Genomic DNA, 230686 nt, shown 5'->3' with positions numbered 1-230686 from the left:
CTGGAGGCCTGGGACAGCTCACCGGAGATGGTGGCGGCCGCCCGGGCCCGCGGGCTCGAAGCACATGCCGGTGCGATCGAGGATTGGAAACCGCAACCCGACACCGACGTGGTGGTCTCCAACGCGGCATTGCAGTGGGTGCCCTCGCATCGAGAACTCGTGGTGCGCTGGGCCGGACAGCTGCCGGCCGGGGCCTGGATCGCCTTCCAGGTGCCGGGCAACTTCGATGCGCCCTCACACCACGCGGTGCGTGCGCTGGCCCGGCGCGAGCCGTTCATCGAGCCGCTGCGTGACATGCCCTGGCGTGACGTGGGGCAGGTGGACACGCCCGCTGAATACGCCGGGCTGCTGACCGATGCGGGCTGCGTGGTGGATGCGTGGGAGACCACCTATGTGCACCAATTGACGGGTGATACACCGGTTCTGGACTGGATCACCGGAACGGCCCTGACTCAGGTGAAAGGCCGGCTGAGCGCAGAGCTGTGGGAGCAATATCGCCAGGCGATCATCCCGATGCTGGCGGAGGCCTACCCGAAGAGGGCTGACGGCATCACGTTCTTCCCGTTCCGTCGCGTGTTCGTGGTCGCCCAAGTCGCGCGATAGTCATTACCTAGGACGTAATCGATATTCGGACCGCGCTCGGCCAGCATTGGCGTATGCCGACATTCAAGACCGCGGATCGCACCGACATCCACTACACCGACGCCGGCTCCGGGCCGGTCCTGGTCTTCACCCACTCGTGGGGGCTCAATTCGGGCCAGTGGGACCAGGTCGTCGAACAACTGGTGCGCAACGGTTTTCGCTGCGTCAGCTACGACCGGCGCGGCCACGGAAGCTCCAGCGTCTACGACGGCGAGTGGACGGTGGATCTACTGGCCGACGACCTGGCCGCACTGATCGATCACCTGGAGCTCGACGACGTCACGTTGGTGGGGCACTCCCTGGGATGCGGTGAGATCGTGCGCTATCTCAGCCGACACGGGGTGAGCCGGCGAATCACGCGGTGCTCGTGGCGCCCCAGCTCCCGATGGTGATCAAAACCGACGACAACCCGGACGGCGTCGACGAGGCCATCCTCGAAGGGATGACCGCCGAGCTGGAACGCGATGTGCGGCAATGGTGTGTCGACAACGCCGCGCCCTTCTTCGGGGATCACGCGGTGCCGCCCGAAGTGGTCGAGTGGACCGTGGACCAGGTCGCCGATCTGCCCGTCGCGACCGTGGTCGCCACCCAGCGGATGGGCGCCCACACCGACTACCGCGCCGAGCTTGCCGGCCTCGACCTGCCTGTTCTGGTCATCCAGGGCGATGCCGACGCGTCGACGCCCATCGAGCTCACCGGGCGCCGCACGGTCGCGCTGCTGCCCGATGCCGAGCTCGTCGAGATCCCCGGTGCAGCCCACGGGCTGTACGTCACCCACGCCGACCGCGTCATCGACGCGATTTGTGGAGTTTCAACCGTGCTCGGTGCGGCCGAGACTCCACAAGTCGCGGGTTAGCGGCGGGTGTTGAGCAAGTCGATGACCTGCTGGACCAGGTCGTCGATCACGGCGCCGGCGGTGTCGAGCACCAGATCGGGATTCTCGGGCGCTTCATAGGGGGCATCGACGCCGGTGAGTCCCTTGAGCTCACCGGATCGGGCCCGTGCGTAGAGCCCCTTGGGATCCCGGCGTTCGCACTCGGCCAGTGACGTGGCGACGTGCACCTCGATGAACGGCAGCTTGGCGGCGTCGTTGAGGGCCCGCGCGGTCTCGCGGTCGGACTTCAGCGGCGATACCAGCGAGGCCAACGCCACCACCCCCGCATCGGCAAGCAGCCGGGTCAAATGCCCGACGCGGCGGATGTTCTCGGTGCGGTCGCCGGCCGAGAAGCCGAGATCATCGGACAGGCCGTGCCGCAGGTTGTCCCCGTCGAGCAGGTAGGCCACCTGGCCCGATTCGACCAGGGCCCGCTCGACGGCCACCGCCAGGGTGGACTTCCCCGAGGCGGGCAGGCCGGTGAACCAGATGGTGGCGCCGCGCTGTCCGGTGCTGTTCCAGCGGTAGTCGCGGTCCAGTGACGACGGATGCCATTTGATGTCGGACCGGTTGTGCCCGCTGGGCTTGAGCTCTCGTGCCTGCAGGATGATCCCGGCGCCGACGGTGTCGTTGGACACCTCGTCGATGAGGATGAACGCACCGTTGTCGCGGTTGTCGGCATAGTTGTCGGCCACCAGCACCGAGCTGGTGCGCAACGTGACCGAGCCGATGTCGTTGAGCGCCAGCTCAACCGGGGACTCAACCTCGTCGAGGGTCTCGGGGTCGAGCTTGGTGTGCAACTCCTGGACCGTGGCCCGCACCGTGCGGGTGCCCTGCTTGAGGGCCAGCCGGTCGCCCGCACGCAGCGGGTTGTCGAAGAACCAGCACACCGTCGCGTCGATCTCGCGGGCGAGTACCGGTGGTACCGCGCCTCCGTCTTCCAAGGCGCCGCTGACCAGGACATCGCCACGACCGACATCGATGTCGTCGGCCAATTCGATCGAAACCGACAGCGGTGCAACGCCAACCGTCCGGTCGTCGTCCAGGGTGTCCACGGCCGTCACGACCGAGCGGGTGCCGGCCGGCAGGCTCACGACGGGGTCACCGACCTGAAGTGTGCCCGCGGACAGCCGGCCGGTGTAGCGGCGGCGCTGTTCCGCCGTCGGCCGGGAAACCCACTGCACGGCCAGCCTCAGGTTCGCCGGATCGGCATGCGGCGCCGACAGTTCGATTGCTTCGAGGTACTCGAGCAGGGTGGGCCCGTCGTACCAGGGGGTGTTCTGCGAGTGGTGGACCACGTTGTCACCGAGCTTGGCGGCGATCGGGATGACGGTCAGATCGAGCCCGCCGAGCCGGTCGGCGACCTGTTGCAGCTCACGCTCGACCTCGGAGAATCGGTCCTTGTCGAAGTCGACCAGATCGATCTTGTTGACCGTGGCGACGAAGTGCTTGATGCCCAACAGCTTTGCGATGCGGGCGTGCCGCCGGGTCTGGCGCAGCACCCCTGCTCGGGCATCCACCAGCAGGATGGCCACGTGCGCGTTGGAGGCGCCGGTGAACATGTTGCGGGTGTAGCGCTCGTGCCCTGGGGTGTCGGCCAGGATGTAGCTGCGGGTTGCAGTGGAGAAGAACCGGTAGGCCACATCGATGGTGATGCCCTGCTCCCGCTCGGCGCGCAAGCCGTCGGACAGCGCCGCCAGGTCGGCCACCCCGTCCGTATCGGTCACCGCCTCAAGATGATCCAGCGGAAGGCTGTCGGTGTCGTGCAGCAGGCGGCCGATCAGGGTGCTCTTGCCGTCGTCGACCGAACCGGCGGTGGTGATGCGAAGCAGCTGCCGAGGCCGTGCCTGATTCCCCGTCGCTCCGCTGCGCTCCGCTCGCCTCGTCATCAGAAATACCCCTCTCGCTTGCGGTCTTCCATCGCGGCGACGGACGTGCGGTCATCGGCGCGGGTCTCGCCGCGCTCGGAGACGGTGGCCGCCGAGATCTCGGTGATCACCCGGTCGATGGTGGTGGCCTCCGACCGGACGGCTCCGGTGATGGTGAGATCGCCGACCGTGCGGTAGCGCACCCACTCGACGGCGGCCCGTTCGGAACCGGCAGGCTGGGCGTACTCCGAGACCGCGAGCAGGATGCCGTCACGTTCGAAGACCTCGCGTCGGTGAGCGAAGTAGATCGACGGCAGCTCAAGGCTTTCCAGCTCGATGTAGCGCCAGATGTCCAGCTCGGTCCAGTTCGACAGCGGGAACACCCGCACCTGCTCGCCCTTGCGGATCCGGCCGTTGTAGAGCGACCACGGTTCCGGGCGCTGGGCCCGCGGATCCCACTGCCCGAACTCGTCACGGAAGCTCAGGATGCGTTCCTTGGCGCGTGCCCGCTCCTCGTCGCGGCGGGCGCCGCCGAACGCCGCGTCGAATCCGCCGGCCTCCAGCGCGTCGAGCAACGTTCGGGTCTGCTGCCGGTTCCGGGAGGCTCCCGGGCCCGGATCGGCGACCCGTCCACTGTCGATGGTCTCCTGCACCGACCCGATGAGCAGCTTGTGCCCGACACCGGTGGTGCGGCGGTCCCGGAACTCGATGACTTCCGGGAAGTTGTGTCCGGTGTCCACGTGCAGGACCGGGAACGGCAACGGTGAAGGGCGGAAGGCCTTCTCGGCCAGGCGCAGTAGGACGATGGAGTCCTTGCCCGCGGAGAACAGCAGCACCGGGCGCTGCAGTTCGGCGACCACCTCGCGGATGATGTGCACCGCCTCGGCTTCCAGCAGGCGCAGTTCGTCGACATGCAAGAGATCAGTCATACCGGCAATCCCTCCTTCTCGGCGTCATTGCGGTAGCGGTCCACCCATTCGTCGGACCGCTGGTCTGCCTGGCGTTCCAGTACCGGCTGCGGTGCCAGTCGCGGGTCCAGGCCGAGCGACTCGAGCACCGTGGCCACCACGGTCGTGAGGTTGCGCCACAAATACGGATACGACACGTCGATGGGGGTGATGTTCTCCTCGGCGAACCAGGAGCGCCAGCCCTCCTCCTGGGCCTGCAGCAGCCTGACCACATGGGCGATGGCGCCGGCGTGGTACTCGGCGCGGGCATCGCGTACCGGGTCCGCCCGGCCGCGCCAGACCCTGGTCTGTACCGCCCGCCAGAACGAAACCGCCTGTGACACAACATCGGGACGGTAGACGTGGATCAGCACTGGGTCGCTGCCGATGACATCGCGGATCGCGGCGAGCAGACCGGGCCCGGAACGCTCGGGTAGGCCCTCGGCGCGTTCCAGCAGCAACGGGGTCTGGTTCCACATCAGCTTGCCGCCCCACACCCCGTTGGGGGTTCGGCCGACGGTGCGAATGTAGTCGCGCCAGATCTCCGACGGGGCCAGGTCCGGCTTGCCCTCGACCAGCGGATCGAGCAGGCGCAGGATCGACTCGTCCTCGACACCGGCGAACCATTCCCGGGGCTGCGGCGACATGCTGGTGGTCGGCAGGTACTGAAAGAACTCCTGGGGCTCGCCGGCCATGCCGGTGGAGCGCAGGGATTCCACCAGCAAGGTGCTGCCGCTGCGCTGGGAAGCGAGCACCAGGTAGGCAGTCGGATGATCTGGCATGGGCGAGACTCTAACCATCATTGATTTGCGGCGCCTATTCAAAGAAGCGTCAAGAGTTTTAATTCACCGAGATGAAAACTATTGGTGCGTATCGGTGATGCCGCGGTCGGCGGCGATGGCGGATCGGCTGGTGGCGGGACGGCCGTGGATGCTCAGATACGTCTGGGTGTAACGCTCCGAAATGCGGGTGCCCGCGAATTCTGAGGGTATTACGTCGAGGGTCTTCTGGCGCCAGTCGTTCAGCAATAGTGCGAGGTTCTCCGCGATTGCCTCGTCCTTGTCGGTGGCATCGGGTCCGAGCAGGTTGTTGCGTTCGGTCGGGTCCGCGACGAGGTCGTACAGCTCGCGGTCGGGCCGAGGCGCGAGGACCCGGTCGCCGAGCACCCTTGCGGGTGGGCTGTCGGCGATATCCCACGGCAGGTCCAACAATGGCCGTGTCGCGTAATTCTCGATGTAGCTGTATTCCTTTGTGCGGATGGCTCGAATGGGATCGAAAGAATCGTGGTAGGTCTTTGTGGTGTACACCTCGGAACGGACTTCATCCGTTTCTTCCGCGGTTGCCGTGAGGTTGCTGGCGTGTGACAGCCCCTCGATCTCGCCGGGGATCTCGACGCCGATCAACTCGAGCAGGGTGGGCACCAGATCGACTCCGCTGAACAGCTCGTCGTAGCGGCGCGGTGCCACGGCAGAACCCCGTGGAGGCCGAACAATCAGTGCGATGCCGGTGCCCGCGTCATACAGCGTCGACTTGGCCCGGGGCAGTGCGGGCCCGTGGTCGGTCATGAAGACGACCCACGTGCTCTCGTCCAGGCCGGCGGTGGCCAGGGCGTCGAGCAGTTCGCCGACCTTCGCGTCGGCTACCGCGATCGACCCGTAGAACTCGGCGAGATCGTCGCGCACGTCGCCGGTGTCGGGCAGGTAGTCGGGAACCTCGACGGACACCGAATCGGCTGGTTCGTACCGGTCACGGGGATACGGTCGGTGCGTCTCGAAGAATCCGGCGGTCAGCAGGAACGGTTGTTGCGGAGCATCGGCCAGCCACGCGGTGGCCTGCTCGACGACGTACTCGCAGAACGAATTCGACACGTCGAACTCGTCATAGCCAAGATTCGCCGGGTAGGATGTCTCGTGCTGCATCCCGAATAATGCTGTGTGCCAACCTGATTCGGCGAGAAGGTGGGGGAGGGTGCGCACACCGGCGCGATACTCCCAGCCGTGGTGGGCCAGGCCCACCAGACCATTGCTCTGCGGGTACCGGCCGGTGAACAGCGAACCCCGGGACGGTGAGCACAGCGGCGCGGTGGCGTGGGCGCGGGTGAACAGGATCCCCTCGGTGGCGAGCCGATCGAGATGTGGGCTTGAGACATCCGGGTGGCCGTACACGCCGAGATAGCGGCCGAGGTCATGCCAGTGCACGACCAGCAGGTTCTGCCGTTGCGGCTCGGTCACGTCACATCCTTTCCATCCACTCTACGACCGAACAGCCTGAACCTTCCTTCCGCAACCGTTTGGATCATCGAGAGCTACTTATTCGTCGTGGTGTCGTCGGTAGGGTGGTGGCCATGCCGACCGCCACCGAACCTGCTGCGGTCAGCGGCTATGAGGCCCGCTGGGAGCAGCACAACACCGAGCGGCGTGCCCAGATCCTGCAGGCAGCGGTCGCCTTGATCGAGGAGAACCCACCGGGCGCCGAGATCTCCATGGTGCGTATCGCCGACCGTGCCGGGGTGGCGAAGTCGGTGGTGTACCGCCAGTTCGCCGGCAAAGAAGAGCTCGAACGACGCGTCCGGTCGTATGTGTTCGACGACTTCGCGGCGGTTCTCGACACCAACCTCGATGTCAGCAACGGCTCACTGCGCGACATCCTGACCCGCACCGTGGCGGCGGTGGCCGACTGGATGCTCGATCACCCGCGGCTCGACGAGTTCGTCCGGCGCGGGCCGACCTTCGACAGCGACGGCTCATTGGACGCGGTCAGCGAGCTCAAGCTCCGCATGACGAGGCAGTCCGAGGGGATCATCGCCACGATCGCGCAGACCATCCGGGTGGACGACAGCGCGTTCAAGACGGTCCCGTTCGCGGTGGTGACGATGGTGGAAGCCACCTTGTCGGCGTGGATCCGCGGTGCGGCGCCGGAGCGGTCACGGGAAGAGATCGTGACGCACCTGGCCGACTTCGCCTGGTACGTCCTGGACGGTGCGGCGCGCGCGAGCGAGCTGGAGATCAACCGCGATGACGAGTTGACGTCGGTGATCGCCTCGCTGATGAGCCGTCAGGCCAGCAGCCCGCCGTTGTAATCGGCGATCAGGCTCCGGACGGTCTCCTGCGCACAGGACTTGTTGGTCCCGATGAAACCGGTCGGCCCGCGCTTGATCCACCCGGTGACATAGGCCCCACGGACCTGCGGAACCCTGCCGTCGTCGTTCGGCACCGTGGCGGTGTCGTCGTCGAACGGCAGCCCCGGCACCGGCATACCGCGATACCCGATCGAGGTCAGCACCAGACCGGTATCGATGACCCGTTGGAGCCCAGTCGATTTCACCCGCGTCGAACCGTCGGGTGCGGCGACGAGTTCGTTGTGGACGAATTCCACGCCGGTGGCCGAGGATCGGCCGAGGATCGTGGTCGGCGACAACAGGTACTCGAGCACGATCCTGCGATTGCCCGTCCCGCGGGGCGCCGCGTGCAATATCGCCGCCCGGGGGTCCGAATCCGGCAGCGTCCGCAGGTCCTCGTCACGGACGACGATGTCGACCCCCGGTGTCGAGCACAGTCCGACCAGTTCAGGGACCGTGAACGCGGACTGCTCGATCCCGCGCCGGCCCACCACGACCACCTCTTCGACCGCACTGTCGCGCAGCGCTTTCAGCGCGCGTGGAGCGATCTCGGTGTCGGTGAGCCGATCGGGGTCGGTGGTGAGGATGCGCGCGACGTCGAGGGCGACGTTGCCGTTTCCGATCACGACGGCGCGGCGATGGGACAGGTCGAAGGACCGGCCCGCGTGATCGGGATGGTCGTTGTACCAGGCGACAAACTCGGTCGCTGAGGTGACGCCGGGCAGTTCGATGCCCGGGATGTCGAGGCGCCGGTCCGTTGAGGCACCGACGGCATAGATGACCGCGTGATGCTCATCCAGCAGGTCGTCATGGGTGACGTGACTGCCGACCTCGACGCCGAGTCGCATCTCCAGACGGGGGTCGGTGGCGACGTGGTCGAACTGGCGGGTCACCCCGCGGGTCCGTTGATGATCGGGCGCGACCCCGAAACGTGCCAAACCGTATGGCCGGGTGAGCCGTTCGTAGATCCGGACGCGGGCACCGGGAATGGTCAGCACCTCTTCTGCGGCGTACATAGCGGCCGGACCCGACCCGACGATCGCGACGCGCAGGTCACCTCCGGTGCGCACCTCGAGCGGAGGGACGACCGGGGCCAGAATCGGCCTCGGCCGGGGCGTGGCGTAGAAATCGGCGTTGAGCGTGGCGAACACGTCCTCCGCACCGGTCAGCTTGGTGTGCGGTTTGATCGCGTCCACCGGGCATGCCGTCACACACGCCCCGCAGTCGACGCACTCGACAGGGTCGACGTACAGCATCTGCGCGGTGTGGAAGTCGGGTTCGTCGGGTGTGGGGTGAATGCAGTTCACCGGGCAGGCGTAGACGCACGACGCGTCGCTGCAGCAGGACTGCGTGATGACGTGGGGCATCAGGCGAGGGCAACCGCTTCACGGTCCGGCACACCGCGGTAGCGGGCGGCCTCACCGTCGATTCCGCAGCGCTTCCACACCCACCTGCCGACCCGGTTCATCAATCCGAGTTCCTCACAGAGGGAACGCATTTCACCGAAGTAGCCGGACAAGATCTTGCGCGAGTGCGGGCTGCGCCAGAACGCGTCCTTGATCACCGCCCGCGGAATCCCGAACTCCTCGCCGAACGACTTCGGGGGAGCCACGATCTCGTGCGCGAGCCAGCGCAGGGTAAGCGGGAAGGCAACGCTCGCGAACGCCTTCATCCGCCACGACCGTTCCGGCAGATGGGTTTTGAGGAATTCGTGCGCCCACGAGATGTGGCGTGCCTCTTCGGCGATGTGGATCTGCATGGTCCGCAGCACCGCGGGCGGAATATTGGCGCCCTCGCGGATCAGGCCCTTCTGGAAATGATCGATCGGCTCTTCACCGGCCAGGATGCCCGCCATGAACGCCGTGGGGGAGTACTGGCCGACGAGGCCGATGTACGGCGACAACCGCCGGAACAGCGGCCGCATGCCCGGCACGTCGACACCGCTGCGGTTGACCAGCTCCTGGAACATCTGGATGTGGTTGCACTCCTCGGTCATCTCGTGCAACGCGTAGCGGAACTCGGGTGAATTGTTGGGCAGCTTCATGATGAACGCCATCAACCCGCGGATGAGGATGCTCTCGAAGGCGGCGCCGACTTTGACCGAGTTGAGGGTCCGCCAGCGGCCGATCTCGATCTGCCGGGCCGGCGGCTGGGCCTGGTACCAGGCGGTCGCGCCGAGCGGATCGACGTTCGGTGACAGCACCCAGCGCGGATCGTCGAGTTCGATGGCCAGATCGGGGGAGTCCCACGCGATGTCCAGGTAGGGGTCGAAGCGGCGGCGCACGGAGCCCTCGGACAGCGTCTGCAGCAGATCCTGGTAGTCCGCATCGAGGGATGCGGCGTCAGGAGAGGTGGAAGCCATGGCGACAATTTACCGAGACTTCGGGTCCCGGTAAATAGCGATTTGCGCGGACCTACGGGTGGTACGGCACCCCGACGGCGCGGAATACGTATTCGGGCCCCACGTCGAAGGCCAGCGACCGGCGTGGCAGCTGCGTCAGGACCTCTTCCGGTATCGCGGTCTTGTAGTGCAGCGACAATCGGCCGTGGCAGCGTCGGTCGATCTCGGCCAGATCGGCCGACAGCGTGAGCCCGGCCGGGTCGAGCTCGGCGTGCATCGCACCGATCTGCGGTGCCGACCACGGCTGGTCGATGCTGCGGCCGGCAAGCTTGGGCAGGGTGGACATGGTCGCCAGCGCGCGGTAGTTCGTCAGGACCAGCGCACCGGCGTAGCTGGCGACGCTGCCGGTCGACCGCTTGCCCGGGATCGTTCCCGTGAAACGCCTGGTCACCGGAACGTACTCGGCGAGAAAGAGGATGCCTTCAGCTTCGGCTTCGGCCCGCAGACCCTCCGGCAGAGCGCCGATGTGCATCAGCTTTCGCAGGATCAGTGCCATGCCTTCGACGGTAGCGCGCAAACATGGCAAATCGGTTGGAGCTGGTAGAGATGATCTGGTGAAAACCCGGGCCAGGTGGCTGATCGTGAGCGCGGTACTGGCTGTTGCGTTGTATGCGGCGCTGTGGGTCGGCTACGCGATGCAGTGGACTTGGCTGGCCGACCTGGACGACGCCGGGCTGGCGGGCCCGTATCGCTACGGCGCGGCGCACCCCGCCTGGGTGACGGCGTGGGACGTGTTCTGCACGGTGTTCGGTCCGTTCGCGTTCCGGTTGCTGGCGTTGGTGATGATCGTCGTCGCGCTGGTGCGGCGGCGACCGCGCATCGCGCTGTTCCTGGTCTTGACCGTCGAGCTCAGCGCGGTGACGACCGAGCTGGCCAAGTTTCTGGCGGACCGCCCGCGCCCGGCCACCGCGCTGGTCCACGCGTTGTCGACCTCGTTCCCGTCCGGGCACGCGCTGGGCGTGATGGTCTCGGTACTGGCCTTGTCGGCCCTTGCATGGCCGAGGCTCGCCCCGCGGCTGCGGGCCTGGTGGGTGGTGACCGGGGTGCTTCTGGTCGTCGCGATCGGCGTGGGGCGGGTCGTGCTCAACGTCCACCACCCCTCGGATGTGGTGGCGGGCTGGGCACTGGGTTACGCCTGGTTCGTGGCGGTTTACCTGTTGTACCCGCCGTACGCGGCGGTCACGGCACCGGACGGAACACCGGCAGCGCCCGGTAACGCACGCTGAAACTGGCCTCGCTGAGCGCCTCGCCGACCTCACCGTCATGGGCCACGGTGGTGGGACCGTCGACGGAGACGAACCGGAACTCCGGCACCTGTAGCTCGTGGTAGAGCGGGCTGCGTTCCAGGCGGCCCAGTGCCACAGCCGTCGCGATGCGCAGCCTGCTGAAGCGCCGCCCGGTCTCCAGGATCCGCACGTCGATCAGCCCGTCGTCGAGGCGTGGGCGCTGAGACGGTGCGAATCCGGACGGGAAGTAGGTCGAGTTGCCCAGGAAGAACAACTCGGTCTCAAGGGTCTTGTCGTCGTAGCTGATCCGGACCGGGGCTTCCCGGCGCAGCGTGAGGTACAGCGCGTACATCCCGGCCAACCGCTTGCCCATCCGGTGCTCGAGCCTCTCCCGCGTGCGCACGTACTTCGGGTAGGCGCCGATGCTGGCGGTGTTGATCACCATGCGTTCCTCATTGAGGCAGACCAGGTCGACGTAGGCCGCGGAGCCTTCGGCGATCGCCTTGACGGTCCGTGCCACCGAATCGCAGCCGATGTCCTTGGCGAAGTGGTTGAACGTCCCGCCGGGGAACACCGCGAGCGGAACACCCGCGTCGACGGCGATGCCTGCCGCACACGCCACCGTGCCGTCGCCGCCACCCACGGCGAGCACGTCGGTACGAGAGGCGGTCTCCCGCAACACCGCCTCGATGTCGTCGTCATCGCCGAGTTCGATGATCTCCGCGTGCGGCAGGGCATTTCGGACCTCGTCGATGATTCGCGCACCGGTCCCGTCGCCGGAGGCCGGGTTGATCACCAGCGCGACGCCGGCGCCGTCCGGCCGGGGCTCGGTGGGGAACCGCAGTGGATCGGATTTCGGCAGCGTGGCAGCGGGGATGGTGGGTACGACGCGGGCACCGAGGACCGCGATCGCGGCGCCGATACCGAATCCGGCGAACACGTCACCGGGATAGTGCGCACCGGTGGCGACCCGGGACAACCCGACCAGGCCGGCCAGCAGCGCCAACGGCAGGCCGGCGGCCGGGGATTCCAGGCCGACGCCCACCGCGAAGGCCGCGGCGCTCGCGGAGTGGCCCGACGGCAGCGAATGCGATGTCGGCATCCGCCGGATCCGCCGTGCCACCGGGATCAGGCGATGGTCCGGCCGCGGCCGCCGCCAGATCCGCTTTGCCACCTGATTGGTCAGCAGGCTCGTCACCGCCAGGCTGACCACACCGCGCGCGGCGCCGCGCCGCAACGACGCGCTGCCCAGCGCGCCCATTCCGGCCGCGATGGCGAACCACAGCTTGGAGTGGTCTGCTGCCCTGGTCAATCCAGGCATCACGGCATCCAGTAGGGGGCTCGGTGACTCGGCTACCGCCTCGAAGACCTCGCGGTCCAGCGTGCCCAGTCCCTTGCCTATCGCGCGAACATCCATGGCGCCAACGTAACCGTCGCGACCGGATCGTGCTCCAAGCTTTATCCGGCCGAGAGGGGCGGCGACGACGATGGACGGATGCGCCGACTGCTCGCCCTGCTGTGTGCCGGGGTGTTGGCACTGGCATGCGCGCCCACGGCCGGCGCCGCCGAACCCTGGTTCGCCTCGTCGGTGGGCAACGCCACCCAGGTGATTTCCGTTGTCGGCGTAGGTGGTTCAAAGGCGAAGATGGATGTCTGGCAGCGCGGGCCCACCGGTTGGCAGCCGGTCGGCGCGGGGATCGACGCCAACATCGGTTCCAACGGCATGGCCCCGCAGACCCACGACGGTGAAATGAAGACGCCCATGGGCGTTTTCACCTTGGACTTCGCGTTCGGCACCGCACCCAATCCGGGCGGGGGCCTGCAGTACGTCCAGGTGACGCCTGATCACTGGTGGGACGGGGATATGAAGAGCCCGACCTACAACACCATGCAGGTGTGCAAGAAGGCGCAGTGCCCGTTCAACACCGATCCGAGCAGCGGCACCGAGAACCTGGACATCACGGCCTACAAGCACGCTGTGGTGATGGGAGTCAACAAAGCCCGCGTGCCCGGCAACGGTGGCGCGTTCTTCGTGCACACCACCGATGGCGGGCCCACGGCAGGTTGCGTCGCGATCGATGACGCCACCCTCGTGAAGATCATGCAGTGGCTACGGCCCGGCGCCGTGATCGCCGTCGCGAAATAGCCGTCAGATATTCCGTCAGATATTAAGGGCGGTACCGGGTTCCAGCTTGAAGTTGAGTCCCTCCAACGACAGCGTGGCGTCGTAGGTGCGGTCGTAGCCGGTGCCGCTGATCTTCCAGCCGTCGGCGGTCTTCCGGTAGCGGTCGTGGTAGAACGCCGAGCCGAACAGCATGAAGTTCATGCTGGGGACGATCACCCGGTCCTGCAGGTACCAGGTGGCGGTTGCCTCGTCGCCGTTCACCTCGATCTCCGGGTGCGCGACGCGATGCTCGGTGATGACCTCCGGGCCCAACGAACTCTTCATGTACTCGACCAGCGAATCGCGGTCGGTGAAGTGCAGCGTCTTGCCCATGGACTGCCCGTAGTCGCCGGCGATGTCCTCGGTGAGGGTGTCGGCGAACTCGTCCCAGTGCTTGGTATCGAGGGCACGCAGGTACCGGTATTTGACTTGCTTGATGTCGTCGATGTCACCCATGCCCGCCATTTGAGCACACCGCGCGCGGGTGCAATACCCTCTGTGTCCACTGTGAGGAACGTGCAGGCTGTGGCGGCTGAGCCGCAGCTATCGGCTCGAGAAGCGGCACGCTCGTCACAGGGTCTGCGATAGTTTGCCGACCGGTCGATCTGATCTTCGTCCCGGGTGACCATCAACGTTCCTATGTGGCGCATTAGCGTTGCTCATGCGATCAAAAGCGCACCGGCGGAACGTGCTTGGCCTGGCCATTGCGGAGTGTCGGACAGCTCCGGGGCTCTGCTGCGGCTATCGTGGCGTGCGTTATGAGCGGCCCGTTGGGGTTGTCGATCGGGACCACCAACTTGGTTGCGGCGCGTGTCGGCAATCAACCTGTCAGCCGGCGTTCGGTGTTGACCTTGTCGACAGACCGGACGCCGCAAGTCGGCATGCCCGAATCCGGTTCCGGTGTCACCTTGAGCGGATTTGTCGAGCGGGTCGGTGATCCCGTGCCCCTCGTGGCTCCTGACGGCGCGTCCTATCCCGCTGACACCCTGCTGGTCGAGGCCCTCGATGCGATGGTGGAGCTCGCCGGCGGACCCTCGGATCAGATGGCCATCGCCGTGCCCGCGCACTGGGGAGCGCCCACACTGCGTGCCCTGCGCAATGCGCTGCGCACGAATCCCAGCTTCTCCCGCGACGGGAGGCCACCGCGGCTCGTCCCCGACGCCGTCGCCTCACTGGCCGCCCTGCGCGCCAACCCGGGCCTGCCGTCCAGCGGCGTGGTGGCGCTACTGGACTTCGGTGGCGGCGGTACCAGCGTCACGCTGGCCGACGCCGCATCGGCTTTCGAGCCGATCGACGAGACCACCCGCTATCCCGATTTCTCCGGTGACCAGATCGACCAGGCGCTGCTGACCCATGTGCTCGAGGGCGTCGCGCAGGCCGGCGGCATCGATCCGGCAGGTACCGCGGCGGTCGGGTCGCTGGCCCGGTTGCGTGAGGAATGCCGTCAGGCCAAGGAACGGTTGTCGGCGGACACCGCGACCGATCTCGGGATCGAACTGCCGGGTTACTCGGCCACCGTGCGGGTGACCCGCACAGAACTCGAGTCGCTGATGCGGGCTCCGCTCGCCGGCGTGCTGGGCGAGCTGGAAAAAGCGTTGGAGCGCAACGGGATCGGCTGGCCGGCGGTATCGGCAGTGGTGACCATCGGCGGCGGCGCCAGCATTCCTCTGGTCACCCAACAGCTTTCGGAGCATTCGCGGGCCGTGGTGGTGACCACTCCGCAGCCCGCGCTGGACGCCGCGATCGGTGCGGCCTTGTCCGCTGCCTACCTCGCCGATGCCGATGCGCAGACCGGTATGGCGCCCACCCTGGGCGTGGCGGCCGTGGCGCCGACGGCCGGAATCCCGTCCGGTACAGAGGGATCCGAGGGTTCCTCCACGTTCCGCGCGTTGGCCTGGTCTGAAGATGACGCGGGCGACGACGTGGTGCCCTACACCGGGCCCGACCTGGTGGACTCCTACGGCAGCGAGACCGCGGCGCGGCCGGCCGTTCAGTACGTGCCCCCGACCGGTCCGATCGAACAGCCGCGTGGCGGCTGGGAGCGCTTGCCGTTGACGGTTTTCGCGGTGGCCGCGGCGCTGGTCCTGGTCGCCATCGGTGGCGTCACGTACGCACTGACCAGTGCGACGGGCACCGCGCCGAGTTCGGAGGTCAAGCCTCCCGAGCCCAAGCCGCTGCCACCGCAGGAGCTGGCACCCAGCCCGGTGGAAGCCCCACCGCCGGCCCCTGTCGAGCCGCCGCCGGCGCCCGAGCCCGTCACCCAGGCGCCGCCGCCGGTCACGGTGACCCAGGCGCCGCCACCACCGGTGACGGAGACGCGCGTCGTCACGCAGACGACCACGCCGCCTCCCGTCACGACCACCACCACGACGACAACGACCACGACGACCACGACGCCGCCGACCACCACCACGACGACGACGCCGACCACAACCACCACCACGACGAACCCGATGACGACGACGTATGTCACGGTGCCGTTCGTCCCGGTGCCGATTCCGATCCAGGTGCCGAACCGGGGAGAGACCCAAAACCCCTATCCGCAGCAGCCGCAGTACCCGTACCAGCAGCAGCCGCAGAATCCGTTCCAGCCTTACCCGTGACGAAATCCGCTTGAGCGGGCTACCTTTCGATCAACAATCGGGAGGCACCATGAACCGCATCCATGCCGTTGTCGTCGGCGTCATCACCGCCTGTGTGTCGGCCGCTCCGGCCGCGGCAACCCCCGCCGAAGGCGACGTGGTGCGCACCGATCTCGGTAAAGGCACCACCACTGCGCCGATCTGGGTGGTCACCGCGGGGCAGCCCACCACGTTGTATGTGCAGAGCCTGCTGCTCAAACCCGGAGCCGGCAGCGGTTGGCATACCCATTCCGGTCCCGAGCAGTCGGTGATCAACGAGGGTGCGGTGGTGGTGCAGACCGCGGCCGACTGTGCACGTGTGGAGTACACGGCGGGCCGGGCGGTGGTCATTCCGGCCGGGGTGCCCCACCGGGTGACCAATGAGGGCACCACCGACGCCGATGTCGTGGTGACCTACACCCTGCCCGCCGACGCCCCGGTGCGTGACGACGCGCCCGCCCTGTGTTCCTAGCTGCGAAAACACGTCTGGTGCCACGAAACTTTGGGCAGGGGTCCGATATGTGGGTAAGAGTTCGGTTAAGGTTCTGCTGTGCCTGAGATGGATCGTCGCAGTGTGATGTTCATGATGGGTCTGGGGGTGGCAGCGGCTGCATTGCCTGCCGGGACGGCCAACGCCGACCCGGTCGTTGGTGATAACCCGCCTGCGCCTGCCCCTGGAGCTCCCACCCCGCCTGCTGCCGCGGCGCAGCCGACCTTCCTGTTCCAGGATGAGTTCAACGGCCCGGCCGGCTCCCCGCCGGACCCGGCGTGGTGGCACCTGGTGCCCGAGCGCGAGACCATCAAGAACCCGGTCGAGTGGGACAAGCCGTTCAACATGGGCCGCTACGTCACCGATACCGAGCACGCGTTCCAGGACGGCAAGGGCAACCTGGTGATCCGCGCGACGCGCGGCCCGGGCACCACCATCCAGGAGAAGTACGCCAGCGCCAAGGTCGTCGGAAACTGGCGCGGCGGCATCGGCACGACCTGGGAGGCCCGGGTCAAGCTCAACTGCCTGACCGACGGCGCCTGGCCCGCATTCTGGCTCCTCAATGACGATCCCGTCCGCGGCGGCGAGGTCGACCTGGTGGAGTGGTACGGCAACCGTGACTGGCCCTCGGGTTCGACGGTGCACGCACGCCTGGACGGCGAGTCCTTCGCCACCGACCCGCACCCCATCGACAGCGGGTGGCACACCTGGCGGATGTCGTGGACGCCGACGGGCATGTACTTCTGGAAGGACTATGCCCCCGGCATGGAACCCTTCTTCACGGTTCCGGCGAACTCGTTGGACGACTGGCCCTTCAACGATCCCGGCTACACCCTGGTGCCGGTGTTCAACATCGCTGTCGGCGGCTCGGGCGGTCGTGATCCGAGTGGCGGCAATTACCCGGCCGAGATGCTGGTCGACTGGATCCGCGTCTTCCAGGGCTGATTCGCTTTCGCGCCGAGACTACGGGTTATGACGTGATTTCTGTGATTTCACGCCAGAACCCGTAGATTCGGCGTTTAGGGGCGAACTGCTGTCCTGAGCTTTCCCGACGGCGGGGTGCGCAGTGCCACCGCGATGTCTTCGAGCGGCACCGGCGCGACGACAAGCGTCTCCCACGGATAGCGCTCGCGGGTGTCGTCAAGGAATTTGACGGCCCGATGCAGGTGCCGGGGCTCGTAGTTGTGTACACCGGTGATGGTCAGCCACTGCCGCACAACGATTTCCGGATCCACCGCCAATGGCGGCCCAGGAGTGACCGATCCGGCCAGCACCAGGGTGCCGCCGATGTCGAGACGCCCCAGGGCATCCGCGACTGCGGACGACGACCCGGTGTAGTCGATGGCGACATCGACGGGACTGCCATCGGACCCGCGGCCGCCGAAGTGCGGCACCAACGCCATGCGGTCGGCATTGCGGTCGACGACTTGGACGTCGGCTCCGGCCGTCGCGCACGCCGCGACCGCGGTGAGCCCGAGCATTCCCGCTCCGCCGATGTGCACGCGCCGTCCGCTCAACTCGCCTGCCGCCTCCAGGGTGGCCATCACCGTGGCCGTGGCGCACGCGGCCGGTGCGGCGACCGCATCGGAAAGTGTTTCCGGGACAACGGCGAGCGTGGTTCCGCGAGGCAGAACCACATGTGCGGCATAGGAACCCGACAATGGCCAGTCCCCGTCGAACGGCTCGTGGCCCACCTTGCGCACCGACAGGCACTTGGCGGTCAGGCCGGACCAGCACCGGCTGCATACGCCGCAGGCCACTGTCACCGACCAGATGATGCGTTGGCCTACTTGGTTATCCGCTCCCGCGCCGACGGCGACGACATCGCCGACCGCCTCGTGGCCGAGCACCGACGGGCAGGCCGCGCTGCGTCGGCCGGTGACGGTGTGCAGGTCGCTGCCGCAGACTGTGGCCAACCGCACCCGGACCAGCACCTCACCGGGACCGAGTTCGGGAATCGGCACCGTGCGTACGTCGACGCCGGAGCCCGTCCAGACCGCGGCGGCCGTCACACGAGCTGGGATCGGATCCATCCGGACAACCTTTCGATGGCGTAGACGATGACGAAGATGACGATCACGATGGCGCCTGCGACATCGAAGTTCAGCGTGCGGATCGATTCGAACAGCAGGTAGCCGACACCGCCCGCTCCGACGATGCCCAGGATGGTCGAGGTTCGCACGTTCACGTCGAACAGGTACAGGCTTGATCCGACCATCGCAGGCATGGCCTGCGGAATCACCGCGGCGAACAACGTCTTCCACCAGCCGCCTCCGACCGATCGGACGGCCTCCAGTGGTCCGGGATCGATCTCCTCGACGGCGTCGGCGACCAGTTTGGCCAGGAAGCCGATCGATCCGATGGCCAGTGCGCAGGTGCCGGCGACCGGCCCGAGCCCCAATGCCGCGACGAACACCACCGCCAGGATCAGTTCGGGTACGGCCCGCACCAACAGGATCCAGCCCCGGGTCGCCCAGTAGACCGCCGGATGGGGAGTGACGTTGCGGGCCGCCAGGATGCCGACCGGGATCGACAGCACGACACCGATGGCCGTCGACACCACACCGATCGCGACGGTTTGGCCTGCGGCGGCGACTAATTCGCTGCCGAGAGCCGAGAAGTTGGGTGGGATCATCCGCGCGAACACCTCGACGGCTGGTCCCACCCAGGTGATCAGCAACACCGGATTGATCTTGAGTGCCACCAACGCTGCCACACAAACCCCGATCAGGGCCCCGCCGAACACGAACCGCGCAGCGCGCTCCCGGGCCGGGTTCGATTGCGCGGAATCGAGCAGCATCCGGCGGATCGCGATGGACAGCAGTTCCATGGCGGCGATGATCGCCAGGATGACGCAGGCGATGCCGAGTGCGCGCGGATAGATCAGGCCCCGCAAGGCATCCTGCAATGCGAAGCCGATGCCTCCAGCGCCGACGAAGCCGAGCACTACCGACATCCGCAGGTTGATGTCGATGCGGTAGATGAAGGTGGCGATCCAGGACGGCACGACCTGAGGGACGACGGCGTTGAGCATCTCGCGGAAGTAGCCGACGCCTGTGCTGCGCACCGCTTCCCTCGGTCCCGGGCCGGTCTGCTCGATGGCATCGGCGAACACCTTGCCGAGCATGCCGATCGAATGGATGGCCAGCGCGAGAATGCCCGGGAGCACGCCGATTCCGAGGGCCCGGACGAACAGCACGGCGAACAGCAGATCCGGCATGGCCCGGCAGAACGTGATGATCGCCCGCGCCACGGTCTGTACGGCCGGGTGCGGTGTGGTGTTGCGGGCAGCCAGGAAGGCCAGCGGCACGGAGGCTATCGCCGCGAGCACCGTCCCCAGCACGGCCATCAGCAGGGTCTCGACTGCCAGCCCGCCGATCCGTCCCGGATCGTCCAGCCGTGGCGGGATCATCCGCTGCAGCAGCGCGACGACTTCGTCGAACCCGTCCAGAAGTGTGGCCGGGGCGAAGTCGATCGACCAGGCGGCGACGATCGTCGCGAGCAGAGCGGCGACCGCGACCAGGTGTAGCAGGCCGGGCAGCGGCCTGCGCTCGGGGACCGGCGGGGCGGACGGGGCCGGGCGCTCGGTGAGGTCGGTGCTCACGACGGCCGGGCCGCCGAATGTGCTGCGGGGTCGACGCGTTGGTAGATCTCCATGACGTCGTCGCGGGTCATCCCGACCGCGGGCCGGTCCAGGATTTTCTGGCCGTTGCGCAGACCGACCAGACGGTGCGCCCAGCCCAACGCCAGGTCCACCTGGTGCAGCGTGCACACCACGGTCAGCTTCTCCTCGATGCACACCCGGAACAGCAGATCCATGACGACGCCGGCATTTTCGGGATCGAGCGAGGCTACGGGCTCGTCGGCCAGCAGCAGACCGGGCTTCTGCATGAGCGTGCGGGCGATCGCGACCCGCTGTTGTTGGCCGCCGGAGAGGGTGTCGGCGCGTCGCTCGGCGTAGTCGGCCAGGCCGACCCGGTCCAGGTAGGTAAGGGCTTCGGCGCGCATCGCCCTGGGGTAGGTCAGCGCGCCGTAGCGGGGAACCCGCAGCTGACCGAGGCCGCCGATCAGGACGTTCTCCAGGCAGCTCAGCCGCCCGACGAGATTGAAGTGCTGGAATACGAACCCCACGTTGCGGCGCAGTGCGCGCAGCTGTTTGGCCGACGCCGTATCGACGTGCGTGCCGCCGACCTCGACGCTGCCGGAGGTCACGGGGTGCAGCCCGTTGAGGCAGCGCAACAGGGTCGACTTGCCGGACCCCGACAGGCCGAGCAGCACCAGCATCTCGCTGCGCCGCACCTCGACACTGACGTGGTCCAGGGCCAGGGTGTCACCGAAGCGTTTGGTGACGTCGCGGGCGATGACGACGAGATCATCGCCCGCGACGGGATGCTGGGGTCCGCTGGTGCTCATCGGGTTTCAGCCCTTGCACTTCTCGGAGCCGGTGACGTCGCAGACATGGCGCACGCCGCTGTAGTCCGAATCCTGGACCGGTACGAAGCCCCAGGCGCGCTCGTCGGTGATCCGGCAGGCGTCGCCCTGGCAGAATCCCTCTGCCTCAAGGTTGGGCACGTTGACCTTGTCGGCGAAGAGGGTCTTGAGCTTGCCGATGGCCTCGCCGCCCAGCGAGTCGTTGGCCGCGAACACCGATCCGGCGATCGTCTCCGACTTCCAGATCGTCTTCAGCTGACCGGGTTTGAGATCGCCCTTGGCGATCATGGTCTTGTCCACCATGGTGTCGAACGCGAAGCCGGCATCACAGTCGCCGTTGGCGATCGCCAGCGCCGAGGAGTCGTGGCCACCGGCGAAGATCGGGGACATCGCCGCCGAGAGGTCGCCTTCGGAGCCGGACTTGATCACGCCGGCTTCGATCAGCCCGGCGGTCGGGTAGAGGAATCCCGACGTCGAGCTCGGGTCCACGAAGCAGACCTTCTTGCCGGCAAAGTCCTTGAGGCCGTTGATGTTCGCCTCATCCGCACGCGCCAGGCCGTAGGATTGATAGCCGGGCTTGGCGCCCTGATCCTGGATCACGGCGCCGACCGGGGTGATCTTGGCGCCGTTGACACCGGCGACCACATAAGCGAACGGCCCGAAGAATGCGAGGTCGACGTTGTCGGCGATGATGCCTTCGACCACCCCGGCATAGTCGGAGGCCTGCACGAACTCGACCTTGGCGCCGGTCTCCTTCTCCAGCAGCTTGATCAGCGGCTGGTAGCTGGCCTTGAGGTCGGTGGAGTTCTCGGCCGGGATCGCGGCCAGAGTGAGGGTCTGTGGGAAGCCCTGGGCGGTCTTGGCGTCGGACTTGGAATCGGAGCCGGAACAGCCGGACAGCGCGAGCGCGGTACAGGCGGCTGCCACGGCAGCAATGCGAGCAGAGGAACGCCGGGTGCGGAACATCATGGCGCGCGGGACCTTTCGGGGCGGGGTCGGTTGACGGGCAGTGCGCTGACCGAGGCGTGCCACTGCCATGCCCCACACCCTGTGCGTTGGTCTATACCAGCGGGTGCATCCAAGTTGGCGAGGAGGTTAACAACGCGGCAAGTCTTGGTCTATACCAAGACTTGCTACTGTGAGCGGGTGTCCGCGAGTGCAGAACCCCGGGTTCTCAAGCACCAGGTTGTCCGAGCGCAGCTGGAGCGACTGCTCGATGGCCTGGAGGTCGGTGACCCATTCCCGGCGGAGCGGGAGATTGCCGAGCGATTCGATGTCGCCCGAGAGACGGTCCGGCAGGCTTTGCGAGAGTTGTTGTTGGCCGGTCGTATTGAGCGCCGGGGCCGTACCACCATCGTCGCGCGTCCCAAGATTCTGCAGCCCTTGTCCATGGGGTCCTACACCGAGGCCGCCAAAGAGCAGGGCCGCAGTGGCGGCCGCATCCTGGTCGGCTGGAGCGACCTCGTTGCCGACGACGTCCTGGCCGGGCAACTCGCCATCGAGGTGGGCGCACCCATCCTGCAACTGGAGCGCGTCCTGACCACCGATGGCATCCGGGTCGGCCTGGAGACCACCAAGCTGCCGGCCGTGCGATACCCGGGATTGCGGGAGGCCTTCGACTACCGTGAGTCGCTCTACGCTGAGATCCGCAGCCGGGGCATTCATTTCGAGCGGACTGTCGATACCATCGAGACAGCACTGCCGGACTCGCGGGAATCGGCGCTGCTCACCGTGGACAGCCGCACGCCGATGTTCTTGCTCAATCGTGTGTCATACGACCAGAACGGGATTCCGATCGAGCAACGGCGCTCCCTCTATCGCGGTGACCGGATGACGTTCACCGTGGTGATGGCCGCCTCGTAGAAGTCTCCGCGGCCACGGCGGACCAACGTTTCGGGACGTCGGACACTACGGGCCGTAATCTTCAAATTATTACAGCGGGCAAACGTTGAAATAGTGGCACTTGGTGATGGATTCGAAAGCGATGATCCCCTGATCAGTCCTTTCATGGCGCCATCCCATCTTCCCTCCCGGCATCATGGCTACTCGGTGAAAAAGAATGTGTAAGTTCGTAATTCGACATTGAAACGTGTTTCAGAAAAGTGCTTCCATCGCCGCGTGGCCCGGATTAGATTTCGCCCGTCGAACCAAACATCGACTTCTGATTTCAGAACTTCACCGGTGTCCAACGTCATCTGCGTCTCTGAGGGGAAGCCCAAGTGGAAGTATCCGTTCGCTCATATCTCACTGCCACGACCGCACTTGTTGGTGCTGGTGCGATGGCTCTGAGTCCGGTCATCCCCGTTGATTCGCATATGGGTGAGTTGCCGGCGCCCGCCCTGGTGTCTGATGTGGAATTGACAGCGGCGCCGTTCCCGCTGCAGACGTTGTTGAACACCGCGATCAACGCATCCAACAACGTGTACACAGTGGGGCAGGAAGTATGGGCGTTGCCGGCGCCTCTGCTGCGGCAGGTGGCGGCCAATCTCATCGAATACGCCTCGATTGAAATCGGCGCGTTCCAAACGGCGGCCACCGCTGCGGTGCGGTACTTCGGGACCGACTTCCCGGAGATCATGCGGACCGCGATCGCAGCGTTGGATGCCGGTGATCTCGTCGGGTTCATGACCGGTGTGAACAGCGCGATCTTCAACACGTTTTTCAGCGTGTTGTTGCCGTTGCAGGGGGCGCTGGCGATCCCACAGCAGATCGCGGCCAGCCTTGCGGCTGCGGCAATCTACGTCACGGGGGCATTTGTGACAGCTGCGGGGGCGGTGGTGGTGCAGGGGATGCTTCCCGCGGTCACGGGTGCGATCGGTGCCGACCTGCAGGCCAGCTACGACGCCGCCACCAGTGGCAATTGGGTGGGCACGGTCGCTGCCTTGGCCGACCTGCCTGTCGCGGTGAGCAACGCGGTCCTCAATGGGGTGGGTGGAATCGCGGGTCTGACCGGGCCGGCCGCCGGGATCATCACCGGCGGTGGCCTATTGGGTCTGCTCGTGCAGACATTGCCCCGAGAAGTGGCCAGGGCCATCGCGGACCCAGGTGGACAGAACATCATGACCGGCGGCACCGTCCAGGCGGCGTTGCAGGACCTTGTCACCCAAATGACCACCGGGTGGCCCACACCCAGCGAGTTGGGCGCCATCCCGACAGGTATCGCGGCTGGGCTTCAGGGTCTGCCGGAAGCGGCGCTGAATGTGACCGGCAAAGCGTTGGGTGGGTTGATCGGTGGCGGCGGCAGTCCTGCGATCGCCCCGGGAGCGCAGGTCGAGGAGCTGGTCCTGTCTGGCGGTAGGACGTCCTCGGCCGCACCGGTCAGTGGTGGTCCGGCCGACAGACCGGCCGGTGTGAATCTTGATGGCCTCGACACCGGGGGCCGCGGGCTGATCGGGATGTTCGTCGGTGACGGGACTGCTGAGAATCCCAACGCCGGGCTCCTGATCGGGAAGGGCTACAGCTACGGCACGGTCGACGGTGACTGCGCATCCAGCTGCGATGGCGGTCGGGGCGGGATGCTGTTCGGCCAGGGCGGCAACGGCTTCGGCGGCGGTACCGGTGGCAGCGTCGGTCTGATCGGCAATGGTGGCACCGGCGGTGCTGGCACCGCCGGCAATCTGAACGGTGGCGCCGGAGGGACAGGTGGCATCTTCGGCAACGGCGGCGCCGGCGGGGCCGGGTTCGGCACCGGCAACGGCGGCACCGGTGGCAACTCCGGCGCGTTCGGTAACGGTGGCTCCGGCGGGGCGGCCGGCGCGACCGGCGGGACGGGCGGGACCGGCGGTCTGGGTGGCCTGCTCGCCGGCAACGGTGGTACCGGTGGGACTGGCGGCGGAGCTGGTGGTGATGCCCGCGCGATCGGCAACGGGGGCACGGGCGGTGCGGGCAACGCCAACAACCCGACCGGTGGTGACGGAGGTTCGGGCGGCGCGGTGTTCGGTAGTGGCGGGACCGGTGGTGCCGGCGCGAGCGGCAACACGGGCACCGGTGGAGTGGGTGGCGACGGTGGCCGGGGTGGTGATGCGATCTCTGTCGTCGGCAATGGCGGCACCGGCGGGCAGGGGGGCAACGCTCAAGGGGGCCAAGGGAAGACCGGCGGCACGGGCGGCGCTGGTGGCGCCGGCGGAAAGCTGTTCGGCCAGGGCGGCACCGGCGGGCAAGGTGGCACTGGTAGCACGTTTGGGGCCCTTCAGGGCAACGGCGGTACCGGTGGGCGGGGAGGTAGCAGCACCGGAATCCTGGGCACTGGCGGCAGGGGAGGTGCCGGCGGCAACGGCGGCATCGCCACCGGTAGCTCCACCGGCACCTCTGCCGGCAACGGTGGGACTGGAGGCAGCGGCGGCGCCGGCGGAATCAACGGCGGCGCGGGCGGCACCGGAGGCAGGGGTGGTACCAGCACCGGCACCAAATCTCCCGGCAGCGGCGGTACAGGAGGTGCCGGAGGCACAGGATTCGGCGGTAGCCGCCCCGGTGGTAGCGGGAAACCGGGCAGCGCACCCGGTGGCAGTTCCGGTTCCGGTGGATCCGGTGGCGCAGGCGGAACAGGCGGTGGCCTGTGAGCCATCGCCAACGCAGTCGAAACATAGGCGGCCCAACATAATCCACTGCAACTAGTCGTGACCACAATGATCCACCCCCTCCGGCCCGCAACGGAGGGGGTGGATTGCCCTGTAGTCAAGCCGCTTTGACTTGTCGCACGCGGTTCATGGAACTTCTGCTTGTCGCTCAGATACTCTAAATCATCTGTGAATAACCAAGATTCGAACTTCGACTCTGTTAGCGTCACGCTCATGCCGCAAGCAACTGGTCAGGAAACTCGCGCTCCCTCGGCCTCGCGTAGACCAGCTCCAGAGGCCACCCGAATCCCTGTCGTCGTGGCGGTCGTCGCGCTGGTGGCAGCGCTGACTGCGGCCGGGGCCGCGTTCTTGGCGCTGCTGGACAAGCCCGAGGTGGCCAAGGGTGCCGCGGTGGCGACTCCGACCTCGGAGCAGGTGAGCGCCGCACGCGCGCGTACGTGCGACAACTTCAAGAAGGTCGCGTCCGGGGTTGCCATCCAGACGCACACCCAGCCGGAAGACAATCCCGCATCGAGACAGGCTGTCGCGGCGAATGCCCGGCTGTCGATGCTCGGCGGTGGCGCATATCTGCTGGCCAACGTCGATCCGGCCGCACCCAGCGACCTCAGCGATGCGGTCAAGGACTTCGCCCGGACCCTGCAGACGGTTGCGGTGAACGCGCTGGCCGGTACTGGCAACGATGCGCCCGACCAGGCCGGCTTGCTGCAGAAGGCTCAAACCGAGACCGAGCGGATCGAAGCGCTCTGCAAGTAGTCGGTGCCGCCCGTCAGCGTTTGCCGCGATAGGCGCGGGGGGACACCCCGACACGGTGGCGGAATGCGGTCGAGAAGTGGCCCGGCCTCGAGAACCCCACCATCGCACTGATTTCGGCGATTGTTCGCTCTGTGTTCTTCAGGAGGAACTTCGCGCGTTCGAACCGTCGGTCCAGTAGGTATTGGTACGGCGTGGTGTGAAACGCTGCGCGGAATGCGGTGATGAAGACGCCCACGGGCATTTTTGCCTGCTGCGCAAGCATTTCGAGCGTGATCGACGAGTCGATACCGTCCTCTAGGAACTCGATGATCCTCGCGCGGGTGGCCGAATCCAGGGTGTCGGGCCTGCGTTCGGTCGAACGAGGTGGGGACACCGCGCACATGTTGGTGATCACCAGTTTGAGGGTTTCGCCTACGGAATCGGTGAGGAGTCGTGCGGGAGCGTCGTCGCGATCGGCGACGGCATAGATCTGCTCGACGATCTGATGGATCAGCGGGTTGCGATGTTTGATGCGCGGAATCAGCGTCGGAGTGCCGAGTAGGTGCTCGGGGATTGCTATCTCGCAGTATTCGGCGGTATCTCCTTCGACCAGCGATGCGCATTTGTCTCCGGCGGGCACCACCCACATGTCGCCCACATCAGGTACGCCTTTGCCCGAGGGGCCCCAGTCCAGGTCGGTTTCCATGGACCGCAGTCGTCCTGCGCGGTGCACGAAGACCAGGTGCCGGGCGTCGTCGCGACAGCACCAGTCGGTCGTGGTGTCGATCTGCTCGGTGGCGAATCTGACGGACATGCCGCGGGTAGCCACGCGGGTCTCGCCCAGCACGACGCGCCGAGTTTGTGGGCGGTCGTCATTCCAGGGTTTCATCGCCACCCACAAACCTCCTGAGCGATCTACGGCCGCGTCAATCTGGGCAGCAGAGTAGCGGTCCGCGCTCCCACTGGTGGGAAGTTTCGATTTAAAAGGGCAGAGCCTTTTGGTTGAATCTTGAAGGACCCGACATCGAACCCGCATAGCGCTGTGAAGTGCGAACACATGAGGTAGAAACGTCTCGGGAACCTATGGTGATGCGGCTCTCGACGCACAAGGGCACTGGCTAGATGAATCTATGATTCCAATGGACCTTCGAGTGGTGGAAATGGAGCCTCGGGATGACGCTCGGTCGCTGACGCGCCGCGTTGTGGTGGAAAGCAAGGAGGTTGCGGCTCGCGGCGTCTCATTTTCCTTCGTGACTGAGCAGATATCGGATCCCACGGAATGGTGCAGCGTCGATGACGACCACCATCTGGTTTACGTATACCTGGGCGGCACAGTGCATTCGATGCAGACTGCGCTAGATTGGGGGCCAACCGGGCAGGTCCCGCCGGCGGCGGGGGACATCTGGTGGAAGCCCGCAGGTATCCGTTTTGCGGCTCTGGTCCAAGGCGATGTCGCGCGATACTGCGAGATCGCCATCCCACTACGGACATTGGCCGACGCCGTATTGCTTTCCCGGATCAGGTACCGGGATCCGCTTCTTCATCACCTTGTCGAGGAGATCTACAGCGTCGCCGATCGTGACGATGCGATCGCGCGGTTGCTCACCGATGCCGTTGCCGAGACCATACTTGTACTGATCAGGAACAAATACACCGCGTCTCCGCCGGTTCAGAGGGGACTCCGCCCCTTGGACGCCGTCACTCGCAGGATGATCGTGGCGTACCTGAATGAAAGCCTGGATTCGGAGATTCATCTGGATGCCTTGGCGCAGTTGACCGGGATGTCCGTCCAGGGGTTCATCCTTGCCTTCCGCCGGGCATTTCACACCACGCCGTATCGGTTCCTGCTTGACCTGAGGATCGACCGGGCTCGGGCGCTGCTATCGGGCACCTCGCAGCGCATCGCAGAAATCGCTGTAGCGGTGGGATTTTCATCACCAGGACACTTCGCGACGGCCTTCAAGAGGCGGGTCGGGATGTCGCCCAGCGAGTACCGCCGCCACTTGTAGTCGACGTGGCGGTGTTACTTGGTGTCCTCCGAACTGCCGGTATCGCCCTTGTCGGCCGATGCGGTTGTTGGCTTCTTGTCTGGCTTGCCCAGAGCTGACTTGATTCCTTCACCAATTTTGTTGGCCGTGTCCGAGACTCGTTCGATCAACTGAGAGGCCAGCTTGTTGACGCGGTCATTCCTCGCCGTTGTCACGCCCGGCTTGCCGGGAACGGCCACGAGGCTGCCACCGGCAGTCGTCGTCGCCAAGCTGAATCCGGCAAGTGCGATACCGATCGTCATTCCCCAGACGTGATTCATGGCCGCGGCAGCGAGGCGCTTGCCAACGTCGAATTCTTGCCACGTTCGAATTCTTTGGCGCGGAACTGCCGAGCGCCGATCGATCACCGAAGGTTGCGATAGCTGGTGGGCGAGACTCCCACGCGATGCCGGAACGCGGTGGCGAAATGATTGGGCGTCGAGAATCCCACCATGGCACCGATTTCGGTGACGGTCCGCGGTGTGTTCAGCAGTAACGCCTTGGCGCGGTCAATTCTTCGGTCGAGTAGGTACTGATACGGCGTCGTGTGAAACGCATCCCGAAAGGCTTTGATGAAGTTGCCGACCGACATCTTCGCCTGCTGTGCAAGCGTTTCGAGCGTGATCTCCGAGTCCATGCTGTCCTCGAGGAACTCGATGAGCCTCGAGCGGGTGGCTGAGTCCAGGATGTTTGCCCGGTACTCCGAGCGCCGCGGGGTGGCCTCGGCATAGTTGTCCGTGATCAGCAGCCGCAGAGTCTCCCCGATCGACTCCGTGAGTAGACGCGCAAGCGCGTCATCGCGCTCGGCGACGTCGTAGATGCGCTCGACCATCTGATGGATCAATGGGTCGTGGTGTTTGATGCGCGGAATCAGCGTCGTCTCGCCGAGCAGGTGGTTCGGGATGGCGATCTCGCAATATTCGGCGGTATCCCCTTCGACCAACGAGGCGCACTTGTCGCCGGCCGGCACCACCCACATGTCACCCACGCTCGGTAGCGCCCGGCCCGAAGGACCCCAGTCCAGATCGGTCTCCATCGACCGCAGTCGTCCAGAGCGGTGCACGAACACCAGGTGGCGGGTGTCGTCGAAACAACACCAGTCGGTCGTGGTGTCGATCTGCTCGGTGGCGAATCGTAGGGACAAACCGCGGGTGGTCACGGCTCTTTCGCCCAACACGACGCGTCGGGTAAGAGGGCGGTCGTCATTCCACACCTTCATCGCCACACGAGACGACCTCCTGGGCGATTTGCGGCTGCGTAAATCAGGACAGCAGCGTATCGACGGGAGGCCGGACCCGGGGGTGTTTTTGAATTTAATCATCCGTCACCACGGTGAATGGCGTCCTTAAGAAGGCTCGGCGCCCGTGACCAATTCGTGACCTTTGACCTGCGTAAACACGCCGCGAATGTGCTTGACAGTCATTTAAGGAAACTCTCAGAACAGGGGAGCGGTTGCTGCAACTCCTTGAAGGTGCCCGTATGGTGCCCGTGTGGGCCGACACGCATTAGCCAGCCCCAGACAGCGCAAACTACCGGCTGTCGCGGCTGCGATCATCGCGCCGGTCGCTGCGTTCTTCGCCGGCGGCAGTGATGCTCCTTCATCCCCCTTTTCCGACGCCGCCAAACCTGTCGCGGCTCCTGCGCCGGCCCCCGAGTCGCCGTGCTGCATGGAGATCGTGGCCGCGCCGGCCCCGTCGACGTCGACGGCTGTCGTACAGACCGTGAGCCTGAGCGCAGGCCAGGCGCCGCCCGCAACGGCCTCACGCTGGCGCGTCATCAACATCCCGCAGCTGCTGCCCATCGGCGACGCCCCGGAGCGCGGCCTGCAGGTCAAGACCATCCTCGCGTCCCGCGCCGTCAGCGCCGACTTCCCTGAGATCCGCGACATCGGCGGCGTCCGTCCGGACGCACTGCGCTGGCACCCCAACGGCCTGGCCCTCGACGTGATGATCCCCAACCCGAGTAGCGCCCACGGGATCGAGCTCGGCAACCGGATCGTCGCCTACGCCCTGAAGAACGCCGACCGGTTCGCCCTGCAGGACGCCATCTGGCGGGGCACCTACTACACACCCGACGGCGGGGCGAAGGCCGGCGGCTATGGCCACTACGACCACGTCCACCTCACCACCAAGGGCGGCGGCTACCCGACCGGCGGCGAGCTCTACCTGCGCTGAGCGTGTCGCCTGACCGGGGCTGCCTGCGCCGTTTAGATTCGCGTCGTGGCGCGCAGAATGTCGTTCCGCCGGGCGCGATCAGTGATGAGCGCCGAGATCGCCGCGATCCGCCGCACCGATCCTGACCTCGATGCCGGTGATATCGCCGGATTCACCCTGCCGATCCTGGTACGCGCCCTGGGAGTGGTGGCCATCGGCGTGGTGCCCCTGCTGGTGGTCCGCAACGGGGAGACCGCGAACGAGCAACTCGTCCCCGTCATCGGTTCCCTCGCGCTCGTGATCATCTGCGCGGCCGTGGTGGCCTGGCTGATCTCGATCGTCATCTCCGGCCTGGTGGTGATGATCCTGTACCGGACCAGGCCGTCGTCCTCGTCGCGCCTGGTGATGCGCATCCTCACCGACTCCTTCATGCGCATCGACGACTCCACCTCGGCGCTGATGCTGCTGGCCCTGCTGGCCGGCCTGCTGTCGCTGGCGTTCGGCCTGCCGACGCGCAGCGGCGACGAGCTGGCGAACTCGGTACTCGACGATCTGCTGGCGGCTCAGATCGGTGTGCTGCTGGTGGCGCTGGGTTTCGCGTTCGTCGCCGAATCGATCCGATCGGCCGCCGACATCGTCGACGACCAGTCGCTGCTGCTGGCCTGGCCGTGGGCGTTGATCATCGCGTCCCTGAGTTGGGTGTTGGCCACCGTGGCAGGCCCGTTCGAAGCGACCCGGATGCTGACCATCCTGTTGCACGAATGGTTGCCCGCCGTCGTCGACGATCAACCCAGCTCTCGGGTGATCGCCGAACTTGTCCCGCCCTCGGCGCGATGGTGGGTGGCATTCGGCCCGGTGCCGATCATTACCGCGATCTGGGCCTACGAGGCATACCGGCACGGCGGGTTCACCGCGATCCGGCATTTCTTCGATGACGATGCGCCTCCCGAGTTGCCAGAAGTTGCGCGAGACAGCGACCCGTCCGAGGGTTAGCCTTCGCGGAAAAGGGGGTGCGCGTGGCGTCGTCGCTGCATCTGGTGTGGCGCAGTGTGCGCATGCTGCGCGCGGTCCGGGGTGTGCTGGCCCTGCTGGTGGTGATCGGGGTGATCGCCTCCGCGCTGCCTTACGTCACGGTGGCCGCCTTCGGGCCGATGGTGCAGGTCATCGCCGATGCCGGGAACAACGGAAACCTCAGCGGCGTATGGGATCTGAGTGGCCCACTGGTGGCCCGCGAGGACGGGCTGCTGAAATCGCTCGCCGGGCCGGTGCCGTTCGTGGTGCTGCTGGTGGTCTGGGCGGGCTCGCTGATCCTGACCCAGCTCATGTACTTCGTCAACGCCGGGATCGGTGCACGGGTCGAGCGGATCCTGTTGGTCGACATCCGGCAGCGCGTCCACGACCACCTGCAGTCGCTGTCCCTGGACTTCTTCCTCACCTCGCGCAGCGGCGAGTTGATGCACCGCGTGACGACGGAATCCGCTGGAGTACAACGACTTCTCACCGACTGTCTGCTGCCTCCGCTGATCGATGTGGTGGTGTTGGTAGTGGTGATCAGCTACCTGCTGGCCATCTCGTGGCAGATGACGGTGGCCGCGCTGGTGCTCACACCGCTGGCGCTGATCACCCTCAGGTTCGTCGGCCGCCACGTCCAGGCGGTGATGAGGCGCGTGATGAATGCCGAGCGGGCGATGGCCGCCGAGGTTGAGCAGACGATCAGCGGGATCGCCGAGATTCAGATGTTCAACGCACAACCGGTCCGCAGCAAGCGATTTCATGCGGTGTCCGAGGAAGCCGCGAAGGGGTCGGCGGCCTCGGTGGTCTGGATGCAGGCCACCGTCAACGGATCGCAGATCTTCGTGGCACTCAGTACGGTCATCGTGTTGTTGGTCGGTGTGGGACTCAGTACCCACTTCGGACTCACGTTCGCGGGTCTCTTGGTCTTCGCGGGTGTGGTTCCGGTGATGTTCAGCGCCGCCCAACGGGTTCTGGGGGCGTACACCACATACCAGTCCTTGGCGCCGAATGTGACGTCCACTTACGAACTACTGGACACGGAGCCTTCGGTACGCGAAGCCGAGGACGCCGTAGCGCTGGGCGAGGTGCACGGCAACCTGGTTTTCGAGGACGTGACGTTCGGCTACACGCCCGGCCGGAACATCGTCGAAGGGCTGTCGTTCTCGATCGCCGAGGGCGAGACAGTAGGGCTGGTCGGTGGTATCGGATCGGGCAAGTCGACGGTGTTCAACCTGATGCTGCGGTTCCGGGATCCTCAACATGGTCGGATCCTGTTGGACGGCAATGATATTTCGACCGTCACCATCGAGTCGCTGCGCGAGCAGGTGTCCAAACTCGCTCAGTTCCCGTTCTTCACCAAGGACACCATCCGGGAGAACATCCGGTTGGCTCGGCCGGAGGCCACCGACGCGGACATCGAAGACGCCTGCACCCAGGCCCACATCCACTCGGTCATCACCACCAGGATGCAGGACGGCTACGACACGGTGGTGGACGTCCAGATCCCCTCCGGCGGGCAGAAGCGCCTGATCGCGCTCGCGCGTTGCCTGTTGCGCCGGCCCGAGGTGCTGCTGCTCGACGAGCCGACCGAGAACCTCGACGCCGACGAGCGGGCCAGGATGATCGGGGTGATCCGCGGCTACGCCAAGGACCGCACCTGCGTGGTTGTCAGCCATGATCTGGATTTCATCGCCGCGGTGGCCGACCGGATCCTGGTCCTCGAAGACGGACGCATTTCACAGAGCGGCGATCATCAGACCCTGATGGGCCAGGATGGCCTGTACAAACGGCTGCACGAGGTGCAGAACGGGGGCTGACGGGCGACCCGGCTACAGGTAGAAGTGGTCGGCGTAGACCAACCGTTCGACGGGGGTGAGGCCCGCTGTTCCGGGTGTCTCATCGGCAGAAAGGATTTCGTACTCCTCGATCTGCACCCGCAGGTCGTCGGCGCTGCCCGGGGTCAGCAGTTGTTCCGGTGGCTCCAACGCCAGCTCGGCCGTCCAGGTCGCCTTGAAGGTCTTCGCGTCGACGCCGCCCAGCTCGCATGGCACCTCGGCTCCGCTCTTCCACTCCAGGTCCGAGCCCGACGTCTTGCCGCGAGTCTGCAGCGTCGCCACCACGCGGTGCGACGCGGTCAGCAGCGGTGCGAGTTGCTCGGGCTTGTCAGGGCGGGTCGCGGGCAGCGCGAGTCCGGGTGCGTTGGTCACCGAGCTGACGCCGGTGATGCTGATCCGGACGTGATCTTTGTCCGGTCGGCTCAGCGTGCCGATCCGCTCGGGCGGCAGCTGGACGAAGTCGGTCGCCACCACCTGGGAGAACTCCATCCCGGGAATCGAATTCGGTTGATAGCGGGCGACGGCCAGCCGCAGGAAGGGCCAGTTGGCCCCGGCCGACTCGAACACGGCGTCGACGTACCAGCGCTTGCGGTCAGTATCGAAATCCGGTGTATAGGCGTAGGCGTTGATCACCTTGTCACCTGCGGTCGGACTGCCGGGCTTCACCACATGTAGTTCGGGCCGACCCGGAAGGCTCTCGGGCTCAAGGTTCAACTGAACCGCCCGCTGCTGCCAGGCCGTGAGCACCGGCACCTCATAAGAATTGGTGATCTTGGAGCTGACCAGGATCGGGTCGCGGGCCCACAGGCTGACACTGTCGGTCTTGTCTTTGGCCAGTTCCGGATCTCCGGTTGCGATGATCGCCAGCATCTCGCCATCGCCACTGGAAAACCACGGCCGATCCAGCCAGATCCGGACCCCGCTGCGACGGCTGCGCCGAATCGCGAACGGGTGCTCGGGTTCAGTTGACTGCTCCCACAGGAACATCGGAATCACGTCATGGACCACCGGTGGCGCCGGGATCGCCGAACTCGGGATGTTGACCTCGACCGGGTTGCCCAGCGACCCAGGGTCGTCAACCTCCGGTAGCTCGTCCGGAACGAAGAATTCCCGATACCGCGACGATCCATGTAACTGGTAGGTCACCTTGCGCGCCTTGGTATCCGGCAGGGTGTGGACGGCGCGCCTGACCGGTACCTCGGCGTCACGGGTTCCGACGTGTTTGGCGGCGTTGGGGTCGAACGTGAGCAACGAGAAGCGTTCGTTTTCCTTGATGCCGTGCTTGACGACCACTTCCCGTGTGGTCCGGGAGACCGGCTCCGGTGCGTTCGGATCGTCTACCGGTTCGGTCCACTCCGCCCGTAACTCGACCTTGTCGGTGCTGGCCCCGTGTACGTCGAGCACACCGTCCAGATTGGCGGCGACGACGTTGACCGACCGGGGTTCGGCGATTAGCCGGGAGATCTTGGGGGCCACGGCAGGCCGGGCTGTGGCGTGCACCAGGCGTAGGTCCTCATCCGGGGTGAGCCACCACAGCCAACCGTCGCGGGCTGCGTTCGCCAGCACCTCGCGGTCGGCTTCGGGCACATTGGGATCATTGATGGGGCTGGTGATCCACAGCCCCATCTTCTTCAGGTGGGCGTCGTCGAGTGTGGAGGACACCTTGACCGCGACCTGCTCACCGGGCGGCAGGCCGACGTGGATGACGTTGCCGTCCTGCTCGGCGTCCAGTCGGGGTGCGCTGTGCAGCACGAGGCGCAGCGGCTGCAGCAGCGGCCAGTCGCCCGCGTACTTGAGCGTGACCGACTGCAGTACCCGAGGATTGGTGAACTTGTGATCGGCGCCGGCCTCGTAGAAGACCAGTGACACACCGTCGGTCATCGGATCGGGAAGGTACGGCACCAGCAGGTTGTCGACGTCGTGCACGATGTACTGGCCGGCGGCGGGCTGCACCTCAGGATCCTGGATCTGCTCCAGTGTCTTGCCGTCGGTGACGTTGGGCATCGATAGCAGCTTGATGCCGGGCTGGATGATCTTGCCCTTCGGATTGTGGATGTCCTGGACTTCCTTGTAGAACAAACTGCCGCGTTCCTTGAGGGCGATCGCGTAGGCCTGCGCCACCTTGCCGTCGCGCATCAGCTGGTCCAGGCGTCCGTCCTGCTCGGCTTCGAGCTCGCTGCCCTTCGGCGGAACGATGTGGCGCTCGGTCACACCGGGCGTTCCCGTCAATCCCGTACGGATCACCATGCGCTGCAGGGACTCACCGGTCACGTAGGCCACGCGAGGTACGAAGGTGGGCGCGGTGATCGGATCCCAGCGCAGGAACGGTTTGGGCACCGTGATGGTCGCGGCGTCGGCATCGGCGATCAGTAGAGCCAGATCCTCCGGTGAGGTGTCCAACTCCGGGCGGGTGCGTATCGATGTTGCGCTCTCGAGCACCGACGCCATCGCACGTTCGGTGTCGGCGCGCACCCCGCTGCCGGTTCCCAGAGTCGGGGCCCGCAGTTTGCCCTGGGTCCGCAGGTCGGCGGTCACGCTCGCGTTGTCCCGGGCTGTGGTCTTCGTGCGGACACCGTCGAGATGTGCCTGCGCGGCCTGGATCTGACCCTGCGACACTGCAGGAGGCAGGTCCTTGTTCATCGGCACGCTGTTACCGGCGAGGTCCACTCCCGCGATGCGGAACGAGTACCTGGAGCCGTACCGCAATGCCGGTAGCGACCCGTGCTTGGCGTTCGACCGCACCCCGAGCCCCGGTTTCGCTGTCGATTCCGGCTGGTCGGTGATTCGCTCCTTGCCCGGCTCCGGATGATCGGAAGGGTTGTGAATTACCAGCTTTCCCGGACGTGGCGCCGACAAACTCCAACCGTCCCAACCGGCCAGCACCTCGTGAACGTAGTAGGGATTGTTGGCCCGATCGCCTGGCACCTGGCTCAACGGCGGGTTCTGCAGGTGCCCGATGTCGTCGTCGGAGCTGAAGAACACCTTGTCGCCGAACGATGCCGCGACCGACCGCTCATGCAGACTGTGCCAGCTCTTCGTCAGGTCGTCCCACACCTCGAGCCGGGTACCGCGCAGCAGATGCTCGAACTTGAGCTCCGGTCCCGGTTGCGCCCCGTTCTGATCGACCGCGGGCTCACCTTTGGGGCTGTCGTCCAGTTGGTCCTTGAGCCGGTCTGGTCGACCGATCTCGGCGACCGCGAACCCCGTGGCTCGCACACTCGGCGGCGAGAAAGAGCCACCGTCGCCGTTGACTTCGATCGCCAGCGCCCGCAGCACGCTGCGCAACATCTGCTCCACGGACATGCCGCCTGCGTCGGGGTCCAGATCCACTACCCGGTACCGGTCCTCGTCGCCCAAGCGCAGCCTGCCGACTTTCCAGCGGTCCGGTTCCCTGGGCTGCGCCAGGAAGTGCATACCCGATGTCGTGCACAACGTGACGGGGGAGACGTACTTCTCGGTCTGCGCTACTTTGACGTCGCACCAGATCCTGTTCGCTGCAGCCAGTTTCGCCAGATCATCCTTGTGGACCTTCAGGTCGACCACCAGGCCGAGTGCTCGCGCCAGGGTCTTGACGCTGCACGCCGCCGCAGCCCGCTCATGGAAATCGGGATCAGGATGGGGAGTGCGGGGCGGTGCGGTCGCGGCCTCCAGGTTGTCGGAATCGTGCGGCTGCTCTTCGGGCCGGTCGTAGTATCCGACGGCGGCGTGCACGTCGCGCAGCATCTTCTTGATCGGAGTGTTGGCGGTGCTGTCATCAAGCTGTGCAACGAAATTGGTGATGTGGTTGTCGATATTCTCGGTCGAGAACAGAAGGTCGATCGGCGACCTTAGCGGGGTAACCGACGCCTCCGCCTCCTGGATGCCGAGATGTGGCCCGCCACCTCCGCCACCCCCGCCGCCGGCGGGTGGGCCCGCATCGGGTGCCGGCTTGATCGGCGACAGCGCTCCCTGCGCCGTGCGGGTCCGCGCGTCCTCCAGGTTCTGGATGTCCACGTCGCGCTGAGCCCGGTAGCCCAGCAAATCGCCGATCAAACCGCGCAGCTCGGGGATGTCCCGGAACGTGGTCAGCAACTCCGCGGCCAGCGGGGCAGTGGTAACCGCCGGACGGCTGACCGGGGAGGCACAAGCCGAGGCGTTGTGGGCGTCGAAGGCGTGATCGGGGGTGCGGTGGGCCGGGTAGCTCTTCCAAGTGTTCTGTGTCACGCTGGGATTCGGAAAATCGGCCACGGTGGTGGTGTCAGCCGGAAATGCCTTCTCCCAGAAACTTTGCTTCGCCACATCGAGCAGCGCTGTGCACCGAACCGTCTCGCCGTTGTTGATGTGCAAGGTGAACGTGGTCGTCGTCGCCTTGAGTGATGTGACCCAATTGGCGGCAGCCGGATAGTCGGACAGCTTGGCGCTTCCGGCGAGCCGGTGCGAGAACAACACTGACACATGGAATGTGCCGTTCGGGTCGATTGAGTACGGGAGCACCGTGGTCATCACGCGGGTGGTGGTGGTCGCCATGGTCTAGGCTCCGATCGCGAACGAGGTGTAGTAGTTCTTCCACATGTCCTGCCCGCCCTCGTCGGGCGGCATGATGTCGATCAGCGCGGGATCACCGTCGCGAGTGGCGATTGTGCGTTCACAGGTGATCTCGACCGACGCGGAGAAGAACGCGACCTCGATCTCCACCACGAGGCTGGCCCGCCCGGTCAGCTTGCCGGTCTTGGTGTTGTAGGTCATCGACAGTTCGAGCGTGATGGATGCCGAGGCGATGCCGAGCACCTCCACCTCGCCGCGAATCCGAAAATACGCGGTCAGCTTGCCCTCGTCGTCTTCCAGACGCAGGTAGACGCCGATCATCACCGACACCGAGCCCGAGGCGACGCCCAGGTCGACACTCAGCGAGGCGCCGGCCTCTAGACCCATCTCAAGCAGCACGAGGCCCTTTGGAGCCAACCGTATTCCGACCCAGCCGCCACCGCCGATCGCCAGTACGGTGAGCCGGAACGGCGCCTCCTTGGTGCAGAAGAAGAAGCCGACGGTGACGGCCTCGCCGAGGAACGGCACTCGGCAGTCGGCGCCCAGTCGGATGTTCTCCAAGCTGAACACCCCGATCGCCAGGCTGGGCAGTGCCAGGTCGAACCCGGCCCGGGCGGCTTCGGGGGTGACATCCACGTAGGGCGGGTCGGCGAACCCGTCGAACGGAATGACCTGGCGCAGCTTCTCGATGAAGGACAGCACGCCGCCGAACGTCATGTTGGTGAACAGGACATCGACCTCCGGCTTGCCACCGGTAGCCACTCGGAATCCCAGCCGGCCGAACCTCATCGTGATCAGGGGATCGTCGGAAGGCAGCAGTCTCAGTTCGAAGTCGCGGAGCTGTGCGCTGATATCCGATTGCGGTTTGCCGTCTTTGGGTGTGCGTACCTCGACCGAGATCGCCAGGCCGTTCACGTCGTTGGGGTGGAAGATGTGTTCGCCGTCGTTTTGGCCCGGCCAGCCCTTGATCTGCGGGAACCAGTCGTAGCGGACCACGCCGCCCTCGCTGGCCGTCTTCAGGGCCTTGCGGAGGTTGTCGGCGGACTGGGCGATTTTCAGAACCGATTCCAGTGACTGCAGGGACCGTTGGACCATCGAGCGCAGGAAGGCCGCGAGATCCGGGCTGCCTGCCAGGTCTCTGGCCTTGGTGAGCGTGCCGAGGATCGCGTTGGCCTCCGTGACGGCCGTGCCCATGTCCGCCTGGGCCAGAGCCGTCACCAGTTGGTCCGGCGTGTGTCCGTTCAGCGCCTGCAGGGCGTTGTTGGCCTGAGCGAGAAGTGCCTGGGATCGTTGCTTGAGGGCATCCGGGGTGCCCGGGTTTCCGACGTCTGACTGGAGAATGTTGACGGATTTCTGCAGGGCGCCTTGCAGGTTGGCGTACTCAGCGGGCACAGAGGCGGCGAAGCCGAGCTGGTTGGCGATGAGCTTGGGCGCCTCCTCCAGCGGTCGGCCGGTCTGCAGGATGTCCACCAGACTGAGCAGACCGAACAGTTTCGGCCCCGCATTGCCGATGAACTTCGCCGGATCGAACGTTCCCTGGTCGATCCCGGGGCCCACGGTGTTGGTGCCGTTGTCCCCGACCGCTCCGTGTTTGCGTGACAGCGCCGTGATCGCGGTGCTGGGTTCGATGAACCCGCCACCCTTGTCACTGCCGCCGGAGAAGTCGAGTTTGGTCGTGTCGGCCGGATCCAGATTCAGGAAGATCTCTGACTTGTTGGCCGGGAAGCCGTTGTCGACATACTCTTTGCGATACGTCACGCCGATCGGCTTGCTCCCGCCGTTGAGGGTCGTGAGCGATGGAATCGCGATGTGGGCCTTGAGCATTGACGGCGTGCTGGTGTCATCGGTGGCGGTACCGGAGAACTCGATGTACTGCACCCGCGACGTGGTATCGCCGCGGTTGGTCTCCGGCGCAAAGGCCACTTCCGCGCCACCCACGTCGATCGGGTGGACCAGCTCTGGAAATTGCGTTTCCTTGACGACCTTGTTCTGCCAGGTCTCGAGTGCCTGTCCGAACGCCGTGCCGTTACGGGGCACAGCGACCAACGCCGTCGTCATCGTGACCTGGCGGCCGGCGTGGTCGACGCCGGTGATCTTCCACCCGAACGACTTCCCGCCGACTGCCGGGACGAAGGGTAGGGCGGGTGCGCTGATCTCGTCGAGGTCAGGTGACACCACGGGGTCGATCGATACCGACACGAACGGCAGATTGGTCGGGGGCTTGACTGTGCCGTTGGCGTCGTCGTAGCGGCGCGTGCGTTCACGCAGCACGATGTACGTGCGTTGGTACAAATAGGCCGCCGGGTCCGCGGTTTTCAGTTTGATCTTGCGTTCGGTGATGGTGATCATCGTGGCGCGATGCCCGAACGGGAAGAGATAGATAGGCCTCTCGACGCGCACATACTGATCGCGGCCCTGTGTGGCCAGATGCCGGTACGCGCTGAGCTTGGGCCTGTTGGGATAGAGCGTCTCGTCCCACGTAACCCGCCAATCCAACCAGGCGCCAAGCGAACTCAGATACAGCCGGGTGACTGCGAAGGGCTCGGGCTCGACCTCCTGTGCGTCGGCGCTCTGGGCCACGATGAGGCCGCGGTCATCCGGTGTCAGCGACCCGTTGAAGCCGGTGGCAGGCGGCGCCGGGTTCGTGTCCCGGTCGCGGGTCCAAATCGGTCGTACGGTCCGGTGTTCGGCGTCGTCCTCGTCGATACGAACGAAGGCATTGTCCTTCGTTGTCCGGACTCCGAGGCGGGTATGCCAGAGCTCAACTCGCGACACGTCGCCCTCGGCGGTGTGAGCCTCCGCTGAATGCGTGAACCCGCCGTACTTCTGGCTGGGCGACAGCACAAGTCGGTACGGCGCTTCGATCGCGGTCTGATCCGGTTTGGGTGCAGTCGGGATGCCGTTGGCACCCTTCGCGGAGTCGGGTCGTGGATCCGTAGCTGTGGCGCGCGGTAGCGCGAGCGGCGCCACCCGCAATCCAAAGGTGCTCAGGGCGGCCAGAACGCCCGAGGCGGTGTAGTCGATGCGGGTCTTCGGGGGCAGTTCGAACACCACCCGTGACGAGTTGGCGGCACGGGCCCGCGATACCGCAGACGGCTGTTGGTCATCGTTCGGGAACGAGGTCTTGAGGAACCATTCCTCGAAGATGTTCTGCGCCCCGAAGTGCACGATCATGTGTGCATCCGAATCAACCGCGACGATCTGAGAGCGAGGCGGTGGCGGTGGGGTCAGCCGGGGGATGGTCAGCCGCTGGTCGACGAAGATCAGGTTCGGGTTGACGAGGTGGTTGGCCTTGGCGATCAGGTGGTACTTGAACGGATCGTGATAGAACCGTTGGGCGATGTCCCACAGGGTATCTCCGGCTTTCACCACATAGGTGTCAGCCACCGGAGTTGGCGTCGGCACAATACTCGAGGCGGTGCTCAACCGGCAGCCGACGACGTCGATCTGCAGGTGCACCAGGTCGTCCGGGCGCAGGATGCGGAAGGAGAACGGGCCGCTGGTTTCGTCCCGGACCGCGAGTTGAACGGAGCCGTCGTCGGCGATCCACCACACCTCGGTGGTGGCTTCGGTTCGGGACATCGCGGCGAGGCCACTGGTTTTCGAGGCACTGTTCTTGGGGGACACCGGGTCGTCGTAGCGGCGCCAGCCCACACCCTCGTTCCAGGCTGCGCCCTGCACCGAGCCGTCCGGCCCGATCCACCACACCTCGATGCTGGATTCGGTACGGGACACGGCGGCGAGACCGCCGGTTGTCGAGGCGCTGTTCTTCTCGGCGATGGCATCGGGGTACGGCGCCCAGTCATCACCCTCATTCCAAAAGGCGCCCTCGACACCACCATCGGGGGTGATCCAGACGACGTCCATGCTCTTCGGTCGTCGCGATACCGCCGCGATGCTGTGCGTCTGCGAGGCACTGCCTTCCGGCGCGACGGTGTATGTCAGCCAGGGCTTGGTATCGGTGGCGTAGTAGTAGCCGCCTTCCACCGAGCCTTTCGGGCCCACCCACCAGATCTCCATCGCGGTGTCGATCCGAGAAACCGCCGCGATGCCGCTGGTCTTGGAGGCCTTGGCGGAAGGCGCAACCTGGTAGCGCTGCCACGCATCGTTGTGCTGGCCCTTGTACCAGAAGGCGCCCTGCACCGAACCGTCCTCGCCGACCCACCAGATCTCCATGCTGGTGTCGATGCGGGACAGGGCAGCCATGCCGCTGGTGGGCGCCGCCGCCGGTCTCGGGAACGAGATTGGGAGGGCCACCGGATCGTGGTATGCGCGCCAACCCTTGCCGTCGTCATACCAGAACGCGCCGCGGACCGAGGTATCCGAGCCGATCCACCACGCCTCCATGCTGGTGTTGATCCGCGATGCCGCCGCGAGTCCACCGGCAGGTGTCGAGCCGACCGGCCCGGGCAGGGCATACGGGCCCTTCCAGTCCTGGCCGTCGTCGTACCAGAAGCCGCCGTGCACAACGTTATCCGGCCCGGTCCACCAGACCTCCATGTTGTCGCGGAACCGGGATACTGCGGTGATATCGCTGTCCGGTGAGGCGGCGCCCGGCCCTGCCACCTGATCCCGATCCCAGCCGACTGATGACGCCATGCACAGAGCGTCACATCGCGGCGCTCGAATTACGTGAGTAGAGGACTACTCGATTCTTGTCCGGCTAGTCGTCCGCGGGCTCGTCGTCAGCCTCGGGTTCGGCATCGGGCACGTCGCGTCGTCGCGAGAACATCAGCACGAGGTCACGGATCGGCGCCTCCCGGCGCCCTCCCCACTCCGGGCCCACCGCGAAGTCAGTGTCGGTGGCCACGAACCGATAGCCCGGCAGATCGCGTTGCGGGGCGAACGGAAACTTCATGTGCCACAGCCTGTCCGCGACCGCAGCCGCGGCGTCGACGGGCATCGGCCGGTCGATCCCGAGCGGAATGCAGATGTCCTGGGTGTGGATCAGGATGTCCAACAGCGGGTCGACTTCCTTGGTCAGTGGCGGCCGCTTCCGCGACCCTGCCATAGCGCGGATCCGCGCTGTGATGGCGGCGGGTTCGGCGGGATCGTCCAGTGCCGCCCGGCGGACCAAGGCGTCGAACCGGAAGCCCGACTTGAACGCGGCCGGCAACATCTCGCCGATGCTCGCGTGGGCCTGCGTGATGTGGATCGCGACTTCGCGCACCGTCCAACCCGCGCACAGTGACGGCGTGGCCCACTGGTCGGGTTGGAGGGTGTCGAGGAGATCGGCGAGCTGTCCACGCTGTTCATCGACGTTGCGCCAGATCGTGTCGGAGTCCACGGCCGCTCCTATCGTCAGGGTTCCCTGATCAAGATAGTCGTGCTCGTGTCGTACGCCGTCCAGACAGCACTCTGGCCCAGCACTGGGTGCTGGGCCAGAGCGTCCGTCGGTGGCTCAGTCGGTCGCGAACGCCGCCTGCGCTTCCTTGTTGAGGTCGATGTACTTCTCCTCGCTCACGTCGACCGCGACACCCTTGATGGTGCCGCCGGTGAACCGTCCCGGATTTTGATAGAGGTCGGACACGTTGTCACCGCTGTCGAACCCGACGCACAGCCCGTCGCCGGCGAGCGTGAACTTGCCGGTCTGTGCCCGCATCGGCCCCTTCGCGGCCTCCTTGCCGTCTACGTAAAGGATTGCGGTTCCCAGGGATTCGCCGTGCTCGCCCTTCTTCTCCCAGATGAATTCCATGCCCAGCGCGTGCTTGCCCTCTGGCAGCGGACCGGAGACGAACACCTGCTCGGGTTTGATGCCAAGGAAGTTGTAGACGTAGTGCAGCTTGTTGTCCTTGATGAACAGCGAATGCCCACCGAAGCGGGAACCGTGGGCAAACAGCACGCCCTGGGCATCCTTGGTCATATCCACATCGGCGATGATCTTGTAGGACCGGCCGCGGATGTTGACCGCCACGCCCTCGGGCACCGGAGCGGTGTCCGGATAGTAGAGGTAGCGCTCGCGGGGCGGCTCGAACTGTGGCCGTTCGATGGTGATCAGCTCGACCGGGACGCGGTCGTCCAGCGGCAGGACGTAGTTGTTCTTGGCCTCCTCGTTCCAGGCGTCGATCAGCTCCTTGAGCTTCTCCGGATTCTTGTCGGCCACGTTCTTGGCCTCGGAGCGATCCTCGTCGACGTGGAAGAGCTCCCACTTGTCCTGATCGAAGTGGCCCTTTCCGCTGATCGGCGCGTGCAGTGCCGACGCCTTCCAGCCGTCCTGCCAGATACCGCGGGTGCCCAGCATCGCGTAGTACTGCCGCTTCTTGGTGGTGGCGGCTTCGGCGCCGTCGAAGCTGTACCGCATCGATACCCCGTTGACCGGGTATTGCTTGATGCCCCGATACTCCTCGGGCATCTTGATTCCCGCGACATCGAGAATCGTCGGGACCACGTCGGTGGCGTGATGGTACTGATGGCGCACTTCGCCCTTGGCCTTGATGCCCTTGGGCCAGTGGATCACCATCGGATCGCAGGTGCCGCCCGAGAACTGCGAGTACCGCTTGAACATCTGGAACGGTGTGGAGAACGCCACCGCCCAGCCCGTCGGATAGTGGTTGTAGGTATCGGGTGTGCCGAGCTTGTCGAGCATCTTCATGTTCTCGGCCAGGTCATCGGGGTAGCCGTTGAAGAACTTGTTCTCGTTGACCGAACCGTTCGGTGAGCCCTCACCGGACGCACCGTTGTCGGCGCAGTAGAAGATGACGGTGTTGTCCAGCTGCCCGGTCTGCTCCAGGTAGTCGACGACCCGCCCGACCTGGGCATCGGTGTACTCGGAGAAACCGGCGAACACCTCGGCCATCCGGGAGAACAACTTCTTCTCGTCCGGGTTCAGCGAATCCCACGGCCGGACGGCATCGGCATCCGAAGCCACGTCGGCCGGCAACGGGTTGATCGGCGTCAACTCCGTGCCCTTGGGCATGATGCCCTTGTCGATCATGCGGCCCAGCACCCACTCCCGGTAGGCCTCGTAGCCGTCGTCGAACTTGCCCTTGTATTTCGCCGAGTACTCCTCGGGGCTGTGGTGCGGGGCGTGGTTCGCGCCGGGACAGAACCACATGTACCAGGGCTTGGACGGATTGCTGGAGCGCTGGTCGCGCAGCATCCGGATTGCTTGGTCGGCAAGGTCTTTCGACAGGTGATACCCCTGTTCGGGAGGGTACGGCTGATCGATGAACCGGTTGTCCTCGGACAGGTCCGGATACCACTGGTTGGTTTCGCCGCCGAGGAAGCCGTAGAACCGGTCGAAGCCCTTCTGCAGCGGCCACTCCGATTTGCTGCCGCCGCTGGAGACATCCTCCTCCGGCACGTTGTGGTCCTTGCCCACCCAGAAGGTGCTGTAGCCGTTGTCCTGCAGCACCTGACCCACGGTCGCGCATTGCGCGGGCAGCCGAGCCGCAGCGCCCGGGAAACCGTCGGAACCCTCGGTGATACTCGCGAACCGGTTCACGTGGTGATTGCGGCCGGTCAGTAGGCAGGACCGGGTGGGCGAGCACAGCGCTGTGGTGTGCCACTGCGAATAGGTGAGCCCGTTGTCGGCCAGCTTTTGCAGCGTGGGCATGTTGATCCGGCCGCCGTAGGGTGACCACGAGGCCATGCCGGTGTCATCGAACAGCACCACCAGGACGTTGGGTGCGCCCTCGGGGGCGTGCTTGAGTTCGAAGGGCTTCCAGTCCGGCTTCGAATCCCGAACGTCCAGTTCGATCTTCCCGTTGAAGCCTTCGTTGATGCCGGTCCCATAGTCCGGCGGGCCGGCTTTTCCGCTGGCCCCCGGCTTTCCAGTGTTGTCTTCGCACCCGGAGACCAGGGCGCCGGCGGCGGCGACTCCGACTCCGGTAGCGGCGATGCCCCCCAGCATCGAACGTCTCGACAGTTTGCCGCGCTTGTTGCGATCGGTCTCGGTCATGTCATCGCTGTTCGATTCCATGTTGGCTCACACTATGCGCGATCGGGCCTGCTGTCTGGACAAATCACCGCACGACTTCATAACAGTCGACAAGCGTTGTGTGCCAAGCCATCTCAATCTGAGATTCCAGCGTCGAGGCCACGTCGAGGGCGGTTTGTCAATCGCCCGTATCGGGTGAGATTTCTACAGTGGGATCGGGCGGTTCAGGTCGTCGCCGTCGTCGTCGATGAGTAGCTCGTGGAAACTCCGCAAAGCCGACGCGCACGCCGCGCGCTCGGTCGGGTCGAGGCGGTCGAGCACTCGGCTCAGCTCGCGTCTGCGCCGGGTGGTGACCTGGCGGACCAGCTTGCGGCCGCGGTCGGTCAGCGCCAGTGTGACGACGCTGCGGTTCGACGGGTCGTCACCGCGAACCAGATGACCGGAGGCATCCAGCCGATCGGCCAGCCGGGTCACCGTCGAGCCGACCACCCCGAGCGCCTGGGCGCACTCGGTCGACGTCGACTTCCCGCGCTCCTGCAAAACCAGCAGCAGCCGGAACTGTGGGAGGGAGATCTCCAGTTGTTCCACGCTGCGCAGCGCCACGCCCACCAGATCTCGGGTTGCCGTTTCGAAGGCCGACAGTTCGTCGACAGGAGTTCGGGTCACCTCGTGCTGCGCCGCGCTGCCCATCCAGCGAGTATTCCACGCGGGGCGCTCTGGTGGTTGGGAGTCCTTTCCTTGGCATCGAATATCGGTGCCGCGTGCCGGTGCCCGTCCATTTTGGATGCATCTGTGAGCAAAAAGCCGGTATCTCAAGGTGATTCGCTACCGTGCCGACGCGCGCGGATTCCGGCCCGGCGCAATCTCGGCCACCGCCCAGCCGCCGCGCCCATACTGGGTACCGTGCGCCTGAAGTCATGGCCGGCGGCGGTGTGGCGATACGTTCGCAGCGCCCCACTGACCTATGCGTGGCTGGCGGCGTTGCTCGTCACCACGATCATCCAGCGTCAGACGTATGGGCGGCAGTTGCACGATCTGTTGATCGAGAGCTCGACGAACATCCACCACCTGGGGACCGACCCGCTCTACGTGCTGGTCACCAGCCTGTTCTGGATCGACGGCCGATACTGGACGCCATACCTCGTCCTGTTCAGTCTCATTCTGGCGCCCGCGGAACGTTGGCTCGGTCAAATTCGTTGGTTGGCAGTAGGTTTGATCGCCCATGTGCTGGCCACCTACATCAGCGAAGGCCTGCTGTATCTCGCGATCCACGATCATCTGGCCCCCGAACGGCTCGTCCACGTCCGCGATGTCGGGGTGAGCTACTTCCTCGTCGGGGTGGGCGGCGTGCTGGCTTATCGCATTGTGCGGCCCTGGCGGTGGGTGTACCTCGGTGCGGCGTTCATCTACTTCGGGGCCGCCCTGGTCAGCAATATCAACTTCACCGCGATCGGACACATGTCGGCGCTGCTGATCGGGCTGTGCTGTTATCCGCTCACGCGGCTCAGGGTCTCGGCTGGGACAGCAACGCCACCACCGCGTCGGTCAACGTGGCGCGGGCGATCTCGAGATCTGAGGTGAAGCCCACTTCGCGCTCGTTGCTCAGGCCTCGGATCGCGGCGGGAAGCAGGCATCGCACCCGGTGCAACTGGTCCGGATCGAGGCTGAGGCCGTCCATCAGATAGTCGAAGCCTTGAATCCAATCGAGTTCGCGCGCTGCGAAAGCCGCTGCCGTCTGCGGGTATTCGGAGCTGACATCGGATCGGCGCGGCGGCAGCGAGGTGCGCAATGCCGTCAGCGCCCGCCCCTCGGTGGTATCCAGGTAGGTCCAGACGGAGTCGATGGCTGAGGCCACCCGCTCCCGCAGTGTTCCGCTGCGAGACGGCAGTGCATCGGCATTGGATGCCCAACTGCGGGAATGGATCTCGGTGATCACCGCGACCCACAGGCCGTCCAGGTCGCCGAACTGGTGCTGCACGGTGCCCCAGGTGACGCCCGCATCTTTGGCGACGCGGTTTGCGGACACCGGTTCGCCACCGCTGTCGGCCAGACAGCGGATGGCGACGTCGAGCAGGCGCGCCCGGGTCTCGAGGCCGCGCTTGTTGAGCCGGGTGCCTGCGGCCGACTGGACCGCAGAGGGCACCGCGGCGCGCCATTGTTCTTGAGCGCGGGCGGCCTGCGGGGATTCGTTGGCGTTCAGGCAAACCTCCCGGGGTTCGCGGCGACCGCGCGCCGTAGCGTGGGCCGGTCAGCCCGGTAGGCCTGCACGACGGGTTCCAGCTCCTGCGGGCTCGCCCCGTGCATGATGACGGAGTGGGTGCCCAGGTCGTACTGCCGGGCAATGGTTTTCGCGCAGTCTATTGGCGATCCTTTGGCCACCGAGTCCAGCCATTCGGTGGGAATCATGTCGGCGATGCGCTCCAACGTCTCGACTGAGGCACTCGCGTCGATCGGCCCTGCCGTGGCCGCATCGGTGAACAGTTCGCTCTGCTTGATCCGCTCCCAAACCGCGGGATCCCAGCCATTGGCCGACACCAGGACGTCCGCGTACGCCTGCAGGTAGGTCGCCAGCCGCCCGACACCACGGCGCAACTGGTCCTCAGGCGACAACGCGTCGGGAACTGTCGCCAGGCACGCCCAGATGCGAACGCTGTCGGGATCCCGGCCGGCGCGTTCCGCACCCCGGCGCACTGCCGCGACCGACGACGTCGTCGCCTCGTCGGAGAAGAAAGTATGGAGCACAACGAAATCAGCGATCTCTCCGGCGAGTTCCATCGTCTTGGGGCCGACCGCGACCAAGCCGATGGGCGGTCCGTCGGGCAGGCCGCTGGCGTGGCGCAGGAACGGCCATTTCCCGGCCGGGCCGTCATGGTTGAGGATCATCTCTCCGGCCCAGAGCCGGCGCAGGACGCCGAAGAAGTCGCGCAGCCGGGCCTCTGTCACCACGGGTAGGCCGATCGCGTTCCAGTACGCACCCATTCCGCGACCGAACGCCATGGCGAAGCGGCCCTCGGTCAGGGCGTGCATCGTCGATCCGATCGTCGCGGTGACCGTGGGGTGCCGCGTGTGGTAGTTGGTCGACGGCGCGATACCCAGCGTGGTGCTGCAGCCCGCCACCGCGCCGGAGAGAACCGCCGGGTCCTTCACGGTGAAGCGTTCACCGATGTGGCAGGAGCCCAAGCCGAGCGCATCGGCCGTACGGGCCTCGGGCAGGACCACCCGGACGTCCGCGGGGTGCCGGGTCACGGCGTAGTAGCCGAGCTCGTTGAGCTGATCGGCGGGGTGATTCGTGCTCATGACGTGCCTTTCATTCCGTGGACGCCTAGCACTGTCATCCACGGCGTCGGCAATTGTCAACGAGGGTTCTCAATGAATGGGAGGAGGCACTGGACGACGGTCTGTAGCCGCGATGGCGCCGCCAAGCGGCCGGGCGTCAAGATTTTGGACGAGTTCGACCGCGACAAGTTGCGGGTTGTCGGCGTGCCCGCAGGAAATGGCATCGGAACCGATTGCGCGACAAGCTTTTGCACATGGATGTCTCGTGGTCGCTCGAATACCGGCACCGGATTCGACCGAGAGAACCGGCTCTTAGGCAAGCGCTGTTCGGGGATGTGATCGGGGTGAGGGCGCAGACGTGAGGTACTTGACTCAGTATTTGCGCTGGTCAATGTGGAGCCGATGACGGGAATCGAACCCGCGTATTCAGCTTGGGAAGCTGATGTTCTGCCATTGAACTACATCGGCATGGTGCTGACGAAGGATAGCAACTCGGCCGGGGTTGTGGGCAAGGCGGTGCGGGCATCGCCCCGGCGAGTCTAAGAAATTGACGCCACAGCAGCCGCGCACCGCAGACCGCCGGGCGGCGAAGGTGGCCGGCGCAGGTGGTCGGCGGTTGCCCAGTGCGGACTCGGCGGGCAAAACGCTGTGGCGAAACATTCGACCCCAGAACATGATTGCTTCTGACGTCCCATCCTGAGAGTCGCGTGAAACCTCCGCCCGGAAGTTCTCAGGTGCGCTCTCTACCGTCGGTACTCGTGCTCCATCCGGTGCTGAATGGAGCGAGCAGGCCCGCAGCCCGGGCCGAATCAATCAAGGGACTCAACGCATGGATGTTGTCATCGGTATTGCCATGACCTCGCGCGACGCCCGGCTTCTGCTGGTCGAGGGCACCCACGGCGGCGGCGCGGTGATCGACCACAAATCGCTCGACGCAGACGACCGTGCCGGAGTCGAGCACTCCGGCTTCCGCGAGCGCGTCGTCAACGCGGTGATCGACACCCGCGATGCCGCGCCGGCCAATGGGTACACCGTCGCCCGCGTCGCGCTGACCTGGACCGACGCGGTAGCCAGCGAGGCGAGGCTGGTCCTGGACGCCCTCGAGGAGCTGGGCATCACCAACGCCGCGCTGGTGTCCACCGCCGACGCGCTGGAAGCGACCGCCGATTACACCGTCCAGATAGCTGACTGCGACTCGATCGCGCTGTGCGTGGTCGAACCGGAAGAGACCATGTTGGCCGTGATCGGCGCCGAGGGCGAGGACGGCACACGTCGGTTGCGTAGCCGCCATCTCGACGGAACCGACGCGGCCACCGCAGTGCTGGCCTTGCGTGCCCTCTGCGACAGCTTCCCCGAACCGATCGCCGAGGTCGCCATCGCGGGATCGGCCCCAGGGGCGGAAAGCCTTGTCGAGGAGGTGAATTCGGTGATGGCGCGGCCGGTGGTGCTCGGCGATGACGCTGCCCTGGTGTTGGCGCGTGGCGCGCTGCTCGCCAGTACAGACGTTCGTGACGAGTCCGCGCCGGCCGTCAAGCCTGCCCCTCTGACGCACACCTTGGCGATGGTCGTGGCGACAGCGGTGCTGATCGTGGCGGGTTCGGTGTTCTTGGCAATGACCATGCGCGGGGGCACCGGCAACTCGCCGCCGCAGGCGTCGACCCCCGTTGAACATTCCGCGCCGGTCTCGCCGCCCGAGTCGCCTGTTCACACCGTCGTGCGCAAGGTGGTGCCGATGGCCGGGCGGGCGGCTGGGAGAACCTTGGCGGAGCCCTACGCCGACAGTTCCGCGCCGCCGTTGCCGCAGGTGGTCCGTCGCTAACCGATACGCTCGTCGGGTGCTGCTCTCCGATCGAGACATCCGGGCTGAGATCGCTGCGAAACGCCTGGCCATCGAGCCGTTCGACGATGCCCTGGTGCAGCCGTCGAGCGTCGACGTTCGCCTGGACACCCTGTTCCGGGTCTTCAACAACACCCGCTACACCCACATCGACCCCGCCAAACAGCAGGACGAGCTGACCAGCCTGGTCGAACCCGCCGAGGGTGAGCCGTTCGTGCTGCACCCGGGCGAGTTCGTGCTCGGCTCGACGCTCGAGGTGTGCACGCTGCCCGACGACCTGGCCGGGCGCCTCGAAGGCAAGTCATCCTTGGGCCGTCTCGGATTGTTGACGCACTCGACGGCGGGGTTCATCGACCCGGGCTTCTCCGGGCACATCACCCTGGAGCTCTCCAACGTCGCCAACCTGCCCATCACGTTGTGGCCGGGCATGAAGATCGGTCAGCTGTGCCTGCTGCGGCTGACCAGCCCGGCCGAGCACCCGTACGGCAGCGACAAGGTCGGCTCGAAGTACCAGGGCCAGCGCGGTCCGACACCATCGCGCTCGCATCTGAACTTCATCAAGTCGTAGGGCATGCGCCGCCCAGCGTGGGCCTTGTGTACGAGTTTCGGTCCTTCTATGTACACAGGGCCCACGTTCGGCGCGTAAGAGGCGCGTGAGCAGCGCGTGAGAAGTCGGAAACACGGCTGAAACACGCTCGCCGCTTGGCTGAAACGCGCGCCGGACATTCTCGTCGAGACCAAAGGAGCTCGACGTGCCCGAAATCGATCCGGCCGCGACAGCCTGGCTGCTCGCCAGTACCGCGCTGGTCCTGCTGATGACCCCCGGCCTCGCCATCTTCTACGGCGGTATGGTCCGCACCACCGGCGTGCTCAACATGATCATGATGAGCTTCATCTCGATTCCGCTGGTCACGGTGGCCTGGCTGCTGGTCGGCTACACCCTGGCGTTCTCGGATGATGCCGGCGGCGGTCTGATCGGCGGCCTGCAGCACTTCGGCATGCTCGGCATCACGCCCAGCACCGCCCATGGCGCGGTGCCCGAGCTGTTGTTCGCCACGTTCCAGCTGACGTTCGCGATCATCACTGCCGCCCTGGTCAGCGGGGCCATCGCGGACCGGGCGAAATTCGCCGCCTGGATGGTGTTCGTCCCGCTGTGGGCCGTCGCGGTGTACGCCGTCGTCGCGCATTGGGTCTGGGGTCCGGGCGGCTGGCTGGCCGGCCTCGGCGTGCTCGACTACGCGGGCGGCCTCGTCGTCGAGATCGTCTCCGGCTCCTCCGCCCTGGCGCTGGCCCTGGTGCTCGGCCCCCGCATCGGCTTCAAGCAGGACGCGATGCGCCCGCACAACCTGCCCTTCGTGCTGCTCGGCGTCGGCCTGCTGTGGTTCGGCTGGTTCGGCTTCAACGCGGGCTCGGCGCTCGCGGCCAACGGCACCGCGGCGGCGATCTTCCTAAACACCCTGGTCGCGGGCTGTCTCGGCATGCTGGGCTGGCTCACGGTCGAGCAGGTCCGTGACGGCAAGCCCACGACTTTCGGCGCCGCCTCGGGTGTGGTGGCCGGCCTGGTCGCGATCACCCCGTCGTGCGGCACCGTCAACACCCTCGGCGCGGTCGTGGTTGGCCTGGCCGCCGGTGTGGTGTGTTCCTTTGCGATCGGCCTGAAGTTCCGGTTCGGATATGACGACTCGCTCGATGTGGTCGGCGTGCACTTCGTCGGCGGCGTTGTCGGCGTGCTGCTGATCGGATTCCTGGCCACCGAGGTGATGACCGCGGGCCCGCAGGGCCTCTTCTATGGCGGTGGGCTGACCCAGCTCGGCAAGCAGCTGCTGGCCGCCGTCGTGGTGGCCGCCTACGCCTTCACGGTGTCCTACCTGTTGGCCAAGGCCATCGACCGGTTCATGGGATTCCGGCTCAGCCCCGAGGACGAGACGACCGGCGTCGACTTCACTCAGCACGCCGAGTCCGCCTACGCCGAAGGTGTGCACGGGCATCTGCCGCAGCGCCGACCCGGATTGTTCGGCGGCACGCTGGGGCAGTTGGGCCAGTTCGGAGACCGTGAACATCGCCCGGATCCGGCCGAGGAGGACAGCGCGGGATGAACCGGCCGGCGCCGTTTGTCGTAATGCCGAGTAGGGTCTAACTAACCGGCGCCGGCACGCACCATGCCGTCGCGGTCCGACCGGAATCTCAGCGCGGTAGCTAATCCGCCCGGGTGTAACGATCGAGCAGGTTGCACCGATGAAGGTTCTAGTTGTCGGCTCGTGCGGCATGTGTGCGTAATGGCGACAAACGCAGTGCAGCAAACACATTGGAGGGCTTGGTGGACATCGTATTGGGTGTGGCGATGGCACCTACGACAGTCCGCATGGTGCTGGTCGAGGGGGAGAAAGCCGACGGGGTAACCGTCGATCATGACGTTTTCGACGTCACCTCTGTTGATGATTCGGCAACCATCAGTGCGGCCGATCAGGTCGTCGCCGCGATCCTTGGAACCCGGGAGAGCGCCACCACCGGTGGGCACCATCTGAAGTCGATCGGCGTCACGTGGACCGACCACTCGGACGCGGCCACCCTGCGCGACACACTGTCCGCGCACGGCATCGACGACGTCATGCTGGTCTCCGAAGGGCACGCCGCCGCAGCGCTGGCCCAGGCGGTCGGCCGGGCGGTCGGTTATGACACCACGGCGCTGCTGTTCATCGACCGTGACACCGCGACGCTGTCGGTGGTGAAGACCGACGACGGCTCGGTGGTCAAGGTCCTGGGCCGGTCCCTGCACAGCGCCGACGCCATGGCCGTGCTCACCGATATGGCCGCCGCGGTGGACGCCGCCGAATCCGCGCCGGACGGCATGTTCGTCCTCGGCTCCGGAGTGGACGTCGCCTCGGTCAAGGCGCATCTGGAAAACCTGGTGTCGCTGCCGATCAATGCTCCCGACGAGCCGGAGATGGCGCTGGCCCGCGGCGCGGCACTCGCGTCGGCCAACGCTCCGGCGTTCGAGGCCACCACGGTCGGCTTGGCCTATTCGCAAGATCCCGACGGCACCACCGCCGGCAGCGCCTACGGGTTGGCCGGGCTGGCCACCGAGATGGCCCCGGTCGGTGCCGATTCTGTCCACGGGGTGGACCTCGTCGCCGACGAGATGCCGATGGACGAGGAACGCAAACCGTTCCTGCTGGTCGGTTCCGCGTTGACCTCGGTGTTCGTGGTTGGTGTTGTCGCGCTGGTTATTTCGCTCGCGGTGAGCATCCGGCCGACGGTCGATCAGCGGCCCGCACCGGCACAGGGCGCGGTTGCTCCCAGCGCGCCGGCCAAGCTGCCCGCCCCCGCGCCGCCGCCGGAAGCCGCCATCCCGCCGCCGCCGGCCCCGCCGCCAGAGACCATCAAGGCGCCGATCCCGGTTGTGCAGGAAGCCCCGGCACCCGCACCGCAGGCTCCGCCGCGCACCGTCTACGTCGAGCAGCCCGCCGCGGCCCCGCCGCCTGCGCCTGAGGCACCCGCTCCGGCACCCGAGGCTCCGGCGCCCGCACCGATCCCGGTGGCGCCGCCGCCGGCACCGGTCTACAACCCGCCGGCGCCGTACATCCCGCCGCTGGTCGTGCTGCCGCCCGCGCCGCGGCTGCCGAACATCTTCCGTCCGCCCTGGGACCCGCCACAGCGTCAGCCGTGGGATCCGCCGTCGCGGCACGAGCCCCAAACTCCGCAGTGGCCCGGTTCAGGCTCGGATGACTGGGAACCGGGATCGGGTTCAGGCCCGAGCTCGGGCTGGAACCCGGGCCGGGGCTCGGGTGACTGGAATCCCGGCCGCTCCGGCGGCTCAGGTGACTGGAATCCGGGACGCTCCGGTGGCTCGGGCGACTGGAACCCGGGTGGATCCGGCTCCGGTGGTTCGCGCGGCTCGGGCGGTGGCAATGGGCCGATGTGGCCCTTCCCGTCATTCGGCGGGCACTGACGCTCATTTAGGGCGCCGCCTCCAACCGTTACCTGACGTTGGCCTGCCGCTCAGTGTCACGTAGCAGCTAGCTCATACTGGCCGCCTATCCAGGCAGTATGCGATGCACCGTTTTCGGTACCGGCTATCTGGGCGCGACACATGCGGCGGGTATGGCCGAACTCGGCCACGAGGTGATCGGGGTCGACATCGACCCGGGCAAGGTGGCCAAACTCGCCGCCGGCGACATCCCGTTCTACGAGCCCGGTCTGCGCAAGGTGCTCAACGACAACCTGTCGGCCGGGCGGCTGCGGTTCACCACCGACTATGACGAGGCGGCCGACTTCGCCGACGTGCACTTCCTCGGCGTCGGTACCCCGCAGAAGAAGGGCGACTACAGCGCCGACCTGCGTCACGTGCACGCCGTCATCGACACCCTGGTGCCACGGCTGCGCCGCTCCGCGGTGATCGTCGGCAAGTCCACCGTCCCGGTCGGCACGGCGGCCGACCTGGCCGAGCGGGCCCGAGGGCTGGCTCCGGCGGGTGTGGACGTCGAGGTGGCCTGGAACCCGGAGTTCCTCCGCGAGGGATACGCCGTGCACGACACGTTGCACCCGGATCGCATTGTGGTTGGTGTGCAGCATGATTCGTCACGCTCCGAATCCGAGGTCCGCGAGCTCTACGCCCCGCTGATCGCCGAAGGGGTGCCGTTCCTGGTCACCGATCTGCAGACCGCCGAGCTGGTCAAGGTGTCGGCCAACGCCTTCCTGGCCACCAAGATCTCGTTCATCAACGCGATCTCCGAGGTGTGTGAGGCCACCGGCGCCGATGTCACGCTGCTGGCCGACGCGCTGGGTTACGACCCCCGCATCGGGCGCCGATTCCTCAACGCGGGCTTGGGTTTCGGTGGCGGTTGCCTGCCCAAGGACATCCGGGCGTTCATGGCCCGCGCCGGTGAGCTCGGCGCCAACCACGCGCTGACGTTCCTGCGCGAGGTCGACAGCATCAACATGCGCCGCCGCACCGCCATGGTGGAGCTGACCACCCGGGCCTGCGGCGGATCCCTGCTGGGCGCCAACATCGCGGTCCTCGGCGCGGCCTTCAAACCGGAATCCGACGATGTCCGCGACTCACCCGCGCTCAACGTCGCCGGCATGCTGCAACTGAACGGCGCCGCGGTCAACGTGTACGACCCCAAGGCGATGGACAACTCGCAGCGGGTGTTTCCCACGCTGAACTACTCCACCTCGGTCATCGAAGCCTGTGACCGGGCCGACGCGGTGCTGGTGCTCACCGAGTGGGCCGAGTTCGTCGATCTGGACCCGGCCGAGCTGGCCGACACGGTGCGCGTCAAAGTCGTTGTGGACGGCCGCAATTGCCTGGACGCGCAGCGGTGGCGGGAAGCCGGGTGGCGTGTCTACGCGTTGGGGCGCCCCGTCGCCACTGTTTGACACTTGTAGAACAAATTCTGCGGTCGTAGGCTCGGGCCATGCGGGAACGAATCCGGTGGATGGCCCTGCACGGGGTGGTTCGAGGCATTTCTGCGTTCGGGATGCGTCACGGGGATCCGCAGGCTCGGCTCATCGCCGACCCGGCGGTGCGGGCCGACCCGGCGCCCTTCGCCGACGAGATGCGCCGTCGCGGACCGATCGTGCGTGGCCGCGCACTACTGATGACTTTCCACCACGACGTGGCCACCGAGCTGCTCCGCTCCGATGACTTCCGGGTGTCGCGGCTCGGCGGCAACCTGCCGAAGCCGCTGCGCTGGGTGGCCGACAAGACCGACACGGGGTCGCTGCACCCGCTGCTGCCGCCGTCGCTGCTCGCGGTGGAACCACCCGATCACACGCGCTACCGCAAGCTGGTCTCCTCGGTGTTCACCACCCGCGCCGTCGCTCGGCTGCGCGAACGGGTTCAGGAGACCGCCAACGACCTGCTGGACGCGATGGACGACGACGGTGTGGTCGACATCGTCGACCGGTACTGCGCCCAGCTGCCGGTCGCGGTGATCAGCGACATCCTGGGTGTCCCCGACGCCGACCGGCCGCAGATCCTGCGGTTCGGCGAGCTCGGCGCGCCGAGCCTGGACATCGGGCTGACGTGGCGGGAGTACCAGGAGGTGAACTCCGGCATCAGGGGATTCGAGTCGTGGCTGACCGATCACCTGCGTCAGCTGCGGCGCAACCCCGGTGAGGATCTGCTCAGCCAGATCATCCAGGCCTCCGATGCCGGTGCCGCCGGGGAACCGCTCAACGAGGCCGAGCTGCGGGCGCTGGCCGGTCTGGTGCTGGCGGCCGGGTTCGAGACCACGGTCAACTTGCTGGGCAACGGCATCCGCATGCTGCTCGACCATCCCGAACACCTCACCACCCTGGCCGCGCGCCCCGAGTTGTGGCCGAACACGGTGGAGGAGATCCTGCGGCTGGACTCCCCGGTGCTGATGAGTGCGCGGGTGGCCCTCCGCGACACCGAAGTGGCCGGAACCCCGGTGCAGACCGGAGAACTCGTCATCGTGCATCTCGCCGGGGCGAATCGAGACCCCGCGATGTTCGCCGATCCGCACCGCTTCGACATCGAACGTGACAACGCCGGACGGCACCTGTCGTTCTCCGGTGGCCGCCACTTCTGCCTCGGTGCGGCCCTCGCCCGGGCCGAGGGCCAGGTCGGCCTGCAGACGTTCTTCGACCGCTTCCCCGACGCGCGGGCGGCAGGCGAAGGCAGCCGTCGGGAGACCCGGATTCTGCGTGGCTGGTCGACTCTGCCGATCGCGCTCGGGAAGGCACGCACAGCGGTAAGTTCGTGACGTGGACTTCCGAGCTGCACTGCTCGACCAGACCCGGTCCTTCGGGGAGCTGATCGCCTCCAGCGATCCTGAGACGCCGGTGCCGACGTGTCCGGAGTGGACGCTCAAGCAACTGTTCCGCCACGTCGGGCGCGGAAACCGTTGGGCGGCACAGATTATCTCGGAGCGCCGGGTATCGACTCTCGACCCGCGTGAGGTCCACGAGGGTAAGCCGCCCGATGATCCCGACGCCGCGATCGAGTGGCTCAACGCGGGTGCGGCCCTGGTGCTCAAGGCCGTCGATCAGGTCGGTACCGATACCCGGGTGTGGACGTTCCTCGGCCCCAAACCCGGGGGCTGGTGGATCCGGCGGCGCGTACACGAGGCGGCCGTCCACCATGCTGATGCGGCGCTGGCCGTGGGAACCGCGTTCGAGCTGCCGGCCGACCTGGCCGCAGACGCCGTCAGTGAATGGCTGGAGATCTCCACCGGCATGGCCAACAAACGGCACGGAGAACCGCTCGCGTTGGGCTCCAGCATCCACCTGCACGCGACCGACGACGGTCTGGGCCCCACGGGGGAGTGGACGGTGGAGCACGACGAGGACGGGCTCGGGTGGTCCCACAGCCACGGCAAGGGCACTGTCGCGCTGCGCGGGCCGGCCCGGGACCTGTTGTTGGCCGTCACGCGGCGGCGCGGCGCAGCCGAACTCGGGCTCGAGGTGTTCGGCGACACCGCGACGTGGGACGCCTGGCTCGAACGCACACCGTTCTGAGTGGCGTACGTTTCGTTCATGACCACATCCGAGATCGCCACGGTTCTGGCCTGGCATGACGCGCTGAACGACAACGACATCGACACCCTGATCGCTCTGTCCAGCGACGACATCGAGTTGGGCGATGCCAATGGGGCCGCCCAGGGGCATGCCGCCCTGGCCGACTGGGCCGGATCCGCCGGCGACACCGTGACCCCGGGGCGGATGTTCGTGCACGACGGCGTGGTCGTCGTCGAACAGACCGTGCGGGCCGCGGACGGCACGGCTCACTCCGGTGCTGCCGCATTCCGGGTGGTGCACGACCACGTCACCTCGGTGTTTCGCCACGACACGCTGGCCGCCGCGCTGGCTGCGACCGAACTCACCGAGAAGGACCTCGCGGGCTGACGCCTGTCGTCGGCGTCGCCAGCACCGCGGCGATTCCCGTCGTCAACGGGACCGACAGCGCCAGGGCGATACCGCCCACCGCGGAACGGGCGATCTCGATGGCCACGCTCTCACCCGTCAGCACGTCGGCCAACGACCGGTTGGCCACGCTGAACAGCAGCAGCAGCGGCAGGGCGCTGCCGGCATACGCCAGCACCAGGGTGTAGACGGTGCTGGCGATGTGGTCGCTGCCCACCCGCATGGCGCCGATGAAAACCGAGCGTCGGCTCCCGCCGTGCTCGGCGAGTTCGAACACCGCCGAGGCTTGGGTGATGGTCACGTCGTTGAGCACACCGAGTGAGCCGATGATGAACCCGGCCAACAGCAGTCCGGTGATCGACACATTGCCCATGTACGCCGCGACTTCGTTGTTCTGGTCTTCGGACAGGCCCGTCAAGTGGGCCAATTCGATTGCTGCCCAAGACAATATGGCGGCCAGTAACAATGACGTGAGGGTGCCCAGCAGGGCCGCGCTGGTGCGCAGGCTGACGCCGTGGGCCAGATAGATCACCGCGTACAGAATGGCTGCCGAGGCCACCAGTGACACCGGGACCGCGGGGGCGCCGTCGCGCAGCGCGGGTAACAGGAAGATCATCAGCACGGCGAACGCCACCACGATGCCGATGATGGCCCGCAACCCGCGCCAGCGTGCCACCGCCACGATCACCACGGCGAACACCGACGCCAGGGCGATCAACGGCCAGGTGCGCTCGTAGTCGAAGAACGCGTAGCTCGTCGTGCCGGCCTCATCGACCTGGCGGCTCACCCGGATATTGTCTCCGGCAGCAAGATTGGGCTGCCCGGGCCCGGTGGTGAACTCCAGCAGTGTCTTGGCGCCCTTGTTCGGGCCCGAATCGATGGACACCAGGTTCTGCACACACGTGCCGCCGCCCGGGACGGCCGGCCGCGGCGCGGACGTCAACACGCCCCCGGCGGACGGGCTGCCGCAGTCGGCCAGGGTGCTGGACACCACGTGCCCGGCCTCGGTGGTGACGGCGCCGCCCGCGGCGTTCTGGAACGGCAGCGGGATGTCGACCTTCTGGTGGCTGGGCCACAGCACGGCGGCGCCCACGATGACCGCAAGGCCGATGGCGATCAACAGGCCGACGACGACGCGGGCGGCCAGCGGACCCAGCGGAGACGGGCCGGCCAGTGAATGAGAGTGGGAATGCGTGTGCGCCACCCCGACAGAGTAGAGGGGACGACTGGCTGGTTCCTGGCGCCTACTGGCGGTAACCGGCCAGGAAGTTGCCCAGCCGTTCGATGGCCTGGGCCAGGTCCCGTGCCCACGGCAGGGTGACGATGCGCAGGTGATCCGGTGTGGGCCAGTTGAATCCCGTGCCCTGCGTCAACAGGATCTTCTCCTGCAGCAGCAGGTCGAGCACCAGCTGCTCGTCGTCGTGGATGTCGTGCACCTCGGGATCGAGGCGCGGGAACGCGTACAGCGCACCTGCGGGCTTCACACAGGACACCCCGGGGATCTCATTGAGCTTCGTCCACGCGGTGTCACGCTGCTCGAGCAGTCGGCCGCCCGGCAACACCAGATCGTCGATGCTCTGATGTCCGCCCAGAGCGACCTGAATCGCATGCTGGGCAGGAACATTCGGGCACAACCGCATGTTCGACAGCAGGCTGATGCCCTCGATGAAGCTGCTCGCGTGCTCCTTGGGGCCGGTGATGACCAGCCAGCCGGACCGGTAGCCGGCCACCCGGTAGGCCTTGGACAGCCCGTTGAAGGTGAGGGTCAGCAGGTCGGGAGCGAGGGTCGCCAGCGAGATGTGCTTGGCGTCGTCGTAGAGGATCTTGTCGTAGATCTCGTCGGCCAGCAGCAGAAGCTGATGCTTGCGGGCCAACTCCACCATCTGCTCCAGGGTTTCGCGGCTGTACACCGCGCCCGTGGGGTTGTTCGGGTTGATCACCACGAGTGCCTTGGTGCGCTCGGTGATCTTGGACTCGATGTCGGCGACATCGGGATTCCAGCCCTGGGTCTCGTCGCACATGTAGTGCACCGGGGTGCCGCCGGCCAGCGCCGTCGAGGCTGTCCACAGCGGGTAGTCGGGGGCCGGGATGAGCACCTGATCGCCGTTGTCCAACAGTGCCTGCAGGGTCATGGTGATGAGCTCGGAGACGCCGTTGCCCAGATAGACGTCTTCGATGTCGAACCGGGGGAAACCCTCGACCAGTTCGTACCGGGTGAACACCGCGCGGCGCGCGCTGGCGATGCCCTTGGAGTCGGAGTAGCCCTGCGCGTTGGGCAGGGCCTGGATCATGTCGCGCATGATCACGTCGGGTGCCTCGAAGCCGAACGGCGCGGGGTTGCCGATGTTGAGCTTGAGGATGCGGTGCCCTTCAGCTTCCAGCCGCGAGGCCTGCTCGTGTACCGGTCCACGGATCTCGTACAGGACATCCTGCAGCTTCGTGGACTGGGTAAACGTACGCGGCTTCGGGTTCTGACCGGTATGCCACGGCAACTGATGGGTAGTCACGATCTCCATGGTCTCATCACCGTCCACTGATTTTGGAATTTGCCGATGATGTGGGTGGTCACCGCCACAGTCCGCCGATTTGCCAAGACCTGGCACATGTGGGCTTTCCTGCCATCCCTATGTCAACCAGCTGTGGGTTCGCTTGGGTGGCCGCGCGCCGCCGAAAAACCTGCGCAACCATGGCTGGAACACAAACGGCCGACGATTTGCCCAGGTCAAAGGGTATTTGAGTTGGCAACAGTTCAACACGATTGGCAATTCCCATGGCACGAACCACCAGCATTTTCCGAGCCAACACCCTGGCCGCGGCCTTCGGCGGCAGCGCCCTCGTCGCGATGGGTGTCCTCGCTGCGACTCTCGGCGGGACACAGCAGCAGGGCCCGGCGACCGTGGTCTCCGGCGGATCGATGACGCTCGGCGAAACCACGACCGTCACCTACACCGGCACGATCGCCCCCGCCGTCGCGGCGCCCGCGGTCAAGGCCAAGCCCTTCGGCGGCAGCGGCGGCTGATACCCCGGATACGCCGAACGGCCACCTCCTTGGTGGAGATGGCCGTTCGGTGCGTTAGGGAGTTGCTCAGCGCTTACCGGGACGCTTGACGCCGGCTTTCATGCCAAGACCCACGACCGGCGGTTCCGGCTTGGCGGGTTCGGCAGGCTTCTCAGCTGCCGGCGCGGCCGGTTCCGGTGCCGGCTCGGCAGCGGGAGCCGCAGGTGCCGCAGGAGCGGCGGGCGCAGCCGGGGCAGCCTTCTTGGCACCCGGGCGACGCGCGCCCGCGGCGATACCCAGACCGACCACCGGCGGTTCCGGCTTGGCCGGCTCTGCAGGTGCCGCGGCAGGTGCCTCAGCAGCCGGAGCCGTGGGCGCGGCGGGGGCGGCCGATGCTGCCGGAGCCGCCTTCTTGGCACCCGGACGCTTCGCGCCGGCCGCCATGCCCAGACCCTTGACGGGTGCCGCAGGCGCTGCCGGTGCCTCGGCTGCCGGAGCAGCCTCTGCGGGCGCAGCCGACGCCGCGGGAGCCGCAGCCTTCTTCGCGCCAGGACGCTTCGCGCCGCCGGCGATGCCCAGGCCCTTGACCGGAGCAGCCGGAGCGGCAGGTGCCTCGGCCGCGGGGGCAGCAGAGGCGGCCGGAGCCGCGGTCTTCTTGGCGCCCGGGCGCTTCGCGCCGCCGGCCATACCCAGCCCCTTGACGGGGGCCGCTGCCGCAGCCGGGGCGGCTGAGGCCTCGGCGGCCGGGGCCGCCTTCTTGGCACCGGGGCGCTTGGCCGCGCCCGCCATCCCCAAACCGGTCACCGGCTTGGCTTCGGCAGTGGTGGCCGCTGCCGGTGCCTCTTCTGCGATTTCCTCGACCGCCGGTGCGGCAGCCGCCGCCGCGGCTTCGGCCTTGGCCTCAGCCTCGGCGCGTGCCTCGGCCAGCTTCTCGGATTCCTTGGCCGCCGTGCCCTTTTCGGGCAGCTTGATGGCGCTCTTGTCCAGCGAGTTCAGCAGCAGCTGGGCCACGTCGAGCACTTCGGCCTTCTCGACGTTGCGGGAAGCCGCCACGTCGTCGACACCGTCGGTGATCATCACGCGGCAGAACGGGCAGCCGGTCGCGATGGTCGAGGCGGTGTCCATCGCCTCTTCGGTGCGCTCGACGTTCACGCGCTTGCCGATGTGCTCTTCCATCCACATCCGCGCGCCACCGGCACCACAGCACAGGCCGCGGTCGGCGTGGCGGGGCATTTCCTTCAGCGTCACGCCGGAAGCCTCGACCAGCTCACGCGGAGCCTCGTAGACCTTGTTGTGGCGGCCCAGGAAGCACGGATCGTGGTAGGTGACCTCGGGGCCGCCGGTGGACTTGACCGGCACCAGCTTCTTGTCCCGGACCAGGCGGTTGAGCAGCTGCGTGTGGTGCACCACGGTGTAGTTGGCGCCCAGCTGCGGGTACTCGCGGCCGATCGTGTTGAAGCAGTGCGGGCAGGTGACCACGATCTTGCGGTCGACCGTCTCGACACCCTCGAACAGCTCGTTGATGGTCTCGACGTTCTGCGCGGCCAGCTGCTGGAACAGGAACTCGTTGCCGGAGCGGCGAGCCGAGTCACCCGTGCAGGTCTCACCGGTGCCCAGCACCAGGAACTTCACGCCCGAGGCCGCCAGCAGTTCGGCGACGGCCTTGGTGGTCTTCTTGGCACGGTCCTCGTAGGCGCCGGCGCAACCGACCCAGAACAGGTACTCGAAGCCGTCGAAGCTCTCCACGTCCTCGCCGTAGACCGGGACGTCGAAGTCGACCTCGTCGATCCAGTTGGTGCGGTCCTTGGCGTTCTGGCCCCAGGGGTTGCCCTTGAGCTCAAGGTTCTTGAACAGCACGCCGAGCTCACCGGGGAACTCCGACTCGACCATGACCTGGTAGCGGCGCATGTCGACGATGTGGTCGATGTGCTCGATGTCGACCGGGCACTGCTCGACGCAGGCGCCACAGTTGGTGCAGGACCACAGCACGTCGGGGTCGATGACGCCGCCCTGCTCGGCGGTGCCGACCAGCGGACGCAGCGCCTGCTCGGCCCCCGATCCCTCGATGCGTGCGAAGCCGTCTTCGGGCACACCGTGCCCGTGCAGGCTGTCGCCCAGCGCGGCGAAGTCGACCGAGCCTTCCTCGGGAATCGCCTTGCCCTCGATGATGTAGGGAGCCTTCGCGAACAGGTGATCGCGCAGGTTCATCATCACGAGCTTGGGAGATAGCGGCTTACCGGTGTTCCAGGCCGGGCACTGCGACTGGCAACGACCGCACTCGGTGCAGGTCGCCATGTCGAGGTTGGCCTTCCAGGTGAAGTCCTCGATGCGGCCCTTGCCGAACACCGCGTCCTCGGCCGGATCCTCGAAGTCGATCTTCTCGCCCTTGTATTCCATCGGCAGCAGCGGGCCGAGGCCGTCGGGCAGACGCTTGAAGGTGACGTTGATCGGGGCGAGGCCGATGTGCAGGTGCTTGGAGTGCAGCACGATCAGCAGGAAGGCCAGCATGACGCCGAGGTGGGCGAGCAATGCGATGCTCTCCAGCCACACGTTGGCCGTGTGCCCCAGCGGGGCCAGCAGCGCGGCCATACCGTCGGAGAAGAAGGCGCCGGACTGGTACGGGAAGTTTTCGCCCAGCACGTTGACGGCCGCACCACGGAACACCGCGTAGGTCGCGATGACCAGGAAGATCATGATCAGGATCGTCCAGGCGCCGCCGTTGTGCGAGCCGTAGAAGCGGGACTCGCGGCCCAGCTGCTCGGGGTTCTTACGGATGCGGATGATCGCGAAGACGATGATGCCGGCCAGCACGGCGACGGCGAAGAAGTCCTGCAGGAAGCCCAGTACGGCCCAGCGGCCGACGAACGGGATGTGGAACTCAGGGTTGAACAGCACCCCGTAGGCCTCGAGGTACACCGTGGCGAGGACGAAGAAGCCCCACATCGTGAAGAAGTGCGCGATGCCGGGGATCGACCACTTCAGCAGCTTCGACTGGGCGAAGACTTCCTTGTTCTGGTTGAGGAAGCGCTGGACCAGATGGTCCTTGCGGCCACGCTCATCGCCAACCTTCTGCCCGGAGCTGATCAGCTTGGTCAGCCACAGCACGCGCTTGGCGGCGAACGCCAGCACTACGAGCGTGGCGAGCAGACCGATAATCAGCCGTGACAGAGTCAGAGTGTGTTCGAGACTCTCCACAGAAACGCCTCCATTTCGCGAGTTACCCGACGGTAACTTAGGCCTAGTTACCCGTCGGTAACTTAGCTTCCTTCAGCTCATAGTGACATTTACGAGTTTCTTGCCGCTACCGAGGCTTACCTAACTTGGAGGGGACTGTGGTACAGCTCTCAGCCCTGCGGCGCCAGCATCGCCCGCAACATGGACAACATTTCGGTGCGCGACTCGGCGCCGAGACGCCGCCGAATCCGGGCCACGTGATGCTCGACGGTCTTCGCCGAGATGAACAGCTGACTGCCGATATCGCGGTAGGGCATCCCCAGCAGCAGCAGTTCGGCCACCTCCCGCTCGCGGTCGGACAACTTGGTCGACGCCCGCCCCTGCACTGGCGTGGCGGGTGCGGCCGCCGGGGACGTCGACGCCACTGAGGCGACCCCTGAATCCGGTACGACCTCCTCGACCGCACTGGTCTGCTTGAGGTCACGGGCCAGTTGCAGCATCGCCTGGGACACCCGCGCGTCCGGGGTCTGCAGCGCTGCCTGGCTCGCCAGCCGGGTGCCGTCCCAGGTCAGGCCGAACTGAGACAGTGCCCGCGCCGCAGCCGTCACCTCGTCGACGTCGACGTGGTTGGCCAGTACCCGCAACCAGGTCCGCCCACCGTTGGCCAGTGCCCGGGCGAAGGCGCTCTGTCCGGCGGCAGCTGTCAGGGCCTGACCATGTGGGGCCACAGCCCCCGGGGAGTTGGCCAGAATTCCGGCGTGCACACCGGCCCAGTGCAGCGGCACCGACCACAGCACCGGGTTGCCGAGCGCTTCAAGCAGGTCCCACGCCTCGGACAGCGTGTGTTCCAGCCGGTCGACCTGACGCATGCGCGCGCCGGCCACCCACAACTCACCCAGCGGCAGCAGGGAGAACAGGTCGATCGAATACTCGGCGAGCACCTCCACCGCCGCGTACCAGTGCTTCTGCACCGCGCCGCTGTCCCCGCTGCGCCGGGCGATCGCGGTACGCAGCGCGGCCGCCCACAAGGCGTCGCGCCGGTGCAGGTCCTCGCCCGATTCGGCGGCCGCAGCGTCCGCACCGGCCGCGCCGAGCTGACCGTCCTGCATCTTCACCCAGCCCAGCAGCAGGCGGTGTCGGGCTGCGCTGAAAACCTCGTCACCCGCCCCGCCAGCGCGGACCGCCCGGCTGATCACACTGCGCGCCCGCACGGAATCGCCGCCGTGCAGCGCCGCGAGCGTCACCAACGCCGCAGGGGTATCGGGGGCGACGCCGGCGGCCTGATATTCGGATGTGACGGCCTGCCCCAGCCGGGCCACGGTCACCGCGAACGGTTGATCCAGTGACAGCACCAGACCTTCGGCGAGGCTTCGGGCCGCCCGTGCCGTCGAGGTGGGCGGCCCGGCCGCCTCGGTACTCGCAGACGCCCGCGCGGCCTCGCCGTCACCCGCCGCGAGGAAGGCGGTCGTGCTCGCTGAACTGACCAGGACGTCCGGATACGGGCCGAGCCACCGGAACAGATCGGCGGCCTGGGCCGCGCCGCCGTCGTGCATGGCGACACTGGCCGCGATCCGCACTGCGGTCGCCCGTTCGGCCGGGTCCTCGGAGCCGAGCAGTTCGTCGGCCATCCGGGCCGCGGTGGCGCAGTCTCCGGCCAGCGCCAGTGCATCGGCCAGCCGGGTGCTCACCGCCGCGGCGCCGGCCGTGACCGCGGCCCGGTAGAGCCGGGCCGCCCGCGCGGGCCGGGCGCGGTTGTGCGAGGCGTGCTCAGCGAGCGCCTCGGCCAGCCGGTCGTCGCGCAATCCGTGCTCGGCCAGCCGCACGGCGAGGTCGGCCGACAACGTGGACAGCTCGAGTTGTGAAGAGAGAAGCGAGGATTCGATCTCGTGATGGCGAGCGGCGCCGGCGATCTGGGCGAGTGATTCGTGAACCATCCGGACGAACCGCCGGTCATGTGACGGCTCCACCAACCCACCGGCCCGGGCCCGATCCACCAGGGCGGACGCTTCGGCACCGGTCAATCGCAGCGCCGCCGCCACGTCGTCGGGACCGAGATCGTGGCTCAACGACAGGATCAGCAGCGCGTCGCGGGTGTCGTCGTCAACTCTGCGCAGCCGTTGCAACAACGCGAACCGGGCGGCGTCGGCCGGCGCATCGACCGCATCCGCCTCGGCGCGCAACAGAAATGGCAATCCGGCGGTCGTGCTCAGCACCGATCTGACGGTCTCCTGGGTTGCCGGGGCTCCCAGTGCCGTGCTCAGGGTCCGGCCCACCTCGGCTGTCGGGATGGGCCCGAGCCGCACCACCGGATTCTCCCGCTCCAGCGCGGCGGCCAACGTGACCAACGACATGCGGTGGGTCAGCGGCTCACAGGCCACCACGACCGTCGCCGCCGGATCGGCGACTTTCTCTGCAAGACAGTCGATTTCACTATCCAGGAGAAAGTGCGCATCGTCGACGACGAATGCGGACTCCGGCGCGTCACCCGGCCGGGGCGCGCGGGTCAGAACGACGCGGCCGGCCTCACGCAGCGCGTTGCGGACCGCGGCGAGCGCCGTGCTCTTCCCGGTTCCGATGCCGCCCGACACCAACAGCTTGACCGGAGCAGCCGGGTCGGTCAGCACCTCGTCGATCGCCGATCGGGCAGCCAACGGAAGCTCCGGAACGGGCTCCGGCGCCGGGTCGGTCATCGGTGCCGGCCTAGGCGCCGCCGCCGCCCTCTGCCGCAGTGGTCGTCACCGGCGGCTGGGTGGTGGTCGGCGGTTGCGTCGTCGTCGGGGGCTGCGTGGTTGTCGTCGGCGGTTGCGTCGTGGTGGTCGTGGTGCGGGTCGTCGTGGTTGTCGACGGCGTGGTTGTCGTCGTCGTCGTTGTGGTGGTGGTCGGGCTGGTCGTCGTGGTGGTGGTTTCCGGTGCCGACGTCGTCGTCTCCGGGGGTGGGGGCGGTACCACGACGGTGGTGGTCTTGACCCCGTCGGGCCCCTCGGTCACGGTGGTGACCGGCTCGGGGGGCGGGCCTTCGGGCGACGGACCCATCGAATAGGTGGTACTGGTTTCGGTGACCGGAGTCGAATCCCCTTCGGAGCTGGTCAAAGTCACCGCGAGTCCACCGGCGGCCAGCAGGGCGGCCGCGGCCGCGGCTCCGAACAGGATCGGGGGGCGTTTGTACCAGGGGAGCGGCGCCGGTCCGGCGTCGTACATCTCTTCCTCGTGGCTGAACTCGACCGGTGGCCGCGCCGCCGTCATGCCTGCGGGAGTCTCGTACTCGCCGCCGGCATAGGGCACCGGCTCGTTTCCGGGCGCGTCATCCTCCGACCAGGCCAGGGCTGCTGAACTGGCGCCGGGGGCCATCGCGGTTGGAGCCATGCCCGTTGCGGCGTCGGCGGCGGTCACCTCGGGTGCCAAACCCGTTGGCGCATCGGCGGCCGCCACTGCGGGAGCCATGCCCGTCGCCGCGCCGGCCTCCGCGACGCGCTCGGCGACCAGGGCGGCCCCGACGGCCACATCCAGTTGGGGCCGCTGGGTTGTCACCACTGGTGCACGCAACCGCTCCGACACCCGCTGGGTCACCAACGGGATCGCCGCGCCGCCGCCCACGGTCGCCACCGCGTTCACGCTCGACAACGCAATGTTGTTGCGCTGCAACGTGTCTTCGACGACATCCAGCAGACCCGCCAGCGGCGCGGATACCAGTTGGTCGAGTTCGGGGCGGGTCACCCTGAACTCGGAGTTGAATCCGGGCAGTTCGGTGGGGATGGAGGTCGCCGTTTCGGCCGACAGCCGCTCCTTGGCCTGACGGCACTCGGCCCGCAGCCGCGCCAGCGAACCGACCGCTGCGGTGCCCGCCGGATCGGCGTCGCTGGCCGCCGCGATCCCGCTGAGCACATGGTTGAGCAACGCCTGGTCGATCTGGTCACCGGAGAAATCCGGATAACGGACCGTCTGCCCGATGGTGGCGAAACCCGCGCCGGCATCGGCCAGCGTGACGCTCGTGCCGCTGCCTCCGAAATCGCACAGCACCACGACACCCTCGGTGGGGAGCCCGGGATTGGCGCGCAGGGCCGCGAGTGCGGTGAGGGAGTCGGGCACCAGCGCCGGCGGCACGCCGCCAGGTGACAGTGCGGGCTTGTGGCGGATCGCGCCGCGCAACGCGCCGACGGTGCTCGGACCCCAGTGCGCCGGCACGGCGATCGCGACCGGCGAGCCACCGCCCGCGGCGCGGGCCATCACGTCCAGTGCCTCGGCCAGCACCAGTTCCCCGCGGTGCTGGGACCCGTCGGCGGCGACCAGGGGCACCGGGTCGCCGACCCGCTCGACGAATCCGGCCAGCGGCAATCCGCTGCCGGTGTATTCGCCCACGTCCGGAGCACGGTCGTTGTGCAAGGTGAAGATCGATCGGCGGATCACCGGTTGGCGGCCTTCGCGGGCTGCCACCAGGTTGGTCATCCCGATCGACAACCCCAGTGAGTCGGTCATCAGGCGTCACTCCCGTTGTCTCGGCCGAACCTCACCCTAACTGCTGGGACCCCCTGGGCCCGTGATTGAACCCCTAGTGGCGTCAATCCCCTAATGTCCACCCCCCTAACGGCGGCCGGGCAGGGGTGGGTTCGGCACCGATCCCAGCGCCCTCACAGCTGGCTAGCATTCAAATGAACTGTTGAGGAGGTGGAGCATGGCGAACACATTGCTGGACTTTGTGATGTCGCTGGTACGCGACCCCGATGCCGCTGCCCACTATGCCGCCGACCCGGCGCAGGCCATTGCCGATGCCCATCTGACAGACGTGACCAGCGCGGACGTCAACAACCTGATTCCCGTCGTATCGGAGTCGCTGTCCATGACCGGCCCCAACGCCGCGTTCGGCGACGTCGGTGCCACCGATCCGGGTGGCAACGTCTGGGCCAGCGGCGCGGCGACGGCGGCGTTCGACGCCTTCGGCGACCACATGCCGGTCGATGCCCCCAACGATGCCTGGGACTCGACGGCCGGCCAGGTCATCGATCAGTCCGCCGCTCTGGACCACCTGGTGTCCCCGGCTTCGGCCATCGACGACAGCAGCTTCGTGAATCAGCCGCTCGACGACGTATCGCTGCAGCTCAACGAACCGGTTATCGAGGATGCGCCAATCGTCGACCCGGCGCCGGCCCCCGATTGGGACCATCCGATCGTCGACGACCAACACCACACCGACAGTGGCGGCGGATTCGACATCTTCGACTGATCTGCCCCAGCGTTCCGATAAGCGCACGACCCAAGTGGTCGTGCGCTTATTGCGTTTAGCTGCGGAAACGTCAATAGATTCGGGGCTGCCCACCCCTGCCCCTAGGTATCCCCTAAGCCCCTATTGGGGCCACCCCCCGCACCCCGAGTAGGGGCGATACGGGGAGGGGAATCGACCCCGTTTCCGGGGCTGCGGCGCGCCAATAACGTTGTCTCCAGATCGCCGGAGAGCCCGGCGGGGGACTCACCAGAGACTCCCAGAAACATCCGAAAGGTTGGAGAAATGACCACTCTGATCGACTTCATCCTGGACCTGTTCCGTAGCCCCGCCTCGGCAGCTTCGTTCATCGCCGATCCGGACGGCAGCCTGCGTGACGCCGGCCTGCCCAACGTGACCGCGGCCCAGCTGCACGCCGTCGCGGCCACCGCAGCCCCGGCCGGCGTCCTGCTCGGCGGCGGCAACCCGGTGCTCGGCCTGCAGCGCGCGGTCGCCGATCACCACAGCATCCCAGCGCAGTTCGGCAACCAGGTCGCCTCACCGTTCTCCCCGCAGACGCAGGTGGCCAGCAACAACGACACCGAGTGGGCCAGCCACAACAACGTGCCGGTCATGAGCCCCAACCAGGACGCCGGCGCCAACGCCCAGCAGGGTGCGTTCAACCTCGGCTTCGGTGACATCACCCTCGGCGACAAGAGCACCAACACCGCCACCAACGGCGGCGTGGTGGTCGACGGCGAGAACAAGGGCGACATCGTCAGCGGTGACGGCGCGGTGCTCGGCGACGGCAACACCACCAACAACGGTGACGTCTGGGCGGGTTCCGGTTCGCACGTCAACGTCGGTGAGGGCAATGCCATCGAGGACAGCTCCCAGCACGCCGGTGGTGACGTGGTTTCCGGCAACGACGGCCCGGTGATCAAGGACGTCGACATGAGCGGCGGCCACGGCGGCGGTGCGTCGGGCGGTGACAGCCTGATCGGTATCGGCAGCGGCGGTGCGTCCGGTGGCGACGGCGGCAACGCCGGTTCGATCATCCTCACCGATGCCTCGACCCACGCGGTCGGCGGCAACCAGACCACGGTCGACGGTGACTACGGCAGCCGCAACACGCAGGACAACTCGACGCACACCTCGGTGCAGACCGAATCGACGCACAGCGTCGAGGACAACTCGTCGAGCTACACCTCGAACATCGGGTCGGGCAACGACACCGCGTTCGCGTCGAACAACGACACCGCGTCGCACAACGACACGTCCTTCGGATCGCACAACGACACCAGCTCGGCGCTGGGCTCGGGTAACAGCTACGACTCGCACTCGCAGTCCCACACCGACGTCGCGTCGCACAATGCGACCGACACCGGGTTCGACGCCTTCTGATCCGATCGCCACAACGGGCGGGGGCCATCCGTACGCGGGTGGTCCCCGCCCCATTGGCGCGCCTACCGTTGAGCCCGGCACGCAGGAGGGACTTCCATGACGCAACCCACTGACCCGCGCCCGGCCGCGGCGGGCGACCCGCGCAAGGTCAAGGTGATCGTCGAACTCATCGACCACACCAGCACGATCGCCGCCATCTACGATCGCGGCGATCTTGTGGAGCGCCTGAGGTTGGCGAAGGTGCGCATCAATGATCCGCAGATCCGGGTGGTCATCGCCGGCCAGCTCAAGCAGGGCAAGAGCCAGCTGCTGAACTCGCTGCTCAACATCCCGGTGGCCCGCGTCGGTGATGACGAATCCACCGTGCTGGCCACCGTCGTGGCCTACGGGGAGCAGGCATCCGCGCGCCTGGTGGTCGCCCGGCCCGACGGGGCCGAACCCGAACTGATCGACATCCCGCCGTCGGAGGTGACCAACGACCTGCGCCGCGCTCCACAGGCCGGCGGCCGTGAGGTGTTGCGGGTCGAGGTGACCGCCCCGAGCCCCCTGCTCAAGGGCGGGCTGGCCTTCGTCGACACCCCAGGTGTCGGCGGGCTCGGGCAGCCGCACCTTTCGGCGACCCTGGGCCTGCTGCCCGATGCCGACGCGCTGCTGATGGTCAGCGACACCAGCCAGGAATTCACCGAACCGGAAATGACCTTCATCCGGCAGGCGATCGAAATCTGCCCGGTGGCAACGATTGTCGCCACCAAGACCGATCTGTACCCGCACTGGCGTGAGATCGTCGGCGCCAACACGGGCCACCTGCAGCGGGCCGGCGTGAACGTTCCGATCACCCCGGTGTCCAGTGTGTTGCGCAGCCATGCGATCCAGCTCAACGACAAGGAACTCAACGAGGAGTCGAACTTCCCGGCCATCGTGAAGTTCCTGTCCGACCGGGTGCTGAACCGCGAGAGTGACCGGATCCGTGACGAGGTGGTGGCCGAAATTCATTCGGCCGCAGAGCATCTGCTGTTGTCCGTGAACTCCGAGCTGTCGGCCTTCACCGATCCGGATGAACGCGAGCGGCTCACCGCCGAGCTGGAGCGGCGTAAGCAGGAAGCCCAGGATGCCCTGCAGCAGACCGCGCTGTGGCAGCAGGTGCTCAACGACGGTATCGCCGACCTGACCGCCGATGTCGATCACGATCTGCGCCACCGGTTCCGCAACATCACCCAGCACGCCGAGAAGGTGATCGACAACGGCGACCCCACGCTGCACTGGGCCGAGATCGGCTCGGAGCTGGAGGAGGCGGTGGCCACCGCCGTCGGCGACAACTTCGTCTGGGCGTATCAGCGGGCGGAGGCACTGGCGGCTGAGGTGGCCCGCACCTTCACCGAGGCAGGCCTGGAGGCGGTGCAGCTGCCACAGATCGACGCCAGGGACATGGGCGCCGGATTCGGTGAGATGAAATCGCTGGCCCGGCTGGAGGCCAAACCGATCAAGGCCGGGCACAAGGTCATCACCGGTATGCGTGGGTCCTACGGCGGTGTTCTGATGTTCGGCATGCTCACCTCGTTCGCCGGTCTGGGCATGTTCAACCCGCTGTCGCTGGGCGCCGGTCTGGTGCTGGGCCGCAAGGCCTACAAGGAGGACATGGAGAACCGGATGCTCCGGGTCCGCGGTGAGGCCAAGACCAACATGCGCAAGTTCATCGACGACGTCGCCTTCGTGGTCGGCAAGGAATCGCGGGACCGCCTCAAGGGCATCCAGCGGCAACTGCGCGACCACTACCGCGGGATCGCCAACCAGACCACCCGCTCGCTCAACGAGTCGTTGCAGGCCACCCTCGCCGCGGCGAAGGTCGAGGAGAACGAGCGCAACACCCGAGTCAGGGAGCTGGAGCGTCAGAAGAACATCCTGACCCAGGTGGTCGACCACGCCACAGGTCTGGCAGGCGCGGGCAACTAAGCTCCAAGGGCTGGTTTTCGATTGAACCCCGGTTCGATGTCCGGGTTGGAAGAGGTGGACTCCGCAGCGTGAGCACGGCCGATCAGGTGCGCTCGATTCTGGGCGGCACCATCAAGGCGTACCGGGGTGACCCGGCATACCGCGATCGGCCCGACGTGCACAACGAGCTCGACCGCATCGGGCGCCGGCTCAACCAGCCGATCCGCATCGCGCTGGCCGGCACACTCAAGGCAGGCAAGTCGACGCTCGTCAATGCGCTGGTCGGGGAGGACATCGCACCCACCGACGCCACCGAGGCGACCCGCATCGTGACCTGGTTCCGGCACGGGCCCACCCCCAAGGTGACCGCCAACCACCGCGGCGGCCGTCGCTCCAACGTGCCGATCGCGCGGGATCCACATGACCGGGGCCTCACCTTCAGCTTTTCCGGGCTCAACCCCCAGGACGTGGTGGACCTGGATGTGGAGTGGCCGGCCGCCGAGCTGATCGACACCACGATCATCGACACCCCGGGCACCTCGTCGCTGTCGCGCGACGTGTCGATGCGCACGCACCGGCTCCTCGTGCCCGAGGACGGCGTGCCCCGCGTCGACGCGGTGGTGTTCCTGTTGCGCACCCTCAACGCGGCCGACATCGCCCTGCTCAAACAGATCGGCGAACTGGTCGGCGGATCCTCGGGCGCACTCGGCGTCATCGGGGTGGCCTCGCGGGCCGACGAGATCGGTGCCGGTCGCATCGACGCGATGATGTCGGCCAAGGACGTGGCCAAGCGCTTCACCGAGGAGATGGACAAGACCGGGATCTGCCAGGCCGTCGTCCCGGTGTCCGGTCTGCTCGCACTGACCGCCCGGACCCTGCGGCAGAGCGAATTCGTCGCGCTGCAGAAGCTCGCCGGGGTCGAGCCGGCCACGCTGACGAAAGCGATGCTCTCGGTGGACCGGTTCGTCCGGGCGGACAGTGCACTGCCGGTGGACGCGTCCACCCGCTCGGCGCTGCTCGATCGGTTCGGCATGTTCGGCATCCGGATCTCGATCGCGGTGATGCACGCCGGGGTGTCCGATTCCGTTGCTCTGGCCGACGAACTGCTGGAACGCAGCGGTCTGATCGCCCTGCGCGACGTGATCGATCAGCAGTTCGCGCAACGTTCGGAGCTGCTCAAGGCGCATACGGCGCTGTTGTCGTTGCGGCAGTTCGTGCAGCACAACCCGATCTACGCGACCCCGTACATCCTGGCCGACATCGATCCGCTGCTGGCGGACACGCATGCCTTCGAGGAGCTGCGGTTGCTCAGCCTGCTGCGCTCTCGCCCCACGACGCTGAACGAGGACGAGATGGCCTCGCTGCGCCGGATCATCGGCGGCTCGGGTACCGACGCGGCCAGCCGGCTCGGCCTGCAGCCCGACGCCCCCTTCGACGGGCCTCGTTCGGCTTTCGCCGCGGCGCAGCGCTGGCGGCGCCGGGCCGATCATCCGCTCAACGATCCGTTCACCACGCGGGCCTGCCGGGCCGCGGTACGCAGTGCCGAGGCGCTGGTCGCCGAGTACTCGTCGCGCCACTAACGAATTCGGCCTCTCCGTCGACATACAGGTATGCGTGATTGCCTGGGGTTGTCCGTGGGGGCGACCAATCTGGTGGCGATCGCCGATCATGCGCCGCTGGTGCGGCGGACGGTGCTCACCGTGTCCGCACATCGTGGGGCCGTGGTCGGCGCGCCGCCATCCGTCGATGGCGGGTTGGTGTTCACCGATTTCGTCGGACGGGTGGGTGACCCGGTGCCCCTGGTCGCCGCCGACGGTTCGACACATCAGGCCGAACGGCTACTGGCCGGCGCGGTCGAGGCGCTGACACGGGAGACCAGCCCGGCGCATCGGCCCGACGTGTCCGTGCTGGCGGTGCCCGCGCACTGGAGTGGTGGTGCCGTCGAGTCTGTGCGGCGGGCGATGCCCGGCGTCCGGGTCGTTCCCGATTCGGTCGCGGCGCTGACGGCCATCCAGGCACATCCCGGTCTGCCCGCGCGCGGCGTCGTCGCCCTCTGCGATTTCGGCGGTTCCGGCACCAGCCTGACCCTGGCCGACGCCGCGGCGGGATACGCGACCATCGGGCAGACGGTGCGTTACCAGGACTTCTCCGGCGACCTGATCGACCAGGAAGTGCTGCGCCACGTCCTGAGCACTCTGGATGCCGAACCGGCCGGGACCGCAGCCGTGACCGCACTGGCCCGGCTGCGCGAACAGTGCCGCACCGCCAAGGAAGAGCTCAGCGATCAGAGTGCCACCAGCCTGACCGGGGTTGGCGGCACAATCAGGCTGACCCGCGCCGAATTGGACGCGGTGGTCGAGGAGCCCCTCGGTGGTGTGATCGAGGCTCTGCTCGATCTGCTGCGCCGCAACGGTATTCACCCGGCGCAGCTGGCCGCCCTGGTGACGGTCGGTGGTGGAGCCCGGATACCCCTTGTCACCCAACGTCTTTCCGAGGCGTTCCGAATGCCGGTCACCACCGTGCCGCAGGCCCAGGTGATCGCGGCAGTCGGGGCCGCGCTGCTGGGCCGTCGCGGTGCCGACGAGACCGCGACGCAGGTGGCGCATGCCTCTGCGGTGCCTGGTCCCGTCATGGGGACCGGCACGATCGCGGCCTCCGCCCTGGCCTGGTCGGTGTCTGACTCGGTGGCCGAGGTCGCGGAGTTCATCCCCGAATCAGTGACCGACGATTCGGCCAGGCCGGAATTCGTGTTCGCCGAGCCGCCGCTGTCACCCGCTCCCGCGGGTATCCCCTGGTACCGGCGCGGGGGAGTGGTGGCCTACGCGGGTGTGTTCCTGGCCGTCGTCGGCACGGTCGGCATGGTGCTCTCGGCGCGGGCCGACCGCCTCGATGCCGCCGCGACCGGATCCAGCCTTTTGGCGCCGCAGAATGTTCCGGCCGAATCCCCGTTGGTGCCGGCCGCCGCATCGGCACCGCCGACCAGGACCGTCGTGGTGCGTGATCCGTCCTGGCCAGGAACCGGGGCGCCCGCGCAAGCCGCGCCCCGGCAAGCATCGGCCCCGTGGTTGGTGCAGAGTCGCCAGAGCGCACCGCTTGCCCCGGCCCCGCAACGGGCGGCTCCGCCTCCTCAGGCGCCCCGGCCCGCTGCACCTGCGCCGGCTCCTGCGCCGGCGCCCGTGCCCGTGGCGATCCCGCCGATTCCGGTGCCGCCGTTGGTATTTCCGCCGGTGACGCTCCCGCAGTTGCCGATCCCGACATTCAAACCGCCGGTGTCTGAATCACCAGCGCCGTCGCCGAGCCCGTCTCCTTCGCCGTCGCCGAGCCCGTCGCCCACGCCAGAGCCCAGCCCGTCGCCGACCCCTTCACCTTCGCCCGAGCCGACTCCCGAGCCCACAGCGGCGCCGGAGCCCACCCACGCTCCCGAGCCGACGCAGGCGCCTACGCCCACCTCGGTGGCGCCCGCACCTTAAACCGAGGATTACTGCTTGATATTGACTGGAATCCTCGGTCTTGACGGCTATGCGGCGCGGTCGAGTCGCGCGAACCAGCAGTCGGGTCCGCATGGCCGGCCGGCCACCGCGAGCCCGTGCCGGTGCAGCACCCGAGCGATCTTGCCCGCGGTCTGACAAGGCCGGTCGAAGACCTGCCCGTAAGAGAGCCTGACGGTCGAGCGGCCGTCGACGGCGGCGTCGAGATCCCGCTCAAAATCAGCATCCCGCCTGGTCGCCGAATCGTGGTAGACGCGGCCGTCGAGCTCGACGATGACCTGTTCGCCGTACTCGGCATCGCGATAGCAGACACCGATGGATGATGCGGCCCGCTTCTGTCGCGTGGCTCGAGGTAGACCGTGCGGGCGCTCGACGCGAACGAGATATCCGTGCTCGAGAACCGAGCAGGTGCCGTCGGCGATATCGACCAATACTGCGCGTAACCACCGGCGACGGCGGACCCGCGCCCGAGAATCGAGCACCTGCAGCAGCCGATGTGCGGTCGTGCGCCGCGATTGGCAGGCGTTCGCCAGGACCGCGATGGCATCGAGTTCGGACGCGGCGCGGCACGCAACGTCGAGCGCGGCTTCGTCGTAACGCATCCGCGGTGGGCTGACGTTCCACAGCACCCGCTCCTGAAGACTCACGACATGGTGAATGCGGACTCCTGTGGGTGCGGCCAGTGTCGCCCGCTGCTGCGCGACCGCGACCTGGATTGGCGACGCTTCACTTCCCAGGGCCGACTCGAAGCACAATGCGGCCGGAGCCGCGTAAAGCACTGCAGCCCAAGTGCGTTGCGACCACGTCAGCGGTCCGGTGTGGTCGACGTATACGCCCACGTGGACCCGCGCCCACTCGTTGCGTCTGAGCAGCCGCCGGATCTCGTGCTCCCGCAGGCCCGCGGCCAAGGCCTGCCGACGCGAGATCACCCCATCCTGTTGGCGAAGCACAGTGTCAACGTCCACCAACTCGATACTCGTGGACAGCCGCGACGGCGGCCAGAACCATTTCAATGACCTGTGGATAACTGGCGGCGCCGTGGCAGATCAGGGATTACCTGCAGGCGGCTGCGTTGTCGTCGTCACCGGAGCGGTCGTGGTGGTGGTCGTCGTCGGCGCAGTCGTGGTGGTCGTGGTGGTCGTTGTGGTGGGTTCAGTGGTGGTGGTCGTGGTTTCCTCGGCCGTCGTCGTGGTCGGTGCCACCGTCTCGGTGACGGTGTGAGTCGGGGCCGGAACGACCGGGGCCGTGGTGGCGACCGATGTGGTCGTGGTCGGTGTCGTCGTCGTGGTGGTCGTGGTCGTCGACGGGGAGTCCGACGAGAACAGCTGCACCAGGGCGTAGATGACCAGCGCCGCGATGACTGCGCCCACCGCGCCCATGCCGATCAGTGCGGCGGGCTTGCGGTACCAGGGGATGGGCTCCGGAGCGGGTGGCGCGGGCGGCTCGGAGTACTCGCCGTAACTCGGGGCGTACTGGGTGGGCTCTTCGTCGTCGTAATAGTTCGACACGCGCCGATGGTAGGCGGGTTCAGCCGCCCGGCGGCGGATACAGCGTGCGTGTCACGTTGGTGCGGGGCCGGTGGTGCGTCGTGGTGGTGGGGTACTCGCCGTAGTCGGCGCTGCCCGACTGCGTAGTCGTCGTCGTGGTTGTCGTCGTCGACGTGGGCGAGGTCTCCGACGTGGTCGAGGTCCCGGAGGTTTCCGAGGGCGACGTCGTCGTGGTGTCCGACTCGCCCGGCAGGCCGAACTCGGTGGTCACCGGAAGCTGGCTGGTGGTGGTCCGGGTAGTGGTGGACTTTGAGGTCTTCACCGTCGTCGACGCGTAGCTGGGCGGGACGAAATCGATCGGCGCGTCTTCGGGTCCGCCGGAGCCGGTCAGGGCGATCGCCGCCCACACCACCAGGCCGATCACAGCCAGTGCGGCCGCGCTGGCCCCCGCAACCGCCGGCGTCGAATGATGCCAGGGCGCCTCGGGAGGCTGCCCCTGGTCGTCGTCGTCACCGGTCACGGGCACCGATACTATGCCCGGCCCTGGAGCGCGCCTCGGTCAGCTCAGCTGACGGATGACATCGGAGGCGAAGAGCTCGAGATGATCCAGATCGGACTGGTCGAGCATCTGCAGGTAAACCCGCTGTACCCCGGCCTCCAGGAAGGGCCCGAGCTTGTCGACGATCTCGGCGGGCGTGCCGACCAACGGGGAATTGCTGCGCAGCTCATCCACCTCACGGTTGATCGCTGCGGCTCGCTTGGCGATCTGCGCCTCGTCACTGCCGGCGCAGACGACGAACGCCGCCGAGTAGGTCAGGGCATCCGCGGCTCGTCCCGCCGCGGCCACCGCGTCGGCCACCCGCGCGAACTGCGTCTTGAGGGTGTCCAGCGGCACGAACGGCACGTTGAATTCCGCGGCGAACTCGGCGGCCAGCGCCGGTGTGCGCTTGGCGCCCATCCCGCCGATGACGATCGGTACGGGCGACTGCGTGGGCTTGGGCAGCGCCGGTGAGTCGACCACGGTGTAGTGCGTGCCGCTGAAGTCGAAGGTTTCGCCGACGGGGGTGGCCCACAACCCGGTGAGGATGCGCAACTGCTCTTCGAGCCGGTCGAAACGCTCGCCCAGCGGCGGGAACGGGATGGCGTAGGCCTGGTGCTCGGCCTCGAACCAGCCGGCGCCCAGGCCCAATTCGACACGACCACCGCTCATTTCGTCGACCTGAGCCACCGAGATCGCCAACGGTCCGGGGTGGCGGAAGGTGGCCGAGGTGACCATGGTGCCCAGCCGGATCGTCGAGGTTTCGCGTGCGATGCCGGCCAGCGTCACCCAGGAGTCGGTCGGACCGGGCAGACCGTCGCCGCTCATCGCCAGGTAGTGGTCAGACCTGAAGAACGCCGAATAGCCGAGCCCCTCGGCGGCGCGGGCAACCGCGAGCTGATCGGAGTAGGTAGCGCCTTGCTGGGGTTCGACGAACACACGGAAGTCCACGGAAGTCAGCCTATCGGCGACCTCAAGTGGATGGCGGCTGACTGAGTTCGTCGAACCTGGCGAGCGCGGCGTCCAGGTCGGCCTCGTCGTAAATCTCGCAGTGGCTGACCACGCCGTTGACCAAGAAAAGTACGACCTGTCGCCACTCGGCATCGAATCCCTGGTGCGAACTCCCGCTCGCCACCTGGGTGATGACCGCGCCACGTTTGTTCATGCGGTGCACAGTCTCGATGTGGATCTTCAGATCGGGCGACACGTCCCACGCGGTTTGGATGTACGGGAACAAGTCGCCGGGTGTGAAAGCGACGCCGGGCCGGTGGTCGATGTTCACAAAGTCCGGAGTGGCCTTGGGCAACTCGTGCCGGTTGAGTGCGTCGTGGCCCTCTGTCATGGCCGACCACACATCAGCGTAGGCAGCGGCTTCGCCGGCGAGATAGCGGCCGTCGAGCTCGGTGAAGGCCGCGGCGATGTCGTCGAGGTCGAACACCGTGACCACCGTGATCCTGTCGTTGGCATCGATTTCGATGATGCCCAGCACCTCGGTACTGAACGCCTCGGGGCGCGGGTCGTTACCGGAGAAGCAGACACGACTGAGGGCGAGACGTTCTCCGCGGATCGCAACAAGGTTCGAAGATATTGTCTTGACCCCGATGTTGGCGATGGTCCGCATGTTGGCGATATCGAAATCTCTACCATGACGCAAACTTTCGCGGACGACTCGCCTGCGATCGTCGGCGCAAATGTCATCGGCCACGATCAACGCCATTGCGCCCCAGTCGCGGTCCGCAAAGTGCGTCAGGTAGCGCTCATAGACTTGACTTGCCCTGTTTCCCAGCCGCGGCTGCTGACCGAGTTCGTCGAACTTTGCGAGCGCGGCGTCGAGGTCTGTCTCGTCGAATAGTTCACAGCGATTGATCAAGTCGCCATCCACGGCGAGAAGTGCGATCTCCCGCCACTCGGCCTCGAAGCCCTGTTCTGAGGTCGCACTTGCCGTGTGGGTTACAACAATTCCCACCTTGCTCAGCCGATGGACGGACTCAATGTAGACCAACATGTCGGACGCCAGATCCCACGTGGCGCGTATGTATGCGGGCATATCACCCGGCGCAAATCCAATTGCTCGTCGGTGATCGATATTGATCCAATCCGGCGCTAACTCGGTATCGTCGCGACTGTTGAGTGCGACATAGCCCTCTGTGATGGCTTTCCACGTTTGCGCATGGGCGCGGGCCTCACCCGCGAGATATCGCGCGTCGAGTTCAGAGAAGGCGGCTTTGATGTCTTCGAGATCGAATGTGACGAGCGCAGTGATCCGACCGTCGGCGCCAATCTCGACCACTCCAAGGACCTCGACGACGTACTCGTCCGTCTTGTCTTCTCGGCGCGAGTAGCGAGCACGGCTGAGCACCAGGCGATCTCCGCGGGTCGCGATCATGACCAACGCGTCTACAGTGAACAAGAGGTCGGCGACTATCCGCGTGGACGCGACCGCGGCTTCTCGGTCTTGGCGGGTCCCTGAACCAACGACCTGCCGCCGGTCTTCGCCGGAATAGTCGACCGCGAGCATCTCGGTCACGGTGTCCCAATTGTTTTCCGCGACTTCCGCGAAGAAGTGCCTGGTCACCAGGCTTGCGGTGTTTTCCGGCCGCGGCGCGGGCCGACTGAGTTCGTCAAACCTTGCGAGGGCGGCATCGAGGTCTGTCTCGTCGAAGACTTCGCAGCGGCTGATCAGGCTACCTTCGACTGTAAACAGGTCGATCAACCGCCATTCGCCGTCAAAGCCCTCAGGCGACGTTCCCTTCAGCACCTGGGTAACGACCGCTCCGAGTTCGCTCAGCCGGTGCACCGCCTCGATATAGACGCTCGGATTTGGGATGACGTCCCACACGGCACCGACAAACGTGGCCAGATCGACCGCATCGACCGACAGGACCGGTCGATGATCGATGTATGGCATGTTCGGCGTTGTCGCGGGAACTTTGTGCAGAGTGAACGCTGCCTGGGCAGCGGCGATCACCGACCACGTCTGCGCATGGGCACTTGCCTCACCTGCCAGGTATCGCGCGTCGAGTTCAGCGAGAGCAGCCTCGAAATCGTCGACGTCGAAGGTGACTACAGCGGAGATGCGTTCGTCGGCATTCACGACGACGACTTCGAGAAGACTGACTTGATACGCATCGGTCTGTCCGTGGCCGACTGCGTATTGAGTGTGCCTGAGTGCCAGGCACTCACCGCGTGTCGCAAGGACCGTAGTCGCTGTGATCCCGGCGCCGAGTCCGGCGATCACGCGGGCGTCTTCGAGAGCGGCATCCCGACCGTGCCGGATGCCGGCGCTTACGATGTGACGACGATCCTCACTGCAGATGTCGTCGGACAGCATGTTCGCCATCGCGTCCAGATCGGCTTCTGCCAAACACTTCTGGAAGCGTTCGAACACACGATTTGCCGCGTTGCTCAGCTTCGCCGTGTGACTGAGGTCGTCGAACCGGGCGAGAGCCGTGTCGAGGTCGTCCTCATCGAACATCTCGCTACGGTTGAACAGCTCGCCTTCGCGCGTCATTAGGTGGACTTCGCGCCACTCCGCCTCGAAGCCCTCACGTGACGTTCCGTGCAACGCATGGGTGACGACCGCACCGCGATCGTTCAACCGATGTACCGCCTCGATGCGGAAGCCGATGTCCGGAATCTGATCCCAGGCGCGGCGGGTGTAGTCCTTGATATCTCCGGGCGCGAAAGATGTCACCCTCCGGTGGTCGACGCTCACATGGTCGACGGTCGTCGCGGGCATTTCGCGCCGGTTGAGTGCGGCGTACGCGGCCACGACAGCCGACCATGAAAGTGCATGCGGCGCTGCTTCGCCGGCGAGGTAGCGTGCGTCGAGCTCGCCAAGCGCTGCGTCGAAATCGTTGTGGTCGAAGGTGACCGTCGCCGCAATCCGGTTGTCGGCGTCGATCTCGATCACGTGCAGAAGATCGAGGCCGAACTCCTCAGGTTCCCCACCGCCGAGCGAGAATCGAGCGCTTACGAGGACGACGCGTTCGCCACGGATTGCTATGGGTTCCGGCGTTTGTGTGGCGCCGAGATCAGCTGCTATCCGGAAATTCTCGATGAAGGTGTCCCGACCGATTTGCAGGTCGGCGTTTATCACCGGACGACGGTCGTCGAATCTGATGTCGTCAATCACCATCTCCGCCATGGCGTCCCAGTCGCGGGCGGCGAACCGCTCTAGAAAGCGATCGGTCGCTAGGCTTGCCGCGTTCTCCAGATTCGGGGCGGGTCGACTCACCTCATCGAACTCCGCGAGTGCGGCGTCGAGATCGGTCTCGTCGAACAGCTCGCAGCGGTTGATCCGGTCGCCCTCGAACGTGAGCAGGCTGATGTCTCGCCATTCGGCGTCGAGACCCTCTCGCGAGGTCGCCAACGCTGTATGAGCAACGAGCGCTCCGATATCACTGAGTCGATGTACTTGCTCGACATAAATGGTGGCCTGTGACGTGATGTCCCACGCCGCACGGAGGGCTGCACTCAGGTCGCCGGTCTCGGTCGCGACGAGTCGCCGGTGATCGATGTCAATCCAGTTCGGCGTGGCAGCCGGGAGCTCGTGCCGGTTGAGCGCAGCATACACGCCCACGACGGCCGACCACGTGTGCGCATGAGCGGACGCCTCGCCGGCGAGGTAGCGGGCGTCGAGTTCCTTGAAAGCGTCGTCGATGTCGTCGAGGTCGAATTGGACGGCGACCACCATCTGCTCGTCGGCGTCGATCTCAGCTATACCGAGCAACTCGGCCTGAAACGCCTGGGGTCCTTGGCCCGAGAAACGGAGATGACGGAGCACGAGGCGGTCCCCGCGGGTCGCAATGACTGCCGACGTTATGGACCTTGCACCGAGGTCGGCGCCCGTCCGCATGTTGGCGATCATCGCGTCGCGACCGCGCCGGAGTCCGGCGTTCGCAACCCGACGGCGATCGTCGTCGAGAATGTCCTCGGCCATCACTTCCGCCATGCTCGTCCAATCGCGGGCGGCGAAATAGGCGAAGATGCGGTCGTACACGCGGCTGGCCGTGTTCTCCAACTGCCAGACTGGCCGGCTGAGTTCGTCGAGCTTCGCAAGCGCAACGTCGAGATCTTCTTCGTCGAATAGCTCAGACCGGCAAAGTAATTCACCTTCAATAGCGAGTAGCTGGAGGCCCCGCCACTCGGCCTCGAAGCCACCCTGCGGCGTTCCCTGGGCAACATGAGTGACGACGGCCCCGTGGTCGGTGAGGCGATGCACCGCTGCGATGTAGATCGTGGTGTCCGGTGTGTCTTCCCATGTGGCTTGGATAAACCTGACCACGTCGCCGGGCGCGAAAGCTGCTGCGCGACGGTTGTCTATGTTCACCCAGTCGGACGTCGTCGCGGGGACCTCGCGTCGGTTGAAGCTGGCGTAGGCGTCCATGACGGCTGCCCAGGTTCGCGCATACGGAGCGGCCTCACCTTCGAGGTAGCGGGCGTCGAGTTCGCTGAGGGTGGCATCGAAGTCATCGAGATCGAAAACGACCTTCTCGGTCATCACCCCTTGGCTGTCGACTTCGGTGATCTCCAGCGTTTCAACGCAAAATGCGGCGGGCTCCTCGAACCTCTCGCGGCTCAGACACAGGCGATCGCCGCGCACCGCGATAGTCGACTTCGTAACAGCGACCCCCAAGGCTGCGATCGAACAGATGTTGTCGACCGCGGTCGCGCGGCCATTGATTTCGCAGCGGAAGCCTTGACGTCTGTCATCAAGTCGCGTGTCCTCGGTGAACAGCGCGCCGATCTCGTCAAGACGATTGGCGAGAGAGAGCGTGATCAAGCGATCATCAGCTCGGGTCGCCGCGTTCGCCAGTGACATACGCGGACGTTCGTCTTCGAATCGTGCATGTAGGGAATCGAGTTCGGCCAGCGCTGCGTCCATGTCGTCGACGTCGAACCATATTTGCCAAGCGATTCGGCCACCTTCATCAATGCCGAACACCTGGAGAAGTTCGTCCTGTGGTGCGCCAGGACTTTCATCGACAGTGCCAATGGTCACCCGTGCGAGAGCGAGTTGATCGCCTCGTACAGCCACAACAACTTGCTGTGCCCGCATAACCCCGTTCTCGAGATCGCACCTCGTCTGGTGCACCACTTCGCGCTGTCGGAAGTCGGTCCCTTTGAATCCGACGAGCTTGCGTCGACTCTCCACGGAGCCTTCGGGTGCAAAGACCTGCTCGAACTCGTCCCATGCCTCGGCATCGATAGCCGCCGCCGCACGTTCGCATGCCCGTGTGCACGCGGTATCCGAATGGCGCTGGGGCACTTGATCTGTCGTACGCCGCAACGCTTCGAATCGCTCGTACTGCGCGTCGAGTTCGGAGATCGCTGCATCGACATCTTCGATGTCGAACCACACCTGCAATGCGATCAGGCCGTCCTCGTTGAGGCCGACCAACTGGATCATTTCGTCCTGTGGTGCCCCACGGCTTACGTCGTCAGTGCCTACAGACAACTTGACCAGAGCGAGACGCTCACCCCGTGAGGCGACGAAGGTCGGCCGGTGTTGGACCATTCCCAACTCAAGATAGCGCCGCATCTCGCGTGGCCAATCGCGCGGCGGAAGGTGGATAGGGGCAAAGCCGACGATCCTCCGGCGGCTCTCGACGACGACGCCTGGCGCAAAAAGCCCCTCAAGGTCGCTCCAGGCTTCCTGTTCAACAGCGGTGGCCAGTTGCTTGCACACCCGCACGCACGCATTGTCGAACTCGGCAACCGGCACTTCGGGGGCAGCTGGCGGGGTCGGGAGATCCCGCTCGCCGACAAGACCTCGCGCCTTTTCCGCAAGCGCCACAGCCCCTTTCCGCTCGTACAGCTCGACAGCTCGTTCGGCGGCGGCTCTCGCCCGCGCGGCATCGCCAGCAGTCGCCAACACAGTCGCCAGTGCCAGGCACGCATCGCCATGGTCGACCAACGCATCGGTGCGCTCCGCAAGGGTGACGGCTTCCTCGGCCACCCGCTGTGCCTCGTCGTAGGAGCCGCCACGAGCCAGCAGCTGCGCCCGAACCGTGCGCCAGGCAATGGCGGGTTTCAACGCGTGTCCGGCGAGTCGTTCACTCTCCGAGGACAATTCTTCAGCCTCGACGTGTCGGCCGAGCAAGAGGCACGCGCGTGCCAACAGTGCGGCCACCTCCGCTGTATCGGCATCCAGTCTCATCCGACGGAAACCGTTGTAGGCAAGCCGAAGATGTTCCTCGGCCGCTGCAGGATCGTCGACGACCAGCTCGACGATGCCGGCGAAGTGCTCGACTTCGAGTAGCGCATGGCGCAGGCCGAGCTCGGTGACGGTACGCCGGGCGGAGTCGATCATCCGTCGGGCCGCAGCGGCCCGGCCACGGAACGCCTCCAGCACAGCTTGGCACCGGGTCGACGTCGCCTCGACCGCAGGTGAATCGGTCGTAATCCGTAGTAGACGCACCACGTCAAGGCACCGCCCGCCCGCCCGCGGAACCGGGTTGGGTCCCCACAACGCGGCCAGTGGTGCGCCCGCCAGCACCGCGTTTACCAGCCGGTGTTCACGCGCCTGGCGCGCTGCGGTGAGCGCGTTGTCCAGTGCCAGCTCGCAGTCGGCGACGCGTCCGAGACGGGCAAGGCACCCTGCTCGCACGGTGTGTGCTTTGGCTTCCCCTGCGGCGTCGCCCAATTCGGCCAGGGTCACGGCGGCCGCCGCAACCGCGGATTCGATGTCGTCCAGGCGCTCGGGATCGACGAGCATCGAGAGCTGGCCGTCGAAGCATGTCGCCCATGCCGCGAGGCGGGCTGAATCGCGCGTTCCTTCTTTGAGTTGCGACACTGCGCCTGCCGCCGAAGACACATCGCCCGCGGCCAGCAGCGCCTCGCAGCGCGCCACCAGAAGTTCGACGCGCTGGTCGTCCCGGTCGGGCAGCTCGTCGTCCAGTTCCTCCAGCGCGTGAAGCGCGTGATCGTAAAGGTCGGCGGCGCCCTCGTAGGCCAGTCGCGTCATCGCCTGGTCCGCAGCGCGCCGGCAGTACTCGACGGCCTTGAGTGCGTTTCCCGCCCAGGCACATTCGAAGTAGTGGTGGGCCAGGTCGGCCAACAGTTCGTCATCGGCACCCGGCATCGTCTCCAGGCTCGCCGCGATGCGCTGGTGCAGCCGCATGCGCCGCACGGACGCCAGCTCGGCAAGCAGCGATTGCCGGACGATGGCGTGGTTGAAGCGGTAGCGACCGCCAGGTTCCTCGATGACGATGGCGGCCTGGCATGCCTCGTCGAATGCGTCGACCAGGTCCTGGCCTACTACCTGTTCGACCAGGTCCAGGGCGAACTGGCTGCCCACCACCGCGGCCGCCGCCAGTGCCTTGTTGGTCTCGGCCGGGAGCCGGGAAAGCCTGCGGCTCACGGCTTCCCGGACGCCCTGTGGCAGGGTGCTCGGATCCCAGTGCCCGCCGCTCTCGTCCACATGGCGCAAGGCCTCGATGAGGAAGAACGGGTTGCCACCGGTGACCGATGCCAAAGCGCGGGCCAACTCGTCGTCGTCGTATCCGGCCTCGGCCACATACGTGCTGACGTCGTCCACATCAAGGCCGTTGAGGGCAATGCGGTTGGCGCTGCCGTCACGGTGGAGGTCGGCGAGCATCGCCGCCAGCGGGTGGGAGCGATCGAGGTCCGTACTGCGGTAGGTGCCGACGATCTGCACGCGAGCGTGCTCTCCGAAGCGGAGAAGGTGGCGGAGCAGAAGCAAAGTGGGCTTGGCCGCCCAGTGCAGGTCGTCGAGTACCAGGACGATGGGTGCTTCCACCGAGGCGACTCCGAGCAGGGCCACCACGGCATCGAACAGCGCGTAGCGTTCGGTGTCCGGGTCTCCATGAGGTGGCGCGGCGAGATCGGGGAGAACATCGCTCAACCCGGGAACCAGCGGCAGTAATGCCTCGACGCCACGCAGCCCGCGCAGCCGACTGGTACCGACGCAGGGCACGAGCGTGCGCAGGGCCTCCGCGAACGGCTGGTAGGGCGCGCCGAGGTCTTCGTCGGAACGGCCGTAAAGAACCACCGCACCTTGTGCGTACGCCTGCCGGCCCCATTCGCCTGCCAGGCGGGTCTTGCCGACGCCTGGTTCGCCCGCGATCAGTACGGCGCGGGTGCCGGCCAGGACCGTCTGGTGCCAGTCGGCCAGAAGCTCGGCGAGCTCGCGGGCACGCCCGACGAACGGGCCAGGGCCTGCGAGCACCGCGGGCATCGCAGGCCGCTCGATGGGGGTATCGCCTGCCGGCGATGGACTTTCGGCGGTCTGGAGGCGCAGCTCGAAGATGTGCTCGGGCCGCGCGAGGTTCTTCAACTGCCGCATGCCCAGGTCGACGAGCGCGACGTCGTCGGACAAGGAGTCGATGACCAGCTCGGCGGTCGCACCCGAACACAGGATCTGGCCACCTGAGGCCTGCGACCGCAGCCGGGCGGCGCGATTGACGGCGCGACCGAAGTAGTCGCCGTCCCGAAGCTCGGCCTCGCCGGTATGCAGGGAAATACGGATACGCATCGGCTCGGCCAGCGGCCAAGGTTCCTGGAAGATCGCGTCCTGTAACTCGATCGCGGCGGCCGCCGCCGCTGACGGGCGGTCGAAGACCGAGAATGTGGCATCACCCTCGCCGCGTGTCTTGATCAGCCGGCCGCCGCGGGATGTGATGACCTGTTCGACGAGCTCGTCGTGCCGTGCGAGTGCGAGTGCCATGGCGCCGGCGTCAGCCTCCCAGGCGGCCGTCGACCCTTCGATGTCGGTCAGTAGGAAGGTCACGGCCCGCGTCACAGACGGAACATGTTGTGTCGCAGGGGCGTCGAGCTCGGGATCCTGAGCGACGATCGCGGCTTCCAGCCGCCGGAGTTCGGGCCCCGGGTCGACCCCGAGCTCATCGGCCAACAAGGCGCGGGCCCGGCGGTAGGCGCCGAGCGCCTCGCCCTGCCTGCCGGCCCGGTAGAGCGCGAGCATCAGCTGGCCCCAACGTCTTTCGCGTAGCGGTGCGTCCGCCACGGCCGCCTCGAGGTCGCCGATGATCTCCGCCGCACGGCCGGTTGCCAGGAGCGCGTCCGCCCGGTCCTCGACCAGTGCCGCGTGGCCCTCGATCCACCGGGTCTTCTCGGACACTCCCCGTCGGCAGTCGGGCAGTTCGGGGATTCCCCGCCACAGGGCGACTGCCTCGTCGAATCGAGTCACGGCACCACCGGTGTCACCGGCGCCGAGGGCGTCCCTGCCGGATTTGGCGAGCGACTTGTACCGCGAGGCGTCAGTCTCGGCCGTGTTCAGCCGCCAGCCGGTTCCCTCGGTCAACACGAAGCCATCGCCGAGAGCGTGACGCAACGCGGAGATATGGGTCTGTAGGGCCTTGGCGGCGGTACGTGGCGGGTCGTCGCCCCAGAGCAATTCCATCAGCACGTCGGCCGGTACAACCGAACCACCGTGCAATCCGAGCATCGTGAGGATGGCGCGCGGCTTCGCGCCCGGTATCACGACGGGCGCACCGTCCATTCGGACCTGAAGAGGCCCCAAAACCCCCAGTTCCACCGATGAAAGCGTACCCACGCGCCCATCGTCGGGGTGACGATTCAACGCACGATCAAGAATGAGTAAAGCCGGGGACTACCTGGTGTTTTACAACCCGCGACGGGCGGCGCGCAGCGCGGCGACGGCCGCGTCGTCACCGGAGAACGTCACGCGGGCCGGCTCTCGGCCGGCGGCGAACAACAACAGCTCACCCGGCTCTCCCGTCACCGTCACCTCCGGACCGGCGCCCACGGTGGCCAGCGTCTTGCCCGCCGGGGTGGTCAAGGCCACCCGGGCCGGAGACTTGCCCATCGTCATCCGGGCCATCGCGGCGATCCCGCGGGACAGCGCTGAGACCGTCGCGTCATCGAGATCCCTTGGCTCCCAATTCGGTTGAGCCCGGCGCACATCCTCGTTGTGGATGTACATCTCGGCCACGTTGACCAGCGGGTCCAGCAGTTTGAACGGGGAATACAGCGGCGGGCCCGCGGCGATCTGATCCACCAGGTCGCCCCATTCGGTGCTTTCGGTGACCTTCTGCTGGACGCGCTCGGTGTAGCCGGCGAGCTGGGGCACCAGGATGCCGGGGGCGGCGTCGAGGCGACGCTCGCGCACCACCAGGTGCGCGGCCAGGTCGCGGGCGGTCCAGCCCTCGCAGAGGGTGGGCGCATCAGGGCCCGCGGCACGCATGGACTCGACCAATGCGGCACGTTCGCGCCGAGCGATAGTCATACGCCGACTCTAGAAGCTCTAGAAGGTTTTCACCCCTTCGACAGCGATGACCATTCCGTGTCCGCTGCCGTCATTGCTGATGCGGGTGCCGTCCTCGCCCGCATCGATGGTCCAGCCCACCGCGCTGTACTTGCGATAGTCGAGGGTGACCACCGGAATGTCGCCGAGGTTGCCCACGATCCACTTGATCTGGCCGTCCGGGGTGAGCCTGACCCCGGTTGCGTGTTCCCCGTCGATCACCGGTGCATTCGTGAAGTCCGACTCGCATCCGACGTCCTGTTTGGACAGCTGGCAGCGGGTCCTGCCGGATTTGGTCTCGATGAAGACGTACCCGTTCTCCGGCTGCAGCGGGGTGGCCCCGGACGGCGCATGGGAGGTGCTGGGTGGAGCCGCTGCGGTGGTGCTCGGCGAGGGCGCCGGGCTGGATCGAGTGGGCCGTGCCGTCGGGAAACTGGGCTCGGTCGGTGACTGCGGGCTGGTGCTCGGGGTGCCCTCGATGCTCGATTGGCAGCCTGACAACAGCACACCCACAGCCAGCAGGGCGCTCAGCGGTTGCCACGCCTTCACCGCGCCAAGGCTACGCATCGCGCGCGATCGGGGCGGGTTATGACGCGCCGAAAAGCCCTGCGTAACCGTCGGCCAGCGCGCGCAGCTGCCCGGCCCCGTCGCCTTGGAACGAAGCGCCGTGCATGATCGCCAAAGTGGTGGGGTTCAGCTCGGCGAGCCGGGTCAGTGTGGGTGTCAGATTCGTGGTCGGGCCAGTGGCGTGGAACATTGCCTCGGCCTCCAATGCCGGTGCCACACAATCGGACTCGGTGATGGCCGGGCATTGCCCGATGTGGGTGAACAGGTCACCGGCGAGCAGCGTCGAGGTGGCCTCGTCGAACCACAGCCCGGCTTCCCAGTTGTGTGGCACATGTGGTGTGGCGATGAACCGCAGGCGGTGCCCACCGATGTCGTGCGCGGCCTCCGCCGGCGCGGTGACCGGCGCACGGTCACACATGTCGGTCAGCGACAACATGACGGCCAGCCGGCCATGGATCACCTCGGCGTGGGGTGCGGCCGCGAGGAACTGGTTGACGGCGCCACACTCGTCGGCTTCCAGGTGTCCGAACGAGATCCAGCGCAGCCGGCGCAGCGGCAGGACCCGTTCGACGGCCGCCGAGACCTGCGGGAACAGGAACCGCTGACCGGTGTGGAAGAGGAACGGCTCCTCCCCGGTCAGCAGGAACTGATTGAAGGTGAAGCCGTGCTCGGTGATCCCGGGTATCCAGGTGGACAGTCGATAGGTGTCCGGGGCGATCTCGTCGACTCGGGTTTCCAGGTCGGAGGCCATGAGTACATCGTCCGCCTGGGGAAATCCGACGGACGGGTTTTGCCGTCTTGGGATTTTCCCAGTTGCGTCACCTACCGTCGTCGCGTGCTCGGCAAAGCCCTCGATGCGTTTCTGGACTCTCCGTTGTCCGGAATCGTGCCGTGGGCGCTGATGGCGATCCTGGCCGGTCCCGGCCGGTACGAGATCGCGGTGTGGGGCGCACTCGGTTTCTCACTGCTGGTGCTGGCCCTGGACCGGCGCCGCCATATTCCGGTGCACGTGTTCGAGGGGCTCGGAGTCGCCTTCTTCGTGGTGCTGGCTGTCGTGGGGTTGGTGGCCTCCAGCGGCCAGAAAGCCTGGCTGGAAATGTGGTCGGGAGAGATCACCAACGCCACGCTCGCACTGTTCGCCCTGGTCAGTGTGGTGATCGGCCGGCCGTACACGACGGCCTACGCTCGCGACATCACTCCGCCGGACCATTGGGATACGCCGCTGTTCAAGCGCACCAACATGGTGGTGTCCGCGGTGTGGGCGGCGGCATTCGGCTTCTCGGCGTCGGTCGGCTTCCTCGGCGATGTGGTCTACGGCAGCACCGACAACTTCTGGACCGGCTGGATTCTTCAGCTGGCGGCGCTGTTCTTCGCCGTGGCCGTCACCGAGTTCTATCCCGAGTACGCCCGCGCCAGGGATGCGGCGCACGCGCACCATCCGGTGCCGTCATGGTCGCAGGTGTTCGAGTGGCTGCCGCCGTTCGTCCTGGCCACCGGTGTCGCCGGGTGGCTGCTGGCGACGGTCAGCAGCGGGGTGGCCTCTGATCTGGTGGTGGTCGGTGCGTTCGGGACGGCACTGCTGCGGTTGCGTGACCAGCGGGCTCGGGCACTGTAGGCAGGTGTCAGCGTGGACAGGTATTGACCGTTTTTCCGGCCATCAGGGTGTTCACAAAGTCCTGTACGTCCGGTAGTGAGGCGCCGATGACGCCACGGTGGTCCTGGCCGGCATACACCCGGTAGTCGACTGCGACGTCCTTGTCGCACATGGCTTTTGCCAGCGCGTCGACACCAGGTTGGGTTACCGCGGTATCGGCGGTGCCCTGCGCGATCATGACCGGTACCCCCGGGCTGAGGCGAGTCGGATCTTGGCGGCCGAGGTAGTCGTGCAGCGGGGTTACATTCGCATCCGCGGCGAAGACCTGTGCCGACGGCACCGGTGCAACGGCGCGGATCTGACCGATGCACGCAGTGCGGGCCGCGGTCAACAAGGGCTGCGCTTGCGGCGTGAAGATCTCATCCGGCTCGATGGCCGGATCGACCACGGCGGCGCCGAGCACCAGCAGTGGCAGGAAAGCTTGTGTTCCAGCGGCTTCCGGACTTCCGGAGCGTACAAAGTCGACTGCCTGGCTCATCCCCACCCCGCCGGGCGCGAGTGCCGCCGCGCCTTTCAGGTCGAGTTCGGGTGCGCGCTGCCCACCATCCTGCGCGGTGAACAGCGCTGCCTGCCCACCCTGGCTGTGGCCGATGGCCACCCAGTCCGTGCCGATGCCGGGGTTCAGTTCGCGGGCCGCCCGCACGATGTCGGTGACAGTGTTCGCCTCGCTGGTGCCGTCGACGTAGGGATGCCCGCCGGGGGTGCCCAGCCCCTGGTAGTCGGTTTGGACGACGGCGTAGCCGCGCGCCACCCAGGTGTCGAGCATCGTGGTCACCGGTCCGAGGTAGTCGTGGGCCAGACCGTCGGGCGTATCGGCCGAGGGGGCGCAGGTGTCGGCATAGCCGGTGGTGCCGTGGGCCCAGGAGATCACCGGCCAGCCGCCCTCGGGCGGCGGCGACTTGGGGACGGCCACGGTGCCCGACACCACGATGGGCTGGCCGTGCGCATCGTCGGAGACGTAGGTGATCAACCGCGTCTCGCCGCTGGGCAGCGCGGCGGCGGTGGTCAGCGGCCGTGCGGTGAGCAACTGCCCGGGATGCAGCCCGGGTTGGGTGGCCGTCGCACAGCCGGTGACCACGGCCGCTGCGGCCGCAGCGGCGAGTAGGCGATTTCTGGTCATGGCTTCCATTGTGTCGACTGCGGCAGGAACTGGTTGTCGAGGAACTTCGCGTAATCGGGCAGCTGCGTGCCCGGGTCGATGGACTTCTGCGTCTTGGCCCACGCCCCGAGCTCGGCCAGCTTGTCCGCCAGGTCCGGCTTCAGCTGCAGGGTGAAGTCGAACTCGCCGAGCACGGTGCCCAACAGCCCGGGGTCCAGCTGGGTGGCCTTGGCGACGGCGTCGACGGCGGCCTTGTCGTGCTGGGACAGGGCGGTGCCGGCGTCACCGAGTGCGGCGAGGAACGCGGTGATCGCCTTGCCCTTGGTCGAGACGGCCGATTCGGTGGCGACGAACAAGCTGTGCTGGTTGTAGGTTCCGCCGGTCAGGGCCACGGCGTCGTCGCCGAGGGTCTTGATGGTCTGCGCCTGGTAGGGCTGGAAGATCGACACGGCGTCGACATTGCGCTGGGTGGCGGCGGTGACGATCGCCGACGGGGCGACCTGGACCAGCTCAGCCTTGATGTTGTTCTGCGCCAAGGCGTTCGACACGTAGTACGCGGCACTCGTGCCCAGTGGAGTGCCGATCGACTTGCCTGCCAGATCCGCGACGGTGTTGATGCCCGCGCTGCGCCGGGCGACGATGCGCGATCCTTCCCAGCGGGAACCGTCGGCGATCACCCGCAGGGTCGGCGTACGGGTGAGCGCGGCCGAGGTCGGAACATCGGCGGCTGTGGTGATGTCGACTTGACCGGCGGCCACGGCCTGCAGTGCCTCCACTCCGGACTGGAAGTTCACCACCTTGACGTTCACGTTGTGCTTGCCGAACAGGCCGGTGTCGGCGGCGACCGGGATCTGCGCCCAGGACGGGTCGACGACGAATCCGACAGTGAGCTGATCGGCGTTCGAGGTGCCCGAGTCGGTGCAGGCGGTGCCTGTCACAGCCAGTGCGGCAGCGGCAACTGCTACGGCGACGATACGCCGAAGAGGAGTCTTCACGGTATGGGTTCCTTTGTGGGGGTAGGGGATCAGTGCACGGCGTGGTCGATGCCGAGCTGGTGGTGGAGGGTCTTGCGGATGTCGCTGTAGCCGGGTTGATCTGCCAGCGCGTCGGCGGGCCGGGGCCGGCTCAACGGGTTGGTGATCTGATCGGCGATCTGCCCGTCGCGCAGCACGCTCACGGTGTCGCCGAGCCGGATCGCCTCGTCGATGTCGTGCGTGACGAAGACGATCGTGCGGTTCAACCGCGTCCACAGATCGATCAGCAGATCCTGCATGCGCAGCCGGGTGAGTGCGTCGAGCGCCGCGAACGGTTCGTCCATCAGCATCACCGTCGGCTCCCCGGCCAGTACGCGGGCAATGCTGACCCGTTGCCGCATACCGCCGGACAACTCACCGGGTCGCTGGGAGGCCACGTCCTCACGTAGGCCCACCAAGTCCAGCAGTTCGTGGATCTTGTCCCGGCGCCCGGGTTTTGACAGCCGCCGGGCGGCCAGGGCGAAGTCGATGTTGTCGGCGACCGTCATCCACGGGAACAGCACGTCGCGCTGGAAGGCGACCCCGCGTCGGGGATGCGGTGCGGTGACCGCCTCGCCACTGTCGGTCACCGAGCCTGCGGTCGCGGTGATGAGCCCGGCCAGACAGTGCAGGAGTGTCGATTTGCCGCTGCCGGAGGCGCCGACGAGGACGGAGAACGATCCGTCGGGAATGGTCAGGGAAATGCCCTTGAGTGTCGGCTCCTGCTTGCCGGGGAACTTCACCACGAGATCGTGGGTCTGGATGGCCATCAGCGCTCCTCTTGAGCCCAACGGGTGAACGGGGACGTGACCGAGGCGACCAGCAGGTCGCACAGCGCGCCGACGATGCCGAGGATGATCAGGCAGAAGATCAGCCGATCGGCCTGGGAGAACAGCTGTGCCTGCGAGATCCGGTAGCCGATACCCGCAGTGGTGCCGGTCATCTCGGCCACCACGATGAGCACGAACGCCATCGCGGCTCCGACCCTCAGGCCCGATGCGATATCGGGGGCGGCCTCGGGCAGCACCACCTTGGACAACGTCTGCCAGCGGCCGGCCCCCAGACAACGGGCGGCCTTCAGATAGTCGACCGGTGTGCTCGCCAACCCGGAATGGCTGTTGATCCATACCGGGACGAAGACGCCGAGCGCGATGACCAGGAGCTTGCTGTTCTCGCCGAGCCCGAACCACAGGATCGCCAACGGGACGAGGCCGATCGTCGGGATCGGCGAGAACACCCGGAGCGCCGGTTGCAGCAGGTTGCGCCCCGCCTTGGTGGTGGCGGTGAACACCGCGACGACGATCCCGGCGGCGGCGCCGATCGCGAAACCGACTGCCGCCCTGCGCAAACTGGCGGCGATGTCGTCGGCCAGCAGGCCTTCGGTCCACAGGGTGTGCCCGGCTGCGAGGATCTCGGGCACGCTCGGGAACAGCTGCCGCGGGAACCGCCCGGTCGCCACGATCAGCGACCACAACGCCGCGGCGATCCCCAAGCCGGCGACCGTCCAACCCAGGACACCCAACCGCGCGAACGCCGACCGCAGCCCGGGCCCGGGTATCGGCCCGCGCTCGCGGCCGGCATCCGGACCGCCAAACCGGCTGTCATGGACGGCTTCCCGATTCAGTCCCGACTGCGCGCAGCGGTTCGCGCAAGGTACCCGCGGGCACCCAGTCGAACGGCACGGCCTGCGACCGGTACACCAGCGCGGTCCGGGTGAGCCGGTCGATCCCGGGCACCCTGGTCTGCTTGACCTCGGGCTCGCCGGCGACGCCGTAACCCTGGTACGGGCTGTGATACTCCCACACCACATCACCGTCAGGGGTGACCTGGAACAACCGCCCCTGCATCCCCTCGGTGATCAAGGTGTTGCCGTTGGGAAGTCGCTGGGCATTGCTGACGAACGAACTGAAGAAGGTCCAGGACGGCAGGCCCGAGTCTTCAGCGGTGTACTGCCACACGATTTCCATGGAGGCGGGGTCGATTTCGAGGATCCGCGACCCGGCGTAGATGCCCAGCGGTGCGGCCGGGTATCCGGCTCCGCCCTGGTTGTCGAACACCAGGACGTTGCCCGCACCGGGAAGGCCGGCGGCGATCATGTGCGGGTTGTGCTGACCGGAGGTCTGATCGACCGGGCGCGGCACCTTGTGCACGTTGATCCGCTGATGCTGCGCGCCGATCTCGGCGTCGTAGTAGGGACCCAGCTTCCAGGAGATGGCTCCGGACGGCTTGTCGATCAGGGCGACGATGTTGGCCTTGCGGAAGCTGATCAGGATGTTGTCGGGGTGGAAGGCGGAGTCCGGATCATCCCCGTACCACCGGTTGGGCCCAAGGGTTTTGGCGCTGTTCATCTCCAGATATCCCCAGGGATCGTCGGGGTCGCGAGCGACGGTCTGGCGCAGGGCATCCCATCCGGCCTCGGAGAATCCGAACTCGTCGAGGTGATCGCCGGCCAGCCACTGCCAGACGATCTCGCCTTCGGCTGTGACTTCGTAAAGTCCCTGATCGCCCACGGTGTGCGCACCGAGACCGGGTACCACGCGGGGGACAGTGACCAGGATCAGGCGGTTGCCGTTGGGCAGCAGTTCCCAGTCGTGGTTCTGCCGGGCCGCACCGTCAGGCGCCTGCGTGCCCCATTCCCAGACGATCTCACCGTCCCAGTCGAGTTGGCCGACGGTGCCGTTGGCGTAGATGCCGCCGCGGGCGTCGTCGCTGTCGGACAGTTGCACCCCGACGTCGCCGAGGCGTCCGTCGTTGAGCGCAGGATCCACAATGCGCGGTGGAACACCGGCATACGGCCACTCGTGCACCACGGTGCCGTTGAGGTCGATCACCCGGGTGGTTCCGTCGGCGCCGGTGAACAGGATGTAACTGTCGTGGACAAGGTCGGGATCGAGGTAGCTGACTCCGCTGGGACGTACAAATGCCATGTCAGTTACTCCACCAATGTCCGGTTACAACCACGGGTCCTCCTCGTTACGGTTCTAATCGATTAGCGTAAGCAGGCGAAGCGTGGACGGAACCGTCACAATCGAGGTGATTCAAACTCTTTCGAGCCGTCATCTACGAGCGGAGGGTCCAGCCGTTGTGAGTGGTAAACGTCCGACACTGGCAGATGTGGCCAGCCGCGCCGGCACTTCGACGGCGGTGGTGAGTTATGTGCTCAACAACGGCCCGCGCCCGGTGTCAGAATTGTTGCGGGCCAAGGTGATCAGGGCGATCGACGAGTTGAACTACCGGCCCGACGTGCGGGCCAGGGCGCTGCGCCGGTCGCGGCGATGGCGGCAGATCGGACTGTTGGTCCCCGACCTCACACTGCCGCTGTTCGGTGAGTTCGTGGGGCGGATCGAGATCGAAGCCCGGGCACGCGACCACCTGACACTGATCGGTAACACCGGCTACGACCCCGAGCGGGAACTGGAGTTCGCGTCCGCCTTCGCCGAAGTCGGGGTCGACGGGCTGCTGGTGGTCGGTGCGGCGAACGCCCCCGGAACCGCGAATCTGTGTCGGCAGGAACGTATTCCGGTGGTGTGGATGCACAACATCCGCGGTGAGGTGGAAGCCGACATCGTCGCTGTGGATCACGTGGATGCCGGCGCACTCGTCGCCCGGCACCTGCTCGATGTACATGGCTGTCGCGACATCGCGTTCGTCGGCGGTTTCACCGAGGACGACGTCCATCACGGTGACCGCGAAACCGTGCAACAGCGGTTCGAGGGCGTCGCCTCCGTCGTCGGGCACGACCTCCCACTCATCCGGACCGATCTCACCCCGTCCGGCGCCTACACCGCGGTCGGAGAGTTTCTGCGTCGCGCCGAACATGTCCCGCACGCGTTCGTGGTGGGCACCTATGGTCAGTCGGCCGCCACGATCCGGGCGATCAGCGATGCGGGGCTGCGGGTGCCCGCCGACATCGGGGTGGTCGGTTTCGACGGCGGCGCCGTCGATTACGGGCAGGTGCGGCTCACCGCGGTGCAACAACCCGTCGATGCCTTGGCACGCCAGGCGCTCGGCCTGTTGCTCGGGGATGCCCCGGTTGCCGGAGACGCCCTGGCGGCCGCGCTGCGGGTGGGGGAGACCTGCGGTTGCGCGTGAGCTAGGCGGGATCGGGAAGCAGTCCCCGCAGCGCGGTCGCGGCCAGCCGGCGCGCGTGTTCCTCGGTGAGCGCGCAATGGCCGGTCATGCGCCGGAAGATGAGTGGGCCGAACAGGATGTCGATGACATCGTCGATCGCGATACCGGCGTCGGCGTCGCCGCGGTCCACTCCGCGCTGCCAAAGCTCGGTGATCGCGGCGCGGCGGCCGTTGAGGAAGTACTCACGGAAATACGCTGCACCGGTCCTGTCCTCGACGCAGGCCGCGAGCAACTGGGCGAACACCTGACCGCGGGCACTGGAGTAGAACGCCGAGACACGTACCACCTGCTCGGTGAGATCGCCCGTGGTGCTGCCGGTATCGGGCAGTGGCAGTGCTTCGGCCATCATGGTGCCGAATGCCTCGGCCGCGACGGCGGTACGCGACGGCCAGTGCTTGTACAGCGTGGCCTTGCTGGCGCCGGACCGGGCCGCGATCGCGTCCATGGTTGCCGACGGGAATCCGCCCTCGTCGAGCAGTTCGGCTGTTGCGACCAGGATCGCCTGGTGGATGCGGTCGCTGCGCGCGCCGGCGGGGCGGACGAACTCAGCTCGCAGTGACATCGTCGAAATCCGTTGATTCCGAGACGCTTCGCCACTGTGCGAGCTCTTCCTGGACGTGGGCGATCTTGCCCTCGACCGCCGCGATGGTGTCGTTGCCCAGCAGGAGGCGCAGCGGCGGCCGTGGCGCTTCGACGACGTCGATGATGGCCTTGGCGGCCTTCACCGGGTCGCCGGGCTGGTCGTGGTTACGTTCCCCTGCGGCGACGCGCATCTGGCCGGCGGGGCCGTCGGCATAGTCGTCGATGACATTGCGCTGGGTCTGCAGGCTCGACGAGTCGAGGAAGTCGGTGCGGAAGTAACCGGGCTCGACCACCATGACGTGAACGCCCAGCGGCCGCAGTTCGGCGTGCAGTGCCTCGGAGAGCGCCTCGACGGCGAACTTGGTCGATGCGTAGACGCCCCACCCGGGCGAGCCGACGAATCCGCCGACCGAGGAGATGTTGACGATGGTGCCCGATCGCTGGGCCCGTAGCACCGGGGTGACGGCACGGGTGACGGTCAGCAGTCCGAAGACGTTCGTCTCGTAGACGGCCCGCACCTCGGCGTCGGTGGCTTCTTCGACGGCGCCGAGTAGGCCGCGCCCGGCATTGTTGATCAGCACGTCGATGTGGCCGAAGCGATCGACCGCGGCCTGTGCGGCCTGTCGCGCCTGCTCCTCGTTGGTGACGTCCAGGGCTACGGCGAGCACGTTGTCGTCCTCGCCCAGTGCGGCGGTGACGGCGGCGGCGTCGCGTGCGGTGGCGACCACCTGATGACCGCGGGCCAGCGCGTCGCGGGCGATCTGCAATCCGAATCCGCGGGAAGCTCCGGTGATGAACCAAACGCTCATGTCTCTGACCACCTGTTCTCTGTCTATCTGAACTGTACGTCCAGTTTAGTTACGTCGATGGTCGATGCAACGGTGTCGCTCGCGGAGGTATTCCACGGGCTCGCTAATTGCATTTGACTGCACTATTGCATGAAACTGCATTTGATGCGTACCGTCATCTCATGACGACACAGCAGTCGGCGCCCCCGGATCGGCGCACGGTGGAACAGTTCATGGATGACCCGATCGGATACTTCGGCGAGTCACTGACGCGGATGCACAGCGTGCCGCGCGCGGAACTCGAAGAACTGCAGCGGCAGGCGATGGCAATCAGGTTCGGCCAGCACCGCGGCAGCATCGAGATCGTGCGCAAGCTCGCCGACCGGCTCGGCGTCGACGAGCTGCACCAGTTCGACGACGTCGTCCCGCTGCTGTTACCGCACACCGCGTACAAGTCGTATCCCGCGGTGCTGGTCGACAACAAGCGCTTCGACCTGCTGACGCAGTGGCTGGGCAAGCTGACCAGTTATGACCTGTCGGAGGTCGACACCCAGGGCTGCACTGGGATCGACGACTGGATCGAGCGCCTCGATCGGCAGACGCCGCTGGAGGTGATCACCTCCAGCGGAACCACCGGCACGCTGTCGATCATCCCCAAGGACAAGCAGGGTGCTCGCGAGGGCATGATCCTGTGGAAGATCTGCCTGTTCCAGACCTTCGGCACCGAACCGACTGCCGCGGAACTCAATCCGAAGGTCGAGGTGATCTGGCCGAACTTCGCCAGCGGCAAGCTGGGCCACCTACGTATCGCCGACATGATCAAGGGAGGTTTCACCGGCGGCGACGAGACCAAGTTCCATGCCCTCTATCCGGAGGCGGTCGACACCGACCTGATGTTCCTCGCCTCGAAGATGCGTGCGGCGGCGTCGCGCGGTGAACTGGACCGGCTGGTGATCGACCCCGCGCTGTCCGCCCGTAAGGACGAGTTCATCGCGATGCAGGCGCGCCAGCCCGAGGACCTGGACAAGTTCTTCACCACGATCACCGAGAAGCTGTCCGGTAGGCGGATTTTCATGATCGGCACCTACAACCTGATGTACGACGTGGCCAAAGCCGGCCTGGATCGCGGCATCTCCGGCGTCTTCGCCGCAGACTCGGCGATCCTCACCGGCGGCGGCATGAAAGGCTTCGTGCTTCCGGACGACTACATGGACGTGATCCGGCGGTTCCTCGGGGTCGAGCGCATCCAGGAGGGCTACGGCTTTTCCGAGCAGAGCGCATTTCACTGGGGGTGCAGCGAGGGGCGCTATCACGTGCAGCCGTGGGTGATTCCCTTCGTTCTCGACCCGGAGACCAGCGAGCCGCTGCCTCGCACCGGGCGGCAGACCGGCCGGGCTGCGGTGTACGACCTTCTCCTCAAAGCGCATTGGGGCGGCGCGATCTCCGGCGACGAGGTGACGATCGACTGGGACCTGAAATGCCCGTGCGACCAGACCAGCGTCGCCTTCGAGCACGACATCATCCGCTACAGCGAGAAACAGGGCGTCGACGATGACCGGATCACGTGTGCGGCCACCCATGAGGTCCACAACGAGGCGGTCAACTTCATGAAGGCGTTCGAATCATGAGTGCCTATACGGTTCCCCTGGTCCTGCGCGGTGAGCTCGTCACCGATGATCTGGTGTCGTTCGGAACGCGCAGCGGTGCGGCGGAATTCGAGGCGCCGGACATGTACCGCATCGTCGATCGGCTGCCGTTGTCCAGCCCGGCGCAGATGGCCGACCTGTACGAGCTGAGTTTCGACGAGATCCTCGACGTTTTGCAGGCGCTCGGCGACGCCTTGGCCTTCGACACCAATCCCCATCTGCAGCAGGCGTATGAGGCGGCATTGGTGGCCAATGTCCTGCCGGCCCGGATGCTGGAGAACAGCTACCGCGTTCTGCAACCGTTGTTCTCCCGGCAGAACGTGTTGGAGGTGGCCGACAGTCAGGTCGGCCTGGATCATCTCAACGGGTGGGTGCCACGCCGGCTGGCCGACGGCCGCGAGGTTCGGGTCCGGGCCTTCGGCGCCCGGACGGTGCACATCCCGGCCGGCAATGGGGGACTGGTTTCGGCGGTGACGGTCCTGCGGTCGGTGATCACCCGCTCCGATGCGATCATCAAGGCGCCGTCGAATGATCCGCTCACCGCGGTTGCCATCGCGCGGACGCTGGCCGAGGTGGCCCCCGGCCATCCCATCACCAGACATCTTTCCGTCGGCTATTGGAAAGGCGGCGACGTCGAGGTCGAGGAGGCCCTGTACCGGCCCGAGCACATCGAAAAGATCGTCGCGTGGGGCGGTTTGGCGTCGGTCAAGCACGTCACCCGCTACATCCAGCCCGGGCTGGAACTTATCTCGCTCGACCCCAAACGCAGCGCGACCATCATCGGGGGTGAGGCGTTCGCCGACGAGAAGACGATGCGTGAGGTGGCCCGGGCCGCGGCGGTCGACATCGGCGTCGCCAATCAGGAGGGCTGTGCCAATGCCCGGGTGATCTACGTCTTGAGCGGAACCGATGAGGCCGGGGTCGACACGGCGAACCGCTTCGGCGAGATGATCTACCAAGAACTGACCGCGCTCCCCGAGTTCGTCAGCACCGCACCGCGGTATCCGAACCGCGACCTGCTCGAGTATGTGGAGTCGTCGCGGTTGACCGAGGACTTCTACCGGGTGGTCGGTGGCCGCAACCGCGAGGGCGCGATCATCGTGTCGCAGTTCGACTCCCAGGTGGACTACTCGTCGATGCTGTCCGGGCGGGTGGCCAACGTGGTGCCGGTCGACAGCATCGACAAGGTCACCGAAGCCGTCAACTCCTACACCCAGACGATCGGCATCTACCCGGAGTCACTGAAGCGGCGACTACGCGACACCCTCGGACTGTTCGGTGCGCAGCGGCTCACCAGCCTGGGGTATGCCTGCAGCGTGCCCATCGCTGCGCCGCAGGACGGTATCGAACCGATCCGGCGGATGTGCAAATGGATCGTCGAGGAATCGTGCGACCCTGATGCGGTGACCCCGCTGTGGCGCCTTGCCGCGGCAACGACGGAGGCATAGATGTCTGTACCGACCGCACTCGACATGGTCGACGGGATCGACCTGGGCGGCAAGACGTGTGTGATCACCGGTGCCACTTCAGGACTCGGTCGGGAGTCGGCGCGGGCCCTGGCCGTGGCCGGTGCCCATGTGGTGCTGGCCGCACGCAGCCCCGACGCGTTGACCGAGTCCGCCGACCGGATCCGCTCCGAGGCGCCGGGGGCGCGGGTCTCCACGGCCCGGCTGGACCTGGCCTCGCTGGCCGGTGTCCGGGCCGGTGCCGAGTCGATCAGCAGGATCGCCCCGGTCATCGATGTCCTGATGAACAACGCCGGCGTCATGTTCACCCCTTTCGGCCGCACTGCCGATGGATTCGAAATGCAGTTCGGGACAAACCATCTCGGCCATTTCGAACTGACCCGCCTGCTCACGCCGCAGCTGTCCGCCGCGAACGGGGCCCGGGTGGTGATCCTGTCCTCTGACGGTCACACGATGGCCGACGTCGACCTCGACGATCCCAACTGGGAGCGGCGAAGCTACGACAAGTTCCTCGCCTACGGGGCGTCGAAAACCGCGAACATCCTGCACATGGTCGAACTCGACCGGCAGCTCGGCGGCCGGGGGGTACGCGCCTGTTGCGTGCACCCGGGCGTCGTCGCCACCTCGCTGGCCCGGCACATGACCCGCGACGATTTTGCGGCGCTCAACGACATCACGCCCGCGAGACCGAGCGCGGAGACCGAACGTATCGACGTCCGTCACGACTTCGTGCTCCCCGACCAGGGGGCGGCGACGCAGGTGTGGGCCGCGGTGAGCCCGGAGTTGACCGGGGTCGGTTCGGTGTACCTGGCAGACTGCCGGATCCGGCCCGAACTCGTCCCGTATGCGGTCGATCCGGACCGGGCGGCACAGCTGTGGGGCCTGTCGGAATCACTGTGCAGCTGACCGGCTTTGCCGGGCCATCGGTAAGGTCGGTGGCCATGGATCGAACGCAGCGGCGCAAGCAGGAAGTGCGCGAGCGCATACTGCAGGCCGCATTCGATCTGTTCCTGTCGCAGGGCGTCGACGCCACCAAGATCGAGGACATCTGCGAGCGGGCCGACGTTGCGAACCGGACCTTCTTCAACCACTTCGCCACCCGGCAGGACATGCTGGCCGCGCTGGCCGAGCAGCGGTTGCTCAACCTTCAGGAGGTGTTGCGCGACCGGTCGGGCGAGCCGGTGCCGGCGCGACTCATCGGGCTTTTCGACGACATCGCCGGCACGCTGACCCGGTCCGGCGACACCTACCGCGAACTGATCGGGGCGTTGTTCGCCACCACCGGATTGCGGCTGCCGCGGGGCTACGGACTGCACCAGACGTTCGTCGAACTGATCGAGGACGGTGTCGCGCGGGGGGAGGTCACGCGTAAACACGATCCGCGCACCCTGGCCGACATCATCGTCGGCGCGTTGGTCGGCGGCGTCATCAGCTGGACCACCGAGGAGAGCTACTCGCTCGACGCAGGCCTGCACGACCTGGCCGTTGCGCTGGTGGACCTGCTGCAGGCGGACTGAGGCGGGCGTATCCGACGTCAGTCGACGCCGAGCATCACCTCGGTCGACTTGACCAGCACCGTCGCCGCGGTGCCCGGCGCCAGACCCAGTTCCTCGACGGCTTCCTTCGTGATGGAGGCCGTGACGATCTGGTCACCGCCGTCGAGCTTGACCTTCACGGTCGCCATGACCGCGCCGATCGTGACCTCGGTGACCGTGCCGGTGAGCTGGTTACGGGTGGACAGACGCATCGCGGACCTCCGTCGATCAGTGGCTGACGTGCGGCTCTGACGATAGGCGCTTGTGCGATTGCTCAAAGGCACTCGCCAGTGTTTGGGCATTGTCTGCTCGCTGCGGGCGTGCACCGGGAGTGATGCTGACTGTCAACACCCGGCGAGTCGAAAGGCTGGAAACCACAGATGAGCACGCATGACGGCATCATCGGCGCACTGCCCGCCACCCAGGTCCCGCGCTACGCCGGGAAGGGCACCTTCGCCCGGATCGCCGACATCCACGAGGTGTCCGACTACGACATCGCGATCCTCGGCGTGCCCTTCGACGGCGGCACCTCCTACCGGCCCGGTGCCCGATTCGGTCCGATGGCGGTCCGGCAGGCCGCGCGCACCCTCCGTCCCGGCTATCACGTCGAACTCGGCGTCGCGCCGCTGGAGCACGTGCAGGTGGTCGATGCCGGAGACGTCGCCGTCACGCCGTACAACATCGACGAGGCCTGCCGGCAGATCCAGGATCACGCCTCCGACATCCTCACCGGCGGCGACCGTCGCATCGTGTCCATCGGCGGTGACCACACCATCGCGCTGCCGAACCTGCGGGCCCTGCACGCCAAGCACGGTCCCGTCGCGCTGGTCCACTTCGACGCGCACCTGGACACCTGGGACACCTACTTCAACGCGCCGGTCACGCACGGCACGATCTTCCGCCGGGCGTTCGAGGAGGGGTTGCTGATCGAGGATCACTCGATCCACGTCGGCATCCGCGGCCCGATCTACGACCAGATCGATCTCGACGACGACGCCCGCATGGGATTCAAGATCATCCGGGCGGGCGACCTCGACGTGATCGGCACCGACGCGGCCGTCGACGTGGTGCGCCGCCGGGTCGACGACCTCCCGGTGTACCTGTCCATCGACATCGACGTGCTCGACCCGGCGTTCGCCCCGGGCACCGGCACACCCGAATCCGGTGGTCTGACCTCGCGCGAGCTGCTGAAGATGCTGCGCAAGATGTCCGGCCTCAACATCGTCGGCGCCGACGTCGTCGAGGTGGCCCCCGCCTACGACCATGCCGAAATCACCAGCGTGGCGGCGGCCACGGTGGTGTTCGACATCGTGTCGCTCATGGTCGCCGGACGGCAGTCGAATCTGCCCGTCAACGGTGAGGTTGCGGCCACGGCGCCCTGATCGAGTAGCATCCGTCACATAACTCAATACGTCGATGACGCATTGTGGGAGAACCTCCGATTCCGGAGGCGCCGTAGGAGCAACTCCTCCCCGGGAATCTCTCAGGCCCAATACCGCAGTGTCGAGACAACTCTGGAGAACAGCGCGATCGCAGGATCGGGCTTACCGAAGGGGAAAGGCGCAACGCGCTAAAACTCTCAGGTTTCAGGACAGAGCGGGGAGGTGTCACTTCACGACGCATCGTGTAACCGCGGTGCCCGAAACCGGAGTCACCTCATGCCTGAGTGCACCGCAATTGTCCACGACGACAACTCTTTTCGCGACCGACACATCGGCCCTGACCGAGTGGGCGAGCGGCGCATGCTCGATGTTCTCGGATTCGCCAGCACCGATGAGTTGATCGACAGCGCGGTGCCCCGGCAGATCCGCTGCACCGACGGCTTGCGGCTGCCCGCCGCGCGATCCGAACAGCAGGTCCTCGCGGCACTGCGCGAGCTGGCCGACCGCAATCAGCCGCGGATTCAGATGATCGGCCTCGGCTACCACGACACCATCACCCCCGCGGTCCTGCGCCGCAACATGCTCGAGTCGCCGGCCTGGTACACCGCATATACGCCGTACCAGCCGGAGATCTCGCAGGGCAGGCTCGAGGCGCTGCTGACGTTCCAGACGCTGATCGAGGACCTGACGGCGCTGCCGGTCGCCGGTGCGTCGCTGCTGGATGAGGCCACCGCGGTGATGGAGGCGGTGCTGTTGATGCGGCGGGCCAACAAGACGGTGTCGTCCAACCGTGTGGTGCTGGACGCCGATTGCCTGCCGCAGACCCTCGCGGTGGTGCGTGGGCGGGCCGAAGCCGTCGGAGTCGAGGTGGTGGTCGCCGATCTGACCGGGGCACTGCCCGACGGCGACGCCTTCGGCGTCGTCTTCCAGTCCCCGGGCGCCAGCGGAGTGGTGCGTGACCTCGCCCCGCTCGTCGCCGCGGCACACGAGCGCGGCATGCTCACCACGGTCGCCGCCGACCTGCTGGCGCTGACCCTGATCACGGCCCCCGGCGAGCAGGGCGCCGACATCGCGGTGGGCTCGGCGCAGCGGTTCGGTGTGCCGTTGTTCTTCGGCGGTCCCCACGCCGGCTACATGGCGGTGCGGTCCGGTCTGGAGCGCATGCTGCCCGGCCGCCTGGTCGGGGTATCTGTCGATGTGGCAGGCAAGCCCGCCTACCGGCTCGCACTGCAGACCCGCGAGCAGCACATCCGCCGCGACAAGGCGACCAGCAACATCTGCACCGCGCAGGCATTGCTGGCCAACGTCGCAGCCATGTACGCCGCCTACCACGGGCCGGAAGGGTTGCGCGCCATCGCAACCCGCGTCCATGGTCATGCCGTCACCCTGGCCGACGGTCTGCGTGCCGCGGGGCGCGAGATCGCGCACGACTCGTTCTTCGACACCGTGCAGGTGCGGGTCCCTGGCACCGCCCACGAGATCGTGGCGGCCGCGGACCGGGCCGGTATCAACCTTCGTCTGGTCGACGCCGACCGCGTCGGCATCACCTGCGACGAGTGCACCACCGAGGACGTGGTCGGGCGCGTGCTCGAGGTGTTCGGTGCTTCGCCGGTGGCCACCGATCGTCCGTTCGCGCTGCCTGCCGGTCTGCTTCGCACGTCGGAGTACCTGCAGCACCCCGTGTTTCACACGCATCGATCCGAAACCGCGATGTTGCGTTTCCTGCGGGAACTCTCGGACCGGGATCTGGCGCTGGACCGCACCATGATCCCGCTCGGGTCCTGCACCATGAAGCTCAACGCCGCGGCGGAGATGGAACCGATCAGCTGGCCCGGGTTCGCCGGTATCCACCCGTACGCGCCTGCAGAACAGACCGCGGGGTACCTCGAGCTGATCGGCAATCTGGAAACCTGGCTGGCCGAGATCACCGGCTACGACCGGGTTTCGTTGCAGCCCAACGCCGGATCCCAGGGGGAGCTCGCGGGCCTGCTGGCCATCAACGCCTACCACCGGTCCCGCGGCGAGGACCACCGCGACGTCTGCCTCATCCCGCAGTCGGCACACGGCACCAATGCGGCCTCGGCCGTCCTGGCCGGGATGCGCGTGGTCGTCGTGCAGACGGCGGCCAACGGCAACATCGATCACGACGATCTGGAGGCCAAGCTCGCCGCCCACGACGGGCAGGTCGCGGCGATCATGCTCACCTACCCGTCCACTCACGGGGTGTACGAAACCGACGTCCGCACCGTGTGCGATCTCGTCCACCGCGCCGGCGGACAGGTCTACGTCGACGGCGCCAACCTGAACGCTCTTGTGGGACTTGCCAAACCTGGCGAGTTCGGCGGCGATGTGTCACATCTCAACCTGCACAAGACGTTCTGCATCCCGCACGGCGGCGGTGGCCCGGGCGTCGGACCCGTCGCGGTCCGCGCGCACCTGGCCCCGTTCCTGCCCGGTGACCCGCTGCGGGACGGACCGGCGCCGGTATCGGCCGCCAACTACGGTTCGGCCGGCATTCTGCCGATCACCTGGGCATACCTGGCACTGATGGGCCCCGACGGCTTGACCGCGGCAACCAAGACCGCGGTGCTGGGGGCCAATTACCTGGCGACATCGCTGGCCGAGCACTACCCGGTGCTCTACACCGGGGAAACCGGGTTGGTCGCACACGAGTGCATCCTCGATCTGCGCGAGATCACCAAGCGCACCGGAGTGACCGCGGAAGATGTGGCAAAGCGGTTGATCGACTACGGTTTCCACGCCCCGACCCTGTCCTTCCCCGTCAGCGGAACGCTCATGGTGGAGCCCACCGAATCCGAGGACCTGGCCGAACTGGACCGGTTCATCGAAGCCATGATCAGCATCCACGACGAGATCAGCCGGGTCGGCTCGGGAGAGTGGGCGCTCGAGAACAGCCCGCTGCGGCAGGCTCCGCACACCGCCGAGCAGGTCACCGACGCCGAGTGGGTCCTGCCGTACAGCAGGCAGTACGCGGCGTATCCCGTTGCTTCCCTGCGGCTCAACAAGTACTGGCCGCCGGTCCGCCGCATCGACGGCGTGCACGGCGACCGCAACCTCGCCTGCTCGTGCCCTGCGCCAGAGGCATTCCAAACCGACACCGCCGAGATCCTCCAGGAGGTTTTTGCATGACCGACAACCACACCCCGGCCTCACCGCTGCTCGATGAACATCGGGGACTGGGTGCCGCGTTCACCGACTTCGCCGGCTGGGCGATGCCGTTGAAGTACGGCAGTGAACTGGCCGAGCACAAGGCGGTCCGTGAGACGGCCGGGCTGTTCGACCTGTCCCACATGGGCGAAATCGCCATCACCGGACCTCAAGCCGGCGAGGCGCTGGACTTCGCCCTGGTCGGCGAGGCGTCCAAGATCGGCACCGGCCGGGCCAAATACTCGCTCATGTGCGACGCCGATGGCGGCGTGATCGACGATCTGGTCGTCTACCGGCTCGCCGACGACCGCTTCCTGGTGGTCGCCAACGCCGCGAACGCCCCCACGGTGGCACGCGAACTGTCGAGCCGGGCAGCGCAATTCGATGCCGACGTCGACGACCAGTCGACCAGCACCGCGCTGATCGCCGTTCAGGGGCCCGCGGCGGAAGGCATCGTCAGCTCACTGGTGCCCGACGAGCAGCTGGAACTGGTCGCGCATCTCAAGTACTACGCGGTGACCGCGGCACAGGTCGCCGGTATCGATGTGCTGTTGGCGCGCACCGGCTACACCGGCGAGGACGGCTTCGAGCTCTACGTGCCCAACTCGCAGGCGGTGGCGTTGTGGCGGGCCCTGCTGACGGCCACCACCGAGGTCGGTGGGTTGCCCGCGGGCCTGGCCTGCCGCGACACCTTGCGACTCGAGGCCGGAATGGCGCTCTACGGGCACGAACTCACCCGCGAACTCAACCCGTATGCGGCCGGCCTCGGCAAGGTCGTCCGCCTGGGTAAGGAGTTCATCGGACGCGATGCGCTGCAAGGACTTTCCGAGCTGCCGGTCTCCCGGGTCCTGGTCGGGCTGAAGGGAGCGACCCGCCGCGCGGCCCGGGCCGGTTACACCGTCGAGAACACCGACGGGGCCGCGGTGGGAATGGTGACGTCGGGCGCGTTGTCGCCGACCCTTGGCTACCCGATCGCGCTGGCCTACCTCGACACGAGTCTGGCCGAACCCGGAACCGTGGTGCAGGTCGACATCCGCGGCAAGAAAGAACAGTTCGAAATCACCCCGGCGCCGTTCTACCGCCGCAGCTGAAAGGACCCGACATGACCACTCAGACAATCCCCGACGACCGTAGCTACACCGAAGAGCACGAGTGGGTGCTCATCGCACCCGGCGCCGAACTACCGGACACCCCCGTCAAGGTCGGGATCACCTCGGTCGCCGCCGCCGCGCTCGGTGACCTGGTGTACCTCGATCTGCCCGAGGTCGGGTCCACCATCACCGCGGGCGAGACCTGCGGCGAGGTGGAGTCGACCAAGACTGTGTCCGAGCTCTACCCGCCCGTGAGCGGCACCGTCACGGCGGTCAACACCGAAGCCGTCGACGATCCCGCCCTCGTCACGTCCGACCCCTACGGATCCGGCTGGCTGTTCGAGGTGCAGGCGACCGAGGCGGGAAATCTCTTGACCGCAGCCGAATACGCAGAGAAGAGCGAGGCCTAGACATGAGCGTCCTCGACGAACGCCTCGCCGACTTCGACCCCGAGATCTACTCGGCGATCGGCGACGAACTGCACCGCCAGCGGCTGGGCCTGGAGATGATCGCCTCGGAGAACCACGCTCCGCTCGCGGTCATGCAGGCGCAGGGTTCGGTACTGACCAACAAGTACGCCGAAGGGTATCCGGGCCGGCGCTACTACGGCGGCTGCGAGCACATCGACGTGATCGAACGGCTGGCCATCGACCGGGTGAAGTCGTTGTTCGGCGCGGAATTCGCCAATGTGCAACCCCATTCGGGTGCGCAGGCCAACGCCGCGGTCATGCACGCGCTGATCAAACCGGGCGACACCATCCTCGGCCTGTCCCTGGACTGCGGTGGACACCTGACCCACGGCATGCGACTGAACTTCTCCGGAAAGCTGTACAACGTCGCCGCCTACGGGGTGTCCAAGGAGGACTTCCTCGTCGACATGGATGCCGTTGCCGAAGCGGCGCGGGAACATCGGCCGCAGCTGATCATCGGCGGATGGTCGGCGTACCCCCGGCAGCTGGACTTCGCCCGGTTCCGCGAAATCGCCGATGAGGTCGGTGCCTACCTGATGGTCGACATGGCTCACTTCGCGGGCCTGGTCGCCGCGGGTCTGCATCCGTCGCCGGTGCCGCACGCCCACGTCGTGACGTCCACGACCCACAAGACCCTGGGCGGGCCCCGCGGCGGCGTCATCCTCACCAACGAGGCCGACATCGCCAAGAAGATCAACTCCGCGGTGTTCCCCGGACAACAGGGCGGACCGCTGGAGCACGTCATCGCCGCCAAGGCAGTCGGATTCAAGATGGCCGCCGAGCCGGAATTCGCCGAGCGTCAACAGCGGGTCCTGCGTGGTGCCCGGATCCTGGCCGAGCGGCTGAGCCGGCCCGATGTCAAGGACGCGGGCATCACCGTCCTCACCGGCGGCACCGACGTGCACCTGGTGCTGGTGGACCTGCGGAACGCCGCCATCGACGGTCAGCAGGCCGAGGACCGGCTCGACGCGGTCGGTATCACGGTGAACCGCAACGCGGTGCCGTTCGATCCCCGGCCGCCGATGGTCACGTCCGGGTTGCGCATCGGAACCCCGGCGCTGGCCGCCCGCGGATTCGGTGACGAGGAGTTCGCCCGCGTCGCCGACGTGATTGCCGCAGCGCTCATCGCCGAACCCGGGGCCGGCACCGAAGACCTTGCGGCGCAGGTGCGTACGCTGGCCGAACAGTTCCCGCTCTACCCGGGGCTGTAACCATGGCGGTCAGCGTGTTCGACCTGTTCTCGGTGGGGATCGGACCGTCGAGCTCACACACCGTCGGCCCGATGCGGGCGGCCGGCATGTTCGTCGACGAACTCGTCGGTCGTGACATGGTCGATCACGTCGCCGAGGTCACGGTGGATCTGTTCGGCTCGCTGGCAGCGACCGGCGCCGGGCACGGCACCATGCCGGCCATCCTTCTGGGTCTCGAGGGCTACCGGCCCGAGACCATCGAGACCGACGAGATGGAACGTCGGTTGGCCACCATTCGGGCGGACGGGAAGATCCTGCTGGCCGGCCGGATCGTCATCGCGCTGAACGAATCCGACATGCATCTGCTGCCGGGCCGCCAGCTCGCCCAGCACCCGAACGCCATGACACTGGCGGCATTGTCGGCCGGTGGTGACGTGCTCTACCGCGAGACGTACTTCTCGGTCGGGGGCGGCTTCGTCGTCACCGAAAACCCGCCGCCCCGTTGCGAGGCTGCGGGCGCAGCGGCCGACGACTCCTTCCGTTCGGCGGCCGAGCTGCTCGCCCAGACCGAGCGGGACGGGCTGTCGGTGAGCCAGGCGATGATGCGGCAGGAATGCGTGAACCGGCGCGAAGCGGAGGTGCGGGAACGTCTCCTGCACATCCGCGACGTCATGGTCGCCTGCCAGGCCAACGGGATGGCCCGCGACGGCTATCTGCCGGGCAACCTGCAGGTCCGCCGCCGGGCCCAGGACTGGTTCGTTCGGCTCGATGCCGAAGACCCGCAGCGTGATCCGGCCTTCGCCGAGGACTGGGTGAACCTGGTGGCACTCGCGGTCAACGAGGAGAACGCGTCGGGCGGCCGGATCGTGACCGCGCCGACCAACGGTGCGGCCGGGATCATCCCGGCGGTGCTGCACTACGCCTTGCGCTACACCCCGGCAGGAATCGCCGACCCGGACGACACCACCGTCCGCTTCCTGCTGACCGCCGGAGCCATCGGATCGCTGTACAAGGAGCGGGCCTCGATCTCGGGTGCCGAGGTCGGTTGTCAGGGTGAGGTCGGCTCCGCGGCGTCGATGGCTGCCGGTGGCCTGGCCGAAATCCTTGGTGGCACACCGCAACAAGTGGAGAATGCCGCAGAGATCGCCATGGAACACAGCCTCGGACTCACGTGCGATCCGATCGGTGGCCTGGTGCAGATCCCGTGCATCGAACGCAACGCCATCTCGGCGGGCAAGGCGATCAACGCCGCCCGCATGGCGCTGCGCGGTGACGGCACTCACCGGGTGAGCCTGGACCAGGTCATCGAGACTATGCGGGCCACCGGGATGGACATGAGCGCCAAGTACAAGGAGACATCCATGGGTGGGCTGGCAGTCAATGTCTCCGTCAACGTCGTCGAATGCTGAGGGATATGACCGTCACCCCGGAAGGCCGCCGCCTGCTGCGGTTGGAGGTCCGCAACGCGCAGACCCCGGTCGAACGCAAACCGCCCTGGATGAAGACGCAGCTGCGGACCGGGCCCGAATACCGTGAGCTGGCCTCGCTCGTGCAGCGCAACGACCTGCACACGGTGTGTCAGGAAGCAGGCTGCCCCAACATCTTCGAATGCTGGGAAGCCCGCGAGGCGACCTTCCTGATCGGCGGTGACCAATGCACGCGACGCTGCGATTTCTGCCAGATCGCCACCGGCCGCCCCGAGCCGCTGGACCGGGACGAACCCCGGCGGGTGGCCGAATCCGTGGCGCACATGCAGTTGCGCTACGCGACGGTGACCGGGGTGGCGCGCGACGACCTGCCCGACGGCGGCGCGTGGTTGTACGCCGAGACCGTGCGCCAGATCCATGCGGCCTGCCCGGGGACGGGTGTCGAACTGCTCATCCCCGATTTCACCGGAACCCCTGAACAACTCGACGGAGTCTTCGATGCCGCACCGGAAGTGCTTGCGCACAATCTGGAAACGGTGCCGCGGATCTTCCGCCGTATCCGGCCCGGCTTCGACTACGAACGCTCGCTCGGGGTGATCGAGCGGGCCCGCAGCCAAGACCTGATCACGAAGTCGAACCTGATCCTCGGCATGGGGGAGACCATCGAGGAGATCGTGCAGGCCCTGCGGGATCTGCATGCTGCCGGATGCCGGCTGATCACCATCACCCAGTACCTGCGGCCGACGCCGCGGCACCACCCCATCGAACGCTGGGTCACCCCAGAAGAATTCACCGACCTCGACGGCATCGCCCGCGAGATCGGCTTCCTCGGGGTGATGTCCGGCCCGCTGGTGCGTTCGTCCTACCGGGCCGGGTGGCTCTACACCCAGGCGCGTACCGCAATCAAACTTTCAAGGAGCGTTTCGTGAGTGCAGCAGATGTCGCCATCCTCGGCGGCGGCCCCGGCGGGTATGCCGCGGCGATCCGTGCGTCACAGCTCGGGTTGTCTGTCGTCCTGATCGACGAGGCCCAGGTGGGCGGCACCTGCCTGCACCGCGGCTGCATCCCGACCAAGGCGCTGTTGCATGCGGCCGAAGTCGCCGATAGTGCCCGCACCGCAGCTCAATTCGGGGTCAACGTGGCCTTCCACGGCGTCGACCCGGAGAAGCTGCACGGGTTCAAGAACACGGTGGTGGCGCGCCTGCACAAGGGGCTTTCCGGGCTGATCGACACGCTCGGCATCACCGTCGTCAACGGTCGTGGCCGGCTGACCGGGCCCACCACCGTCGAGGTCGACGGCACCACCATCACCGGAAAATCGATCGTGCTGGCCACCGGGTCGGCGCCGAAGCTCCCCGGACTCATCGCGCCTTCCGATCGGGTGCTCACCAGCGACCAGGCCCTGGAACTGGAGACCATCCCCGAATCGGCGATCATCCTCGGCGGCGGCGTGATCGGCGTCGAATTCGCCAGTCTCTGGGCGTCGTTCGGCACCAAGGTGACAATCATCGAAGCACTGCCACGGCTGGTGCCCAACGAGGACGCCGCCATCTCCACCTATCTGGAGCGGTTGTTCCGGCGCCGCCGCATCACCGCCAAGACCGGAGCCAGGCTCACCGCGGTCGCCACCGACCGCGGCGAAGTGCGAGTGACCCTCGAGTCCGGCGACGAGTTGTCCGCCGATGTGCTGCTGGTAGCCGTCGGCCGGTCCCCACGTACCGCCGACCTCGGACTCGCCGAGGCCGGGGTGACACTCGACCGCGGGTTCGTGGTGACCGACGACGCGCTGCGCACGAGCGTGCCGAGCGTGTACGCGATCGGCGACATCGTCGGTGGACTCCAGTTGGCGCACCGGGCATTTCAGCAGGGCATCTTCGTCGCCGAGCAGATCGCCGGGCGCAACCCCGAACCCGTCGCGGACCTCGGTATCCCTCGGGTCACCTACTGCAACCCCGAGATCGCCTCGGTGGGGCTCACCGAGGAGGCCGCGCGGGACCGCTACGGCGACGGCGTGGAAACCGTCACCTACGACCTGGCCGGCAACGGGCGCAGCCAGATCCTCAAGGCGTCCGGGGCGATCAAGCTGGTCGTCGAACCGGCCGGCACGGTGGCGGGCGTACACATGATCGGCCACGGGGTTTCGGAGCTGATCGGTGAAGCCCAGATGCTCTACAACCTGGGCGTCAAGGCCGACGAGGCAGCCCGCTTCGTGCACGCCCACCCCACGCAGAACGAGGCGCTGGGAGAGGCGCTGATGGCTGTGTCCGGAGCACCGCTCCACTTGCACGGGTGACCCCGGGCGCCGCGAGCGACCGCGAAAGTACGCTGGTTACGGCGTGTTGCCGTACAGACACGGTCGCTCGCGGTGAGGAGGGGTGGCATGTGAGCATCACGGTGCGCGAGTTGTTGGACATGCCGCACCTGCAGCTGCGACTGCACTCCGGCAAGGCCGGGTTGGATCGACAGGTGACCTGGACGCACACCTCGGATCTGCCGGAACCATGGCAGTGGGTCAGCGCCGGGGAACTGTTGATGACCAACGGCATGTCGTTCCCGGCGGCCGCAGCCGACCAGGAGAACCTGCTCGAGGAACTGCATCGCGTGGGTGCCAGTGGACTGGCGATCGGCGAGGACATGTTCTGCCCCCGCCTCACCCAACGGTTCACTCGCGCCAGTGAGCGGCTCGAGTTGCCGGTGGTGTGGATCCGTTACCCGATGCCGTTCGTGGCGATCTCGCGCGCGGTAGCCGAGGCCACCCTGCTCGAACAGTCCCAGCGGCTGATGCGGACGGCACGCATCTATGACACGCTGCGCCACTCCACGGCAGGGGATGCCGCACGATCACGTATCGCCGATGCACTGACGAAAGAACTGAAATGCGCGGTGTACGTGTGCGACCGGGTCACCGGGGAGGCGTATCACCCTGACGGCCCGCACCCGCCGGACGACGTGAAGGAGACGGTGCGCACGGCATCGCACGGCACACTGGCCGCCGGGGCGCGATCGGTCCTCACCGCAGGCGGGGTCGAGGTGCTGGTCGGGGAGGTACCGACGCACGACGATGCGGTGCTGGCCGTCATCCGCGAAGGCGGCGCCGCACTCGACGGAGTTCTGATACAGCACGCCGCGACCGTCGTCGCGCTCGAGTTGTCCCAGACCCACCTGGCGCTCGAACACACCCGGCGCACGGGTGCCGAGCTCACCGCGCAGCTCATCGACGGGCGGATGGATCAACGGGTGGGGCGTCGTCAGCTGGTGTCCGCCGGGCTGGATCCGGCGACGTCGATGTTCGTCTCGGCCACGTGTGACGACGAACGGCGGCTGCGGGATCTGCACGTCGCGCTGTGGCGCCGCCGGATTCCCCACGTGTCGGCGTTCCGTTCGGGAGTCTCGCATGCGGTGGTGCCGGGAACCGATGCGGCGGTCGAGGCCATCGCCGCCGCACTCGGCCCGACCGCCAGGGTCGGAGCCGGCCGGGTGATCAAGACCGTGGCCCGTTCGGCGGAGTCCGCCCGCGAGGCGACATGGGCACTGGGCGCCGCGCAGCGGACCGGGGATCGCGTGGTGCGCTACGGCACCGCGACGTCCTGGGTGGGCATGGGCGGTGTCGAGGATGCCCGGGCCATGGTGGAGCGCTGGCTCGGTCCGCTGATCGAGCATGACGCCCAGCACCGCACCGGCCTGGTCGAGACGCTGGAGGCGTTCCTGGACAACCAGCGGTCCTGGCAGCGCACAGCGGCCGCGATGAACGTGCATCGGCAGACCGTGCTGTACCGCGTCCACAAGGTGGAGGAGCTCACCGGGGCCCGCCTGTCCGACACCGCCGACATCGCCCAGCTCTGGCTGGCTCTGCAGTCTCGCGACCTCCTGGCCGGCGGCAAATAGGTCCGGCTAGTGGTGCAGCAGGGCCAGTGCGACGGCCTCGGGGCTGTGGCCGAAGTGCTCGATGACCTGCACCTGGATTTCGCCGACGACGCCGCCGAGGATGGCGCCGACCGCGATCATCGTGGGCTCGTCGTCCTTGAACACCGGCCGCAGAATCGACTCATACTCCTCGTTGGTGAGCTGCCCCATCTTGTCGACGATGGTCTTTTCGAGGTCCAGCGCGCTCATGGCGTAGTCCTGGGCCTCGACCAGCGTGGTGGGGAGCCGTTCGAGCACCATCTTCACCATGTTGTCCTTGAAGGCGTTGTACCGCTGCGTGCCGACGGCGAATTTGACCAGCGGGGTCGCCAGGCCCGTCTGAGCATCGATGGCCGCTTCGACCTCCTTGCCCACCAGCGCGAACAGCTTGTCGGAACCGGGTCCGCGCAGCACGCCGTCGAACAGGATCTCCGGTGAGAACAGGTCCTGGGCCAGGATCCGTGCGTAGTCCGCGGTGATCTTGTCGCGCTCGGCGTGCAGCAATCCCTGGAACGGGATGAAGCCGAGGTACTTCGTCGGCCGCACCGGCCGGAACAGCATGTTGAGCGCGATGTAGTCACTGATGAGGCCGACGCCGAAGCCGAAGGCCGGCATGATCCACGGGTTCTGGAACAACGCCCAGGCGACCATCTGAACCACGCCGATCGCGAGCCCGAAGTAGATTCCGCTGCGGCGGACGAAGGCCATCGCGTTGTCGCCGAGCCCGCGCATCAGTTTGTTGAGCTTGTCCTTGTTCCGGACCAGCGTCGTGACCGCCAGGTACTGGATGTCGACGAACCGGTTGAGGTCCGACCGCATCTCGGTGAGCATCTTCTCGACGATCTTCGGCGTCTGGTCGTGGACGCGCGCCATGATCGCCTTGCGCGCCGCATCGGGCAGTGAATCCCACAGTCCGGGGCGGATCTGCTCGGCGATGTCGCGGGAAATCTCGTCGACTGCCTGGGTCAGCGGCTCGCGCAAGGTGTCGACGGCTTCTCTGGCGTCGACCTTCTCCAGCAGCTCTTCGGGTTTCAGAAGGTTCTGCGTGAGCAGCTCGATGGTCTTCGATCCCACCTTGCCCGCGCGGCGGGGCACGATGCCCTGCCAACCGAACAGGCCGATGCCCTTGAACTCCATCGGCCGGTACAGCATCTCCAGCGCGACGATCTTGGTGCTCCACCCGACGAAGGCGGCGACGAACGGCATGGACAGATAGATCAGCCAATTGACGCCGAAATCTGCCCTGATCTCCTGCCACGTCTGAATCGCGAGAAATGTCTCGCTGCCGCTCATGCGGTTACGAACCGTCCCGTTGGACCGCGGCCTCCCACAGGCCGCGACCCAGGCCCGACAGCGTCAGGGTCAGCTTGTCCACCCGCGCGGTGAGTGGCCCGCGCGATGCGCCCTTGATCGCCCGCAACACCATGGGCTCGGCCATGAGCACCTCGTACTCGGATTTCTGCGACGGATCCTCTGGACCGGTCTCGACCAGACCCAGCGACAGCAGATGGCCGACGTACTGCGGGACCATGGCGGGCAACGCCACATTGGCGGTGCGGCCGATCAGGCAGGCGTTCTCCAGCACGGCCTGCCCCGGCGTCCGGGCCCGTGTCCAGGTGTAGACGTTGACCAATGGCGAAGCCGCACCCTCCGACAGAGCGCCGATGATCCGTGCTTCGTCGGCGACCAGCTGGTCGAGCAGGCGGTGGTAGAGCTCGACCTGGCTGCCCGTGGTGCTCTGGTCCAGGGCGCGGTCCAGCAGCCGGTCCATCTTGTTGTTGAGCGATCGGGCCGTCGGTTCCTCGGGCGTGGCGAGCGTCGCGGGCCTGGGCGCCGATGCCGAATCGATGGCCTCCAGCCGGTTCTTCACCAGGGTGGCCAGCTGTTCCTCGCCCCAGGCGGCCAGCTTCATACTGGTCTTGGCGGCATCGAGCGCGCGGTCGGCGATTCCGAACGGGTCGTAGCGCTTCGGCAGGAGCGGGCGCGGGTTGCGCGGGGTGCGGATGGCGATCGCGATGTCACCGACCGGAGTGGCCCATCTGAATGCCCGGCGCTGGTAGCCGTGCTTGGCCGGCTTGTCCTCGGGCACGTTCGGTTCGGTCGTCGTGATCTCGTCTGCCATCGCCGTTCGATCCCCCTCGAGTGGCTGGTTGCGCCCTGGGGCGACGGTGTGAGCCGGATGTCAAGCCGCGGTCGAGCCGACCGGCGGCATCTGATTATGGGGCACGGTACCCGGTCGGTGCGGGGCCGAGTGCGCCGTACCTGACCGGCAAGAAGGACCTGACCGGCGTTATCACAACCATCCCGAAAGAAATCGCAGGCTCCGGGAACAAATCCTGTGAAACCCCCGTTGACCACTTCGACAGCAAGTTGAGTGAGAGTGACTCAAGTCTGGGTTGACAACCTATGCTCATCCGGAGCAAGCTTGAGCGCAGTCCGCTCAGACCCCATATCTCTAACAGGAGGCAACACCATGGCTCGTGCGGTCGGTATCGACCTCGGGACCACCAACTCATGCGTCGCGGTCCTGGAAGGCGGCGACCCCGTCGTCGTCGCGAACTCCGAGGGCTCCCGGACCACTCCGTCCGTCGTCGCGTTCGCGCGCAACGGCGAGGTGCTGGTCGGTCAGCCCGCCAAGAACCAGGCGGTGACCAACGTCGACCGGACCATCCGTTCGGTCAAGCGTCACATGGGCACCGATTGGACCGTCGAGATCGACGGCAAGAACTACACGGCGCAGGAGATCAGCGCCCGTGTGCTGCAGAAACTGAAGCGCGACGCCGAGGCGTACCTCGGTGAGGACATCACCGACGCCGTCATCACGGTGCCCGCGTACTTCAACGACGCCCAGCGCCAGGCCACCAAGGAAGCCGGCCAGATCGCCGGCCTCAACGTCCTGCGCATCGTCAACGAGCCCACCGCGGCCGCCCTGGCCTACGGACTGGACAAGGGCAGCAAGGAACAGACCATCCTGGTCTTCGACCTCGGTGGCGGCACGTTCGACGTCTCGCTGCTGGAGATCGGCGACGGTGTCGTCGAGGTGCGTGCCACCTCCGGTGACAACCACCTCGGTGGCGACGACTGGGATGACCGGATCGTCGAATGGCTGGTCGACAAGTTCAAGGCCACCAGTGGCATCGACTTGACCAAGGACAAGATGGCCATGCAGCGGCTGCGCGAAGCGGCCGAGAAGGCGAAGATCGAACTCAGCTCCTCGCAGAGCACCTCGATCAACCTGCCCTACATCACCGTCGACGCCGACAAGAACCCGCTGTTCCTCGACGAGCAGCTGACCCGCGCCGAGTTCCAGAAGATCACTCAGGATCTGCTGGACCGCACCCGTCAGCCGTTCCAGTCGGTGATCAAGGATGCCGGCATCTCGGTCGGCGAGATCGACCACGTGGTGCTGGTGGGTGGCTCGACCCGGATGCCCGCCGTGACCGACCTGGTCAAGGAGATGACCGGCGGCAAGGAGCCCAACAAGGGCGTCAACCCCGACGAGGTTGTCGCCGTGGGCGCTGCGCTGCAGGCCGGCGTGCTCAAGGGCGAGGTGAAAGACGTTCTGCTGCTTGACGTCACCCCGCTGTCCCTCGGTATCGAAACCAAGGGTGGCGTGATGACCAAGCTGATCGAGCGCAACACCACCATCCCGACCAAGCGGTCGGAGACCTTCACCACCGCTGACGACAACCAGCCGTCGGTGCAGATCCAGGTCTTCCAGGGTGAGCGCGAAATCGCCGCGCACAACAAGCTGCTCGGCTCCTTCGAGCTGACCGGCATCCCGCCGGCCCCCCGCGGCGTGCCGCAGATCGAGGTCACCTTCGACATCGACGCCAACGGCATCGTGCACGTCACCGCCAAGGACAAGGGCACCGGCAAGGAAAACACGATCAAGATCCAGGAAGGCTCTGGCCTGTCCAAGGAAGAGATCGACCGGATGATCAAGGACGCCGAGGCGCACGCCGACGAGGATCGCAAGCGTCGCGAAGAGGCCGACGTCCGCAACCAGGCCGAGTCGCTGGTCTACCAGACGGAGAAGTTCGTCAAGGAGCAGCGTGAGGCCGAAGGCGGTTCGAAGGTCCCCGAGGACACCTTGACCAAGGTCGACGGCGCGATCGCCGAGGCGAAGTCGGCGCTGGAAGGCTCCGACATCTCCGCGATCAAGGACGCCATGGAGAAGCTCGGTGTCGAGTCCCAGGGTCTGGGCCAGGCGATCTACGAGGCCACCCAGGCTGAGCAGGCCGCCGGTGGATCGGGTGGAGCTGCCGATTCGTCCAATGCGGACGACAACGTGGTGGACGCCGAAGTTGTCGACGATGACCAGGAGACCAAGTGAGCGAGAACGATTCGCACGAGCCGGTGACCATCACCGACAAACGGCGCATCGATCCCGACTCCGGTGAGGTTCGTGAGCAGGCGCCGGCCCCCAGTGGGCCGGCGTCGGCCGCCTCTGCTGCTGGGGAGTCGGCGAGCGATAGCGACGAGGTCGCCGAGCTCAAGGCCACGCTGCAACGCGTGAAGGCCGAATACGACAACTACCGCAAGCGGGCGCTGCGCGATCAGCAGGTGACCGCGGACCGGGCCAAGGCCGGCGTCATCACACCGCTTCTGGGTGTGCTCGACGACCTGGACCGGGCCCGCAGCCATGGTGACCTGGAATCCGGACCGCTCAAGTCGGTCGCCGACAAGCTCGTCGGTGCCCTTGAAGGACAGGGCCTTTCCGGATTCGGCGTGGAGGGTGACGAGTTCGACCCGTCGCTGCACGAGGCCGTGCAGCACGAGGGCGAAGGCACCCATCCCGTGGTCGGGACCGTCATGCGCCGGGGCTACCGGATCGGTGACCAGGTGGTCAGGCACGCCCTCGTCGGCGTGGTCGACACCGTGCCCGAGGCCGAAGCCGGCGCTGATTCCCCGTCGGGGACAGCGGATAACGCTGACGCCGCCGGCGATCAGGCCGCAGAATCAGACAAATAGTCCATCCAACTAGAGAGAAGAGGTAAGGAGGTGGCGCAGCATGGCCCAACGCGAGTGGGTCGAGAAGGACTTCTACAAGGAACTCGGCGTCTCCTCTGACGCCAGCGCCGACGAGATCAAGAAGGCCTACCGGAAACTGGCCTCCGAACTGCATCCCGACCGCAATCCCGATGCGGGAGCGGCGGAGCGGTTCAAGACGGTTTCTGAGGCGAACAGTGTTCTGTCGGACCCCGCGAAGCGCAAGGAGTACGACGAGACCCGTCGGCTGTTCGCCGGGGGCGGGCGTCGGTTCAACCCGGGCGGGAACTTCAGCGGCGGATTCGGTTCCGACGGAGCCGAATTCAACCTGGGAGACCTGTTCGACGCGGCCGGCCAGAGCGGCGGCGCCAACATCGGTGACCTTTTCGGCGGGCTGTTCGGGCGCGGTGCGCAACCGCGGCCGAGCCGGCCTCGCCGGGGTAACGACCTGGAAACCGAAACCGAGCTGTCCTTCTTGGAGGCCACCAAGGGCGTGGCCATGCCGCTACGGCTGACCAGCCCGGCCCCTGCACCAACTGCCATGGCAGCGGTGCGCGGCCGGGCACCAGCCCGAAGGTGTGCCCGAACTGCAACGGCTCCGGTGTGGTCAACCGCAACCAGGGAGCGTTCGGATTCTCCGAGCCCTGCACCGAATGCCGGGGCAGCGGCTCGATCATCGAACACCCCTGCGGCGAATGTCAGGGCACCGGCGTCACCACCCGGACCCGCACCATCAACGTGCGGATCCCACCGGGTGTCGAGGACGGTCAGCGTATTCGGCTGGCCGGCCAGGGCGAAGCCGGGCTGCGGGGTGCGCCGTCGGGCGACCTCTACGTCACCGTGCATGTGCGTCCGGACAAGGTGTTCGGGCGTGACGGCGACGACCTGACGGTCAGCGTTCCGGTCAGCTTCCACGAATTGGCGCTCGGGACAACGCTTTCCGTTCCCACTCTGGACGGCAAGGTCGGTGTGCGCGTGCCCAAGGGCACCTCCGACGGCCGGATCCTGCGGGTGCGCGGACGCGGCGTACCGAAACGCTCCGGCGGCCACGGTGACCTGCTGGTCACGGTGAAGGTCGCGGTGCCGCCCAACCTGGAAGGTGAAGCGGCAGAGGCGCTGGAGGCATATGCGAAAGCCGAACGGGCCAGCGGATTCGATCCGCGGGCCGGATGGGCAGGCAACATATGAGCCAGCGCAAGGACGATGCCCGCACGTTTTTGATCTCGGTGGCCGCCGAGCTGGCCGGTATGCACGCGCAGACCCTGCGCACATACGACCGGCTCGGCCTGGTCAGCCCGCAGCGCAGTTCCGGCGGCGGGCGCCGCTACTCCGAGCGTGACGTCGACCTGCTCCGTGAGGTGCAGCGGTTGTCACAGGACGAGGGCGTCAACCTGGCCGGGATCAAGCGCATCATCGAACTGACCAATCAGGTCGATGCGTTGCGTACGCGGGTTTCCGAGTTGACCCAGCAGGTCGAACAACTCAGCGATCAGCGACGCGACGTTTCTGTGGCGTCCAAAGCGGTCGTGCTGTGGCAGCCGCGTCGAGGCGCGCGCTAGCCGACTCTGATCGAAAAGGTGGCCGTCTCCGGACTTCCGGGGGCGGCCATTTTGTAGTTTCCGCGGCGCAATGCATCGGTCGGTGCGGCCATCGGCTCGATGCCTACCACGTTGTCGCCGAGCGGCGCGAACAGCTGCGCTGCCGAATAGCCCGCGCCGAACCTGACCTCGACCCGATGGCTGCCGCCGGACAGCCGGAACGTCGCGCCCTCTTCGACCGCATCGAATCCGTCGTCGAGTTCGGTGGTCCCCAGCCGTCTCGTCCCGCCCGGCCAGTCCGAGGATTCGCCGGTGGGCAGGCCCCGGTCATCGACGAGCAGGTGCCTCATGGTGGGGGTGTGCAACTGCCAATCCTCACGGGGCACACCGGGAATCGTCACGTAGGGGTGGTAGCCGTAACACAGCGGCACCGACTGCTCGGACGTCGCGGCCACCGTGGTGGACACGGTGAGGGTCCGATCGGCCAGCGTCACCGACATGGTCAGACGGTGCGGGAACGGAAACGTCGCCAGCAGCTTCGGGTGGGTACCCCAATCCAGGTCCGCTCTCAACACGTTCTCGGATTTCTCGATCACCCGCCAGTCCGGATTGGCGGCGAGCACACCGTGCATCGGCGCCCCGTGCGCGTCGGTGCGCACGCCGTCGACCCCGGGTGTCAAGCGGACATTGGTGTCCTCGACGCGGTACTCGTTGGCGCTCAGCCGGTTTGCCCACGGATAGAGGATCGGGATGCCCATCGTCTTGCCGTCGGTGAGGTAGGCCTGCAACCCGCGCCGCTGGCCCAGGTACTCGACTGCACCGTCGGCCAGCGAGGTGCAGATCATCCCCGCGGCCGGAGCATACGTGGCCGTCAGGGATGACGACGGGTCATGCAGGGTGACTGTTCGAACCGCACTCATGGCGCCAGTCTGGCATCCTCAGCGCGTCAGCGGGTCGTGCTGGATCCGCTCGGCCGGAGCGCCTCGCTCGACCAGGGCGGCCTTGGTGGCGGTGACCATGTCCGGTCCACCGCAGATCAGGATCTGCCGATCGCCCCAATTGCCGTACCTGGTCACCACTTCGGCCAGTGTGCCGATTTGGCGCACATGTAGACCGCGCGGCGGCTGGACGTTCGGGTACTGGCCCGCCCACGGGGGATCGGTGCTGTACTCCGACACCGGGGTCACCGACAGCCACGGGTTTGTCGAGGCGATGTGCCACAGCGTCTTCAGGTCGTAGAGGTCGCACGGATAGCGGCCGCCGAAGAACAGGTGCACGCGGGGATTCTCACCGTGCAGCGTCATGTCCATGATGATGTTGCGCAGCGGGGCCAGTCCGGTGCTGCCCGCCACCATCAGCACATCCTCGCCGCCGCGGTCGACGTGCAGCCCGCCGTGCGGGCTGGACATGCGCCAGCGGTCCCCGATCTTGGTCTCGGCGACGATGGCGGTGCTCACCATGCCGCCGGGGACCGACCGGATGTGGAACTCGATGGCTCCGGAGCGATCGGAGGGTACGGCCAGGGCTCAGGTAGCGCCACCGGCGCGGCCATTGAGGAACCTGCACGGTGACGTACTGGCCGGGGTGGTAGAACAGCGCCTGGTCGAGCTGGAGCCGGATCACCGAGACGTCTCGGGTGACCCGGTGGTGCTCGATGACCGTGCCGTCGCAGTACGCGGGGGAGTCCTCGGCATCGGCCGCGCCGCGCATCACCCCGATGACCAGTGCGACGGCATCGCGGGCGGTCTCGGCCAGCCGTTCGTCCCATTCGGGCTCGAGGTGGCGATGCAGCGCGTTGTAGAGCGCCCCCTGCATGGAGTCGTAATGACTCTGCGTCACACCGTATTTGCGGTGATCTCTGCCGAGCTGAGCCAGGAACGCCACCGGCTCCTCGGCGCGCTGGGCGATCAACTCCCCGAACAGCCAGGTCAGGGCGCGGGCAAAGACGTCGCGCTGGCTGTCCATGTCAGGGGGGAACAGATCGCGGGCCGAGAGGTCGGTGGCGAACCACTGGGTGTAGAAGTCGCGGATCAGCGTCGCGGAGCCCTGCTTGGGGTCGACAGCGTTCTGGAGTGTCTCCAGTGCTTGACGGTCATCGAGTCCCACGGAGTCGCAGTCTAGGCGCGGTCGGCCCGGGCCGCCGCAATGCGGCGATGATCACCAGCGTCAGCCCGGCGAGCATCCAGCAACTGAGCACGACGATCGCCATGTCGGCGCCTGCACCGCCGAAGTACGCGGTGGATCGCAGCAGCGTGGCAGTGGCGCCCTGTGGGAGCAGCTGTCCGATCTGGCCCCAGCCGGCCGGCAGCATCTCCGGTGCGGCCATCAACCCGGACAGCGGGTTGCCCAGCAGCAGGGCCAGTGCTGCGCCGATGCCCAGGCCGACCTTGCCGAACAGCGAGCCCAGACCCAGCATGAACAGGCTGGCCGCCGCGATTCCCAACGTCAGGCCTGCGGCCACCCCCCAGAAGTTCGAGTCGATCGAGCCGAGAACGTGTTGGAGCAGCGCCGCGACCGTGACGCCGGCAAGCGCGGAGAACACGAGGGTGGCAGTCAGCCGGGTCCACACCTCGCGCTTCAACGCCAGCACCAGTGCGATGGCAGGCAGCATCCCGGCCATGGTGATCGGCAGCGCGGAGGCGGCCAATCCGGTCCCGCGCGGATCCCGGCTGGTCGGCGGGGCCAGGTCCTCGGTGTGCAGGTTGACGCCGGAATTCGCGGCGATGCCGTTGCCGATCTGGGTGAGCAATTGCGCGACGGCGGGGCTGCCCCCGGTTGCCGTCAGCAGGGACGGCCCCTGCGGGCCGAAAGCTATGCCGCCATAGACGTTTCGGTTGAGGATCGCCTCACGTAGGGCGTCTTCGCCGGGGTAGTAGGTCACCGAGAATGCGTCCGGGGCCTGCTGTTGGAGGCGCTCGGCGATCTGGCTGGTCGCGGCCTGGGGCCCCGCGACGCCGATCGGGACATCGTGCGGCTTGGAACGTGACGCCGGCAAGGCGAACGCGATGGCCACGATGGCGATCGCGATGGTCAACACGGCGACGATGCCCGCGGCGCGCAGTGCGGCGGGCGGTTCGTGGTCGGGTGCTGCGTGGTGGGTGGGCGCGGCGGTCTGTGTCGAGAGCATGCTCCCTCTTTTCATCCAGTGTTGAATTAATCGGTTGAGGTGAGGGTAGGCCTGATGAGTCCAGTTTTCAACAGTCATTGAAATGATAGTGTCGATGTATGGCTTCACCTGGGAAAACTGCTACGCGGCGCGGGCGCCGCCAGGGCGACCCGGTCTCCCGTGACGCTGTGCTGGCGGCGGCCAAGCAGCGCTTCGCGGCCGAGGGATACGAGAAGACGACGCTGCGGTCCATTGCCTCGGACGCGCAAGTAGATGCATCGATGGTGCTCTACCTGTTCGGGTCGAAGGCCGATCTCTTCCGGGAATCGCTGCGGCTGATCCTGGACCCCGACGCACTGGTGGCTGCCCTGGAAGGGCCGGCCGAGAAGATCGGCGAGCGCATGGTGCGCGTCTACCTGAAGATGTGGGAATCGCCGGACACGGCAGCCAGCATGCGGGTCATGCTGCAGTCGGCAACATCGAATTCCGATGCGCACGTGGCATTTCGAACGTTCATGCAGGACTACGTGCTCGCGGCGGTGTCAGGCGTGCTGGGCGGTGGCGACCAGGCTCGGTTGCGGGCCATGCTCGCCGCATCGAGCCTGGTGGGCACCGCGATGCTGCGTTACGTGATGGCAGTCCCGCCGATGGCGACGCTCGACGGCGAAGACGTCGTGAGATTGCTCGCGCCGACGGTGACCCGCTACCTCACCGCCGATGCGGCCGAGCTGGGGCTGCCTGACCTGTAGGCGGTCAGTGCGCCTGGCCGGAGTGCCGCGCGATGAGCGCGAGTTCGGCCTCACCGGCCTGTTCGGGGGTGGCGAACGGCATGTTGGTCTCCACGAAGTCGCGGGCCTCTCGCAACTCCATCCCCTGCTCGAGGAGCATGTTCACCACGCCGACGTGCACCACTGCCGTCGCCTTCGTGGCGGCGACGCCGGCCACGATCCGGATCTCGTCGGCCAGTTGTGCCTCGGTCAGGGTGGTTACCCTCGGGTCCAGGTCCACCTGGGCGACGGAGCCGTTGAGATAGGCCGTGACGGCGACCGTGCCCGGCGGGTTGACGGCCTGGACCACCGGGATCTGTTCCTCGTCTTCGGCGTGGGGTTCGGCGTCGAAGGTGTCGAAGTCGTCGGCCTCGTCCTCGTCGACATCGTCGGGCGCGTAGTCCGGCAGGGCATCGAGACCGGATACATCGTCATCGAGCACTGGGGTGTCGAAATCCAGTGCGTCGAGACCGTTGCCGTCGTCGGCATCGTCCCAATCGTCGGGACCGTGAGGCGTCATGTGTCATTCCCTTGCGGCGGACGGCTGTCTTGCTCAACTGCCTTCGAACTGATTCCGGCCCAGAGTATCTACGAAGGTAGGGCCGCGGTGTTCGAGCTCGGCCAGATATTCGCCGGCCCAGGTGCCGAATGGCCGGTGCGCCAGGTATTCATTGCGGAACCGGTCGTCCTCTGACACCTCGGAAACGCAGAATGACGGAATTGCCAGATCGACCACGGGGCCGCCCCGCTCCACCTCGGAGAGCAGTAGCGGTGCATTTCCGCCGAGGAACCGATCGACGATCCAGCCGTCCTCGCCCAGCCATGTCGAGTAACGGACCTTGGCGATCACGAATTCGGACCGGCGCACAATCTGTGCCGCGACCAATGGATCGAGTTCGCGTTCGGCTTCATAGCGGGTACCTCCGACGGCGGGACCCTTGGCTGTCATGGTCCCCAGCGATTCCTCGCCCAATGCCTCCACGAGCTCGGCGGGAGTGGCATCCAATTCCGCTGGAGCCGACCCCTGTACCCGGACGCGCACCGCATATCCGTCGGACGCGAACAGATAAGCCTGCACGATGAGGGCGGGCGTGGGATCTGATGCCGCCACCGCGGGCAATTCGCGGACAAAGAACTTCCGCTCGAATTCGAAATCACCGAAACCGGATTCGGACATGCGCATACCGTAGCCCGGTCTGCGCCGAAAGCGTCGCCTATAGGGCGTGAATTCCCTTGTAGAGCACGAGAAGGCCGATCACGACGAGAATTCCCGCGACCAGCACCGCATGCTGGCGTTCCATCCATTCCTTGAGCCGGGCCAGCGCGGGATCGAGACGATCACCCGATACCGCGTAGGCGAGTATCGGCAGAGCCACGGTCGACCCCGCGAACGCCACGAAATACAGCCCTGCCGCCCAGACGCCCGGCTGACCGAGGCCGGCGCTGCCGATCGCCAAACCTGCTGCCACGCAGATGAACAGCACCTTGGGGTTCACCACGGTGAGCGCCAGGCCGGCCGCACCCGCCCTGGCCGGCGTGAGCTTGCTCAGGCTGGCCATCCACTTGGGGCTGTGCTCTGACTGTGCCCGGGTGAGAAAGCGGTAAACACCGAAGACGACCAGTGCGACGCCCACCACGATGCGCAACCACGACGCCCACGTCGGTGGTTCGTCGAGCCTGCCGAACAGGCCGGAGACGCCGACGAAGATCGCCGTCAGCGCGGCCAGGCCGAGAAACCACCCGGCGAGAAACGACAGGCCCGCCGGCCGGGGGCGCGGTGTGTGCAGTACCAGGACCGCCGGAATGATCGACAGCGGTGACAGCGCCACCACCAGTGCCAGCGGGATGAGTTCGGCGAGAACCGAGCCCCAGCTTTCCGTCATGAGCAAAACCTAGCAACGCTCACCAGCGTCCGGCCGCGATGTCCTCAACTGCGTCGGCGGCATGTCCGGGTCCGCCGTGGGCGTGGATCTCCGCGCGGATGGTGTCGAGGTTCAACCGGATCTCCCGATCGGCCACGACACCGAGTACGGCGTCGCGGATCGCGTCCACGCCGGGCAGATGGTCCGGCAGGTGACGGCCCACCCCGATGGTCTCCAGACGGGTGGCGTTGGCCGGTTGATCGACGGCCTGCGGAATCGCGACCATCGGCACACCGAACCACAATCCCTCGGTGCACGAACCCATGCCGGCGTGAGTGATGAAACAGTCGGCCGATCGCAGCACTGCCGGTTGGGGAACGGATTCGCGCAGCTGAACCCAGTCAGGTACAGGACCCAGATCGTCGGCCCCGGCATGGCCGGTGGCCAAGACCAGCCGCCAACCGTGCCCGTCGAGTGCCTCGATCACGTTGCGGTACACATCGGCTCGTTCGGTGTAGGCGGTACCGAAGGCCAGCAGGGCCAGCGGACCGTCTCCGGCCGGCGGGCTCCAATCGCCCGGATCCCCGCGTCGTGGGTCGATGCACGGTCCGACGAACCGGTAGCGATCGCCGACCCGGTCGGAGTTGCGTTGCATCACTCGCGGGATCAGCACCAGACACCGCGCAGGCGCGCCGGTCACGTCGTCGAACGTCAATCCCGAGCGGGATTCGGTCAGCCAATCGTCGAACGCCCGGCGGTAGGCCAGGCCGCTGGGGCTGCCGAGGATCGGGCCGAGGATCTCGGCCATGTCGTCGTGGTAGCCGTCCCAGGCCACCTCGCTGGGTGACAACTGCGCCGCGGGCACGCCCCAGTGGTCGGCGGCCACCGGGCCCGCCATGCCGCCGATGTCGTAGAGCACCAGGTCGGGCCGGTCGGCGTCGAGTGCGGCGTGGACCTGCGGCAGGACATGCACCGCCTCGTCGAGGAACATTTGCATGCCGGCCACCGGGTCGGCTTCGGCGAAGGATTCCGGCGCGCCGGGCGCCCCCGGCAGTACTGATGTGCAGGCGATGACGTCGGCCCCGGTGGGCGCGGCCAAACCGGCCAGATGGCCTCCGACCAGGTAACTCACCCGATGGCCGCGGCGTACCAGGGCGTGAACCACCGCCAGATGGGGGTACATGTGGCTGGGTGTGGACGCGGCGACGACGGCGATGTGGGAGGGGGAGCGCACCCCGTCGAGTCTGCCCGGGAAAAATTTTTAAAGTTGAGCGGAACAGACTCAACCTTGACTACGTTGTACATCGCGACAAGCATTTTCCACGTAGCCGAATTGGCCGTGGACAGACATAGAAGGGGAGGTGTCGTGGACTCGTTCAACCCGACCACGAAGACCCAGGCGGCGCTGACCTCGGCGTTGCAGGCGGCCACCGCCGCAGGCAATCCACAGATCACACCCGCCCATTTGTTGATGGCGTTGCTGACGCAGAACGACGGTATCGCCGCACCGCTGCTGGAGGCGGTCGGAGTCGAGCCCGCGACGATCCGCGCGGAAGCCGAGCGCATCATCGGCCGCCTGCCGAGCGCGAGTGGCTCGAGTTCGCAACCGCAGCTGTCGCCCGAGTCGATCACCGCGATCACCACGGCGCAGCACCTCGCCACCGAGATGGACGACGAGTATGTGTCCACCGAGCACCTGATGGTCGGCCTGGCCACCGGGAGCTCCGACGTCGCCAAGCTTCTGACCAATCACGGTGCTTCGCCGCAGGCCCTGCGAGAGGCATTCGTGAAGGTGCGTGGCAGTGCCCGGGTGACCAGCGCGGACCCCGAGGGCAGCTACCAGGCGCTGGAGAAGTACTCCACCGACCTGACCGCCGCCGCGCGTGAGGGCAAGCTCGATCCGGTCATCGGCCGCGACACCGAGATCCGTCGTGTCGTACAGGTCCTGAGCCGCCGCACCAAGAACAACCCGGTGCTCATCGGCGAGCCCGGCGTCGGCAAGACCGCGATCGTCGAGGGCCTGGCCCAGCGCATCGTCGCGGGTGATGTGCCGGAAAGCCTGCGGGACAAGACCGTCATCAGCTTGGACCTCGGGTCCATGGTGGCCGGCGCCAAGTACCGCGGTGAGTTCGAGGAACGCCTCAAGGCAGTCCTCGACGACATCAAGAACTCGGCCGGCCAGGTCATCACGTTCATCGACGAGCTGCACACCATCGTGGGCGCCGGTGCCACCGGCGAGTCCGCGATGGACGCGGGCAACATGATCAAGCCCATGCTGGCCCGCGGTGAGCTGCGACTGGTCGGCGCGACCACCCTCGAGGAGTACCGGAAGTACATCGAGAAGGACGCCGCCCTGGAGCGCCGCTTCCAGCAGGTGCTCGTCGGTGAGCCGTCTGTCGAGGACACCGTCGGCATCCTGCGCGGCCTCAAGGACCGCTACGAGGTGCATCACGGCGTTCGCATCACGGACTCCGCACTGGTCGCGGCCGCCACGTTGAGTGACCGCTACATCACCAGCCGGTTCCTGCCGGACAAGGCCATCGACCTGGTCGACGAGGCCGCGTCCCGGCTGCGCATGGAGATCGACTCCCGGCCCGTCGAGATCGACGAGGTCGAGCGGTTGGTCCGTCGCCTCGAGATCGAGGAGATGGCGCTGTCCAAGGAAGAGGACGATGCGTCGAAGGACCGGCTGGAGAAGCTGCGCGGTGAGCTGGCCGACTACAAGGAGAAGCTCGCGGAGCTCACCACTCGTTGGCAGAACGAGAAGGGCGCCATCGACGTCGTCCGCGAATTCAAGGAGCAGCTGGACACGTTGCGCGGCGAGGCCGACCGGGCCGAGCGCGACGGCGACCTGGCCAAGGCCGCAGAGCTGCGCTACGGGCGTATCCCCGAGGTCGAGAAGAAGCTCGACGCCGCGCTGCCCGTGGCCGAGGCACGCGAGAACGTGATGCTCAAGGAGGAGGTCGGCCCCGACGACATCGCCGACGTGGTCGAGGCGTGGACCGGCATTCCCGCCGGCCGGATGCTCGAAGGCGAGACCGCCAAGCTGCTGCGCATGGAGGAGGAGCTGGGCAAGCGCGTCATCGGCCAGAAGGCGGCGGTGACCGCGGTGTCGGATGCGGTGCGCCGCAGCCGGGCCGGGGTGGCCGACCCCAACCGGCCGACGGGTTCGTTCATGTTCCTGGGCCCGACCGGTGTCGGTAAGACCGAGCTCGCGAAAGCGTTGGCGGAGTTCCTGTTCGACGACGAGCGCGCGATGGTCCGCATCGACATGAGCGAGTACGGCGAGAAGCACTCGGTGGCCCGTCTGGTCGGTGCGCCTCCGGGGTACATCGGCTACGACCAGGGTGGTCAGCTGACCGAGGCCGTGCGCCGGCGTCCCTACACGGTGGTCTTGTTCGACGAGATCGAGAAGGCACACCCGGACGTGTTCGACGTGCTGCTGCAGGTGCTCGACGAGGGCCGGTTGACCGACGGCCAGGGCCGCACGGTCGACTTCCGCAACACGATCCTGATCCTGACCTCCAACCTGGGTGCCGGTGGCACCGAAGAGCAGGTGATGGCCGCGGTGCGGGCGGCGTTCAAGCCGGAGTTCATCAACCGGCTCGACGACGTGATCATGTTCGACGCGCTCAACCCCGAGGAGCTGGTGTCGATCGTCGACATCCAGCTGCAACAGCTGCAGAAGCGGCTGGCGCAGCGCCGGCTCACCCTCGAGGTGTCGCTGCCCGCCAAGACCTGGCTGGCCGAGCGTGGTTTCGACCCGCTCTACGGTGCCCGTCCGCTGCGCCGCCTGGTGCAGCAGGCCATCGGCGACCAGCTGGCCAAGATGCTGCTGGCCGGCGAGGTGCACGACGGTGACGTGGTGCCGGTCAACGTCAGCGCGGACGGCGAAAGCCTCGTCCTGGGCTGATTGAGCCCGCCGAAAAGACGCGAATGTCCCCCAAAACTTCGGTTTTGGGGGACATTCGCGTCTGCTCGCGCTGAGATGGGCGGGTGGTTCCCTCGATCAAACCGGTCCCCGGTAAACCCAATCTGCTCCTCGGCGCCTACGACCTGGCCAACCTGGGTTACGGCGCCGAGGAGTTCCTTGTCTCCGGCACGGCCAGGTCCCATTCGCGCGGCGTGGCATCCGAGGCGGGCTACACGACGCGCATCGTGGTCCTGCGTCCTTCCGACGCCGCCGAGTTCAACGGCGTTGCGATGGTCGAATGGCTCAACGTCAGTGGCGGGATCGATGCTCCTGCAGTGTGGTTCATGGCACACCGCGAAATCGTGCGGGCGGGCTACGTGTACGTCGCGGTATCGGCGCAATACGTGGGCGTGGAAGGCGGGGACAGTCTCGTCGACAGCAACATGTCTCTGAAAGCGCAGCACCCCGAACGCTATTCGGATCTCCACCATCCAGGCGACGCCTTCGCTTACGACATTTTCACCCAGGTCGGCCGCTTGGTGCGCGACGGTGAGATCGTCATCCGTACGCCGGAAACCGTCCTGGCGGTTGGGGAATCGCAATCGGCGATGTTCCTGACCACGTACGTGAACGACGTCGATCCGGTCGACGCGGTCTTCGATGGCTTCCTGGTCCACTCGAGATTTGGCGCCGCTGCCTCCCTCGACGGATCAAGGGCGCTCGACGAGTCGCGTCCGGTGCCGTTCCGGGAGGACCTGCGGGTCCCGGTCCTCACGGTGCTCACCGAAACCGATGTGGTGGACGGCAATCTGCCCGGCTATCACCGGGCCAGAAGATCAGACGGCATCAATTTCCGGGCGTGGGAGATCCCCGGAAGCGCGCATGCCGACAACTACACGATCCGGGTGGGCTTCATCGACAACGGTTCGGCGCCCCTGGCGGACATCGTTTCGGCCTACACGCCCACCGACAAGTTGATGGGGAAGAAACTGTCGTACTTCATCAACTTCGCCCCCCAGCATCACTATGTGCTGCAGGCCGCGGTCGCGAGCCTCACCCACTGGGTCCGCGCGGGCGAGGCGCCGACGTCGATACCGCCCCTGGAATTGACCGAAGGCGGACAGATCCGGTTTGTCCTGGACGCGAACGGGATTGCCGAGGGCGGGGTTCGCACGCCATGGGTCGATGTCCCGATCGCGCGGACGTCCGGTCTCGCCCCGAACGAGAGCCCCATGTCCTTCCTGTTCGGGTCAGGCGAACCGTTCGACGCCACCAAGCTGCGTGAGCTGTACCCGGGCGGCGCAAACGAATACCTGGACAAGTTCACCGCGGCTCTTGATCGTGCCATCGAGGCCGGCGTCATCGTGCCCGCCGACCGTGCCGAGATTCTGGAGCTCGCCGCCTCGACATTTCCGACCTGACCTTCTGCTCGCGCTGGGAAGGTGAGCTCGCGCTAAAGAGTGAAGCGGCCTGCGAATCCGCGCAGCGGCACGTCGGCGCTCGTCAACAGCCCCGGCGGTGCCTTGACCACCGAGGCGATGGCGTTGAGTGCGGGCAGCCCGGTGACCGTCATGCCGATCGAGGCGAACGAGTCCGGATCGGACAGGTCCACCCCGGGTTTCGGGAAGATCATGTGCTTGTTGTAGACGCACGGATCCCCCTTGATCTGGGTGATGTAGCAGCCCTTGATATCCCAGCTCGGATCGGTGTGCGGGGTCATCTGCCATTCCAGGTGGGTCTCGACGCGCGGCACTCCGTCGACGATGCCCTGGTACTTGATGTAGTTGCCGCCCAGCGATCCCTTCGGCAGGGTGTACCAGCCCAGGTCGACATCCTTGGTGCAGGCGCCGAGTTCGTAGGTGAACTTGACCTCGTCGAGTTCCAGCCCGAAGCAGTCGGCCATCATCAGCACACTGTCGGCGAACACCCGGGTGTACTTCTCCAACTTGGCCGGGATCGACGGATCGTCGACGGGCAGGCCGTAGCCCACCTCGATCCAGGTGTCCTTGCTGTGATGACATGACACGTCGACGGATTCGATGGTGGTGACGTTCTCGATCTCGGCGACGTCGGCCGAGCACACCACGCCCAGGATCTGGTTCACGCCGGGGTTCATACCGGTGCCGTAGAACGTCGAGGAGCCCTTCGCGCACGCCTCGGCCAGCAGCTGGGACACCGGCTTGCCGGAGGGATGCGGGTGGTTGGTGTCGCGGTGCCAGCCGGTGATCCAGTCCGCGGTGGTGACGATGTTGATGCCGGCCTCAAGGACTTTCACGTAGAGGTCCTCATCCGGGAAGACACCATGAAAAGTGAGCACGTCAGGCTTTGTGGCGATGATCTCCTCGATCGACCCCGTCGCCGTCACCCCGATCGGATCGATGCCGGCGATCTCGCCCGCATCTCGGCCGACCTTTTCCGCTGTGTAGCAATGCAATCCGACAAGTTCGAGGTCGGGGCGCTTGCCGATGCGCCTGATCATCTCGGTGCCGACGTTGCCCGTCGCCACCTGGAATACGCGGATCTTCTCGGTCATATGGTGTCTGCCTTCCGGATGAGCGCGAGGTCTGCGGCACTACCGCCCAGACCGTCTGGATAGAACTGCATGGCCCACTTGCGGATTGCGGTGAAGCCCTCGTACTCGGCGGTGGCCAGCGCCGGAGGGTCGGAGTAGCGCTGGTGCGACCAGATGTGGATGTCCTGGGTGAACTGACGGATCACCTCGTCGCCGAACTCGTTGGCGCGCTGGGTGGCCCGGGGACTGTCCTTGCCGGGGGTTCGGCCGATGTAGACCATGAACCGCACGTCGGAGGTGGACTCGTCCACCGGGGTGACCGCCGAGATGGTGCGGTTGTCGATCATTCCCCAGCTCTTGGTCACCGCGATGCCCAGACCGCCGTTGATCGCCTCGACACCGCTGCGCACGTCGTCGATCGACTGTCGATCGTCGCCCTCGAACGTGATGGTGAAGTCGACGTAGGAGATCGGTGCGGCGAAGTCGTGGCGGGTGAACACCGGCACGATCGGGGTCTGGTGCACGAACTTGAAGTGCGCGAAGTCGACGCCGTTCTCCAGCACGTACTGCGGATGCAACTCGAGGCCTTCGCGGAACAACCTCTGCTGGGGGTAATAGTCGGTGGCGCTGCTGCCGTCGGCGAACGACGCGAACACATCCGGCGCATCGAAGTACGGCTCCCGCCCCTCGACGTCGTGCCAGATATAGATGACCTCGTTGAGCTCGGCCACGGGGTAGGTGCGCATCCGGCGGCCGCGGTTGGGCCGGTCCTGGTACGGGATACACACATTGCGGCCCTCGGCGTTCCACTGCCAGCCGTGGAACGGGCACTGGATGACCTCGCCGACCACCTGGCCGCCGAACCCCAGGTGGGCGCCCAGGTGCTCGCAGAAGGCGTTCATCACGGTCACCTGCCCGGATTCCGAGCGCCAGGCGACCATCTCCTCGCCGAAGTACTTCATCGCATGTACAGCCCCGACGCCGACCTGGTCTGACCAGGCGACTTGGAACCATCCTGTCGGTTTCATCGACAACGGTGGTTTGGCCATGACGCGAATCGTAGGAGGTTCTGTGAAACTTTGGAAGAGGGTTCTGTGAAATTGAGGTAATCTCCTGAGATGACCGAGGTGAGCGCGCGCCGCACCAACCGGCGCGGCGAGGCCACCCGGGAGAGCATGCTGGAGGCCGCGCGCAAGGCGCTGGCCACCGGAGACCCGGGAGCGGTCTCGGCCAACCGGATCGCCAAAGACATCGGTGCCACCTGGGGTGCGGTGAAGTACCAGTTCGGTGACATCGACGGGTTCTGGGCCGCCGTCCTGCAGCGCACCGCCGAGCGCCGGGCGGGAATGCTGAATCACCGAGACAACGGTGCGCCGCTGCGCCGGCGGGTGGCCGGCATCATCGACCTGCTCTATGACGGGTTGACCGCAAGTGATTCGCGGGCGATCGAGAATCTGCGCGCGGCGCTGCCACGGGACCATGCCGAACTCGAACGGCTCTACCCGAAGACCGCGGCCGAGCTGTCGTCGTGGGGGCAGAGCTGGCTGCAAACCTGTCAGCAGGCCTTCGCCGACCTCGACGTGGACCCCGAGCGGCTCCGTGAAGTCGCCTCATTCATCCCCGGCGCGATGCGCGGCATCACCTCCGAGCGCCAACTCGGCACCTATACCGACCTCGATGTGGCCCGGCGGGGACTCACCAACGCGATCGTCACGTACCTCGAAGCGCCTCGTTTAGGGCGCTCTGATCACCAGTAACCGGGTTGTGACCTCACAAGGTGGGGGCATTCCCGCCGTCAACAAGTAGGCTATGCCCGATGGTCCCGCTCTGGTTCACGCTGTCCGCACTCTGTTTCGTGGGTGCGGCCGTATTGCTGTACGTCGACATCGACCGTCGACGTGGGTTGGGACGGCGCCGTAAGTCGTGGGCGAAGTCGCATGGCTTCGATTACGAGCACGAGTCGCACGAGATCCTCAAGCGCTGGAAGCGCGGGGTGATGTCGACCGTCGGTGACGTCACGGCCAAGAACGTCGTGCTCGGCCAGATCCGTGGCGAGGCGGTGTTCATCTTTGACATCGAAGAAGTGGCAACGGTGATCGCGCTGCACCGCAAGGTCGGCACGAACGTCGTCGTCGATCTGCGACTCAAGGGCATCAAGGAGCCCCGGGAGAGCGACATCTGGCTGCTCGGCGCGATCGGTCCGCGGATGGTGTACTCCACCAACCTCGACGCCGCTCGTCGCGCCTGCGACCGCCGGATGGTCACGTTCGCCCACACCGCTCCCGATTGCGCCGAGATCATGTGGAACGAGCAGAACTGGACGCTCGTCAGCATGCCGGTCACGAGTACCCGCGCCCAATGGGACGAGGGGCTGCGCACTGTGCGTCAGTTCAACGACCTGCTGCGGGTACTGCCGCCGGTTCCGCAGAACGGTGTGGCACCGCAGTCGGGTCAGGGCAGCCAAGCTGCGCTGGCGCGTCGCGCCGGATCGCCCAGCCGCCCGTTGGCGCCGACGCCCGCCGGGCGCCGGGAGCTGCCTCCGGGCCGGGCCGACGCGGCACCCGGGCGTGGTGACGTCAGCCGCTACACCCAGCCGCGCCAGGAGCCCGGCCGTCCGGATGCGGTCCGCCGGACCCCGCCGCCGGCGCGCAACGGCCGTCACGCACCGCACTACCAGCGCTAGCCTGCGCATCAGAACAGTTCAGTAACCTGTCGGCATGCCTCGCCCCGTCGCGCTGATCACTGGACCGACCTCAGGGCTCGGCGCTGGGTTCGCCCGCCGGTACGCGCGCGACGGCTACGACCTCGTGCTCGTGGCGCGTGACGCCGTACGGCTGGAACAACTCGCCGCCGAACTGCACGACGAGGCCGGTGCAGGAGTCGAAGTGCTTCCCGCGGACCTGGCATGCGCCCCCGACCGGGCCAAGGTCGCCGACCGGCTGCGAGCCGGGGTGCAGGTGTTGGTGAACAACGCCGGCTTCGGCACGTCGGGTGAGTTCTGGACCGCCGATCTCGTCCAGCTGCAGGCCCAACTGGACGTCAACGTCACCGCCGTGATGGAGCTGACGCATGCCGCGCTGCCGTCGATGATCGAGGCCGGTAGCGGCACCGTCATCAACGTGGCCAGTGTCGCCGGGCTGGTTCCCGGTCGCGGATCGACGTATTCGGCCTCCAAGGCCTGGGTCGTCTCGTTCAGTGAGGGGCTGGCCAACGGGCTGGGTGGTACCGGGGTCGGCGTGCATGCGCTGTGCCCGGGTTTCGTCCACACCGAGTTTCATGCCCGCGCGGGCATCGACATGGCGGGCACACCGTCGTTCCTGTGGCTGCAGGTCGAGGACGTGGTGCGTGACTGCCTGGCCGACGTGGCCGCACGCAAGGTGGTCATCGTGCCGGGCCTGCAGTACAAGGTGCTCACCACCGGGGGCCGGATGGCTCCGCGAAACCTGGTGCGCGCCATGACAAAAGCAGTGGGAAAAGGTCGTGGGAGAACTTAGATCAGAACTGACGTGGCAGTGCGGGCGCTGATCGCGGCGGTGATGGCGATGCTTCTCGTTGTCACCGCGGGCTGCGCATCCGACGAACCTGGACGCACGTATGAAGCGTCGACCGCCGAACTCGGGGAATCGTTGGACATCCTCGGCTGGCACCTGAAGGTGTCGGACCTGAGGTTCGACACCGAACACGTACTGGTCGACGTCGAGGGCTCCGCTTCGGGGGATGCCCACGCCAAGCCTGAGGACATCCGGTTCGGCCTGTACGGCGCCCTGGCACATCCGATCGAGGCCGACGCGCTGCACGGCTGCGACGACATCACCAGCCTGGGAATCAGGCCGTTGTCGGCGACCGCGCCCGACAAGCTCAGCGGCACAGTCTGCTTGGGGCCGCAGCGGGACCAGAGCCAGGTTCGCGGCGTGTACGTGTATTCGCCCCGTGAGCGCATCGCCGGCACCACCATCGCCTACCCGGCCGCATTCCCGGTCGGGGTGTTGCCCACGAGTGTGAACGACGCCGGCGTCACCCTCAAGTCCACCAGCGTGGACGCGTTCAGCGCCGATGGCAGCCAACTGGCACCGGCCGCACTGGGCGACCCCAGCGCCTTCAACGGCAAGGGCTACATGCTCATCGGTCTCGAAATCGATGGTGCGGCAAAACGTTATGCGGACGATGCGGCGGCCCGTGGCGGTCCGCTCATGGTGGTGGCAGGCCCGTCGCTACCGCCGCCGGGGCTCAGCCATGCCTGTGCGGTGTACGGCTCTTCGGTGCTGATCCTGCCGGAGGCCTCGCGTGAGGCCGTCAACCTGCGCGCCTCGCTGTGTACGCAGGGGGAGATGAACGCGGCATTGTTGTACGCCTCGGTCTCGGTGATCGGCACGCACGCTGCCCTGTGGACCACTGGTGGCTGAGGCCGTCGGCCCCACCGAGTGGGGCGAGTCCCCAGGAGTGGGGCCATGGGAAGGGCCCTTGCCCTCCGGGGATGAAGCCGCGCGCTATGACGCCGCGCTGCTGCGCGACGGAGATACCCGCAATGTTGTTGATGCTTACCGGTATTGGACCCGGGAGGCGATCATCGCCGACATCGACCGGCGTCGGCACCCGCTACACATCGCGATCGAGAATTTCGGCAATGACGCCAACATCGGCGCCGTGGTGCGCACCGCCAACGCTTTCGCGGTCGACACCGTGCACATCGTCGGGCGGCGACGCTGGAACCGGCGGGGCGCCATGGTCACCGACCGTTATCAGCGGCTCTGCCACCATGACACCACCGCCGAACTGCTGTCCTTCGCCGCCGGCGCCGGGCTGACCGTCGTCGCGGTGGACAACGTGCCCGGCGCCGTGCGACTGGAACAGACCGAACTACCCCGCGACTGCCTGCTGATCTTCGGTCAGGAAGGCCCGGGCATCACCCCGGAGGCGCAGGCCGGTGCGGCCGTGACGGTGTCCATCGCGCAGTTCGGCTCGACCCGCAGCATGAACGCCGGTGTCGCTGCCGGAATCGTCATGCACGCGTGGATCACTCGCCACGCGGATTTCTCACGCGCCTGGTAGCGGTGGGCGCGCCGGCTACCCGGCGATCGCCGCCGTTGCGCTCCTGCCACAGCCGGTAGACGTCGACCGCGGCGTCGTGGGGTTCGTAGCGCATCGGCAGGCGGCGCTCGTCCCACGGTTTGGCGAACTCGTCGTAGAACGTGTTCAGCTCGAAGTACTTTCGATCGTCCACATAGTGCGGTTCATAGGCGTCGCGGGTGGTCAGGAACACCACCTCGTCCGGCGAGCAGTAGTAGAGCGACCCCAGGCACATCGGGCAGGGCTGGGCCAGGATGTAGATCGTGGCGCCGGCCAGGTGTTCGGTGCCGAGCGTGGTGCACGCCTTGCGGATGGCCAGGATCTCCGCGTGTGCGGTCGGATCGTGGGTCTGGGCGACCAGGTTCGGGCTTTCGGCCAGGATTTCACCGTCTTTGACGATGACCGTTGCGAACGGGCGGCCGCCGGCGGCCACGTTCTGGCGGGCGATGTCGATGGTGCGCTGCGCGAAATCCATGGGGCCTCCTCTGCGTCAGGTGGAATCAGAACGGTTTGGTGGGAAGGTATTTGCCGTCGAGGGTGATGACGGCGCGTTCTCCGCCCTCGGGGTCGGCGACCTTGCGGACATCGAGCTTGAAGTTGATCGCGCTGATGATGCCGTCGCCGAACTGCTCGTGGACCAACGCCTTGAGCGTCGTGCCGTAGACCTGCAGCATCTCGTAGAAGCGGTAGATCGTCGGGTCGGTAGGGACCCCGCCGGGGATCGAGCCGCGGGTCGGGATGGTCTGGAGCAGCAACGCGGCGTCGTCGTCGAGTCCCAGCAGAGCGGCGACGGCCCGGGCCGACTGCGCGGGCAGTGCATGCTGACCGAGTACGGCAGCGGTGACGAACGCCGGTGAGAGTTCGGCGGCGTCGGCGATCTGCTGCCAGGTGAGGTCCTTGCGGGTCTTCGCTTCGACTGCGGCGGTGGCCAGCGCCTGACGGGCGGTCGGATCAAATTGGGCGTGCACCATGCTCGGTGTCCTTCTCTTGTGGGGGCTGTGCGTGGGCGACCAGGGTCGGCCTCACCACCCACCACCTTGCGCGCGAAGAGCTATAGCGTCCAATACTTACTTTCCATAGTCCCCATAGATGGAGCCTATGGATTCACCTGCTCGGTGTAGCGCATCGCGATCGAGCTGAAAGCCCGCGCGGCCGCGGACTGATATCCCGCCGATCGGTGCAGGAGCACGACCTCCCGCGACGGTAGCGGGGGATCGGGTCGGATCGGATGAAGGTCGGCCCGCGCCTGCGTGATCGCGTCCGGCAACACCGTGGCCAGCGTGCCGAGCCGGACGAACTCGATCAGTGCGCTGATGGAGTTCGCCTCGATCGCGATGTGGGGTGTCACGTGTTGGGCGGCGAAGAACGCGTCGATGTAGTTGCGCGTGGCGAAGTCTCGGCTGAGCAAGGCCAACGGCTGAGCGGGCAGGTCCTCGATCGCGAAAGTCGCGACATCCGGATGGTGCGGATGGGCCGTGCCCACCACCAGGCTGAGCGTCTCGACGAAGAGCGCGGTCGCGGCGACGCCGGCGGTGTGATGGCCGGTGAACGCGATGCCCAGGTCGATGCGATCGTCGAGCAGGTCGGCCTCGATGAGGTCCTGGGTGGTCTCGATGACCGTGAGGGTGACGCCGGGGTGCTCGGCGTGGAAATGTCGCACCAGCGGGCCGATGAGGTAGGCGGTGATGGTGGGCGTCATGGCTATCCGCAGATTTCCACGGGTCAGGTCCTGCACGTCGTCGACGGCCCGGCGGGCGGCGTCGAGGCCCTGCAGGGCGAGACGTCCGTGCCCGGCGTATGCCTCGCCGGCGTCGGTGAGCCGCACGGTTCGGCCGGAGCGGTCCAGCAGCGTGGTGCCCAACTCGCGTTCGAGCTGCTTGATCTGCTGCGACAGGGTGGGTTGCGACACATGCAGCGCTTCGGCGGCGCGGGTGAAGTTGCCGTGGTCGGCGACGGCCAGCAGGTAGCGGAGATGGCGAAGCTCCATCAACCCAATTTATAGGCTCTGCCTATCGCAACGATGACATCTGCGACTTGGACACTATGGCCGACTGTCGGCAGGGTTGAGGCCAGACGAGAACCCGAGAAATCGGAGCTGCCATGACTCCCCAGACGATCGACGCATTGATCGATGTCGCTCTGCCCGACGGCCGCCGGGTCGATGTGACGCTGCGCGACGGACGAATCGAGTCGATAGACGGCCACCGACAAGCGGATCCGTCCATCGCGGCTCCCGGGCGGCACATCATCGACTGTGGTGGCGCGCTGCTCCTGCCCGCGTTCGTGGACGGTCACTGCCATCTGGACAAGACGTTCTGGGGCGCGCCGTGGCAACCGCACCGTTCGTCGGGGTCGTTGCGTGAGCGCATTGCCGACGAGCGAGCGCTGCGCGCCGAAATCGGAGTCCCCGTCACCGTTCGGGCCACCGCGTTGGCCGAGCACATGGCCTCGCTGGGCACAGGTCACGTTCGCTCGCACGTCGACATCGACCCCGACGTGTTGCTCGCCGGCCTGCACGACCTGCTGGAGGTCCGGGAATCCCTGCGCGACACGCTGAGCATCCAACTGGTGGCGTTTCCCCAGAGCGGCGTCGTGACCGCCCCGGGTGTGCCTGATCTGCTCGACGCGGCCCTGGCCGAGGGCGCCGATCTGATCGGCGGGCTCGACCCGGCGGGATTCGACGGGGATGTCGACGGTCAGCTCGACGTCGTGTTCGGGCTGGCCGAGCGTCACGGCGCGGGCATCGACATCCACCTGCACGACGGCGGTAACGTCGGCACCCGGCAACTCTCTGCGATCGCCGAGCGGACGAAATCCCTTGGGATGGGCGGCAAAGTGACTGTCAGCCATGCGTATTGCCTCGGGCAGATCGATGAAGGCGAGCTCGCCATGACCGCCGCCGCGCTGGCCGATGCGGGAGTTGCGGTGATGACCAACGGCCCGGCCGGGACCATGCCGCCGGTGCTGCGGTTGCGTGAACACGGTGTCCTGGTGTTCGCCGGCTCGGACAACATTCGCGATGCCTGGTGGTCCTACGGGACCGGCGACATGCTCGAACGAGCCACGATCATCGGCCTTGAGGGCGGCCTGATGACCGATGACGAGCTGGGGTTCGCGGCGTCGCTGATCACCGACTCCGCCGCCACCGCCCTCGGACTGACCGATTACGGACTGCGGCCGGGTAACCGGGCTGACCTGGTGGTCGTCGCTGCGGCCAACTCCGCCGAAGCGGTGGCGGGACATCCTGAACGCCTGCTGGTGCTGCGCGGTGGGCGGGTTGTGCGCGTGGCGGATCAACTGTCCTGACCACGCGAGGAGCGCGGAAACTGCTCGACATGCCGACAATTCGGCGGCGCAGTAAGGCAGGATCGTCAGCATGGATCAGCTATGGGCTAACCGTGCGGCCAGCGCCGAAGCTGCGATCACCCAACGGCACCTGACGAAGCTCTGGGGTCTGCCGGGCACCCAACTCGGTGTCGTGGCCTGGCCGGCGACCAAGAAGTACCGCAAGTTCGGAACCTGGCACTACTGGTGGCAGGCGCATCTCCTGGACACGCTGGTCGACGCCCAGGTGCGGGATCCGCAGCCCGAGCGGGTAACCCGCATCGAGCGGCAGATCCGGGGGCACCACATCCGCAACAACCTGTCGTGGACCAACAGTTACTACGACGACATGGCCTGGCTGGCGTTGGCCCTCGAGCGGGCCGGGCGGCTGGTCGGTGTCGAGAAGTCCCACGCACTCAAGAAGTTGTGCGCACAGTTCGTCGATGCCTGGGTGCCCGAGGACGGCGGCGGTATCCCGTGGCGCAAACAGGATCAGTTCTTCAACGCCCCGGCCAACGGTCCGGCGGGGATCTTCCTGGCCCGGTACGACGACCGGTTGCGCCGGGCCCAGCAGATGGCCGACTGGATCGACGACACCCTGATCGACCCGGAGACCCACCTGGTGTTCGACGGCATCAAAGCCGGCTCGATGGTGCGTGCGCAGTACACCTACTGCCAGGGCGTGGTGCTCGGGCTGGAGGTCGAACTCGCGGTGCGCACCGAGGACACCCGGCACGCCGAGCGGGTGCGCCGCCTGGTGGCCGCGGTGGACAAGGAGATGGCCCCCGACGGTGTCATCAAGGGTGCCGGTGGCGGTGACGGCGGGCTGTTCAACGGCGTCACGGCGCGGTACCTGGCGCTGGTGGCCAACACCCTGCCGGGGGATACGGCCGAGGATCAAGCGGCACGGGAGACCGCGCGTTCGATCGTGCTCAAATCCGCACGGGCGGCGTGGGACAACCGGCAGACCGTCGATGGGCTGCCGCTGTTCGGTGCGTTCTGGGAGCAGACCGCCGAGGTGCCAGGGGCCGAGGGCCAGCAGGCGCAGTTCGTCGACGGCGCGGTCAACGCCTCTGCGATCCCTGAACGTGACCTGTCGGTTCAGGTGTCGGGTTGGATGTTGATGGAGGCCGCGCACACGCTGGCCGCAGGCGAAGAGGAGTAGGACTTGACCCAGGCGCAGCGAGCCAGGATCGATTTTCCGTCCCGGATCGGGGTGTGGTGGGCCAGCGAAACCTGGTCGATGCCAGATGCGCAGGAGGTCGCCCGGGAAATCGAGGCACTCGGCTTCGGCTCGCTGTTCCTGCCCGAGGTCACCGGTAAGGAATGCCTGACGCAGTCGGCGGCCTTCCTGGCCGCGACTCAGCATCTGGTGGTGGGCACCGGCATCGCCAACATCCACGTCCGGGTGCCGAGTGCGGCCGAGACCGGTGCGCGCACCCTCACCGCGCTGTATCCGGGCCGGTTCGTGCTCGGTCTCGGTGTCAGTCACGGGCCGTTGGTCGAGCACGGCCTGGGTGGCGTCTACCAGAAGCCGCTGGCCACCATGCGCGACTACCTGGACCGGATGGCCGCTGTTCCCGAGCAGATCGAACCGGGCATCGGCCGCCCGCCCCGGCTGCTGGCCGCACTGGGTCCGAAGATGATCGAGTTGTCCGGCACTCACGCCGACGGCGCCCACCCGTACCTGGTGACCCCCGAGCAGACCCGGATCACCCGCGACATCCTCGGTCCGGAGAAGTGGATCGTCTCCGAACAGGCGGTGGCGATCGGGTCGACCGATGAGGATCAGCTCCGCCGAGCGCACGCTCACCTCGACGTCTACAGCGGTCTGCCGAACTACCGGAATTCGTGGCTGCGTCAGGGGTTTGACGAGTCCGATCTGGTGCGCGGTGGATCCGACCGGCTGGCCCGCGGTGTGGTGGGGATGGGGTCGGTCGAGGGCGCCGCCAAGGCGGTGACGGCGCATCTGGAAGCCGGCGCCGACCATGTCGTGCTGCAGGTGCTCGGTGACAACCCGATGGCGGACCCGCGCCCGGCGCTTCGTGAACTGGCCGGCGCACTCGGACTGAGTTAGTCCGTCAACTCCACAGGGTCACGTGCACCTTGGGCCGAAATCTGGTGACGCCCACCCCGGTTCCCCGGATCATGGCCTGGGTGCAACGCGGGGTCGTGATGAACCGCACCAGTTCGGACACGGCCGGCTGCCGGGCCGCCGCGGGCAGGGTCGACGCGAACCATTCCCCGGCGATCTGCAGGCCCGGCCCCTTGAGTTGTACGAGCCTGCCGCTGGTCAGGTCGGCCGCCACGGCGAACCCGATCGTCGGCATCACCCCGCCGACCCGGTGCACCTCCTCCAGCGCGGCCGCATCGCTCTGGAAGATTCGCTGCCGGGCCTCGGGAATCGCGAGGTGTCGCAACATGGTTGCGATCTCGCCGTCGACGCTGCCGCCGGAGGGCCCGAGCGTCCACTGCTGCTCGCGCAACTGAACCGGGCTCGGGGACCGTCCGGCCAACGGGCTGTCCCGAGTGGTCACGGTGATGATCTGGTACTTCAGGAACGCGCGCACCGCGAGCGTCGGATCATCGACCTCCGGCGGCGGGCCAAGCGCGATATCGATCGCACGGGTGGCGATCAGGTCGGCGAAGCGGCCGGCCGGGTGGACACTGAGCTCGACCGAAAGGTCGTCGGCGCGTGAGGAGAACAGCTCGATGAGTCCGGGCGCCGCGTGTTCGGCGAACGCGCTGGATGCCGCGATCCGCAACAGCCGCCGACCGTGCGCGGCCTCGGTCACCTCGATGGCGGTCTGCTGCTGTAGGCCGAGGATCTCGACGGCGCGGCTGGCCAGGCGCAGACCACCCGGGGTGAAGGCCAGGCCGGCCGCGGACCTGGTGAACAGCGGATCGTCGAGTTCTTTGCGCAGCTGGGCGACATGCATCGAGATCCCGGCGTCGGACATACCCAGTTCCTCGGCCGCGGCCCGCACCGAGCCCAGCCTCACTACCGCCGAAAACGCACGCAATTGCGCGGGTGTCACGACTGAAGCCTAGAACGGCTCCCGAGTCGTACGCTCGCAGAATGTTGTATCGGTGGTTGGTGCGAAGGCAGGCAATCGCCCTGTGGGCGAAGCTCTCAGATCAGCGTATCGACGAGATACCGCTCGCCGACGACGTGCACTTCGTATATCTGGGGGACCACCCATTGGCGGTGGATCTTCGCGGTGCCGATGCTGAGCGGGCATGGTTGCGCGACAAGTTCTTTCGGAGCTTTCCCGATATCCGGTTCGAGGTGGAGTCGATGGTCGTCGAAGGCGGCCCCTGGTCGACCCGCATCGCCACCAGTTACGCCGCCACGCGCCAGGGTCAAGTCGTCTATCGGGGAGTCAATGTCGGGCGCGTCGTCTGGGGCAAGGTCGTCGAGGAGCGGATTCTCCCCGACACCCAGGCGCTGGTGGCGGCACTCGGATGAGGCGCTCTAGATTGAGAGCGTGAGAGATGTGCTGAGCACACTGTTAGCGGTCTGGCGTGCGGGCGAAACCGCAGGTGTCGGGACTGTGGTGCGCACATTTCGGTCCGCGCCACGCCCCGCGGGTGCGGCGATGGTGGTCGCCCCCGACGGGACCGTCGCCGGGTCGGTGTCGGGCGGCTGCGTCGAGGGCGCCGTGTACGAACTGGCGACCGAGGTGATGGCGAGCGGCACCCCGGTGCTGCAGCGCTACGGCGTCAGTGACGACGATGCGTTCGAGGTCGGACTCACCTGCGGCGGCATCCTCGACGTGTTCGTGGAACCGGTGTCCCAGAACACGTTTCATCAGCTGAGTGCCATCGCCGATGACATCGAGGCCCATCGTCCCGTCGCGATGGCCACGGTCATCGCACATCCCGACGCGTCGTGGGTTGGCAGGCGTTTGGTGGTGCATCGCGACACGGTCGAGGGCTCGCTGGGGTCCCTGCGTGCCGATGCCGCGGTCACCGACGACGCCCGCGGGCTGCTGGCGGCCGGTCGCAGTGAGGTACTGACTTACGGTCCCGACGGTCAGCGCCGCGGTGAGGGCATGGAGGTCTTCGTCGCGAGCCACGCGCCGCGGCCCCGGATGCTGGTGTTCGGCGCCATCGACTTCGCGGCAGCCGTCGCCCAGCAGGGCGTGTTCCTGGGCTACCGCGTCACCGTGTGCGACGCCCGGCCGGTATTCGCCACCTCCGCGCGGTTCCCGACCGCCGACGAGGTGGTGGTGGACTGGCCGCACCGGTACCTGGCGGCCCAGGCAGAGGCGGGGGCGATCGACGCCCGCACGGTGATCTGCGTGCTGACCCACGACCCCAAGTTCGACGTGCCACTGCTGGAGGTGGCGCTGCGACTGCCCGAAGCCGCCTACATCGGTGCGATGGGGTCGCGGCGAACCCACGAGGACCGAGTGGCGCGCCTGCGTGACGCCGGGATGACGGAGGCCGAGCTGGCCAGGTTGTCCAGCCCGATCGGACTGGACCTCGGCGGCCGGACGCCCGAGGAGACGGCGGTGTCCATCGCTGCCGAGATCATCGCCCAGCGCTGGGGAGGCGGCGGGCGGCCGCTGGCTCATACCGACGGTCGTATCCACCATGAGCAGGGCGAACGTAGGGCGCTGCCGGCCAGTTAAGTAATCGCTTAACTGGCTGTTGACGCCGAGGTAAGTCGGGTGTGAGCTGGCTCACATGCAAGTACCCGGCCCCTTTGAGTACGAACGCGCCACCACCGTCGACCACGCCGTCGGCTTGCTGGACCGGTTGGGCGAGGACGCCAGGATCGTCGCCGGTGGGCACAGCCTGCTGCCGATGATGAAGCTGCGCATCGCCAACCCCGAGTACCTCGTCGACATCAACGACCTCGCCGCCGAGCTCGGCTACATCTCTGTATCGGACGTCAGCTCCCCGCTCCTGGTCCGCATCGGGGCGATGGCCAGGCACCGCCAGGTGCTGGAGTCCGATCCGCTGGCGGCGGTGTGCCCGATATTCCGTGACGCCGAACGGGTGATCGCCGATCCTGTCGTGCGTAATCGGGGCACGCTGGGGGGCTCGCTCTGCCAGGCCGACCCGGCCGAGGACCTGACCACCGTGTGCAGGGTCCTCTCGGCGACATGCCTGGTCCACGGGCCGGCCGGCGATCGGGAGATCCCCATCGACGATTTCCTCGTGGGGCCCTACGAGACCGCGCTGGCTCACAACGAGATGCTGATCGAGGTGCGGATCCCGGTACGCCACCGCACCTCCAGCGCGTACGCGAAAGTGGAACGCCGCGTGGGGGACTGGGCGGTCACCGCCGCCGCAGCCCAGGTCACGCTGGACGGGAACTCGGACGGGGCCTCGATCGCCACTGCCCGTATCGGTCTGACCGCGGTGAACGCCGACTGGGACGCTCTGCGTGCATTGTCGGATTCGTTGGTGGGCAAGCCCGCCGTCGAGGAGACCTTCGCCGACGCGGGTGCGGCCGCCGCGCAGGCCTGCGATCCGGTCAGCGACATGCGCGGCAGCGCCGACTACAAACGCCACCTGGCATCCGAACTGACCATCCGCACGCTGCGCGCGTCCGTGGAGCGGATACGCAGCACCCCTGCGCTGGAAGGGAATTGAGCCATGCAGGTCAACATGACGGTCAACGGCGAAGCGGTCAGTGCCGAGATCGAACCCAGAATGCTGCTGGTGCACTTCCTGCGCGACCAATTGGGACTGACCGGGACCCATTGGGGTTGCGACACATCCAACTGCGGCACATGCGTCGTCGACGTCGACGGAGAACCGGTGAAATCCTGCACCATGCTGGCCGCGATGGCCTCCGGGCACACGATCCGCACGGTCGAGGGCATGGAGGTCGACGGTCATCTGGACCCGGTGCAGGAAGGGTTCATGCAGTGCCACGGACTGCAATGCGGGTTCTGCACCCCGGGCATGATGATCACCGCCCGTGCGCTGCTCGACCGCAACCCGGACCCGACCGAAGAGGAGATCCGCGAAGCGGTCTCGGGTCAGATCTGCCGCTGTACCGGCTACACCACGATCGTGCGATCGGTCCAGTGGGCGGCACGGCAGGGCCGTGAGTCGGCTGCTCATGAGGAGGCGAACGCATGACGACGCTGGAGAACCCGGTCAGCCGCCCCGAGGACACCGCGACGAACGACGCGAAACCCTGCGGTCACGGCCGGATGCTGCGCAAGGAGGACCCTCGATTCATCCGGGGCCGCGGCACCTACGTCGACGACGTCACGCTGCCGGGCATGCTGCACCTGGCGATCCTGCGCTCGCCGTACGCGCACGCCAGGATCGCGGGCATCGATGTGACTGCGGCGCAGGCACATCCGAAGGTCAAGGCCGTGGTCACCGGTGCCGACCTGGCGGAGAAGGGCCTGGCCTGGATGCCGACGCTGTCCAACGACGTGCAGGCCGTGCTGGCCACCGACAAGGTCCGGTTCCAGGGCCAGGAGGTGGCCTTCGTGGTCGCCGAGGACCGGTACTCGGCCCGCGACGCCCTGGAACTCATCGACGTCGACTACGACCCGCTGGACCCGGTGATCGACGCCCGGCACGCACTGGACGCGGACGCGCCGGTGATCCGCACCGACCTCGAGGGCAAGACGGACAATCACTGCTTCGACTGGCAGACCGGGGATGCCGCGGCCACCGAGGCGGCTTTCGCCAAGGCCGATCTCGTGGTCAAACAGGAGATCGTCTACCCGCGCGTGCATCCCGCACCGATGGAAACCTGCGGCGCGGTCGCCGATCTGGATCCGGTGACCGGCAAGCTCACCCTGTGGAGCACCTCGCAGGCACCACACGCGCACCGCACGTTGTACGCACTGGTCGCCGGCCTGCCCGAGCACAAGATCCGGGTGATCTCGCCGGACATCGGCGGTGGGTTCGGTAACAAGGTGCCGATCTATCCCGGGTATGTCTGTGCGATCGTCGGGTCTCTGCTGCTGGGCAAGCCGGTCAAGTGGGTGGAGGACCGCAGCGAAAACCTCACCAGCACAGGGTTCGCGCGGGACTACATCATGGTCGGTGAGATCGCCGCGACCTCCGACGGCAAGATCCTGGCGATCCGGTCCAACGTGCTGGCCGACCACGGTGCCTTCAACGGCACCGCGGCCCCGGTGAAATATCCCGCGGGCTTCTTCGGCGTGTTCACCGGCAGTTATGACATCGAGGCGGCGTACTGCCACATGACCGCGGTGTACACCAACAAGGCACCAGGCGGAGTGGCCTACGCCTGCTCGTTCCGCATCACCGAGGCGGTGTACTTCGTCGAGCGCCTGGTGGACTGCCTGGCCTACGAACTCAAGATGGATCCGGCCGAGCTGCGGCTGCGAAACCTGTTGAAACCCGAGCAGTTCCCGTACAAATCCAAGACCGGCTGGGTGTACGACTCCGGCGACTATGAGAAGACGATGCGGCTCGCGATGGAGATGATCGGTTACGCGGGCCTGCGCGCCGAGCAGCGGGAGAAGCGCGAGCGCGGCGAACTCATGGGCATCGGAATGTCGTTCTTCACCGAGGCCGTGGGCGCCGGCCCGCGCAAGGACATGGACATCCTCGGCCTCGGCATGGCCGACGGCTGCGAACTGCGGGTGCACCCGACCGGAAAAGCTGTGGTGCGGTTGAGTGTCCAGACCCAGGGGCAGGGCCACGAGACGACCTTCGCCCAGATCGTGGCCGAGGAACTCGGGATCCCGCCCGAGGACATCGACGTGGTGCACGGCGACACCGACCAGACCCCGTTCGGCCTGGGCACCTACGGCAGCCGGTCCACACCGGTGTCGGGCGCGGCGGCCGCGCTCGTCGCGCGCAAGGTCCGCGACAAGGCCAAGATCATCGCGTCCGGGATGCTGGAGGCCTCGGTCGCCGACCTGGAATGGGACAAGGGCAGCTTCCACGTCAGGGGTGATCCGACGGCTTCGGTCACCATCGCCGACATCGCGATGCGCGCGCACGGCGCGGGTGATCTCCCGGAGGGAATCGAGGGCGGTCTGGACGCCCAGATCTGTTACAACCCGGAGAATCTCACCTACCCGTACGGTGCGTACTTCTGCGTCGTCGACGTCGACCCGGGTACCGCCGTGGTCAAGGTGCGCCGGTTCCTCGCGGTCGACGACTGCGGCACCCGGATCAACCCGATGATCATCGAGGGGCAGGTGCACGGCGGCCTGGTCGACGGCATCGGCATGGCGTTGATGGAGATGATCGCGTTCGACGAGGACGGCAATTGCCTGGGCGGGTCGTTGATGGATTACCTCATCCCCACCGCGATGGAGGTGCCGCACTTCGAGACCGGCCACACCGTCACGCCGTCGCCGCACCACCCGATCGGAGCCAAGGGAATCGGTGAGTCCGCGACGGTGGGCTCACCGCCTGCCGTGGTGAATGCTGTGGTGGATGCGTTGGCGCCGTTCGGGGTTCGGCACGCGGACATGCCGCTGACCCCGTCGCGGGTATGGGAAGCCATGCAGGGGCGGGCCAGGCCGCCCATCTAGAGGGAGTACAGATGACTCTGAGCGAGCGCGTGGCACAACTTCGCCGGGCACGAACGCCGTTCGTGCACGCGACGGTGGTGCGCGCGCAGCCGCCCACCTCGGCGCATCCCGGGGATGAGGCGATCCTGTTGGCCGACGGCACGATCGAGGGGTTCGTCGGAGGACACTGCGCTCAGAACTCGGTCCGCAAGGCAGCGCTGGGGGCGCTGCAGGTGGGCGAGAGTGTACTGCTGCGCGTGTTGCCCGACGGCGATGTGCATTTCCCCGAGGCCCCGGGTGCCTGCGTGGTGGTCAACCCCTGTCTGTCCGGCGGCGCGTTGGAGATCTTCCTGGCACCCGAGGTGCCCGCGCCGCTGGTACAGATCTTCGGTGGCACGCCGATCGCCGACGCCATGGTCGAACTGTGCGGGATTCTCGGCTACGACGTGCGGCGGCTCGACGATCCCGGCTCCGACCCCGGGGATGCCACTGCCGTGGTGATCGCCAGTCTCGGTGGCCCCGAAGGCGAGGTGATCCGGGCCGCGGTGGACGCCGGGGTCGGCTACATCGGGCTGGTCGCCAGCCGGGTGCGCGGGGCGTCCATCCTGGACGGCCTGGGATTGACGGAAGCCGAACGCACCAGGGTGCACACCCCGGTCGGACTGGCGATCGGCGCGAAAACCCCGGCCGAGATCGCGGTTTCGATCGTCGCCGAGGTCATCGAAGGCATCAGGGTCGGCGGGCTCCGCGGCGCATGAGCACTGACCCGGTCTTCTCCTGCGTCGAGGATGTGGTGCGGCGGTTCGACGCCAGCGACTACCTGCTTGGCGAGGGCACCGCGACAGCCATCTATCTGGCCGTCACGATGGGACGCCCGCTGTTGTTGGAGGGCGAACCGGGCGTCGGCAAGACCACCGCGGCCAAAACACTGGCGGCCGTTCTGGATACCCCACTGGTCAGGCTGCAGTGTTATGAGGGGCTGACCGCGAGCGAGGCCCTCTACGACTGGAACTACCAGCGCCAGCTGCTTTCCATCCGGTTGGCCGAAGCTCGCGGCGGCGAACAGCTCGACGAAGCACACCTCTACACCGAGGCCTACCTCATCGACCGGCCGATCCTGCAGTGCGTGCGGCACCGCGGACCGCGCCCACCGGTGCTCCTGGTCGACGAGATCGACCGCGCCGACGACGAGTTCGAGGCGCTGCTGTTGGAGTTCCTCGGCGAGGCCGCGGTCACGGTTCCCGAGCTCGGAACATTCGTCGCCGACCGGCCGCCCGTCGTGGTGCTGACGTCGAACCGCAGTCGTGACCTGCACGACGCGTTGCGTCGTCGCTGCCTGTATCACTGGATCGAGTACCCGCAGCGTGCCCACGCCGTGGCGATCGTCCGTCGCACGGTGCCAGGGGCCACCGACCCGCTCATCGAGCGGGCTGCCCAATTCGTTGGTGCCGCACGCGATCTCGACCTCGACAAGCCACCGGGTATCGCCGAGATCATCGACTGGGTTGCCGCCCTGGTGACGTTGGGTGTCGGTGACCTGGTGGACCCCGCGGCGCTGGAGACGCTCGGGGCTCTGGCCAAGACCCCCGACGACACGGGACAGCTCCGTGACGCACTGCTGGAACTGAGAGGAAGCGCCCTATGAAGATTGCCAACGAGTTCACCGTCAGCGTGCCCGTCGACGAGGCATGGGACCTGCTCACCGACCTCGAGCAGGTGGTCCCGCTGATGCCGGGCGCACAGCTGACCGGTCAGGAGGGCGAGGACACCTTGGGCAGGGTGAAGATCAAGGTCGGCCCGGTCACCAGTGAGTTCAACGGCAAGGTCCACTTCGTCGAGCAGAACCGCGACGAGCACCGGGCCGTCATCGATGCGCTGGGCAAGGAAGCCCGAGGCGCCGGCAATGCCGCTGCCACCGTGACCGCCCGCCTGCACGACGCCGGGCAGGCGACCCGGGTCACGGTCGACACCGACCTCAAGGTCGTGGGCAAGCTCGCCCAGTTCGGCAGCGGCATGCTGCAGGACGTGTCGGAGAAACTGCTGGGCCAGTTCGTCGAGTCGCTGGAAGCCAAGCTCGCCACCCAGAAGGCTCCGGTGGAGCCCACCGAAAAGCCCGTAGCCGCACCGGTTCCCGGCCCAGAGCCGATCGACCTGCTGGATCTGGCCGGCGGCAGCGCACTCAAGCGATACGGCCCCCGGGTCGCCGGTGCGTTTCTGCTCGCGGCCCTGGTGTTCACCTTCGGCCGGCTGCGGATGGCCAGGCACGCTCGCCGGTGACGTCATCCCTGCTGCGTGGGGCCGACCTGGCCGCGTTCGCCGTCGCGCTGGTCGACCGGCTTCGCGCGGGCGGGGTGACGGTGTCGGCGGTCGGGCCCTCAACCCTGGTCCAGGCGATGCACGAGCTGGTGCCCGCCGCGCGGTCTCGGCTGTACTGGGCGGCGCGGCTCTCACTCGTCACCCGGGTCGAGGATCTGCCTGCCTTCGACGCGGTGTTCGACGCGGTTTTCGCCGACGCCGTGCTCGGTCTGGATCCGCCCGGTCTCAAGCGATCGGCGTTGTCGTCGCCCGCACCCGCTCGGAGCTCGGCGGCCGAGGCCGGCGAAGCCGTCGACGCCGACCTGCCGTGGACGACCAGGCCGGCGTCCATCGCCGCGGTGGCCGGCTCGCCCGACGGCAGGGCGCTGCCCGACCTGATGCCGAGCTGGCTGGCCCAGCGTGCCGACGAGCCGTTCGAGCCGTTCGAGCAGTTCGACAGCGACGAGTTGAGGCGGATCGGAGCCTGGCTGGAAAGCGCGGAAGCCCGCTGGCCGCACCGCCGCACGCTGCGTCGGCGCCGTCACCCGGCCGGCCGGCGCGTCGACCTGAGGGAGACCATCAGGGCATCCCGGACCACCGGCTGGGAGCCGGTGCGGGTGGCCAGGACCCTGGCCCGCCTCCGTCCCCGGCGGGTGGTGCTGGTGTGCGACGTCAGCGGATCGATGCAGCCGTACGCCGCGGTGTATCTACATCTGATGCGCGCGGCGGCGGTGCACCGCCGGACCCGACCCGAGGTGTTCGCATTCGCGACCACGCTCACCCGGCTCACCGCCGTGCTGTCGCACCGGTCTGCCGAGTTCTCATTGGCCCGGGCCAACGAGAAGGTGGCCGATCGCTATGGAGGCACCCGCCTGGCCCGGTCGATCGGTGCGCTGCTGAGCGGTCCGCACGGTCATGCGTTGCGCGGTGCGGTGGTCGTGATCGCCTCCGACGGATGGGATTCGGACCCGCCCGAATTATTGCAGCGCGAGATGGTCCGGTTGCGCCGCCGGGCGCATCTGGTGGTGTGGCTCAACCCTCGCGCGGCGGCACCGGATTATGTGCCCCTGGCCAGATCGATGGCCGCGGCGTTGCCGCTGTGCGATCACTTCCTGCCGGCGCACACGCTCGCCGGCCTGCGTGAGCTGTTCGATGTGCTCGGCGGCAGTTAGGCCTGGTCGGCGGCGGCCTTCTTGGCGGCGCGGCGGCGCTTGAGCCACTCGAAGAACATCGGGGCCACCGAGGCCACGACGATCAGGATGAAGATCGGCTCGAGCAGCTTCTGGATGATCTCGAACTGGCCCAGCCAGTAGCCGAGCAGCACCAGGCCGACGCCCCACACGACGGCGCCCAGGACGTTGAACGTCGTGAAGACCGAGTAGCGCATCTTGGCGGCACCGGCGACGATCGGCGCCAAGGTGCGCACGATCGGTACGAAGCGGGCGATGACGATCGCGAACGGGCCACGCTGCTCGAAGAACGCGTGGGCCTCGTCGAGGTACTTCTGCTTGAGCACGCGGTTGTCGGGCTTGAACATCTCGACACCGATGAACCGGCCGATGACATAGCCGACCTGGCCACCGAGGATCGCTGCCAGCGGGATGAACACCAGCAGCTGCCAGAGCGCGAAGTTGGCGTCCACGGCCGTTCCCTGGGCGGCGGTGCCCGCGGCCAGCATTCCCGCGACGAACAACAGCGAGTCGCCGGGAAGGACGGGGAACAACACCCCGGACTCGACGAAGACGACGACAAGGATGCCCACCAGGGCCCAGGTGCCGAAGGATCCGATGAGGTGCAGCGGATCCATGAAATCCGGCATGAGCGCCAGATTGGTCGTAGCCTCAGGGAGGGCGATGTCGATCACGACTCCCTAGGGTACCTGGGCCCCACCACCGGTCTTCACCTGCGATAACCCGCGTCCAGATGGAAGGACAAGCCATGCCGATCGCCACGCCTGAGGTCTATGCCGAGATGCTGAGCCGGGCCAAGGAGCATTCCTTCGCATTTCCGGCCATCAACTGCGTCGGCTCCGAGAGCCTCAACGCCGCCATCAAGGGTTTTGCCGACGCGGGCAGCGACGGCATCATCCAGTTCTCGACCGGTGGGGCCGAGTTCGCCTCCGGATTGGGGGTCAAGGACATGGTGACCGGCGCCGTCGCGCTGGCCGAGTTCGCCCACGTGATCGCCGACAAGTACCCGATCACGGTGGCCCTGCACACCGACCACTGTCCGAAGGACAAGCTGGACACCTATGTGCGGCCGCTGCTGGCCATCTCCGCCGAGCGTGTTGCCGCGGGCCGCAACCCGCTGTTCCAGTCGCACATGTGGGACGGCTCGGCTGTCCCGATCGACGAGAACCTGACCATCGCCCAGGAACTGCTGAAGCTCGCGGCGGCGGCCAAGATCGTCCTTGAGGTCGAGATCGGCGTGGTCGGCGGTGAAGAGGACGGCGTCGAGGCCGAGATCAACGAGAAGCTCTACACCTCCTCGGAGGACTTCGAGAAGACCATCGACGCGCTGGGCGCCGGTGAGCAGGGGGCGTACCTGCTGGCCGCGACCTTCGGCAACGTGCACGGCGTGTACAAGCCCGGCAACGTGGTCCTCAAGCCCGAGGTGCTGGCCGAGGGGCAGCGGGTGGCCGCGGCCAAGCTCGGATTGCCCGGTGATGCAAAGCCTTTCGACTTCGTCTTCCACGGCGGGTCCGGCTCGCTGAAGTCGGAGATCGAGGACTCTCTCAAGTACGGCGTGGTGAAGATGAACGTCGACACCGACACCCAGTACGCCTTCACCCGTCCGCTGGCCGCGCACATGTTCACCAACTACGACGGTGTGCTCAAGATCGACGGCGAGGTCGGGAACAAGAAGGTGTACGACCCGCGCAGCTACCTGAAGAAGGCCGAGGCGTCCATGGCCGAGCGCGTCATCGAGGCCTGCAACGACCTGCACAGCGCCGGGCGCAGCGTCACCGGCGCCTAGGCGGCCAGCCTGCCGTACCCGAGGATGCCCGCGATCTCGGCGTCGTCGAGGGTGTGCACGCGGATGCCGCCCTCCTCGTTGCCGCCGACCGTGGTGATCGCGTTGTCATCCACGGCCACAATGAAATTCGTGTGCAACCCGAGTGGGCTGCCGTCGGCGTACAACACCACGTCACCGGTGCGCGGCCGGTAGGAGTCCGGCGCGGCGAACCGGCCCGCGGCCTGGTAGTACTCCTGCAGCGTGTACACGCCCGGGATCCGCCAGTTCCCCGAGTTCGGATTGGACAGCGGCCGGCCCGCCTCGTTGAGCACCCAGCTGACGAAGTCGGCGCACCACGGCTCCTCGACTCCCTCGGAGAAATGGCTGCCGCCGGGCTGCGCGTCGTACTGCGCCTGCAGCACGTCGACGACACGGGCCTGGGCCGGATCGAGTGCGGCACGGTCGAGCTGGGGAAAGGCCACGGGTTTGCCGGGCAGGACGTCGAGTACCGAGCCCGGATGCCGCACCAGCAGTGCGGCCACGCCGACGACGACGACCACGCCGAGCGCGCACAATGCCAACCAGAGCTTGGGTCCGCGCAGGGTCACCGGACCAGGTTAGCCGGTGGGCGCCTGGCAGATCTTCCACTGATTGTCGCGGAACTGAAGGTCGAAGCTGCGGGTCGACCGCGTTTGCGGGGCAAAGGCCATGAAGCTCGTGACGTTGGCCTCGGCGTGGTCGCCGTTGACGACCACCTGGTCGATGCTGGCCACCACGGGGTATTGCTTGGCGGCCTCCACCCGGGCGTGAGTTTCGTCCCACGCCCGCTGGTCGTAGTTGACGTAGTTGTCGCGGGTGGTGCCGCAGGTGATCGAGCGCAGGGCGGCCAGGTCGCCGCGCTGGATGGCCGAGTCGAAGTTCTGGATCGTCGTGCGGACGTCGTCCTCCTGGGACGCGGCCGCCGACGACTTCCGGGTCAGCAGGACGGTGCCGAGCACCGCGATCGCCACCAGCGCCGCGATCACCAACACGACCGCGACCACCCACCCCCAGCTCCGGCGGGCGGCCGGCTGCGGCTTCTGTTCCTGTTCCTCGCGTGGCGGGATGACTTGCGGAGCAGCGCCTTTCGGGACATCGGCCGCGACGGTGTCGCCCTCGCCGGGCGGAGCGAACACCTCGGTCTCGGGGTCGGGAGGCGTGTCGATCTTCTGCGTCGACGAGTCGAACCCGGACGGCGCGGTGAAGCGTCGTTCGTCGTTGAGGTGGACTTCCCCGGTGACTTCGTCGGCCGAGCCGAAGATCTCGGTGGCCGGCTCGGTCACCTCGGACATGTTCGGCAACTCGACCTTCTCGGTCGGTGTGTCGCTGTGGTCGGCGCGGCCCTCGTCAGGTCCCGTTGGGTTCGACATCCCTGCTGCGGTCCTCCCGTACGTCGGTACCGGTGGAGCTTATCGGTCGGTGCACAATAGGCCCATGACACGGATGGGTGATTTGTTGGGACCGGAACCGGTTTTCCTGCCCGGGGACCCTGAGGCCGAGGACGAATTGGCTGCGGGTGAAAAGGCGGCCGTGGTGGCCGCCGCCCACCCCTCGGCGTCGATCGCGTGGGCGGTGCTGGCCGAGAACGCCCTGGCCGACGACAAGGCCGTCACCGCATATGCGTACGCCCGCACCGGCTATCACCGCGGGCTGGATCAGCTGCGCCGCAACGGCTGGAAGGGTTTCGGCCCGGTGCCGTTCGCCCATGAGCCGAACCAGGGATTCCTGCGGTGCGTGGCCTCGCTGGCCCGGGCCGCCGACGACATCGGCGAGACCGACGAATTCCAGCGGTGCCTGGATCTTCTCGACGACTGCGATCCGGCTGCGCGCGGCGAACTCGGCCTGGCCTGAGCTCAGTCCTTCGCCTCGCAGGAGCAGTCTTCCGCTGAGTCGGGCGGTTCCACCTGCACGGTGGCGTGAGCCAGGCCGCGGGCGTTCAGTACCGCGCGTGCGTCGTCGAGCACCCGGGCGGTATCGGCGCTGCTGGTCAGGTGCGCGGTAACCATGTCCTTGCCGGGAACGAGCGTCCACACGTGCAGATCGTGCACCTCGGTCACGCCGTCCACCGATTCGAGCGCGGCCCGGAGTTCGTTGACGTCGATGTGCTGCGGGGAGGATTCGCTGAGAATTCGCAGCGCGGCCCGGGCCAAGGCGATGGCCCGCGGCAGCACCCACAGGGCGACGAGGACCGCGACCACCACGTCGGCGTAGGGCCAGGCGGTGGTGACGGTGACGATGCCGGCGACCAGGACGCCGATGCTGCCGACGGTGTCCGCCACGACCTCCATGTAGGCGCCTTTGACCGCGAGGCTGTCCTTGGAGTGCGACCGCAGCATCATCACGACGACGGCGTTGGCGGCCAGGCCTGCCAATGCCACGACGATCATCGGCACGCCGGGTACGTCGGGAGCATTGCCGAGGCGTTCGAAGGCCTCGTAGAGGATGAAGCCCGCCACGCCCAGCAGTAGGGCGGCATTGGCCACGGCGGTGAACACCTCTGCCCGGTGCCAGCCGTAGGTGCGGGCCGGGGACGTGCTGCCGCGCTTCGCCAGCAGCACCGCGGTCAGCCCCATGAACATGGCGACCAGGTCGGTGAGCATGTGCCCGGCGTCGGCGAGCAGGGCGATCGAGTTGATCAGCAGCGCTGTGACCAGCTCAAGGACGAAGAACGCGCTCAGAATCGCCGCGGCGATGATCATCCTGCTGACGCGGGTATCGCTGCTGTGGCTGTGATCGTGGCCGGCACCCATGCCCCGAAATATATGCGGAAGTACGCATATGTGGCAAGGTTTAGAGCCAGGCGGACCAGAACCGGGTCAGCTGGCTGCCGATCGACACCAGCTGACTCGGCACGCCGGAGAGATCGACGAACCAGAACACCACCCCGAAGAACCATCGGTTCAGCACCGGCGTGAACAGCAGGATGATCAGGATGAACAGGCCCCACTGCTTGGCCGGCTCCAGTGCACGCTGGGTGTCGGGGCTCAGATGTGGTTCCAGTGCGCCGTAGCCGTCCAGCCCGGGAACCGGCAGCAGGTTCAGCACTACCGCGGTGACCTGCAGGAACCCCAGGAAGGCCATCCCGGACCAGAACACGCTGTGGGCCGGGTCGAAGAAGATCCGGGTGACGGCGAGCAGCAGGACCGCCAGTACCAGGTTGGCCGCCGGGCCGGCCAGGCTGACCAGCGTTTTCTGCCGGGCTGTCATCCAGGAAGTGCGGACGTAGACCGCACCGCCGGGCAGCCCGATGCCGCCGAGGGCGATGATCAGCACCGGCAGACCCAGTGACAGCAGAGGATGGGAGTACTTGAGCGGGTTGAGGGTCAGGTAGCCCCGCACTGCGACGTCGTGGTCGCCGAACCGCCAAGCGGTGAAGGCATGGCCGAACTCGTGCAGGCACAGCGACACCAGCCAGCCCGCGATCACCAGGATGAAGACGCCCACATAGGACAGTGGCTTCACGTTGTCCGCGGCGAGCCAGGCCAGCACTCCGCCGGCCACGGTGAGCGCGACGACGGCCAGGAAAACCGGGCTCGGGCGTACCGACTGATGCAGCGGGCGGATGTTCACGATTCGACGCTACGGCAATTCGGCCGGCAATTCGGCCGGCGATCCGGCCCGCTCAGCCGACGCGCAGCCAACCTTCGGTGTGCCGGTAGAACGTCGATCGTCGTACGGTCCGTGGCGCGGGCACCCCGTCGCGGATCACCTGCGCACCCGGGGTCCCGAGCTGCGCGGCACGCCCGGCGACCCAACGGACCGGCCGGCCCCGGTCGGACAGCACGCTCGCGCGCAGTCCCGGCATGTCCAGTGTCGGCTCGACCCGGACGCCCGGTGCCTCACCGTCGAACAGCACGACGTCGTCGACGACGGCCTCGCCCTGGACCGGCCCACCGTCAGGTCCGTGCCATTGCGCCGCGCCTACCAGCACTGTTCCCGTCTCGTCGCGGATCAGCGGGACACGCCGGGCGGGGGCGCGCAGCGCGCGCCGGGCCGACCAGCTGCCGGTGGCCGCGGCGACTTCCACGTCGAGCCGATCGGCGCGCAGCAACGCGGCGAGCACGGCGGCCAGCTCGGCTTCGCCGCCGGTCACGACCAGTCTGCGGGGTGTGCCGAGGTCGTCGACATCGACCCTCGGCAGGTTGCGGAGCGGGCGCGGAACAGGCTCTGAACCGACCACCGCGACCCCGTCTGAGGTGGTCAAAACTGCTCCTTGCGGTCAGACAAATGTGTTCCTGGCGTGAGCTGGGATAAGGTGGCCTACCGGCTGCATCACATTAGTGCGGAAGATTAGGCGGGAGATTACGCCATGCCGGCAATCGTCCTCATCGGCGCCCAGTGGGGCGACGAGGGCAAAGGTAAAGCCACCGATCTGCTCGGTGGACGCGTGCAGTGGGTCGTTCGCTACCAGGGGGGTAACAACGCCGGGCATACCGTCGTGCTGCCCACGGGGGAGAACTTCGCACTGCACCTGATCCCCTCGGGCATCCTGACGCCAGGGGTCACCAACGTCATCGGTAACGGCGTGGTGGTCGACCCGGGCGTGCTGCTCACCGAGCTCCAGGGTCTGGAAGATCGAGGCGTCGACACCTCGGGCCTGCTGATCTCGGCCGACGCGCATCTGCTGATGCCGTATCACGTCGCAATCGACAAGGTCGTGGAGCGCTACGCGGGCAGCAAGAAGATCGGCACCACCGGCCGCGGCATCGGACCCTGCTACCAGGACAAGATCGCCCGCATCGGGATCCGGGTCGCCGATGTGCTCGACGAGCAGTTGCTGGCCGAAAAGATCGAGGGCGCACTGGAATTCAAGAACCAGGTGCTGGTCAAGATCTACAACCGCAAGGCGCTCGAGCCTGCCGAGGTGGTGGAGAACCTGCTCACCCAGGCCGAAGGCTTCAAGCACCGTATCGCCGATTCCCGGCTGCTGCTGAACCAGGCGCTCGAAAACGGCGAGACCGTGCTGCTGGAGGGGTCGCAGGGCACCCTTCTCGACGTCGACCACGGCACCTACCCGTTCGTCACCTCGTCGAATCCGACGGCCGGCGGCGCCGCGGTCGGTTCCGGGATCGGGCCGACGCGGATCACCACGGTGCTGGGAATCCTCAAGGCCTACACCACTCGTGTCGGGTCCGGTCCGTTCCCCACCGAGCTGTTCGACGAGCACGGCGCCTACCTGGCCAAGACCGGCGGCGAGGTCGGCGTGACCACCGGCCGGGCCCGGCGCTGCGGCTGGTTCGACGCGGTCATCGCCCGGTACGCAACCCGCGTCAACGGCATCACCGACTACTTCCTGACCAAGCTGGACGTGCTCTCCAGCCTGGAGACCGTGCCGGTGTGCGTCGGCTACAAGGTCGACGGCAAGCGCACCAACGAGATGCCCATGACGCAGTCCGACATTCACCGCGCCGAGCCAATCTACGAAGAGCTGCCCGGTTGGTGGGAGGACATCTCCGCCGCACGTGAGTTCTCCGATCTGCCCGCCAAGGCCCAGGACTACGTGCTGCGGCTGGAAGAGCTTGCCGGCGCACATGTTTCGTGCATCGGTGTGGGTCCGGGCCGCGAGCAGACGATCGTGCGGCGCGACATCCTGGCCGCCAAGTGAGCGACGAACCATCGGTTTTCGAGCAGCACGGCGGATTCCCGGTATTCAAGCCGGCCGATCCCGGGCCGGGTTTCGGGCGTTTCCTGACCGCGATGCGCCGGGTGCAGGATCTGGCTGTCTCGGCGGACCCGGACAGCGACACCTGGGACGACGCGGCTGACCGGGTCGAAGAGCTCGTCAAGCTTCTCGACCCGTACGAGGCCGCCGAGGGCGTGGGCCCGGCCAATCGGGTGCCCTCGCTACCCGGCGCGGGCAGCCTGCTGATGGCGCCGTGGACCATGTCGAAGTTCGAGCCCGAGGGCGTCGAATTGCATGTGCAGTTCAGCCGTTTCCACGTCGGCGGCAACTACGCGGTGCACGGCGGGGTGCTGCCACTGCTGTTCGACTCGGTGTTCGGCATGGTGATCCACGCCGCGGGCCGGCCGATCAGTCGCACGGCGTTCCTGCATGTGGACTACCGCAAGGTGACGCCCATCGACACGGTGCTGACCGCACGCGGCTGGGTTCGTGAGTCCGAGGGGCGCAAGGCTTTTGTGAATGCCGAGCTGCGTGATCCCGACGAGAACCTGCTCGCCGAGGCGCATGGCCTGATGATCAGATTGCTGCCCGGCCAGCCGTAGGTTCTAGATCGCCGTGCGACCGCCATCGGCCGCCAGCACAGCGCCGTGGATGAAACTGGCGCTGTCGCCGACCAAAAACCCGATGGTCTGTGCGATTTCGGCGGGATCAGCGACCCGTCGCGCCGGTGCCTGGGCGGCGAGCGCGGCCAGGCGATCGGTGCCGTACTGAGCCGTGGTGCCTTCGGTGAGCGTCGGTCCCGGAGCGACGGCGTTGATCCGGACGCCCTTGGGTCCGTATTCGGCAGCCCAGGACTTGGTCAGCAGATTCAACGCGGCCTTTGATGAGGCATACACCGCAGAACCCGGTGCGCCGAACATGGAAACCATGGTGCTGACATTGACGATCGCGCCGTCGCCGCGCTTGGCCATGGCGGGTGCCAACGCGCCGACGAGGAAGAACGGGATCTTCACGTTGAGGGCGTAGCAGTCGTCGAAATCCTGCTCGGCGATCGCCGCGGTGGGCCCGAAGACCGCGATGGCAGCGTTGTTGATCAGGATGTCGATCTGGTCGGCGACCGCGAGGGCGTTCTGTACCAATGCGTGGGCGCTGGCGGCGTCGGTCAGCGTTGCGCCGAGGAAATCGGCGGTGCCGCCGGCCCCGCGAATCTCGGTCACCACCTGCGCCCCGCGTTCCGGGTCTCGACCGCTCACCAGAACATGTGCGCCGCGTTCGGCGAGAAGCGTTGCGGTGGCGTGGCCGATGCCGCTCGTCGCTCCGGTGACCAATGCGGTTTTCCCACTGAGAGACACCCGGCAATCCTAGGGGGCCGAATGTCGTCGCAGATGAGCGGTTGAGGTGTCACGATGACGCCGTGGTTCAGAAACATTTGCACCGCTTGTCCACGCCGCGAGCGGCTGCGTTGGCGGGGGTCTTGTTTGCCGTCCTGTTCGGGGTGGCCCTCGTACTGATCCGCACGGCGTTGCCCGAGGGGGCCGAGCCCGGCTCGCAGTGGGTCGACGGCGCGACAACCCGGTTGCGCGTGGCGTCGGTGTTGATGCCGTTCGCCGGCATCGCGTTCCTGTGGTTCATCGGTGTGGTGCGTGACGGCTTCGGACGCTACGAGGACCGATTCTTCTCGTCGGTGTTCCTCGGCAGCGGAATCCTGTTCTTGGCGATGATGTTCGTGTCGTCGGCCGTCGGTGCCGGATTGATCGCCAGCCGGGCCGGGATCACCGATGCGGATGCCTACAGTCACGTCGCCACGTTCGGGCAGATGGTGCTGATGGCGTTGAGCAAGACCTACGGCGTCCGGATGGCAGCGGTGTTCATGATGTCGTTGGCGACGATCTGGCTCAAGACCGGACTGATGCCGCGCTCGCTGGTGTACACGACTTACCTTGTCGCGGTGGCTCTTCTGATCGCCGGCAATGTCAGCATGTGGATCGTCCTGGCGTTCCCGCTCTGGGTGTTCGCCGTCAGCCTGCTGATCCTGGTTCGGGCCGGGGTGATCGACCTGCCCGGCGAGCATCAGCACCCCGCACAGCCCCAGCGGTGATCGCCCACGGTTGTCGGTGGGTGGTGGCATACTCGAATGTATGTTCGATAACTGTTCCGATGTGGCGTTGATCGACAGGATCAGTGCCACCGCGCGGGCGGAGTCGGTGGCGATCGCGGCCCGGTTGGCCGCGATCGGGGCGTTGGACTCTCTGCGCGAGCAGGAGTTGATCGAGTCGATTTTCTGGCGGACCGATCCGTTTGAGGAGGTGGCTGCCGAGGTGTCGGCGGCGTTGCGGATCAGTCGGGGCCGCGCGGGCACGCAGGTTCAGCGGGCTCGGGTGTTGCGCGACAAGCTGCCGTTGGTGGCGGCGCGGTTGGCGGCCGGGGAGATCGATTATCGGGTGGTGTGCATGATCATCGCCCGTACCGGCATCGCCGATCCGGAGGTGTGGGCGGTGTTGGATGCGGAGTTGGCGGCGCGGGCGCATCGGTGGATGCAGCTGTCGGAACCCAAACTGCGGGATCGGGTGGATCAGTGGATCGCCAAACTCGATCCGAACGGGGAGCGGGTGCCGCCGAATCTGGTCGAGGAGCGGTTTGTGCAGATTGAGCCGCACAGCCCGGGTAGGGCCTCGGTGTGGGGCAACGTCGATGCCGCCGACGGGGCGGCGTTGAATCAACGCCTGGATGCGTTGGCGGCGACGGTGTGTGAGAACGATCCGCGCACCCAGCAGCGCCGCTGTGATGCTGTGGGTCCGTTGGCGCGGCTGGAATCGCAATTGGTGTGCCGGTGCGGGCTGCCGGAGTGCCCCGCCGCTCAGAAGCGGGCCGCCGCCAATGCCGCGGTGATTCACGTGCTGGTCGACCAGGCCACCTTGGAGGGCACCAGTGATGATCCGGGTTATCTACCTGGGTATGGGATCCTGCCCGCCGACCGCGTGCGCGACCTGGCCGCTATGGCCAAGCTCAAGCCCCTGCGGGTGCCCACCCAACCCACCGAGCAGAGCGAAGCGGCTGACATGCCTGAACCGCCCCAACCCAGCGCAGTGGAACGCGGTAAGGCCGCCGACCCGAGCGATCCGAGTGAGGCCGCTGATACGTCGACGGCGTCTGATGCGTTTGAGCCGGGGTATCGCCCCTCGGTCGGACTTTCGGAGTTCATCCGGTGGCGGGACCTGACCTGCCGGTTCCCGGGTTGTGACGCCCCGGTCCAACGTTGCGATATCGACCACACGATGCCCTATCCGCTGGGTCCGACCCATCCGTCCAACACCAAGCTTTACTGCCGCACTCATCACCTGGTCAAGACGTTCTGCCCCGGCTGGTCGGATCGCCAATTACCTGATGGCACCGTCGAAATCACCGCACCCACCGGCCACACCTACACCACCGAACCCCACGGCGCCGGCATGTTCCCGACCCTGGGCACCCCGACCGGGGAACTCAACCTGCCCGAACCGCCAGCTGCGAGCCCGGACCGCGCCGCGATGATGCCCACCCGCCGCCACACCCGCGAACAGGACCGGCAGAACCGCATCACCGCCGAACGACGGCTACGCGCCGAACTCAACAACGACCTCGAAGTCGAACGCCAACACCAAGCCTGGCTCGCCGAACAATACGGACCGCCACCACCGTTCTGAACGGTGCGGCCCGACTTCACTCCCCGGTGAGCTTCAATGCCGATGCGGGGCACAGCTTGACGGCCTGGCGCGCGTGGTCGATCTCATCCTCGGGAACCTCGTCGACGAGGACTTCGACCACACCGTCGTCGTCCTGGTCGAAGATGACCTCGGAGATCATCACGCAGTTGCCCGATGCGATGCAGGCGTCCTGATCTGCTTCTACTTTCATGGCATTCACCACGTTACCGCCAATGATTTGAGCCCGTAGATGAAGTGAAAAGACCGGTACTGCACGGCATCGAAGGGTTCTGCGAGCGCCAGGGTGGGGAAGCGGCGCAGCAGCGCGGGAATGGCGATCCGCATCTCCATGCGGGCCAACGGAGCTCCGAGGCAATGGTGCACGCCGTGGCCGAAGGCCAGATGTCCGGGCGCGCCGCGGCGGATGTCGAGAACGTCAGGGCTGTCGATGAACTCGGGGTCCCGGTTGCCCGCGGGCAATGAGGCGAAGACCAACTCGCCCGCGGAAATCCGCACGCCGGCCACCTCGACGTCGGTGGTGGTGAAGCGGGGGATGGCGTTCTGCACTATGGACAGCCAGCGGAGCAGTTCCTCGACGGCCGGGCCGACGCCATCCGGGTCGTCGCGAACCGCGGCCAACTGCTCGGGGTGGCGCAGCAGCGCCAGGACGCCCAGGCCGAGCATGTTCGACGTGGTTTCGTGCCCGGCGAGGAGTAGCAGCCCGGCGATGCCGACGAGTTCGTCGTCGCTCAATTCGGCACCGTGGTCGCGGACCAGCATGCCGAGGATGTCCTCACCCGGATCCCGGCGGGCCCGTCCGACGAGGCCGCGCATGTACTCCCGGCTCTGCCGTTGCAGCGCAAGGCGTTCCGCGATGGGCAGCGAGAGGTCGAGCTGGAGCGTCGAGCGATGCTGGAAGTCGTCACGGTCCTCGTAGGGCACCCCGAGCAGTTCGCAGATCACCAGCGACGGGATGGGGAGCGCGAAATCGGCCACCAGATCCGACGGCGGGCCGGCCGCGGTCATCGTGTCGAGGCGGGCGTCGACGATCTCGACGATCCGCGGTTCGAGCCGCTTCATCCGGCGGATGGTGAACTCGGCGGTCAGCATGCGGCGCAGCCGTTGATGCTCGGGCGGGTCGAGGCCCAGCAGGTTTCCGGCCCGTGCGCTGGCCAATTCCGCTTCGGACATTTCGGGCGCCCCCGGCAGGGTGAAACCAGGTGGTCGGCTGTTGGAGAAGCGCTCGTGGTCACTCAGCACCGCCTTGACGTCCTCGTGGCGGGTGATGAGGTGCACCGGGTTGCCGAGCGCACTGATGACGGTGCGCACCCCGTCGGCTTCACGGATCTCGGCGAGTTCCGGTGTCGGGTCGAACGCATTGCGCCGCATGTGAAGTGGCGGCAGGGTGACCGGCTCAGTCATGCTTAGACGCTACGCGCGCCCGAGGAAGTCCCTGATCAGGGTGTTGGTGAGGGCCGGATTCTCCAGGGCGGCCAGGTGCGCGACGCCGTCGAGAACCACGAACTCGGCGCCCGGGATGGAATCGGCCATGGCCTTGGTCTCGGTGAGCGGAAAGGTCGCGTCCTCGGCGCCGGCGACCACGAGCACCGGGGTTCGTACCTGTGCGAGCAGGCCCCGCTGGTCGGGGCGTCGGGGCACGACGCTTCGCACTGCCCATGCGCTCGAGTCGATGTCGACCTGGTGTGCGGCGTCGTCGACGAACGCGACGACTTCTGGGCGAACGCGCATCGACGTCGGTCCCAGGAACGCCTTGAGCACCGACCGGGTGAGAGGGCCGCGGATGCCGTTGAGCACTTTTGCCGCCCGGAGCAGCAGCCCGTACTCGAACCGTTGACGCCTGCCTGCGGCCGACGCCGTGCAGTTCATCAACACCGCCCGGCCGATGCGGTTCGGGTACAGCGCCGCGAACGTCCCGCCGATCATCCCGCCCCACGAGTTGCCGACGAAATGCGTGCGTTCGACCCCCACGCCGTCGAGTATGTCGGCGACGGTGCCTGCGCAGTCGGTGAAACTGAATGGCGCGGTGAGCTTTTCGCTGCCACCGTGGCCGGGCGGGTCGACCAGGATGACCCGGTGGGTGGTGCCGAACTCCGCTGCCTGCGCGGCCCACATGTCACCCGTCATCAACAGGCTGGGCCAGAACAGGATGGTCTCGCCCTGGCCGGTGACCTGGACGCGGAGGCGGCCGAGTTTCGTGGGTACTCGCAGCTCCTGCACACCTGCCAAGTTAGCGCTCGGCGTTCAGGCCCGGCCACCAGATCCGCGGGCCGATCAGCGTGAACAGCGCCGGGATGATGACGGTGCGGACCACGAAGGTGTCCAGCAGGATGCCCAGGCCGACGATGATGCCCAGCTGGGTCAGCACGATCAGCGGCAGCACGCCCAGCACGCAGAACACCGCTGCCAGCACCACGCCGGCGCTGGTGATCACCGCACCGGTGGCCGAGACCGCGCGCACGATGCCCTGCCGTGTGCCGTACTCCGGGGTCTCCTCGCGGGCTCGCGTCACCAGGAAGATCGTGTAATCCACGCCGAGGGCCACCAGGAACAGGAAGGCGAACAGCGGGGTGCTGTTGTCCAGCGCCGGGAAACCGAACACATGCACGCTGGCCCAGCCGCCCAGGCCGAGTGCGGCCAGCGCGCTCAGCACGGTGACGCCGACCAGCACCAGCGGTGCGAGCGCCGAACGCAGCAGCAGGTAGAGCACCGCCAGAACCACAGCCAGGATGGCCGGGATCACCACGAGCCGGTCACGCTGGGCCGCCGCGGCGGCATCCCTGGCCTGGGCGTCGGACCCGCCCACAACCGCGGTGCGGTCCGCGGAACGCACTGAATCACGCAGGGCATCAATGGTTTCGAAGGCCTCGTCGGAGGCGGGTTCGGCCGCCAGGACCACCGACCATTGGCTCAGCCCGGTCGGGGACTGGCCGGCGGGCGAAGCGGAGACGACGCCGGGGGTGTCGGTGATCGCCCGCTGCACCGCACCGGCCTTGCTGGTGGAGGCGATGACGCGGGTGGGGTCGGTCAGGCCGCTTGGGAAATGCGCGGCAAGTGTCTGGTATCCGGTCACCGATTCGGCCTGCACCCGGAACTGCTCGGTCTGGGTCAGTCCGATCGGCGTGGCCAGCAACGCGGTGCTCAGCACGGCCAGGCCGGCCAGCGAGGCCACCGCGACGCGGGCGGGTTTGCGTGCCACGGAGTCCGCAATCCGGTGCCACACACCGCTTTCAGTCAGTGGCGTGGCGCCGACCTTGGGGATGAACGGCCAGAACAGCCGCTTGCCGCACACGGCGAGCAGTGGCGGCAACACGACCAGCACGAAGATCGCAGCGACCACCAGACCCGATGCGGCCTGCACGCCGAGGCTGCGGTTGCTCGGCGCGGAGGCGAACAGCAGTGTCAGCAGGGCCAGCACCACCGTGGCGTTACTCGCCACGATCGCCGGCGCGGCGGCTCGCACCGCAACCACGAGGGCTTCGCGGTGCTGCGCGGTCCGCCCCAGCTCCTCCCGGTATCGCGAGATCAACAGCAGCGCATAGTTGGTGCCCGCACCGAACACCAGCACGCTCGTGATGCCCGACGTCGAACCGTCCGGGCTCAGGCCGAATCCGGAGGCCACCGCGGTCCCGACGACGGCGCCCACGCGGTCGGCGAAGGCGATCACCAGCAGCGGCACCAGCCACAGCACCGGCGAGCGATAGGTGACGATCAGCAGCAGCGCCACCACCGCGGCGGTCACCGCGAGCAGTGTGATGTTCGCTCCGGCAAATGAATTGGCGATGTCGGCACCGAACGCGGGGCCGCCGGTGATCTCGGCCCGCAGCTCGGCAGGCAAGCCGTCGGTGGCGGTGGCACGGAGATCCTTGACGGCGTCGTTGAGCCCGAAACCCGACAGGTCGGCCTTCAGCGGCACGGTGACCACCGCGGCCTTGCCGTCGTCGGAGACCATCAACGGCGGGCCGGGCACATCGGTCATCCGCTGGCGCGCACTGGCGGTGGCGTCGACGTCGTCGATGGTGAGCTCACCGCCATCGGCCCGGGTGACGACCAGGATCGCCGGAACCTGGTCTCCGCCGGGGAAATCGGCCCGCAGGGCGTCGGCCCGCGCCGACTCGGCGCCCGACGGGACGGCGACCGGCGACTGCGAGGCGGCGTCGCCGCCGCTGAGCAGGCCCAATAGACCACCAGAGACCACCACGACCAGCACGGCCAGCCACGTCAGACGCCTAATCACGATTCAGTGTCGCCTCTTCCAGATCGAGCCCATGCAGCACAGTACGCAGGACCTCGTCGTCGATGTGACCCGCGTCGCGTTCGGCGATGAACGTGTCCCGTTCGGCGGCAAGCATTTCCAGTCGCAGCCGGCGGAATGCGGACGTCGGGCTCTCGCCGATGTCGGAGTCGTCGCGGCCCAGCCGCTCCCAGGCCGCATTGCGGCGCCGGGTGTTCCAGGCCCGCAACACGTCGGCGGCCCGCTGGGGCACGTCGTTGCTTGCCGATTGCTCGGCCAGCAACGCGTCGAGTCGCTCGGCCGCGGCGCGGGCGGCCTTGTCCTGCGCGGCGGCGGTGGCGATTGCATCGCTGTGCGCCTCGTCGCCCTGGGCCCCGAGGACGCGGATGAACCACGGCAGCGTGAGCCCGTGCAGCAACAGTGTGCCGACCACGACGACGAAGGTCAGGAACACCAACTGCGGGCGGCCCGGGAAGGGATCGCCGGCCAGGGTGGTGGCGGGGACGGCGAACGCGGCGGCCAAGGACACGACGCCCCGCATACCCGCCCAGGCGACGATGAACACCTGGGCCCGGGACGGTTCGGGTTCGTGATCGCGGATCCGCTTGGACAGCATGCGGGGCAGGTAGGTGGACAGGTACACCCACACCATCCGCACCCCGATCACCGTGGTGAGCACGGCGGCCGAGGAGATCGCCAGGGTGGCGGCCGAGATCCCGGCCAGCTCGGAGATCACCTTGGGCAGTTGCAGGCCGATCAGCAGGAACGCGAACGATTCCAGGATCAGCTGCAGGGCCTTCCACACCGCCTTGTCCTGCAGTCGCGTCGCGTAGCCGGCCTGGGTGTCGCGCTGGCCCAGCAGCAGGGCCGCAACCACCACGGCGATCACGCCCGAGCCGTGGATCTCCTCGGCCAGCAGGTAGATGAAGAACGGCGCCACCAGACCGATCGCGCTTTCGACCAGCGGGTCGTCGAGCCGGGTGCGGATGAAGTTCACCGCCATGCCGACCAGCCAGCCCACCACGACTCCGCCCACCGCGGCCAGGGCGAACGTGCCCAGCCCGCTGCTCCAGGTGGCGGCGGTGCCGATGGCGGCACCGAGGGCCACCTTGTAGGCGGTCAGCGCCGTGGCGTCGTTGAGCAGGCTCTCGCCGCCCAACAGCGTCATGGTGCGTCGTGGCAGCCCGAGCCGGCGGCCGACGGCGGTGGCCGAGACGGCGTCGGGCGGGGCCACGATGGCGCCCAGGGTCAGTGCCGCGGCGATGGTGAGCTCGGGCACGGTGTGGAAGGCGACGATGCCGACGACGAAAGTGGTGGCCAGCGGCAGCCCGACGGCCAGGAACCCGATCGGGCGGATGTTGCGGCGCAGCGCCACGTAGCTGCTCTCGAGCCCCGCCGACCACAGCAGCGGCGGCAGGATCACGAAGAGCACCAGATCGGGATCCAGGTGTACGTCGTGGAAGCCGGGTAGCGCGCTGCCCGCCAGGCCGGCCACCACCAGCGCCAGCGGCGCCGAGACGTCGAAGCGCCGGGCCACGGCGGCCAGCAGGATTGCGGCCACCAAGGCCGCCAAGAGTGAAGCACCCACGCTGTCAGCCCTCCTTCGTGTGCTTGCTTATCCTTGGTCAACATGTTGAGGAGATCACGGCGGCGCGAGCACAACCCGGCGCCTCGCACCTGTGAGCATCTGAACGCGGAGGTTGCCGAGCCGCATCCCGTGACCCCTGGTCGATGCCAGGAATGTGAGGAAGACGGCGAGGACAACTGGGCGCATCTGCGGATGTGCATGACGTGCGGTCACGTCGGTTGCTGTGACTCAAGTCCGCATCAGCATGCCACCAAGCACTTTCACCAGAGTGGCCATCCGGTGATGCGCTCGGCCGAACCCGGGGAGAGCTGGCGTTGGTGCTATATCGACCATCGAGTCGGGTGACGATCTGGCAGGCTGGTGCGTGCGATGAGTGAATCGATAGAAGACGTGCAGCCCGCCGGGGAGACACCTGACCTGACCGACGGCCAGGTCGACGGTGCCGAAGATGCTCCGGCCGAGGCCACGAGCGACGGATCAGAAGAGCGGACGGACGCCGCCAAGCCCACCGAGCCTGCGGCGACGGTGCTGCTGCTGGGCTCGGGCGACTTGAGCCGTGAGCTCGCGCTGGCGTTCCAGCGGCTGGGCGGCGTCGTGGTGGCCGCCGACCGGTACTACGCGCCCGCCCACGGTGTCGCGGACCGATCCGCGGTGATCAAGATGAACGACGCCGAGGAACTCGCCGCGCTCATCGAGCGGGAGAAGCCGCGTTACGTGGTCGCCGAGTCCGGCGTCATCGCCGCCGACGCACTGGTCGCGGTGGCCGAGCGGGGCGACATCGAGGTTCTGCCCGCCCCGCGCAGCATCCGGCTCAGCCAGGACCGCGAGGGGCTGCGCCGGCTGGCGTCCGACGAGCTGGGCCTGCCGACGGTGCCGTTCTGGTTCGCCGGGTCGGTCGAGGAGCTGACCGCGGTGGCCGAGCATGCCGGCTTCCCGCTGGTGATCAAGCCGGTGGTGGGCGCGCAACGCGATGGCGAGTCGGTGCTGCTGCGCCCCGATGACGTCGAACCGGCCTGGCAGCGTGCGACCACTGCCGGACACATCGCCCACAACCGGGTGCTGGCGGAGTCCGTCGTCGAGGTCGAATACGAGATCACGATGCTGACCGTGCGCACCGCCGGCCCCTCCGGCCCAGGCGTGCAGTTCTGCGAGCCGATCGGGCATCGCCAGGTGGGGACCGACGTGCTGGAGTCCTGGCAGCCTCAGCCCCTGTCGCCGGCCGCGCTGGACGCCGCGAAGTCGATTTCCGCGCGGATCGTCAACTCGCTGGGCGGCCGCGGGGTGTTCGGGGTCGAGCTGCTGGTTCAGGGCGACGACGTGTACTTCTCCGACGTGCGGATCCGTCCGCACGACAGCGGCCTGGTGACCCTGCGGTCGCAGCGGTTGTCGGAGTTCGAGATGCACGCCAGGGCCATCCTGGGCCTGGCCGTGGACACCATCATGATCTCCCCGGCAGCTGCCGAGGTCAGCTACGGTGGCGCCGATTCCGGCGAGCTGTCGGTCGACATCAGCGCGGTGCTGGAAGAGGCGCTGGCCACCTCGGAAAGCGATGTGCGGCTCTTCGGTCGCCCCGGTGAATCCGAACCTCCGCGCCGTCTGGGGGTGGCGCTGGCCACCGCTCCTGACGTGATCATCGCCCGTGACCGCGCCCGCCGGGTCGGCACCGCGCTGCGCAAGTTGCGGTAGCCGGCCATGGCTGAGGAAGAGCAGGATCGGCCCACGATGGCCCCGTTCCTCGGGGCGTTGGCCGTCATTGTGCTCGCCGTGATCGTTGTGGTCCTGCTGAACAGCTTCGGTACCGACGGGCGCAGCGAGGAGCAGAAGGTCAGCCTCTCCGCGGTGGGCCAGAACGACGCCCTGCAGCGGGAGAACTTCAGTGAATTCTCCGGTTACACCTGCGCCGCCCAGCGCGGAGCCGAGGCAGATTTCATTGCCCGTCAGCGTGATTCGGTGGCCAAACAGGGGGCCAGGTACGTCGACGACGTGACAGCGGTGAAGGTCGAGGGGGCTCGGGCCACGGCAACCGTGGTCTACCACTTCGGCAATACCCCTGACACCAAGGTGAACACCGAGACGACATTCGTGCGTGAGGACGGCGAATGGCGCGTCTGCTCGAGTATGGGAGACTCACGCCCGTGAGCTATGCGGGAGACATCACGCCCGAGGAGGCCTGGAAACTTCTGAGTGAGAATTCCGAGGCCGTGCTGGTGGACTGTCGAACTGACGCCGAATGGCGCTTCGTCGGTGTGCCGGACCTGTCCACCCTTGAGCGTGACGTGGTGTACGTGGAATGGAACCGGAACGACGGCAGCCATAACGATGGGTTCGTCGAGGATCTCCAGGCGTCCGGCGTGACGCCGGGGGAGCGGCCGGTGGTCTTCCTGTGTCGCTCCGGCAACCGTTCGATCGGCGCCGCCGAGGCCGCCACCGCGGCCGGCATCGCGCCGTCCTACAACGTGCTCGACGGATTCGAGGGCAATCTGGACGAGAACCGCCACCGCGGCGGTACCGGTTGGAAGGCCGTCGGTCTGCCGTGGAAACAGAGCTGAAGTAGAGCTGAGAGTCTCATGACTGACATCCCATCTGTCCGGATCCCGGCTGCCCTGCCCGAGGGCGTCAGCCAGGCCACCATCGGTGTGCGCGGCGGCCTGCTGCGTTCGGAGTTCGAGGAAACCGCCGAGGCGATGTACCTGACCTCGGGGTACGTCTACGAGTCCGCGGCCGCGGCCGAGAAGGCGTTCACCGGCGAGATCGACCGCTTCGTCTACTCCCGCTACGGCAACCCGACCATCTCGATGTTCGAGGAGCGCCTGCGGCTCATCGAGGGTGCACCCGCGTGCTTCGCCACCGCCACCGGCATGGCGGCGGTGTTCACCGCTTTGGGTGCGCTGCTGGGCGCCGGCGACCGCCTTGTGGCCGCCCGCAGCTTGTTCGGGTCGTGCTTCGTGGTGTGCAACGAGATCCTCCCGCGCTGGGGCGTCGAGACGGTGTTCGTCGACGGTGACGACCTCTCCCAGTGGGAGGAGGCGCTGTCGGTGCCGACGCAGGCGGTGTTCTTCGAGACGCCGTCGAACCCCATGCAGTCCCTGGTCGACATTGCCGCGGTGTCCGAGCTGGCGCATGCCGCCGGTGCAAAGGTCGTGCTGGACAACGTCTTTGCCACTCCGCTTCTGCAGCAGGGCATCCCGCTCGGTGCGGATGTGGTGGTGTACTCCGGTACCAAGCACATCGACGGTCAGGGCCGGGTGCTGGGCGGGGCGATCCTGGGCGACAAGGAGTACATCGACGGCCCGGTGCAGAAGCTCATGCGCCACACCGGCCCGGCGATCAGTGCCTTCAATGCCTGGACGCTGCTGAAAGGCCTTGAGACGCTTGCGGTCCGGGTGGATTACTCGAACCGTTCGGCGCACACGGTGGCCGAGTTCCTGGAGTCCAAGGCCGGCGTGAACTGGGTGAAATACCCGTTCCTGGAATCACATCCGCAGTACGACCTGGCCAAGCGCCAGATGCGCGGCGGCGGCACCGTGGTCACCTTCGAACTGGACGGCGGCAAGGACCGCGCCTTCGAGGTGCTCGACAAGCTGCGCGTCATCGACATCTCCAACAACCTGGGCGATGCCAAGTCCCTGATCACCCACCCGGCCACCACCACTCACCGGGCCATGGGCCCGGAGGGGCGCGCCGCCATCGGGCTCGGCGACGGCGTGGTCCGCATCTCCGTGGGTCTGGAAGGCACCGAGGACCTGATCGCCGACCTGGACCAGGCGCTGGGTTAGCGCGTGTCACGCGGATCCGACGCGAAGAAGGCCCGCCGCCGCAAGCGGCAGGCCGACCGGGGCGTGAACCGGGTCTCGGCGGAGTCCGTCGACGAACTGGCGGACATCCCTGACGCTGTCGTCGCCGACCTGGCTGAGTTCGACGAGCGAATCACCCAGCGCGGCTGGGAGTTCGACGAGGAACAGTCGAACGACGACTACGCCGTGTGGTTCTACGAGCCGTCCGGGGCCCAGGTGGAAGACGGCCTCCCGGTGACCTCACTGTGGCTGGATGCGGCCGAGGACGGTGAGATCGTGCGGGTGGTGTTCGTCGGCAGCGTCGAACGCTACGAGTTCGCGCACGAGGAATTGACCGGAGCCCTCGACGTGATCGAGGGCTACCGCGCCGGTCAGCCCCTGCCGGAGTTCGGTTAGCTCTTCCCGTCGGAGTCGATGACTCCCTGGGCTGCCTGGGCCCGGTCCTCGTAGCTCTTGCGCTTGGCGGCGTCGAACTCCAGGAACACACTGTCCAGGCCCAGCTTCTTGTTCATCCAGCGCCGGCCCTTGGGCGGCAGCATCTGCGCGGCCTGAGCGGTGAACCGCAGCGGCGGCGGCACAGACACGTGGGTCTTGGGCTTGTTGAGCGTCTTGATGATCGCTGCGGCGATGTCTTCGGGCTCGACCGGCTTGATCGCCCCGCTGGATTTGGTGCCCGAGATCAGATCGGTGTTGGTGAACGGCGGCATGACCACTGACACGTCCACCCCGTGCGGGGCCATTTCATCGGCCAGCGCGGTAGTCAGTCCCACCACGGCGTACTTGGCGCCGACGTAGACCACCTGGCCCGGCAGCGGGATCAGCCCCGACAGTGAGGCGATGTTGATGACGTGGCCGCTGCGGCGCTTCACCATCTCCGGCAGTGCCAGCTGGCAACCGGTGAGCACGCCGTAGACGTTGACCTCGATGGACGACCGGATCGACTGTTCGGACTGCTCCAGGAAGGGGCCGATCGGCATGACACCGGCGTTGTTGATCAGCACGTCGATGTGCCCACCGCCGTCCGTGCGGGCTTTGTCGAGGAACGTGGCGAACGATTCGCGGTCGGTGACGTCGAGCGGGTAGCCGGACACCGGGCCGAGCTTGCTCAGGTCGACGACGGCCGACTCCTGAAGCGCCACGTCACGGTCGCCGATGACGACGCGGGCCCCGCGGGCCAGCAGGGCCTTGGCAGTGGCGTAACCGATGCCTCGCGCGGCACCGGTGATCGCGATGGTCTTGCCCCTGATGTTGTCCATGGCGGCGAACTTTACACGTGTCAAGTTTTGCGCGGAAGGGGGTGACGAGGTCTACCGTTCAGAGCAAGCATGGAGGCCGGTATGCAGATCAAAGGCGCACAGGCACTGGTAACCGGGGCCGCCGGTGGCCTCGGTGGCGCCATCGCCCGCGCCCTGCACGGTCGCGGCGCGCGGCTGATCCTCACCGATCTGCGCGCAGAGCCGCTCCACATCCTGGCGGCGGAGTGCAACGGCGCCGAAGTATTCGTGTGCGATCTGTCCGACCGCGGACAGCTGGGGCACTTGAGTGCCCGATGCGTCGATGCGGACATCGTGGTTGCCAATGCGGCACTGCCTGCGACCGGGCAGCTCGACGATTTCACGGCCAGGCAGCTTGACCGCGCCCTGGATGTGAACCTTCGCGCCCCCATGCTGCTCACCCAGCGCCTGCTACCCGGAATGCTGCGCAGGCGACGTGGTCATTTCGTCTACATCTCATCGATCGCGGGCAAGGTGCCGTCGTCGCGACTGCCGATCTACTCGGCCACCAAGGCCGGGCTGCGCGGATTCTCGTCATCACTCCGGCTGGATCTGTACGGATCCGGTGTCAGCTGCTCGGTCGTCTTTCCCGGGACGATGACCGACGCCGGGATGCTGGCCGACGCGGGGCTGCCGGCGAACCCCGGCTCGAAGGGGGTCACGACCGATTTCGTCGCGCGCCGCGTCATCACCGCCATCGAAAAGGACCGTGCCGAAGTCGATGCGGCCGAGCTGCCGGTCCGGATCGTGGCCAGGCTCGCGGGCCTGGCACCCGGGTTCGTGGCCCGGCTGACCCGGCGCGACGATGCTCTCGCCTGGGGTGATCGGGTGAGTGAAGGGCTACGCCATCTCCGCTGAACTAATGGGCCCCGTATGACGACTCCGCCGGGTAGGACCCCCACGACGGCGGCGACGGCCACGTCGGGTCCGTCGGATAGCTCGAGTCGGCCGGGTACGACGAAACAGGAGAAGTCGCGGCGGCCGTGCCGATACCGGCAAAAGGTATGAAAATGGCCACGCCGAACATGAATCCAACGGCAAATAGTTTCTTTGCGAATTTGACGCGCGAATGTTCCCCCATTTGATTCCCTCCCCAGGTTGCCACGTCTGCGCTGTGTCAGAGCAATGCGAGAATGCGCTCAGTGCCTGGTCAGCGCAACATTTACGGAGGCGTTGAAAATGCCTTCATTGCCGAGGAAAGTTGATTCCGCCTTTCGTCTCCCGGCCGAATGGACGATCGAAATGTTGCTCAAGGTTTGCCATTCCCGAGTTCGGGCCCGCGCTGGCTGTTTGCCGGTGAGATGGTGATCATGGATGGCTCAGCAGGCGATTCCGGCAGGTTTTCAATCAGGCTGATCGTGGTTGGAATGGTGTGGCCGGATGTGCGTTGAAACTGCCGTGGGTATGCAAACGGTGGTTAAGTCAGCCCCCGTGAGTGGTGTGCAGTTCGTAGCGGTCGGCCTGGATGATCCATTGGCCGCCCCGCTGCTGGCCGAGTTGTCGGTCGAGTACTCGGGGCGTTACGGCGGGACACCCGAGTTGATGATGGGCTGGCTGCGCGGAAAGTCCGCCGAGGAGTTCGCCCCGCCCGGCGGCGGGCTGTACATCGGGGTGCTCGACGGCGTGCCGGTCACCGGCGGCGCCTTCACCCGATTCGACGCCGAGACCGCCGAACTCAAACGCATCTGGACCGACAGTCGCTTCCGGAAACGCGGTCATGCCGCGGCGCTGCTCGCCCACCTGGAGCTCGAGATCGCCGCACGCGGATACCGCAGGGTCTATCTGACGACGGGTCACCTCCAGCCCGAGGCCGAAGCGCTCTACGACTCGGCGGGCTACACCCGGCTGATTGCCCCGTTGCCGCCCGAGGGGGAAGGAACCGTCTTCCCCATCGCGTTCGAGAAGGAACTGTCGGGGGAGGTCACATGACGGTGCCGCTCTCGATCCTCGACCTGGCCCCCATCAGTGCCGGGGGCGACGCGGTGACCGCACTGCGCAACACCGTCGACCTGGCTCAGCACGCCGAACAGTGGGGCTTTCAACGGTATTGGGTCGCCGAGCATCATTTCGTGTCGGTGGCCAGCTCGTCACCCGCTGTTCTGGTGGGGCAGATCGCCGCGGCCACCGAACGGATCAGGGTCGGCACCGCGGCAGTGCAACTCGGCCACACGACCGCCGTCGCCGTGGTGGAGAGCTTCGGCACACTGGCCGCGTTCCATCCCGGCCGGATCGATCTGGGGGTGGGCCGCTCGGGGCAGAAACGCGCCGAAGCGGTGCGGGACAAGCCCCGCGAGCCACGGCCGCCGAGGGAGTGGCACGAGGTCGACGGGGTGGTGGTCCCGGCGCCCTTCGACGTCAGCGCGCTGATGCGCGATCCGAAATTGCGGTCCCGGATGGCGGTGTTGCAGCAACCCGAGGCTGTCACACCGGATTTCGCCGAACAGTTGGATGACATCCTGGCCATGCTCGCGGGCCGGTATGAGGTCGGTACGGCCGTTCCCGGCGCAGGTGCCGGCCTGACCCCGTGGGTGTTCGGCAGCAGTAAGGGGCAGAGCGCCCGCGTCGCCGCCGCGCGTGGGCTGCCGTTCGTGGCCAGCTATCACATCACCCCGGCCACCGCGCTGGAGGCAATCGAGGTGTACCGCAACGGATTCACCCCGTCGGAGTACTTGTCGGAACCGCACGTGGCGGTATCGGCCGATGTGGTGGTGGCCGAGGATGAGGCCACGGCGCGGTACCTGGCATCCAGCTACGGCCACTGGGTCTACTCGATCCGGGCCGGCGGCGGCGCGGTTCCCTACCCGGACCCGGCCGACTGCGGACCGCTGTCCGACGAACAGCTGGAGGTGGTCCGGGACCGTACCGCAACGCAATTCGTCGGAGACCCTGATCAGGTGGCCGCGCGGCTGGAGGCCCTCCAACGGGTGAGCGGGGCGGACGAACTCGTCATCACCTCGGTGACGCACCGGCACGAGGACCGTTTGCGCTCCCACCGGCTGATAGCTGAGCGGTGGGGCAGTTAGCGACTAGGCTGGCCCCCGAAGCTGTCGTCACCGCTAGGGGGGTATTTGCCGAGCCTGCAGGTAATCGTGGGATCGCTACTGCTGGTAGCGGCTGCGGTGGTGTTCGCGACCGGGGTGGCCTTGCGGCTGTTCATCGGTCGTCGGGCGGACTCGGCGGAATCGCAACGACGGATGCACGCATTCCGTCAGACCAAGTTTGCCCGGGTGCTGTTCGGTTCGGTGTACGACGACGAGGTGTTCGACCCCGACGAGCTCGATCAGATGGTCCTGATGCCGACGATCGTGCTGGCCTGCGGCCTGTGCCTGACCGGGTTCTTCCTGCTCGGGTACCGCATCTTGCAGCACTAGGCGTGCCGGGCCGCTGCAGCGGAGGCGGCGTCGGCGATCGATCCGCGCCACAGCGGCCCGTGTCCGGGCAGCATCACATCGGCTTCGACTGCCGCCAGCGTCTTCAGACTGGTCAGGCAGCCCTCCTCGTCGTGGTTGAACAGGGCGGGCAGCAGCGTCGGGCCGGTGTGCCGCAGCAGCGGATGTCCGGTGACCAGGGCGTCGCCGCTGACCAGAACCCCGTCGACGATGAAGGAACAGTGCCCGCCGGTGTGGCCCGGGGTGGGAACCGGCACCGGATCACCCGGGAGGTCGTCGTCGTCGGTCAGCGCCCGCGCGGTCGGGATGCCGGCGTGGTTCATGCCGCCCTTGGCCGTGATGGTGGCCGCCCACTTCAGCCAGCGAGGCTGCCAGATGTTGCGGACCACGTCCGCCGGCGCGGCCTGCTCGAGATACTCACGCTTGGTGTGACCGAGTTCGGTGCCGTGGCAAAACACCGGTGTGCCATGGGTTTTCGCCAGCCAGATGGCAGTCCCGAAATGGTCGATGTGGGCGTGGGTCAGGAGGACGGCGGCGATGTCGTCGACGGTGAACCCGAGCTCGCGGACCGAGCCGATGACGTCCTCGCGCTGCCCCGGGAACCCCGCGTCGATCAGCATGACCTGGTTTCCGTCGGTCACCAGGGTCCAGTTGACCAAGTCGGTTTGCGCGAAGTGCACATGCTCGGTGATCGCGGTCAGGGCTGCTGCCATGTCGCGAGTTTAGGCATAGGAGTAGAAACGAGATCGTGGCTGAACTGAAACTGGGATACAAGGCATCGGCGGAGCAGTTTGCCCCGCGTGAACTCGTCGAGCTGGCAGTGCTGGCCGAGGCGGCGGGAATGGACAGCGCGACGGTCAGCGACCATTTCCAGCCCTGGCGCCACGAGGGCGGGCACGCACCGTTCTCACTGGCCTGGATGACGGCGGTGGGCGAGCGCACCGAGCGGCTGGTGCTGGGCACCTCGGTGCTCACGCCGACGTTCCGGTACAACCCGGCGGTGATCGCGCAGGCGTTCGCGACCATGGGCTGCCTGTACCCGGGCCGGATCTTCCTCGGGGTGGGCACCGGTGAGGCACTCAACGAGATCGCCACCGGCTACATCGGGGAGTGGCCGGAGTTCAAGGAGCGCTTCGCCCGGCTGCGCGAGTCGGTGAAGCTCATGCGTGAGCTGTGGGTGGGCGACCGCGTCGATTTCGACGGTGAGTACTACAAGCTCAAGGGCGCCTCGATCTACGACGTGCCCGAGGGTGGCATCCCGGTGTACATCGCCGCGGGCGGCCCGGTGGTGGCCAAGTACGCGGGCCGCGCGGGCGACGGTTTCATCTGCACCTCTGGCAAGGGGGAGGAGCTGTACAAGGACAAGCTCATCCCCGCCGTGAAGGAAGGGGCCGAGGCCGCCGGGCGCAATGCCGACGACATCGACCGGATGATCGAGATCAAGATCTCCTACGATCCCGACCCCGAGCTGGCCCTGGAGAACACCCGGTTCTGGGCGCCGCTGTCGCTGACGCCCGAGCAGAAGCACTCGATCGACGATCCGATCGAGATGGAGAAGGCCGCCGACGCGCTGCCCATCGAGCAGGTCGCCAAGCGCTGGATCGTCGCGTCGGATCCCGATGAGGCGGTCGAGAAGGTCGGCCAGTACGTCAAGTGGGGCCTGAACCACCTGGTGTTCCACGCTCCCGGGCACGACCAGCGCCGGTTCCTCGACCTGTTCAAGAAGGACCTGGAGCCCCGGCTGCGCAAGCTGGGCTGATCAGGCGCTGCTGATCGATCGCTGTACCGCGCCGACCGCGCCGTGGCTCGTCGCCGTGAGCCGGACCCGGTCGGCGCGGAACAGATCGCACGCGTACTCGAACGGCTCGCCGCTGCTGTCGCGCGTGATGCGCGTGATCGCCAACAGAGGCTTGCGGTGGGCGATGTCGAGCCACTGGGCCTCGCGGGGGCTGGCGCTGACCACTTCGATGGTCTCGGTGGTGACAGCGGGCGCCAGACCGTACCGCACTCGCACCAACTCGTAGAGCGAGCCGCCGAGCGGTTGTTCCAGAAGGTCCTCCATGCGCTCGGCCACGAAGCATGACAGATCCACCGACAGCGGCACACCGTCGGCGTAGCGCAGTCTGCGGATTGTGAATACCTCTGCGCCATCGGCGATTTCGAGCGCATGCGACTCCACCTGGGTGGCCGGCCTGCGGTCGGTCGCCAGGACCCGGGTAGCGCTGCTGTGACCGCCGCTGTGCAACCGGGCGGGAAGCCCGGCCAGCTCGGCTGCGTTGCGTTCCACGACGTCGGCCCGCACGAACGTGCCACCGTTTCGCCCGGTCCGGCGTTCCAGCACACCTGCCTGGCTCAATGGCAGTAGTGCGCTGCGCAGCGTGGATCGCGACACCGCGAAGCTCTCCGCCATCTCACGCTCGGTGCCCAGCCGAGAGCCGGGACGCAGGGTGCCCAGGGCCAGCATGGACAGGATGCGTCGGCGCACGTCCTCGGCTACAGGGCCGCCCGGTGTCAGGGACATGCCCCGAGTGTGAACCAAATCGAGCCCGCAGAGCAGACCAAAAACAGCCGATTAACCTGGCTGTTGCACGACTCCCAGGTTCGAAACATGACGGCAACAAAGGGCTTGACCCGCAACAATTTTCGAGTTGCCCAATGATCTGGGCGGGATAACAATGTGCTGCGTCGCACCACAATGCTGTCGTCGACGCCGAACAATCAGACCAAATAGTGGTCCGAAAACCGTCCTTCAGTTAGGACCCGCAATGAGCGAGATCATCGATCCGCCGGCCCCGTCCGGTGCCTCCATCCAACGACTCAAACCCAACGCCGTGGGACTGGTCGGCGTGCTGTTCATGGCGGTCGCCACGGCCGCTCCCATCACGGCCATGGTCGGCAACGTGCCGATCGCGGTCGGCTTCGGCAACGGCGCCTATGCGCCCGCCGGATACTTCGTCGCCACCATCGTGCTGACGCTGTTCGCCATCGGCTATGCCGCCATGAGCAAGCACATCACCGCCACCGGCGCCTTCTACGGATACATCTCGCACGGCCTGGGCCGCGTCGTCGGCCTTGGAGCGGGATTCCTCACCGCGCTGGCCTACATGGTGTTCGAGGCGTCGCTGATCGGCATCTTCTCGTTCTTCGGGAACGATCTGTTCAAATCGTTCTTCAACATCGACGTGCCGTGGGTCCTGTTCGCCGTGGTGATGCTGGCCGTGAACGCCGTGCTGACCTACTTCGACATCAACCTGGCGGCCAAGGTGCTCGGGGTCTTCCTGATCACCGAGATCATCATGCTGGCCATGATGGCGCTGTCGGTGGTGTTCACCGGCGGCGGTCCGCAGGGCTGGTCGCTGGGATCGCTCAACCCGCTCAACGGTTTCCAGAGCCTCTCCGGTGAGGTGGCCGGTGTGGACGGCAGCATGATCACCGTCGCCGGATCGGCCGGCGTCGGCTTGTTCTTCGCGTTCTGGTCGTGGGTGGGCTTCGAGTCCAGCGCCATGTACGGCGAAGAGTCCCGAAACCCCAAGAAGATCATCCCGATCGCGGTGATCTGTTCGGTCGTCGGCATCGGCGCGTTCTACGTCATCGTCTCGTGGCTGGCGATCGTCGGTACCGGACCGCAGAATGCGATTGCGCTGGCCCAGGATTCGACCACCGCGGGCGACATCTTCTTCACCCCGGTGCACGAGCATCTGGGTCAGTGGGCTGTCGACCTGTTCAAGATCCTGTTGATGACGGGCTCGTTCGCGTGCGGGATGGCGTTCCACAACTGCGCCGCGCGCTACCTCTACGCCATCGGCCGGGAGAACGTCATCCCGGGCATGCGCAAGACCATCGGCGCCACCCATCCGGTGCACGGCTCGCCGCACATCGCCGGATTCGTGCAGACCGGTTTCGCCACCGTGGTGGTGCTGTTCTTCGACATCACCGGCCGCGACCCCTACACCGGTCTCTACGGCCTGATGGCGTTGCTGGGCACCACGGCCATCATGATCGTGCAGGCCCTGGCGGCGTTCTCGGTGATCTCGTTCTTCCACGTGCAGAAGCGGCATCCGGAGACCTCGAACTGGTTCACCACGTTCCTGGCTCCGCTGCTGGGCGGGGTCGGCATGCTCTACGTCATCTACCTGCTCGCCAAGAACGCGTCGTTTGCTGCGGGTTCAGCCGCTTCGGACTGGATCTTCACGTCGATCCCGTATGTTGTCGGCATCGCCGGAATCGGTGGTGTGCTGTGGGCGCTGTTCTTGAAATTCAAGGATCCGCAACGCTATTCCGATCTCGGGCGCACAGTGTTGGAGGAAGCGCACGAACGGTAGCGGGGCGTGCGGGTGGCGAAAGGAAGTGCCATGGGGTTCTCGAACATCATGGACTCCAACAGCTATTCGGGGGGTCTGGCGACCGATCCCGACACCGAAAGGCTGATCGAGGCCCGCGCGCACCTGCTGGGCCCGGCGTACCGGCTGTTCTACGAACGGCCGGTACACCTGGTCCGGGGCAGCGGCAGTCACCTTTTCGACGCGGACGGCGGGCGCTACCTCGACGCCTACAACAACGTCGTCAGCGTCGGCCATTGCCACCCACGCGTGGTGGCCGCCATCACCCGCCAGGCCGAGACACTCAACACCCACACCCGGTATCTGCACGACGGCATCGTGGACTACTCGCAGCGGCTGTTGGCCACGCTCCCAGGGGAAGTCGACCAGGTGATGTATGCCTGCACCGGCTCGGAGGCCAATGACCTGGCCCTGCGGGTGGCCCAGATGTACACCGGGGCGCGCGGTGTGATCGTCACCCGGGACGCCTACCACGGCAATACCGAAGCGGTGACGGCGATTTCACCGTCGATCGGTGGGGCGACCACCATCGGTCCGCATGTGCGTACCGTGGCCGCTCCGGACAGTTACCGCTCGGGAGACGATGTGGCGGGCCGGTTCCTGGCCGACGTGGAGGCCGCGATCGTCGATCTCAAGGCGGCCGGCCACGGCCTGAGCTGCCTGATCGTGGACACCTTCTTCTCCTCCGACGGCATCTACCCCGACCCCTCGGTGCTGGCGCCCGCGGTGGCGGCGGTACGTGCGGCCGGCGGTGTGTTCCTCGCCGACGAGGTGCAACCCGGCTTCGGCCGCACCGGGGAGGCGATGTGGGGCTTCACCCGCCACGGCGTCGTGCCCGACCTGGTCACCATGGGCAAGCCGATGGCCAACGGGTTGCCGGTGGCGGCGATGGCCGCCCGCGGTGAGGTGCTCGAGGCGTTCGCTCGGGAGGTGCCGTACTTCAACACGTTCGGTGGCAACCCGGTATCGATGGCGGCGGCAAGCGCGGTGCTCGACGTCATCGAGGACGAGCAGCTGATGGCCAATGCGGCCAAGGTGGGCACCGCGCTGCGCGACGAGCTCGCCCGGGTGGCCGTCGACAATCCGCGTATCGGGGATGTTCGCGGGGCAGGTCTCTACGTCGGCGTCGAGATGGTCACCGACCGCGAGAGCTCAGGCCCCGACCGGGCCGCGGCGCACGATCTGGTCAACGCGATGCGGGACCGCAAGGTGCTCATCTCGGTTTGCGGAGCGGAGGGCAGTGTGCTGAAGGTGAGACCCCCGCTGGTATTCTCTCTGTCGGATGTGGACTGGTTCTGCACCGAATTCGCCGATGCGCTGCGGGAGCTGCGCTGAGCAAAAGCAGAGCATCTGGCTGTCCAAACCCTGATGAGGGAAGCTGTATCAGTGCCAGAGGCAGTTGTCGCTACGGCGATCTATATCGCGTCGCCTGAAGGTGACACCGGCAAGTCGACGATTGCGCTCGGCATTCTCCACCGACTTGCTGCGACCGTGCCTAGGGTGGGGGTCTTCCGCCCGATCACTCGTCTGGGCGAGGACCGCGACTACATCCTCGAACTGCTGCTGGCCGGTACCACGGCGGGGCTGAGTTACGACGAGTGTGTCGGGGTCAGCTACCAGCAGGTACACGAGGATCCCGACGTCGCGATCGCCGACATCGTCGACCGGTTCCACCGCGTGGCCGAGCAGTGCGACGCGGTGCTGATCGTCGGCAGCGACTACACCGATGTCGCCACGCCCAGCGAGCTGAGCATGAACGCGCGCATCGCGGTCAACCTCGGCGCCCCCGTGGTGCTCGCGGTCAAGGCCGCCGACCGCACGCCCGACGAGGTGGCTCATGTGGTCGAGGTGTGTCTGGCCGAGCTGAACCACCAGCATGCGCACGCCGCGGCAGTCGTCGCCAACCGGTGTGACCCCGCGCAGCTGACCGCGGTGGCCGAGGCCCTCAAACCGCTCGGCCCGCCCGCCTATGTGCTTCCCGAGGAGCCGTTGCTGGTGGCGCCGTCGGTGGCCGAACTGAAGGTGGCGGTCGACGGCACGGTGATCGCCGGGGACCCGGAGCTGCTGTCCCGTGAGGCGATGGGTGTGCTGGTGGCCGGCATGACCGCCGAGCATGTGCTGGAGCGTCTGACCGAGGGCATCGCGGTGGTGACCCCGGGTGATCGGTCCGACGTGGTCCTGGCCGTGGTGAGTGCCCATGCCGCAGAAGGATTTCCGTCACTGTCCTGCATCATCCTCAACGGCGGGCTCGAACTGCACCCTGCGATCGCCTCGTTGGTCGACGGGCTGGGGCTGCGGTTGCCCATCGTGGCCACCGAGTACGGAACCTTCGAGACCGCAAGCCGGGTCGCCGGCGCCCGCGGCCGGGTCACCGCGAAATCGCAGCGCAAGATCGACACCGCGCTGGCGCTGATGGACAAGCACGTCGACGTCAATGATCTGCTGGCGCAGCTGAGCATCCCGATCCCCGCGGTCACCACGCCGCAGATGTTCACCTACCAACTGCTCGACCAGGCCCGCTCCGACCGCAAGCGCATCGTCTTGCCCGAGGGCACTGACGACCGCATCCTCAGGGCCGCGGGCAGGCTGTTGCAGCACGAGGTGGCCGAGCTGACCATCCTCGGTGAGGAAAGCCAGATCCGTTCCCGGGCAGCAGAACTCGGGGTGAACCTCGACGCAGCCGTCGTCCTCGATCCGCGTACCAGCCAGTTGTGCGACCAGTTCGCCGAGCAGTACGCCGAACTGCGCCGCAAGAAAGGCGTGACGGTCGAGCAGGCCCGCGAGATCATCCACGACGTCTCCTACTTCGGCACGATGCTGGTGCACAACGAGATGGTCGACGGCATGGTGTCGGGCGCCGCGCACACCACCGCGCACACCGTGCGTCCCGCCTTCGAGATCATCCGTACCGCGCCGGGAATCTCGACGGTGTCCAGCATCTTCCTGATGTGCCTGGCCGACCGGGTGCTGGCCTACGGTGACTGCGCGATCGTGCCCGATCCGACGTCCGAGCAACTCGCCGACATCGCGATCTCCTCGGCGCGCACCGCGGCGCAGTTCGGCATCGATCCGCGGGTGGCCATGCTGTCGTATTCGACGGGCACCTCGGGCACCGGTGCCGATGTCGACAAGGTCAGGGCGGCAACCGAACTGGTGCGCCAACGCGATCCCGATCTGCTGGTCGAGGGCCCGATCCAGTACGACGCAGCAGTGGAGCCATCGGTCGCGCTGACCAAGATGCCCGATTCGCCGGTGGCGGGCCGGGCGACGGTGCTGATCTTCCCGGACCTCAACACCGGCAACAACACCTACAAGGCCGTGCAACGCAGTGCAGGGGCCATCGCGATCGGCCCGGTGCTGCAGGGCTTGAACAAGCCGGTCAACGATCTGTCCCGAGGAGCGCTGGTGGAGGACATCGTCAACACCGTGGCGATCACGGCGATTCAGGCGCAGGGCGACTCATGACCCGCACGCGAGGAGCAGATGATTCCACGGTTCTGGTCGTCAACTCCGGTTCGTCCTCGCTGAAATACGCGGTGGTCAAACCGGATTCAGGAGAGTTTCTGGCCGACGGCATCATCGAGCAGATCGGCTCGGCGCAGGTGCCCGATCATGACGCCGCACTGCGGGCCGCGTTCGACGAACTGGCCGGTCAGGGTCTGCACCTGGACACCCTGGGCCTGGTGGCAGTGGGGCACCGGGTCGTGCACGGCGGCAAGACCTTCTACCAGCCCACCCTGATCGACGATGACCTGATCGCCAAGCTCGAAGAGCTGTCGCCGCTGGCCCCGCTGCACAATCCGCCGGCCGTCCTCGGTATCGAGGTGGCCCGCAAGCTGCTTCCCGATCTGCCCCACGTCGCGGTCTTCGACACCGCCTTCTTCCACAACCTGCCCGCGGCCGCGGCGACCTACGCCATCGACCGCGACGTGGCCGAGCGCTGGGGCATCCGCCGGTACGGCTTCCACGGCACCTCGCACCAGTACGTCAGCCAGCAGGCCGCCGTCTTGCTCGACCGGCCCTACGAGTCGCTGAATCAGATTGTCCTGCATCTGGGTAACGGTGCGTCGGCGTCGGCCATCGCCGGCGGACGGCCCGTGGACACCTCGATGGGCCTGACGCCGATGGAGGGCCTGGTGATGGGCACCCGCAGCGGCGACGTCGATCCGGGCATCATCATGTACCTGTGCCGCGCGGCCGGCATGGGTGTCGAGGACGTCGACACGATGCTCAACCGCCGGTCGGGGGTGCTCGGTCTCGGCGGTGAGAACGACTTCCGCAAATTGCACGCCCGGATCGAATCCGGTGATGAGAACGCGCGATTGGCGTACGACGTCTACATCCACCGGCTGCGCAAGTACGTCGGCGCCTACCTGGCGGTGCTGGGCCGGACCGATGTCATCAGCTTCACCGCCGGGGTGGGCGAGAACGACGCCGGGGTACGCCGCGACGCGCTGGCCGGGCTGACCGGGCTGGGGATCGAGGTCGACGAGGAACTCAACGCGACCCGGTCTCGCGAGGCTCGACGTATCTCGACACCGGACTCGCGGGTGACCGTGCTGGTGGTGCCGACCAATGAGGAGTTGGCGATCGCGCGGGCCAGCGCGGCCCTGGTCTGACCTGGATCAGCCCGGCAATCGCCGATTGAGCAGGAGTCCGGCCATGGCCGCGGCGGCCAGCGTCAGTGTGGCGAGAATGATCCACCCGGCGCTGGCATCGGCCGGGACGAGCTGGAAGCCGATCTGCTGTTGCAGCGTGCCGTACACCTCCTCCAGGGAGCCGACCGTGTCGGCGTGGAACACCCGGCCGTCGCCGGAGAGCTTGCTGATCTCCTGCAACGTCTGATCGTCAACGGGCACTGCGATTTCCTGGTCGTTGAGGTTGACGAAGCCGTCAGGTGTGCCGAAGGAGATGGCCGAGATCGGGACGCCCTGGGCCTGGGCGGCGCGGGCGGCGGCGAACGCGCCACGTGGCTGCTCGGGGTCCAGCGGCACGGTTTCCTTGCCGTCGGACTCCAGCACGATCCGCGCGGGCGGTGGGCCGTCACCGCCTCCGATCACTCCGCTGACTGTCGCGATCGCCTGCAGTGCGGTGTAGATGCCCTCCCCGGTCGCGGTGCGCTCGGCCGCCTCGAGTTTGTCGATCGCGGCCTTCATCGGCGCTCGCTTGGTCGTCGGTGGCACCAACAACGTTGCGGTACCGGCGAATGCGACCAATCCGAGGTTGACGCTCGGGTTGAGTCCGTCGACGAACTTCTTTCCCGCCTCCTTGGCGGCCGTCAGCCGGCTGGGGGCGACATCGGTGGCGGCCATCGATTCCGAGACGTCGATGACCAGCATGACCACCGCGCGATTACGCGGTATCAGGTGGTCGCGGGTCGGGTCTGCCAACGCGACGGTCAGCAGCAGCAGCGAGATCAGCAGCAATGCCGCCGGCGCGTGCCGCAGCCGGCGGATCCGTCGAGGTGCCACCGCGGCCAGCACATGCATGTTGGCGAACCGGAGCACCGGGGTGCCTTTCGCCCGTAGCCGGTAGACGTAGAGCGCCAGCATTCCGACCGCGACCAGTGCGCACAGGAAGAACCAGCGGTGCTGGAATCCCGACAACGACAAAGCGTTCACGCCCTGAGGCTCGGACTGCAGCCCTCACAACGCCAGCACAATGGCCTGGCGGAATGCTGCCAGGTTCGGGGCGTACGTTCGCGCTGTGTCTGGGGTGGCCTTGCTGCTGATCCTCGTCGTCGGCGCGGGCTACTACCTGTGCCATCGGCGCGCGCGAGGCGCTACCGGTGTCGGGCAGCGCCAGGCCTGGTGCTTCGGTGCCGGGATGGTGTGCTGGCTGCTCGCCACGCAGGGCGCCGTTGCGCAGTACGCCCTCGTCTTGTTCTGGGTGCGGGCCCTGCAGGTGCTGTTGTTGCTGTACGTGGTGCCGTTCCTGCTGGTGTCGGGCCGGCCGGTGACCGCACTGCGTGAGGCCTCGAGCCAGAATGCCCGCGCGCGGATCGACGCGGTGCTCGGTTCGCGGGCGGCCCGGGTGGTGCTGTCGCCGCCGGTGACGTCGGTGCTGATGCTGGCGACGCCGTGGCTGCTCTACCTGACTCCGTGGTACGTCGCTTCGCTGGTCAACCCGGTGATCGCGGATCTGACCAGCATCGCGTTGTCCGCCATAGGTTTCTGCTACTTCTACGCGCGTTTGCAGTCAGACCCCGTTCCACGGCGTTACTCGCCCCTCCTGTCGATCTGCATCAGCGTGGCCGAGGGTCTGGGCGACGGCATCCTCGGCCTGGTGCTGTGGCTGGGGCCGCTGGTCGCCTACGACTATTACTCTGCGCTGCAACGGGATTGGGGACCCAGCCTGCGCGACGACCAGACCCTGGGCGCGGGGGTGCTGTGGATTCTGGGCGATGTGCTGGGCATTCCCTTCATCATGGTGTTGATGCGGGCGCTGGGCTCCCATGAGCGCACGCGCGCCGCCGAGGTGGACGCGGCAGAGGACGCCCGCGAAGCCGACGCGCCCACGCTGTGGTGGGAATCGGACCCGCAACTGCGGGACCGGTATCACCGCTGAAGAGCTCAGAAAGTGCTCATCGGCCGCACGCTGTTGGCCAGGTCGACCAGCGCGTAGCGGTGCGACTGGGTGGGGGCGACCCGGGCCAACGCCCGCAACGACGCCTCGACGCCCAGCTTCAGACCGTGCTCGGTGAACGGGAATCCCAGGATGTGATTGCTGCTGGCCGTGTTGTCGGCCAGCCAGTCCATCGCGGTGCCCAACACCAGTGCCCGGATCTGCAGCACGCGTGGCTCCGAATCGGGCAGTGCCTCCACGCGTCGCGCCGCATCGCGGATGTTCTGTTCGGTGATCTCACCGGTGGACCGTCCCGACAGCAGGGTGACCGCGCTGGTCAGCCGGGCGGTGGTGAAATGCCTTGAGGTGGGCGGAACTTCGTCGAGGGTTTGGACGGCCTTGTCGCGTGAGCCGGCGACCGACTCGGCGCGGGCCAGGCCGAAACCGGCCGAGATCACGCCATTGTCGGTGCTCCACACGGTGTTGTAGAACTTCAGCTCATCGGCGGTGCCGGCCAGTTCCGCCGTCGCGGCCAACGCCAGCTTGGGTGCCAGCTCCCCGGGAAGGGTGTCCAGTACCTCGGTGAAATGCTTTGTCGCCGAGTCGTAATCGGCCGACAGCATCTCGGCGACGGCGCGGAACCAGAGCAGCTGCCAGCGCCACCCGGCCCAGGTCGCGAGGTCGTCGAGCTTGCGGGTGGCCTTGGCGACGTCGCCCAGGTCGAGCAGGGCGCGCGCCTCCATCAACGGCAGCTCCACCGATTCGGACAGATCGACGCCTTCGGCGTCGATCGCGCCGTGGCGCGCCGCGCGCAGCTGGTCCAGGGTGTGCACGGGCTGGCTGAGCACGCTGGCCACCAGCATCGGAGCCCCGACATCGGCGCGGTCCACCAGTGGTACGGGCAGCGCGCGCACGATCTCCTGCGCCGTCAGCTTCTCCGAATGCACCTGTCCGTCGACGTAGACATCGGTGTGGGCGACCAGCAGATCGACGCCGAACGTGGACCGGGACGGGCTGAACACGGTCGACAGACCGGGGCGGGGGATACCGGTATCGGCCGCCACCACCTCACGCAGCACACCGAGCAGCTGCGACGACATCTCCTCGGCGCTGCGGAACCGGCGTCGCGGATCGGGGTCGATGGCACGGCGCAGGAACCGGCCGAAGGAATCGTATTTGTCGAGCACCGGGTCCTCGGACGGCAGCCCGTCGACGTAGCGGCCTCGCCGGGTCCGCAGGTTCATGGTCAGCGCGGCCAGCGTGCGTCCCACGGTGTAGATGTCGGTGGCCACCGTCGGACCGGTGCGCACGATCTCGGGAGCCTGGAATCCCGGTGTGCCGTACAGGTATCCGTAGGAGTTGAGCTTCGACACCGCACCGAGGTCGATCAGCTTGAGCTGTTCCTCGGTGATCATGATGTTCTCGGGCTTGAGGTCGTTGTAGGCCAGCCCGATCGAATGCAGATAGCCCAGCGCGGGCAGGATCTCCAGCATGTAGCCGATCGCCTCGGCCACCGGAAGTCGGGTGCCCCTTGCCTGTTTGAGGGACGTTCCGCCGACGTACTCCATCACGATGTAGCCGACCGGATTGCCGTGCTTGTCATCGTGTTCGACGAAGTTGTAGATCTTCACGATTCCCGGGTGCGTCACCTCGGCCAGGAACTGGCGTTCGGCCATGGCGATCACCTGGGCCTCGGCATCACCGGAATGCACCAGGCCTTTGAGCACCACCGGACGCTCGTTCACGTTGTGGTCGAAGGCCAGATACACCCAGCCCAGACCGCCGTGGGCGATACAGCCCTTGATCTCGTACTGGTCGGCGACGATCTCGCCCGGGGACAGCTGCGGCAGGAACGAGTACGCGCTGCCGCAGTGCGGACACCAGCCCTCCGACAGGGCATGCCCGTCGGGCGAGGACCTGCCGACCGGCTTGCCGCAGTTCCAGCAGAACCGCTTCTGCTCGGCCACCACTGGGTTGGTCATCAACGCCGTCAACGGATCTCGCTCGGGCACCCGCGCGATCTCGACCAGCCCGCCGCCCAGCCTGCGGATCGGCGAGAGCATCCGGGTGGCGATCGTGGCAAGGTTCTGCGGTTCGGTGTCGCCGCCGCCGAACGCCGGATCGTCGGATTCGTCGAACTCCGGGCGGAACACCGCCTGGGTCGCCATGGGCCGCAGGGTCGACTGCGAATCCAACTCGAGGTCTTCGAGGCTCGCCGGCTGCGTCCCGGGGCCGCCCTCGGTGTCGGGGGTGTCCGGGAGTCCGCTGTCGTCGGGCTTTTTCATCAGTCGACATACCTCGCGGCCGGGGGCGACGGCGCCGGCCCCAGGACCGTCAACCACTTGCGGTACAACGTGTTCCAGGTGCCGTCGCGGCGGATGCGTTCCAGAGTCGCGTTGACGACCCGGACCAGCGGCGTGTTGTCCAGGTTCAGCCCGATGCCGTAGGGCTCCTCGTTGAGGCTGGGGCCGACGATGTGCAGATACGGATCCTGGGCCACCAGCCCGGCCAGGATCGAATCGTCGGTACTGACCGCATCGGCCTGACGCTGCTGCAGCGCCACCAGGCAATCGGCCCAGGTCACCACCGAGACGATGATCGGTGACGGGCTGATCTGCTGGATCCGCTTGAGCGACGTGGTCCCGTCCACCACGCACACCCGCTTGCCCGAGAGGTCGGAGGCCTGCGAGATGTTGGAGTCCCGCGCGGCCAGGATGCGTTGGTGGGCCATGAAATACACCGTGGAGAAGTTGATCTCCTTGCGGCGCTCGCAGGTGATCGTCATGGTCTTGACCACGATGTCGACCTGATTGTTCTGCAGTGCGGTGATGCGGTCGGCCGAGGACAGGATGCGGTACTCGACCTGTGACGGCGTGCCGAAGATGTCGCGCGCGACCTCCCCGGCGATGTCGACGTCGAACCCGTTGATCTGACCGGTGATCGGATCGCGGAACGAGAACAGATTGCTGCCGATGTCGAGCCCGACGACCAGCCGCCCGCGGTCGCGGATCTTCGCCACCGCCGCGTCGGCGTCGGCCTGATTGCTGAACGGCCGCAGGCTGGCCGTGCGGTTGCACTCGTCCGTGTCCTGCGTCGGCACCCGAACCGGCTGGGGCGCAAGCTCCTGCATGCCGGCCGGGCTGGGCGGCGCCAGCGTCATCGTCGGCAACGTCAACGCCGGCGCGCTCTGACTGCACCCGGCCACCGCCAGGGTCGCGGTCAGGACGGCCAATAGCTTCTGCACTGCCTTCTTCACGGTGCTCACCTGTACTCGCTGAGTCGGGGCCACAGTCCCAACGCCACCGCCAGCGCCGCGGCCACACTGAGCAGCGCGGCGCCCACCGTCGCACCGGACAGCACCCGGCGGGCATTGGCGATGTCATTGCGCAACTGGCTGCGGCTCTGTTCGATGCCCTTGGACAACGCGTCGTCGAGCTTGTCGAAGGCCGACGTGGAATCGTCCTCGCCGGTGCCCAGCGCCACCTGCGTCGCGGCCTGGTAGTTGCCCACCGCGATATAGGCGTTGATCCGGTCGTCGGCCGCACGCCACTTGGTGAGCAGATCCTCGGCCCCCGTCAGATCGCTCTTGTCGATGCGGGTGTCGCGGGCCAGATACTGGGCGAGCTGCTGCTGCATGGCGTCGATACGCTGGTAGTAGGACTGCTTGCGCAGGTTCTCGTCGCCGCGCCGGATCAGCGCCAGCGTCTCGTCGGCCCTGGCCTGCTGCGCGGTGATGGCGAGGTTGGTCACGGTCTTGAGCGACTCGGCGGCGGTGTCCTTGGCGCTGCGGCTGTCCGACGTCGAGATCACCAATGCGGTGGTGACCCAGATCAGCATGATCAGCACGGCCATCCCGCCGGCCACGAAACCGATGTTCACCCGGCGCCGGGTGCGCCGCGCCAGCCAGCGGTTGGCGAACGCGCCGAACATCAACGTGGCCAGCACCACCAGCATGACCGCGGCCGGGATCCGGGTGGAGGCGGTCGTCTCGGCATCCACCCGCGCCGAGGTCTCCTCGTACAGGCGTTGCGCGTCGGGCAGGATCTGCGACTGCATCAGTGCCGAGGCTTCCGACAGGTAGGACGAACCCACCGGGTTGCCGGCCCGGTTGTTGGTCCGCGCGGTCTCCACCAGGCCGGTGTAGACCGCCAGCCGTGCGTTGATCCGGCCCAGCAGTTGCACCAGTGCTTCGTCGGTCAACCCGCTCGATGCCCGCGTCACCGCGACCGAGGCGTCGGTGATGGCCTGTTCGTATCGCTGACGGACATCGCGGGGTTCGGCGCCGGCGATGAAGGCGGTTGCCGCGGCGGCGTCGGCGACCGACAGCGTCGTGTAGAGCTGGCCGGCCGCGAACGCCAGCGGCTCGGTGTGGTTGAGCACCGTGGTCAACGCCTGCTGGCGGTCGTTGATCGTGGTGGACGTCGCGAACGCGCTGGCGATGACCAGGCCGGCGAGCGTCACTCCGATCGTCAGGATGCGTCCGGGCGTGGTCCACAGAAACCACCAGCGCGGGTGGGCAGGAGTGGTCGGCGACCGGGACGCGAGCGGTTCGGTCGAGGGATGTGCCAAATCCACAGTCACCTGCGCACGGACCTCATTTAGTTTCGGTGCTTACGGGGTGTTCCAACACTATAAAAAAATTCTAAGAGCGCCACGCTTAGGCTCGCGGAGAAATTGCGGCCCACCGAAACTGGCGGCGTTCCTTATCCTGTACGGGTGCGTGGCGACGGTGACGGCTGGGTGTTCTCCGACAACGGCGCCCGCTATTGGGGGCGCCACGGTGCGGCCGGCCTGTTGCTGCGGGCACCGTGGCACGGCGGAGCTGCGGCGGTACTGCTGCAACATCGAGCCCCGTGGAGCCATCAGGGCGGAACATGGGCGCTTCCCGGCGGTGCCCGCGACAGCCACGAGACCGCCGAGCAGGCCGCGGTCCGGGAGGCCAACGAGGAAGCCGGGGTGACGGCCGAACAGCTCACCGTGCGGACCACGGTGGTGACGGCCGAGGTGGCCGGTATCGGTGGCACCCACTGGTCCTACACGACGGTGATCGCCGACGTGCCCGAGCCGTTGGAGACCATCCCGAACCGGGAGAGCTCGGAGTTGCGCTGGGTGGCCGAGGACGAGGTGGCCGAGTTGCCGCTGCATCCCGGGTTCGCCGCGAGCTGGGAGCAGTTGCGTGCGGTGACGGCGTCGCTGCCGCTGGAGCACAACCGGCATCAATAAGCCTGAGCGATCGCGTCCTTGAGTTCGGCGGCCGCGGCGCGGGGATCCTCGGCGGCGGTGATCGCACGGACCACCACGATGCGCCGGGCCCCGGCGGCCAGTACCTCGGGAAGTCGCTGCTGATCGATCCCGCCGATCGCGAACCACGGCTTGGCCGGATTCAGCGCGGCCGTCGCGCGCACCAGGTCCAGACCCGGTGCCGACCGGCCCGGCTTGGTCGGGGTGGGCCAGCACGGTCCGACGCAGAAGTAGTCCACCTGTTCATCGATCGCGGCAGCGGCCTGTTCCGCGTCGTGGGTGGAGCGGCCGATCACCGGACGCTCGCCGATGATGCCGCGGGCGACCTCCAGCGGCAGGTCGTCCTGACCGAGGTGCAGGATGTCGGCCCCGGCCGCCAGCGCGATGTCGGCGCGGTCGTTGACCGCCAGCAAGGCACCGTGGCGGCGGGCGGCGTCGGCCAGGATCTCCAGCGCCTCGAGCTCCTGACGCGCCTCCAGCGGGCCGAACTGCTTCTCCCCGGGCGACCCCTTGTCCCGCAGCTGGATCAGATCCACCCCGCCGGCCAGCGCCGCGTCGGCGAATTCGGCCAGGTCACCGCGCTCCCGGCGGGCATCGGTGCACAGGTAGAGGGTGGCGCGCTGCAAACGGTCGGCGGGTGATTCCACACCGCGACGGTAGCCGGTGGCGCCCGAGTACCCTGGACTGGCAATCAATACGGGAGTCCCGGGGACGAGGGGCTGAGAGTGGGCATACGGACCGGCCCTGACCGTCACACCTGATCCGGGTCATGCCGGCGAAGGGAGCGGGTATGGCGCGAACACTTGCCGTCATCGGCGGCGGTGTCATCGGGCTGTCCGTCGCACGCCGGGCGGCGCTGGACGGCTGGACCGTGCGGCTGCACTGCACCACCGAGCGCGGCGCATCATGGGTGGCCGGCGGCATGCTGGCCCCGCACAGCGAAGGCTGGCCGGGTGAGGAACAGATACTGCAGATCGGCCTGGAATCGCTGAAGCTCTGGCACTCGGGATTCCTCGAGGGGCTGGCACCCGAGGTGGTCACCGCGCGCGAGTCGCTGGTGGTAGCGGTGGACCGGGCTGATGTGGCCGACCTGCACACCGTCGCCGAGTGGCTCTCCGCGCAGGGCCAGCCGGTCGAACTGACCACTGCCGCCCGCGATGTGGAACCCCTGCTGGCCCAAGGTATCCGGCACGGGTTCCTGGCCACCACCGAACTCGCCGTGGACAACCGCGCCGTGGTCGACGGGTTGGCCGCGCACTGCGAACGGCTGGCTGTGCGGTGGGCCGGCCCTGTCGAGGATCTGGCCGATATCGACGACGCTGCTGCGGTCGTCGTCGCCAACGGGATCGACGCCCCGAAGCTCCTGCCCGGCCTGCCGGTGCGCCCGGTCAAGGGTGAGGTGCTGCGGCTGCGGTGGCGCAAGGGCTGTATGCCGGTGCCGCAGCGGGTGATCCGGGCCCGCGTTCACGGCCGGCCGGTGTACCTGGTGCCGCGTGCCGACGGCGTGGTGGTCGGCGCCACCCAGTACGAGCACGGTCGCGACACCGCGCCGGTGGTCAGCGGGGTGCGCGATCTGCTGGAGGACGCCTGTGCGGTGATGCCCGCCCTCGGCGAGTACGAGCTGGCCGAGACCGCGGCCGGGCTGCGGCCGATGACCCCGGACGGGCTGCCGATCGTCGAACGTGTCGACGAGCGCACGCTGGTTGCCGTGGGACACGGCCGGAACGGATTTCTGTTGGCGCCGTGGACCGCTGAGCGGATCGCGGCTGAGCTCGAGGTGAGCGTGGGAGCGAAATGATCACCATCACGGTCAACAACGAGACCCTCGAGGTGGACGAGCAGACCACCGTCGAGGGGCTGCTGGAGACCCGGGGCTTCCCCGACAAGGGCATCGCGGTCGCACTGGACTGGACGGTGCTGCCCCGTTCGGAATGGGACCAGACCCTGTCCGACGGTGCCCGGGTCGAGGTCGTGACGGCGGTGCAGGGTGGGTGAATCAAAACTCAGTATTGGCGGCCGGGAGTTCGGCTCCCGGCTGATCATGGGTACCGGTGGCGCACCGAATCTGGCTGTGCTGGAAGAGGCCCTGGTGGCCTCGGGGACAGAGTTGACGACCGTGGCGATGCGGCGGGTCGACGCCGAGACCGGCACCGGGGTGCTCGACCTGCTCAACCGGTTGGGTATCGCTGCGCTGCCCAACACCGCGGGCTGTCGCGGTGCGGCCGAGGCTGTGCTGACCGCGCAGCTGGCGCGGGAGGCGCTGGGTACCGACATGGTCAAGCTCGAGGTCATCGCCGACGAGCGCACGCTGCTGCCCGATGCCATCGAACTGGTCAAGGCCGCAGAGCAATTGGTCGACGACGGCTTCATCGTGCTGCCCTACACCAACGACGACCCGGTGCTGGCCCGCCGGTTGGAGGACGCCGGCTGTGCCGCCGTCATGCCGCTGGGCTCGCCGATCGGGACCGGTCTTGGCATCTCGAACCCGCACAACATCGAGATGATCGTCGAGCGGGCCGGGGTGCCGGTGGTGCTGGACGCCGGTATCGGCACCGCCTCCGATGCCGCGATGGCAATGGAATTGGGTTGCGATGCAGTGCTGTTGGCCACTGCTGTCACCCGTGCCGCCGACCCGCCGACGATGGCGGCCGCGATGTCGGCAGCCGTCACCGCCGGATACCTGGCGCGGCAGGCGGGGCGTATCCCGAAGCGGTTCTGGGCTCAGGCGTCGAGCCCGGCGCTGTGATTTCGCGCCGAGGCTGCGGTGAGTGCGAGGAGGGGGAGCGGTGTTATGACGCGCTATGTGGCTCTTGGCAGTTCGATGGCGGCCAGGGCATCAAACCGTCGGCACCCGGTGCGCCGTGGCAGGCGGGCCGCTCGGCACGCAACTACCCCCATCTGACGGCCGCCCGACTCGGGCTCGATCTGGTGGACGTGACGTACTCCGGGGCCACCACCGCGCACATCCTGAGTGAGCGGCAGAACGGTGCGGCGCCTCAGATCGACGCGCTCGACGGGTCCGAGGCCCTGGTCACCGTCACGATCGGCGGCAACGACGCCGGTTACGTGCCCCAGTTGATGGCCGCTGCGCTGCCGCGATTCACCCGGTCGGTGCCCCTGGTGGGGCCGTTCCTTCGCGGCCTGCTGGATCCTGCCGCACGGGAGGCGGCCTTGACGCAGGTGGCCGACGCGCTGGTGACGGTGGGGCTTGAGATCCGCCAACGCGCTCCCGCGGCCAGGGTGCTGTTCGTGGACTACCTGACGATGCTGCCGCCCGAAGGCGTCGCGGCTTCACCGCTGCCGGAGGCTGACGCGGCGCTCGGGCGACACGTCGCGGCCACGCTGGAACGACTCACCGGACAGGCCGCCGCTGAAACCGGCTGCGGATGGGTACGCGCCGGACAAGCCAGCCTGACGCACCATGCCTGGTCGGCCCAGCCATGGACCACCCGGCCCGGGTTGCCCTGGCCGGGACGGCCCGCGCCGCTGCACCCGAACGCCGCCGGTATGCGGGCGGTCGCCGAATTGGTGGTGGCACAGGCCGGCCCGAGCACCTGAATTCGTGCGATCAGGGCTGATGGCGGCGTGTAAGAATCTCCTCATGGGCCTCGAGTTGAATGGTGACGAGCTTCGGAAGAAGTCCGCCCAACTGTCGAAATTCGCACAGGAACGCGCGCAGCACGAGCGCCGGGTGACGGAGATCGCGGGTGAGTTCGCCGCAACCTGGACGGGAGCAGCGGGCTCAGCTGTCCAGTCCGCCCTCTCGAACTACCTCACGCAGGCGTCGGATGTCCGTCGGGAAGAGCTCGACATGTCGCATCTTCTCGATGAGGCGATCGCGGCGTACGAGGGGACCGACGGCAACGCGGCCGGCTCGCTGGCCCAGTCCATGAATATCTGAGTCGGAAGGTTTCCGGATGAGCACCGATATCTCCGTCCAGTTCGAGCGGACGCGACAACTGGCCGCCGAGCTGGATGCCGAGGCCGCCAAGGTCAAGCAGATCCTGGAAGAGGAGACCGCGCTGATGGCCGACATCGGCGGTACCTGGACCGGCTCGGCCGCCGAACAGTTCAGTCAGCAGTACAGCGAGTGGAACAAAGAAGCCGACGAAGAGGCGGCCGCGCTGGACAAGCTGTGCGCCGCGGTTCACGGGGGCATCGACACGCTCAACTCCACCGAGACCGACGTGACGGGAATGTTCAGTTGATCTGAACCTGAGCAGTCAGAACGACACCGCCTGCAATGATGGCGGTGATGATCGAACTGACCGGGCTGACAAAACTCTATGGATCCCACCGAGCCGTCGACGATCTGACGTTCACCGTCGAACCGGGCGTGGTGACCGGATTCCTCGGGCCCAACGGCGCGGGCAAGACCACCACCATGCGGCTGATCCTCGGGCTGGACCATCCCAACACCGGGTCCGCGACCATCGACGGCAAGAAGTACCGGGAACTGCGCGATCCGCTGCGCGCGGTCGGCGCCCTGCTCGACGCGCGTCAGGCCCACCCGAACCGCTCGGCCCGCAACCACCTGCGCTGGATCGCGGCGGCCAACCGCATCGTGCCGGCCAGGGTGGACGAGGTGCTCGAGACCGTCGGGCTGACAGCGGTGGGGGACCGTAACGCCGGGACACTGTCGCTGGGCATGAGCCAGCGGCTGGGGATCGCCGCGGCGTTGCTGGGTGATCCGCCGGTGCTGCTGTTCGACGAACCGGTCAACGGCCTGGACCCCGAGGGCATCCACTGGGTCCGCACCCTGATGCGCAACCTGGCCGCCGAGGGGCGCACGGTGTTCGTGTCCAGTCACCTGCTGGCCGAGATGGCCAACACCGCAGACCGTTTGGTGGTGATCGGGCAGGGCAAACTGATCGCCTCGACCACAGTGAGCGAGTTCGTCAGCGGCACGTCCGCGGACACCGTGCGGGTGCGCACACCACAACTCGAGACGCTGCGTGAGGTTCTCACCGACGCCGGGTTCGAGGTGGAGGCCGCCGCGGACGGCGATGCGCTGGCGGTGCACGGCGCGGCCATCGAGGTGATCGGCGACCTCGCCGCGCGCAATGCGATCACCCTGCACGAGTTGAGCCAGCGACAGGCCTCGCTGGAGGAGGCGTATCTGAAACTCACCGATGATGCCGTCGACTACCGGGCGGTGAAGAAGTGAGCGCGCTGGCGGCGCTCGACGCCGAGCGCATCAAGCTGGCCACCACCCGCTCCCCGCTGTGGTCGACGGTCGGGGTGGCGGTGCTCAGCCTCGGTCTGGCCGCCATCCAGGGCCTGACGGCGCACCACTACTCCGGGCTGTCCCCCTCGAAGGCCGCATTGGGTGTCGCGGTGTTCGGGGTTCCGGTGCTGATGGTGCTGTCCTCGATGACGATGACCGGCGAGTACCGCAGCGGGCTGATCCGCACCACCTTGCTGGCCACGCCGAACCGGACGCAGGTGCTCACCGCCAAAGCGGTGGTGTGCGCGGCCTTCTCCTCGGTGTGTGCGGTGATCATGGTGCTGGCCTCGGTGCTGGTGGCCCGGATGGTCGCCGACCCGGTGGTCGGTACCCAACTGTCGATGGCCAACCCGGCGACCTGGCGGGTGGCCGGCGGATTCGCGCTCTACGCCGCGCTGGCCGCGGTGCTCGGGGTGGCCGTCGGGGCGCTGCTGCGATTCGCGGCCGGCGCGGTGGCCATCCTGCTGCTGTGGCCGCTGGTGGCCGAGCCCCTGCTGGGCAACATGCCCAACACCGGCCCGAAGGTCGGACCGTGGCTGCCGTTCGCCAACATGTTCCGGTTCCTTCAGGTCGAGTGGTTGTTCCCCACCTACTACACGTCGTGGAGTGAGCTGGGCTCGCTGTTCTACTTCTTGGTGTGGGTGGCGGTGGCGTTCGTGGCCGCCGCGGTGGTGCTGAACAGGCGTGACGCCTGACCCGGAGTTACTCCGGGTCAGACGCCACATCCGTTGGAACCGCATCGTTGCTGCCCAGGGCCAGTACCACCTTCGACCCGTACGGCACGTGCTGGATCAGCTGCAGCTGAGCAAGTGCCGGGTGGGCGTCCAGCAGCTTGCCGGCATTGGCCAGCGCACGCAGGGCCGCCGTCTCGGCACGGGCGGCTTCCAGCTTCGCCGCACCCGTGGCCTTGGCCGTCGCCAGCTGCAGTGCCGCGGCCCGGATCTCGGTCGGGACGATCACGTCCTTGACGAACGCCTTGATCACCTGGACTCCGGTGCGGGCACCGGCCGTCCGCGCTGCCGCGGCGATCGCGTCGGCGTCAATGCGGTTGCCGCGCTGCATCACCTCGTCCGCGGTCACCGCCGAGGCGAGGTCGCGCAGTGCGATCTGCGCGGCCAGGTACACCGCGGCCATCGGGTCGGCCGCGGCCTCCACGTAGGCCACCGCGTCCCGGACCTTGAACTGCAGCGCGACGGTGATACGCAGCGTCACCGCATCCGAGGTCAGCACCTCCTGCGGAGCCAGCGTCAGCACCTGCTCACGCATCTCGACACGCACCACCGAGGCCGCCACATCAATGCGGTGGCGCCCCGGGGGCAGGACACGACCCAGCGTGCCGTCCTTGTATTCCAGTGCGCACTGGCCTGCGGAAACAGTGATTCGGTCGAACGTGAAGATACTCATGTCGTGTCCTCCTTCCGGTGTATGTGTCTGTGCAGCAAAGGGATACCGCCGCCGGACGCAACCGGTGACGGGGCGTCACATCCCCGTCCAGGCGGATGTGGGCCACAAGGTCAGCGACTGCGCGATCCCGGCGACGGTATCGGGGTTGTAGGAGAGGATTCGAACCTCAGGCCCTTTACCTGTGCCATGACGCCGCCGGCAACACGCAGAAACGTTGCGGTACCCCGCTCGGCCTGCTTCCCTGTCGGCGCCGAGGAACACCATGCCACCACAGCAAATCACCAGGCAACCGATTTTCGGGTAGCCGGCTACTCTAGGCCGCCGATCCACGCCTGATTAGCGTCGAACTCACCACTTGACCGGCGGTGAAACGCTGTGGCCCAAATCGAGGTAGTCACATGTCGCGCATATTTCTGAGTCACTCCAGCCGCGACAATCACTATGCCGTCGCCCTCAAGCAGTGGCTCGAGCTGGCCGACCCGGGGCTGGCCGGAGAGATATTCCTCGACCTGGATCGCGACAGCGGGATCCGGACGGGGACGCGGTGGACCGATGCCCTCTGGCAGGCCAACGCCCGCTGTGAGGCGGTGATCTGCCTGGTGTCCGAGAGTTGGGTGGCGTCCAAGGAATGTCACGCCGAGTTTCGGCAGGCCGAAGGTATGCGCAAGCCCATCTTCTGCGCCCGGCTGGAAAGTGTTGACGAAAAGGACGTGACCCGGGCCTGGCAGAGTTGCGACCTCTTCGGGCCGGGGCCGTCGACGACGATCGCAGTCGACGGTGCGCCCGAGGTGCGGTTGGCGGCCGGGGGCCTCAACCGACTGCTCATGGGGCTGCGGTCGGTCGGCATCGGCGCCGACAGCTTCCCGTGGCCGCCGCCGGGGGATCCCGGCCGCTCGCCGTACCGCGGCTGGGAACCACTCGAATCAGTCGACGCGGCAGTGTATTTCGGCCGGGACGCGCAGATCATTCGTGCCCTGGACGAATTGCGTGAGATGCGTGAGGCCGGACGCGAGCGAATGTTCGTCATCCTGGGCCCGTCTGGCGTCGGCAAATCGTCGTTTCTGCGGGCCGGCCTGCTTCCCCGTCTGACGCGTGACGACCGGCGCTTCTTGACGATGCCCGTGGTGCGGCCGGAACGTCACGCGCTCACCGGAGATGCGGGACTGGCGCGGTCCATTCACGTTGTGCGGGAACAGGTCGGGTTGACGTCACCGAGCCTCGGCGAGATCAAGAACGTAATCGGGGACCCAGACTCGGTACGTCGGTTGCTGCTCGAAGCTGTTGCCGCGGTGAGCGATCGGATGCCGGGCACCGCCGATGCCCAGCGGCCGCCGACCCTGGTGCTACCCGTCGACCAGGCGGAGGAATGGTTCGGAGTCGATGCCGGAACGGAGGGGCCGGCATGTCTGGAGACTCTCGGCACGCTGTTGAACAGTGCCGGCACCGCGCTGGACATGGTGGTGATCGCCACGATCCGTTCCGATCGCTACGAACCGTTGCAGACCGCACCGCAGCTGTCGGACGTACAGAGTCACCTGTTCGACCGGCTGAAGGCGATGCCGGCTGCGCAATTCGCCGAGGTCATCGAAGGTCCGGCGCGCCGTGCGGCCGAGTCGGGATCCAAGTTCGCCCTCGAGCCCGAACTCGTCGAGCGACTCATCGAGGATGCCACCGGCGGCGCCGACACCCTGCCGCTGCTGGCCCTGACCCTGTCGTGCCTCTACGAGGACTACGCCGGCAGCGGAGGTGCCGTCACCGTCGACAACTACGAGGCGATGGGGGGCATGCGCCGGGTCGTGCAGAACGAGATCGACAACTTGTTGTCCAATGATCCGGCCGAACGTTCCGAGCAGTTGAGTCGGCTGCACGATGCGTTCATCCCGTGGTTGGCGACGGTGAACTCGGATACCGACCAACCGATGCGCCGCATCGCGAAATGGTCCGATCTGCCGGAGAACAGTCACGGCCTGCTGAATGACTTTGTCGCTCGGCGGCTTCTGGTCAAAGGCGAGAGCGACGATCAGGTCGTTGTCGAAGTGGCGCTGGAGAGCCTGCTGCGGCAGTGGGACGAGTTGGCGGAGTGGTTACGGGCCGAGGCCGTCGAACTGCGTGACGCCGACGCCATCGAGCGCGCGGTCGTCGCCTGGGAGCGCAGCGGACGTCGCGACGACTGGTTGCTCGACGGTGCCCGGCTGGCCGAGGCGGAAAACCTGAGTACCCGATCGGGTTTCGGGGCTCGTCTCAATCCGGCTGGTGAGTTCCTGCTGGCCGCACGCCGGCACGCCAACCACAAACTCGAAACGGAGAAGTCCGAGGCGCAAGCTCACGCACGGTCGCTGCGGCGTCGCTCCCAGATCCTCGCCGCACTGCTCACCGTGATCGTATTGGCCGCCGTCTTTGCCGTCATTTCACAGCGGAATGCGCTGGCGGCCGAGAAGAAGGCCAATGAGCAGGCCCGTCAGGCGGTGGCCGCCAAGCTTGCCCTGGAGTCCCGCGCGATGCTGGGAGGTACGCGCACAGGTGGTGAGCGGCGCGCGATCCTGGAGATGGTCGTGGCTGAGCGGTTGGCACCGGGAGGTGATCCCGGTGCGCTCGTGGACACGCTGAACGACTCGGCCCGCCTGCTGAAAGTCATCAATTCGCCGTCACCGGCCAATACCTTCGCGATCAGCCCCGACGAGCAGGTGATCGTATCGGCCGACGAAGACCACATGCTGCGCCGATGGAATTTCCACACGGGTGAGCCGATCGGGGAACCGTTGGCCGGCCACACCGACAATGTCGAGACCCTCGCCATCACGAAGGACTGGATCGCCTCTGGCGGGAAAGACCGCACCGCGCGGATATGGGATGCGAAGACCGGCAAGGAGATTCGTAGCGTTACCGCGTCGGAAGCGCTGTGGCATGTCGAACTGAGTCCGGACGGGGCCCTGCTGGCAACCGCGGCCAGCAACGGGATGATCCAGCTGTGGAAGGTGCCGACCGGTGAGGCAGTGGGCCACCCGATCGCCGCGCACGGCGGTATGCCGATCGGGGATCTGCAGTTCAGCCCGGACGGGAAGCTACTGGCCTCCGGAGGATTCGACGGTGCGGTGCGGCTGTGGAATGTGGCTACCCAGGGACCTGCGGCGCAGTTGGTGCCCGGCCATCGAGGCATCGTCGCAGGCGTGCGATTCACGGCCGACGGCCGACGTATCGTCTCGGTGAGCTATGTGAACAGCTATGCGGATACCAGCGGCCGGGCAACGCAATTGCGAGTCGACGAGCTCGATACCGGCCGCACGGTCGTCGATGTGACGGACCCGGGTTACGGTGGCTTGAGCCTCGCAGTGAGCCCTGACGGGAAACGAGTGGCCATCGGCGCAGACGACAAGACGATCCGGTTGCACGATGCCGAGACAGGCGCCGCGGTCGGTGAACCCATCACCGGGAGATCCGGAAATGCCAGTGTGATCGCCTACAGCCCCAGCGGCAGCCGGATCGTCAGCAACGGGGACTTCGTGCACGAATGGGCCGCCGATCCTGATCGATCGGTCGGCAAGGGGCTGGACATCTTCGCATTGGCCGGGCCCACCGCGTTGAGTCCGGACGGCCGGATCATGGCCACCCGTCGCGACGACAAGGACACCGACATCGCGCTGTGGAACGTCGACACCGGCGCCCTGATCCGGACCATCGCGACGGGCCACACCGGGCACGTGACGGCCTTGATGTGGCGGCCGGACGGGCAGGCGATCGCGTCGAGCGGGGACGAGGATCACTCCGTCCGAATCTGGTCCGCCGAGTCAGGCGAGTCCGTCGGCGCACCCTTGGCGGGGGCGACCAGCCGGATCTTGGTTCTCGCGTTCAGCCCGGCCGGCAATCGCGTCGCCGCCGGGACCGTCGACGGCTCGGCGTGGCTCTGGGATGTGACCGAGCAGCAGAGCAGCGGAACCCAGTTGAAGGGGAATGTCAGCGCGGTGACCATTGTCGGATTCAGCGCCGATGGCAGTCGCGTGCTGGCGGCCACGCAGACACATCTCGAGTCCGGTGATTCCAGTGCGCTGGAAACGGCGAGCAATGTGTTCACCTCGGCAGAGGCAATGACCGACTCTTCGGCACAGGTGTGGGACGCCGACACCGGTGAGCCGGCAGGTCCCTTGTTGACCGGGCGCGGCGGCCGACCCAGCGAATTTGCCCTCGCGAACGACCACTTCCCGATCAGCGCCGCGACGATCAGTCCCGACGGGCGGCAAGTCCTGGTCGGCACGACGCGGGGCCTCCAGTTGTATGACGTGGCCTCCGGCGAGCCCACAGGCGAACCGTGGGTGGCGCCGGAACAGTCCGGGCAGACAGGCACCGCTGTCGCATTCAGCCCTGACGGGCGGTACGCGGTATCCGCCGATGCCTATTCGACGAACATCCATCTGTGGGACGTCGGCGCCCGCCGGCCCATCGGCAAGCCGTTGACGGGCCATACGACCCGGATCATGCGCGTCGCGTTCGGGCCGGACGGCAAGAGCATCCGGTCGTGGGCCGACCTGAACCTGTGGATCGTGTGGCCAGCCCCGGCGGGCTGGGCCGACGAGCTCTGTTCCAAGGTGGCGGCCGACATGACCGAGGCCGAATGGGACGAGTGGGTGTCCAAAGACATCGACTACCGAGCACCCTGCTCGTAGCAGCTACCGTGGGTGCAATGCGACGTATTTCGACGGGGGCGGTTCTCTGCGCGCTGGCGCTGACCGCGGGGCTGGCCGGCTGTGATGCAAAGACCGAACTGCAGACCGACGGGCGGCAATCCCAGGAGTCCTCGTCGGCGGCGGCGCAGTTCGCCGACCAGTTACGTGGGCGGGTCTCGGCCGACGCGATGATGGGTCACCTGAGCAAGCTGCAGGACATTGCCAACGCTAACAAGGGCAACCGCGCGCTCGGCAGCCCGGGGTACGACGCGAGCGTGGACTACGTGGCCGGCGCGCTGCGCGATAAGGGGTTTGACGTGGAAACCCCCGAGTTCGAGGTGAAACTCCCGTTCGCCGAGGACCCTCAGGTCACCGTCGGCGGCCAACCGGTCGCCGCCAAGCCGCTGGAGTTCACCATCGGTACCGACCAGGTCGGGGTGTCCGGGCCGCTGGTGCCGGCGAAGGTCGAGGACACTCCCGGATGTGAGGCCGCCGACTTCGACGGGCTCCCGGTGTCCGGTGCGGTGGTGCTGGTCGATCGCGGCTCGTGCCCGTTCGCGGACAAACAGGCTGCTGCCGCCGAGCGTGGCGCGGTCGCGATGATCGTGGTCAACACCAACAACGACGAGAAGATGGGCGGCACGCTGGGCCGCGACACCGACGTCAAGATCCCGGTGGTCAGCGTGACCAAGGACGAGGGCACCCGGCTGCGCAACTCGCCCGGGCCCACCACGATCAAGCTCGTCGCGGGCGTGCGCGTCGAGCACACCCGCAACATCATCGCCCAGACCAAGACCGGCTCGACCTCGGACGTGGTGATGGTCGGTGCCCATCTCGACAGCGTTCCCGAGGGCCCCGGCATCAACGACAACGGTTCCGGTGTGGCCGCGGTGCTGGAAACGGCTTTGCAGTTGGGTGATTCGCCCCAGGTGGCCAACGCGGTGCGGTTCGGGTTCTGGGGAGCTGAGGAAGAAGGTTTGCTCGGGTCGACCAACTACGTCGAGTCCCTCGACACCGAGCAGCTCAAAGACATTGCCATGTACCTGAACTTCGACATGCTCGGCTCGCCCAACGCGGGCTACTTCACCTACGACGGCGACCAGTCCGCACCGCTGGACGAGCAGGGCCGCCCCCGCGTCCCCGAGGGTTCGGCGGGAATCGAGCGCACCCTGGCGGCCTATCTGCAGAATGCCGGAAAGACGCCGCGCGACACCAGTTTCGACGGTCGATCCGACTATGACGGGTTCACCATGGCGGGCATTCCCTCCGGTGGGTTGTTCTCCGGCGCCGAGGACAAGATGAACGCCGAGGAAGCAAAATTGTGGGCAGGCGAGGTGGATCAACCGTTCGACCCGAACTATCACAAGAACACCGATACCCTTGACCACGTGAACCGGGACGCGCTGCAGATACATGGTGAGGGAGTCGCATTCGCTGTCGGGCTGTATGCCCAAGATCAGCGGGGCCGCAACGGTTTACCGGTTCGCTCGGACCGCACGCGGCACCAGATCACCGCGCAGTGACGGCGCGTCGACTCGCAGCCCTATTGCTCGGTGCCGCACTGGCGGGATGCTCGGCACAGCCATCGCCGAAGGCTGTCGAGCCGCAGGAACTGGCGGGCAAGATCACCGTCGACTCCATGTTCACCCACCTGCGCAAGCTCCAGGAGATCGCCGACAGCCACGGCGGGAACCGGGCGGTCGGCAGCCCCGGTTACGACGCCAGCGTCGACTATGTCGCACAACTCCTGCGGGACAAAGGTTTTGATGTCCAGACGCCGGAGTTCGAGCGGATGGGCACGATGCGCGGGGGGAACCCGGCGCTGACGGTGTCGGGGACCGACTACCAGGTGGATCAGGCGTCGATGCTGGTGACGACGGCGCCCGGCGGGTTGAACGCGCCCACGCTGCGACCGGGGAAGCCGTCCGGATGTGCGGCCACCGACTATGGATCGGCGAACATCTCCGGTGCCATCGCGGTCGTCGACGACAGTGGGTGTTCGGTTGTGGCAAAACAGAACACCGCGCTGGCCAAGGGTGCGGTCGGTTTGCTGGTGGTCAATCGCGGGGGGCAACCCGCCCCCGGTGGGTTGTTCACCACCGGCTACTACCGCGATCTCACCGTCCCGGTTGGTGTCATCGACGAGAACACGGATGCGGCGTTGCTGCGCACCACCGCGCCGGTTCGGCTGACGCTCGACGGCAAAGCCGAAATGATCAAATCCCGCAACCTGACCGCGCAGACCAAGACCGGGTCGGCCTCCGATGTGGTGCTGGTGGGTGCCCACCTCGACAGCATCGGCGGCGGACCGGGTATCAACGACAACGGGTCGGGGGTGGCGGCCGTCCTGGAAACCGCGCTGCAGCTGGGTAGTTCGCCGAAGGCGAGCAACGCGGTGCGGTTCGCGTTCTGGGGCGCCGAGGAAATGGGCTTGGACGGTTCGAAGCAATATGTGCGGAACCTTCCGCTGGACCAACTCGACGATCTTGCGCTGTACCTGAACTTCGACATGGTCGGCTCGCCCAACGCGGGGTTCTTCACCTATGACGGCGACCAGTCCGGTCAGGCCACCGATCCCAAGGCGATACCCGAAGGATCGGCCGGCATCGAGAGGACCATGGCCGGCTACCTCAACCTCGCCGGGGCGCGGCCCGCGGACATGCCGATCAGTGCGAACACCGACTATCACCCGTTCCTGCAGGCCGGTGTGCCGATCGGGGGCACAACCACCGGATCGTCGCAACGCAAGACCGAGGTTCAGGCCCGGTTGTGGGGCGGACGGGCCGGGGCGGCCTTCGATCCGAACTATCACACCGCCCGCGACACCATCGACAACGTCGATGCCCACGCGCTCGGGATCATGGGATCGGCGGTCGCGTTCACGGTCGGCACATACGCCCGGTCGATCGAGGGCCCCAATGGCGTGCCGGCGCGTGACAAACGTCACCGTGGCTGATCCGGATTCATCGAGGGTGAGTTGAACCGGCGAGGGTAGGCCCCCGTGGTACGGGTATGGGAATTAACGTCGCGAGAATGCCCAGCCACAGCACCATTGCCGGCGTCCATGCCGTACTGCCTCCGCATCGGTATACGCAGGACGAGGTCACCAGCGCGCTGCTCGACCTGCCGGGATACGCCGAGGTCGAGGATGTGGTGCGGGCCCTGCACAAGAGCGCGAAAGTGAACAGCAGGTATCTGGTCCGACCGCTCGAGGAATACGCCGATCTCGACGATTTCGGTGAGAGCAATGGCCTGTTCATCGAGCATGCGACCGAACTGGGCTGCGCCGCACTGTCCGGGGCCCTCGACGAGGCGGGGCTGCGCCCCGAGGACGTCGACCTGATCGTCACCACCACGGTCACCGGCGCCGTGGTCCCGTCCCTGGACGCGCGGATCGCCGGGCGACTCGGCCTGCGGCCCGACGTACGGCGCATCCCGATCTTCGGACTGGGCTGTGTGGCCGGCGCCGCAGGCATCGCGCGGCTCAACGACTACCTGCGGGGCGCGCCCGACAAGGTGGCGGTCCTGGTGTCGGTCGAATTATGTTCGCTGACACGCAAACACAACCCCACGATGCCGACGCTGGTCGCCGGCGCGCTGTTCGGCGACGGCGCCGCCGCGGTGGTCGCGGTCGGCGAACAACGGGCCCGCAAGCTCAACCCGACCGGACCCGATGTGCTGGACTCACGCAGTCATCTGTATCCAGACTCGTTGCACGCCATGGGTTGGGACATCGGCTCCGATGGCTTCGAGATCGTGCTGAGCGCCGAAGTGCCGAGCTTCGTGGGGCGCTACCTGGGTGACGATGTCAACGGGTTCCTCGGCGATCACGGCCTTTCCGTCGGCGATGTGTCCGCATGGGTCAGCCATCCCGGTGGGCCGAAGGTGATCGAGGCGATCATCGACACCCTCGGATTGCCCGAGGACGCATTGGATCTCACCTGGCAGTCGCTCGCCGACGTCGGCAATCTCTCCTCCTCCTCGGTGCTGCACGTGCTGCGCGACACCATCCGCAAACGGCCGGAGTCGGACACCCCCGGCGTGATGATGGCCATGGGTCCGGGCTTCTGCTCGGAGCTCGTCCTGCTGCGCTGGCGCTGATGGCGGCCAAGAGATTCACCGCGCTGATCGCACTCGTCGCCGTCGAGCGGGTCCTCGAACTGGTGGTGTCCAAGCGCAACCTGCAGTGGAGTATCGCCCAGGGCGGCAAGGAATTCGGGGCAAGGCACTATCCGGTGATGGTGGCGCTGCACAGCGCGCTGCTGGTCGGCGCGGTGGTGGAGGCGCGCCGGCGCCGGCCATCGCCGGTGCTCGGCCGGATCATGGTGGCGGTCGTGCTGGCCGCCCAGGCGCTGCGGTGGTGGTGCATCACCACGTTGGGCAGGCAGTGGAACACCAGGGTCGTGGTGGTTCCCGGAGCCACGCGCGTGGTCGACGGTCCGTACCGGGTGCTGCCGCACCCGAACTACGTGGCCGTGGTCACCGAGGGAGCCGCGTTGCCGCTGGCCGGCGGTGCATGGATCACCGCTCTGGTGTTCACCGTGGCGAACGCCGCGCTGCTGCGGACCCGGATCCGCGTGGAAAACGAAGCGCTGCAAGGCCTGACGTGATCGATCTGCTCGTCGCGGGTGGCGGCCCGGCAGGGCTGGCCACCGCGGTGCACGCAGCGCGTTCCGGGCTGGAGACCGTGGTGGTGGAACGGCGCCAAGGCCCGATCGACAAGGCATGCGGTGAGGGGCTGATGCCGCACTCGGTCCGGCAGCTGCAACGCCTGGGCGCCCAACCCGACGGCCGCGCCTTCCATGGCATCCGCTATCTGGATGGACACCGCACCGCCGAGGCCAGGTTCCGCGACGGGGCCGGGCGCGGAGTGCGTCGTACGGTTCTGCACGCCGCGCTGTCGCAGGCCGCGTCGGAAGCCGGGGTCCGGGTGGTCCAGGGTGAGGTGGGGCCGGTGACGCAGGACTCGGCATCGGTGAGCGCGGCCGGTTTTCGGGCCCGCTACCTGGCGGCCGCCGACGGCCTGCATTCGCCGATCCGCCGCTCGCTCGGGCTCAGCGGCGGTGAGGGCAGGCGACGCCGCTGGGGAATCCGGCGGCATGTCCAGATCGCGCCGTGGTCGGATTGTGTCGAGGTGTACTGGGGTCCTGACGCCGAGGCGTATGTGACACCGGTCGGTGAGAACTGTGTCGGGGTGGCGATTCTGACCTCGGTGCGCGGCGGCTTCGACGAGCACCTGGCGGCATTCCCGTTGCTGGCCGACCGGATTCACGGCCTCGAGCACGGCCATGACCGGGCGGCCGGGCCGTTGCGGCAGAAGGTCCGGGACCGGAGTGCGGGCCGGGTGTTGCTGGTCGGCGACGCGGCGGGATACGTCGATGCCCTCACAGGAGAGGGGATGGGCCTGGCCTTCGGTGCGGCCGAACTCCTGGTGGGGTGTGTTCGCGCGGACCGGCCGGGTGACTACGACCGGCAGTGGCGGGCGATGACGCGCCGCTATCGGTTACTGACGGCAGCCCTGTTGCACGGCAGCGGTTTTGGTCCGGTGCGGGCGTGTATCACCCCGGCGTCGGCGGCGCTGCCCTCGGTGTTCGCCCGCGTGGTCAACGCTCTTGGCGAGTAGGTTGTGCCAAGTTCCCCAGGTACTCCAACAACCTCATGCTGTGGAAGACCAGCAACGCGGCGATGGAACCCAGCGCGATCCCGGTGAACGTCAGAGAGCCGAGCTGCCAGGTGAAGTCGGCGATCCCGATGATCAGCGGAATGGCGGCGGTCATCTGGTTGACCGGCTTGGAGAAGTCGACGTGGTTGGTGAGCCAGATCCGCACGCCCAGGATGCCGACCAGGCCGTAGAGCACGATCGTCGCGCCGCCCAGCACGCCGGCGGGATCGCCGAGATCGCCGCTCCGACCTTGGGGCACAACGACAATGCGATCGCCACTATCGCGGCAACCCAGTACGCCGCGGTCGAGTAGACCCGGGTGGCCGCCATCACGCCGATGTTCTCGGCGTAGGTGGTGGTGGCCGATCCGCCCCCGGCGCCGGCCAGCACGGTGGCCACGCCGTCGGCGGCCAGCGCGCGGCCGATCATCGGATCGAGATCGGTGCCGGTCATCTGCCCCACCGACTTGACGTGCCCGATGTTCTCGGCGACCAGTGCGATCACCGCGGGCAGGAACAGCGGCAGAACCGCCAGATTGAACGTCGGGGTGTGGAACTCGGGCAGCCCCAGCCACGGTGCCGCGGCGATCGCCGCGGTGTCCACCTCGCCGAGGACCAGTGCCAGCAGGTACCCGATCAGTACCGCGCCGAAGATGGCCAGCCTGCCGATCAGTCCCTTGAAGAACGCCAGCGTGGCGACGAGCAACACCAACGTCACCAGCCCGACCAAGGGGCCCTTCTCGAAGTTGGCCTTGGCGGCCGGCGCCAGGTTGAAGCCGATCAGTGCGACGATCGCGCCCGTCACCACCGGCGGTAGGGCCAGGTCGATCCAGTGGGTGCCGACCAGGTGCACCACCGCTCCGATGAGGATCAGCAACAGACCGACCGCGATCAAACCGCCCAGCGCGCTTCCGGTTCCGTGCGCGGCCACCGCAGCGGTGACCGGGGCGATCACCGAGAAACTCGACCCCAGGTAGCTCGGCAACCGGTTGCCGGTGATCAGCAGGAACAGAATGGTGCCCACACCGGAGAACAGCAGCGTGGTGGCGGGCGGAAAGCCGGTGAGCACCGGGACCAGGAACGTGGCACCGAACATGGCAACCACATGCTGGGCCCCGATACCGATGGTGCTCGACCAATTGAGCCGTTCCCCGGGGTTGACGACGAAGTCGTCATCGGTGCGCGTCTCGACGTATTTCCAACTCAGCGGGATCACGAGTGTTGACTGAACACCATGAGCGTTGGTCGCGCACGCCAAACGTGGGTCCCCGGACTGGCGCAGTTCACCGGCTACCGGCGGTCCTGGCTGCGCAGCGACGTCCTGGCCGGGGTGACGGTAGCGGCGTACCTGGTGCCCCAGGTGATGGCCTATGCGACCGTGGCCGGCCTGCCGCCGGTCGCGGGGTTGTGGGCAGCGCTGGTTCCGATGGCGGTCTACGCACTGCTGGGTTCTTCCCGGCAATTGTCGGTCGGGCCGGAATCCACCACGGCCCTGATGACGGCCACGGCGCTGGCTCCATTGGCCATCGTCGACCCGGCGCGCTACGCGGCGCTGTCAGCGGTGCTGGCACTGCTGGTGGGGGCGGTCTGCCTGGTGGCCGGTCTGTGCCGGCTCGGGTTCCTGGCCGACCTGCTGTCGCGCCCCGTCCTGGTCGGCTACATGACCGGTGTGGCCGTCATCATGATCAGCGGCCAACTCGGGAAGATCAGCGGGATCGAGGTCACCGGAGACGAGTTCGTCGATCAGGTCCGCTCTTTCGTCAGCGGCATCGAATCGGTGCACGTACCCACGGTCGCGCTGTCGGTGACGGTTCTGGTGCTGCTGCTCGTGCTGTACCGGATCTCGCCGCGGTTCCCCGGCCCGCTGGTCGCGGTGCTGGCCGCGACCGCTGTGGTGTGGCTGTTCTCCTTGGACAGCAAGGGAATTCGGGTGGTCGGCGGCATCCCGGCCGGGTTGCCGAAACCTGCCCTTCCGCCGGTCGGAATGACGGAGCTGGCGGCCCTGGTGATCCCGGCGGTGGGCATCGCGGTGGTCGCGTTCTCCGACAACGCCCTGACGGCACGCACCTTCGCGGCGCGCAAGGGGGAGACCATCGATGCCAACGCAGAACTGCGGGCGCTGGGTGTGTGCAACCTGACAACGGGTGTCACGCAAGGTTTTCCGGTCAGCTCCAGCGGCAGCCGGACCGCACTGGGCGACACCGTGGGCAGCCGGACGCAGCTGTACTCGTTGGTGATGCTCGCGACGGTCCTGCTGGTCATGCTGGCCGGCCGCGATCTGCTGGAGAACTTCCCGATGGCCGCCCTGGGTGCGCTCGTGGTCTACGCCGCCCTGCGGCTGATCGACGTGGCGGAGTTCCGGCGGCTGGCCCGCTTCCGGCGCAGCGAGCTGATTCTGGCGGTGGCCACCACGGTCGCGGTACTGGGCCTCGGCGTGCTCTACGGGGTGCTGGTGGCGATCGCCCTGTCACTCATGGACGCGCTGCGGCGCATCGCCCGCCCGCACGACAGCGTGCTCGGCTATGTCCCCGGGATCGCCGGGATGCACGACGTCGACGACTATCCGGAGGCCCAGCTGGTTCCGGGGCTGGTGGTCTACCGCTACGACGCCCCGCTGTTCTTCGCCAACGCGGAGGATTTCCGGGAACGCGCATTCGCCGCGGTGGAGAACGCCCCGGGCAAGGTCGAATGGTTCGTCTACAACGCCGAAGCCAACGTCGATCCGGACCTGACGGCCGTCGATGCTCTGGAGCATTTGCGCAGTGAGCTGACCGCGCGGGGCATCGTGTTCGCGATGGCCCGGGTCAAGTCCGATCTGCGCGACGACCTGGTGGCAGCGGGCTTTCTCGACCGCATCGGCGCCGAGCGGATCTTTCCCACCCTGCCGACCGCGGTGGAGGCATTCCGCAACCGCGCGGACGAACAGGGTGGGTCATAACGGCGCGAGCAGAAGCGCGCAGGCCGTCTTGAGACTGTCCTGCGCCTCGGCGACGGACATGCGCCCGTTCAGGCTGGACTGCAGGATCCCGTGCCAGGTCTGCTGGACGAGACGCACCAGCGAGATCTGTTGTGGGCTTGGGTCGTTGACGCCGGAGGCGTCCAGGAGCATGGTGCGTACCAGCTGATCGATCCTGCCCACTTCGGCGACCACGGCCCCATCGGCAGCGTTGAGGGAGTTGAGCATCGCGGCGCTCAGGTGAGGTTGGCGCAGCATCGTGCGGGTGGCCCGCTCCAGTACGTCGAAGACCCGGTCGGCCGCCGTCCCCGATGGGGTGGACCGGCGATGGATACCGTCCTGCATCCCCTCGACCCGGTCGGCCATCACGGCAAGGAACAGGTGCGTCTTGGATGGGAAGTACCGGTACAGCGTGCCCAGCGCCACTCCTGCCGACTTCGCGACCTCCTGCATCTGGACCTGCTCGGCCGGTCGCAGCGCGCCCAGCACACCGGCTGCGCGCAGGATTGCCTCACGCCGCTCCTGCTGGAGCTCCGAATTGGGCTCCGCCGCGGGGCGTGGTTCCCCGATCCTCGGCAATGCTGCTTCTTCCTGTCGATGGCGAATTCACACTAGAACACAGTCCGCTTGCGCTGTAACCTCAGCCAAAACTGAAATTCATTCTAGTTCCGTGGAGAGGGGCTCGACATGCCGAAATTCACCCGTGATGAGCTGGCCGGCGCGCTCGACCACTACACCAAGACCGTCGAGGTCTGCTCGAAGACGGGCGACTGGGCTCCGTTCGCGGACCTGTTCACCGAGGACGTCACCTACATCGAGCACGCCTACGGCGTCTTCGAAGGCCGCGAGGCGGTCAGGGAGTGGATCACCGCCACCATGGCGCCGTTCCCGCACATGCGCTTCCCACACACCTGGGTGGCCTTCGACGAGGAAAACGGCGCCGTCGTGATGGAGATCCTGAACGTCCTGGATCACCCGACCGAGCCCGGACGGGAATTCGGCTTCCCCAACGTCACCCGTCTCGTCTACGCCGGGGACAACCTGTTCTCCAGCGAGGAAGACGTCTACAACCCCAACCGGGACGCGCCGCGCACGGTCGGCGCGTGGTTGAAGGCCGGCGGGGTCATGCTGAGCGAAGTGCCCGCGGCGAAGCACGCCTGAAATTCAATCTAGTTATGGCTGAGAAGTTCATTTATGCCCTGTGGGGCCCGGGGCTCGCCACCGCCCTGCGGACCGCTGAGTTCCGCGAGACGATGCGGGCGGCAGGTGCGAGCAGGCTGCAGGTCAACGTGGACGACGCCGACGTCGCGCCGGCGACGCTGCGCATCACGACGTTCGATTCCCCGGTTCCCGCGGTGGTGACCGTCTGGACCGAGGTGGAGCCCGGCGACATCTCGGCGGTGCTGTCCGGGCTGTCCGAGCGGTGCGCGGGCTGGGAGGTCGAGGAGCGGACCCCATTGGTTCCGCCGGACACGGCCGACGGCGTCCGTGCTCCGGCCCTCGCCCAGATCGGGTTCCTGCGAATCCCGGCGGACCTGGAAGGCGCGGAATGGCTGCGCATCTGGCAGGGGCTGCACACCGATGTGGCCATCGAGACCCAGTCGACCTTCGGCTACGTCCAGAACCGTGTCCTGCGAACGGTTCTCGGGAACGACCGGGTCGACGCGGTGGTCGAGGAACTGTTCCCGATGGCGGCAATGACCGATATGCATGCCTTCTACGGCAGCGGTGGCGACGACGCCGAACTCCGGCGGCGGCTCACCCTGATGATCGAGAGCGTCACCCGCTTCGGGGCGCACGAGAACCTGGACTCGGTGCCGACCAGTCGCTACGTGTACGACCTCACCGCGTAGATCGCCGCACCGATGGCCACCACCGCCAGCCCGGCGAGCACGGAGGCAAGGGGCAGCGAGAACGCCAGCACCAGGCAGCCGATCAGGCCGACGGCCGGAACCACGCGGGACCACCGGTTCTCGGTCCGCAGCGTCCACGCCGACACGTTGGCGATCGCGTAGTACAGCAGCACCGCGAACGATGAAAACCCTATCGCCCCACGGAGATCCGCCACCGCGGCCAGCACTGCCACCGCGATGCCGACCGCCACCTCGGCCCGGTGCGGGACGGCGAACCGGGGATGCACCGCGGCCAGCCCGTGTGGCAGGTGGTGGTCACGGGCCATCGCCAGGGTGGTGCGCGAGACCCCGAGGATCAGGGCCAGCAGGGAGCCGAGTGCTGCCACCGCGGCCCCGGCCCGCACCACCGGCTGCCACCCTGGCGCGCCGGCCGCGGCCACCGCGTTGGCCAGCGGCGCGGGGGCGGACGCCAGCCCGGGTCCGCCGAGCACCGACAGCACGGCGACCGCCACCACGGCGTAGATCACCAGCGCGATACCCAGTGCGATCGGGATCGCGCGCGGAATGGTGCGGGCCGGGTCGCGGACCTCTTCCCCCAGGGTGGCGATCCGGGCGTACCCGGCGAACGCGAAGAACAGCAGGCCCGCGGCCTGAAGTACGCCACCGGCGCCGACGTCGTCGCCGATACCCAGGCGGGCTGGGTCGGCGGCGCCGGATCCGGCGATGATCACCACCACCGCGGCCAGAACCGCCAGCACGCACGCGACGATAGCGCGGGTCAGCAATGCCGACTTCTGGATTCCGGCGTAGTTCACCGCCGTCAGAGCCACCACCGCGGCGACCGCCACCGCGTGCGCCCACTGCGGCCACACGTACAACCCGACCGTCAGCGCCATCGCCGCGCACGACGCGGTCTTGCCGACGATGAAGCTCCACCCGGCCGTGTAGCCCCAGAACTCGCCGAGCCGTTCGCGCCCGTATACGTAGGTGCCGCCGGACTGCGGGTAGCGCGCTGCCAGCCGTGCCGAGGACGCCGCATTGCAGTAGGCGACGACGGCGGCGACGGCGAGGCCGATGAGCAGCCCACTTCCGGCCGCGGCCGCCGCGGGGGCCAGGGCGGCGAAAATGCCCGCCCCCACCATCGATCCGAGGCCGATCACCACGGCGTCAGTGGTCCCGAGCCTGCGCTGCAGCCCGCCGGCGTGGTCACCCGGCGATATTAAGGTGCGTCGTCCTGAGACTGCATCCCGTGCGCCGATGACAGCCGCGGATGAATGAAGACGCCCTCTGCGCGGACCGTGATGCCGTCCGCGGTCTCTAGGTGTCCTACGGCGAACGTCTTCACTCCCTCGGTACGGTCGATCCGCGCCTCGGCGCGAACAGGGCCGAGCCGAGTCCCCGCTTCATAGCGAAGCGTCAGGGTGCCGGTCACGGCCGGCCGGCCGGGTTTGTGGGCCGTGGCGCCGAGGATGTGGTCGAGAAGCAGGGCGCATATTCCTCCGTGTACATGGCCTGCGGGACCTTCGTAGGCTGCGCCCAGCGTTACATCGGCCCAGACTCTGCCGTCGGATTCGTGGTGGACCACCACCGGGGGCGCCAAGGCATTGCGTAGGCCGATGACGGCGTTTCCCCACGCGAGGGATTGCCCGTTGAGAGTTTGTTGGACTCCGAAGGAGCCTGGGATCAGTGACTGGCTGAGCTCGTTGGCGGCGGCGTCGATCTTGGCCTTGGCGGACGTGATCGTGTCGCGGTCGGCCTGGCTGCGGATGGTTGCGTCGACGAGTCGACGAACAGATTCGGTGAGGGACGCGTAAAGCGTTTCCGGGACTTCGGTCTCGCTGTCGAGGGACATGCCTTCACTTACCCGGTTACCGGATCGAGCCGCCGGTCAGCGAAGCCCCCGTAATCGCCACGGTAGAACAGCAACGGCTGCCCACCGTGAGCTTCCAGTGCCGTCACGTGGACCACGGCGATGGTGTGGTCTCCGGCTCCGTGTTCGAACTCCAAATCGGCCTCGATGGTCGCGAGCGTTCCGTGCAGTTGCGGGGTTCCGTTGGCGGCTGGGCTCCACTCGATGCCCGCGAACTTGTCTTCCGCGCTGCGTGCGAACTGCGCGCATACCGCTTCCTGAGTATCGGCCAGGATGTTGATGCACATTCGACCGCCGGCGCGAATCAGCGGCCAGGTTGACGATCCGAGGGACGGGCAGAACGACACATAGGGCGGATCGAGCGACACCGATGTGACCGACTGGCAGGTGAAGCCCAGCGGCCGCTGGCCATCCTGACCAGTGATTACCGCGATACCGGTGCAGAAGTGTCCGAGTACGGCGCGCATGTCCTTGGGGCCTGGTCGCCGGGGTGGTGTGCCGAGTGTCGCGGTGTCCTGAAGTCCCATCGCTGCGTCTCCCTCATCTCGTGTCGTCAACCAGATTCGTCGAGGTGAGTGGGTCGGGGCAACGTAGTCTCCCGGCCAGCGGTTCATCGAGATCGGCCGCGTGACCTGGATTGTTACCCTTGGGCCATGGATGACCCCGAGCAGACAGCCAAGCCGGCGCTGGCCGCCAACAGCTGGGCACTACTCGGGTTGCTGTCCTACGAGCAGGAACTCTCCGGGTACGACATCCGCAAATGGCTCGGCTGGAGTATGCGTTTCTACTACGGCAGCCCAGCCTTCAGCCAGATCTACTCGGACCTCAAGAAGCTCGAAAAAATGGGCTACCTGACGTCGCGAGTGGACGGCACCGGTACGCGAAACCGACGCCTGTACAAGATCACTCAGTCGGGTCTGGACGCCGTCACACAATGGGCGCGGGAGACGCCGCCGGATCCTCCGTCGTTGAAGCACCCAGCGCTCATGCGGGTGACGATGGGCCACCTGAGCGACCCCGCCACGCTGAAGCAGATGCTCCAGGAGCACCTGGCCTATGTCGATGGGATGCAACGCGACGCCGCCAAGGAAGCCCGTTGGTCCGCGGCCGATCCGGCGTGGGCATATGCCAAGATCGCGCTGGATTGGGCGGATCGCTACTACGCGTCCGAGCGGGAACTCACGCTGCAACTGATCAAGGACCTCGATGAGGCTGAGGCCAACTTCCCGAAAGTTGGTGAAGGCGCCAAGATCCCTTGGCCAGATCCGGCGTACTGGTATGAAATCGAGAGGAAAGCCGACGCCGAAGGCGCCGACTGACCTCCGTTCGCCGGCGATCTGCCGCGCCTACCTGCCCGCCGCGTCGCGTGCTGCGATGTAGCCGTAGACCAACCCTTGTGCGATGGTCGCGCCGGCACCCGGGTAGGTGTGCCCGAAGGCGTTGGCGGCGGTGTTTCCGATTGCGTAGAGCCCGTCGATGGCGGTGCCGTCTTCGCGAAGTACGCGAGCACGGTCGTCGGCTCGCAGACCGCCGCACGTACCGAGGTCGCTGAGCACCATCTTGACGGCGTAGAACGGGCCTTTGACCAGCGGCCGCAGGTTCGGGTTCGGGGTGATCGTGGGATCGCCGTAGTAGCGGTCGTACGCGCTGCGACCCCGCTCGAAGTCGGGATCCTCTCCGGCGAAGGCGTTTTCGTTGAAACGCGTCACGGTGGCGGAGAACTCATCGACCGGAACCTGCATCTTTGACGCCAATTCCGCGAAACTGTCTGCCTTGGTAGCGATTCCGGCGTCATACCAAGCCTGCGGAATGGGCATACGGGGAAACAGTTCGGCGGCGAAGACGTAGCTGTTGCGGTACTGCTGATCGAAGACGATCCACATGTCTTCCACCGGAGTGCCCGACGCTTCGAGCTGGAGAACGCGTTGCCCAAAGCTCATGTAGTCGGCCGATTCGTTTGCGAACCGGCGGCCGTTGTGGTCGACGATGAACGACCCGGGCAGTGACCGCTCGGCAAGCATCACCGCTGGGGCAGCTCCTGGTAGCGGTGCTACGGCGGGGAACCACCATGACTGGTCCATCAGGGCGATATCGGCACCTGCATCCTGTCCGAGCCGGATGGCGTCCCCGGTATTGGATTCCGCGCCCAGGCTGAAATTACTTCCGAGAGAATCGGATTGGAACTTACGACGCATTTCCATGTCGTGGTCGAATCCACCGGCTGCCAGTACGACGCCGCGCCGGGCACTGACGACGAATCGCTTCCCTCCGTGTTCGACGACGGCTCCGGTGACTCGGCCACCCTCGGTGACCAGTTCGGTGAGTGACGTGTCGAGCCAGATGGGGATCCCGGCGCGGATCGCGCCCGCGAACAATCCCGCCGCCAGCGCCTGCCCGCCGGCGGCGTAACGCCTCCCGAGGGCCAGGCCGCCGAGGCCCTGCGCCAGTCGCTTGAGCACGGTGGGCAGACCCTTGCGGGGCACCCGGCTCATCAGGTTCAGCCAGCGGTAATCGGCGCCGGTGGTCGGCATGGGGATGCTGACTTCCATCACTCCTGGTCGCAAATCAGCCAGGTACTCGCCGAGGATCGCGGTGTCGAGCGGGCGGCATTCGCAGGTGCGTCCGGCCGCCGACCCGCCGGGCGCCTCGGGGTGATAGTCGGAGTATTCCTTGGCCCAGAACAGCTTCATGGGTGTTGTGCGGCGCAGCATGTCGACCGTCGCCGGCAGGTTGTCCAGGTATGCCGCGGCGCGCTCCCGCGGCGCAGAATCCGCGACGACCGACTCCAGATACGTGCGCGCGCGCGGCGCAGGGTCGTTGCCGCCGCAGTCCTCGATCACCTGGCTCGCAGGCAGCCAGAGCGCGCCACCGGATCGCGCTGTCGAACCTCCTACGTAAGAGGACTTCTCGACGACGAGGACGGACAACCCATGCTCGTGGGCTGCCAGGGCGGCGGCCAGACCGGTACCGGATCCGACGACGAGAAGATCGACGTCGGTGGCGGCAACGGTCAGTCCGGCGGGAATGGTCTTGTGGCTGGTGGCGGTCACGACCGAAGACGATAGGTCGACAACCGACAAAGTTGATTCTTGTCTCCTGATGAGCGGAACACTGACCTTCCCGTCTGCCCGTCATCGCACTTCAATGGGGCTCAACAGCCAAGGAATTCACTGATCGAAGGATGGCCTGCAACATGACGACGCACTCAGATGCCGAGGAAATTCGGTTGATCGAGGCCGGTTCGGTACCCACCAGGTTCGCCCGCGGCTGGCACTGCCTGGGGTTGGTTCGTGATTTCGGTGATGGTCAACCGCACCAGATCAATGCTTTCGGGCAGAAGTTGGTGGTGTTCCAAGGCGAGGATGGCGCCATCAATGTGCTCGACGGTTACTGCCGGCACATGGGGGGAGACCTGTCGCAGGGGACTGTGAAGGGCAACGAGATCGCCTGCCCGTTCCACGATTGGCGCTGGGGTGGAGATGGCCGCTGCAAATCGGTGCCCTACAGCCGGCGCACACCGCGATTGGCCCGTACGGCAGCCTGGCCCACAATGCAGCAGGACGGCATGCTGTTCGTCTGGAACGACCCCGAGCGCAAGATGCCGCCGGGGGACGTGACGATTCCGCGCATCGAGGGAGCAACCAGTGACGGTTGGACCGACTGGCACTGGTACACCACGGTGGTCAACACCAACTGCCGCGAGATCATCGACAATGTCGTCGACATGGCGCACTTCTTCTACATCCACGGTTCGCTTCCCACGCATTTCAAGAACATCTTCGAGGGCTACGTCGCGACCCAGTACATGAAGAGCGCCGGTCGGCCAGACCTCGGCGATCCCGAGGGATCCAAGCTGCTCGGCACGACCTCGCTGGCCGCCTATCACGGTCCCTCGTTCATGATCGATGACCTGACCTACCACTACCAGGACTTCGACCAACGCACGGTGTTGATCAACTGTCATTACCCCATCGACGCCAATTCGTTTGTGCTGCAGTACGGCATCGTGGTGGAGAAGAATGCGGCCATGCCGGAAGATCTCGCCATGCAGACGGCGATCGCGCTAGGTGACTTCGTCAAGATGGGATTCGAGCAGGACGTCGAGATCTGGCGTAACAAGACCAGGATCGACAATCCGCTGCTGGTCGAAGAGGACGGCCCGGTGTATCAGCTGAGGCGCTGGTACGAGCAGTTCTATGTCGATGCGGCGGACGTCGCGCCGGACATGGTGGACCGCTTCGAGTTCGAGCTGGACACCACCCGCCCGTACGAGGCCTGGATGAGGGAAGTCGAAGCCAATCTGGCTGCCCGGACCGCGGACGCCGGCCCGGTGGGGTGAGAATGTCTGTGCGCCCGGATAATCGCCTCGACGATGCGCCGATGGCGCCGGTGATGTGCGCACGTTGCGACGCCGGCGTCGAGGTGCGCAAGAGCAGTTGGAACCAGACCAGCGTTCAGTGGACCGCTGCCGCCCTGGAGCGTTGTGAAGAGCGTTGCACCGCAGCTCAGTTGGTCGGCAACGGTGGACGAGGTCTGTTCCTGGCGTGCTCGGCCTTGAGCGGTTCCATTGTCGACGCGGTGTGTTCGGGAGCGCTACAGGTGGTCGACGAGACTTAGTGAAACTCGGAAATCCGGCGGCTATCCCTTCAGGAGGCTGACGGTACGGGCAAGCTGTTCCGTCAGTTCCCCCAGGGCAATCCGACGCTGAGCGAAGGCCGCGACGTTGGACATCCAGACATCGGAGAGTATCTCGGCGGCCCCGATCTTCCTCGCGTCCGATTCACCTTCTCCGACGGAACCGATGAAGATCCGGACAGTCAGCCGTCTCACCTGGTCGGCTTGGATCGCGGCGGCGCCGTCGGCATACAGGTAGGGGCGAATCATGGCCTCGGCAAACTGCGACGATGAGCACAGTCTGTCGGTCAGCGTCAGGGCCACCCGCAGCAGGCGCTGAAACGGATCCGCTTCGCCGGCGACGCCGCGATACTCCGTTTCGAAATCCCATAGCCATTCGTGAAAGCACGCGAGCAGCAGGTCGTCCTTCGATGGGAAGTATTGGTACACAGTGCTGGCCGACATGCCCGCCACCGTGGCGACTGAACGGATCTGGCACGCATCGTAGCCCTGGGAGGCCAGTTCCGTTGCCGCGGCGATGATCCGGTCACGCCGTTCTGCTCGCCTGACCTGAAATTTCGTTGTCCGGTTCGCCAATTCGGGAGCGGAGAGACTCTGCAACACTGGCCACTCCTTCGGTACTCAGAGGCCTTGGCAACGAGAAGGCTAAGCCCTGCTCGGCTGATTGAGCGCAGTTGTTCTCGCTGACCGGACAGCCCAAATCGAGGTTGTTCGTGACCGATGTTGCACCGCAAAGTGACCCAGCCGCCGAATCGCCAGCAGCGACTGGGTCACCCCGATGTGCCCTAAATGGACGACGCCGGCATGATCGGGATCTTCTTCATCGCACTGGCTCGGGGATCTGGCGCGGCGGCCGCGGCTGCGTGGTTCTCTTCTCCTCTCGTGTAGGTCCAGACACAGAAAGGCTCGCCGTCGGCGAACTTGAAGTCCTTGGGTGGAAGATTGATGGCGAGCTTGCAGCCTGGAAAGAATGGCGCTGAGATGCGTTGCTCGAAAGTGCAGTTCATCCATGCCCGGGCTGGTGGATAGAGACCCTCGTCGGTGTACTTCTGGAGCACCTCACAGCGGCGCATGTTCAGGACAACGTGATCGGGGTTGTACACGATGTACTCGCCGCCGTAGCCCAAGGTTCCGTCGATGCTCAATACCGCAAGCTTCAGGAAATCCACGACGTGCACGGGTTCGATCTTGAAGACCTTCGCGAGCTTCGGGTACTGGTAGTCGATGATGAGCTGGTACATGTCGGGCAGGCCCAACCAAACCTCCTCCTCGGGGATGATCTTCGTCCACTGGTCGATGAAATAGTTGTGGCCCTTGAGATATTGGTCCCAGTAGGTCTTGATCAAGCGGATCAACGCCGGCTTTGTCAGGTCTTCGGTCTGAGTATCGAAGGGGATGGCCTGGTACTGGGCGTTTTTCCAGTCCCAGCCCGGAGGGGCGATGAAACGTCCCATTGGCATGACCTGGCGCATCCCCGCCCGTGAGACGCCGGCGGCGACGTCCATGGCGGCGTTGATGCCGACCTTCTCCGAATAGATCTTGACGTGGGCGTAGGGGACGAAGTTCAAGACATCTTCGAACACCCTGGCCAGACCGAGAAGGAAGTCGCGCGAGAAGTCTTGGATGTTCCCGACCTTGCCCATGAAGTCGTGGGTGTAGTCGTCATAGTTGAGTTCGTTGTCCTCGGCGGTGATTTCGTCGGGTTGGGTTGTCACGGGTTCCTCCTCAGAGTGTTGCGATCTCCGGTGCGGCAGCATGCGCGGGGCGATGGGCGCCGCTGGTGGCAGATTCTGCATGGGTGGCAGAATCTGCCAAACCGATAGTAGGTTTGAGGGGACCTCGGTCACCGGGTGAATCCCGCTGATCGGGAGGTGCACCGTCTCAGGGCTGGATTGGACGCGGCTCTGGGTTACCATCAAACGCGCTGGTCAGAGGAGTCGCATTATGCAGGTGGTAAACAAGCCGACGACGCTGACCGAACGGCGCGCCGAGGAGCTTCGATTTGATATCGCGCTGGCCGCGCGCGATCTCTTCCTCGCGGAAGGTTCGACCTCGGTCACTGTGGACCGGATCTGTACCGCCGCGGGCATCGCTCCGCGCACGTTTCACCGGCACTTTCCGGTGAAAGAGGATGTCGTCTTACCGTTGTTTCGCCGATTCGGCACCCTGAGCATCGACATGCTTGCGCACGCTGCTCCGGAGCGGAGTGCAGTCGAGGCCTTGGTCGAGGCGTTCAGCACCGAAGTTCCTAAGCGGGGAACAGTCGAATTCGACCGCACGTTCATGGCACTGGTGGTCAACGACCCCCAGTACCGGCTGCGCTGGTTGGACTGGGGGCAGGACCTCATCGGCCCGATTACCGAGTTCTTGGCTGCCCGGTTTGACCTGGGTAGCAGCCCGAGTACGCGAGAATTACCGGCACAGTTGGTAATCCAGGTGTGCCGGCACGCGTATATGTACTGGGTTGCAGACGGTGACTTCGCCGGCCTGCGAGCCACGTTGCGGGTTGGTATGCAGGTGGTTGTCGGGGCGTTGCCGATTCTGTCGGAACAGGTCTGACCTACAGCTCGTCTGGACGTAAATCAGTTAACTACCAAAGATTTCCAGCGGCCCGACGTACGCACGGTTGACCTTGATCCGTTCGGTGATACGCCAGCGGCCGTCGTCGTTTCGCCGCCAGGTGTCGTGGTAGTCGCCCATCGTGTAGAAGCGCGTCGACGGGTCGGCGCCTGAGTTCAGGTGAACATCGCGGATGAATGCCCTGCTGGTTGCTGTGTCCCCGACGACGTCGATGACGACGTTGCCCAGCAGATGCTGGGTGGGGCCACAACCGTCGAGAAAACCACGAATCATCTCGATGATCGAGGCGGCGCCCGATAGGCGTCCCGTCCCGAAGTCGCCTTCGGCGTGTTCGGCGAGAATCTCGGCCATCGTCGCCCAGTCGCGATCGTCCATGGCGCGGGCAAATAGGTTGAGTGCCCGCTCGACGTTGCGTTCATCCCACAACATCTTCAGACGATCGACATCCATGCTGTTGTTCCCTTCGCCGGTCAGGCGTGCGCGCCGCCGTCGAGGCGGATCTCGGTGCCGGTGATGAACGCACCGTCGTCGGAGGCGACCATGGCGATCACTGATGCGACAGCGCTTGGATCGCCGAGTATTTCGCTTTCGGTGCCGTGCAACAAGGGCGTCTGCTTGGCCCACAGTCCGAGGTCGTAGCCCTCCGGCATCTTTTCCAGGGTGCTGTTGGCCAATGCCGTCGACACGCCACCGGGTTGGATGTTGACCGCCCGCAGGCCCTGCTTGGAGTACTCCAGTGCCAGGGAGTGGGTGAAGCTGAGGATCCCGCCCTTGCTGGCTGCGTACGCCGCCATATAGGGGTGGGCGAACGTCGCAGCGGTGGAAGTGAAGTTGACTACGACACCTCGCCGAGACTCCAGTAGTGCTGGGAGTGCCTGGCGGGTCATCAGGAAGGTGCCGGTGAGGTTGACCGCCAGGGTGCGGTTCCAGTCGTCGAGGGTGGTCTCGTGGGTGTGCGAACACGTCTGCATGGCAGCCACATTGACCAGTACCTCAAGCCCGCCGAGCTCAGCCGCAGCCTCGTCCACCGCCGCGATCACGTCGTTCTCGCGGGAGATGTCGAGGATGGCCGTGGTGAGCCGCTTTGCGGTGCCCGCGCCTTCGGCGGCAGCGGTGGTCGCCGCCAGGCCGTCGGCGGAGATGTCGTAAGCGACAACGGTTGCGCCTTCGTCGAGCAGCCGGGCCACGGTGGCCGCGCCGATCCCGGAGCCCGCGCCCGTGACGATGACACGACGGTCTGAGAAACGATCCATCAGGTTCTCCTCGAGCTCAGGCGAATTGGAATGCGGACAGCGGAGCTTCGTCCGGATAGCTGCTAGGCCCACCGACGTCGTAGGCGGCATTCAGGGCGCCGATGAACTGTGGATCGTGCAGCGGTTCGCCGGGCACGTCGAGCTTGATGCCCTTGCCCTTGAGGTCGTCGACCATCATGCCGATGGCCCGTTCGATGGTGATGTCGTCGGAGCCGTCCATGTTCTTCTTGAGTTCTTCGTAGTCGGAGAAAACCTCGGCTGACCAGTGCACGAGGAACCGGAGTTCGTCGGTGTGGTGGCGCGCGATGACGTCCTCACCGTTCTTCAGCAGCCACTGGTCGCGGTCTTCTGGGTCGCCGGTGAACACGGTGTCGAATGCCAGGCCAGCCGGAACCTGTTGGTCCAGTGGGCCGTTGGCCTCTCCGCGGTGCACCATCATCTCGTTCTGCACGACGACGGCGCGGTTGTTGATGGGCGGCAGTACCCGGGCGGGCGGCTTGAGTGGGCCGTCGGGCCAGTAGGTGAAGCCGGAGCCCTCATCCAGGGAGAACCACGTGATGACCTGGGCCATCTTGATCAGGTAGTCGTTGAACAGGCCAGACTTGCCCATCACGCTGCACAACCAGGTGGGGGCGTTCTCATAGCGGACCCCACGGAAGCTGGGGGAGTCCAGGTGACCGGGGTCGCGGTTGGCGCACGGGCCGTTGATGTTGAACAACATCATCTCGGGCTTGGCGTACTGGGCATTCCAGTACTTCTTGGCGTGCTCGACGAAGCCCGCGTTATAGAAGCAGTCGTGCAGTTCGGGATAGAGAACTGTCCCGTGGCTGGCCAGATGACCGCGGAACGTCGGTGTGAGGAAGAGATCCAGTGACGGGGTGAAACCCTCGGGGAAC

General features: G+C 66.9%; 201 protein-coding genes, 1 tRNA gene, 4 pseudogenes and 2 riboswitches (2 of these 208 cut by a window edge). Of the genes and pseudogenes, 114 read left to right on the top strand and 92 right to left on the bottom strand.

The window, feature by feature from the left end; all coding sequences use genetic code 11:
* The 3 genes in view from ACNQVK_RS34175 to ACNQVK_RS34165 are tightly spaced (at most 53 nt apart) and all read left to right on the top strand, a layout consistent with a single transcriptional unit that may run on beyond the window.
* Nucleotides 1-603, top strand: partial view of a trans-aconitate 2-methyltransferase gene (locus ACNQVK_RS34175; protein ID WP_418034501.1) — the 3' portion only. Its footprint begins 165 nt before the window's first position; the window shows 603 of its 768 coding nt (coding positions 166-768); the start codon falls outside the window, past its left edge; the stop codon is at nt 601-603.
* A gap of 53 nt (nt 604-656) precedes the next feature.
* Nucleotides 657-1034 (top strand): alpha/beta fold hydrolase, encoded by a 378-nt coding sequence (locus ACNQVK_RS34170; protein ID WP_418033223.1) that lies wholly within the window; start codon nt 657-659, stop codon nt 1032-1034.
* Nucleotides 1010-1498 carry an alpha/beta fold hydrolase gene (locus ACNQVK_RS34165; RefSeq protein ID WP_418033222.1) on the top strand — a complete coding sequence of 163 codons (489 nt, stop codon included), beginning with the start codon at nt 1010-1012 and terminating at the stop codon, nt 1496-1498. The genes ACNQVK_RS34170 and ACNQVK_RS34165 overlap by 25 nt, the downstream gene beginning before the upstream one ends.
* On the opposite strand, the gene cysC is transcribed toward ACNQVK_RS34165, so the two are convergent.
* From cysC to ACNQVK_RS34145, 4 genes are all read right to left on the bottom strand, one after another.
* Nucleotides 1495-3405, bottom strand: coding sequence for an adenylyl-sulfate kinase (cysC, locus tag ACNQVK_RS34160; protein ID WP_418033221.1), 1911 nt, complete (start codon nt 3403-3405; stop codon nt 1495-1497). The two genes, ACNQVK_RS34165 and cysC, sit on opposite strands and share 4 nt — an antisense overlap.
* Nucleotides 3405-4313, bottom strand: coding sequence for a sulfate adenylyltransferase subunit CysD (cysD, locus tag ACNQVK_RS34155; RefSeq protein WP_418033220.1), 909 nt, complete (start codon nt 4311-4313; stop codon nt 3405-3407). Before cysD ends, cysC begins: the two co-directional genes overlap by 1 nt.
* The gene (gene stf0, locus ACNQVK_RS34150; RefSeq protein WP_418033218.1) at nt 4310-5113 is read right to left on the bottom strand and encodes a trehalose 2-sulfotransferase; all 804 of its coding nucleotides are present in this window, start codon (nt 5111-5113) and stop codon (nt 4310-4312) included. Before stf0 ends, cysD begins: the two co-directional genes overlap by 4 nt.
* Before the next feature lie 78 nt (nt 5114-5191).
* Nucleotides 5192-6562, bottom strand: coding sequence for a sulfatase (locus ACNQVK_RS34145; RefSeq protein ID WP_418033216.1), 1371 nt, complete (start codon nt 6560-6562; stop codon nt 5192-5194).
* Nucleotides 6563-6675: 113 nt separating this feature from the next.
* On the opposite strand from ACNQVK_RS34145, the gene ACNQVK_RS34140 reads away from it, so the two are divergent.
* A complete protein-coding gene (locus tag ACNQVK_RS34140; RefSeq protein ID WP_418033214.1) occupies nt 6676-7410 on the top strand; it encodes a TetR/AcrR family transcriptional regulator in 735 nt (244 codons plus the stop codon).
* Here the strand turns inward: ACNQVK_RS34140 and ACNQVK_RS34135 are convergent.
* The 3 genes from ACNQVK_RS34135 to ACNQVK_RS34125 are packed head-to-tail and all read right to left on the bottom strand — an operon-like array spanning nt 7386 to nt 10346.
* On the bottom strand, nt 7386-8816 hold the full coding sequence (locus tag ACNQVK_RS34135) for an FAD-dependent oxidoreductase (RefSeq protein WP_418033212.1): 1431 nt from the start codon (nt 8814-8816) through the stop codon (nt 7386-7388). The genes ACNQVK_RS34140 and ACNQVK_RS34135 overlap by 25 nt on opposite strands.
* A complete protein-coding gene (locus ACNQVK_RS34130; protein ID WP_418033210.1) occupies nt 8816-9811 on the bottom strand; it encodes an AurF N-oxygenase family protein in 996 nt (331 codons plus the stop codon). The genes ACNQVK_RS34135 and ACNQVK_RS34130 overlap by 1 nt, the downstream gene beginning before the upstream one ends.
* A 52-nt stretch (nt 9812-9863) precedes the next feature.
* Complete coding sequence (locus ACNQVK_RS34125) at nt 9864-10346, bottom strand: hypothetical protein (protein WP_418033209.1); 483 nt, start codon at nt 10344-10346, stop codon at nt 9864-9866.
* 58 nt (nt 10347-10404) lie between these two features.
* Between ACNQVK_RS34125 and ACNQVK_RS34120 the strand changes: the two genes are divergently transcribed.
* On the top strand, nt 10405-11076 hold the full coding sequence (locus ACNQVK_RS34120; RefSeq protein ID WP_418033208.1) for a phosphatase PAP2 family protein: 672 nt from the start codon (nt 10405-10407) through the stop codon (nt 11074-11076).
* On the opposite strand, the gene ACNQVK_RS34115 is transcribed toward ACNQVK_RS34120, so the two are convergent.
* Nucleotides 11030-12493 (bottom strand): bifunctional phosphatase PAP2/diacylglycerol kinase family protein, encoded by a 1464-nt coding sequence (locus tag ACNQVK_RS34115; RefSeq protein ID WP_418033206.1) that lies wholly within the window; start codon nt 12491-12493, stop codon nt 11030-11032. The genes ACNQVK_RS34120 and ACNQVK_RS34115 overlap by 47 nt on opposite strands.
* A gap of 78 nt (nt 12494-12571) precedes the next feature.
* Between ACNQVK_RS34115 and ACNQVK_RS34110 the strand changes: the two genes are divergently transcribed.
* Nucleotides 12572-13222: a L,D-transpeptidase family protein gene (locus ACNQVK_RS34110; RefSeq protein WP_418033205.1), complete on the top strand. Its 651-nt coding sequence runs from the start codon at nt 12572-12574 to the stop codon at nt 13220-13222.
* 15 nt (nt 13223-13237) lie between these two features.
* On the opposite strand, the gene ACNQVK_RS34105 is transcribed toward ACNQVK_RS34110, so the two are convergent.
* Nucleotides 13238-13696: a nuclear transport factor 2 family protein gene (locus tag ACNQVK_RS34105; protein WP_170856150.1), complete on the bottom strand. Its 459-nt coding sequence runs from the start codon at nt 13694-13696 to the stop codon at nt 13238-13240.
* Between the two features lie 302 nt (nt 13697-13998).
* Here ACNQVK_RS34105 and ACNQVK_RS34100 point away from each other — a divergent pair, with 302 nt between their 5' ends.
* From ACNQVK_RS34100 to ACNQVK_RS34090, 3 genes are all read left to right on the top strand, one after another.
* Nucleotides 13999-15843: an Hsp70 family protein gene (locus ACNQVK_RS34100; protein ID WP_418033203.1), complete on the top strand. Its 1845-nt coding sequence runs from the start codon at nt 13999-14001 to the stop codon at nt 15841-15843.
* A gap of 49 nt (nt 15844-15892) precedes the next feature.
* The gene (locus tag ACNQVK_RS34095; RefSeq protein ID WP_418033201.1) at nt 15893-16333 is read left to right on the top strand and encodes a cupin domain-containing protein; all 441 of its coding nucleotides are present in this window, start codon (nt 15893-15895) and stop codon (nt 16331-16333) included.
* Between the two features lie 87 nt (nt 16334-16420).
* Nucleotides 16421-17296 carry a family 16 glycosylhydrolase gene (locus ACNQVK_RS34090; protein ID WP_418034499.1) on the top strand — a complete coding sequence of 292 codons (876 nt, stop codon included), beginning with the start codon at nt 16421-16423 and terminating at the stop codon, nt 17294-17296.
* A gap of 74 nt (nt 17297-17370) precedes the next feature.
* Here the strand turns inward: ACNQVK_RS34090 and ACNQVK_RS34085 are convergent, their stop codons facing one another.
* From ACNQVK_RS34085 to ACNQVK_RS34070, 4 genes are read right to left on the bottom strand one after another with little or no spacing between them, the layout of a single operon-like run.
* On the bottom strand, nt 17371-18384 hold the full coding sequence (locus ACNQVK_RS34085; protein WP_418033199.1) for a zinc-binding dehydrogenase: 1014 nt from the start codon (nt 18382-18384) through the stop codon (nt 17371-17373).
* Nucleotides 18360-19955, bottom strand: a complete 1596-nt coding sequence (phnE, locus tag ACNQVK_RS34080; protein ID WP_418033197.1) for a phosphonate ABC transporter, permease protein PhnE — start codon at nt 19953-19955, stop codon at nt 18360-18362. The genes ACNQVK_RS34085 and phnE overlap by 25 nt, the downstream gene beginning before the upstream one ends.
* Nucleotides 19952-20764 (bottom strand): phosphonate ABC transporter ATP-binding protein, encoded by an 813-nt coding sequence (gene phnC, locus ACNQVK_RS34075; protein ID WP_418033195.1) that lies wholly within the window; start codon nt 20762-20764, stop codon nt 19952-19954. The genes phnE and phnC overlap by 4 nt, the downstream gene beginning before the upstream one ends.
* 6 nt (nt 20765-20770) lie before the next feature.
* Complete coding sequence (locus ACNQVK_RS34070) at nt 20771-21751, bottom strand: phosphate/phosphite/phosphonate ABC transporter substrate-binding protein (protein ID WP_418034497.1); 981 nt, start codon at nt 21749-21751, stop codon at nt 20771-20773.
* A 177-nt stretch (nt 21752-21928) separates the two neighbouring features.
* Between ACNQVK_RS34070 and ACNQVK_RS34065 the strand changes: the two genes are divergently transcribed.
* From ACNQVK_RS34065 to ACNQVK_RS34055, 3 genes are all read left to right on the top strand, one after another.
* A complete protein-coding gene (locus tag ACNQVK_RS34065) occupies nt 21929-22645 on the top strand; it encodes a GntR family transcriptional regulator (protein WP_418033193.1) in 717 nt (238 codons plus the stop codon).
* A 416-nt stretch (nt 22646-23061) separates the two neighbouring features.
* On the top strand, nt 23062-25341 hold the full coding sequence (locus ACNQVK_RS34060) for a hypothetical protein (protein ID WP_418033191.1): 2280 nt from the start codon (nt 23062-23064) through the stop codon (nt 25339-25341).
* A gap of 315 nt (nt 25342-25656) precedes the next feature.
* Nucleotides 25657-26112: a hypothetical protein gene (locus tag ACNQVK_RS34055; protein WP_418033189.1), complete on the top strand. Its 456-nt coding sequence runs from the start codon at nt 25657-25659 to the stop codon at nt 26110-26112.
* 13 nt (nt 26113-26125) lie between these two features.
* Here the strand turns inward: ACNQVK_RS34055 and ACNQVK_RS34050 are convergent, their stop codons facing one another.
* Complete coding sequence (locus ACNQVK_RS34050) at nt 26126-26980, bottom strand: helix-turn-helix transcriptional regulator (RefSeq protein ID WP_418034495.1); 855 nt, start codon at nt 26978-26980, stop codon at nt 26126-26128.
* Between the two features lie 271 nt (nt 26981-27251).
* On the opposite strand from ACNQVK_RS34050, the gene ACNQVK_RS34045 reads away from it, so the two are divergent.
* Nucleotides 27252-28100: a helix-turn-helix transcriptional regulator gene (locus ACNQVK_RS34045; RefSeq protein WP_418034493.1), complete on the top strand. Its 849-nt coding sequence runs from the start codon at nt 27252-27254 to the stop codon at nt 28098-28100.
* A 14-nt stretch (nt 28101-28114) separates the two neighbouring features.
* Here the strand turns inward: ACNQVK_RS34045 and ACNQVK_RS34040 are convergent, their stop codons facing one another.
* Both ACNQVK_RS34040 and ACNQVK_RS34035 read right to left on the bottom strand, forming a co-directional pair.
* Nucleotides 28115-28486, bottom strand: coding sequence for a hypothetical protein (locus tag ACNQVK_RS34040; protein WP_418033187.1), 372 nt, complete (start codon nt 28484-28486; stop codon nt 28115-28117).
* Nucleotides 28483-29277 carry a helix-turn-helix transcriptional regulator gene (locus tag ACNQVK_RS34035; RefSeq protein WP_418033185.1) on the bottom strand — a complete coding sequence of 265 codons (795 nt, stop codon included), beginning with the start codon at nt 29275-29277 and terminating at the stop codon, nt 28483-28485. Before ACNQVK_RS34035 ends, ACNQVK_RS34040 begins: the two co-directional genes overlap by 4 nt.
* A gap of 331 nt (nt 29278-29608) precedes the next feature.
* Here ACNQVK_RS34035 and ACNQVK_RS34030 point away from each other — a divergent pair, with 331 nt between their 5' ends.
* From ACNQVK_RS34030 to ACNQVK_RS34020, 3 genes are read left to right on the top strand one after another with little or no spacing between them, the layout of a single operon-like run.
* Nucleotides 29609-30292 (top strand): hypothetical protein, encoded by a 684-nt coding sequence (locus ACNQVK_RS34030; protein ID WP_418033183.1) that lies wholly within the window; start codon nt 29609-29611, stop codon nt 30290-30292.
* A gap of 57 nt (nt 30293-30349) precedes the next feature.
* Entirely contained in the window at nt 30350-31264 is a 915-nt protein-coding gene (locus ACNQVK_RS34025; protein ID WP_418034491.1) for a hypothetical protein, read from the top strand.
* Between the two features lie 23 nt (nt 31265-31287).
* The gene (locus ACNQVK_RS34020) at nt 31288-33102 is read left to right on the top strand and encodes an ABC transporter ATP-binding protein (RefSeq protein WP_418033181.1); all 1815 of its coding nucleotides are present in this window, start codon (nt 31288-31290) and stop codon (nt 33100-33102) included.
* Between the two features lie 12 nt (nt 33103-33114).
* Here ACNQVK_RS34020 and ACNQVK_RS34015 read toward each other — a convergent pair whose 3' ends face one another.
* From ACNQVK_RS34015 to ACNQVK_RS33995, 5 genes are all read right to left on the bottom strand, one after another.
* Nucleotides 33115-37626, bottom strand: a complete 4512-nt coding sequence (locus ACNQVK_RS34015) for a hypothetical protein (RefSeq protein WP_418033179.1) — start codon at nt 37624-37626, stop codon at nt 33115-33117.
* A gap of 3 nt (nt 37627-37629) precedes the next feature.
* On the bottom strand, nt 37630-42243 hold the full coding sequence (locus tag ACNQVK_RS34010) for a LysM peptidoglycan-binding domain-containing protein (protein WP_418033177.1): 4614 nt from the start codon (nt 42241-42243) through the stop codon (nt 37630-37632).
* 64 nt (nt 42244-42307) lie between these two features.
* Nucleotides 42308-42931, bottom strand: coding sequence for a maleylpyruvate isomerase family mycothiol-dependent enzyme (locus ACNQVK_RS34005; RefSeq protein WP_418033175.1), 624 nt, complete (start codon nt 42929-42931; stop codon nt 42308-42310).
* Between the two features lie 114 nt (nt 42932-43045).
* Entirely contained in the window at nt 43046-45565 is a 2520-nt protein-coding gene (locus tag ACNQVK_RS34000) for an arylsulfatase (RefSeq protein ID WP_418033173.1), read from the bottom strand.
* Nucleotides 45566-45727: 162 nt separating this feature from the next.
* Complete coding sequence (locus ACNQVK_RS33995; RefSeq protein WP_276125966.1) at nt 45728-46213, bottom strand: MarR family winged helix-turn-helix transcriptional regulator; 486 nt, start codon at nt 46211-46213, stop codon at nt 45728-45730.
* A gap of 213 nt (nt 46214-46426) precedes the next feature.
* Between ACNQVK_RS33995 and ACNQVK_RS33990 the strand changes: the two genes are divergently transcribed.
* A complete protein-coding gene (locus tag ACNQVK_RS33990) occupies nt 46427-47104 on the top strand; it encodes a rhomboid-like protein (RefSeq protein ID WP_418033171.1) in 678 nt (225 codons plus the stop codon).
* On the opposite strand, the gene ACNQVK_RS33985 is transcribed toward ACNQVK_RS33990, so the two are convergent.
* From ACNQVK_RS33985 to ACNQVK_RS33975, 3 genes are all read right to left on the bottom strand, one after another.
* A complete protein-coding gene (locus ACNQVK_RS33985; protein WP_418033169.1) occupies nt 47028-47666 on the bottom strand; it encodes a TetR/AcrR family transcriptional regulator in 639 nt (212 codons plus the stop codon). The genes ACNQVK_RS33990 and ACNQVK_RS33985 overlap by 77 nt on opposite strands.
* A gap of 53 nt (nt 47667-47719) precedes the next feature.
* Nucleotides 47720-48820, bottom strand: coding sequence for a TIGR03857 family LLM class F420-dependent oxidoreductase (locus ACNQVK_RS33980; RefSeq protein ID WP_418033168.1), 1101 nt, complete (start codon nt 48818-48820; stop codon nt 47720-47722).
* A 373-nt stretch (nt 48821-49193) separates the two neighbouring features.
* Nucleotides 49194-49267, bottom strand: a tRNA-Gly gene (locus ACNQVK_RS33975).
* A 361-nt stretch (nt 49268-49628) separates the two neighbouring features.
* Here ACNQVK_RS33975 and ACNQVK_RS33970 point away from each other — a divergent pair.
* The 8 genes from ACNQVK_RS33970 (at nt 49629) to ACNQVK_RS33935 (ending at nt 58508) form a co-directional block, all read left to right on the top strand.
* On the top strand, nt 49629-50618 hold the full coding sequence (locus ACNQVK_RS33970) for a hypothetical protein (protein ID WP_418033166.1): 990 nt from the start codon (nt 49629-49631) through the stop codon (nt 50616-50618).
* 16 nt (nt 50619-50634) lie between these two features.
* Entirely contained in the window at nt 50635-51204 is a 570-nt protein-coding gene (dcd, locus tag ACNQVK_RS33965) for a dCTP deaminase (RefSeq protein WP_039313451.1), read from the top strand.
* 184 nt (nt 51205-51388) lie between these two features.
* Nucleotides 51389-52732 (top strand): ammonium transporter, encoded by a 1344-nt coding sequence (locus ACNQVK_RS33960; RefSeq protein ID WP_418033164.1) that lies wholly within the window; start codon nt 51389-51391, stop codon nt 52730-52732.
* 221 nt (nt 52733-52953) lie between these two features.
* Nucleotides 52954-54585, top strand: coding sequence for a hypothetical protein (locus ACNQVK_RS33955; protein WP_418033162.1), 1632 nt, complete (start codon nt 52954-52956; stop codon nt 54583-54585).
* Between the two features lie 98 nt (nt 54586-54683).
* The gene (locus ACNQVK_RS33950) at nt 54684-56015 is read left to right on the top strand and encodes a UDP-glucose dehydrogenase family protein (protein ID WP_276125959.1); all 1332 of its coding nucleotides are present in this window, start codon (nt 54684-54686) and stop codon (nt 56013-56015) included.
* A gap of 38 nt (nt 56016-56053) precedes the next feature.
* On the top strand, nt 56054-57367 hold the full coding sequence (locus ACNQVK_RS33945; protein ID WP_418033160.1) for a cytochrome P450: 1314 nt from the start codon (nt 56054-56056) through the stop codon (nt 57365-57367).
* A 1-nt stretch (nt 57368) separates the two neighbouring features.
* Complete coding sequence (locus tag ACNQVK_RS33940; RefSeq protein WP_418033158.1) at nt 57369-58121, top strand: maleylpyruvate isomerase family mycothiol-dependent enzyme; 753 nt, start codon at nt 57369-57371, stop codon at nt 58119-58121.
* An 18-nt stretch (nt 58122-58139) separates the two neighbouring features.
* Nucleotides 58140-58508, top strand: coding sequence for a nuclear transport factor 2 family protein (locus ACNQVK_RS33935; RefSeq protein WP_418033157.1), 369 nt, complete (start codon nt 58140-58142; stop codon nt 58506-58508).
* Here the strand turns inward: ACNQVK_RS33935 and ACNQVK_RS33930 are convergent.
* Nucleotides 58483-59730, bottom strand: a complete 1248-nt coding sequence (locus ACNQVK_RS33930; RefSeq protein WP_418033155.1) for a YibE/F family protein — start codon at nt 59728-59730, stop codon at nt 58483-58485. The two genes, ACNQVK_RS33935 and ACNQVK_RS33930, sit on opposite strands and share 26 nt — an antisense overlap.
* 40 nt (nt 59731-59770) lie before the next feature.
* Nucleotides 59771-61042, bottom strand: coding sequence for a pyridoxal phosphate-dependent aminotransferase (locus ACNQVK_RS33925; protein ID WP_418033153.1), 1272 nt, complete (start codon nt 61040-61042; stop codon nt 59771-59773).
* Nucleotides 61043-61296: 254 nt separating this feature from the next.
* Here ACNQVK_RS33925 and ACNQVK_RS33920 point away from each other — a divergent pair, with 254 nt between their 5' ends.
* A complete protein-coding gene (locus tag ACNQVK_RS33920; protein ID WP_418033151.1) occupies nt 61297-61545 on the top strand; it encodes a hypothetical protein in 249 nt (82 codons plus the stop codon).
* A gap of 66 nt (nt 61546-61611) precedes the next feature.
* Here ACNQVK_RS33920 and ACNQVK_RS33915 read toward each other — a convergent pair whose 3' ends face one another.
* The 3 genes from ACNQVK_RS33915 to ACNQVK_RS33905 form a co-directional block, all read right to left on the bottom strand.
* Entirely contained in the window at nt 61612-64719 is a 3108-nt protein-coding gene (locus ACNQVK_RS33915; protein ID WP_418033149.1) for a heterodisulfide reductase-related iron-sulfur binding cluster, read from the bottom strand.
* A gap of 149 nt (nt 64720-64868) precedes the next feature.
* Nucleotides 64869-67388, bottom strand: coding sequence for an isoniazid response ATPase/transcriptional regulator IniR (gene iniR, locus ACNQVK_RS33910; protein ID WP_418033147.1), 2520 nt, complete (start codon nt 67386-67388; stop codon nt 64869-64871).
* A 10-nt stretch (nt 67389-67398) separates the two neighbouring features.
* Nucleotides 67399-69171: an Hsp70 family protein gene (locus ACNQVK_RS33905; protein WP_418033146.1), complete on the bottom strand. Its 1773-nt coding sequence runs from the start codon at nt 69169-69171 to the stop codon at nt 67399-67401.
* A gap of 196 nt (nt 69172-69367) precedes the next feature.
* Here ACNQVK_RS33905 and ACNQVK_RS33900 point away from each other — a divergent pair, with 196 nt between their 5' ends.
* From ACNQVK_RS33900 to ACNQVK_RS33880, 5 genes are all read left to right on the top strand, one after another.
* Nucleotides 69368-69916 carry an Rv0340 family IniB-related protein gene (locus tag ACNQVK_RS33900; protein WP_418033144.1) on the top strand — a complete coding sequence of 183 codons (549 nt, stop codon included), beginning with the start codon at nt 69368-69370 and terminating at the stop codon, nt 69914-69916.
* Nucleotides 69917-70198: 282 nt separating this feature from the next.
* On the top strand, nt 70199-71296 hold the full coding sequence (locus tag ACNQVK_RS33895) for an IniB N-terminal domain-containing protein (RefSeq protein ID WP_044515303.1): 1098 nt from the start codon (nt 70199-70201) through the stop codon (nt 71294-71296).
* Between the two features lie 96 nt (nt 71297-71392).
* A complete protein-coding gene (gene iniA, locus ACNQVK_RS33890; protein ID WP_418033142.1) occupies nt 71393-73246 on the top strand; it encodes an isoniazid-induced dynamin-like GTPase IniA in 1854 nt (617 codons plus the stop codon).
* Nucleotides 73247-73314: 68 nt separating this feature from the next.
* A complete protein-coding gene (locus tag ACNQVK_RS33885) occupies nt 73315-74805 on the top strand; it encodes a dynamin family protein (RefSeq protein WP_418033141.1) in 1491 nt (496 codons plus the stop codon).
* Between the two features lie 30 nt (nt 74806-74835).
* On the top strand, nt 74836-76695 hold the full coding sequence (locus tag ACNQVK_RS33880) for an Hsp70 family protein (protein ID WP_418033140.1): 1860 nt from the start codon (nt 74836-74838) through the stop codon (nt 76693-76695).
* Between the two features lie 47 nt (nt 76696-76742).
* Here the strand turns inward: ACNQVK_RS33880 and ACNQVK_RS33875 are convergent, their stop codons facing one another.
* From ACNQVK_RS33875 to ACNQVK_RS33840, 8 genes are all read right to left on the bottom strand, one after another.
* Nucleotides 76743-77678, bottom strand: a complete 936-nt coding sequence (locus ACNQVK_RS33875) for a type IV toxin-antitoxin system AbiEi family antitoxin domain-containing protein (protein WP_418033138.1) — start codon at nt 77676-77678, stop codon at nt 76743-76745.
* An 81-nt stretch (nt 77679-77759) separates the two neighbouring features.
* Nucleotides 77760-78221, bottom strand: a complete 462-nt coding sequence (locus tag ACNQVK_RS33870) for a hypothetical protein (RefSeq protein WP_418033137.1) — start codon at nt 78219-78221, stop codon at nt 77760-77762.
* 19 nt (nt 78222-78240) lie between these two features.
* Nucleotides 78241-78720: a hypothetical protein gene (locus ACNQVK_RS33865; RefSeq protein WP_418033135.1), complete on the bottom strand. Its 480-nt coding sequence runs from the start codon at nt 78718-78720 to the stop codon at nt 78241-78243.
* A gap of 39 nt (nt 78721-78759) precedes the next feature.
* Complete coding sequence (locus tag ACNQVK_RS33860; RefSeq protein WP_418033134.1) at nt 78760-79689, bottom strand: LLM class F420-dependent oxidoreductase; 930 nt, start codon at nt 79687-79689, stop codon at nt 78760-78762.
* A gap of 22 nt (nt 79690-79711) precedes the next feature.
* Entirely contained in the window at nt 79712-89221 is a 9510-nt protein-coding gene (locus tag ACNQVK_RS33855; RefSeq protein WP_418034489.1) for a BTAD domain-containing putative transcriptional regulator, read from the bottom strand.
* 123 nt (nt 89222-89344) lie between these two features.
* The gene (locus tag ACNQVK_RS33850; RefSeq protein ID WP_418033132.1) at nt 89345-89968 is read right to left on the bottom strand and encodes a TIGR03085 family metal-binding protein; all 624 of its coding nucleotides are present in this window, start codon (nt 89966-89968) and stop codon (nt 89345-89347) included.
* A gap of 18 nt (nt 89969-89986) precedes the next feature.
* Nucleotides 89987-90553 carry a hypothetical protein gene (locus ACNQVK_RS33845; RefSeq protein WP_410341819.1) on the bottom strand — a complete coding sequence of 189 codons (567 nt, stop codon included), beginning with the start codon at nt 90551-90553 and terminating at the stop codon, nt 89987-89989.
* 19 nt (nt 90554-90572) lie between these two features.
* The gene (locus tag ACNQVK_RS33840; RefSeq protein WP_418034487.1) at nt 90573-91292 is read right to left on the bottom strand and encodes an MBL fold metallo-hydrolase; all 720 of its coding nucleotides are present in this window, start codon (nt 91290-91292) and stop codon (nt 90573-90575) included.
* Between the two features lie 96 nt (nt 91293-91388).
* Here ACNQVK_RS33840 and ACNQVK_RS33835 point away from each other — a divergent pair, with 96 nt between their 5' ends.
* Nucleotides 91389-92168 (top strand): hypothetical protein, encoded by a 780-nt coding sequence (locus ACNQVK_RS33835; protein ID WP_418033130.1) that lies wholly within the window; start codon nt 91389-91391, stop codon nt 92166-92168.
* A 7-nt stretch (nt 92169-92175) separates the two neighbouring features.
* Here ACNQVK_RS33835 and ACNQVK_RS33830 read toward each other — a convergent pair whose 3' ends face one another.
* From ACNQVK_RS33830 to ACNQVK_RS33810, 5 genes are all read right to left on the bottom strand, one after another.
* Nucleotides 92176-93327 (bottom strand): lipase family protein, encoded by a 1152-nt coding sequence (locus ACNQVK_RS33830; protein WP_418033128.1) that lies wholly within the window; start codon nt 93325-93327, stop codon nt 92176-92178.
* The gene (locus tag ACNQVK_RS33825; RefSeq protein ID WP_418033126.1) at nt 93324-94301 is read right to left on the bottom strand and encodes an ABC transporter substrate-binding protein; all 978 of its coding nucleotides are present in this window, start codon (nt 94299-94301) and stop codon (nt 93324-93326) included. Before ACNQVK_RS33825 ends, ACNQVK_RS33830 begins: the two co-directional genes overlap by 4 nt.
* Nucleotides 94302-94330: 29 nt before the next feature.
* On the bottom strand, nt 94331-95089 hold the full coding sequence (locus ACNQVK_RS33820; protein ID WP_418033124.1) for an ABC transporter ATP-binding protein: 759 nt from the start codon (nt 95087-95089) through the stop codon (nt 94331-94333).
* Complete coding sequence (locus ACNQVK_RS33815; protein ID WP_418033122.1) at nt 95089-95811, bottom strand: ABC transporter permease; 723 nt, start codon at nt 95809-95811, stop codon at nt 95089-95091. Before ACNQVK_RS33815 ends, ACNQVK_RS33820 begins: the two co-directional genes overlap by 1 nt.
* Nucleotides 95812-95920: 109 nt before the next feature.
* On the bottom strand, nt 95921-97246 hold the full coding sequence (locus tag ACNQVK_RS33810) for an aryl-sulfate sulfotransferase (RefSeq protein ID WP_418033120.1): 1326 nt from the start codon (nt 97244-97246) through the stop codon (nt 95921-95923).
* A gap of 187 nt (nt 97247-97433) precedes the next feature.
* Here ACNQVK_RS33810 and ACNQVK_RS33805 point away from each other — a divergent pair, with 187 nt between their 5' ends.
* Nucleotides 97434-98411 carry a LacI family DNA-binding transcriptional regulator gene (locus ACNQVK_RS33805; protein WP_418033119.1) on the top strand — a complete coding sequence of 326 codons (978 nt, stop codon included), beginning with the start codon at nt 97434-97436 and terminating at the stop codon, nt 98409-98411.
* Between the two features lies 1 nt (nt 98412).
* On the opposite strand, the gene ACNQVK_RS33800 is transcribed toward ACNQVK_RS33805, so the two are convergent.
* Complete coding sequence (locus tag ACNQVK_RS33800) at nt 98413-99012, bottom strand: TetR/AcrR family transcriptional regulator (protein ID WP_418033117.1); 600 nt, start codon at nt 99010-99012, stop codon at nt 98413-98415.
* Nucleotides 98996-99841: an oxidoreductase gene (locus ACNQVK_RS33795; RefSeq protein WP_418033115.1), complete on the bottom strand. Its 846-nt coding sequence runs from the start codon at nt 99839-99841 to the stop codon at nt 98996-98998. The genes ACNQVK_RS33800 and ACNQVK_RS33795 overlap by 17 nt, the downstream gene beginning before the upstream one ends.
* Before the next feature lie 161 nt (nt 99842-100002).
* Between ACNQVK_RS33795 and ACNQVK_RS33790 the strand changes: the two genes are divergently transcribed.
* From ACNQVK_RS33790 to ACNQVK_RS33775, 4 genes are read left to right on the top strand one after another with little or no spacing between them, the layout of a single operon-like run.
* A complete protein-coding gene (locus ACNQVK_RS33790) occupies nt 100003-101448 on the top strand; it encodes a hypothetical protein (protein WP_418033113.1) in 1446 nt (481 codons plus the stop codon).
* The gene (locus tag ACNQVK_RS33785) at nt 101445-102914 is read left to right on the top strand and encodes an acyl-CoA reductase (RefSeq protein WP_418033111.1); all 1470 of its coding nucleotides are present in this window, start codon (nt 101445-101447) and stop codon (nt 102912-102914) included. Before ACNQVK_RS33790 ends, ACNQVK_RS33785 begins: the two co-directional genes overlap by 4 nt.
* Nucleotides 102915-103838, top strand: coding sequence for an SDR family NAD(P)-dependent oxidoreductase (locus tag ACNQVK_RS33780; RefSeq protein WP_418033109.1), 924 nt, complete (start codon nt 102915-102917; stop codon nt 103836-103838).
* A 35-nt stretch (nt 103839-103873) separates the two neighbouring features.
* Nucleotides 103874-104449 carry a TetR/AcrR family transcriptional regulator gene (locus ACNQVK_RS33775; RefSeq protein WP_418033107.1) on the top strand — a complete coding sequence of 192 codons (576 nt, stop codon included), beginning with the start codon at nt 103874-103876 and terminating at the stop codon, nt 104447-104449.
* Nucleotides 104450-104466: 17 nt separating this feature from the next.
* Here the strand turns inward: ACNQVK_RS33775 and ACNQVK_RS33770 are convergent, their stop codons facing one another.
* Nucleotides 104467-104679, bottom strand: coding sequence for a TOBE domain-containing protein (locus ACNQVK_RS33770; RefSeq protein WP_044515336.1), 213 nt, complete (start codon nt 104677-104679; stop codon nt 104467-104469).
* 168 nt (nt 104680-104847) lie between these two features.
* On the opposite strand from ACNQVK_RS33770, the gene speB reads away from it, so the two are divergent.
* The 9 genes from speB to ACNQVK_RS33725 all read left to right on the top strand — a co-directional run bounded on the left by speB (nt 104848) and on the right by ACNQVK_RS33725 (nt 117080).
* The gene (gene speB / locus ACNQVK_RS33765; protein ID WP_418033105.1) at nt 104848-105849 is read left to right on the top strand and encodes an agmatinase; all 1002 of its coding nucleotides are present in this window, start codon (nt 104848-104850) and stop codon (nt 105847-105849) included.
* A gap of 35 nt (nt 105850-105884) precedes the next feature.
* A riboswitch (glycine riboswitch) is annotated at nt 105885-105975 on the top strand.
* Between the two features lie 150 nt (nt 105976-106125).
* On the top strand, nt 106126-108999 hold the full coding sequence (gcvP, locus tag ACNQVK_RS33760) for an aminomethyl-transferring glycine dehydrogenase (protein ID WP_418033103.1): 2874 nt from the start codon (nt 106126-106128) through the stop codon (nt 108997-108999).
* Nucleotides 108996-110108, top strand: coding sequence for a glycine cleavage system aminomethyltransferase GcvT (gcvT, locus tag ACNQVK_RS33755; RefSeq protein WP_418033102.1), 1113 nt, complete (start codon nt 108996-108998; stop codon nt 110106-110108). The genes gcvP and gcvT overlap by 4 nt, the downstream gene beginning before the upstream one ends.
* An 11-nt stretch (nt 110109-110119) precedes the next feature.
* A complete protein-coding gene (gcvH, locus tag ACNQVK_RS33750; RefSeq protein ID WP_418033101.1) occupies nt 110120-110518 on the top strand; it encodes a glycine cleavage system protein GcvH in 399 nt (132 codons plus the stop codon).
* 2 nt (nt 110519-110520) lie between these two features.
* Nucleotides 110521-111789, top strand: a complete 1269-nt coding sequence (gene glyA, locus ACNQVK_RS33745) for a serine hydroxymethyltransferase (RefSeq protein WP_418033099.1) — start codon at nt 110521-110523, stop codon at nt 111787-111789.
* 2 nt (nt 111790-111791) lie between these two features.
* Complete coding sequence (locus tag ACNQVK_RS33740; protein WP_418033098.1) at nt 111792-113177, top strand: L-serine ammonia-lyase; 1386 nt, start codon at nt 111792-111794, stop codon at nt 113175-113177.
* Nucleotides 113178-113182: 5 nt separating this feature from the next.
* Nucleotides 113183-114124 (top strand): lipoyl synthase, encoded by a 942-nt coding sequence (lipA, locus tag ACNQVK_RS33735; RefSeq protein ID WP_418033096.1) that lies wholly within the window; start codon nt 113183-113185, stop codon nt 114122-114124.
* Nucleotides 114121-115488: a dihydrolipoyl dehydrogenase gene (gene lpdA, locus ACNQVK_RS33730; RefSeq protein ID WP_418033095.1), complete on the top strand. Its 1368-nt coding sequence runs from the start codon at nt 114121-114123 to the stop codon at nt 115486-115488. Before lipA ends, lpdA begins: the two co-directional genes overlap by 4 nt.
* Nucleotides 115489-115577: 89 nt before the next feature.
* The gene (locus ACNQVK_RS33725; RefSeq protein ID WP_418033094.1) at nt 115578-117080 is read left to right on the top strand and encodes a PucR family transcriptional regulator; all 1503 of its coding nucleotides are present in this window, start codon (nt 115578-115580) and stop codon (nt 117078-117080) included.
* A 6-nt stretch (nt 117081-117086) separates the two neighbouring features.
* Here the strand turns inward: ACNQVK_RS33725 and ACNQVK_RS33720 are convergent, their stop codons facing one another.
* Together ACNQVK_RS33720 and ACNQVK_RS33715 are read right to left on the bottom strand one after the other, a co-directional pair.
* A complete protein-coding gene (locus ACNQVK_RS33720) occupies nt 117087-118391 on the bottom strand; it encodes a DUF445 domain-containing protein (RefSeq protein WP_418033093.1) in 1305 nt (434 codons plus the stop codon).
* Between the two features lie 4 nt (nt 118392-118395).
* Nucleotides 118396-119220, bottom strand: coding sequence for an Abi-alpha family protein (locus tag ACNQVK_RS33715; protein WP_418033092.1), 825 nt, complete (start codon nt 119218-119220; stop codon nt 118396-118398).
* A gap of 351 nt (nt 119221-119571) precedes the next feature.
* On the opposite strand from ACNQVK_RS33715, the gene dnaK reads away from it, so the two are divergent.
* The 4 genes and pseudogenes from dnaK (at nt 119572) to ACNQVK_RS33695 (ending at nt 123649) form a co-directional block, all read left to right on the top strand.
* Nucleotides 119572-121434, top strand: coding sequence for a molecular chaperone DnaK (gene dnaK / locus ACNQVK_RS33710; protein ID WP_211157230.1), 1863 nt, complete (start codon nt 119572-119574; stop codon nt 121432-121434).
* Entirely contained in the window at nt 121431-122072 is a 642-nt protein-coding gene (gene grpE / locus ACNQVK_RS33705; RefSeq protein ID WP_044515353.1) for a nucleotide exchange factor GrpE, read from the top strand. The genes dnaK and grpE overlap by 4 nt, the downstream gene beginning before the upstream one ends.
* Before the next feature lie 40 nt (nt 122073-122112).
* Nucleotides 122113-123278 (top strand): annotated as a pseudogene (gene dnaJ / locus ACNQVK_RS33700) (molecular chaperone DnaJ).
* Entirely contained in the window at nt 123275-123649 is a 375-nt protein-coding gene (locus ACNQVK_RS33695) for a heat shock protein transcriptional repressor HspR (RefSeq protein ID WP_418033091.1), read from the top strand. Before dnaJ ends, ACNQVK_RS33695 begins: the two are co-directional and overlap by 4 nt.
* Here ACNQVK_RS33695 and ACNQVK_RS33690 read toward each other — a convergent pair.
* The 3 genes and pseudogenes from ACNQVK_RS33690 to ACNQVK_RS33680 all read right to left on the bottom strand — a co-directional run bounded on the left by ACNQVK_RS33690 (nt 123646) and on the right by ACNQVK_RS33680 (nt 126755).
* Nucleotides 123646-124548 carry an aldose 1-epimerase gene (locus ACNQVK_RS33690; RefSeq protein ID WP_418033090.1) on the bottom strand — a complete coding sequence of 301 codons (903 nt, stop codon included), beginning with the start codon at nt 124546-124548 and terminating at the stop codon, nt 123646-123648. The genes ACNQVK_RS33695 and ACNQVK_RS33690 overlap by 4 nt on opposite strands.
* Before the next feature lie 18 nt (nt 124549-124566).
* Nucleotides 124567-125734 (bottom strand): annotated as a pseudogene (locus ACNQVK_RS33685) (FAD-binding oxidoreductase).
* Nucleotides 125721-126755 carry an ABC transporter permease gene (locus ACNQVK_RS33680; RefSeq protein ID WP_418033088.1) on the bottom strand — a complete coding sequence of 345 codons (1035 nt, stop codon included), beginning with the start codon at nt 126753-126755 and terminating at the stop codon, nt 125721-125723. Before ACNQVK_RS33680 ends, ACNQVK_RS33685 begins: the two are co-directional and overlap by 14 nt.
* Before the next feature lie 98 nt (nt 126756-126853).
* Here ACNQVK_RS33680 and ACNQVK_RS33675 point away from each other — a divergent pair, with 98 nt between their 5' ends.
* Entirely contained in the window at nt 126854-127483 is a 630-nt protein-coding gene (locus ACNQVK_RS33675; protein ID WP_418033087.1) for a TetR family transcriptional regulator, read from the top strand.
* 4 nt (nt 127484-127487) lie between these two features.
* Here ACNQVK_RS33675 and ACNQVK_RS33670 read toward each other — a convergent pair whose 3' ends face one another.
* From ACNQVK_RS33670 to ACNQVK_RS33655, 4 genes are read right to left on the bottom strand one after another with little or no spacing between them, the layout of a single operon-like run.
* Nucleotides 127488-128021 carry a hypothetical protein gene (locus ACNQVK_RS33670; RefSeq protein WP_418033086.1) on the bottom strand — a complete coding sequence of 178 codons (534 nt, stop codon included), beginning with the start codon at nt 128019-128021 and terminating at the stop codon, nt 127488-127490.
* Between the two features lie 33 nt (nt 128022-128054).
* A complete protein-coding gene (locus tag ACNQVK_RS33665; protein WP_418033084.1) occupies nt 128055-128678 on the bottom strand; it encodes a hypothetical protein in 624 nt (207 codons plus the stop codon).
* A gap of 37 nt (nt 128679-128715) precedes the next feature.
* Nucleotides 128716-129384, bottom strand: a complete 669-nt coding sequence (locus ACNQVK_RS33660; RefSeq protein ID WP_418033082.1) for a GAP family protein — start codon at nt 129382-129384, stop codon at nt 128716-128718.
* Between the two features lie 19 nt (nt 129385-129403).
* Nucleotides 129404-130597 carry a macrolide family glycosyltransferase gene (locus ACNQVK_RS33655; protein WP_418033080.1) on the bottom strand — a complete coding sequence of 398 codons (1194 nt, stop codon included), beginning with the start codon at nt 130595-130597 and terminating at the stop codon, nt 129404-129406.
* Between the two features lie 132 nt (nt 130598-130729).
* On the opposite strand from ACNQVK_RS33655, the gene clpB reads away from it, so the two are divergent.
* A complete protein-coding gene (gene clpB / locus ACNQVK_RS33650) occupies nt 130730-133276 on the top strand; it encodes an ATP-dependent chaperone ClpB (RefSeq protein WP_418033078.1) in 2547 nt (848 codons plus the stop codon).
* An 83-nt stretch (nt 133277-133359) separates the two neighbouring features.
* The gene (locus ACNQVK_RS33645) at nt 133360-134697 is read left to right on the top strand and encodes an alpha/beta hydrolase domain-containing protein (RefSeq protein ID WP_418033076.1); all 1338 of its coding nucleotides are present in this window, start codon (nt 133360-133362) and stop codon (nt 134695-134697) included.
* 32 nt (nt 134698-134729) lie between these two features.
* On the opposite strand, the gene ACNQVK_RS33640 is transcribed toward ACNQVK_RS33645, so the two are convergent.
* A complete protein-coding gene (locus ACNQVK_RS33640) occupies nt 134730-135809 on the bottom strand; it encodes a dihydrodipicolinate reductase (RefSeq protein ID WP_418033074.1) in 1080 nt (359 codons plus the stop codon).
* Entirely contained in the window at nt 135806-136837 is a 1032-nt protein-coding gene (locus ACNQVK_RS33635; protein WP_418033073.1) for a Rieske 2Fe-2S domain-containing protein, read from the bottom strand. Before ACNQVK_RS33635 ends, ACNQVK_RS33640 begins: the two co-directional genes overlap by 4 nt.
* Nucleotides 136838-136906: 69 nt before the next feature.
* On the opposite strand from ACNQVK_RS33635, the gene ACNQVK_RS33630 reads away from it, so the two are divergent.
* Genes ACNQVK_RS33630 through ACNQVK_RS33610 form a run of 5 tightly spaced genes read left to right on the top strand, consistent with a single transcriptional unit; the run spans nt 136907 to nt 140837 of the window.
* On the top strand, nt 136907-137545 hold the full coding sequence (locus ACNQVK_RS33630; RefSeq protein WP_418033071.1) for a TetR/AcrR family transcriptional regulator: 639 nt from the start codon (nt 136907-136909) through the stop codon (nt 137543-137545).
* 59 nt (nt 137546-137604) lie between these two features.
* Nucleotides 137605-138471, top strand: coding sequence for a trehalose monomycolate transport factor TtfA (ttfA, locus tag ACNQVK_RS33625; RefSeq protein ID WP_135452052.1), 867 nt, complete (start codon nt 137605-137607; stop codon nt 138469-138471).
* A 34-nt stretch (nt 138472-138505) separates the two neighbouring features.
* Nucleotides 138506-139282 (top strand): SDR family NAD(P)-dependent oxidoreductase, encoded by a 777-nt coding sequence (locus tag ACNQVK_RS33620; RefSeq protein WP_418033069.1) that lies wholly within the window; start codon nt 138506-138508, stop codon nt 139280-139282.
* A gap of 18 nt (nt 139283-139300) precedes the next feature.
* The gene (locus ACNQVK_RS33615; protein ID WP_418034485.1) at nt 139301-140191 is read left to right on the top strand and encodes a hypothetical protein; all 891 of its coding nucleotides are present in this window, start codon (nt 139301-139303) and stop codon (nt 140189-140191) included.
* A complete protein-coding gene (locus ACNQVK_RS33610; RefSeq protein WP_418033067.1) occupies nt 140184-140837 on the top strand; it encodes a TrmH family RNA methyltransferase in 654 nt (217 codons plus the stop codon). Before ACNQVK_RS33615 ends, ACNQVK_RS33610 begins: the two co-directional genes overlap by 8 nt.
* Here the strand turns inward: ACNQVK_RS33610 and ACNQVK_RS33605 are convergent.
* The 3 genes from ACNQVK_RS33605 to cynR all read right to left on the bottom strand — a co-directional run bounded on the left by ACNQVK_RS33605 (nt 140803) and on the right by cynR (nt 142842).
* A complete protein-coding gene (locus tag ACNQVK_RS33605) occupies nt 140803-141330 on the bottom strand; it encodes a nucleoside deaminase (protein WP_418033065.1) in 528 nt (175 codons plus the stop codon). The genes ACNQVK_RS33610 and ACNQVK_RS33605 overlap by 35 nt on opposite strands.
* 25 nt (nt 141331-141355) lie before the next feature.
* Nucleotides 141356-141826 carry a cyanase gene (cynS, locus tag ACNQVK_RS33600; protein WP_211157243.1) on the bottom strand — a complete coding sequence of 157 codons (471 nt, stop codon included), beginning with the start codon at nt 141824-141826 and terminating at the stop codon, nt 141356-141358.
* A 125-nt stretch (nt 141827-141951) separates the two neighbouring features.
* Nucleotides 141952-142842 carry a transcriptional regulator CynR gene (gene cynR / locus ACNQVK_RS33595; protein ID WP_418033063.1) on the bottom strand — a complete coding sequence of 297 codons (891 nt, stop codon included), beginning with the start codon at nt 142840-142842 and terminating at the stop codon, nt 141952-141954.
* A gap of 113 nt (nt 142843-142955) precedes the next feature.
* On the opposite strand from cynR, the gene ACNQVK_RS33590 reads away from it, so the two are divergent.
* The 3 genes from ACNQVK_RS33590 (at nt 142956) to ACNQVK_RS33580 (ending at nt 146256) form a co-directional block, all read left to right on the top strand.
* Nucleotides 142956-144161: an amidohydrolase family protein gene (locus ACNQVK_RS33590; protein ID WP_418033061.1), complete on the top strand. Its 1206-nt coding sequence runs from the start codon at nt 142956-142958 to the stop codon at nt 144159-144161.
* A gap of 70 nt (nt 144162-144231) precedes the next feature.
* Nucleotides 144232-145344: a glycoside hydrolase family 76 protein gene (locus tag ACNQVK_RS33585; protein ID WP_418033059.1), complete on the top strand. Its 1113-nt coding sequence runs from the start codon at nt 144232-144234 to the stop codon at nt 145342-145344.
* A 3-nt stretch (nt 145345-145347) separates the two neighbouring features.
* Nucleotides 145348-146256, top strand: a complete 909-nt coding sequence (locus tag ACNQVK_RS33580) for an LLM class F420-dependent oxidoreductase (RefSeq protein WP_418033057.1) — start codon at nt 145348-145350, stop codon at nt 146254-146256.
* 4 nt (nt 146257-146260) lie between these two features.
* Here the strand turns inward: ACNQVK_RS33580 and ACNQVK_RS33575 are convergent, their stop codons facing one another.
* Nucleotides 146261-147217: a LysR family transcriptional regulator gene (locus ACNQVK_RS33575; RefSeq protein ID WP_418033055.1), complete on the bottom strand. Its 957-nt coding sequence runs from the start codon at nt 147215-147217 to the stop codon at nt 146261-146263.
* A 41-nt stretch (nt 147218-147258) separates the two neighbouring features.
* Between ACNQVK_RS33575 and ACNQVK_RS33570 the strand changes: the two genes are divergently transcribed.
* Genes ACNQVK_RS33570 through ACNQVK_RS33530 form a run of 9 tightly spaced genes read left to right on the top strand, consistent with a single transcriptional unit; the run spans nt 147259 to nt 156123 of the window.
* Entirely contained in the window at nt 147259-147648 is a 390-nt protein-coding gene (locus ACNQVK_RS33570) for a nuclear transport factor 2 family protein (RefSeq protein ID WP_418033053.1), read from the top strand.
* A gap of 19 nt (nt 147649-147667) precedes the next feature.
* The gene (locus ACNQVK_RS33565; RefSeq protein ID WP_418033051.1) at nt 147668-148816 is read left to right on the top strand and encodes an XdhC family protein; all 1149 of its coding nucleotides are present in this window, start codon (nt 147668-147670) and stop codon (nt 148814-148816) included.
* Between the two features lie 55 nt (nt 148817-148871).
* Nucleotides 148872-149786, top strand: a complete 915-nt coding sequence (locus tag ACNQVK_RS33560) for an FAD binding domain-containing protein (protein ID WP_418033049.1) — start codon at nt 148872-148874, stop codon at nt 149784-149786.
* A 3-nt stretch (nt 149787-149789) separates the two neighbouring features.
* A complete protein-coding gene (locus ACNQVK_RS33555; protein WP_418033047.1) occupies nt 149790-150281 on the top strand; it encodes a (2Fe-2S)-binding protein in 492 nt (163 codons plus the stop codon).
* Nucleotides 150278-152677, top strand: a complete 2400-nt coding sequence (locus tag ACNQVK_RS33550) for an aerobic carbon-monoxide dehydrogenase large subunit (protein ID WP_418033045.1) — start codon at nt 150278-150280, stop codon at nt 152675-152677. Before ACNQVK_RS33555 ends, ACNQVK_RS33550 begins: the two co-directional genes overlap by 4 nt.
* 11 nt (nt 152678-152688) lie before the next feature.
* On the top strand, nt 152689-153414 hold the full coding sequence (locus ACNQVK_RS33545; protein WP_418033043.1) for an XdhC family protein: 726 nt from the start codon (nt 152689-152691) through the stop codon (nt 153412-153414).
* Nucleotides 153411-154301, top strand: a complete 891-nt coding sequence (locus tag ACNQVK_RS33540; RefSeq protein WP_418033041.1) for an AAA family ATPase — start codon at nt 153411-153413, stop codon at nt 154299-154301. Before ACNQVK_RS33545 ends, ACNQVK_RS33540 begins: the two co-directional genes overlap by 4 nt.
* On the top strand, nt 154298-154933 hold the full coding sequence (locus tag ACNQVK_RS33535) for an SRPBCC family protein (RefSeq protein WP_418033039.1): 636 nt from the start codon (nt 154298-154300) through the stop codon (nt 154931-154933). The genes ACNQVK_RS33540 and ACNQVK_RS33535 overlap by 4 nt, the downstream gene beginning before the upstream one ends.
* The gene (locus ACNQVK_RS33530) at nt 154930-156123 is read left to right on the top strand and encodes a vWA domain-containing protein (protein ID WP_418033037.1); all 1194 of its coding nucleotides are present in this window, start codon (nt 154930-154932) and stop codon (nt 156121-156123) included. The genes ACNQVK_RS33535 and ACNQVK_RS33530 overlap by 4 nt, the downstream gene beginning before the upstream one ends.
* Here the strand turns inward: ACNQVK_RS33530 and ACNQVK_RS33525 are convergent.
* Nucleotides 156120-156770, bottom strand: coding sequence for a VTT domain-containing protein (locus tag ACNQVK_RS33525; protein WP_418034483.1), 651 nt, complete (start codon nt 156768-156770; stop codon nt 156120-156122). The two genes, ACNQVK_RS33530 and ACNQVK_RS33525, sit on opposite strands and share 4 nt — an antisense overlap.
* Nucleotides 156771-156889: 119 nt before the next feature.
* Here ACNQVK_RS33525 and fbaA point away from each other — a divergent pair, with 119 nt between their 5' ends.
* Complete coding sequence (fbaA, locus tag ACNQVK_RS33520) at nt 156890-157927, top strand: class II fructose-bisphosphate aldolase (RefSeq protein ID WP_418033036.1); 1038 nt, start codon at nt 156890-156892, stop codon at nt 157925-157927.
* Here fbaA and ACNQVK_RS33515 read toward each other — a convergent pair.
* Both ACNQVK_RS33515 and ACNQVK_RS33510 read right to left on the bottom strand, forming a co-directional pair.
* Nucleotides 157924-158514 carry a CHAP domain-containing protein gene (locus ACNQVK_RS33515; protein ID WP_418033035.1) on the bottom strand — a complete coding sequence of 197 codons (591 nt, stop codon included), beginning with the start codon at nt 158512-158514 and terminating at the stop codon, nt 157924-157926. The genes fbaA and ACNQVK_RS33515 overlap by 4 nt on opposite strands.
* 9 nt (nt 158515-158523) lie before the next feature.
* Nucleotides 158524-159315, bottom strand: coding sequence for a DUF4878 domain-containing protein (locus ACNQVK_RS33510; protein WP_418033033.1), 792 nt, complete (start codon nt 159313-159315; stop codon nt 158524-158526).
* Nucleotides 159316-159379: 64 nt separating this feature from the next.
* Here ACNQVK_RS33510 and ACNQVK_RS33505 point away from each other — a divergent pair, with 64 nt between their 5' ends.
* Nucleotides 159380-159796, top strand: a complete 417-nt coding sequence (locus ACNQVK_RS33505; RefSeq protein WP_418033031.1) for a DUF3151 domain-containing protein — start codon at nt 159380-159382, stop codon at nt 159794-159796.
* 2 nt (nt 159797-159798) lie between these two features.
* Here ACNQVK_RS33505 and ACNQVK_RS33500 read toward each other — a convergent pair whose 3' ends face one another.
* Genes ACNQVK_RS33500 through ACNQVK_RS33490 form a run of 3 tightly spaced genes read right to left on the bottom strand, consistent with a single transcriptional unit; the run spans nt 159799 to nt 162149 of the window.
* Nucleotides 159799-160695 carry a cation diffusion facilitator family transporter gene (locus ACNQVK_RS33500; protein WP_090424149.1) on the bottom strand — a complete coding sequence of 299 codons (897 nt, stop codon included), beginning with the start codon at nt 160693-160695 and terminating at the stop codon, nt 159799-159801.
* A gap of 40 nt (nt 160696-160735) precedes the next feature.
* Nucleotides 160736-161515: a site-2 protease family protein gene (locus ACNQVK_RS33495; RefSeq protein ID WP_418033029.1), complete on the bottom strand. Its 780-nt coding sequence runs from the start codon at nt 161513-161515 to the stop codon at nt 160736-160738.
* 52 nt (nt 161516-161567) lie between these two features.
* A complete protein-coding gene (locus ACNQVK_RS33490) occupies nt 161568-162149 on the bottom strand; it encodes a hypothetical protein (protein ID WP_418033027.1) in 582 nt (193 codons plus the stop codon).
* Between the two features lie 105 nt (nt 162150-162254).
* On the opposite strand from ACNQVK_RS33490, the gene ACNQVK_RS33485 reads away from it, so the two are divergent.
* Together ACNQVK_RS33485 and ACNQVK_RS33480 are read left to right on the top strand one after the other, a co-directional pair.
* Nucleotides 162255-163550, top strand: coding sequence for an adenylosuccinate synthase (locus tag ACNQVK_RS33485; RefSeq protein WP_418033025.1), 1296 nt, complete (start codon nt 162255-162257; stop codon nt 163548-163550).
* Nucleotides 163547-164170 (top strand): PaaI family thioesterase, encoded by a 624-nt coding sequence (locus tag ACNQVK_RS33480; RefSeq protein ID WP_418033023.1) that lies wholly within the window; start codon nt 163547-163549, stop codon nt 164168-164170. The genes ACNQVK_RS33485 and ACNQVK_RS33480 overlap by 4 nt, the downstream gene beginning before the upstream one ends.
* 3 nt (nt 164171-164173) lie before the next feature.
* On the opposite strand, the gene ACNQVK_RS33475 is transcribed toward ACNQVK_RS33480, so the two are convergent.
* Nucleotides 164174-164920, bottom strand: coding sequence for an SDR family NAD(P)-dependent oxidoreductase (locus ACNQVK_RS33475; protein ID WP_418033021.1), 747 nt, complete (start codon nt 164918-164920; stop codon nt 164174-164176).
* Nucleotides 164921-164982: 62 nt separating this feature from the next.
* On the opposite strand from ACNQVK_RS33475, the gene ACNQVK_RS33470 reads away from it, so the two are divergent.
* Nucleotides 164983-165666, top strand: coding sequence for a hypothetical protein (locus ACNQVK_RS33470; protein ID WP_418033019.1), 684 nt, complete (start codon nt 164983-164985; stop codon nt 165664-165666).
* Between the two features lie 40 nt (nt 165667-165706).
* The gene (locus ACNQVK_RS33465; RefSeq protein WP_418033017.1) at nt 165707-167251 is read left to right on the top strand and encodes an HNH endonuclease signature motif containing protein; all 1545 of its coding nucleotides are present in this window, start codon (nt 165707-165709) and stop codon (nt 167249-167251) included.
* 16 nt (nt 167252-167267) lie between these two features.
* Here ACNQVK_RS33465 and ACNQVK_RS33460 read toward each other — a convergent pair whose 3' ends face one another.
* The 5 genes from ACNQVK_RS33460 to ACNQVK_RS33440 are packed head-to-tail and all read right to left on the bottom strand — an operon-like array spanning nt 167268 to nt 173091.
* Nucleotides 167268-167462 carry a ferredoxin gene (locus ACNQVK_RS33460; RefSeq protein ID WP_418033015.1) on the bottom strand — a complete coding sequence of 65 codons (195 nt, stop codon included), beginning with the start codon at nt 167460-167462 and terminating at the stop codon, nt 167268-167270.
* 5 nt (nt 167463-167467) lie between these two features.
* Nucleotides 167468-168673: a cytochrome P450 gene (locus tag ACNQVK_RS33455; RefSeq protein ID WP_418033013.1), complete on the bottom strand. Its 1206-nt coding sequence runs from the start codon at nt 168671-168673 to the stop codon at nt 167468-167470.
* A 9-nt stretch (nt 168674-168682) separates the two neighbouring features.
* The gene (locus ACNQVK_RS33450) at nt 168683-169489 is read right to left on the bottom strand and encodes an alpha/beta fold hydrolase (RefSeq protein WP_418033011.1); all 807 of its coding nucleotides are present in this window, start codon (nt 169487-169489) and stop codon (nt 168683-168685) included.
* Between the two features lie 10 nt (nt 169490-169499).
* Entirely contained in the window at nt 169500-171506 is a 2007-nt protein-coding gene (locus ACNQVK_RS33445) for an MMPL family transporter (RefSeq protein ID WP_418033009.1), read from the bottom strand.
* Complete coding sequence (locus ACNQVK_RS33440; protein WP_418033007.1) at nt 171499-173091, bottom strand: Na+/H+ antiporter; 1593 nt, start codon at nt 173089-173091, stop codon at nt 171499-171501. Before ACNQVK_RS33440 ends, ACNQVK_RS33445 begins: the two co-directional genes overlap by 8 nt.
* Before the next feature lie 42 nt (nt 173092-173133).
* On the opposite strand from ACNQVK_RS33440, the gene ACNQVK_RS33435 reads away from it, so the two are divergent.
* The 6 genes from ACNQVK_RS33435 to ACNQVK_RS33410 are packed head-to-tail and all read left to right on the top strand — an operon-like array spanning nt 173134 to nt 177281.
* Nucleotides 173134-173436: a UBP-type zinc finger domain-containing protein gene (locus tag ACNQVK_RS33435; protein WP_082941935.1), complete on the top strand. Its 303-nt coding sequence runs from the start codon at nt 173134-173136 to the stop codon at nt 173434-173436.
* A 24-nt stretch (nt 173437-173460) separates the two neighbouring features.
* Complete coding sequence (gene purT / locus ACNQVK_RS33430; protein WP_418033005.1) at nt 173461-174777, top strand: formate-dependent phosphoribosylglycinamide formyltransferase; 1317 nt, start codon at nt 173461-173463, stop codon at nt 174775-174777.
* A gap of 6 nt (nt 174778-174783) precedes the next feature.
* A complete protein-coding gene (locus ACNQVK_RS33425) occupies nt 174784-175230 on the top strand; it encodes a lumazine-binding protein (RefSeq protein WP_418033003.1) in 447 nt (148 codons plus the stop codon).
* Complete coding sequence (locus tag ACNQVK_RS33420; protein ID WP_418033001.1) at nt 175227-175640, top strand: rhodanese-like domain-containing protein; 414 nt, start codon at nt 175227-175229, stop codon at nt 175638-175640. Before ACNQVK_RS33425 ends, ACNQVK_RS33420 begins: the two co-directional genes overlap by 4 nt.
* Nucleotides 175641-175658: 18 nt before the next feature.
* Entirely contained in the window at nt 175659-176867 is a 1209-nt protein-coding gene (locus ACNQVK_RS33415) for an O-succinylhomoserine sulfhydrylase (protein ID WP_205867936.1), read from the top strand.
* Between the two features lie 3 nt (nt 176868-176870).
* Complete coding sequence (locus ACNQVK_RS33410) at nt 176871-177281, top strand: hypothetical protein (RefSeq protein WP_276125878.1); 411 nt, start codon at nt 176871-176873, stop codon at nt 177279-177281.
* Here the strand turns inward: ACNQVK_RS33410 and ACNQVK_RS33405 are convergent.
* Entirely contained in the window at nt 177278-178141 is an 864-nt protein-coding gene (locus ACNQVK_RS33405; protein WP_418032999.1) for an SDR family oxidoreductase, read from the bottom strand. The genes ACNQVK_RS33410 and ACNQVK_RS33405 overlap by 4 nt on opposite strands.
* An 81-nt stretch (nt 178142-178222) precedes the next feature.
* Here ACNQVK_RS33405 and ACNQVK_RS33400 point away from each other — a divergent pair, with 81 nt between their 5' ends.
* The 4 genes from ACNQVK_RS33400 to ACNQVK_RS33385 all read left to right on the top strand — a co-directional run bounded on the left by ACNQVK_RS33400 (nt 178223) and on the right by ACNQVK_RS33385 (nt 181530).
* Nucleotides 178223-179017, top strand: a complete 795-nt coding sequence (locus ACNQVK_RS33400; RefSeq protein WP_418032998.1) for an SDR family NAD(P)-dependent oxidoreductase — start codon at nt 178223-178225, stop codon at nt 179015-179017.
* Between the two features lie 546 nt (nt 179018-179563).
* Nucleotides 179564-180088, top strand: coding sequence for a GNAT family N-acetyltransferase (locus ACNQVK_RS33395; RefSeq protein ID WP_418032996.1), 525 nt, complete (start codon nt 179564-179566; stop codon nt 180086-180088).
* Complete coding sequence (locus ACNQVK_RS33390) at nt 180085-181182, top strand: LLM class flavin-dependent oxidoreductase (RefSeq protein WP_044515434.1); 1098 nt, start codon at nt 180085-180087, stop codon at nt 181180-181182. Before ACNQVK_RS33395 ends, ACNQVK_RS33390 begins: the two co-directional genes overlap by 4 nt.
* A gap of 66 nt (nt 181183-181248) precedes the next feature.
* On the top strand, nt 181249-181530 hold the full coding sequence (locus ACNQVK_RS33385) for a hypothetical protein (protein WP_090424166.1): 282 nt from the start codon (nt 181249-181251) through the stop codon (nt 181528-181530).
* Here ACNQVK_RS33385 and ACNQVK_RS33380 read toward each other — a convergent pair.
* Complete coding sequence (locus ACNQVK_RS33380) at nt 181527-182261, bottom strand: MBL fold metallo-hydrolase (RefSeq protein ID WP_418032994.1); 735 nt, start codon at nt 182259-182261, stop codon at nt 181527-181529. The two genes, ACNQVK_RS33385 and ACNQVK_RS33380, sit on opposite strands and share 4 nt — an antisense overlap.
* Nucleotides 182262-182296: 35 nt before the next feature.
* Between ACNQVK_RS33380 and fgd the strand changes: the two genes are divergently transcribed.
* On the top strand, nt 182297-183307 hold the full coding sequence (gene fgd / locus ACNQVK_RS33375) for a glucose-6-phosphate dehydrogenase (coenzyme-F420) (protein ID WP_090424168.1): 1011 nt from the start codon (nt 182297-182299) through the stop codon (nt 183305-183307).
* On the opposite strand, the gene ACNQVK_RS33370 is transcribed toward fgd, so the two are convergent.
* Entirely contained in the window at nt 183308-184069 is a 762-nt protein-coding gene (locus tag ACNQVK_RS33370; protein ID WP_418032992.1) for a GntR family transcriptional regulator, read from the bottom strand.
* A gap of 244 nt (nt 184070-184313) precedes the next feature.
* On the opposite strand from ACNQVK_RS33370, the gene ACNQVK_RS33365 reads away from it, so the two are divergent.
* Genes ACNQVK_RS33365 through ACNQVK_RS33350 form a run of 4 tightly spaced genes read left to right on the top strand, consistent with a single transcriptional unit; the run spans nt 184314 to nt 190507 of the window.
* The gene (locus tag ACNQVK_RS33365; RefSeq protein WP_211157289.1) at nt 184314-185870 is read left to right on the top strand and encodes an APC family permease; all 1557 of its coding nucleotides are present in this window, start codon (nt 184314-184316) and stop codon (nt 185868-185870) included.
* Nucleotides 185871-185900: 30 nt separating this feature from the next.
* On the top strand, nt 185901-187223 hold the full coding sequence (locus ACNQVK_RS33360; protein WP_418032990.1) for an aspartate aminotransferase family protein: 1323 nt from the start codon (nt 185901-185903) through the stop codon (nt 187221-187223).
* A gap of 33 nt (nt 187224-187256) precedes the next feature.
* Nucleotides 187257-189353, top strand: coding sequence for a phosphate acetyltransferase (gene pta, locus ACNQVK_RS33355; protein ID WP_418032988.1), 2097 nt, complete (start codon nt 187257-187259; stop codon nt 189351-189353).
* The gene (locus ACNQVK_RS33350; protein ID WP_418032986.1) at nt 189350-190507 is read left to right on the top strand and encodes an acetate kinase; all 1158 of its coding nucleotides are present in this window, start codon (nt 189350-189352) and stop codon (nt 190505-190507) included. Before pta ends, ACNQVK_RS33350 begins: the two co-directional genes overlap by 4 nt.
* 6 nt (nt 190508-190513) lie before the next feature.
* Here ACNQVK_RS33350 and ACNQVK_RS33345 read toward each other — a convergent pair whose 3' ends face one another.
* Nucleotides 190514-191509, bottom strand: coding sequence for a VWA domain-containing protein (locus tag ACNQVK_RS33345; RefSeq protein ID WP_418032985.1), 996 nt, complete (start codon nt 191507-191509; stop codon nt 190514-190516).
* A 40-nt stretch (nt 191510-191549) separates the two neighbouring features.
* On the opposite strand from ACNQVK_RS33345, the gene ACNQVK_RS33340 reads away from it, so the two are divergent.
* A complete protein-coding gene (locus ACNQVK_RS33340; RefSeq protein ID WP_418032983.1) occupies nt 191550-192455 on the top strand; it encodes a cytochrome c oxidase assembly protein in 906 nt (301 codons plus the stop codon).
* Between the two features lie 5 nt (nt 192456-192460).
* On the opposite strand, the gene ACNQVK_RS33335 is transcribed toward ACNQVK_RS33340, so the two are convergent.
* The 3 genes from ACNQVK_RS33335 to glnX are packed head-to-tail and all read right to left on the bottom strand — an operon-like array spanning nt 192461 to nt 197033.
* A complete protein-coding gene (locus ACNQVK_RS33335; protein WP_418032981.1) occupies nt 192461-194737 on the bottom strand; it encodes a serine/threonine-protein kinase PknG in 2277 nt (758 codons plus the stop codon).
* Nucleotides 194737-195708, bottom strand: a complete 972-nt coding sequence (locus tag ACNQVK_RS33330) for a glutamate ABC transporter substrate-binding protein (RefSeq protein ID WP_418032979.1) — start codon at nt 195706-195708, stop codon at nt 194737-194739. The genes ACNQVK_RS33335 and ACNQVK_RS33330 overlap by 1 nt, the downstream gene beginning before the upstream one ends.
* 5 nt (nt 195709-195713) lie before the next feature.
* Nucleotides 195714-197033 carry a protein kinase G-activating protein GlnX gene (glnX, locus tag ACNQVK_RS33325; RefSeq protein WP_409551131.1) on the bottom strand — a complete coding sequence of 440 codons (1320 nt, stop codon included), beginning with the start codon at nt 197031-197033 and terminating at the stop codon, nt 195714-195716.
* Between the two features lie 135 nt (nt 197034-197168).
* Between glnX and ACNQVK_RS33320 the strand changes: the two genes are divergently transcribed.
* Nucleotides 197169-197675 carry an NUDIX hydrolase gene (locus ACNQVK_RS33320; RefSeq protein WP_418032977.1) on the top strand — a complete coding sequence of 169 codons (507 nt, stop codon included), beginning with the start codon at nt 197169-197171 and terminating at the stop codon, nt 197673-197675.
* On the opposite strand, the gene thiE is transcribed toward ACNQVK_RS33320, so the two are convergent.
* Nucleotides 197669-198340: a thiamine phosphate synthase gene (gene thiE, locus ACNQVK_RS33315; RefSeq protein ID WP_418032975.1), complete on the bottom strand. Its 672-nt coding sequence runs from the start codon at nt 198338-198340 to the stop codon at nt 197669-197671. The genes ACNQVK_RS33320 and thiE overlap by 7 nt on opposite strands.
* A gap of 39 nt (nt 198341-198379) precedes the next feature.
* Nucleotides 198380-198494: riboswitch (TPP riboswitch) on the top strand.
* Between thiE and thiO the strand changes: the two genes are divergently transcribed.
* The 8 genes and pseudogenes from thiO (at nt 198484) to ACNQVK_RS33275 (ending at nt 203615) form a co-directional block, all read left to right on the top strand.
* Entirely contained in the window at nt 198484-199491 is a 1008-nt protein-coding gene (thiO, locus tag ACNQVK_RS33310) for a glycine oxidase ThiO (protein ID WP_418032973.1), read from the top strand. (Overlaps the previous riboswitch by 11 nt.)
* Nucleotides 199488-199688: a sulfur carrier protein ThiS gene (gene thiS, locus ACNQVK_RS33305; RefSeq protein ID WP_044515454.1), complete on the top strand. Its 201-nt coding sequence runs from the start codon at nt 199488-199490 to the stop codon at nt 199686-199688. Before thiO ends, thiS begins: the two co-directional genes overlap by 4 nt.
* Complete coding sequence (locus ACNQVK_RS33300; RefSeq protein ID WP_044515459.1) at nt 199681-200439, top strand: thiazole synthase; 759 nt, start codon at nt 199681-199683, stop codon at nt 200437-200439. Before thiS ends, ACNQVK_RS33300 begins: the two co-directional genes overlap by 8 nt.
* A gap of 45 nt (nt 200440-200484) precedes the next feature.
* A pseudogene (locus tag ACNQVK_RS33295) lies at nt 200485-201251 on the top strand (SGNH/GDSL hydrolase family protein).
* A gap of 43 nt (nt 201252-201294) precedes the next feature.
* A complete protein-coding gene (locus tag ACNQVK_RS33290) occupies nt 201295-201594 on the top strand; it encodes a WXG100 family type VII secretion target (protein WP_162563096.1) in 300 nt (99 codons plus the stop codon).
* Nucleotides 201595-201610: 16 nt separating this feature from the next.
* Nucleotides 201611-201901: a WXG100 family type VII secretion target gene (locus ACNQVK_RS33285; RefSeq protein ID WP_044515464.1), complete on the top strand. Its 291-nt coding sequence runs from the start codon at nt 201611-201613 to the stop codon at nt 201899-201901.
* A gap of 47 nt (nt 201902-201948) precedes the next feature.
* Nucleotides 201949-202860, top strand: a complete 912-nt coding sequence (locus tag ACNQVK_RS33280; RefSeq protein WP_418032970.1) for an ATP-binding cassette domain-containing protein — start codon at nt 201949-201951, stop codon at nt 202858-202860.
* On the top strand, nt 202857-203615 hold the full coding sequence (locus ACNQVK_RS33275; RefSeq protein ID WP_418032969.1) for an ABC transporter permease subunit: 759 nt from the start codon (nt 202857-202859) through the stop codon (nt 203613-203615). Before ACNQVK_RS33280 ends, ACNQVK_RS33275 begins: the two co-directional genes overlap by 4 nt.
* A 7-nt stretch (nt 203616-203622) precedes the next feature.
* Here ACNQVK_RS33275 and ACNQVK_RS33270 read toward each other — a convergent pair whose 3' ends face one another.
* A complete protein-coding gene (locus tag ACNQVK_RS33270; protein WP_418032967.1) occupies nt 203623-204324 on the bottom strand; it encodes a slipin family protein in 702 nt (233 codons plus the stop codon).
* A 398-nt stretch (nt 204325-204722) separates the two neighbouring features.
* On the opposite strand from ACNQVK_RS33270, the gene ACNQVK_RS33265 reads away from it, so the two are divergent.
* The 6 genes from ACNQVK_RS33265 (at nt 204723) to ACNQVK_RS33240 (ending at nt 214605) form a co-directional block, all read left to right on the top strand.
* Nucleotides 204723-208982 carry a TIR domain-containing protein gene (locus ACNQVK_RS33265; RefSeq protein ID WP_418032965.1) on the top strand — a complete coding sequence of 1420 codons (4260 nt, stop codon included), beginning with the start codon at nt 204723-204725 and terminating at the stop codon, nt 208980-208982.
* Nucleotides 208983-208999: 17 nt separating this feature from the next.
* Nucleotides 209000-210505, top strand: a complete 1506-nt coding sequence (locus ACNQVK_RS33260; RefSeq protein ID WP_418032963.1) for a M28 family metallopeptidase — start codon at nt 209000-209002, stop codon at nt 210503-210505.
* A complete protein-coding gene (locus ACNQVK_RS33255; RefSeq protein ID WP_418032961.1) occupies nt 210502-211938 on the top strand; it encodes a M28 family metallopeptidase in 1437 nt (478 codons plus the stop codon). Before ACNQVK_RS33260 ends, ACNQVK_RS33255 begins: the two co-directional genes overlap by 4 nt.
* 77 nt (nt 211939-212015) lie before the next feature.
* On the top strand, nt 212016-213083 hold the full coding sequence (locus ACNQVK_RS33250) for a type III polyketide synthase (protein ID WP_418032959.1): 1068 nt from the start codon (nt 212016-212018) through the stop codon (nt 213081-213083).
* The gene (locus ACNQVK_RS33245) at nt 213083-213592 is read left to right on the top strand and encodes an isoprenylcysteine carboxyl methyltransferase family protein (RefSeq protein WP_418032957.1); all 510 of its coding nucleotides are present in this window, start codon (nt 213083-213085) and stop codon (nt 213590-213592) included. The genes ACNQVK_RS33250 and ACNQVK_RS33245 overlap by 1 nt, the downstream gene beginning before the upstream one ends.
* Nucleotides 213589-214605 (top strand): NAD(P)/FAD-dependent oxidoreductase, encoded by a 1017-nt coding sequence (locus tag ACNQVK_RS33240; RefSeq protein ID WP_418032955.1) that lies wholly within the window; start codon nt 213589-213591, stop codon nt 214603-214605. Before ACNQVK_RS33245 ends, ACNQVK_RS33240 begins: the two co-directional genes overlap by 4 nt.
* Here the strand turns inward: ACNQVK_RS33240 and ACNQVK_RS33235 are convergent.
* Nucleotides 214586-215859 (bottom strand): annotated as a pseudogene (locus ACNQVK_RS33235) (uracil-xanthine permease family protein). The gene ACNQVK_RS33240 and the pseudogene ACNQVK_RS33235 overlap by 20 nt on opposite strands.
* A gap of 18 nt (nt 215860-215877) precedes the next feature.
* Between ACNQVK_RS33235 and ACNQVK_RS33230 the strand changes: the two are divergent.
* The gene (locus tag ACNQVK_RS33230) at nt 215878-217581 is read left to right on the top strand and encodes a SulP family inorganic anion transporter (RefSeq protein ID WP_418032953.1); all 1704 of its coding nucleotides are present in this window, start codon (nt 215878-215880) and stop codon (nt 217579-217581) included.
* Here the strand turns inward: ACNQVK_RS33230 and ACNQVK_RS33225 are convergent.
* Nucleotides 217576-218178, bottom strand: a complete 603-nt coding sequence (locus ACNQVK_RS33225) for a TetR family transcriptional regulator (protein ID WP_418032951.1) — start codon at nt 218176-218178, stop codon at nt 217576-217578. The two genes, ACNQVK_RS33230 and ACNQVK_RS33225, sit on opposite strands and share 6 nt — an antisense overlap.
* A gap of 108 nt (nt 218179-218286) precedes the next feature.
* Between ACNQVK_RS33225 and ACNQVK_RS33220 the strand changes: the two genes are divergently transcribed.
* Both ACNQVK_RS33220 and ACNQVK_RS33215 read left to right on the top strand, forming a co-directional pair.
* Nucleotides 218287-218760, top strand: coding sequence for a nuclear transport factor 2 family protein (locus ACNQVK_RS33220; protein WP_418032949.1), 474 nt, complete (start codon nt 218287-218289; stop codon nt 218758-218760).
* 14 nt (nt 218761-218774) lie between these two features.
* Entirely contained in the window at nt 218775-219452 is a 678-nt protein-coding gene (locus ACNQVK_RS33215) for a hypothetical protein (protein ID WP_418032947.1), read from the top strand.
* Here ACNQVK_RS33215 and ACNQVK_RS33210 read toward each other — a convergent pair.
* From ACNQVK_RS33210 to ACNQVK_RS33200, 3 genes are all read right to left on the bottom strand, one after another.
* A complete protein-coding gene (locus tag ACNQVK_RS33210; protein ID WP_418034481.1) occupies nt 219428-220594 on the bottom strand; it encodes an APC family permease in 1167 nt (388 codons plus the stop codon). The genes ACNQVK_RS33215 and ACNQVK_RS33210 overlap by 25 nt on opposite strands.
* 77 nt (nt 220595-220671) lie before the next feature.
* Entirely contained in the window at nt 220672-221304 is a 633-nt protein-coding gene (locus ACNQVK_RS33205) for a PaaI family thioesterase (RefSeq protein WP_418032945.1), read from the bottom strand.
* Between the two features lie 8 nt (nt 221305-221312).
* Nucleotides 221313-221849 carry a flavin reductase family protein gene (locus tag ACNQVK_RS33200; RefSeq protein ID WP_418032943.1) on the bottom strand — a complete coding sequence of 179 codons (537 nt, stop codon included), beginning with the start codon at nt 221847-221849 and terminating at the stop codon, nt 221313-221315.
* A 126-nt stretch (nt 221850-221975) separates the two neighbouring features.
* Here ACNQVK_RS33200 and ACNQVK_RS33195 point away from each other — a divergent pair, with 126 nt between their 5' ends.
* Nucleotides 221976-222641 (top strand): PadR family transcriptional regulator, encoded by a 666-nt coding sequence (locus tag ACNQVK_RS33195; RefSeq protein ID WP_409551150.1) that lies wholly within the window; start codon nt 221976-221978, stop codon nt 222639-222641.
* Nucleotides 222642-222668: 27 nt separating this feature from the next.
* Here the strand turns inward: ACNQVK_RS33195 and ACNQVK_RS33190 are convergent, their stop codons facing one another.
* Nucleotides 222669-224372, bottom strand: coding sequence for a 3-ketosteroid-delta-1-dehydrogenase (locus tag ACNQVK_RS33190; protein ID WP_418032941.1), 1704 nt, complete (start codon nt 224370-224372; stop codon nt 222669-222671).
* A 143-nt stretch (nt 224373-224515) separates the two neighbouring features.
* Between ACNQVK_RS33190 and ACNQVK_RS33185 the strand changes: the two genes are divergently transcribed.
* Both ACNQVK_RS33185 and ACNQVK_RS33180 read left to right on the top strand, forming a co-directional pair.
* Nucleotides 224516-225661 carry a Rieske 2Fe-2S domain-containing protein gene (locus ACNQVK_RS33185; protein ID WP_418032939.1) on the top strand — a complete coding sequence of 382 codons (1146 nt, stop codon included), beginning with the start codon at nt 224516-224518 and terminating at the stop codon, nt 225659-225661.
* A gap of 2 nt (nt 225662-225663) precedes the next feature.
* The gene (locus ACNQVK_RS33180; RefSeq protein ID WP_418032937.1) at nt 225664-225939 is read left to right on the top strand and encodes a ferredoxin; all 276 of its coding nucleotides are present in this window, start codon (nt 225664-225666) and stop codon (nt 225937-225939) included.
* 21 nt (nt 225940-225960) lie between these two features.
* On the opposite strand, the gene ACNQVK_RS33175 is transcribed toward ACNQVK_RS33180, so the two are convergent.
* Entirely contained in the window at nt 225961-226560 is a 600-nt protein-coding gene (locus ACNQVK_RS33175) for a TetR family transcriptional regulator (RefSeq protein WP_418032935.1), read from the bottom strand.
* A gap of 182 nt (nt 226561-226742) precedes the next feature.
* Nucleotides 226743-227672: a hypothetical protein gene (locus tag ACNQVK_RS33170; protein WP_418032933.1), complete on the bottom strand. Its 930-nt coding sequence runs from the start codon at nt 227670-227672 to the stop codon at nt 226743-226745.
* Between the two features lie 229 nt (nt 227673-227901).
* Here ACNQVK_RS33170 and ACNQVK_RS33165 point away from each other — a divergent pair, with 229 nt between their 5' ends.
* Entirely contained in the window at nt 227902-228516 is a 615-nt protein-coding gene (locus ACNQVK_RS33165) for a TetR/AcrR family transcriptional regulator (protein ID WP_418032931.1), read from the top strand.
* Nucleotides 228517-228543: 27 nt separating this feature from the next.
* On the opposite strand, the gene ACNQVK_RS33160 is transcribed toward ACNQVK_RS33165, so the two are convergent.
* The 3 genes in view from ACNQVK_RS33160 to ACNQVK_RS33150 are tightly spaced (at most 20 nt apart) and all read right to left on the bottom strand, a layout consistent with a single transcriptional unit that may run on beyond the window.
* The gene (locus tag ACNQVK_RS33160) at nt 228544-228987 is read right to left on the bottom strand and encodes a nuclear transport factor 2 family protein (protein WP_418032929.1); all 444 of its coding nucleotides are present in this window, start codon (nt 228985-228987) and stop codon (nt 228544-228546) included.
* 20 nt (nt 228988-229007) lie between these two features.
* Complete coding sequence (locus ACNQVK_RS33155; RefSeq protein ID WP_418032927.1) at nt 229008-229790, bottom strand: SDR family NAD(P)-dependent oxidoreductase; 783 nt, start codon at nt 229788-229790, stop codon at nt 229008-229010.
* Between the two features lie 16 nt (nt 229791-229806).
* A protein-coding gene (locus tag ACNQVK_RS33150; RefSeq protein WP_418032925.1) for a hypothetical protein crosses the window boundary here: on the bottom strand, nt 229807-230686 show its 3' portion. The gene runs 197 nt beyond the window's last position; only the last 880 of its 1077 coding nucleotides appear in the window; its start codon lies off the right edge, out of view — the gene reads right to left on this strand; the stop codon is at nt 229807-229809.

The organism is Mycobacterium sp. 134 (assembly GCF_048282715.1).
Lineage (GTDB): Bacteria > Actinomycetota > Actinomycetes > Mycobacteriales > Mycobacteriaceae > Mycobacterium > Mycobacterium septicum.
The sequence above is the reverse complement of the archived record's forward strand: the minus strand, read 5'-3'. Positions and strand labels throughout refer to the sequence as shown.

Bases quoted from the DNA above. Each gene is read 5' to 3' on its own strand.
- ACNQVK_RS33415 (WP_205867936.1), top strand. From the start codon at position 175,659: ATGACTGACATCCCATCTGTCCGGATCCCGGCTGCCCTGCCCGAGGGC.
- ACNQVK_RS33460 (WP_418033015.1), bottom strand. From the start codon at position 167,462: ATGAAAGTAGAAGCAGATCAGGACGCCTGCATCGCATCGGGCAACTGC.
- pta (WP_418032988.1), top strand. From the start codon at position 187,257: ATGAGGGAAGCTGTATCAGTGCCAGAGGCAGTTGTCGCTACGGCGATC.
- ACNQVK_RS33390 (WP_044515434.1), top strand. From the start codon at position 180,085: ATGACGGTGCCGCTCTCGATCCTCGACCTGGCCCCCATCAGTGCCGGG.
- ACNQVK_RS33880 (WP_418033140.1), top strand. From the start codon at position 74,836: ATGCGTGATTGCCTGGGGTTGTCCGTGGGGGCGACCAATCTGGTGGCG.
- ACNQVK_RS33850 (WP_418033132.1), bottom strand. From the start codon at position 89,968: ATGACTATCGCTCGGCGCGAACGTGCCGCATTGGTCGAGTCCATGCGT.
- ACNQVK_RS33370 (WP_418032992.1), bottom strand. From the start codon at position 184,069: ATGTCCCTGACACCGGGCGGCCCTGTAGCCGAGGACGTGCGCCGACGC.
- ACNQVK_RS33695 (WP_418033091.1), top strand. From the start codon at position 123,275: ATGAGCCAGCGCAAGGACGATGCCCGCACGTTTTTGATCTCGGTGGCC.
- ACNQVK_RS33555 (WP_418033047.1), top strand. From the start codon at position 149,790: ATGCAGGTCAACATGACGGTCAACGGCGAAGCGGTCAGTGCCGAGATC.
- ACNQVK_RS33290 (WP_162563096.1), top strand. From the start codon at position 201,295: ATGGGCCTCGAGTTGAATGGTGACGAGCTTCGGAAGAAGTCCGCCCAA.
- ACNQVK_RS33720 (WP_418033093.1), bottom strand. From the start codon at position 118,391: ATGAGCGGCAGCGAGACATTTCTCGCGATTCAGACGTGGCAGGAGATC.
- ACNQVK_RS33855 (WP_418034489.1), bottom strand. From the start codon at position 89,221: ATGGACGGTGCGCCCGTCGTGATACCGGGCGCGAAGCCGCGCGCCATC.
- ACNQVK_RS33455 (WP_418033013.1), bottom strand. From the start codon at position 168,673: ATGACTGAGCCGGTCACCCTGCCGCCACTTCACATGCGGCGCAATGCG.
- ACNQVK_RS33620 (WP_418033069.1), top strand. From the start codon at position 138,506: ATGCCTCGCCCCGTCGCGCTGATCACTGGACCGACCTCAGGGCTCGGC.
- ACNQVK_RS33260 (WP_418032963.1), top strand. From the start codon at position 209,000: ATGCGACGTATTTCGACGGGGGCGGTTCTCTGCGCGCTGGCGCTGACC.
- ACNQVK_RS33165 (WP_418032931.1), top strand. From the start codon at position 227,902: ATGCAGGTGGTAAACAAGCCGACGACGCTGACCGAACGGCGCGCCGAG.
- fbaA (WP_418033036.1), top strand. From the start codon at position 156,890: ATGCCGATCGCCACGCCTGAGGTCTATGCCGAGATGCTGAGCCGGGCC.
- ACNQVK_RS33925 (WP_418033153.1), bottom strand. From the start codon at position 61,042: ATGGAGATCGTGACTACCCATCAGTTGCCGTGGCATACCGGTCAGAAC.
- ACNQVK_RS33350 (WP_418032986.1), top strand. From the start codon at position 189,350: ATGACCCGCACGCGAGGAGCAGATGATTCCACGGTTCTGGTCGTCAAC.
- ACNQVK_RS34125 (WP_418033209.1), bottom strand. From the start codon at position 10,346: ATGGCACTGATCCTGCGAAAGCTGATGCACATCGGCGCTCTGCCGGAG.
- ACNQVK_RS33435 (WP_082941935.1), top strand. From the start codon at position 173,134: ATGTTGAGGAGATCACGGCGGCGCGAGCACAACCCGGCGCCTCGCACC.
- ACNQVK_RS33800 (WP_418033117.1), bottom strand. From the start codon at position 99,012: ATGTCACTGCGAGCTGAGTTCGTCCGCCCCGCCGGCGCGCGCAGCGAC.
- ACNQVK_RS33675 (WP_418033087.1), top strand. From the start codon at position 126,854: ATGGCTTCACCTGGGAAAACTGCTACGCGGCGCGGGCGCCGCCAGGGC.
- dnaK (WP_211157230.1), top strand. From the start codon at position 119,572: ATGGCTCGTGCGGTCGGTATCGACCTCGGGACCACCAACTCATGCGTC.
- ACNQVK_RS33540 (WP_418033041.1), top strand. From the start codon at position 153,411: ATGAGCACTGACCCGGTCTTCTCCTGCGTCGAGGATGTGGTGCGGCGG.
- cysC (WP_418033221.1), bottom strand. From the start codon at position 3,405: ATGACGAGGCGAGCGGAGCGCAGCGGAGCGACGGGGAATCAGGCACGG.
- ACNQVK_RS33270 (WP_418032967.1), bottom strand. From the start codon at position 204,324: ATGAGTATCTTCACGTTCGACCGAATCACTGTTTCCGCAGGCCAGTGC.
- ACNQVK_RS33775 (WP_418033107.1), top strand. From the start codon at position 103,874: ATGGATCGAACGCAGCGGCGCAAGCAGGAAGTGCGCGAGCGCATACTG.
- ACNQVK_RS33230 (WP_418032953.1), top strand. From the start codon at position 215,878: ATGAGCGTTGGTCGCGCACGCCAAACGTGGGTCCCCGGACTGGCGCAG.
- ACNQVK_RS33485 (WP_418033025.1), top strand. From the start codon at position 162,255: ATGCCGGCAATCGTCCTCATCGGCGCCCAGTGGGGCGACGAGGGCAAA.
- iniR (WP_418033147.1), bottom strand. From the start codon at position 67,388: ATGACCGACCCGGCGCCGGAGCCCGTTCCGGAGCTTCCGTTGGCTGCC.
- gcvT (WP_418033102.1), top strand. From the start codon at position 108,996: ATGACCGACAACCACACCCCGGCCTCACCGCTGCTCGATGAACATCGG.
- cynR (WP_418033063.1), bottom strand. From the start codon at position 142,842: ATGGAGCTTCGCCATCTCCGCTACCTGCTGGCCGTCGCCGACCACGGC.
- ACNQVK_RS33950 (WP_276125959.1), top strand. From the start codon at position 54,684: ATGCGATGCACCGTTTTCGGTACCGGCTATCTGGGCGCGACACATGCG.
- ACNQVK_RS33680 (WP_418033088.1), bottom strand. From the start codon at position 126,755: ATGCTCTCGACACAGACCGCCGCGCCCACCCACCACGCAGCACCCGAC.
- ACNQVK_RS33505 (WP_418033031.1), top strand. From the start codon at position 159,380: ATGACACGGATGGGTGATTTGTTGGGACCGGAACCGGTTTTCCTGCCC.
- ACNQVK_RS33690 (WP_418033090.1), bottom strand. From the start codon at position 124,548: ATGAGTGCGGTTCGAACAGTCACCCTGCATGACCCGTCGTCATCCCTG.
- ACNQVK_RS34010 (WP_418033177.1), bottom strand. From the start codon at position 42,243: ATGGCGTCATCAGTCGGCTGGGATCGGGATCAGGTGGCAGGGCCGGGC.
- ACNQVK_RS33500 (WP_090424149.1), bottom strand. From the start codon at position 160,695: ATGGGTGCCGGCCACGATCACAGCCACAGCAGCGATACCCGCGTCAGC.
- ACNQVK_RS33570 (WP_418033053.1), top strand. From the start codon at position 147,259: ATGTTGTATCGGTGGTTGGTGCGAAGGCAGGCAATCGCCCTGTGGGCG.
- ACNQVK_RS34105 (WP_170856150.1), bottom strand. From the start codon at position 13,696: ATGGGTGACATCGACGACATCAAGCAAGTCAAATACCGGTACCTGCGT.
- thiS (WP_044515454.1), top strand. From the start codon at position 199,488: ATGATCACCATCACGGTCAACAACGAGACCCTCGAGGTGGACGAGCAG.
- ACNQVK_RS33900 (WP_418033144.1), top strand. From the start codon at position 69,368: ATGGCGAACACATTGCTGGACTTTGTGATGTCGCTGGTACGCGACCCC.
- ACNQVK_RS33160 (WP_418032929.1), bottom strand. From the start codon at position 228,987: ATGGATGTCGATCGTCTGAAGATGTTGTGGGATGAACGCAACGTCGAG.
- ACNQVK_RS33545 (WP_418033043.1), top strand. From the start codon at position 152,689: ATGACTCTGAGCGAGCGCGTGGCACAACTTCGCCGGGCACGAACGCCG.
- ACNQVK_RS34060 (WP_418033191.1), top strand. From the start codon at position 23,062: ATGGCTCTGAGTCCGGTCATCCCCGTTGATTCGCATATGGGTGAGTTG.
- ACNQVK_RS33360 (WP_418032990.1), top strand. From the start codon at position 185,901: ATGGGGTTCTCGAACATCATGGACTCCAACAGCTATTCGGGGGGTCTG.
- ACNQVK_RS33510 (WP_418033033.1), bottom strand. From the start codon at position 159,315: ATGTCGAACCCAACGGGACCTGACGAGGGCCGCGCCGACCACAGCGAC.
- ACNQVK_RS33970 (WP_418033166.1), top strand. From the start codon at position 49,629: ATGGATGTTGTCATCGGTATTGCCATGACCTCGCGCGACGCCCGGCTT.
- ACNQVK_RS33465 (WP_418033017.1), top strand. From the start codon at position 165,707: ATGTTCGATAACTGTTCCGATGTGGCGTTGATCGACAGGATCAGTGCC.
- ACNQVK_RS33740 (WP_418033098.1), top strand. From the start codon at position 111,792: ATGGCGGTCAGCGTGTTCGACCTGTTCTCGGTGGGGATCGGACCGTCG.
- ACNQVK_RS33845 (WP_410341819.1), bottom strand. From the start codon at position 90,553: ATGCGTAGCCTTGGCGCGGTGAAGGCGTGGCAACCGCTGAGCGCCCTG.
- iniA (WP_418033142.1), top strand. From the start codon at position 71,393: ATGACGCAACCCACTGACCCGCGCCCGGCCGCGGCGGGCGACCCGCGC.
- ACNQVK_RS33200 (WP_418032943.1), bottom strand. From the start codon at position 221,849: ATGGGACTTCAGGACACCGCGACACTCGGCACACCACCCCGGCGACCA.
- ACNQVK_RS34115 (WP_418033206.1), bottom strand. From the start codon at position 12,493: ATGGATGTTCGCGCGATAGGCAAGGGACTGGGCACGCTGGACCGCGAG.
- purT (WP_418033005.1), top strand. From the start codon at position 173,461: ATGAGTGAATCGATAGAAGACGTGCAGCCCGCCGGGGAGACACCTGAC.
- ACNQVK_RS33670 (WP_418033086.1), bottom strand. From the start codon at position 128,021: ATGACGCCTCACGGTCCCGACGATTGGGACGATGCCGACGACGGCAAC.
- ACNQVK_RS33280 (WP_418032970.1), top strand. From the start codon at position 201,949: ATGATCGAACTGACCGGGCTGACAAAACTCTATGGATCCCACCGAGCC.
- ACNQVK_RS33630 (WP_418033071.1), top strand. From the start codon at position 136,907: ATGACCGAGGTGAGCGCGCGCCGCACCAACCGGCGCGGCGAGGCCACC.
- ACNQVK_RS33400 (WP_418032998.1), top strand. From the start codon at position 178,223: ATGCAGATCAAAGGCGCACAGGCACTGGTAACCGGGGCCGCCGGTGGC.
- stf0 (WP_418033218.1), bottom strand. From the start codon at position 5,113: ATGCCAGATCATCCGACTGCCTACCTGGTGCTCGCTTCCCAGCGCAGC.
- ACNQVK_RS34085 (WP_418033199.1), bottom strand. From the start codon at position 18,384: ATGGATCCGATCCCAGCTCGTGTGACGGCCGCCGCGGTCTGGACGGGC.
- ACNQVK_RS34070 (WP_418034497.1), bottom strand. From the start codon at position 21,751: ATGATGTTCCGCACCCGGCGTTCCTCTGCTCGCATTGCTGCCGTGGCA.
- ACNQVK_RS33185 (WP_418032939.1), top strand. From the start codon at position 224,516: ATGACGACGCACTCAGATGCCGAGGAAATTCGGTTGATCGAGGCCGGT.
- ACNQVK_RS33365 (WP_211157289.1), top strand. From the start codon at position 184,314: ATGAGCGAGATCATCGATCCGCCGGCCCCGTCCGGTGCCTCCATCCAA.
- gcvP (WP_418033103.1), top strand. From the start codon at position 106,126: ATGCCTGAGTGCACCGCAATTGTCCACGACGACAACTCTTTTCGCGAC.
- ACNQVK_RS33810 (WP_418033120.1), bottom strand. From the start codon at position 97,246: ATGGCATTTGTACGTCCCAGCGGAGTCAGCTACCTCGATCCCGACCTT.
- cynS (WP_211157243.1), bottom strand. From the start codon at position 141,826: ATGGTGCACGCCCAATTTGATCCGACCGCCCGTCAGGCGCTGGCCACC.
- ACNQVK_RS34045 (WP_418034493.1), top strand. From the start codon at position 27,252: ATGGAGCCTCGGGATGACGCTCGGTCGCTGACGCGCCGCGTTGTGGTG.
- speB (WP_418033105.1), top strand. From the start codon at position 104,848: ATGAGCACGCATGACGGCATCATCGGCGCACTGCCCGCCACCCAGGTC.
- ACNQVK_RS34015 (WP_418033179.1), bottom strand. From the start codon at position 37,626: ATGGCGACCACCACCACCCGCGTGATGACCACGGTGCTCCCGTACTCA.
- ACNQVK_RS33265 (WP_418032965.1), top strand. From the start codon at position 204,723: ATGTCGCGCATATTTCTGAGTCACTCCAGCCGCGACAATCACTATGCC.
- ACNQVK_RS33285 (WP_044515464.1), top strand. From the start codon at position 201,611: ATGAGCACCGATATCTCCGTCCAGTTCGAGCGGACGCGACAACTGGCC.
- ACNQVK_RS33250 (WP_418032959.1), top strand. From the start codon at position 212,016: ATGCCCAGCCACAGCACCATTGCCGGCGTCCATGCCGTACTGCCTCCG.
- ACNQVK_RS33395 (WP_418032996.1), top strand. From the start codon at position 179,564: ATGCAAACGGTGGTTAAGTCAGCCCCCGTGAGTGGTGTGCAGTTCGTA.
- ACNQVK_RS33945 (WP_418033160.1), top strand. From the start codon at position 56,054: ATGCGGGAACGAATCCGGTGGATGGCCCTGCACGGGGTGGTTCGAGGC.
- ACNQVK_RS33830 (WP_418033128.1), bottom strand. From the start codon at position 93,327: ATGACCAGAAATCGCCTACTCGCCGCTGCGGCCGCAGCGGCCGTGGTC.
- ACNQVK_RS33785 (WP_418033111.1), top strand. From the start codon at position 101,445: ATGAGTGCCTATACGGTTCCCCTGGTCCTGCGCGGTGAGCTCGTCACC.
- ACNQVK_RS33215 (WP_418032947.1), top strand. From the start codon at position 218,775: ATGGCTGAGAAGTTCATTTATGCCCTGTGGGGCCCGGGGCTCGCCACC.
- ACNQVK_RS33790 (WP_418033113.1), top strand. From the start codon at position 100,003: ATGACGACACAGCAGTCGGCGCCCCCGGATCGGCGCACGGTGGAACAG.
- ACNQVK_RS33405 (WP_418032999.1), bottom strand. From the start codon at position 178,141: ATGGACAACATCAGGGGCAAGACCATCGCGATCACCGGTGCCGCGCGA.
- ACNQVK_RS33980 (WP_418033168.1), bottom strand. From the start codon at position 48,820: ATGAGCACGAATCACCCCGCCGATCAGCTCAACGAGCTCGGCTACTAC.
- ACNQVK_RS33715 (WP_418033092.1), bottom strand. From the start codon at position 119,220: ATGGCAGACGAGATCACGACGACCGAACCGAACGTGCCCGAGGACAAG.
- ACNQVK_RS34000 (WP_418033173.1), bottom strand. From the start codon at position 45,565: ATGGAATCGAACAGCGATGACATGACCGAGACCGATCGCAACAAGCGC.
- ACNQVK_RS33665 (WP_418033084.1), bottom strand. From the start codon at position 128,678: ATGTCCGAATCCGGTTTCGGTGATTTCGAATTCGAGCGGAAGTTCTTT.
- glyA (WP_418033099.1), top strand. From the start codon at position 110,521: ATGAGCGTCCTCGACGAACGCCTCGCCGACTTCGACCCCGAGATCTAC.
- ACNQVK_RS34050 (WP_418034495.1), bottom strand. From the start codon at position 26,980: ATGAAACCCTGGAATGACGACCGCCCACAAACTCGGCGCGTCGTGCTG.
- ACNQVK_RS33995 (WP_276125966.1), bottom strand. From the start codon at position 46,213: ATGGGCAGCGCGGCGCAGCACGAGGTGACCCGAACTCCTGTCGACGAA.
- cysD (WP_418033220.1), bottom strand. From the start codon at position 4,313: ATGACTGATCTCTTGCATGTCGACGAACTGCGCCTGCTGGAAGCCGAG.
- ACNQVK_RS33585 (WP_418033059.1), top strand. From the start codon at position 144,232: ATGGATCAGCTATGGGCTAACCGTGCGGCCAGCGCCGAAGCTGCGATC.
- ACNQVK_RS33920 (WP_418033151.1), top strand. From the start codon at position 61,297: ATGGCACGAACCACCAGCATTTTCCGAGCCAACACCCTGGCCGCGGCC.
- ACNQVK_RS33525 (WP_418034483.1), bottom strand. From the start codon at position 156,770: ATGCCGGATTTCATGGATCCGCTGCACCTCATCGGATCCTTCGGCACC.
- ACNQVK_RS33380 (WP_418032994.1), bottom strand. From the start codon at position 182,261: ATGGCAGCAGCCCTGACCGCGATCACCGAGCATGTGCACTTCGCGCAA.
- ACNQVK_RS33780 (WP_418033109.1), top strand. From the start codon at position 102,915: ATGTCTGTACCGACCGCACTCGACATGGTCGACGGGATCGACCTGGGC.
- ACNQVK_RS33635 (WP_418033073.1), bottom strand. From the start codon at position 136,837: ATGGCCAAACCACCGTTGTCGATGAAACCGACAGGATGGTTCCAAGTC.
- ACNQVK_RS33795 (WP_418033115.1), bottom strand. From the start codon at position 99,841: ATGAGCGTTTGGTTCATCACCGGAGCTTCCCGCGGATTCGGATTGCAG.
- ACNQVK_RS33550 (WP_418033045.1), top strand. From the start codon at position 150,278: ATGACGACGCTGGAGAACCCGGTCAGCCGCCCCGAGGACACCGCGACG.
- thiO (WP_418032973.1), top strand. From the start codon at position 198,484: ATGGCGCGAACACTTGCCGTCATCGGCGGCGGTGTCATCGGGCTGTCC.
- ACNQVK_RS33220 (WP_418032949.1), top strand. From the start codon at position 218,287: ATGCCGAAATTCACCCGTGATGAGCTGGCCGGCGCGCTCGACCACTAC.
- ACNQVK_RS34025 (WP_418034491.1), top strand. From the start codon at position 30,350: ATGTCGTTCCGCCGGGCGCGATCAGTGATGAGCGCCGAGATCGCCGCG.
- ACNQVK_RS34090 (WP_418034499.1), top strand. From the start codon at position 16,421: ATGGATCGTCGCAGTGTGATGTTCATGATGGGTCTGGGGGTGGCAGCG.
- ACNQVK_RS34135 (WP_418033212.1), bottom strand. From the start codon at position 8,816: ATGCCCCACGTCATCACGCAGTCCTGCTGCAGCGACGCGTCGTGCGTC.
- gcvH (WP_418033101.1), top strand. From the start codon at position 110,120: ATGACCACTCAGACAATCCCCGACGACCGTAGCTACACCGAAGAGCAC.
- ACNQVK_RS33590 (WP_418033061.1), top strand. From the start codon at position 142,956: ATGACTCCCCAGACGATCGACGCATTGATCGATGTCGCTCTGCCCGAC.
- ACNQVK_RS33155 (WP_418032927.1), bottom strand. From the start codon at position 229,790: ATGGATCGTTTCTCAGACCGTCGTGTCATCGTCACGGGCGCGGGCTCC.
- ttfA (WP_135452052.1), top strand. From the start codon at position 137,605: ATGGTCCCGCTCTGGTTCACGCTGTCCGCACTCTGTTTCGTGGGTGCG.
- ACNQVK_RS33770 (WP_044515336.1), bottom strand. From the start codon at position 104,679: ATGCGTCTGTCCACCCGTAACCAGCTCACCGGCACGGTCACCGAGGTC.
- lipA (WP_418033096.1), top strand. From the start codon at position 113,183: ATGACCGTCACCCCGGAAGGCCGCCGCCTGCTGCGGTTGGAGGTCCGC.
- ACNQVK_RS33535 (WP_418033039.1), top strand. From the start codon at position 154,298: ATGAAGATTGCCAACGAGTTCACCGTCAGCGTGCCCGTCGACGAGGCA.
- ACNQVK_RS33340 (WP_418032983.1), top strand. From the start codon at position 191,550: ATGGCCTGGCGGAATGCTGCCAGGTTCGGGGCGTACGTTCGCGCTGTG.
- ACNQVK_RS34130 (WP_418033210.1), bottom strand. From the start codon at position 9,811: ATGGCTTCCACCTCTCCTGACGCCGCATCCCTCGATGCGGACTACCAG.
- ACNQVK_RS34170 (WP_418033223.1), top strand. From the start codon at position 657: ATGCCGACATTCAAGACCGCGGATCGCACCGACATCCACTACACCGAC.
- ACNQVK_RS33935 (WP_418033157.1), top strand. From the start codon at position 58,140: ATGACCACATCCGAGATCGCCACGGTTCTGGCCTGGCATGACGCGCTG.
- ACNQVK_RS33895 (WP_044515303.1), top strand. From the start codon at position 70,199: ATGACCACTCTGATCGACTTCATCCTGGACCTGTTCCGTAGCCCCGCC.
- ACNQVK_RS33205 (WP_418032945.1), bottom strand. From the start codon at position 221,304: ATGTCCCTCGACAGCGAGACCGAAGTCCCGGAAACGCTTTACGCGTCC.
- ACNQVK_RS33210 (WP_418034481.1), bottom strand. From the start codon at position 220,594: ATGGTGGGGGCGGGCATTTTCGCCGCCCTGGCCCCCGCGGCGGCCGCG.
- ACNQVK_RS33425 (WP_418033003.1), top strand. From the start codon at position 174,784: ATGGCTGAGGAAGAGCAGGATCGGCCCACGATGGCCCCGTTCCTCGGG.
- ACNQVK_RS33245 (WP_418032957.1), top strand. From the start codon at position 213,083: ATGGCGGCCAAGAGATTCACCGCGCTGATCGCACTCGTCGCCGTCGAG.
- ACNQVK_RS34095 (WP_418033201.1), top strand. From the start codon at position 15,893: ATGAACCGCATCCATGCCGTTGTCGTCGGCGTCATCACCGCCTGTGTG.
- ACNQVK_RS33640 (WP_418033074.1), bottom strand. From the start codon at position 135,809: ATGACCGAGAAGATCCGCGTATTCCAGGTGGCGACGGGCAACGTCGGC.
- ACNQVK_RS34110 (WP_418033205.1), top strand. From the start codon at position 12,572: ATGCGCCGACTGCTCGCCCTGCTGTGTGCCGGGGTGTTGGCACTGGCA.
- ACNQVK_RS33605 (WP_418033065.1), bottom strand. From the start codon at position 141,330: ATGGATTTCGCGCAGCGCACCATCGACATCGCCCGCCAGAACGTGGCC.
- ACNQVK_RS33820 (WP_418033124.1), bottom strand. From the start codon at position 95,089: ATGGCCATCCAGACCCACGATCTCGTGGTGAAGTTCCCCGGCAAGCAG.
- ACNQVK_RS34140 (WP_418033214.1), top strand. From the start codon at position 6,676: ATGCCGACCGCCACCGAACCTGCTGCGGTCAGCGGCTATGAGGCCCGC.
- ACNQVK_RS33180 (WP_418032937.1), top strand. From the start codon at position 225,664: ATGTCTGTGCGCCCGGATAATCGCCTCGACGATGCGCCGATGGCGCCG.
- ACNQVK_RS33905 (WP_418033146.1), bottom strand. From the start codon at position 69,171: ATGACCGACTCACTGGGGTTGTCGATCGGGATGACCAACCTGGTGGCA.
- ACNQVK_RS33560 (WP_418033049.1), top strand. From the start codon at position 148,872: ATGCAAGTACCCGGCCCCTTTGAGTACGAACGCGCCACCACCGTCGAC.
- ACNQVK_RS33660 (WP_418033082.1), bottom strand. From the start codon at position 129,384: ATGACGGAAAGCTGGGGCTCGGTTCTCGCCGAACTCATCCCGCTGGCA.
- phnC (WP_418033195.1), bottom strand. From the start codon at position 20,764: ATGAGCACCAGCGGACCCCAGCATCCCGTCGCGGGCGATGATCTCGTC.
- ACNQVK_RS34100 (WP_418033203.1), top strand. From the start codon at position 13,999: ATGAGCGGCCCGTTGGGGTTGTCGATCGGGACCACCAACTTGGTTGCG.
- ACNQVK_RS33195 (WP_409551150.1), top strand. From the start codon at position 221,976: ATGGATGACCCCGAGCAGACAGCCAAGCCGGCGCTGGCCGCCAACAGC.
- ACNQVK_RS33335 (WP_418032981.1), bottom strand. From the start codon at position 194,737: ATGAAAAAGCCCGACGACAGCGGACTCCCGGACACCCCCGACACCGAG.